We start from the raw sequence: 230,686 nt of genomic DNA, 5'->3' as shown, positions 1-230,686 counted from the left end.
GCGCGCGTACGCGTTCAGCGATTCGAGGTAGCGACGCTGGCCTTCGTGAAACAGGATGTCGAACGCGAGCGTCGACTTGCCGGAACCGGACACGCCGGTCACCACGTTGAACTTGCCGTGCGGAATATCGACGTCGAGCGCCTTCAGGTTGTGCTCGCGCGCGTTGACGATCCGCACGACGTCGTCGCCTTCGATTTCCCGCCGCGCACGCGCCGCGTTCAACGCGGCCTGCAACGGCACGCCTTCCTCCGCAAGCTCGGCTTCGGCGCCCATCGCGCGGTCGTAGTGCAACAGCGCCACACCCGTATGCGATTCGGCGCATGCTTTCACGTCGTCAGGCGTGCCCGCGCACAGCACGAGGCCGCCGCCGTCGCCGCCTTCCGGGCCGAGATCGATCAGCCAGTCGGCCGCGCGGATCACGTCGAGATTGTGCTCGATCACGATCAGCGAATGGCCGCTTGCCAGCAGCTTGCCGAACGCCTGCATCAGCTTCGCGATGTCGTCGAAGTGCAGCCCCGTGGTCGGTTCGTCGAACATGAACAGGCGCGCTTGCGCGATGCGCGCCTCCTCGGTGACGACACGGCGCCCGCTGCCGGCCTTCGCCGACTCGGCGAGAAAGCCCGCCAGCTTCAGGCGCTGCGCCTCGCCGCCCGACAGCGTCGGCACCGGCTGGCCGAGCTTCACGTATTCGAGCCCGACGTCGACGATCGGCTGCAGCACGCGCAGCACCTCGGCGTCGGCCGCGAAGAACGTCGCGGCTTCGCTGACGGTCAGGTCGAGCACCTCGGCAATGCTGAGTGCGCGGCCATCGCGCTCGATCCGCACTTCGAGCACCTCGGCCCGGTAGCGCTGGCCGTCGCAGTCCGGGCAGCGCAGATAGACGTCGCTCAGGAACTGCATCTCGATGTGCTCGAAGCCCGAGCCGCCGCACGTCGGGCAGCGGCCGTCGCCCGAGTTGAAGCTGAACGTGCCCGCGCCGTAGCCGCGCTGCAGCGCGAGCGGCGCCTTCGCGAACAGCTTGCGGATCTCGTCGAACGCGCCGACGTAGCTCGCCGGGTTCGAGCGCGTGGTCTTGCCGATCGGCGACTGGTCGACGAACACGACGTCGCCCACCTGCTCCGCGCCCGTGAGGCGGCGGTACGCGCCCGGCGACTCGGTCGCCTTGCCGAAGTGCCGCGCCATCGCCGGATAGAGCACGTCCTGCAGCAGCGTCGACTTGCCGGAACCCGATACGCCGGTCACGCAGACGAGGCGCTGCAACGGAATCTCGACCGTGACGTCGCGCAGGTTGTGCTCGCTCGCGCCTTCGAGCACGATGCGCGGCGTGTGCGCGTCCACCGCGCGGCGCGACCAGTGCGACGCGTGCGCGACGTGCTTGCGGCCGCCGAGATATTCGCCCGTCAGCGTGCGGGCCGAACGGATCGCGCCGGGCGTGCCGTCGTAGACGATCGTGCCGCCGCGCTCGCCCGGGCCGGGGCCCATGTCGATCAGCCGGTCGGCCGCGAGCATCACCGACGGATCGTGCTCGACGACCACCAGCGTATTGCCCGCGTCGCGCAGGCGCTGCATCGCCTCGACGATCCGGTTCAGGTCGCGCGGATGCAGCCCGATGCTCGGCTCGTCGAGCACGAACAGCGTCTTCGTGAGCGAGGTGCCGAGCGCCGTCGTCAGGTTGATCCGCTGCACCTCCCCGCCCGACAGCGTGCGGCTCTGGCGGTCGAGCGTCAGGTAGCCGAGCCCCACGTCGCACAGGTACTTCAGCCGCGTGCGCACCTCGGCGAGCAGCAGCTTCAGCGCGTCGTCGAGCAGCGCGCTCGGCAGGCTGATGTCGTCGAAGAAGCGGCGGATGCGCTCGATCGGCAGCAGCATCAGGTCGTGCACCGTCAGGCCCGGCAGCGCTTCGAGCTGCGCACGGGTCCAGTCGACGCCGCGCGGCAGGAAGCGGCCGACCGGCGCGAGCGCCGCGTCGGCGTTCGCCTTCGTGCCGAGCCGCCACAGCAGCGACTCCGTCTTCAGGCGCGCGCCGCCGCACACGTCGCACGGCGTGTAGCTGCGGTATTTCGACAGCAGCACGCGGATGTGCATCTTGTACGCTTTCGATTCGAGGTAGCCGAAGAAGCGCCTCACGCCGTACCACTGGCTTTGCCACTTGCCGTTCCAGTCCGGCGAGCCGTTGATGACCCAGTCCCGCTCATCGGACGTCAGCTCGCTCCACGGCGTATCGCGCCGGATGTTCGCCTTCGCCGCATAGCGCATCAGGTCGTCCTGGCATTCCTTCCATGCGGGCGTCTGCATCGGCTTGATCGCGCCGCCGCGCAGCGTCTTGCGTTCGTCCGGGATCACGAGGCCGAGATCGACGCCGATCACGCGGCCGAAGCCCCGGCAGGTTTCGCACGCGCCGTACGCCGAGTTGAACGAGAACAGCGCCGCCTGAGGGTCCGCGTAGCGCAGGTCGCTGTCGGGGTTATGGAGCCCGGTGGAGAAACGCCACACCTCGGATTCCGGCGCTGCGTCGGTGGCGTTTTCCGGCACCTGCGCGAGCACGTAGACGTTCACCCGCCCGCCGCCGCGCTTGAGCGACGCCTCGATCGCCTCGATCACGCGCACCTTGTCGACCTGATGCAGACGGAAGCGGTCGGCCACCACGTCGAGCACCTTGCGCGGCCCGGTGGGCGACGCGACTTCTCGTTGCGCCTGCACTTTCGTATAGCCGCTCGCCGACAGCCACTGCTCGACTTCCTCGTCGGTCACGGTTTCCGGCAGCTCGACCGGAAACGTGACCACGAGCCGCGGATCGCGATCTGTCGTGCGCGCGGAGAGGTCCGCGTAGATCGTCTCCGGCGTGTCGTGCCGCACCGGCTGCGCGTTCTTGCGGTCGAACAGTTCAGCCGCGCGTGCGTACAGGAGCTTCAGGTGGTCGTTGAGCTCGGTCATCGTGCCGACGGTCGAGCGCGAGCTGCGGACCGGATTGGTCTGGTCGATCGCGATCGCGGGCGGCACACCGTCGACGCGATCCACCTGCGGCCGGTCCATCCGGTCGAGAAACTGCCGCGCATACGCGCTGAACGTCTCGACGTAGCGCCGCTGGCCTTCCGCGTACAAGGTGTCGAACACGAGACTCGATTTGCCCGAGCCCGACGGGCCGGTGACGACCGTCATTTCGCCGGTGCGCAGGTCGAGGTCGATGTGCTTGAGATTGTGCTGACGCGCTCCGCGAATGCGGATCAGATTGCTGGATGACAATTTGTCTGCCCGTCTGAATGAGTTGGCCAGGGGTCACGGCGCCGCGATGTGGGCACTGGAGTGGACCGGTTTCGGACGAGTACTATACTGTATATTCGTACAGTTCTCCATTAACTGGCCGATTACTACCACCAGCTGGAACGCGAGCGCATCCATTTGTGGCTGATAAAAGACGCGAGCAAGGGCCTGGCCGACGTGTCCGCGGGCAAGGCAAAAGACGCTCGCAGCACCCTTTCCGACATTAAGCGCCGCCGCGCCAACAAAGCAGCCGGCTAACCTGCTGATTTGCCCCGTGGCAGTCCTCCATACCGTCAAGCTCACCGCCAGCTTCGAGCACAACCTCGAAGAAATCGAAGCGTTCCTGCTGGAAGCCGAAACTCCGCAAGCGTTCGATGCTCTGCTGGACCTATCGACGGATACCGGCATCCCTAATCTGGAACGCTTTCCCGGCATGGGCCGTTTGTTCCTCGAGCGGCCTGCCCGCTCCGTGGAGGCGCGCTCGTGGCCGATTGCGACAGAGCCTAACGATGGCGCCTGCTGCGCTGCTCGAGTTCCGCCCTTGTGCGCTCCAGCTCCCTGACGATCGTGGCCTCATCTGGTAACACCATCTGATATTCCGCCGCGAGAACCTTGTTCGGCAGGTTGTCCAGCGCGTAGTGCACTTCGGCAGCACCTTTTTCGGCGCACAGGATGAGGCCGACCGGCGGATTTTCTCCGGGCTTCATCCAGTGTTCGCGCGCATAGTTCAAATAGAGGTGCATCTGTCCCGCATCCGCATAGCTGAAGCGGCCGACCTTCAGGTCGATAATGACCAGACATCGCAGACGTCGATGAAAGAACACCAGATCGACACGGAACCAGGTGTCATCGACCCTGAGACGTCGCTGCCGGCCTATGAAGGCAAAGTCGTCACCAAGTTCCAGCAAGAAATCCGCGAGGTGCTGGATCAATGCAGCTTCGAGATCCGACTCCGAGTACTCGTCCTTCATGTCGAGAAACTCGAGGACGAATGGATCGCGTAGCGCTTCCTCCGGCGTGAGGAGATCGCCCGGCTGAACTTGAGCGGCTTTTCCAAGGAGGGCCGCCTTGTTGCGTGACAGTGCCATTCGCTCGTAGAGCTGGCTACTGATCTGGCGGTCGAGCTGGCGTACCGACCAGCCTTCCCGTAGTGCCTCGATTTCATAGAACGCCCGAGCAGCGTCCGTCTTCACGGAAAGTAAACGCACATAGGCTGACCAGGGCAATGGAAACGCCTGCGCGACGGCGCTTGGTTCCGGCGCATTTCGCACGGCTGTACCGACAAGCGGTCGTCCAGACGAATTTGCAGACGGTGTCGGGACAATTTGCGAGGTCGAGGATTTTGCAGACAGCGTCTGCAAAATTCGTTCAGACGGCCAAGCTAGGTAAAAGGCTCGCATCTGCGCAAGATTGCGCCACCCGAAGCCGCGGCCGAACCGCTGAGACAGGTCGGCGCCCAGGCACTGCTTCGCCATACGTAGCCCTGCCCTCGCCGCCCTGTTCGAACTCGACGATCCGCCGTCCAATCTCCCAGTAGGTCGCCGTCATCAATGCGTTCACGCTGCGGGCGGCCGCTGCGCGCGCGGACGCTACAACGTCCGCGATTTCACGGTGCAGGCCCACATAGTCTGCCTGAGCAATGTCGCGCTTCGTCACGGCGCGTTCACCGTGTTCTTAAGCGCCGTGCCGGGCGCGAGAATGCGGCCGGCACGAGCCGCGCGTTGTCTCACCAGGAACGACCCAAAACCGGCAGGCTGCACGGCGCCGCCGCGGCCAACCTTGCACGCGATGACCTCCCGGACGGTCTGGATGGTTTCGTCAGCGTCACGCCTGCTCACGCCGGTCCTGACGGCAATAGCGTCGATGAGATCGTGTGTGTTCATGGAGTAGCCCTGATCAGTCAGTCAAAGCTGCACCCTACCGCATTGCACGGCTTACAAGCAAACTCTGAGTCAACTGTGACGCGACGCCATGTACGTAACGCGCATATTTATGCCAATTGTGGCGGTGATGAGTTGCGCCGACCCTCGGGCTCCCCCCAGGGCCGACCTCTTTCCTCAAATATGCACCGCGTGCCCCAACGCCCGCAACGCCGCCTCCTGCATTGCCTCACCGAGCGTCGGATGCGCGTGGATCGTGCCGCCGACATCCTCGAGCCTTGCCCCCATCTCGATCGACTGCGAAAACGCCGCAGCGAGTTCCGACACCCCTCGCCCGACCGCCTGCCACCCAACGATCAGGTGCGTATCGCGCCGCGCGACAACCCGCACGAAGCCATCGGTCGCCTGCAGCGTCATCGCCCGCCCATTCGCGGCAAACGGGAACGACGCGCTCAGGCAGTCGACGCCTGCCGCCCGTGCATCTTCCGGCGACCACCCCGACGTAACGATCTCGGGATCAGTGAAGCAAACAGCAGGAATCGACGCCGGCACGAACTTGCGACGCTTGCCGGCGATCAACTCCGCCACCACCTCGCCTTGCGCCATCGCGCGATGCGCGAGCATCGGCTCGCCGGCGACGTCGCCGATCGCCCACACGTTGCGCATCGACGTCCGGCATTCGTCGTCGATCCGCAGCGCGCGGCCGTTGCGTTCGAGCGGCAGCGTCTCGAGGCCGAAACCGTCGACGCGCGGCCGGCGGCCGACCGCCACCAGCACGCGATCGGCCGGCAGCGTCCGCTCGGCGCCGTCGGGCGCCTGCACGCGCACCGCGCCGTCGGCCGCGAGCCCGAGCACCTTGTGGCCGAGCCACAGCTTCACGCCGAGCCGCGCGAGCGAATCGGCGACCGGCTTCACGAGCTCCGCGTCATACGCGGGCAGCACGCGCTCCGCCGCCTCGACGACGCTGACGTCGACCCCGAGCTTGCGATAGACCATCCCGAGTTCGAGCCCGATGTAGCCCGCGCCGACGACGACCAGCCGCTTCGGCAACGTCTTCGGCGACAGCGCCTCGGTCGACGACACGACATGCCCGCCGAACGGCATCGACGGCAGCGCGACCGGCTCGGAACCCGTCGCGAGCAGCAGATGCTCGCAGCCGATCCGGATCGTCTCGCCGTCGGCGGCGACCTCGACGGTCTTGCCGTCGATCACGCGCGCGTCGCCGTGCAGCACGCGCACGCCGTTCTTCTTCAGCAGCGCGCCGACGCCGCGCGTCAGCTTGTCGACGACGCCATCCTTCCACGCGACGCTGCGCGCGATGTCGATCTCCGGCGTGTGCACGCGGATGCCGAGCGCGCCTTCGCCGGCCTGGTCGCGCGCCTGCTCGAAGGCGTCGGCGACGTGGATCAGCGCCTTCGACGGAATGCAGCCGATGTTCAGGCAGGTGCCGCCGAGCCGGTCGCGCTCGACGAGCAGCGTCGGAATGCCGAGCTGTCCGGCGCGAATGGCGGCGACGTAGCCGCCCGGACCGCCGCCGATCACGAGCAGCGTGGTGTGTTCGTTCTTCATTAGGATCACTCCACGAACAGCAGCGCCGGGCGTTCGAGCAACGCGCGCACCGCCTGGATGAATTCGGCCGCGTCCATGCCGTCGACGACGCGATGATCGAACGACGACGACAGGTTCATCAGCTTGCGCGCGACGACCGCGCCGTCGCGGAACATCGGGCGCTCGACGATGCGGTTCACGCCGACGATGCCGACCTCCGGGTGATTGATGACCGGCGTCGACACGATGCCGCCGAGCGGGCCGAGGCTCGAAATCGTGATCGTCGAGCCGGTGAGCTCGTCGCGCTGCGCGCGGTTGGTGCGCACCGCATCGGCAAGCCGCGCGATTTCGGCCGAGATCGACCACACGTCGCGCGCTTCCGCGTGACGCAGCACGGGCACCGTGAGGCCGGCGTCGGTCTGCGTCGCGACACCCATGTGCACCGCACCGTGACGGGTCACGACGCCGGCTTCGTCGTCGAAGCGCGCGTTGATCTGCGGAAAGTCGCGCAGCGCGATCACCATCGCGCGGATCAGCAGCGGCAACACCGTGAGCCGGCCGCGCGCGTCGCCGTAGCGGCGGTTCAGTTCCGCGCGCAGCGTTTCCAGCTCGGTCACGTCGATTTCCTCGACGTAGCTGAAGTGCGGAATGCGCCGCTTCGCTTCCTGCATCTTGCGCGCGATCGCGCGGCGCAGGCCGATCACCGGCACTTCGGTCTCGTCGGTCCGTTCGTCGTAGCCGCGCGCCGGCTGGGCGCCTGCCCGGCTGCCGGTGCGTGCGTACGCATCGAGGTCCGCGTGCAGGATGCGCCCGGCCTCGCCCGTGCCGCGCACGTAGCGCAACTCGATGCCCATGTCCCACGCGCGCTGGCGCACCGCCGGCGACGCGAGCGGCCGCTCGCCCGGCGCAAGCGCCGCGCGCGGCGGCGCGGCGTGCTCGGCTCGGCGCGGTTCGGCAGGCGCGCGGCGCGCCGGATGACCAGCATCCGAGGACGAAACCGCAGGCGCAGGCGCTACTGCAGCCGGAGCCGCGACAGCAACTTCAGCGACTACAGCGGCCTCCCGCACGTCGGCGCCCGGCTTCAGATTGCCGTCGCCCTCGACTTCGAGGCGAATCAGCTCGCTGCCGACCGCCATCATCTCGCCGATCCTGCCGCCGAGCGCAATCACCTTGCCCGACACGGGCGACGGAATCTCGACCGCCGCCTTGTCGGTCATCACGTCGGCGAGCGGCTGGTCTTCCTTGATCGTCTGCCCTGCTTCCACATGCCAGGCCACCAGCTCGACCTCGGCGATCCCTTCGCCGATATCCGGCATCTTGATGACGTGAATACCCATGTCAAGCCTCCATCACGCGTCGCAACGCTTCACCGACCCGGCTCGGGCCGGGGAAATACGCCCATTCCTGCGCATGCGGATACGGCGTATCCCAGCCGGTCGTGCGCTCCACGGGTGCCTCGAGGTGGTAGAAGCAATGTTCCTGCACGAGCGACACCAGTTCCGCGCCATAACCGCAGGTACGCGTCGCCTCGTGCACGACGACGCAGCGCCCGGTCTTGCGCACCGACGCGACGACCGTCTCCAGATCGAGCGGCCACAGCGTACGCAGGTCGATCACCTCGGCATCGATGCCCGTCTCCTCGGCCGCGGCCAGCGACACGTGGACCGTCGTGCCGTACGTCAGCACCGTCACGTCGCTGCCGGCGCGCACGACGGCGGCCGAGTCGAGCGGCACCGTGTAGTAGCCCTCGGGCACCGCGCTCGCCGGATGCTTCAGCCACGACGTGACGGGCCGTTCGTGATGGCCGTCGAACGGCCCGTTGTAAAGCCGCTTCGGCTCGAGGAAGATCACCGGGTCGTCGTTCTCGATCGCCGCGATCAGCAGGCCCTTCGCGTCATACGGGTTCGACGGCATCACCGTGCGCAGCCCGCACACCTGCGTGAACATCGCCTCCGGGCTCTGGCTGTGGGTCTGGCCGCCGTAGATGCCGCCGCCGCACGGCATGCGGATCGTCATCGGCGCGGTGAACTGGCCCGCGGAGCGGTAACGCAGCCGGGCGCCTTCCGACACGATCTGGTCGGATGCCGGGTAGAAGTAGTCCGCGAACTGAATCTCGCACACGGGCCGCAACCCGTACGCACCCATGCCGACCGCCGCGCCGACGATCCCGCCTTCCGAAATCGGCGCGTCGAACACGCGCGACTTGCCGTACTTCGTCTGCAGCCCTTCGGTGCAGCGAAACACGCCGCCGAAATAGCCGACGTCCTGGCCGAACACGACTACGTCGCCGTCGCGCCCGAGCATCACGTCCATCGCGGAGCGCAGCGCCTGGATCATCGTCATCGGCTGCGTGGCCGTCGTCGTTGCTTCTCGTTGCGCCATGCTCACGCTCCCAGTTCCTGGCGCTGACGACGCAGATGCGCGGGCAGCTCCTTGTACACGTCGTCGAACATCGACGCCGGCGACGGAATCCGCTCGTCGGCCAGCGTCCCGAATTTCTCCGCCTCCTTCTGCGCGGCGATCACCTCGGCCTCGAGCTCGGCCGTGAGCGCGTCGTGCGCGCTGTCCGACCAGATGCCCCTGGCGATCAGGTGCTGCTTGAAGCGGGCGATCGGATCACCGAGCGGAAAGTGGGTCCAGTCGTCGCTCGGCCGGTATTTCGACGGATCGTCCGACGTCGAGTGCGCGCCCGCGCGGTACGTCACCCATTCGATCAGCGTCGGGCCGAGGTTGCGGCGCGCCCGTTCGGCCGCCCAGCTCGACGCCGCGTAGATCGCGAGGAAATCGTTGCCGTCGACGCGCAGCGACGCGATCCCGCAGCCGACGCCGCGCCCCGCGAACGTCGTCCCCTCGCCGCCCGCGATCGCCTGGAACGTCGAGATCGCCCACTGGTTGTTGACGACGTTCAGCACGACGGGCGCGCGATACACGTGCGCGAACGTGAGCGCGGTATGAAAGTCGGCCTCCGCCGTCGCGCCGTCGCCGATCCAGGCCGACGCGATCTTCGTGTCGCCCTTGATCGCCGACGCCATCGCCCAGCCGACCGCCTGGATGAACTGCGTCGCGAGGTTGCCGGAGATCGAGAAGAAGCCCGCGTCGCGATCCGAATACATCACCGGGAGCTGGCGCCCCTTCAGCGGGTCGCCCTCGTTCGACATCAGCTGGCAGATCATCCGTTCGAGCGGCACGTCGCGCGCGATCAGGATGCTCTGCTGCCGGTAGGTCGGAAAGCACATGTCGCCGTGCCGCAGCGCCATCGCATGCGCGGCGCCGATGGCCTCTTCGCCGAGGCTCAGCATGTAGAACGAGATTTTTTTCTGGCGCTGCGCGATCAGCATGCGCGCGTCGAAAATGCGGGTCTTCAGCATCGCCCGCATCCCGGCGATCAGCCGCGCGTCGTCGAGATCCGGCGCCCATGGGCCGACGGCTTCACCGCGGTCGTCGAGCACGCGCACGAGGCCGCGGGCGAGATCGGCGGTGTCCGCCGCGGCAACGTCGATCGGCGGGCGGCGTACCGCGCCGGCCGGCGATAGATGCAGATAGGAAAAGTCGGTCTGGCAGCCCGGGCGCCCTGTCGGCTCCGGCACATGCAGACGCAATGGCTCTGACAGGCTCATCGTGTCGTCTCCACGCTCGATTTTGTCTCACGCTGATAAGGGCACGCGCGGCCGGTTGCCGGCGCGCGCGTGGCGTGGCGCGCGGATAAGCGCACCAACCTTGGGAATCTATGCAATGCCGATCTGGCCGTCGATGCCCAACCCGCTCGATCGTGGTGAGCAGATTTGCCATGCCGGATGCGCTTGGGGCGCACGGCTATGCGCGCTCGCGGCGCGCCGTCGTTGCAGCGTTTCGAATCGTTCCGGAAATTCTTACCGCTGCGGCAATCGAGGTGAAGGAGAAGAAGGAGAAGAAGGACCGCGCGCGAGGCGCGCGGCCGCCCGAGCCTGCGCTCAGAACATCTGGCGCAGGCCGATCGCCGCGCCGACGTTGTTGGTCCGGCCGATCTGGTCGACCCTGCCCGTGGCCGGGTTGGTTGCGCCCGGATAGTCGGCGGCGAATGCGCCGTTGCCGCGCGCGAAATCCACCGTGCCGTACACCTCGGTGTGCTTCGACAGCGCATACTCGGCCAGCACGGTCGCGGAGTAGTTGATGCCGGCGCCGAGCGTGCCGTCGAGCCGCTCCGCGTTGCGCGCGTGACCGTAATAGCCGGCCACCGTGATCAGCAGCGGCGCGGTGGCCTGCCAGTTCGCGCCGACGTAGAACGTGTCGTCGATGCGGTTCGGGCTGCCCGCGCGCAGCGTCGGCGCGCCGGCTTGCTGCATGTTGAAGTCCGTCGTGCCGGTCTTGTCCTGGCCGTGCAGCCAGCCGGCCAGCAGCCGCACGGCCGGGGTGACCTGATACGCGCCGCTCACGTGCACCAGGTTCACCTTCGCGCCGTTGACCGAACTGCCGTTCAACGACGATACCGAGGTCTGGTGGAAGCCCGCGTTGATCGACGCCGGCCCGTGCGCATAGGTCAACTCCACGCCGTACGTGCTGTCGAGGCCCATTGCGCCGGCGTGATTGCCGAAGCCGTAGATCGCGTCGACGCTGAAGCCGTTGTACGAGAACTGGTACTTGACGGAGTTCGGCACCGTCAGGAAGTTGCCGATGCCGTTGTACATCCAGCTGTCCTGCCAGTAGTTACCGACGGTCAGCGGGTCGAAGATGTCGCCCATCGTGTCGTACAGCGGCGCGTACTGGTTGCCGAAGGTCAGCGTGCCGTAGCGGTTGCTCGACAGCCCCACGTACGCCTGCCGGCTGAACAGCGTGTTCGCGACGTGCAGTTTCCCGTCACCGAGTTCGAAGCCGTTCTCGAGGCGAAAGATCGCCGACAGGCCGCCGCCGAGGTCTTCGCTGCCGCGCAGGCCCCACCGGCTGTGCGTTTCCGGGCCGACCGTCATTCCGATCAGATCCTTGCCGTCCGGGCCGGCGTTCGTTTGATAGCGAATGGCCGTGTCGACGAGGCCATACAACGTGACGGAACTCTGCGCAAGCGCGGACGACGCCGCAACGGCGAACACCGCGCCGATACCACTGGAAATGACGACGCCTCTCATGAATAGGCCTCCCTGATCGGTTGATTTTGTAAGCAGTCCGATAGCTTGTCGGCTTGGGGATCGGAGCTGCGATCGGGAGAATAATCGGTCATTTTCACCGCATATATTGCCGGTCATGGACTGGTCCTTTCCATTCTCCGCAACAGTGCGACGGCAGCGGCGACGGGCGCGCGCTTGTCAACGCGCAATGACCTGCCTATCTTCATACGTGATACTGGTTGCCACCTTCAGGAGAGCATCCCCATGGTCGAAAAAAAACGCATTCACGCCGCGCTCCTCGCCGCCGCGATCGCGACGATGGCGCCGGCCTGTCCTGCCGCGCAAAACACCACCGACTGGCTGGCGAACACCTACGGCACCCTCGCCGCCCACGTCGGCAACGACGCGCGTTCCATGTGGGTCGCGCCCGAAGGCGTCATCTATACGGCTTCCAACTGGGACGAGGATGAAGGCGGCGTCGCCGTCTACCAGAGCGGCAGGAGCCTCGGCTCGATCGGCGCGCACGGCGAATTCCAGGGCGGCGCGATCACCGGCAACGCGACGTCGATCTTCGCGGCGCTGCAGGCCAACAGGTCGTACGGCAGCGGCGCGGTGGGGCGATACAACCGCACCACCAAGGCCCGCGACCGGTTCATCCAGGTCAGCGCGTCGACCAATCAGCCGCGGGTCGACGTCGTCACCGGGCTCGCCACGACGGGCTCGCTTCTCTATGCGAGCGACTTCTACGGCAACCGCGTCCGGGTCTTCACCACCGACGGCGTCTGGCAGCGGGACATCAGCGTGTCGGGCCCGGGCGCGCTCGCCCTTGATGGCACAGGCAACGTATGGGTCGCGCAGAAGAGCGCGGGCACGATCGTCGAGTTCGGTCCGACCGGCGCGCTGCTGAACACCATCCGGATGGCCGGCGACTCGCGGCCGTCGGCGCTCTATTTCGACGCGTCGTCGAAGCAGCTGATGGTCGGGGACGAAGGCCCCGACATGAACATCAAGCGCTACGACGTCGCAGGCACGCCGGCGCTGGCCGGCACCTTCGGCATTCGGGGCGGCTATCTCGACACCACGACGGGCATCAAAGGCCAGGTCGGTGCGCAGCGCTTCACCCGCGTCGCCGGCATCGGCAGGGACACCGCCGGCAACCTCTATGTGCTCAACAACCCGTGGGGCGGCAGCTGGGACCTCGGCCGCAACGGCGCCACCGACATTCATGCGTACAACGGTGCCGGCAACCTGCAGTGGACGCTTCAGGCGCTCAACTTCGAGGGCATCGCCGCGCCGGACCCGGTTACGGACGGCGCGCTGTTCTATGGCGGCACCCACATCTACAGCGGCAGCGCGGGCGGCACCTTCGTCGCGAACACCGTCGATCCGTTCACCTACCCGTCGGACCCGCGCATCGACATGAACGACGTGCAGCGCGACGAGCATTTCGGGCTGCTCACGTCCGTCGGCGCGCACCGGATTCTCGTGGCGGCCGGCCAGAACCCGCCGACCTACTACTTTTTCCATTTCAACGCGGCGAACGGCTATATCGCGATTCCGGATGCATCGATTCCGGGGCCCGCGTTCAATACGACCCTGCGCGTCTCGAGCGGATTCAGCATCGACGGCAACGGGGACGTCTGGGCCGGCCTGGACAAGACGGGGGCCATCTATCACTACCCGCTGACCGGCTTCGACGCCGGCGGCAAGCCGTCATGGGGGCCCGGCGTCCCGACCCGCGTTCCTGCGAGCATCCAGCCGCTGACGCGCATCGTCTATCTCGCGGACAGCGACACGATGATTCTCGGCCAGGGCATCGTCGGGAGCACGGACTGGACGGCGATCGGCACGCGGATCGAGGTGTATCACGGCTGGCGCGCGGGCAACACCACTGCCCCCAATCCGGTGATCACCCTCCCCACTTCCGGCGCGAAGTCGATGGACGCGGCCGGCAACCATCTGTTCGTCGGCTACTGGTTCGGCGGCAGCGGGCCGGCCAGGCCGAACGTCGACGCGTTCAATCTCACCACCGGCAATCTCGACGCCACGCTGGTCAACACCAGCAGCGCTACCGTCGACGCCAGCAGCGCGATCGATGCGATGTACGCCATCCGGGCATACCGCCGATCGACAGGCGAATACGTGGTGACGAAGAACAACGTCAAGGGCAACAGCATCACCGTGTATCGGTGGATGCCTTGATCGTTCGGCATCCGACACCCGGCGCCACGCGAAGGTCCCCCAAGGGCGGGACCCGCGGCAACCCACTTTGGCTCCGCTTGTTAGTTAGCCACGACTTTGGTTGAAATTTAGACACAACTTTGGTTGTGCAAGCGCTTGCGATTCGGGTGCACGCTCGCGGGCGGAGAACGTAAAGAAGGTATTGAGCTCGAATTCGGTCAACTCATGCGGGAAGCACCGCATGCCGAGATACGCCCGCCGCCAGTGGTCCATCGCTCGCACTCCCGCACGAAAAACGGACTATGCAGCGTAGCGGCAAAAAAATCCGTTAAGCAATCGTCATCGGATCACATCGGACATCCTGGCTTTCCCCGCCCGACGAGTATCCCAACTATCAATTATGCGGAATCAATTTACGAAGAATTAAGACTTTATTAATCAATTCCCCTCCGAACATCCCAACATGCCGACCTGTCAAATATGACAGCATGATTCGGTAATTTTTTTCTGGCACGCTTAAGCGAATCCTGTTTCAAAATATTCAAATACCATCTGCTCCTTGGAGCCAGGAATGATGCGAAGTTTACACGCGTGAATGCCTGGCAATCGACGTGGCCGGTCCAGCCGGCGTGCTCTCGCTTCCATGCACCGACGCCCCGTTGGCAGCGAAGTTCGTACACGAAGTGACCAAAGATGTGATTGTCATATCTATAGAGAAAAGCGATACTAGGATCGAAAAAATAAAGAATGATGACCGAGGGATGCTATGCAGGCTTTTGAATCTGTCACTGATGCCATTGGCAATACGCCGTTAGTTCGTATCGGAAAACAAGAGGGCCAGTGGTGTCCGGCGCGATTATTTGCCAAGCTAGAGTTCATGAATCCAGGTGGCAGTGTTAAAGACCGCCTGGTGAAGTACTTGGTTTCTCGCATGGAGCAGGATGGTTCCCTAACTGAACGCTCGGTCTTGGTGGAGAACTCCTCTGGCAATACCGGAGCCGCCTTGAGCATGGTGGCCGCCGCACGCGGCCTGCGGTGCGTGGTCACTATTCCAGACAAGATGAGCCGCGAGAAGATTTCGCGCATGCGCGCCTTCGGCACCGAGGTGGTTGTGGCGCCTACGGCAGTGGATGCCGGCGATCCGCGGAGCTACTACAGCGTGGCGCGTATGCTGTCCGAGGAGATCCCGCATGCGATCTACCCGGATCAGTACAACAACCCGTTGAACGCGCAGGCGCACTATGAAAGCACCGGCCCCGAGATCTGGGAGCAGACCGGCGGCGCCATCGACGCCTTCGTCTGCGGCATCGGCACCGGCGGCACGATCAGCGGCGTTGGGCGCTACCTCAAGGAGATGAACCCCGCAGTGCAGGTGATCGGCGTGGACCCGATCGGCAGCGTGTTCCATGACTACTTCCACCACAAGCGGATGTCCACGCCCAACGTCTACCAGGTCGAGGGCATCGGCGAAGACTACCTGGTGAAGGCGGTGGACTTCAGCGTGATCGACGACATCGTGCAGGTGAACGACGCCGAGTCGTTCGAGGCTGCGCGCCGGCTGGTGCGCGAGGAAGGCATCCTGTGCGGCGGTTCCAGCGGCAGCGCGCTGTGCGCCGCGCTGAAGGTCGCGCCACGCTTTGCCGGCAAGAACGTGGTGGTGCTGCTGCCCGACTCCGGCAACATGTACCTAAGCAAGTTCCTCGACGACGAGTGGATGGTAGCGCATGGGCATGCAGTGGAGCCACGGCCCTCGGTGCTGCCCGAGCCCAAAGAGCGGCTGGCATGACTTCGGACACCTCCGCGACCTCCACGCTGCAGGCCACCTACACCACCGTTACCCATGGCGTGCCGGCTTGGCTGGTGGTCGATCGCGTGAACAACGGCTTGGCCTTCGGCGGCTTCCGCTTCACCGACACGGTGGACCAAGCCCAGGTCGGCCTGCTGGCGCACACCATGAGCTGGAAGCTGGCCGCGCACGGCCTGCCGGTGGGTGGCGCCAAGGCCGGGCTGCGCTGCCGGCCCGATCATCCGCAGATCGACGCCATCCTGCATGACCTGGCCGAGGCCTGGCGCGAGCCGCTGTCCACCCAGGTGATCCTGGGCAAGGACATGGGCGCATCCGATGCACTGCTGGACCGGCTGTACGAGTATCTGGGCCAGCCACAGCTGCACCTGGTCCAGAAGCGCGCCCCCGATGCGCCCGGCTGTATCCGCGACCTCACCGGCTACGTGCGCGACATGACCGGGCTGGGCGCCACCATCGCGGCTGAGGCCGCGGTCGGCTCGCTGCAAGGCAAGCGCATCCTGATCCAGGGTGCGGGCATCGTCGGCGTCGGTGTGGCGGTGCGTGCCACGCAGCGCGGCGCCATCGTCGTCGGCATGTCTGACATCGACCGCGCCATCGTGTCGTCGCGCGGACTACCGGTGGCGCAGCAGGTGCTGGCCGCGCGCGACGCTGGGCGGTCGTTCTCTCTGGCGCCACCGGTCGCCGCGGACAGCAACTGGCTGTCGCGCGACGACATGCTGGCCAAGGAGGCCGACATCCTGTTCCTGGCTGCCGGCTCGCACGTGGTGTCGCGCCGGCTCGCGGAAACCATCCGCGCCGGTGTGGTAGTTGAAGCCTCCAACTTCGGCCTGACCGATGACGCCAACGACGCGTTGTTTGCGCGCGGCATCCCGGTGGTGCCCGACGTCATCAGCTCCAGCTCTAGCGCGGCGATGACCTCGCTGCAGCTGGCTCGGGGCAACGGCTGGCAATCGGGGCCGCTGTGGGATCACATCGAGAACAACATCCGCACGGCCGTGGCTGACGGATTGCTGCAGGCGTCGCAGTCGCGCGTGCCGCTGCGCGAGGCCTACAGGGCCATGTACGGTGCGGTGCTGTCGCACTGATCAGCATCCCGCGCACGCCAATACAAACTTGCCACAAGGAAAAAGAGACCACGATGAGCACTGAGACCGTGCTGGAGGCCGACTACGTGATCATTGGCGCCGGTGCCGTCGGACTCGCCTTTGTCGACACGCTGCTCACCGAGAGCACGGCAACGGCAATCGTCGTCGACCGCCGTGCCAGCCCCGGTGGCCACTGGAACGACGCCTACCCGTTCGTGACGCTACATGGCGCCTCGGCGACCTATGGCGTCGAGTCGATGGTGCTGAACCGCGATCACATCGAAACCACCGGTATCAACCGCGGCATGTACGAGCTGCCGGGCAAGGACCAGATTCTCGCCTACTACGGGCGCTTGTTGCACGAGCGCCTGCTGCCAAGTGGCCGCCTGCGCTACCTGCCGCTCCACGACTGCGCGAGCGACGACAGCGCGACCTCACTGGTCAATGGGCAACGAGTGCAATTGGTGGCGCGACGGCGCTGGGTCGACACGACCTTGGCCGACACGCAGGTACCGGTGACGCACGGTCCGCAATTCGACGTCGCCGACGGCGTGCAATGTCTCACGCCGACCGAACTGGCCGTGCAGTGGCGACCAGACTCGGCAAACCGCGGCCACGTCATCGTCGGTGGCGGCAAGACGGCGATGGACACCGCAGTATGGCTGCTGCAGCGCGGTGTCGATCCCGGCACCATCACTTGGATCCGGCCGCGCGAAGCCTGGCTGTTGAACCGCGTCAACGCACAGCCGACGCCCCGGTTTGCCGAGGCCACCTTGCAGGCGATGCTCGGTGAGTTCGAAGCGGCGCACGACGCGCGCTCCATCGACGATCTGTTCGCTCGTCTCGAGAAGCGCTGCCTGCTGCTGCGCGTGGACCGCGACGTGAAGCCCACGATGTTCCGCTGTGCCGTCGTCAGCAAGGGCGAGCTGGCCGAGTTGCAGCGCATCCGCAATGTGGTGCGCTTGGGTCGCGTCCGCTCGATCGGCCTTGAGCGCATCGAGCTCGACAAGGGTGAGATTGCCACGGCGCCCGGGCGCGTGCATGTGCATTGCAGCAGCGCGGGTTTGCCGCGCGGACCGGCGCAGCCGATGTTCCAGGGACGCCGCATCGTGCCGCAGTATGTGCGGCGCTGCTCGCCGTGTTTCAGCGCCGCGTTTGTCGCGCATGTCGAGATTGCCATCGACGGCGACGACGACGCGAAGAACGCGCTGTGCGCTGTGGTGAGAGCGCCCGAGGTGCCGCTGGACTGGCTGCGCCTGCACCTGCAGACGGCGCGCAACCAAGCGGAGTGGAGCCGCCATCCGCAACTGCAGGCGTGGCTGCGGCAGTCGCGGCTGGAAGCGTTCAGGCGGATGTTCGAAGCGGCGGAGAAGGAGCCGACGGCGGCGTGGACCTATGCGCAAAGCCGCCTGAGTGACGTGCGCCCAGGAGCGATCCGGCGAATGCAGGAGCTGCTGGAAGAGGCGACAGACGGCGCTACTCTGCCGTGAGCACGCCATCTCTCTTTCGTCGACGCCGATAGCATCGAGCCTCTTTACTGAATCCAAAACAAGGAATAAATACTATGAGCATTCGCGTTGGAATTGTCGGGATCAGTGGCTTTGGCGGCGGTGAGGCGCTGCGCCTGATCGCGAACCATCCGTCTTTCGAACTGGTCTACGCTGCGGGCGATGGTAGCGCTGGCAGCCGACTGGTGGACCGCTTTCCCGGTGTGGCGCCCAAACTTGCCGGGCTGGTGATCGAGAAGTGGGATCTTGCGACCCTGCCGAAGCTCGACCTGCTGTTCGCGTCGCTGCCCACGGGCGCGTCGGCCGAGGCGCTGGCGCGGGTTCCCAAGGACCTCAAGGTCGTCGACATCGGTGGCGATCACCGGTACGTCGAAGGATGGACGTACGGACTGGCCGACGTCTGGCCAGCCCAAATCGAGGGCCAAACCCGTATCGCCAACCCAGGCTGCTTCCCTGCGGCAACGCTGAACGCGCTGGCACCGTTGCTGGCCAACAAGTTGATCGAGCCCGGCAACATCGTAGTCGACGTCAAGACCGGTATCTCCGGTGCTGGACGGGGCGGCGCCAGCAGCAAGTTCGGCTTCGCCGAGAGCAACGAGAACCTGCAGCCCTACTCCCCGCTCAAGCACGTCCACATGCCCGAAATTGCCAAGACGATCGAGCGGCTCAGTGGCGGTAGTGCGGCAGGGCTGGTGTTCACGCCGCACCTCGTGCCAATGACCCGCGGCGTGCTCGCCACCATTTACTGCCACGGCCGCGCCACGACGGCCCAGTGCTTGGAAGCGGCCCGGGACTTCTACGCCGGGCGCGCGTTCATCCGCGTGACCGACGAACTACCGCAGACCAAATGGGCGACTGGCTCGAACCTTGCCTTCGTCAGTTATGCGGCCGATCCGGAGCGCAACTTGGTGATCGCGATGAGCGTTGTCGACAATCTTGGCAAGGGAGCGGCCGGCCAAGCAGTGCAAAACGCAAACCTGATCTGCGGACTGCCGGAAACCGCGGGGTTGGACGGCATGCCTGTCTGGCCGTGAATATCGTCGCTTCCTAACAAGCGGGCAAATCTTTGCATCGTCAAACAGGATCATGAGGGACACCATGTTCGAAATCTCACGCGCGATTACACCAGCGCAGTTGGACGCTGTTCGAGGTCTCATGCGAGCATTTGTCGAATGGCACGGTGGACGGCATGGAGAGTACCGGAGCCTCCTCGATCAATATTTCGACCCGGAAAAATTCGAAGCTGAACTCAGTGGTTTGCCCGGCAAGTTCATTCCCCCGAGAGGTCGATTACTCGTTGCAACCGACGAAGGTACAGCTGTCGGCTGCGTCGCACTGCGAGACCTTGGCGGAGATGTCTGCGAGATGAAGCGCCTGTTCGTCCTTCCCGCATGCCACGGACGCGGTGTGGGCCTGGCTCTGGCGAAAACCATTCTCGAAGAGGCCCGAGGCATCGGTTATCGGTTGATGCGCCTCGACACAGGACCTAAATCGATTGAAGCACAAGCCATCTATCGAAAACTTGGTTTCAAGGACATCGCACCGTACTACGAACTCGACGATCAGATGAAGAACTGGTTGGTTTTCATGGAATTGACCTTGTAGCCTGCTGGTCCAGCCGCCAAGGGACTTCATGCAAGTCAACCTCTGATTGTCTCTTCGCGCTGATTTCGATTGATTCGTTTAAATGTGGGGGTGGGAGGTATGGATATGGAGTCGCCCGAGAGCTGGTTTCATCGTAGAGCAACCCACTATGTTGAAGCGCAGGTTCTGTTCCACCTGAATCAGGCTGGTGTCCTGCAAGCGCTGATGCGCCAAGGGCCGTGCACCGCCGCAGAGATTGCAAAGACGCTCGACCTCGATCCGGCAGTCACGGATGTCCTGCTCGACTACGTATTTGGTATCGACGACTTGCTTGATCGGAACGACGCGGGACAATATTCGCTCTCGGCGTTCGGCGACCGGGTACTTGCACGCTACTCGGATAGCGACAGCGACAAGGAGAACCGCTCGATCAACATGTTCGATGTGCGGGTTGGCGCCTATGGTCCGGTCTGGCAAAGGCTCGGCGGCATGCTCAAGAAGGAAGTGCGGCACGGTATCGACTTCCATCGGGAGGGGCGTTTCGCGGAGAAGGGCGTGACCAAGCTCGCGCGCCATTTCGCCGGCACCATCTGCGAGGTGATCGATCGCCTTGATGTCGAGGCAGCTCTCGAGATAGGAACCACCACAGGACTGCTCGGCCAGCTTTCCGAGCGCCGCCCTGATCTCGCGCTCTACGGTCTGGACAAGAACAGGCGCGCTCTGGACGAGACCAAAGAGGCGCTCCTTCTTGCGCCTTGCGACGCCCACCTTCTCCAGGCTGACTTTCTGAATGTTTCCGACTGGACTGGAAATATCAAGGGTGACCGCCCCGGTCTGATCTTCTCCCTGCATTTTCATGAAATTCTCGCCCAAGGTGTCGATCGGCTGGTTGCGGCGCTGCGCGAGCTCCAGCAGCGCCTTCCGGGTTGGGTGGTGCTCGCGCTGGAGCAGCCCAGGCTGCCCCAATCCGAACGCAGTTCCCTGCAGGAAACGCTCTGGCTCTACGGGCAGTCGAACATCCTGATTCATCACCTAATCGGCAACGGCCGGATACTCAGCCGCGAGGACTGGGTAGGATTGGGTGAATTGGCCGGCTGTCTCAAGGTGACCGACACATCTTGCGGCTATCTCGGATACCGCGCGTTCGCCTACCACTTGTAGAGCATGACTGGAGCGCCGCACTTCGACATGCCCGAAGACACGACAACCAAGCTGGGCGACGCCGCATTGACCGCCGAGCTCTCTCGCATGTTCAACCGACTGGCGCCTAGCGTCGATGAAGAGTTCGTTGTCTCGAAGTCGGTCAGTCACGAGAACTTGGCGCTGCTTCTGGACAGCCTCTCCGAAGAAGAGAGTGCGCACAGCTGGAGGAACTTCGACCGCACGGCGGGGCTGGAGGATATCCTGCGCTGGGAGAACAGCCGACGCCCCACCGAGGTGTTTTTCTTCTACCTGAAACAGGGCAACGCCCTGCAGATCGTCGGCACCGGCTCGATCGCCGAATATCTGAATAGCCGCTTCACGGATCCTGGCTTCTGCGTGCTTGGCCGTTGCTACATCATGCCCGGGTTCCGTGGCCGCGGCATCTACCGGCGCGTCCTGCAATTCCGCCTCGAGCGCTGCGCGGCCCGCCTAGGGCAAAAGCTGAAAGGAATCCATATGGGCTCCGACGACGAGCGTATCGCGCACGTCGTCGCCCAGCCGGCGCCTGGCTGGTCGTGCTTTCATCATCTGGGGGAGGAAGCACTTCCCATTGCCGGCCGGACGAAATTGGTGAATGCCTACATCTTGCTCCTCCCTGCTTTCTCGCAGAGCTTGACGCACGCGCTAGAAGGACCGGGAGCCCCGCCGGCCTTGGCGGAGTTGCATGACCGGCTCACCGGAACTGCGCCCGCGGTGGCGCGCAATCTGGGTATCGGATTACGCGACGCCCTCGCTGGCGCACAAGAAAGTGCCTGGCTCGGCATGCGCGACTGCAGGTCGATCAACAAGCTGATGGATTTTTGTCGTGCCGTGCCGTTAGTCGGTTTCAAGTGAACATCCATTGTTCGATCTGCCGATGGAAGCTTTTTTCATGGAAAGGGAGATTTAAATCATGACGCAGAAATGGGACATAGTCGTGGTGGGGGGCGGCCCTGCCGGAAGTACTGCGGCGACGTATCTCGCCCGCCTTGGATATAAAGTTCTCCTCATTGAGCGAGACGAATTTCCCCGGCATCGCATTGGTGAATCACTGCTTCCAAGCATGATGCCGGTCCTTGAAGATTTCGGCCTTATCGATGCCTGTCGCAAGGCGGGCTTCGTGGAAAAGACCGGTGCCACCTTTATCTGGGGCAAGACGCGTGAACCGTGGGACATCCGGTTCGCTGACACCCCGTTCCTGCCGTCCGGATTCGCCTTCCATGTGGATCGGGCCGCCTTTGACAAGATCCTCCTGGACAATGCACGCGCCTGCGGCACCGAGGTGCTGCGCGCCCGTGTGAGCGGGCCGCTCATCGAGAACGGCAGGGTCGTCGGCGTGACCTATGAGGATGCGGACGGGAAGCCAGACACGGCGCGCGCCTCGTACGTGGTCGACGCCAGCGGGGCCGCCTCGATCATCGGCCGCAACGTAACGGAGCGCCGCTACGACGACAAGATGCGCCAGGTGGCCCTCTACTCCTATTACCGGAACATTCGCGGCGCAGAGGGTTTCCGGCAGGGCCACATCACCGTCGAGAGCTCGCCTAAAGGCTGGTTCTGGTTCATCCCGATGGACAGTGAGGAATTGGGCGAGGTCAGCCTGGGCTTGGTCACCGGGCAGGAGTTCACCGACGAGATTCGCACCAAGGGCGCGGAGGCCTTTTACGAGGAGGCGCTCTCGCTCGCGCCCAATGTGCGTGAAATGATCGGACCCGACGCGCAGCGCGTCAAGCCGATCAATATCGTCCGCGATTGGGCCTATACCTGCGACAAGGCCGCGGGACCTGGCTACTACCTAGCCGGAGACGCGGCGGCCTTCCTGGACCCCCTACTGTCCACCGGCGTGTCGCTGGCGATGCTGGCCGGCTATTCGGCCTCGGTCTGCATCCACACGGCCCTGTCCGAACCCGGCATGGAGCAGGAGGCGACCGAGTTCTATGCCAACAACTACCGCCAGATGTACGAGGTCACCCGGGACTTCCTGCACTACTTCTATGCGGGAAATGCAAGTGCGCACCCGAACGAAATTTTCTGGAACGCGCGGCGAGCGCTCAAGTTCGACGAAAACATCGGGGCCAAACAGGCATTTTCCTTTTTCATCAACACCATCCCTGGCAATCCGCACCCGGCGCTCAAGAAACAGATCCCGATGTTCCAACAGTTCATGACGAACCTCGACCATGCGGTGAACGAAATCAGCTCACCGACCGGGAATTTCATGACCCAGCAACTGCGCCAGGCCGACCGGCTGGAAGAAGACGATGTGCCCGTGGTCAACGGCCGGCTGGAATCCAGCTGGCAGTTCAACCGGGAGAAGCATCTGCTCGAACAAATTCGGGGAGTGACTTTTGACCGTGATCGGCCAGTGTTCTCGTCCACCAGCTCCTGGCTGCTTGGACGCAATATCGCTGCATTGAAGAACGAAGCATGGGACCTCCTGAAACTGGTCGATGGTCAAAGGCCCTGGTCGTCCATCGTCGACCATTACACCGCAGCCCGGAAGGACGAAGCAAGTCAGGGCTGCGAGGCTGTCTCGGAGATCATTGCGTTCCTGTTGGCCGAGAGGTTCGTACTCGTTCGCGACCAGGCCTAATTTCAGATGAACCGTTCCTGAGGGCTTGGGGAGCAGGTATTCCAACGGACGAGAGGGAATCGTGGTCAACAAGAAGATTAATTTCGGTGTTTTGCTTCAAGGCCCCGGCGCAAACAGGAACGCATGGAAGCATCCGAGCGTGCCGCCTGACGCGAGTGTCAAGTTCAGCTTCTATGTCGATTGTGCGCGCAAGGCGGAGGCGGCCGGCATCGACTTCGCGTTCATCGCCGACGGGCTGTACATCACCCGGGAATCGGCACCGCATTTCCTGAATCGCTTTGAGCCTGTCGCCCTGCTGTCGGCACTCGCGGCTGTCACGTCGACGATCGGGTTGGTTGGCACCATCTCGACGTCGTACAGTGATCCTTACACCGTGGCGAGGCAGCTTGCGTCGATCGATCTGATAAGCGACGGCCGGGTGGGTTGGAACGTCGTGACGTCACCGCTCGAAGGATCCGGCAGGAACTATGGTCGCGAGCATCCCGATCATGCGCTGCGCTACAAGATCGCGGAGGAGTATCTCGATGTGGTGCAGGGGCTGTGGGATAGCTGGGACGATGATGCGTTTATACGGGATCGCGTGACCGGTCGCTTCTTCGATCCGGCGAAACTGCATCGCCTCGATCATCGGGGCCGCTTTTTCTCGGTTGAAGGGCCGCTGAATATTTGTCGTTCGCCCCAGGGCCAGCCGGTCATCTTCCAGGCCGGTTCGTCGGACGACGGCATCCGTTTCGCCGGGCGGTACGCCGAGGCGGTCTTCACGGATGCCGGCACGTTCGAGGAGGGCCGCGCGTTCTACCGGCGCGTGAAAGAGAGCGCCGCTGCACAGGGGCGAAATCCGGACTACGTAAAAATTTTTCCAGGCATCGGTCCGATCGTCGGAGCAACAGAACAGGAAGCGAAGGATAAATTTCATCAGGTGCGGGACCTGCTGTCTCCGCAAGAAGCCCTCACCGCCCTCGGATTCTTCTTCCAACAGTACGACTTCAGCGTGCATCCGCTCGACGGTCCGTTTCCCGATGTCGGCGAACTCGGCAGCGATGGGTTCCGCGCGACAACGGACAATATCAAGCGGATCGCGCGTGAACGCAGCCTGACCTTGCGCGAGATCGCGTACGAGGTTGCGATGCGGCGCGCGAGTATCGGCACGTCGGAAGCCTTCACCTTTATCGGCACTGCCAACAAGGTCGCCGACGAGATGATTCAATGGGTCGAAGAGGGCGCGGCGGACGGCTTCATGCTTGTGCTACCCGTGGTCGGCTTCGGGCTCGACGACTTCATCCACCACCTGCTGCCGGTTCTGGCCGCGCGTGGCTACTACGATTCTCTGCCGGGCGGTACCACCCTGAGGGACAGGTTTGGCTTGCCGTATTCCGAAAGCCGTTACGGAACGTGAACAGCGGTCCAATTCGGCGCGGTGGAATTGCCGATTGATGAATTGAAAAGGTCGTGCGCCTATTCAGGAAGCGTTGCTGAAGATGTCGATGTACGTAGCGCTGGTGCTGATTTTCATGAACTTTGCGTGCGGTTCAGATCCGGGAAGCGCACATACCGTCGGACGCGTGGTCGGATTCTGGCCTTTCAAGGACTGAACTGCTCGACGTCTTGGCCAGCGTACTTATAAATTCTATCGTCGCGAACTTGAGCATGTTTGCTAAATTGCTTGCTCGCCGCCTGGAACGGCAAAGCATCCACTATGCTTGGATCGTTGCGGCACTGGTCTTCTTTGTCATGCTGACCACCTCTGCGGCGCTCGGCCTGCCGGGCGCGTTGCTCGTACCGATGTCAAGGGAGCACGGCTGGAACACCGATAGGATTTCCACCGTGCTGGCCATTCGCTTTGCGCTGTACGGCCTGATGGCTCCCTTCGCCGCTATGCTGATCGATCGCTACGGCGTACGCCGCATCGTCTTTACCGCACTCGCATTGATTGCTGGCGGAATTGGGTTTGGTATGGCGGCCAACTCGCTGTGGCAGCTGTTCATCGCGTGGGGCCTGATGCTGGGCGTCGGTTCGGGTATGACGGCGCTTGTTCTGGGTGCCGTCATTGTGAACCGCTGGTTCGATCAGCGGCGAGGCCTCGTAATCGGCATCTTGACCGCCAGTTCAGCAACCGGCCAACTCGCCTTCCTGCCGTTTGCAGCCTGGTTGATCGAGCATGTCAGCTGGCGTGCCGCAATGTTGCCGGTCTTGTCGGCGTGTGCTCTGCTCGCCCTACTGGTGGCTGCGCTGATGTGCAATCGCCCCTCGGATATCGATCTCTTGCCATTTGGTGAAGCACAAGGCGTCGTCACCACGGCAGTACCCGCTGCACCAATGCAATGGGGCAGTCCATTCCTGGTGCTGCGTGATGCGGTCCGTGAACGCACCTTCTGGATACTTGCCGGGACCTTTTTCATCTGCGGCCTGAGCACCAATGGCCTGATTCAGACGCATTTTATCGCCCTGTGCGGTGACTTTGGCATGGGGTTGGTGCCTGCAGCGTCGGTGCTCGCCATGATGGGGGCCTTTGACTTCGTCGGTACGATCCTGTCCGGATGGCTGTCGGACCGCTACGACAACCGCAAGCTGCTGTTCTGGTATTACGCGCTGCGTGGTTTGTCTCTGTTCTGGCTGCCCCACTCCACCTTCACGCTGGTTGGGCTGTCCGCGTTTGCGATGTTCTATGGACTGGACTGGATCGCGACAGTGCCGCCAACCGTCAAACTTGCTGGTAGCGTGTTTGGTAAGGACCGTGCGGCGATGGTATTTGGCTGGGTGTTTACCTTCCACCAGGTGGGCGCGGCCGTTGCAGCTTTTGGAGCTGGCATGAGCCGCACGTTGCTATTGACGTACACGCCGGCACTGTATATTGCGGGCGCAATGTGCCTGGTTGCAGCGGTGGCGGCGATGCTGGTGCGTATTTCGGTGAAGTTGAACAGTGATTCCGCCAGCGCGGGATGAGCCGATTTGAGAATATCGGCAGTCTGCAGAAAGAACCGACGCATGATGTGCCACAGTCGCGCGCCAACAATGCTGGCGTCGCCGTCCTTACCGAGGTTGGCCACCAATGACGTTCGTGGATTCAAACGTGCCGGCGTGACTGGCAACTGGCGCTGTACGAGACACCGGTCGAGTGCATCGCGCGCGAGCGGCCGCAGTGCCACACGGGCGCGCTTGCTTCCTTTGCCGGTCACATGAAGCCATTGATCACCGTGCTCGTCAACGTTCCACGCACCTTATGCCGGCAAACGGATTCGCCGGCACGTAGCGTTGCTCGATCAACCAGCGAAACAGCGCTGAAAGTACGGTCAGCGCGTAGGTAAGCACGAGACCAGTACCGTCTGTGAACGCTCGGTGACGAGTGCCATGATCCCCTGTGAAGGACACGAATGACCGGTCGTGTCCACGATAGGAGTTGTGGACAGAGTGACTCAGACAGTCGAGATCCCGCCGAAACGGCAAACTCGCCGACATCCGACGGAATGGAAGCGGACCATTGTCGCGCTGACATTCGAGCCCGGCGCGTCGGTCGCCCGTGTTGCTCGCGAGAACGGCATCAATGCCAATCAGGTGTGGGCATGGCGCCGCCTCCATGCGCAAGGCCTGCTAACGGACGATGCGATTCCAGACGCAATGCTGCCGGTTGTCGTCAACGAACCGTCTCAGCCATCGATGGCGCTCGAGGTGCCGACTGCGACCGACAACATACCGTCCGGCTCGATCCAGATCCAGCATGGCAAGACGTCGATTCGCATCGAAGGCGCGCCGGACCCGGACGTGTTGCGTTCTGTTCTCGACCGCATTTTACGATGATCGGTCTGCCTCAAAACACGCGGATCTGGATCGCGGCGGGCGTCACCGATATGCGATGCGGCTTCAATTCGTTGGCCGCGAAGGTACAGACGGTGCTGGAGAAAGATCCGTTCTCTGGACACGTGTTCGTGTTCCGGGGCAAGCGCGGTGACCTGCTGAAGTGCTTGTATTGGAGCGACGGCGGGCTATGTTTATTGGCGAAGCGGCTCGAAAAAGGACGCTTTGCTTGGCCCCGTGCCGACTCTGGTGTGGTCGCGCTGACAACCGCTCAGCTGTCGTTGTTGCTCGAGGGCTTCGATTGGCGACAGCCGGTCGAAGCCGCGCGCCCACGTAGTGCGCTGTAAACCATTGTTAACTGGCGTTCGCGTGATCGTGGGCAGTCGTAAACTGTCCTTATGGAATCGACCTCGACCGCGCTGCCCGACGACATCAACGCTCTGAAAGCGTTGCTGCTTGAGCGTGATGCTCAGGTTGCTGAGCTGCGAAAGCAGCTCTCGTCGCGGGCACTCGAAATCGAGCATCTGAAGCTCACGATCGCGAAACTGCGCCGAATGCAGTTCGGCCGGAAATCGGAGAAACTAGATCGCCAGATCGAACAGCTCGAATTGCGGCTGGAGGATCTGCAGGCCGACGAAGGCGCCGCCGATGTAGCAGCCGCTCCCGAGGCAAAGCGGCCGCGCCGCGAAGGTCCGAGCCGCAAGCCGCTACCCGAACATCTTGAACGCGAAGAGCGCGTCCATCTGCCCGCCGATGATGACTGCCCCGATTGCGGTGGGCTGCTCAAGCCGTTGGGCGAAGACGTCGCGGAGCAACTCGAATACGTGCGTGCGCACTTCCGTGTGATCCGTCATCGCCGCCCGAAGCTAGCCTGCGCGCGCTGTGATCGCATCGTGCAGGCCGCGGCGCCGAGCCGCCCGATCGATCGGGGCATTCCGGGTCCGGCGCTGCTCGCCCACATCGCCGTGTCGAAGTTCGCGTACCACCTCCCCCTGTACCGCCAGGCGGTGATGTACGCGCGTGACGGCGTCGAAATCGATCCCGGCGCGATGGGCTACTGGATGGGGAGCATCACGGCGCTGCTCGCACCGTTGGTCGACGCCGTGCGCCGCTACACGCTGGCCTGCGGTAAGGTGCATGCGGACGACACTCCGCTGCCGGTGCTGGCGCCGGGCAACGGTCGCACGAAGACAGGACGTCTCTGGGTCTACGTGCGCGATGATCGGCCGAGCGGCTCCCACGAACCGCCGGCGGCCTGGTTCGCCTACACGTCCGATCGCCGCGGTGAGCATCCGCAGCAACATCTCGCTGACTTCGCCGGTGTGCTGCAGGCTGACGCGTTTGCTGGCTATGCCGAGCTGTATCTCGACGGCCGCGTCCAGGAAGCCGCGTGTATGGCTCACGCGCGCCGGAAGATCCACGACCTGCATGCGGTGCGCCCCAACGCCGTGACGGAGGAGGCGCTGCGCCGGATCGGCGCGCTGTACAAGATCGAAGAGCAGATCCGGGGCAAGCCGCCCGACGAACGACGCGGTGTGCGCCAAGCGCGGGCAGTGCCGCTGCTCGAGGACATGAAGCGTTGGTTCGAAGCGACGCTCGCCACGCTCTCTGCGAAATCCGACACGACCAAGGCGATTCGGTACGCGCTGAATCGCTGGCCAGCGCTCGTCTACTACTGCAGCGATGGGTGTGCGGAGATCGACAACCTGATCGCCGAGCGAGCATTGCGAGGCGTCGCTCTCGGACGGCGGAACTATCTGTTCGCCGGCGCCGACTCTGGCGGCGAACGTGCCGCCGCGATGTACAGCCTGATCGGCACGGCACGTCTGAACGGCCTCGATCCCGAGGCATACCTCGCCTACGTGCTCGAACGAATCGCGGATCATCAGGCCAACTGCATCGACAAGCTGCTGCCGTGGAACGTGGCACCGTTGCTGCCGTCGACCGCACGCGTTGAACCGATCCGATAGCATCCGACTTCCCGCCGCACAACAATCTGAAATATAAAGGTGCCAATGCGGGCCGAAGAATATTGCGCGAGCCAGAGGAAAGTGCATCGGCAGTGCGGTAGAGTTGTCTGCGCCCCACCGGGGCGCTTAGAAGTGGCGTAATCGGTAAAATCAGGACCTGATTCGAAGGGAAAAATGAAAAAATCGTTGATCTTAGTGGCTACATTTTTATATTCCGCGGTCATTCAAGCGCAAATAAGAGGCCACACGGCTCCGATGATGTTCGAGCCATCGGTTTGCGATTCAGATTACGTCGCAATCGCGAAGAAGAAATTCACGCTTGCCCTTGATGCTGTTGATCAAGCTACGCCAGTCGTATCAGCAGAAAAAATTAAAGAACTATCCGATGAAGAGGATCGAATATCCGAACATTGTCCAATACCGCAGTCTGGTGTGCCGAACGTAATGTTTTGTCGCGAGCCGATATATTACAAGGAAAATCGTGAGGCTTGGAGGGCGCTGCGCTCAACGCCAGAATATATAGAGTGGAAACTGCATAAGGAAGTCGATTTTCTTCGTCCGGTTCTTGCGGAAATTGATCGATACACGAGCAGCAATATAGTGGATGCTCGATTTTATGGGGTAAAGGGCAATATCTGGTTGCTTACCATGCTTGGTAGCGATTTCGCAAAACTTTACCCTCCGGTTGACCCAGGTGAGCCAGACCCTATGTTTTTGAGCAGATCAAAGGTGATAGGGCCTTTGCAAGATGCGCGAGACGGCTTGTTCGACATCTTGCGCTGCGATGCTAATAAAACCGCAATGACGCCACAGACGCCTCATTAAAAGCTATGCTGGCATCGCAGATACTCTCTTCATGAACGTGAACGGCAAGAACACCACCCGCTGCGCGCGTGAGTGCGCGCGCTTGCCGTCGCAAAAAACTGGTTCGAAGCGACGCTTGCCACGCTCTCAGCAAAATCTGACGCGGCCAAGGCGATTCGGTACGCGCTGAATCGCTGGCCGGCGCTCGTCTACTACCGCAGCGATGGGTGTGCGGAGATCGACAACCTGATCGCCGAGCGAGCATTGCGAGGCGTCGCTCTCGGACGGCGGAACTATCTATTCGCCAGCGCCGACTCTGGCGGCGAACGTGCCGCCGCGATGTGTACAGCCTGATCGGCACGGCACGCCTGAACGGCCTCGATCCCGAAGCGTATCTCGCCTACGTGCTCAAGCGCATTGCTGACCATCCGATCAACCGCATTGACGAACTGCTGCCGTGGAACGTGGCGCCGTCGTTGCCGTCTACTGCTCACGTCGAGCCCATCCGATAGCATCACGACTCACCGTCGTCAACGACCTACGCTACGGTGCTGATCGAGTGCTTACGCGCGTAGGCGGACGAACGGGCCGACAGGCCACCCGAGAACGGTCGCCACTCAACCGAATCTCGCGGCCGCGGCGGGCCGATCCATCGTTCGCGCGGCGCCGGGCGCCGGACGAATGCCCGGTAGGCGATCGCGTCATCGGTCGTGAGCGACGACAACGCTCGGCCGCGCTCCACGATGGCCCAAAGGATCAACCGTTCGGCTTCTTTACGGTATGCACGCTGGGGTGAAGCGGTTTCGTGCAACGCTAGCCAATAGCGATCTAGCCGAGCTGCTTTCGGTTTCGCGTCCAACCGTCTATCGAAGGAGGGGCTAGCCCGCGCTGACAGACCAACGAGCAAGGGGACCCAGCACCCGAAGTCGGTTGGCTGTTCCGTTGCTCGCCGGCCCCCAATTCGGGCGACAACTATTCTGACGCCGGGGGAGTATCCATGGCGGAACTCCCCCGTGAGACGATCCGTTTGACATGCAATATCCGGCGAAACGGGCGAACTATCGTTGTACAGAAAATAACGCGAGCACGACGCAGGATATCCGGTTTCCGAACCTGTCATGGCTGACAGGTTCCGGCTCAAGGGCTTTCTCTTACATTAGCGAGATCGAGGTTGGGCCCTGCGCGCGGAGGCGTGCGCTCGCCGGTTGCAGTAATTACCAGATACCAGACAAGATCCACAATATCGAGAGAATCGCGCCATGAGCGAGCCGAGGGCCATCGTATTTTTCATCAATCCGCCGAACAGCAACGATCTGGATACGGACGGCGCAGGCGAAGCGAACGACATCGTTGTATCAAAGGGCATTCAACATACCGACTGGGCCAATTTCCCCCATCTCGGCATCCTGTCGCTGGCTTCTCATGTCGATGCGCTGCCGGGCTTCGAAGGCCATTATGTCGATGGCGTGATTCATCCGCTCGACCGTATCCTCGCAGCTGTCCGCGAGCGAGCCGGCCGCACGCTCGCTATCTGCCTCAGTGCGATCACGGCTAATTACGAGGCCGCTATCCGGATCGCCCGCGCGGTCAAATCCATCGATCCGCATATCGCGATCGTGGTCGGCAATGATCATTTCACGGCATTGAGCCGCGAGATCCTCGATCGCCACGGCGAACTGATCGACTGCGGATTCGTCGGCAACGAAGTGTATGGTGGCCTGGTCGATTTCCTGAGGGATCGGCAGCAAGCGCGCGCCGCCAGCGTTTATCCCGGGTCGGTTCGTCTGGAATCCGGGCGAATCGTCGCTGATCCGACGATTCGCGAAGCGGTGAACCGCGTTATCGACTACAGCCTGATCGACCGTACCCTGCCGCATACCGCCGTCTACACCGAGAATTTCACCCGGCGCCTGGGCCGGCGAATCCTCGCATTGACCGGGCGGCAGGTACGCAAGGGCGTGCCGGTCGAAATCGGGCGTGGTTGCATCAAGTTCAGCGGCGACGATGCCTGTTCGTTCTGCTCGATCCAGTATGGCAGCATGTGGAAGAACGAACTGCCGGCGGATCACGCGTGGTCCGTCATCCGCAGCGCGTGGGACGCGGGCTACGATTACCTGTACGTGACGGCCGACGAACTGCCGCTCACGTTCGCGCGACTGATGCTCGATATGGCGGAATCGCCGCCGTCATGGTGGCGCGCGTTGCCGGCGAACTCGCGCCCGGTCCTGGTCGGCTACGCGCGCGCGGACGGCATGGAGAAGGAGCAGGTATTGAAAGCGATGCGCGAGATCGGCTTCCGCATTCTGTTCGTGGGCGTCGACGCGGGCGCAGCGCGTTCGCTGCAGGCGCTCAACAAACCGCTGCGCAACAAGGATCCGGTGGCGGCCGCACAGCGGATGGCCGACGCCAATTTGCGTGCGCTGCACAATGCGCGCACGCATGGCGTGGCGATCAAGGCGGGATTCGTGATGGGGCATCTGGGAATGAACGAGGCGTTGCTGCAGGAAAACATCGAAACCTACATCGCGTTCCTCAAGGCCGGGCGGGATGTGATCATCAGCGCCGACATCGAATTGCTGTCGCCGGAACCGGGTTCGAAGGATTTTCGCTATCTGACCGATCCGGACGAGGCTGAAACGATGTCGACCCGACTGGGTCTAGCGATCGAAAGCCGCGCACGGCGGCAGGACGTGGCCGATCGCTACCGGAACGTCGATATCTTCGATCGCGAAGCCGCCATCGACGACTATATCAGCGTGTTCATGCCCGAGCTGTCGAAGGAGCGGCTCGCCACCGCGCGCGATCGGATACGCGGCGAATGCGGCCGGCTCGGCATCGTGATCGGAGACGATCTCTGATGTCGCCGGAACAAGCGCTGTTCTTCGGCCTGACCTGCGTCGGCTTCGGTTTCATTCCGGGGCCCGCGCTGCTGCAGACCGTATCGTTGACGCTTCAGCACGGGCGACGGGCCGGCTTCCTGTCCGCACTCGGCATTCACCTCGGCGCCTTTTTCCAGATCTGCATCGTCGCGCTCGGTGCGGTCGCGGTGCTGAAGACATCGCCGATGCTGTATCACGTGCTCAAGGTGGTCGGCGGCGCCTACCTGGTCTGGCTCGGCATCCAGCGCATCCGCGCGCCCGTCGGGCAGGACGCGGCGATCGACGTGCCACGCAACGTCGTGTCGTCGAGCGCGTTCATCGAGGCGTCGAATCCGAAGTCGGCGCTGTTCTATTTTTCGTTCCTGCTGCAGTTCACCGATCCGGACGCGTCGCTCGGGCTCGGCTGGCAACTGTTCCTGCTCGGCGCTTGCGCGAACGTGCTGTTCTCCGCCGCCGACGTATTCTGCATCCTGCTCGCCCATCCGTTGCGCACCCGCGTGTCGCCGGGCGGCCAGGCATTGCGGATCGGCCAGTTTCTCGCCGGCACGCTGTTCGTCGTGCTGGGCGTGATCGCGATCGTCAGCGATTAGCGCGGGAACGATCAGTCAGGAAGGGGCTGATTTTATTGGGCATTATTTTGGGGGCTGAGAAGGCCCCAAAAATAAAATCGATCGGCTGGATAATTTACAAATTCCTACCGCCCGATAGGCAGCCCGGTCGGCTCGATCCAGCCGAGCCAGTACGCGAGAAGGAGCGCCAGAAACAGCGTGATCGACAACCCCACACGCGCCGCGAGCGCCCACGCCATCCGCTTGGTCGTTCCCCGATCGCGATTCATGTAGTACAGCGCGGAAATCAGGCTGCCGATAATCAAAATGAATGCGACAGCAACCAGTAACGTTTTCATCTTTAATGCCCTGCGAGATCAGAATCGGTTTGAATCAATGCGGCCAGCTTGCGCCGTTCGGCAGCGACGTCGCTCACGCCCGTCGCCGGCCAGTCCAATGCGACGCCGTTGGCCAGCGAGTCGCGCACGAGCGTCTGGTATTGCCAGTCGCTGATCCGGCCGTGTTCCATCGCATCCGCGATCTCGTGCCGGAATGCCGAAGGAAAGCTCGGGTATGCACGTGACAGCGCCGCATACTGCCTCGCATCGATTTCCTTCGAGGACGGCATGGCGGCCCAGATGACGACGGCCACGATTGCGGTGAACGGGATGGCGGTATAGCGAAGAATGAATTTGAGCGGAGTCATGCGGCGAAAACTTGAGTCAATGCGAACAAGGGTTGTATCGAGGTCGGTGCAGCTTGGGCCATCGGCGGAAAATCGCCCTCGGGCTCAGCGAGACCGGCACGCTGCCAGGATGCCTCGCAGCAGGTCGACCGGCGGCGGCGGACATCCGGGAATCGTCACGTCGACCGGCAGGATCGACGAGACGGGGCCGCACACGGCATAACCGTCGGCGAAAATGCCGCCCGTGCACGCGCATTCGCCCGCGGCCACCACGAGTTTCGGGCCGGGCGTTGCATCGTACGCGGCGAGCACGGCCGCACGCATGTTCAGCGTCACGGGCCCGGTCACGAGCAGCAGGTCGGCATGCCGGGGGCTGGCGACGAACTTGATCCCGAGTCCCTCGATGTTGTAGACGGGATTGTTCAGCGCGTGGATCTCCAGCTCGCAGCCGTTGCACGAGCCCGCGTCGATCTGCCGGATGCACAGCGCGCGCCCGAGCAGATCGAGAATCTGCTGGCGAATCTGCTGCGCCTCGTGTCGCCATGCGTCTTCCGCCGCCGGCACGGGTTCGTCGGGAAAATCGGTGCGCGCGAATTGCCGGATGAGTTGCCACATCAGAGATCGTGCCCCGCGTAGTTCAGGTTGAACGATTTGTTGATCAGCGGGAAATCGGGAACGATGTTGCCGATGATCGCATGCTCGAGCGCCGGCCAGTTCTGCCAGGACGGATCGTGGCAATGGCATCGCGCGATCACGTCGCCCGGTGCGAGCTCGAGCGCGACGAACACGTCGCCGCGCCAGCCTTCCACCCAGCCCACGCCTTGGGCAGGCGCCGCTGCGGGCGTCATGTCGACGGCAGCCGGACCCTCGGGAAGATCGGCCAGCAGTGCGCGAATCACGCGCAGCGATTCGTCGATCTCGGCGAAACGCACCGCGACCCGCGCGGCAACGTCACCGCGCGCGTCGCTGGCCGCAACGACCGCGAAATCGTCGTACGGCGCCGGCCGCAGGTTCGCGCGCACGTCGAACGTCTGGCCGCTGGCGCGGGCCGCCATGCCGCGCACGCCGAAATGCTCGACGACGGCGGTGTCCAGTCGTCCCGTGCCGAGAAATCGATCCTGCAATCCGGACTGGTCGTCGTAGATCTTTCGCAGCACGTGGACGTCGCGTTCGATGCGTTCGCACTGCGCCGCCAGCACCGCCGCGTCCTCGGCGCGAACATCGACCGCCACGCCTCCGGGCACGATCCGATCCATCAGATATCGATGCCCGAATACGCGAGCGTTCTCCCGTATCCAGTCCTCCTTGAGCCGCGAGAACTGGGCGAGCCCGAACCCGAACCCCGCGTCGTTGCCGAGCGCGCCGAGGTCGCCGAGATGGTTGGCAACGCGTTCGCGTTCCAGCAGAAGCGCACGCAAACGGAGCGCGCGCTTCGACGGCGCCGCGCCGCACGCCTGCTCGAGCGCCATGCAATAGGCCCATGAGAACGCGACGGTCGAATCGCCCGCAATCCTGGCGGCCACCCGCTGACCGCGCGACGCCGGGGTGCGTTCGAACAGCCGCTCGACGCCGCGATGAACGTAGCCGAGACGCTCTTCGAGGCGCAGCACCTTCTCGCCGACGACGGAGAACCGGAAATGCCCCGGCTCGATGATGCCGGCATGGATCGGCCCGACGGCAATCTCGTGCACGCCGTCGCCCGCAACCTGCACGAACGCGTAATCCGCTTCGCTCGACTCGAATGCTTCGACGCCCGTCGCCTGCTTTTGCAGCGGGAAATAATCAGCGGGCCAGTTGCCGTGATTGAGCCACGGCCGTGTATCCACCGCACCGCGAGCCCGCAGGCCGGTCAGGTCGAAGATCGCCCGCTGCATGCGGGCCGCGCACGCAAACATCGGAACGAGATCGGGATAGTCCCCGCCGGCATCGGGCCGGCGCCCGGTCACGAAGCGCGCCCACAGGATGCCGTCGTCGCATTCGTACGCGGCGTTCACCGAAAACACGCCGCCGGCTGCTTCGCTGCCCCACATCGCAACGAGCCGGTTGCGCTCCGCGCGCGCCGTCCGCGCAATCTCGAGCCACCCTGCTTGATCGGCGTCCACCACGCCCACCGGGATCTGGCCCGCACCGCCCGCGACGCGGGCGGCGGCAATCTGCATCGTGTCGAGTCGCATGCGTCACCCCGCCAGCATCGTTGCGGCCTGGCGATACCACATCGCCAGGTACGGCGGCACATAGAGCCCCAGCATCAGCCCCAGGCCCAGATGCACGAAGACCGGCAGCGGCGCGGGGCGATGCTCGAGCGGCCTGGCCGTCGTCGTCGCGCCGAACACCATGCGCTGCACGCGCGCGAAGATCGCCGCGAAGGCCACGGCGAGCCCGAGCAGCAGCAACGGCGCGGTCCACGGAATCGTGTTGATGGCGGTCGTCAGGATCAGGAATTCACTCGCGAACACGCCGAACGGCGGCAGGCCGAGAATCGCGAGCGTGCCGAGCATCATGCCCCAGCCGACCGTCGGGCTGACCTGCAGCAGCCCGCGAATCCCGTCGATCGCCTGCGTGCCGGCCTTCTGCACCGCGTGGCCGACCGCGAAGAAGATCGCCGACTTGACGAGGGAATGCACCGTCATGTGCAGCAGCCCGGCGAACGTCGCGACCGGGCCGCCGAGACCGAACGCGAACGTCATCAGCCCCATGTGCTCGATCGACGAATACGAGAACAGCCGCTTGACGTCCTTCTGCCGGAACAGCGAGAACGACGCAACCAGCACCGACACGAGCCCGAACCCGACCAGCAGCCGCCCCGGCAGGCCATTGCCCAGTGCGCCGTCGGCGAGCACCTTGCAACGCAGCACCGCATACAGCGCGACGTTCAGCAGCAGCCCGGACAGCACCGCCGAAATCGGCGTCGGGCCTTCGGCATGGGCGTCCGGCAACCAGCTGTGCATCGGCACGAGGCCGACTTTCGTGCCGTAGCCGACGAGCAGGAACACGAACGCGATCGACACGATGGTCGGGTCGAGGTGCGTCTTGACGGCGGCCAGGCTCGTCCACAGCAGCGCGTCGCCGTCGGCGAGCTGCCGGCTTGCGGCGAGATAGAGCAGGATCGTGCCGAACAGCGCCTGCGCGATGCCGACGCCGCACAGGATGAAGTACTTCCACGCGGCCTCGAGGCTCGCGGCGGTCCGATAGACGCTGACGAGCAGCACGGTCGCGAGCGTGGCGGCCTCCATCGCGACCCACAGCACGCCGAGGTTGTTGGTCAGCAGCGCGAGCAGCATCGCGAACATGAACAGCTGGTACATGCTGTGATAGAGCCGCATCCGCGCGGCGGTCATCCGGCCGCGGGCCTCCTCGACCTGCATGTACGGGCGCGAGAACAGCGACGTCGTCCAGCCGACGAACGCGGTCAGCGCGACGAGGTAGACGTTGAGCGGATCGACGAAGAAGGCCCGGCCGAACGCGAACGACGGACCGTGTTCGACGGTGCGTGCGGCGAGCACGAGCGCCGCCACGAACGTCGCGAAGCTGAAGCCGGCGTTCAGGGTGCGCGCGACATGCGTGCGCCGCACGCCCGCAAGGCATGCGGCGGCCACGAGCGGAATGCCGAGCACAAATGGCACGACGGGCACGACGTGGACGTCACTCATCTTTGAGTTTCTCGAGGTGATGGATGTCCAGGCTGTCGAACTGCTCGCGGATCTGGAACATGAACACGCCCAGGATCAGGATCCCGACCAGCACGTCGAGCCCGATGCCTAGCTCGACGATCATCGGCATGCCGTTGGTGGCGGCCGTCGCCGCGAAGAACAGCCCGTTCTCCATCGACAGGAAGCCGATCACCTGGGGAATCGCCTTCGCGCGCGTGATCATCGCCATGAACGACAGCAGCACGCACGCGAGCGCGATGCCGAGCGTGCCGCGCGCGACCGAGGTCGCGAGCTGGCTGATCGGCGCCGCGACGTTGAACGCGACGATCACCAGCACGATGCCGATCAGCAGCGTGGTCGGAATGTTGATGAGCGGCTCGACGTCGGCCTGGACGTTGAGCCTGCGCACGAGCCGATACAGGATCCACGGAATCACGCCCACCTTCAGCACGGCCGTCAATCCGGCGGACACGTACAGGTGCGCATCGCCCGTCACGATGCCGAGGATCAGGTTGGCCAGCACCAGCGCCACGCCCTGCAGCGTGTAGAGGTGAATCAGCGACAGGATCCGCCGCTGGCTCAGCATCGCGAACGACAGCAGGAGCAGCACCGCCGCGAGGAAATTGATCAGTTGCGTCGCGTAGCCGTGCATTCACGCCCCCAGCAGCAGATGGACGAGCATGCCGATCACCGCGAGCAGGAACGCCGTCGCAAGAAACTCCGGCACCCGGAAAATCCGCATCTTGGCGTTGGCCGTCTCGACCACGGCGAGCGCGGCGCCGCCCGCCATCAGCTTGACGAAGAGCGCCGGCACCGCGAACACCAGCGCGAGCGGATTGCCCGCCGCGGCGATGCCCCACGGCATGAACAGGGCAAGGCCGATGCACGAGTACGCGAACAGCTTGAGGCTCGCCGCCCACTCCATCAGCGCGAGGTGCCGCCCCGAATATTCGAGGATCAGCGCCTCGTGGATCATCGTCAGTTCGAGGTGGGTGGCCGGATTGTCGACGGGCAGCCGCGCGTTCTCGGCGAGCGACACCAGCGTGAACGCGATGCCCGCGAACGCGAGGCTCGGATAGATCGTCAGCTCGCCCCGCCCGAGCGTCGCGACGATGCTCGTGAGCAGCGTCGACTGCGTGATCAGCGAGGCCGACAGCAGCACCATCAGCAAGGCCGGCTCCGCCAGGAAGCCGATCAGCATTTCGCGGCGCGCGCCGAGCGTGCCGAACGCCGTGCCGACGTCCATCGCGGCGAGCGACAGCGCGACGCGCGCGAGCGCAAACAGGCCGACGAGCGCGATCGCGTCCGCGGCGGGCGACAGCGGCAATTCGGTCGACAGCGTCGGCACGATCGCGCAGGCGAGCGTCATCGCCGCCCACACGACATAGGGTGTGCCACGGAACACCGGGCTCGCGTCGCTGGCGACGACCGACTCCTTGTTGAACAGCTTGTGGAGCATCCGGTACGGCTGCCAGATGCTGGGCGCACGCCGGTTCTGCAGCCACGCGCGGCACTGGTTGACCCAGCCCGTGAGCAGCGGCGCGGCGGCGAGCGCCACGACGATCTCGAGAGTTTGCGACAACACGCCGGATACGGTCACCATCGTCTCACCAGCAGCAGGAGCAGGATCAGCACGGCGAAGCTGTAGGTCAGGTACACGGCAATCTTGCCCGTCTGCAGCCGGCCCGCCCATTCGGCCATGCGTTGCGTCAGCGTCGCGATGCGCTCGTAGAGCGCAGGCCAGGTGCGGTCGGTGACCGAGACCCGGTAGGCCGGCTGCGCATCGAACGGCGACGGCACGTGCCGCTCGATGCGCAGGAACGGCGCGAAGATCTCCCGGATCGGCTGCCCGAACCCTTCCGCCGTGTCCTGCATGCGCGCATTCGTGAACGGGAAGCCGCAGCTCCATGGCGCGGCGCGGCGCAGCCGGCCGTGGTAGAAGCGCCGCACCAGCACCCACGCGAGCGCGCAGCACGCGACGAAAAACAGCATGAACACGGCGGGCATGTAGCTGGCCCGCGCGGTCGACACGGGCACGAACAGAAGCCAGCCGTGGTTGTCCGCGCCGATGCCGGCGCCGACCAGCGTGCGCGTGACCCGGTCCAGAATCTTGACGAACTGCGCGGGCATCAGGCCGAGCAGCACGCCGGCCGCCGCGAACCAGCAGAACGCGAGCCGCTCCCAGCCATTCGCGTCGCGTGCGCGGCTCAGCCTGGCTTCCCTCGGCTGCCCGAGGAAGACGATGCCGAAGAACTTGACCATCGCGTAACCGGCCAGCGCAGCCGTCATCGCGATCAGCGCAGCCGTGATCGGCACCGTCATCGCGAGCACCGAATTCGGCAGGCCCGGGGTGAACAGGAAGCTCTGCAGCAGCAGCCATTCCGCGACGAACCCGCTCAGCGGCGGCAAGCCGGCGCTGGCGACGACGCCGGCGAGCACGGCCCACGCGGTCCACGGCATGAAGCGGATCAGGCCGCCGAGCTTGCCGAGATTGCGCTCCCCGGTGGCGTGCAGCACGGCCCCCGTGCCGAGGAACAGCAAGCTCTTGAATGCCGCATGCGCGACGATCTGGTAGAGCAGCGCCGTCAGCGCGAGCGCGGACAAGTTCGTCATGCCGTACGCGCGAAACAGCACCGCGACGCCGAGCGCGACGATCATCAGGCCGATGTTGTCGATCGACGAATACGCGAGCAGGCGCTTCATGTCGACCTGGATCGTGCTGAACACGACGCCGAGCAGCGCGGTGCCGACGCCGAGCACGAGCAGCAGCACGCCCCACCACGCGAACTGCACGTGCAGCAGGTCGAACACGGTGCGCAGCAGGCCATACAGGCCGACTTTCAGCACGAAGCCGCTGAGCAGCGCCGATACGGGGGACGGCGCGGCGGGATGGGCATCCGGAAGCCAGACGTGCAGCGGGAACACGCCCGCCTTCGCGCCGAATCCGACCAGCGCGAACAGGAACGCGAGCGACGCCCAGAGCGCATCGAGCGACTGCGCACGCATGTTGGCGAACGTGTAGTCGCCGGTGCGCGCCTGAAGAATGCCGAAGCACAGCAGCAGCGCGAGCGCGCCGACATGGGAGATCAGGAAATACAGGTAGCCCGCGCGGCGGATCTCGCCGATCCGGTGGTTGGTCATCACGAGGAAGGTCGCGGACAGCGTCAGCGTTTCCCACGCGACCATGAACACGTAGGCGTCGTCGGCGACGAGCACGAGCGCGATGCTCGCCAGGCAAACGTGGTATTCGAAGCAGATGAGCCCCGGCGCGGCCCCTTCCCCCTTGCGGAAATAGCCGGCGGAGAACGCGCCGATCCCCGCGCTGACGACGCCGAGCACGAACAGGAAATAGCCGGAGAGCCGGTCGACGCGCAGATGGAACGGCAACTCGGGCAGCCCGAGCGGCAGGATCGCGGTGGACGGTTCGGCAAAGATGGCGGCAAGCCCGGCCGCACCGAGCAGCAGCCCGCCCAGCGCGCCGAGCGGAAACAGCCCGTGCGCGACGAACCGCGTGCGATGCAGCACCCCGAGACCGAGCGCGCCGAGCGCGAGCCAGGCGGCCGCGACCAGCAGGACGAAATGGACGACCGGCACGGGTGCCATCCGGAATGTCTCCAGTACGCTCGGATTGGACGAGGAGCATGGAACGAACCCGAAGCGCCGGGTGCGATCCGTCCGTATTATGACATCGAAAGCCCCATCCAGATAACAGGATATGATAATCGCGTTATCATGCGAGTCACATGTTTGACGAAATCGGGCGCCCCGGCGTCCGAAGGTCCCATCCGCGACGCCGTTGCCGCGGTTCCGAGCGATCGAGTAAAGAGCCTATGCCTGCGCAGTACTTTCGAAGCCTCACGGGAAAACACCGCAGCGCGGCCGCGAACCGCCAGCTCGGGCTGTCGCTCGCGTTCGTCGCCGGCGCAACCAATGCCGGCGGATTCCTTGCGGTCAGGCAATACACGTCCCACATGAGCGGCATCGTGTCGGCGATCGCGGATCAGGCCGCGCTTGGGGATGTCCGGCTCGTGCTCGCCGGCATCGGTTCGCTGGCCTCGTTTCTCGTCGGAGCAGGATGCTCGGCGGTGCTCGTCAACTGGGGGCGGCGCCGAAGCCTGCAAAGCCAGTACGTGCTGCCGCTGCTGGTCGAGGCCGCGCTGCTGCTCCTGTTCGGCCTGCTCGGCAGCCACCTCGCGCTGTGGGAAGCGTTCTTCGTGCCGGTGACCGTGATCCTGCTGTGCTTCATCATGGGGCTGCAGAATGCGATGATCACCAAGCTGTCGGGCGCGGAGATCCGCACGACGCACATGACCGGCATCGTGACGGATCTCGGGATCGAGTTGGGCAAGCTCTTTTACTGGAATCGCTCGGCGGTCGATCCGGACGCGCACGCGGTCATTGCCAACCGCGCGAAGCTGCGGATCCACTGCACGATGCTGACGTCGTTCTTCGTGGGCGGCCTGACCGGCGCAATCGGCTTCAAGCACGTCGGCTACGTGTCGACCGTCCCGCTGGCCGCGGCGCTCGTCACGCTCGCGATCGTGCCCGTGATCGATGATGTCCTCGCCTACGTCTGCCGGCTCGACCGCAGGCATTGACCTCGCAGGCGCCTGCGCCCGGCGGCCTTTTCGATCGTTCCCCGCCGCGCCGCCGAAGGTAAATGCATTATAATTCGATTAGCATATTCGCCGACCCGTCCCCGCAATGGAAACGAAAACCGCACGCCTGACCGTCCTGATCGATCCCGCCAAGAAAGAGGCATTCGAAATGCTCTGCTCGGCACAAGATCTGACGCCATCGCAAGTCGTACGGCAACTGATCCGCGAGTATCTCGAGCATCACGGCGTGACCTACAAGACCAAGAGCCCGCTCGGCAAGCGGGTGAAGTAACGCGCTGAATGCATGCGGGCGCCGATCAGGCGCCGATCGTCCAGTGCCCGTGCGCAGCCCCTTGCGCGTGCCAGGTCAGCCGTTCCGGATCGAGGCGCTCGCCTTGTTTCAGGCGCCCGGCAGTGGCGGCCAGCTCGAGTTCGCCGGCAAAGGCAAACAAGCCGGCGCGCTCGAGCAAGACCCGCCTGGACGGCAAGCGGCGGCCGCCCTTCCAGGCGAACGCGACGAAGTTGCTGTCGTCGCCGCACCGCACGATCGAACAGGACGCACCGAACACGGCCTTCAGACGCTCGAAGTGCAGCGGCAGCGCCGGATCATCGTCCGTGAAGTTGATCGCGAGCACGCCCGCCTCGGTCAAGCGCTCGCGGCATGCGTCGAAGAATGCGATGTCCGCGCAGCGGCTCGCGATCCCTTCCGTGACGAAAGCGTCCAGCAGGATCACATCCGTCCGGACGTCCTCCAGCATCACGTAGTCCGCGCCATCGGCGCACACCACCCTGAACCGCGCGTCATCCTCCGGAATCCTGAACACGTCGCGCAGCGCGATCACCTCGGGGCTGATCTCGACCGCGTCGATCGCGACCTCGGGCAGATTCCGGTAGCAGAACTTCGCCAGTGATCCCCCGCCGAGCCCGATCATGCAAATGTGCTTCGGAGCGGGCTGCAGCAGCAGAAACCCCATCATCGCGCACGTATAGTCGAGCGTGAGCTTGTCAGGATGCCTGAGCGACATGAAGCTCTGGGTGGCAAAGTGGTCGAAGTGCAGCGACACCGCGTGCTGCGTCTCCAGCACGAAGGGCCGCTCATCGCTCATCGGCGTCGACAGGAATTCGACGTACGCATCGTAGGATGTTCGAGCCTCAGCCATTCTCGGTCTGCCCGCGTAATCAAACAGTGGATCGAATCAACCGCGAGCGGCCGGTCAGACCTTCTTCAGGAAACAGGCCTTGAGCATGAAGGCGCCGACGTCCGTCTTGCAATCGATCTCGTGATCGCCGCCGACGATCCGGATGCTCTTCACCTTGGTGCCCATCTTCAGCGTGATCGACGAGCCCTTGACGCGCAAGTCCTTGATCAGCACCACCGAATCGCCATCCGACAGCACGTTGCCGTTCGCATCCTTGACGACGTTGCCCGCGGGTTCATCGCCCGCGTCGGCGCCGGCGCTTGCCGACCATTCGTGACCGCAGTCCGGGCATACGAACAGCGCGCCGTCCGGGTACGTGTTTTCCATTGCGCATTGCGGGCATGAGGGGACGGTGTTCATTGCGGCTTCCATCAGGACGGTTTCGGGTCGATCGGTGAAAAAGTACCGGCGAGCAACCCGCCTCACCCGAGGCGGCCATCGGGCCGGTACGCAAAACATTATAATACAATTCACATATTCTTACCGCTCGATTATAATCTGTCGCTCGCCGCCTTTCACCGGACTTGCGGGCGATTTCGCTGAGGATGTCGACATGTTCGAGCTGGATGGTGCGTTGCTGTTGCCCGATCGGCGTCCCGTGACGCTGCGTGAAATCGCGGGAAGCCGGGGGCTCGTCGCCGTGGGCGTCGGGCGCGGCGGCGAACGCGGCTTCCAGATGGTTCACCGCTTCCATGACGCCGGAGAGCAGCTCGCGGCGGCAGGCATCCATCTCGTGTTCGTCTATCCGAGGGAGTCGGCCCGGCATGTGATGGACCCGATCTCGGTCTCCAGTGCGCGGTTCCGGCGCCATCCGTGCCTGCTGCTGGATGCGGACGACCGCTTTTTCGAACGGGGCGTACCGCCTCGATCGCTGCGCGCGGTGCACCTGAACGACGACATGAAACGACTCGACGGCATCGACATCGATTTGCAAAGCCCGACGTGGGAGATCGAGTGCCGGGCGTTCCTGACGCACTGCCAGATCGACACGGCGCACTGCCCTCAACGACCCTAGAGCAAACAAATACCGTGGCCACCGTTGTGCACTTACAAGTCGGTTCCGGCTGGAATCGAAATCGCGCGTACGCCGCTCAAGACGCGCTCGCCGACATGGCGCGCCGCTTCGAAAGCGACATCCTGCTGATCGCCAACGGGCGCCGCGGCAATGCGAAGGACGGCATGGCGATCGCGGCGTTGCAGGTGCGCGGCGGCACGTCCGCTCAAGTGCTGGCCGCCGGCCCGGATGAAGAAGCGGCGCTTCAGGCGCTTTTGCCGTTGCTGCAGGAGGCGTGACCTGCATGCCGCCCATCGACCTGCCGTACCTGGGGATTCGCGCCGCTCACGCAAACGCCGCCGCGGATGTGCCGGTGATCGTGGAATCCGAGCACCTCGTTTCGCTGTGCTTCGACGGCCGCGGCATGCAAAGCACCATGCTGCGCGTCGCCCCCGATGCGCTCGCACTCGGCTATACGCGCACGATGATGGGCTTCCTGCTGCTGCAGCCCGCTCCGGCGCACATCGGCATGATCGGGCTCGGCGGCGGCTCGCTGACGAAGTATTGCCGCCGGCATCTGCCGGACGCACACATCACCGTCATCGAGATCAATCCGGACGTGATCGCGCTGCGCGACCGATTCTGCATCCCGCCCGACGACGAGCGGCTGTCGGTCGTCTGTGCGGACGCCGCGCAGTACATGTCGGCGACCACGCAGACCTTCGACGCGCTGCTGCTGGACGGCTTCAATGCGCACGGCCTTCCCGCCGAACTCGCCGGCGCGGCCTTCTACGCGGCCTGCCGCGCACGTCTGAATGACGGCGGCGTGCTGGTCGCCAACCTGCTGCATGGAGACCCGCGACTCGGCGATGCGCTCACTGCGCTGCGCGATACGTTCGGCCCCTCGGCCGCACTGGCCCCGGCCGAAGACAGCGCGGAAAACCTCATCGTTTTCGCGTGGAACAGCGATGCCCGGTTGCCGTCGCTCGAGACGCTGATGACCCGCGCGGATCGGCACGCCGGACGGCACAGCGTCGATCTGGTCGAGGCGGCCGTGCGCCTCGAGCTCGGCGCCAGTTACGACTGGGCGCGCCTGGGCGCGTGCCTTGCCCCCTGATCCCGCAACACCCGATGGCCCTACTTTCTGGAGAAACGATGAGCGACAGCAATACGTCAAACGCCCAAACCATTTCGGCGTCCGCCATCTGGGCGCTGGAGCGCCTGGCCGAGATCCGCTATGGACGGGAGACGCCCGCGCTGGGCTGGTCCGTCACGCGGGAGCTCATCAGCGCGGGCTTCGTCAACTATCCGATGAATGGCCGGCCCAATATTTCAATCACGCCGGCCGGCCGGACGTTCCTGAAGAACCGGAAATAGCATCCGCCGCCGGGCCGCTTACGTGGGCCGGTTGGTCACGAAACCCTGCCGAGCCGCCCACAGGTTGACGTCCTGTTTCAGGATGGCGGCGGACATCAGCGCGGGAAACTGGTCCGGCGTACACGCAAACGCAGGAATGTCGAGCGCGGCGAACCGGGCGGCGTTCTGGTGATCGTAGCCGGGCGCGCCGTTGTCGGCGAGCGCCAGCAGGCAGATCACATTGACGCCGGCATGCTTGAGCGCGGCCGCGCGCTGCAGCATCTCGTGACGGTTGCCGCCTTCGTACAGGTCGGTAATCAGGATCATGATCGTGCGCTCGGGCCGATCGATGATCTGCTGACAGTAGCCGAGCGCGCGGTTGATGTCGGTGCCGCCGCCCAGTTGCACGCCGAACAGCAAGTCGACCGGATCGCCCGCTTCGTCGGTCAGGTCGACGACGTTGGTGTCGAAGACGACCATGCGCGTGCGCACCGCGCGCAGCGACGCCATCACGGCCGCGAAGATGCCCGCATAGACGACGGACGCCGCCATCGAGCCGCTCTGGTCCACGCACAGCACGACGTCGCGCAGCGCCGAGCGCTTGCGCGCGTAGCCGACCAGCTTCTCCGCGATCACGGTGCGCCGCTCGGGCGCATAGCGGCTCAGGTTCGCGCGGATGGTGCGATGCCAGTCGATCTCGTTCGGGCGCGGCCGATAGTTGCGCTCCGCGCGGTTGAGGCTGCCGGCGATCGCCTGGCGCATGGGCTCCTTGAGCCGGCGCTCCAGTTCGTCGACCACCTTGCGCACGACGCGTCTGGCCGTGTCGCGCGTCTTGGCCGGCAACACGCGCGACAGCGACATCAGGCTGGCCACGAGGTGAACGTCGGGCTCGATCGCTTCGAGCAGCTCGGGCTCCAGCAGCATCTGGCGCAGGTTCAGCCGCTCCAGCGCGTCCTGCTGCATCACCTGTACGACCGGCGCGGGAAAGAACTCGCGGATATCGCCGAGCCAGCGCGCCACATTGGGCGTGCTGGCGTTCAGCCCGCCCTTGCGCTCGCCGCCGTACAGGTCGTCCAGCGCCTTGTCGGCGCGCGTCAGCGTGTCGTCGAGGCTGACGCCGCAACTGTTTTGCGCGTCGCTGCCCAGCACCAGTCGCCAGCGCGTCATGCGGTCGGTTTCGATCGGGGAATCCTTGCTCATCTCAGTTGTCCGGCTCGGTTGCCCAGCTCAGTTGCCCAGAATGGCCGCCAGCACGGGCAGCACCCGCGCCGCCCGCTCGTGGTCGATGTCGACGGACACGCTCGCCGCGGCCGGCGGCGCATCCATGTGCTTCACCTTGCTGCCCATTTCACGCCGTTCGGCCGGCTGGAAATCGGCGAATGCGCGGCGCAACAATGGCAGGCGCTCCATGAACACCCGATCGTCGAGCCCGCTCAGCCACCCGTCGATCACGCGCCACAGCGCGTCCTGCTGCAGCAGCAACAAACCGCTGCCGCGCAACAGGCCGGTGAGCCAGCCCGTCGATTCCGCCGGCGGCGTCGCGGCGGCCAGCGCGAGGCCGGCCTGTCGCGCCAGTTCGTCGGCATCCAGACGCCGGCGATCGAACGCCTGGCGCAGCGCGAAACCGCGCACGGCGGGCGCGACCGCATCATCGGCGGTCAGGGCCACGAGGCAGCTCAACCAGTCGCCCAGCAGTTCGGCGGCGTCGAGCGTATCGAGCGCGGCCTGCACCTCGTCGATATGGCCGAGCAGCGCCATCGCCATCGGCTCGTCGACGTGGCGCGCCGCCGCGGCAAGGCCCACGACGATGCGCTCGACCAGGCCCGCCACGATCGGCCGCAACGCGTCGACGTCGGTGCCGCGCACGTCGCCATAGCGCGCCACGCGGGCCAGCGGCGGCAGCGCGGCCATCAGGTGCGTCAGGTCGGCGGCGACGGCCGCCTGGGTCTGCACGCAGGCGAGCAGCACTGCCACCGCCTTCGGCAGCCGGGCCAGCACGGCCTGGTCGAGCATCGCGGTCAGCGCCGGCAGCTCGGCGGCCGCCTGCGCGCGTTCGCACAGCTTGTGGGTCGCGGCGTCCTCGATCGTGTTGCCGTAGCGGCTGGACCCGATCAGCGCGACCACCATTTCGGGATTCCAGCGCAGTTGCCAGGATTCCCGGAACGTGCCCGTGCGATTGGCGTCGCCCAGCAGCGTCCCCCAGCGCACGTCGATCAGCCCGAGCCGGTGCAGCAGCAGGCTGCGCTCGCGGCCGCCGTCCTCGCGCAAATCGAGGTCGAGGTTCCTGACCTCGGTCGTGGGCTTCAGGCGCAGGCGCTTCTGCTGCGCCTCCAGGTCGCGCTGCAGCGGCGCGGCGGCGGCCGAGTCGGGCACCGCGCCGAGCCGCTCGCCGACCTCGAGCTTGCGACGGATGACGCCCAGCGGCTCCGGCTGGCCGTGACACAGCACCGTGAGCATCGCTTCGCGCTGCTCGACCAGGCCCGGCAGCGGCAGGTCGCGCATGGCCGCGAGCGCGTCGGCGAGACGCACCGTCTCGATCACGCTCGCGGACGACGCATCCAGCCCCTCGTCGCGCATCAGCCGCGCGCCTTCGGCGACCCAGCGCAGGCCGGCGCGGTCCGGGCTTTGCCACAGATGCCGGTACCAGCCCGGCGATTCGACACCCGCGCCGTAGCCGCTCGCATAGGCCAGGCGGTCGTCGCTCCAGGGCACCCAGGTCGCCTCCACCTTCGTTCTGGGCAGCCCCTTGAGCAGCGCCGCGTCGTCCTTGACGGTCGCGGGCCTGACCAGCGCGGGGACGTGCCATGCGCCGCACACGACGGCAAGGTTCTCGTAGCCGCGCTTCTGCGCTTCGCGGATGCGCGTGCGCATGTGGGCTTCGCGACGCGCCTCGCGGAGCTCCTGTGCAGGCGCGTGTTCGCGCAACGCGGTCATTGCTTCCTCGATGGCCGCGAACAGCTCGCCCGCGTCCCGCCGTTGCTCGATCTCGACCTCCCACCACAGCTCGTGGTCGTCGAAGCCGGCCGCGCGCGACAGTTCGCCGATCGGGTCCATGCGCCATGAAACCAGCGCGTCCGCGTCGCGGGCCTGCTCGCCGCTCGTATCCGCGAGATCGAGCGCCCCCGCATCGTCGGGCGCAGTCTCGCGCGCCTCCGCCTCCTGCTCGCGCGCCAGCGTTTCGGCGAAGCCGTGCATCGCGGGCAGGTCCATGAACCAGAGCGGGATGCTTTGCGCGCACGCGTGGCGGATCGCCTGCCATTCGGGCGAGAACTCGGCGAACGGGTAGAACACGCCGAGGCGCGGCGCGTCGTTCGGGTAGATCAGCAGCGCGACGGGCGGCACCATGCCCGCGTCGGCCGCGAGCGCGACGATCCCGTCCGCTTCCGGCGGGCCTTCGAGCAGCACGATATCGGGCTGCTGCGCCGCCAGCGCCGCCTGCAGCGCCCGCGCGCAGCCGGGGCCGTGGTGGCGGATGCCGTAGTAGCGCACGGCCATCAGGCGACGTCCATGCAGGCGCGGTAGAAGTCCTTCCAGTCGTCGCGCTCCTTGACGACCGTCTTCAGGTACTCCATCCACACGAGCTTGTCCTGCACGGGGTCCTTGACGATCGCGCCGGTCAGGCCGGCGGCGAGATCGGCGGCGCGCAGCACGCCGTCGCTGTAGTAGCCGGCCACGGCCATGCCGTGCCCCAGCACCGAAATCGCCTCGGCGGTGGACAGCGTGCCGCTGGGCGATTTCAGCTTGGTCTTGCCGTCCTCGGTCAGGCCGCTGCGCAGCTCGCGGAACACGGCCACGACGCGCCGCACCTCTTCGAGCGCCGGCTTCTCGGCCGGCAGTTCGAGCGCGCGGCCCAGTTCCTCCACGCGGCGGCTGACGATGGCGACCTCCTCGTCGAAGCTGTCCGGCGTGGGGAGGACCACCGTGTTGAAGCGGCGCATCAGCGCCGACGACATCTCGTTCACGCCGCGGTCGCGGTTGTTGGCCGTCGCGATCACGTTGAAGCCGCGCCGCGCCTGCACCTCGATGCCCAGCTCGGGCACCGGCAGGGTCTTCTCCGACAGCAGCGTGATCAGCGTGTCCTGCACTTCGCTCGGCACGCGCGTCATTTCCTCCAGCCGCGCGAGCTTGCCGTCGCGCATCGCGTTGAGCATCGGGCTCGGCACCAGCGCCTGTTCCGTCGGGCCTTCTGCCAGCAGACGCGCGTAGTTCCAGCCGTAGCGCAGGGCCGTCTCGTCGGTGCCGGCCGTCCCTTGGATCAGCAAGGTCGAGTCGCCGCTGATCGCGGCCGCGAGGTGTTCCGACACCCAGCTCTTGGCCGTGCCCGGCACGCCGTACAGCAGCAGCGCACGGTCGGTGGCCAGCGTCGCCACGGCGATCTCGATCAGCCGGCCGCTGCCGATGTACTTGGGCGTGACCTCGAAACCGTTGTCCAGCTTGCCGCCGATCAGGTAGATCTTCACCGCCCACGGCGACAGCTTCCAGTTGGCCGGCCGCTGCCGCTGGTCGTGCCGCGCCAGTTCAGCCAGTTCCTCCGCATATTGCACTTCGGCGTGTTTGCGCAGCACGGTGTTGAGGTCGGCCGTCATAGCGGCATCTCCTTGATGAAGGTTCGTCTTGCGTGCGCGAGGGCGACGATGCCCCTCGCGCGGTCGAGATTGAAAATCGCGTCGGCGGGCGCGGCCGAGAGGCTGCTCGCGTACACGTCGACGACGGGTTCGAGCACCACGAGGTCGGCGTCCTGCACGCGCAGGAGCGCCAGCTCGATCAGGCCGGTCACGTCGTCGTGCTGTCGGGTGTCGCCCGCTTCACGCCGGGCGCGCCACGCGCCGAGCGCCGCATCGGCGATGGCGCCGGCCACCGCGTCCGGCCACGGCGCGGACATCGCCTCAAGGCCGCGGCGGGCCGCGTACAGATTGCCGAGGGTCAACTGGCGGCACGCCAGCTCGACACGCGCCTGCGCGCTCACCACCTGCCACAGGTGTTCCTGATACGGATGCAGCACGCTGGAATCGGCCAGCGAGCGCCGCAGCAGCGACTCGGCCCAGCCGGCCTCGCCATGACGGCAAGCAGCGGCGGCACAGCCGGCCAGCAGCGCGTCGGCCCATTCGTGCGCGGCCATCACGTTCAGTGCGTCGTCAGGCGTCGCCGCCGCCGACGCGGACCAGCGCGCGGGCGCAATCGCCGCAACCAGCTGGCGCAGCCAGTACGCACGCTGACCTTCGCCCGGCGGCGGCTTGGCGGCGATGCCGTCCCGCTCCCAGTCCTTCGGCAATTCGGCAGGCACCTCGAGTTGAAGGACCGGTTCGGCGCGTTTGCCGAGCATCGCGACCAGCCGCGATACGGCGCCGCTTGCCGCTCCGGCGGGCTGCCAGCGCAGGCAAGCGTCGGCACGCGCTTCCATGCGCTTGACCAGTGCCGATTCGGGCAGTTGCAGCAGCAGTTCGGCGGCACTCTGGCGCACCGCCTGGCTGCGGTCGTCCAGCAGGCTTTCCAGCATCGGTTCGTCGGCCGGCGACAAGCCGTGCCGCAAGACCGCCACGAACGCCTGACGCTGCTCGGCCTTTTCCTTGGGCAGCACGGCCTTCAACGCATCGCGCGCATGAGCCGCATCGCGGCGGCGCAGCGCAGTCAGCGCGCGCACGCGCGCCGCCGTGTCGCCCTCCTCCCACGCTTGCAGCAAGGTTGCCTCGTCGTCGGCCGGGGCCTGTCTGGCGGCCAGCAGCGCCTGCCACTCGGGATGCTGCGAGGCCAGCCAATGCCCGCGCCGCCCGATGACGGGCCACCACACGTCGAACCGTGCCGGCCTCGCGAACACGGACGGCAGCAGCGCATGCGGAAGGCGCCGGTTCGCGCGCGTCATGCGCGCCACCAGCCATTCGGCCAGGCCGCCCAGTTCGCCCGCAATGGCCGACGTCAGGATGGGACCCAGCGCGACCGGCGTTTCCGGCACCGGGTCCGGCTCGGCTGCCGGTTGAGCCGTGGCCGAAGCCGGCACGCGGCCGGCAGCGCCATAGACGGCCATGCAGCCCGCCTGCCACAGAAGCCTTCGCTCCGGGCCGGCGGCGGGCAGTTGCCCGTCGATTTCGGCAATCGTCGAGACATCCGCACTCACGTTTGCGGTGCCGATCAGGGCGGTGCGAACCAGCGCCTCCATCACTGCCCCCCCGTCAGGACCTGATACCGCCCGTCCGCATACAGGCCCAGCGGACGCACCGCCTGCCCGTCCCATTCCACGGCGACCGCGTGCGGCGCGCCGCCGGCGATCGCGGCCCACAGCCACTGATCGCGCCCGGCCAGCGGCAGCGCATCGCCATCGGCGCCGACCACCCGCCACTGCCCGTTCTCGAACGCGGGCATGCACGCATCGAGCACGGTCGCCATGCGCTCGTGCCACGGGTTGAGCGCCAGCAGCGAGGCGGCCGCATCGAGCAGCTGCCGATGCGTGCGGACCAACGGGAACGCGCCGGGCGCGGCCGCGGGCGTCGCGACGCCCTTGAGCATCGCGCGCAGCGAACCGGCGCCCGGCCAGAACGCCAGCTCGCCTTCGAACGCGGTGCCGGGCAGCCACGACGCGGCAAACGGCTGGTTGCCCGCCGCGAATTGCAGCAGCAGCGCATGACGCCCGCTGCGCGTGCCGATCAGCCAGCTGCGCTGCACGCGCACCCGCTCGTCGGCATCGACGTGCTGGCCGATCACCTGCCAGCAGTCGTGTTGCGTGTCGCCGTGCGCCAGCACCTCGTCTTCCCGCAGCGAATAGCCGATCAGCTGGCGCAGTTGCTGTTGCAAGGCCGGAGCGAGCTGTTCGATGCGCTCATGCGCGCGCACCGCCAACGACAGGCGGCCCAGTTCGGCCAGCAGAAGTTCCGGCCAGTCGGGACGGCTGCCGGGCAGATCGGCCAGCGCCCGCACGCGCGCGGCCAGGCCGCTCGCCTGGGCATCGACCAGGCGTGCCGCCGCTTGCTCCCAGAAGCCGGGCCCTTCGGCGGGCAGGCGCGCCAGGCCGTTGCGGACCAGATCCTCGAGCCACACCTGCAGCGCCGCCAGGCCGTCGCGCACGCGCTGGTCGCGCTTCTCCGCCCGCTTTTGCTGGGCCGCTTCGTCGACGGGCGCGTCCGCCTTGGCGGACGCGCGCGCCTCTTTCTTCGCGGCATTGTCGGCGCGCTTGTCGAGCCAGTCGGCGACCCATTCCGGCTCGTCCGTTTCGGCAACGGCGTCCGGCTGGTTGGCGGCCAGCACCAGCAGGCCGAGCGCATGCTTGCAGGGGAACTTGAAGCTGGGACACGAGCACTTGCTGGCGAAGTCGGCCAGATCCACGCGCACCTGATAGGGATTCTTGCCGCTGCCCTGGCATTCGCCCCAGATTGCGCGAGCGTTGCGCCCCAGGAGCGGCCATTGTTTCGGCTGAGCCAGTTTCTTGCCGTTCGAGGCGGACCCGCTGTCGGGCGCAAGTGCAAGGACCTGCTGTTCGGTTAGCTGCATAGGGGCCGCAATGTGAGTGACGTTGCAGTGATGTGCGAGGGTGCGAAGCCGCGTTGAATTCTGTGATGCCCTCGACCTGGCCCGAGTATATCCGAGGGGATTGTCCTTTCGATCGCGCAAGGCCCGGTGGACGCCGGGCCTCGTGGGTGGCCAATGATCGCCCGGGGCCGACCAGCCTAAGCCAGTTGCTTGTGAAAGAAAGTCGTCGCGCAGTACCTGCCGTCCGGCATCAGCGCGTAGTTGGGAACGTCCCCGACCCGTTGCCACCCTGCCCGCTCATACAGTCTCGCCGCATCGCTGCCAGTCACCGTGTCGAGCACGAGGACGGTCTTGCCGGCCGCCCTCGCTGCGTCATCCGCCGCGGCCATCAGGCGCGCGCCGACGCCCTGGCGTCTCGCATCGCGATGGACCAGCATCTTCGCGACATCAGCGCGATGCGGCTGGTTTTCGGGCAACGCGGTGATCAATTGCACGGTGCCGACGACGCGGCCGTCAGCGCGTAGCGCAACGAGCAGGATTCGCTCGCCGCGCATGACGCCGTCGGCGACCTGCCGCCAGAACCGCGCGGCGGTATCCCGCGAGATCGGCAACATGAAGCTGACGGATGCGCCACCCTCGACGCAGTCGATGAGTACGTCGGACAGCGCGTCGATATAGTTCGTCACCTCGTCGCCGCTCACGCGCTGGATGGTGATCGGTTCGGTCATTTTCTGCTCCGGGTTCGTTGGCGGACAGGTTGCACAGCGCGATAGGATCGCTCGTCCAGTTTTATGGAATTTACATCCATTAAACTAGACAGACAAAATGCTTTCGTCAATGGAGGCCGATGGTGTGAACCGCCGTGGCGACCAGGGCGGCACTCGGGCTCGTGTAGTATTTGCCGTCATGCTTTCCCGGTCCATTGCGTCTCCACAAGGATTCCCGATGTCAGAAACCGCGCCGATCTTCAACCGCGTCCTGCTCACCAACGACGATGGATACGATGCACCGGGCCTGAAGATACTCGAACAGGCCGTCGCGACACTGGCGCGAGAAGTCTGGGTCGTCGCGCCCGCCGAGGACCAAAGCGGCACGTCTCACTCGCTGAGTCTTCATGAACCGCTCAGGGTCCATCGCAAAGGCGAACGACGCTTCGCGGTGCGGGGCACGCCGGGTGATTGCGTCGCCGTGGCGGTCAGCCATCTCATGGAAGACACCAGGCCCGATCTGGTGCTGTCCGGCGTGAATCGCGGCGCGAACCTCGGCACCGAAACGGTCTTCTCGGGCACGGTCGGCGCGGCGATGACGAGCATGCTGCTCGGCGTTCCGGCAATCGCGTTGAGCCAGGCATTTACCGATCGCGATTCCGTTCCATGGAACACGGCGCTGGAACACGCGCCGAACGTCATTCGTCGACTCGCCGCGCTCGGCTGGGAGCGCGACGCGTGCCTCAACGTGAACTTCCCCGCGATTCCGGCAAAAGACGTCGGACCGATCAGGATGACGAGCCAATGCGCCGGCGTCCTCCAGGGTGTCGAGGTGGTTGCGCGCCGCGATCCGCGCGAGCTCGACTACTACTGGCTCAAATTGAGCAGAGCGCCGCGCGAGGATGCGGCGGATTCCGAAACCATCTCGCTCAGGGCCGGGCACATCACCGTCACGCCGCTCAAGTTCGAGCGGACCCATGAGCATGCGCTGTCCGGCCTGCGCTCCCGCCACCTTGATTTCGATCGGCATTGAGCGATCTCCGACTGCCGCCCGAATCGTCGAACGGAAACTTGCCAGCCGGCTAAGCCAGTTAATTGTGAAAGAAGGTCGTCGCGCAGTACCCGCCATCCGGCATCAGCGCATAATTCGGCACGTCCCCGACCCGCCGCCACCCTGCCTGCTCATACAGTCTCGCCGCATCGCTGCCGGTCACCGTGTCGAGCACGAGGACGGCCTTGCCCGCCGCCCTTGCCGCGTCATCCGCCGCGGCCATCAGGCGCGCGCCGACGGCCTGGCCTCTTGCATCGCGATAGACCAGCATCTTGGTGACGTCGGCGCGATGCGGCTGAGCGACCGTTGCCTCACCACCCGTTTCGCATCGCCGATCCCGACCGTGTATTCTCGATTCCTCACCTTCGCTCCCGTGGTGTCGATGTGCCTTGGCACAGCGCGTGCTCAATCCACACTCATACATCCACTTACCCCGCCGTTCGTTGGCTCAATCGCGTCGTGTGCCTCTTCTATTACAGATTGGCATAGAAGTCCTCGGTCACTGCGCGCCGACAAAGTAGCGCAGCTCCAGCCTGTAGCGGGATCATTGCGATTAGCGCCGCCAGCACCGACCAGCCTAGCCACGGTCTCATAACGCCCAACGTGTCGGCTCCGAAGAGCACTATGCCGGCGACGCCTACGAATCCCACGGTCGTCGACAGGCTGAGTAGGCGGTAATACTCCGGTGTGACGGGTTCAATCGGGGCGATTTGGCTGCCGATCAGACTCAGATGAACGCCGCTTTGAGCCGGCGTGGCGACCAATTGCACACCCTGCCCGTGTTGGACCATTTGCGCGGCCAGCGCGTGCAAGAGTAGCGGGCTCGCGGGGCCGGGGTCGCCAACAGCTTCATCGAGGTTGTGCGTTGGCAAGTCAAACCCGCAGTCCTTGACGGCCGATACCGTGGCGTTCCGCAATTGCCCAGGCAATCCGCACATCCATAGACGTTTGATTCGATCAGCCGGAACCTGTTCTGCGCGCGACACGGCCATCAGCGCGTCGACGAACTCGTCAGCGTCCGCCGAGACTGGTCGGAACAGGTACGCCATCGGTTTGAGCTTCCCCCGAAATGCAGCCAACCCGGCGGAAGAGGTAGTCAAGAGTGCAACGGCGACTTCGGACCACGCGGGTGTCCGATCAGCGGCATGCAATTGACACGCGAGAATGAGCTGGAAGTCCGACTTCGGTTTCTCATTGTCTAGCCAAGGCTCAACGATCGACAGCTGCGCATCCAGCGACTCCCACGAAAAGGTGACAAGGCTCGCCAGGCGCATGCGCTGCCAAACTTGCCTCAAATCGGCCAGATCGTCCCTCGTGGACGATTGCAGGCAGACATGCAACGTACGCGCTCGCGCGAGCGTGGCAATCGTTGTAGACAGAGGGGTAAGCAGACTCGTCAGGACCTGCTCCAGACGTGCTTCGCTCGATTCCTGATCTTCGTTCGCCAGCGGCAACCGCTTGCCAGAGTTTGCGGGCGGCGCCCCTTCGAGACCCGCCATGCGTTCGCCGAGATTGACCTCCGCCGTGATCGTTGTACAGGACACAATCGCGACTCTTTGCTGCGCCCAGCGCCTCCACCGACTGCGGACGTCCCGGCAAAGGTAGTTCCACCAGCGCGTATCAGTAGCCTCTTGTTCGTGACGGCTATATACGATTCCGCACAAGACGACCGTGACTGACAGTGGCAAGATGAACAGACGGACAAAGAAGTCGGTCGACGCCACAGGGCGCGGTCCCCAAGTCAGTACCGTGATAACCGCCCCTATCACCTGAATCACAACAAAAATCGCGAAGCCAACCCACAGCGCCGGCGGCTTGCCGCATGTGCGTGGTGATGGCTGCCGCATATACCAACGCTCGCTCATTCGATTGACATCCCAGACGATCCCGCAATGACATAGCTACCGCACTGCGTGCGACATCGATCGACCACGCACGGTCGGTCACCGTCAATCATCTCGTCGCCAGCTTCGACGATCGGGTTATCGCCGTGCTCAGGGCACGACACAATGTCATGCAACAACGCCACGGGGCGGCCCTCGAGATCAAATGTGGACGACGCCGTTTTAACCCTTCCACCGTGACTGGTTGCGTCACCCAAACAAACAGGATTCCTCATGACATGCTCCTTACGTTTAGAAAAATTGAGCGCCTTATTGGACCAACGGTGCGTCAGGGTTCGTCGGTTTGAGCGACGGATCGCAGGCGAATTGGTTCTGGCCGGAGGGTGTGCGAAGTCCATTCGGCATCAATTTCTTCTTTGACGCCCACGCGCCATCTGAATGAAAACCTTGCGGTAACGGTTCGCGAAGATCGACTCCCGGATCGAGCGGATACTGATCGACCATAAGATCATAAACGGGGCGATCCGTCCTGTATTGATATTTTCTGGCTACGAATAACTTATCTCGGGTTGCCGCGACAACATAGTCCTTTGAATCTTCGAATGGGTCGAAGCTGTGCTCCATGTAGTCCATTGATTTGAATGTCTTCCCGCCGTCGGTCGAATACAGCAATCCTACCGCCCAGCCGCGATCGTTGGTCGCAAGGTGCGGCGGCGCAGCAGCCGGGAATGCCAAGTTCCGGCCGGTGGGGTCAGCATTGATTAGCTTACCTTGATAGTTCTCGAGATCACCGCGTCCAAGCTGCTGACGGATACCCGCGCGCGTATCGTTGTAGAACGTCTCGCCGTGGTTGCAATCTCGATAGTGTTCGAGCGTCACAAAACGATGGTCATCTATCCGGTAGATGACCTGCGGCGGCGAATCATACGGCAGCTTCTTCGCGCTCATGAAATCGCTGAGCATGAAGACGAAGGGCTCGTTAGCCTTCTTCGGAGCACAACCTTGCGTCACAACTAGAGCAACCGCGACCACACTCGCGCGCAACATACGATCTTTCACCCTATGCAAATGATTTTGATCCAATCGCTGGAAAAAATCGACTGCCTTACGGGGCCAACGGCGCATCCGGATTCGTCGGTTTGAGCGATGAATCGCAACTAAGTTGCTCTTGTCCCGAGGGCGTGTGTAGGTTCATGAAAGCACGTGGGCGATTCGACAAAGAGAAGCTCCCGCCCTTTACCCCAGCCGGGTACGGCTTGCTCAGGTCGATACCGGGGAGCATTGGATACTGGACAACGTATGCATCGTCGTCCCCCCACCTCTTAGCCACATAGAGGCGATCTTTGGTCACAAGTACAGAGTAGCCTTTTGAGTCTTCGAAAGGATCGAAACTGTGCTCCATATAATTCATCGAGCTAAAGGTCTTTCCTCCATCCGTCGAGTACATCAGTTCAACAGCCCAGCCCCGATCGTTGGTCGCAAGGTGCGGCGGCGCTGCGGCCGGGAACGCCAATTTTTGGCCAGTGGGATCAGCATTGATCAGGTTGCCCTGATAGTTCTCCAGGTCGCCGCGCCCGAGTTGCTGACGGATACCTGCACGCGTATCGTTGTAGAACGTCTCGCCGTGATTGCAATCACGATAGTGTTCGAGCGTCACAAACCGGTGGTCATCTATCCGGTAGATGACCTGCGGCGGCGAATCATACGGCAGCTTCTTCGCGCTCATGAAATCGCTGAGCATGAAGACGAAAGGCTCGTTAGCTTTTTTCGGAGAACAGCCTTCCAACGCTACTAGCGTACTCGCGACCGCGATTGCGAGCCACATCCGATTTCTCACATTATGCAAATGTTGTTCTTCCTATCGCTCGGAAAACTCGAATGCATTACGGGACCAACGCCGCGTCCGGATTCGTCGGTTTGATCGACTGATCGCAGGTAAGTCTGTCTTGGCCCGAGGGCGTGCGAAGCTTCGAAAATATGCCCGGCCGCTTCGACATGGCAAAGCTAGCCCCCGAGATTCCATTTGGATATGGTTTGCTTAAGTCAATATTTGCCACCATCGGATATTGAACGACGTAAGCATCGTTGTCAGCTGACTTGTTCGCAACATAAAGTCGATCCTTTGTCACAAAAACCGCGTAGTCCTTTGAGTCTTCATACGGATCAAAACTGTGCTCCATATAATCCACTGATCCGAATGTTTTTCCACCATCCGTCGAATACATCAGTGCAACTGCCCAGCCGCGATCGTTGGTTGCAAGGTGCGGCGGCGCAGCAGCCGGGAATGCCAAGTTCCGGCCGGTGGGGTCAGCATTGATTAGCTTACCTTGATAGTTCTCGAGATCACCGCGTCCAAGCTGCTGACGGATACCCGCGCGCGTATCGTTGTAGAACGTCTCGCCGTGGTTGCAATCTCGATAGTGTTCGAGCGTCACAAAACGATGGTCATCTATCCGGTAGATGACCTGCGGCGGCGAATCATACGGCAGCTTCTTCGCGCTCATGAAATCGCTGAGCATGAAGACGAAAGGCTCGTTAGCTTTTTTCGGAGAACAACCTTCCGACGCCGCTAGCAGAGCCGCGATCGCGATTACGAGCCACATACGATTAGTCGCCATACACGATATCCTCCGATTTCCTCTGGGGCAGCCCCTTAGTCTGACTCTTCAAGTCCTCGAGAGCGATTCGATTCAGTGCCTCGCCAGCAGTATCCCAATCGATCAGCGACGGTTTGGCAACCGTCTCAAGCGAACCATTCTCGAAATATGGGTCCCGGCCTCGGGTCCAGTCGGCCTGTTTCATCAAACTGAGCCACAGATCCCGCTTCTCGTAGGCATCACAAAAGCCGATCGGAAGATCGTAGGCCGCAACGCGACGCATGAATGCTTGATTCTTGGGCAACGAGCTGTGGTTTGTTGGTTCAGCGTGGTAATTATCATGTTGCTTTAGGACTTCATCCTGTGTCTGCTGTGCGACTGCCACGCCAATCGGACTCATCGGATTCGACTTGACGATCGCCGCTGGTTCGTAAATTGAACGAAAGTACCGGTAGCTCTCGTCGTGATACTGACCCTGTGTGGGGTTCTTCGGATCCCGATCCCACTGCCCCATTGCAGGAGCATCCACGCGCGAATCCTCGAAGTCCTTCATTTCATAGGCCTGAAGCGGATGTGGCACCTCCTCGGCATTGACCGTGATCGTCTTGTTCGGATCCGGCACAGCCCATAGTTTCATCGCAGGCGTAGCCACATTCCGATTACCATTCCAAAACTCAGTCTGAGCCACACCCGGCACAGGCTTCTGAATCAACGGCAACGTGCCGAACTTCCGCACCCCCGGCTTGTCGCCGACAGGCGTATAGCGCGCGAGCATGCGCTGCTTGACCGTGTCTCCAAGTTCGGCCAGTAGCTTGTCGTCAATCCCTTGCCAGCCGATGCTTTGCAAGGGCGTGGAGCCCATCACTCGGTCGTGCGGCGTGAAGTATACGTACAGTCGCCCGTGGTTATCGCGCTCATGTACACCAGATTTGCGCCGGTTGTCGGGCCGCCAGAAATTCAAGTCCTCGGACGCACCGCACTGAAGCTGTTTCATCTGAGCCTCCGTCATGGCGCGCTTGTCTCGCTTGATCCGATTCGCAATGTTACGGAAGGTATTAACGCGTGCTTCCGGGGTCGGTCGATCGATCCCGGCGGTGAGCGCGTCAGTCACCTTGTCATCAAGCGCATAGGGTGAGTTCATCACAAAAAGCGCATCGGGTGCTCGCGTCTTGCACAAAGCCGTCGCGGCCAGAGCGATCATCGTCCCTTGGCTGTGGGACATCACTGTCACGGTGTCGCGTGGACACTCAGTGCGAATGCGATCGATCAGGTCGGCCAGACGTTTAGCTGCATGAGCATAGTAATGACGCGGCGGTGCGTCTTGAAGTTGGCGATCGAGTTCGGTATTCAATAGCTCCATGTCGAAGCCCAGGATGTGGCGCTTCATACCTTGGTGGCTCCATAGCTGGCGGAGATTATTGGTACCGTTCTGAAAGGGGCCGCCTCCCCAATACCATGGGCCCTTCTCGTTTGTGCATTGGGGAGACCAGAGGTCGAACCCATCGGGGTTGCGCAGCGGAATCCGCCAGTTTCGTTCCGTGCCATCCGATGCGCGGTAGCCCCAATAGAAACGGATCACCGGCGAATTCCCTTCCCAACTTGGATCTAAGTGACGAGGTATTTTCTTTCCGGTCTTCTTGTCAGCATTGATGTATCTGTTCTCCCTCAGCTTTGTTCCATCAGGCCGATGCAAACGGTCGTTCAGTCCTTCACACAGCGCTTTTTCCGCCGAGTCGTACCACTCACCTTCCGAGTTGACTCCGTGCACGAAGATGACGGTTCCAGGCATGTGCGGCGGGATGCGGCATTCAGCACGTACCTGGAAGCTGGAGGGCGTATGGTAGGACTCCCAGTACGCTTGGCCGAGATGGTCGCGCTGCATCGGCACGACGCGGGTTGCTGTCGGATTCTGGTAGGGCTTCTCCGAATCGTGTGATTTGCCACCCGCATCGGCCGGCTTGGTCTTCTCGGTCATGATCACGCTTCCTTGTGGTTCTGCAGCATCAGCTTGAGGCCCTGCGCTACGTCTTGTTGGCTCAGTGAGGTTTCACCTTGCTCGTTGGTAACGCCCTCGACAATTTGTCCATTGGCGAGCTGGATCTTGTACGGCCGGTTGGCAACGGGGCGGCCAGTAATACCGTCACTGAGAATGAAGCGTTCATCGTTTGCGATATGGACTTGGCTGAATTTCGGCAACGGAAGGGTCAGCGAGCCGGGACCGGTCTTTTGCATCTTCGCCATCTTGATAATGAAGTTGCCTGCACCACCGACTTCTACGTTGTCGCCGGTCACCTTGATGTAGGCCGACCCTCCGCCACTCAAAATCACTCCGTTGGCAGCGTTAATCGTCGCTGTACCGTCCGCGCTCGCGATATGCATGTTTTTCTGCGAGACAAGTTCCATTGCGTCGGACTGCGCCTGAATTTGTACCTTGCCGCGGGCGGCAAAAATTTTTACACCGAGCTTCTGCGCGAACATCGACAGAACATCACCGGCCGCTATCGCGACATTCTTGAGCGCGTTCACGTTGAATCGCGATGACGTAGCGACGCTAACGTCCTTGCCCGCCGATACAAGCACACGATCGGGTGTTGCCATGCCGATACCATTCGGCGCAGCCAAGGCGATCACGGCCTTCTTGAGGTCCGCCATCTCGTCTTTCAGCCATTGATTCTCAGCTCTCAGGTCCGCGATTTCCGCCTTGGCGACCGCCGCGGCGTTTGCGACCCCTTCGGCCTGCGCCTGGGTGAGTTGAAATTGACTCACGGCGGCCTTCATGTCGCTCTGCTGACCGACGGCCTTTTCTTGCGCATAGGCGGTCAGATGCAAGCCCCCGCCCGCCCTCACGTTCCCCTGATCGTCGGTGCGAAGTTCGAAGCCTTTTCCACGCAGCTTATTTTCCCGATCGACCCCGTAACCAATCGTGAGTTGACCTTTGCCGTGCTCGGTCGCGACCTTGATGTGTTCTTTCCCCTCACGATCGTCCAGTTGGATCGTGTTGTTCGAGCGGGTGTGAATCGTGTTGCGGGTGCCCCAAGGATAGCCAGCCACAACCGGATCTGGCTCGTCGGAGTTGTGCATCACCTGACTGATGTACGGGAAATCAGGATTTGCGTTGTGGAATGCGATCGTGACTTCCGTGCCTTCGACCAAGCCAAAATGGAAGCCAGCACGATCGGCGCCACCGAACGGCTTGGCAAGCCGCATCGGGCAACTATTTAAGCCCGGCGTGCGCTCGTCCCGATCCAAATGCAATTGAACAACATACTGCCCCTGCGCATCCAGGTACGGCGCGCCATACTTCGGCGTCGATGCGATGCGGCCGGTGATCGTGCCTTGAACCTTGGGCCAGGTATGCTCGAGTAGCGGGAGACGATAAAGCCGATCAGACGGAATCGCGTCGAACTCAACGTTATAGGCTTTCTTGCGCGATGCGCTACAAACCACCCGCACCGCAAGCAATCCATGCTTGGCCTCGTCGGGCGAGTGATTGGCCAGTTTGAGCACACTACCCGGCGTCAAATCGAGCAGGTTCGCAGTACCGTGATACTGAATCTGTTCGGCTAACGCGGCCTCACGTCTCAGCAGCGCTTCGCGCTTCGCGTCTTCAGGCGTCTGGTGCGACGTTCCCCACGTGTACGCCTCCCCGTAGGTAGTCGCGTCGTCGTGAATTTCGTTCGCCGCATCGATCGGCTCGGGCGCGGTGCGGGGGTTGTAGTCCCGAACTCGATACTGCGCCGGAATCGTCTTAGCGTGCATCGACAATGTATTGACCGACTCGACACCATCGCTAAGAAGCCCGCCATACTCCTGATATGGAACGGTCAAAGCGACGTCGCGACGATAGTGTGTGAAGTCGTCACCGAATCGGACATTTTCCCAATGCTTCCCTTCTTCGCAGACAAACCAGATACCCGAACGGCGACACAGGCGCGTGATGAAGGTCAGGTCGTCTTCTTGCCACTGCATTACGAATGGTCGTTTCCCGTATTCGCGGTACAGATTGAACTCGAACGTTGCGAAGACCTTCCCAAATTCATGCTCACGCAAGATCTGTTCGATGATCTGCGGAAAGCTCATGTCGAGGAAAAACCGACATTTCTGCGCATTGCGCAGGAGCGCGAGGCGAGATTCCAGTGTGACCTCATAGGTCGTTTCATCTCGACTATGAGACAAACGCGCGAAGCCGGTGATCGTGCCTTGCACACGCCGCTGCGGCTCGAGTTTCAGCGCGCGAATCGGATCATTTGGCGGCTGAACGACGAACGCCGCCGGTTTGTTGAGATATTCGGCCCTACTCAGATCACTGCTCGGGTGGGTGAAGCGGATAACGTATTTCGTCGGTTCGCCGATCGCTCGCACGCCATGAAAGTCAAACACGTCGGCTAGTTCGGCGCTTTTCGCCTGGGGCACGTCGAGGTAATAGAACTGGTGTGGCCTCGTGCTGGCGAATGTCGTAATTTTCTCGATTGCTTCGTAACTCAAAGCGAACTCCTGTTGGTCGACTCGGCGAAGAAAGGCAGATTGCACTCGAAAACTTGGCGTAATCGTGCGAGAACTAGGAACTCATGGCGCTATCACATATTAGGATGAGTGGCTCACAAATTTATTGAGCATCACACAATTTAACGATCCACTCGCGAGGTCAGACTCATATCACTCGCGCCTCCGCAATCCGGCAGACGGTGCGACTCATACCATGATCGGCACCAAGCTTTTTCGCTTAGCCTGTCGACGAGCAATCCGCCTACTCGCCCACGCGCATTCTGGGCACCAGCTGCCACGCCAAACGCTGTTGACCGACGCGTGCCAGACGTGTCCCTTCGCGCACTGCCATTCAATCTTGCCGTGCGCGCCGGGGTACACCGTCGACAGACAGCGGCCGCCGCGCGCCTGCGCGAGTTCGTGCATTTGCTCGATCGTTCGCGTTCGTGCCTTCACCGCGCATTGGTGGCACCATTGCCCTTTTCTGACACGAAACCACGGCGCGGACCATGTGTGTCCTTCGGCGCATTGCCACTGGAGTGGGGTTTCCTTGTCGACGTACGCCGACAAGCAGATCCCACCGCGCTCCGTTGCCGCGCGATCGATGTCAAGCTGGCGCGGTTTGATCCGCTCGAAATGACACGTCTGACACCAGTCGCCGCGCAGGACCTGCTCGAGGCTGGCGCTCCAGGTGTGCCCAGCTTCGCAGCGCCAGCGCAGTGGTTCGCGGCTGTTACGGTAGCGACGCGACAGGCACCGGCCTCGCTGCTTTTCTGCAGCCACGCTCGCATCGTCCAATGAGTAGATAATCGCGCGATCATATGCACACGCCTGACACCAGTGCCCAAGCCGCAGACCATGCACACGCATCGAGAAGCGATGTCCTGCAGCGCACGTGAACTCGAGCGGGACTGAGTGGTTTGCATAGGTTTCCGACATGCAAGTCCCACCCCAGGCGTTCGCGAGCTCACAGATACCTTCAAATAGGCGCGCCCGAAAAGTCACTGCGTCCAAACCTGCTCGGCGCGGCATCGCGGCGAGCGTCACTTGCACGCGGCTTCGCGTCGCCGAGGGGACGCGCGGCGAATCTGCGGCGCCTTTCATCGTTCCCGTTACGGTGTCACGCATCCCACTCAGCGGGAGCAAGCATGAACGCTTTCGATGCGCATCACTTTCGCCCGGGGCTTCGGCGGGCATGGGGTCGCGATGGGCCATCTTCAGTGCCACCGGGCTTTGGTGCAGACGCCTATGGCGCTCAAGGTCAGGCATGCCGATCGACCATTCGTCCATGATTTGCAGCAAGTTGTCCATTACCGCGCCGATCTCCCGTTCTCGTGCTCTTCCGATTTCACGATCCAACGCATTGCGCTCGGGCATCAGGTCACACCACGACTTTTTATCGCTCATGTCTCAAACGAGATCCCTTTGACGTTTGCTTATCGAGAGGTGCTCGTCGGCTCCGCTCCTGCGGCAACGAGCAACTGGTCAACGAGCTCGAGCTTCAGCGGTTTGTCCGCGTCGAGCTTTTTCTTCTCGATCACGTATTTCCAGCCATCGCCATTGCCAGGGTTGCGGTAGAACGCGACGATCGCAATGTACTTCGTGTCTGCCTGCATCGGCTGCGAGAGGCTTGCGGCCGCCCCGGGATTGAGAACTGATGCAATGGTCGCCCGGAGATCCTGTGCAAGCACTGTTCGGTCGTTCTTCAAAAGGTCGTCGTAAGATGCGCCGTCGAACAGCTTGTGATCCTTCAACTGGTACACGCGTACCGCGACCGATGTCGGGCGCCCAGCGTCATCTGGATTCAACGATTCTCGCGCGGACAGATCGACGTTGAGCACCTTCACTTGCTTGAAGAACACCGAGTGATACGCGCTCGACGACGCGTCCGAGACGGCCTGCCAGGCACCGCACCCCGAGAGCAGCATGAGTGAGGCAACGGTTGATACAGTGAAACGGGTGAACATTGGCGCTCTCCGATCAAGCATGTCGAGTCAGATGGGGATTGGGCTCGGGCGAAGGAAACGCCTCGTAGACGCCGAGCCCGATGTTGATCAACCGTTCTTCTTCGGCGGGCAGAACGGTTGTCCATCCGAGGCGTGGCGCAGCGACCGGATTGGTCGCACCGATCGATGGTTGCGGCGCGTGACGTGTCGACACTTCCATGCGCAGGTGCACATCGGCCTTGACGCCGACATACAGCTGCAAGAAAGCCATCAAGTCGTGATGCAGCACCCCGCCGGGCAGCAGACCGTACGCTTGTTCCGCATCGGCGGGCTGCAGCGTCAAGCGGACTGCCCGGCTGCGATAGGCCATCCGTTTGCCCAGCACATAACCACCGCCCAGACCGCCGGGCTTCTCGCTTTCTGGCATACCTGTCGCGTTACCTACCGATGTGAGCGGCCGCAGCCGACCTGTCGACGTCACGACAGGCCAGAATTCGTCGACCCGCACACCTACGCGCGGAATCGCCAACGCCACAACGCCCGCCAATCCTTCCGGCGTTCGGGTACGCTGAATCAGGAGCCCCAGTAGTGCCAGCATCCGCGAATCGGGCAGCCCGGCACGCTTCGGCTTGTCGCCCCAGCCGAATCCGGCCAGACACAGCAGACTGCGCGAATGTCCATCGATGCCACCGGGTCGGAAGTGCTCGGGATATCGGTACTTCTTCCAAGTACGATAGAGCAGCGTGACATAGCGGTGGTTGAACTGGTCGAGAAACGCCTCAACGACATCGTGGCCCTCCTCACGCAGCACGATGTCGTCGATCATGTGCGACGGCATCGTCGCGTCGACGCCGTATAGCCCCATGAAAGTCGTACGCACGGTGGGCGGCGCATCCAGCCGCTCGTCATCGAACTCGACCGACGCCACCTCGCTCGCCGGAAACCCCATGCGCGGCTGTGGCCGAAAGCGCACCGGTTCATCCTCGAGCGCGTCCTGCGCGCCGAACTCCGGCAAGCCGGGAACGCGCACCTCGAGCAGCCTGCATAGCTGCATGAAATTCATCCGCGGCGCACGCGCCAGGAGCGAGGCCACCAGCGGATCCAGGTTGGGCAGGTCGTACGGTCTCATAGCGGCGCCCGCTCGGCCTTGCTTCGTGGCCATTCGAACCGGGTCTGCGACGGCAGCCGAATGATTGCGAGTTTCGTGAACAGGTTGATATCGGCGTAGAGAGCGAAGAAGCGGTGCAGCAGCTCACCGAACAACATCACATCACCCTCGCCCGCGAACGCGTGGGTGTCGAGCGTGACCTCGATCAGCACGCCGCGCTCGACCGAGCCGCCCGATACCTCCTCGATCAGTTCCTGAGACACCCACAAAATGCCCGCGAGCCGGCGGCGGTTCAGTTCGTCGTTTGTCCAGTCGTAAAGTGCAAGCGCTCCGCGCAGCACTTCCGCATTCATCATCGACAGAAAGTTCGGTGCCAGATGTGACAGCACGCGCCACTGGAAGCGATCTTCCGTCGGCGGGTACAGCGGCAGCGTTGGCGAGACGAGATTTCGCACACCGGCCACATATGCCGTGCTCGTCGCCAGTTCATTGAGGCTTGCTTCCCTCAACCCCTTGCGCGGCAGCAGACCGTTCGTACCCGTCACGCGCAGTGAAAGGCTTTCCTCCGGCAGCGTATCCATGCTTTCCCACGCATGGCCGCCGAGAATCACCCAAGTCTCGTGCAACCCGGACACGCCCGGCCGCACACGCGTGTGGAAATAGCGCTCTGGCGCCTCGTGGCGCAGCATGCCGCCGCGGTGTCGGAATGTCGCAAACGGCACGTATTGGTACCGCTCGGCCGTCTCGTGATCGAACGTCGTGATCGCGTCGACCGAATACGTCTCGACATGCTCGCCCTGATGCCCGGCCGGCACCACGCGATATTCGGTTTCGTGATGGTCGATTTCGATCGGTTCGGCGTCGAGCTCAAACAGGTTGATCACCGGTGTACAGAACAGTCGCACGTTCTCCGCGCTGAACCGCTGGTCCGATGGAAAGGCATGCTTTAGCACAAGCTCCAGCTCGAATCGGGTCGAACTTTCCGGCAGCTTCGCAATGTCCAGTCCGCATAGGTCGACGAACAGGAATTTCTCGCGGAACGTGAAATACTCGAGCAGCAGCTGGTACCCTGAGAACGCTGCGTCGGCTTTCGGCCAAAGGCGTTCTTCAGTCGAGAAACCTGCGGGCTCGATCGTGACGCCGGTAAGGGGCACCGCCTCGCCGTCGCGGACTTCCGGTATGCGCCAGTAGATTGCGTCCACCTGCCGCGTGAACGCCAGGTGCATCGCGAATGCCGTTGGAAGATCAGCACTCAAGTGCAGGCGCAGCCGCGACAGGTCCATCTCCTTGCGGCGTGCTGCCCCGTCGAGCGCGAACCCAAGGCGAATCACCGAGCGGCCGTCGTGGCGTATGGTTGGTCCAGCATTCGTGAGCGCGATCGGTTGCAGAGTGACGGCTTGCGTGGTTCGGTAGACGCACTGCACCGTTTTCGGCGTCGTGCCTTCGCCGCCGGCCGGGGGCGGAACGGCAATCGGCGCGGAGCGAACCGGTACGCCCGCCGACACGACTTCAGTCGTCTGCAGCTTTTCCACGAGCGGAACGAGCTCGACCACCGACAGCGACGGGATCATCCGCAGGTAATGCGGCCATAGCAGGCTGACCAGCCCTTCCGTCAGCTCCGGCAGCTCGTCGTCGAGCTTTTGCCGAAGTCGGCCGGTCAGGAATGCGAAGCCCTCGAAAAGTCGCTCGACGTAGGGATCGCGATCACCGACGCGATCGAGGTTGAGTAGGCGCGCGCGGTCAGGATGCGCCTTCGCGAACTCCTTGCCGGACTCGCGCAGGTAGCGCATTTCCGCTTCGTAGTAGCGCAGGATCGGATCGTCGTTTTGCATTGGAATTCTTGTTATGAAAGAGTCAGTGCACGCGCCGGATCGAGCACGGTTAGTTCCGCCTGCAATTCGCCGATGCGGCGCGCAAGCGCTGGTTTGTCGGCATCTTTGCGCGCACTGATCGCTTTCAGCGCCCGAACGAACTGCTGTTTGACCTCGAACACCAACGCCGGCTCCCAGCGCATCAGCGGCAGTGACCGGGATGACGTATCCAGTTCGACAAGAAGCGCCAGTGCCGTATCCGGCCGACCGGCATGATCGGCAAGCCGCGCCATCACGAGCCGTTGCAGGTAGCGATGGCGGTCGGTTCTCATGCCCGGCAGCGCTTCGAGCCACGTGAATGCGGCTTCCACGCCTTCACGCCCGGCCAGTTCCCGTGCCTGCGTCTCGATTTCCGGCCAGTCACCGGCGGCATCGACTTCCCTGTCGGCCGACACGGCCAGCGGCGCGACGGCCTCGCCCGCTTCGAGATCGCGCACAACCGCGTGTCGTGCGATCCACTCGAGCGTCGTGTCGTCGGCGAACGGTGTACCGTCGTTGAACGCCAGCCGCTCGATCCCGGGCAGTCGTTCGAGGAACAGCGCGAAGTCCGCGCGCAGCAGTTCGCGCCACGTGTTGTACGGCATGCCGACGTGATCGAGGGCGACGTGCTGGAAGTACTGGAGATCCAACCAAAGGTGGTTCACGCCTTCCATGAACGCGCCCTCGACACGTTCAAGCAGCTCGTGCCATTGCTTCTGCAGCACAAGCCGCTTCATATGCTGGCGCAGCTCACCACGTGGCGGAATAAGGCGCGTGCGGCCCGTGACGTCCGCGGGCGGCACCTCGTGCAGCGTGTCCCAGCGGACGTTGCGCACGAGCCGCACCGACGGCAGGTAACCGTTCTCCTGGTCACGTAGCCAGACCGCCATCGTGCGCGCCTGGTCGAGCAGATCGCGCGTCGACGCAATGGCGAGGGACGTTGCTGACGCTGTCGCACTTGTTGTCGCGACGGTCTCCGCTTCCGCACCGCGCGCCGGTCCACCCTTGTGCTCGAAGCGGGAGACGAGTGGTTGCAGATTCGGGCGCGCGGTTTCGGGCCATGTGCCGGTGCCGGCTACCAGCACATCGAGCGCGGCGAGCGCACGCTCGAGGTCGACCGGCGCAAACGCGCCACGACTGTCGAGCAGCTCGATCACGCGCGCGGTGGCCAGCATTTCGAGCGCGCCCTTCTTCGCCTCGGCGCGCACGGGCAGCACGGTCTCCCCGAACCGGTCGACGAGCGCGGCGGCCAGCTCAAGCCCGTCCGCAAAGCCGGCGGGGCCATCCTGACGCAGCCGGGCGAATGCGAAGTAGCCGGCCAGACGCAGATCCTTGCCGACTTCCTTGATCAACTGCTCGCAGGACCTGACGACCAGGCCGTCGTCGATGCCGGAAAGCTTTTGCGTTTCCTCCCGGAGCTCGAAGAACACGTCCTCGTAGCCCGGATCGCGGCCGACGCCGCCGTCGCCGGTGAGCGGGAGCAGCCACGCATTCCACGCGTTGAGCCGCGCCCGGACGAGTTGCTCGGCGTCGTCACGAGCAGGAAAAAGGCTCTTGAACAGTCCACCCAACATCATTCGATCTCCGGCAACGCGCCACGTGGAAGCGGCACCGCCGCATGTTTCGCTGCTTCGATCATCGACGCCGGCAGCGGCGGCGGATTGGCAGCCGAGAGCTTGGGCCCCGACTTCACTGAGTCCGTCAGGAAGATTCGCGTCGGCAGAGCGAAGCTGCGCAGTTGCAGCACGTCAAGCGGACCCGCGCCCGCCTCGCTGCGCAGTTGCACCTTGAGCGGAATGCCTTGACTCGTATCGGGCGTCCAGGTCAACAGATAGCGAGCGTTGTCCTGTTGCGATACCTTCGCACGCTCCAGCAGCCGGACGAGGCCGAACCGCCCCTGGGCGTCCATTGCCGTGCGCAAGCCACCCTGTTGCGTCTGCCATTCGATGTGCGACAGGTTCTCCAGCGACTGACCCGGCCACTCGAACGGCACCCATTCCTGCTTCTGGTTGAAGTAGCGCAGTTCGCGCCCGGACAACACGAACTTCATGTCGGTCACGCCTGGTGTCGGCACGGCCTGCAGTTCGTATCGCACGTGCGCATCCCCGGACGGAAACATCACCGTCGAGACCCGCGTGAGCTTGTTCAGGCCGTTCAGAAAACCCGGATCAATCGCCAGCGCTCCATGGTCGGCGCCCTGCGCGGCCACCCATCGGTCGCCCTGCCGTTCGACGACGCCGGCGAGCTGGGTCGTGACGAACTGCGCGATCACGCCGTTGTCAGGCCGCATGAAGCGCGCCATCTCGGGCAGCGATGCGTCGTTGTCCGAGTCCGCGAACGGGTAGCGTCCGCCGAACGTCTTGTTCCAGTCCGCCACGATCGCCGTGCGCCAGATTTCGTTCAGGCTCGACGCGGCCGGCTGCACGACGACCTGCCACGCCTGGTCGAACGGCGCCCGAAAAAGCTCACCGAAGCCTGCCCATTGCTCGCCGAGGCTCGCGGCCACGCGGCTCGCGTAGTCGCGGCTGTCGGAAATGTCGGAGGTCTTGCCTTGCAGGACCGACTGCGCGGCCAGTCGCGCGATCGCGTTCGGATCGGCGCCGGAGACGATCTGCGACGCCTTCAGGCGCATCGCCGTGACGCGCTCGAGGTAGCGCGCGAGACTGAGGTCGCCCGTCGCCGCCAGTTTAGCGGCGGCCTTGCCGTTGGCCGGGGCGCCGGACATCAGATCGCTGCCGGTCAGGCGCAAGATCGGGCCGAAGGCCGCGGCGAGCGGCGCAAGCTGCGGCTGGACCTGCTTCGACGGATCCTTCTCGCTGGCGCCGACGAGTTGCTGCGCCTTGTTGATCAGGCTGTCGGAAAGCGATTGTGCGTTCGCGCCCGCTCCCGCTTGGTAGACGACTGCGTTCATCAGCGCGGCGAGCGGCGAGCGTTGCGGGTCGCCGAGCAGCGTCAACTGGTCGGCTGTCGCCGACAGCGTCGGTGCAGACTGCCAGCGCAGGCTGTTGAGGAACAGCGCCCACTCGCGCGCGTAATCGTCGAAGTAGCGCTGACGCAGTTCGGCCTTCAGCGTCGACGGCGTCTGGTTGCTGGTCTTTGCGTCAGACAGCACCCAGTCGCCCGACATGTCGCGCTGCGCGCTGGCATCGTCGATTGCCTTCGAGATCCGTTCATCCCACGCCGCGCGCGTGAATACGCCCGGAATTGTCGCCGTCGTGTTGAACAGACCCCGGCTTGTCGTGTCGCCGAGCAGTGTGGCGAGAGACACCGGCGGATACTTGGGCGTCGCTTCGTCGATGATCTGCCGGTAGAGCGCATCCTTGGAGTTCTGAATGCCTCGCACGCCAATCACCGTTTGCCGGGCCGAGGCGATCAGGTTGGCGTCCGGCACGATCGCCAGCGCGGAGGCAATCGATGTGGTGTCGCGACCGATATGACTTGCGAAGAACGCGATCGCGTGCTGACGAAGATCTTCCCAAGTGCCGGACGACAGGGTTGAGTTCGCTGGGCGCGCAGGCGCCGACGTCGCGACAAGTTGCGGTGTCAGAAAGGCAGCCGCGGCTCGATGGGGCTGTGCGAGCATCAGGTAGGCCTTGAGCGCGTCGTATGCAGCCTGGATCTGCGCATTGCCACCGCTGGCGATCTGGGAGTCCGACAGGGACGCGAGCTGATGCAGGCGTTCTTCGAGCTTTTGGCGGATCGGGCCGACGAGAATTCGGCCTGCGGCATCGGCGTAGTTTGGCCAGAGCACGTCGAGCAGTGCTCGGTCGCGATTCAGGCCAAACCTCGACGTCCAAGGCGCACCGTCGCGCTGATGGACTTCGAGTGTATCGATCTGTTGGTCCAAGCCATTAAGCGCCAGCAATGCTTGCGTTCGGTCTTGCACCCTGTCGAGCTTCGCAACCGTATCCGCTGCGTTCCGGATCGCCGCGCGATTGCCGAATCCGGATGCCATCGTCCCCGCAATCCAAAGGCCGATCAGCGCCGTCGTGACCCATGCAGCCGTGGTCGACAGCGAAAAGCCGACTCTGCGCCCATGAATTTTGCGGCTGTGTTCGGCGACCGCTTGCCAGGTTGACCGATGCCCTTCCTCGAACCGCGGCTCTTCATCTTCCGTATCGGCGGGTGTCGGCGGCGCCAGCTCCCGCTCCTTGAACAGAGGCGCAAACAGGAGACCGTAAATTGGGTGCTGCCATACCCGAGCCCGTGCCGTATCCAGCAGGAGTCCCGACAGCGCACTGCGCAGACCCGCAATATGTTGCGACAGCTCGGCGTGATATCGGTCCTGGGGGTCGTTTGCGAGGCGAACGACGCCGGCGTCCGCGAGGTTAAGCGCGAGGTCACGCAACGACGTGCCGACATCGTCGACCTTGACATGCGAACCCGACCAAGTCAAACCGATGGCCGCATCAGGGCTCGACGAAGCACTGCCGAAATCTGTCGCATTCAACAGATACGCCGGCGCAGCCCAGCGCAGCGCGCGTGCATGACGCGCGAGCCGATGCACGAGGTTGTCCGTGTCAAACGGAGCGGTGACGGAATTTCGGTTACGCGTTACTGCAACAATTGCATCGATCGGACGGCGTCGCCGCAGGCGGCGAATCTGGTCGAGCCACTCGGTATCGAGCGTGTCACTCGTTTGCTTTGCATATAGCAAAACTGCGTCGCCAGTGATTGCATAGCCACAGTCAGTCAGCCCTGGTGCCAAACGCTTGACGAGTGGCTCGTCACCGGCAACCAATATCCAGCGATCTCGGTAGCGCCACCGCCAGCCATGACGTTCGCGGAGAAGATCTCGAAGCGATGTAGTCCCCTCCAGCTGGCCCTCCCTTTCGGCAGGGTCACTTTCGAAATTCGCCAACGCCCGGTTGCGGGAGTTGAAACGCATGAACCAGAGAGCGCCGTTCGATGGAGCGCTCCGTGAACGTAGGGTTGCTGCAAAGTATCTTGTGAACAGGATTGTCAGTAGCAAACCGGACAGTAGCCCGAGCTCGATGATGATCGTCGTATCGCGGGATAATCCCTGCCGCGGCCCCTCCATCCATACCACGATGGCAAGGACAAAAAAGATGATTGCGGCGGCAATACCTGTAGAAAACCCGACCGGTTGTGCGTTGTTTTCGTTCATGACTTTCTTCTGCAAACGAGCACGACCAAATGTCGTCTTCCTCGCTTAGGACGAGTTTCTCTCAGGTGCGCCAACACAACGGTGCCGCCGGGACAGCCATCAGCGCCCCGGCGGGTCATGCGTGAAACGTAGATCAGGCCTTGGCCTTCGGCATTTGCGACACCAGCGACAGCCCGATGTCCATTCCCTCGACCTGGAAGTGCGGGATGATGAACAGCTTGATGCGGAAGAAGCCCGGGTTGTCCTCGATATCCTCGACGGTCACCTTCGCTTCACGCAGCGGGTGCGATGCCTGCAGCTCGTCGCCCGGATCCTTCATTTCGGTCACGAGACCCTTGATCCAGTTGTTCAGCTCGAGCTCGAGCAAACGCCGGTCCTTGGTCGTGCCGATGTTCTCGCGCTGAATCAGCTTCAGGTAATGCGCGATGCGCGACAGCAAGAAGATGTACGGCAGGCGCGCGTTGATGCGGCTGTTTGCAGTCGCCTCCTTGGTCTCGTACAGCGCCGGCTTCTGCGTCGAGCTGGCCGAGAAGAAGCACGCAAAGTCGTGGTTCTTGTAGAACGACAGCGGGATGAAGCCCAGATTTGCGAATTCGAATTCGCGCGTTTCCGGGATCAGCACTTCGGTCGGGATCTTCGGCTGCACACCGGTGCCGAGGTCGTACAGGTGAACCGGCAGGTCCTCGACCTTGCCGCCTGCCTGCGGGCCGCGGATTTGCACGCACCAGCCGTTGTTCACGAAGCTGCGCACCATGTTGGTCGCGAATGCGAACGACGCGTTGACCCACAGATACTTGTCGTGATCCGGGCCCTTCACCGCCTCCTCATAGTTGAACGCGCGTACCGGCGTCGTGTCTTTGCCGTACGGCAGGCGACCGAGCACACGCGGCATCGTCAGGCCGACGTAGCGCGCATCGTCCGTATCGCGGAAGCTCTTCCACTTGATGTACTCGGCGCGATCGAAGTAGTTGCCGATGTCCTGAATGGCGGCGACCTCCTCCATCGACTTCTTACCGAAGAACGCCGCGCCGACCGCGCCGATAAACGGCATGTGCGCTGCGGCCGCGACTTTCGAGATGTTGCGCAGCAGCGCCACGTCCTGCGGCGAATGCGTGAACTCGAAGTCGCTGACCATCGCGCTGATCGGCTGGCCGCCCGGCGTGTCATACTCCTCGACGTAGGTCAGGCGATACAGGCCGCTCTGGATCAGTTCCGGCGTGTCCTCGAAGTCGCGCTGCAGCGCATCCTTCGAGACGTCCAGCACTTCGATGCGAGCGTTCTTGCGGAAGTCCGTGCGCGAGACGAGCATCGTCAGACCGCGCCAGCGGCCTTCGAGGGCCTGGAAATCAGGCGTGTGCATCACGGCGTCGAGCTGGCGGCTGATCTGCCGATCGAGCTGGCCGATGTAGAAGTCGAGCAGCGACTTGTCCAGACGGTCGACTGGCTTGCTTTCCTTCGCGATGAGGTTGAGCAGCGCGTCCATCCCGCGTGCCACGCGCTCGTCGGCCGACGCTTCCGACAGCGTATCGTTATCGCGGAACGCCTCAAGCGGACGCGCCTCGGCAACCGGCTTCAGGTTGATCTTGTTGCACAGCGCGGCGTAGACGCTGTCGTTTTCGAGCACGACCGTTTCAGTTGCGCCCTGATGCGATTCGTTCTGCTTCATGGTTCTCTCAGTCCCGTTTCGTATGGCTGCGTGGTTGCGGGAGGCGGTGACGGCCCTCTTCGGCCGGCCGCGCTCAGGCATGACCTTCCTGTTGCGTAGCGGCCGTGACGATCTGCGCAAGCTCGCCTCGCAGCTTGTCAGTGAGGCGCTTATCCTTCAGAATCTTTTCGAACTCACGGCGGAAAGTGCCGTTGTCGAGTAGATTCGATTTGAGGTCGCGCAACAGATTGCGCATCGCCAACATCGCTTGCAGCTCCGGGATCTGGCGAGCAACCTGCTCCGGCTCGAAATCCTTCATCGAGCGGAACGACAGATTCACCGGCAGTTCCGAACCATCCGCAGCCAGGGTGTTTTCTGCTGCAAGCTTGAGATCCGGCGCGTAATCAGCCAAGACAGCATCGAAGTTGTTCTTGTCGATATTGACCTTTTTGCGCTCAGCCAGCGGCGCCTGCTCACGACCCGCGCTGAAGTCTCCCGCGACGAGGAGCTTCAACGGCAGCTCGACCTTTTTCTGGGCCCCGCCCGTATGTAAGTCCAATGTAATCGAGACGCGGCTCTTCGGAATTTCTCTCTGGAAGCTATCCATTGGCAATCCTTAGTTGTTAATGATCAAGCATTGGGCAGGCGCACGACGCATTCAACACGATACTGACCTGTTCAATGCAACGCTCACAAGCGTAGTGCGCGGCATGATTCGATCGATGCTTCATCGTGTTGTCCCCGGTCGCACGGCGAAACCGCATGGCACTTATACACGGTAAACGCGAGCGCCGTCAAAGCGTGTCGCACACCCGCCCCACCATTTAAATGTCAGAAACCGTCAAATCTGCAATCAATTTATACATTCACCAAATTCATTCGCCATCCCAATAAAGAGAATTTGCGACACGAGACATCACCGACACTCAACCGTCATCAGCGCCAAACCCTTGCTCTGCCTTGGCTTCTCATGGCTTAACAATTGTTTAATTGTGTTCACCGCTCCGACGTGATCATCAATCTCAAAATAAACTATCCCTAAATTCCTCAACCATGCTATTTGACGTTTTCGCACACACTTTCATCCTGTCATTAGTAAACCAAACTACTTGGGTTTGTCGATATGAGTTGCGCTTTTCGTAGAAGATCGTGTATAGGTTACGCCGTTGCACCGAATAACGAACAGACGCACCACACGAGAGACCATGCGAATCGAGAAGCCACTTTGGCACGAGGGCCTCATCCTGACGCAGCAGCATTTTCAGCAGCAGGACAGATGGGCTGAATTTGCGCTACGTCAACACGCATCTGCGGCGATTGCAGAACCTTGGGGAACGCTCGCCGTAGAGGTCGACGAAGAAGCGCTGGCCACCGGCCGTCTGAAACTCACCTGCCTGAGGCTATGCTTTCCGGACGGCACCCCGATCGATACGACCATCGCCGATGCGCTCCCCTCTGCTCGTGACTTGGCGCAAGGCGTGCCGGCGGACGTTCAGAGCGTCGTCGTGGTCGCAGCACTGGCGCTATCAGACGCGAACGGCAACAACTGCCGTTTCGACGAGACCCCGCTTGCCCGCCCGCGGCGCTCATATCGCGAATTCGTGAAGGCCACGGACCTGAACGGAACCGGCGAGACCGAAATCGCCGCGGAACGACATGCGGTGCGGCTCTTGTTTGACTTCGAGTCGCATGCCGACGACACGGTCTGCGCGATCGCGCGACTCACGCGTGGATCGAGCGGCCAGTTTCAGGTCGACCGTCGGTTCGTGCCGCCCTGCCTCACGCTCGGCAGCCATCCACTCCACCTCGAACGGATCAATCGCTTGGCGGAGATCCTGCACGCCAAGAGCCTCGCGCTCGGTGCGCGCCGTAGCGAGCGAATCGAGCAGGTCGCTGAATACGGTGTGGCGGACGTGCAGCTCTTCTGGCTGCTTCACTGCATCCACGCGGCGTGGCCGCAGCTGCGGCTGTACTCCACGCACCCGAGCCGGACTCCGGAGCATCTGTACGCCACGCTGGCTCAACTGGCCAGCGCGTTGATGACCTTCTCGACGGGCGCACAGTTGACGGACATTCCAGCATACGACCACGTGCGAGCCGATGAGGTGTTCGTAAAGCTCGAGTCGACGATTCGCGAGCTGCTCGACGCCATCATTCCCTCGCGGGTCGTATCGATTGGCCTCACGCGCAAAGGGCCGACCACCTGGAGCGGCCAGTTCCTCGACGAGCGGATCGTTGCGGATACCGCCGACTGGTACCTGTCCGTCAACGCGCCGATGCCGGCGTTCGAGCTTGTCGAACAGTTTCCGCGGTTGTGCAAGATCGGGGCACCTGACGACGTCGAGCACATCATCAATTCGGCACTGCTCGGCATTCCGCTCAAGGCTGTTCAGCGGGTGCCCGCCGCGATCCCGGTGCGTCTGGACAACCACTACTTCGCGCTGGACTCGTGCAGCACCGTACACACGAAGATGCTCGCCGCGCGAGCCTGCCAGGTCTACCTGCCCGCGTCGGTACCGGACGCTTCGCTCGAACTCTACGCGGTGCTGCGCTCATGAATGCCCTGAATCCCCACCGAAACGAGACCGCCCTGCTGCAGAGTGCGGCAGGCGCCGGCGGCCCGCCTGTCGACGGGATTCGCGATCTGCTGCGCGACACGGCGCTGCTTGTGACGACACTCGCCTCGGGCGGGCAGACGCCGGACCCGGTAGCGTTGCGCGGGCGGTGCAAGCAGCTTGTCGAACAGTTCGCGAGCGACTTGGAGCGACGAGGCTTTGCTGGCGATGTACGCAACGACGCACTGGTCGCACAGTGCGGGCTGCTTGACGAAGCAGCACTGCGGCATTTGCCGAGCGACTCCCGGTCCGGATGGGAGAACAAGCCCCTGCAGGTCGAGCAGTTCAACCTGCACGAAGCGGGCGAGCGTGTGTTCGACAGTCTCGACGCGCGCATGCGCGAGCCGTCGCCTTCAGTCGCCCTGCTCGAATGCTACGCGGCGATCCTCGGGATGGGATTTGTTGGCCGGTACGCCCGCGAGGGCGAAGCGAAACGCGCTGCGTTGATTGCGTCACTCAACGCTAAACTGGAAACGCTGCGTTCGACCTCGGATCGACCTTTCATCGCGGATCGTGCCGGACGGCGGTTTTCCGACTGGTTTTACCGGCTTTCCCCATGGGCAATCGCCGGACTCGCCTGCGTTGGCGCAGCGATTGTATGGGGCATCTGGTCCACGGCGCTCGACGTGCAGCTCGCGCATCTTGTGACGACAAAGGCCGCTCGCCCGTGAAATTCGACCTGCCTGTTCTCTCCGCTCCATCGATGCGGACGTCTGATCGCGGTCACGAAGGCCTCGGCTATCCGTCCCGGATTATCGTCGCATTCGCGGCGACGCTGGCGCTCGCGGTGATCTGGCTGGTTTTACCGCTGGGCCCAGGCGTCATCTGGACACTAACGGTAATCATCGTTCTCATTGCGCTTGCGCTGATGGGATGGCGCACTCACCGGCTTTCCGGTGCGCGCGAGCAGAGCGCAAACGTACTTGCCGCGCTGGGTGCCGCGACGGCAGACATTCCGATGAACCTGCGCGTGCGTATGCCGCTTGTGCTGGTGACCGGTGATGGTCTGCCCGCGCTGTTCGACCGGATTGGCGAAACCCGTCACGCGCACGTTGGCGAGGGCGGCATCTGGCTACGCGCCGATCGCCCGCAGGATCTGCCACGCCTGGCCGTGGCGGTCAGGCAGTGGCGTGACGGAAGGGCCCCGGATGGTGTTGTGTTGTCGGTTGCCCCGGCGCTGCACACGGGAACGGACGTACTGACGCAAAAGCTGCGCGTCGTTCGGCAAGCGGTCGCTGATGCCACCCGAATGCTGGGCACGCGCCTACCGGGATACGTGGCGGTCTACCAGCGGCTCACGTCCGGACAGCTCGGACTCGCGACGCCGGAGTGGTACGGCGTTTCCTCGGCCACCCACCTGACGGGCGTCGATCGTCTCGAACCGGTGATCCGGGCAGCGGAAGACATGGCCCCGCGCGCGCCAGACGATCGCGAGGCCGCGACGCGTGCAGCCGCCCTTGCGTCGATCATGGGGTGGACGCAGCGTGTCGTGCTCGGCGCGCTCGCGGACCGACAACTGCCGGCGGCGCCGTGGGCGTTGTTCGGCGCCGGCTGGATCGACTTCGGACCCGCAACCGGACCGAATGGCCCATGGGAGCGCGACGTCGAACTGCAGACTCGCGTGAGACGTTCGGCCTCCGTAGCCTCGCCGACGCCGTGGCCGTTCCCGCAGCCGCTGATTGAGGCGATGCCCCGACGATACTGGATGTCGCCGCGCATGGCAGCCCTGGCACACACGCTCGCCCTGCTCGCCTGCGCAGCCGCCGTCGTCTTTTGGGGCGCAGCCAAGAACAACGAGACGCTGATGACGCGAATAGGCGCCGATCTCGGCCGCTATTCGATGATCCCGGCCCATCACGATGCTGCGAAACGCGATGCGCTGCAGGCATTGGTGGCCGACCGTGACCAGCTCGACCTGTATGCGCGTACGGGCATCCCGTTGCGTCTTTCGTTCGGCATGTATCGAGGCGCGCAGCTGGTGCCGGCGCTGAACGATGCGATCGCATCGTACGTGCCGCCTTCGCCGCCCCCCGCCGTTGTTACCCTCGACAGCATGTCGCTGTTCGACAGCGGCCGCGCGCAGCTGAAGCCCGGATCGAACCGCGCGATGGTCGGCGCGCTCGAGATGATCAGGTCCCATCCCGACAAGCGAATTCTCGTTGCCGGGTACACCGACAACGTGGGCAATTCAGACAGCAACATGAAGCTCTCGACGGCACGCGCGGAGGCCGTGCGCGACTGGCTGATCGACGCCTCGGGCATTCCGGCGACGCAGTTTGCGATCCAGGGCTACGGCATGACGCGGCCGGTCGCGAACAATAACTTGCCGGACGGCCGTGCCAGGAACCGCCGCGTGGAAATTACCTTGGTCCCGGACCTCCCCGCCCATCAGGGCGTGGCCAAGTAAAGATCAGTCTTTGGCCCCTGAAGCATTCCGCTTTGGGATTCTTAAGCTCGGGGGCTGCTCCGGGCTATCTCAGTAGTACGTAATAAAGGAGTGAAGCAATGGCGATTCCGGCCTATATGTGGCTCAAGGACGATGGCGGCGCCGACATCAAGGGTTCGGTGACGGTTCAGGGCCGTGAAGGCAGCGTCGAGCTCGTCGCGTTCGATCACGGCGTGCACATCCCGACCGACGGCAACACCGGCAAGCTGACGGGCACGCGTGTCCACAAGCCGATCACGCTAACGAAGGAAACGGACGCGTCGACGCCGTATCTGTACAAGGCGGTAACGAGCGGTCAGACGCTCAAGTCGGTCGAGATCAAGTGGTACAAGATCGACGACGCGGGCAAGGAGAAGGAGTACTTCAACACGAAGCTCGACAACGTGAAGATCGTCGCTGTGAATCCGGTGATGTACGACATCAAGAACCCGGACTACGAGAAGCACAACCACCTCGAGAACGTCGAGCTGCGCTACGAGACGATCACGTGGTCGTACAAGGACGGCAACATCATCCACAAGGACACCTGGAACGAACGTTCCTGATCCCTATCGTATGGTCGGAACCGCCGGTCCCTCCAGTGGTTCCTTTGCCAGCCTGACCGATTCTGGCTGGCCTTTTTCTACTCGGGAGCGAGCCGCGCCGATGATTGCGGCCCGCTCCTTTCTGTACCCAGGCATCTACATGACTCCGCGCGACGCTACTCACCTGCTCCGTCGGCTGAATCCGCACTGCGCCAAGGCGCTCGAAGCGGCCGTGAGCCTCTGCCAAACGCGTCTCGCGGACGAAATCACGGTCGAACACTGGCTGCTCAAGCTAATCGAGGCGGGCGACGGCGACATTCCGGCGATAGTGCTGCACTACGGGATCAGCATCGACACCGTCTGGGATGCGCTGATCGCCGCGATCGAGCACCTTCCCCGCAACCTGCGTGGCAAGCCCGCCCTCTCCCCGCAACTGGCGACCATGCTGCAGGATGCGTGGATGCACGCATCGTCGAAGGCGGATGATGCACCCATCCGGTCTGGCAACCTGCTGCAAGCGATTGTCGACACGCCCCATGTGCTGCGCGCACGGAACGCCTGGCCGCTGCTGTCCGTCAGCAGCGCTCAGGTCCAGCGGCTCCTGCCTCGCCTGGCCCATCGATCGTGCGAGAGCCGGTCCGGCGAAGGCAGCGAAGCCGGAACGGATGACAATGCGACGGCCCCGGCCGGAGACAACACCCAAGAGGCGGCCGCACGCGTTGCAACAACGACGTCTGCGCCCCTGCGAACCGCCGAAGGCGGCGCTCTCGCCCGCTTTGCGATCGATCTGACCGACAAGGCCCGCCGCGGCGACATCGACCCTGTATTTGGCCGCGATCGCGAGATCCAGCAGATGGTCGATGTGCTCGCGCGCCGGCGCAAGAACAATCCGATCCTCGTTGGTGAACCGGGCGTCGGCAAGACCGCGCTCGTCGAAGGTCTCGCGCTGCGCGTCGCCGAGGGGAGTGTGCCCAACGTCATTCGTGACGTACGCATTCTCACGCTCGATCTCGGTCTTCTGCAGGCCGGTGCAGGTGTGAAGGGCGAATTCGAGCAGCGCCTCAAGAACGTGATCGACGAAGTGCAGGCCTCCCCCATGCCGATCCTTCTTTTCGTCGACGAAGCCCATACGCTGATCGGTGCCGGCAATTCCGCCGGCGGCGCTGACGCCGCCAACCTGCTCAAACCCGCGCTCGCGCGCGGCGAACTGCGCACGATCGCGGCAACAACGTGGTCGGAGTATAAGGAATTCTTTGAGCGCGACGCCGCGCTCGAGCGCCGCTTCCAGATCATCAAGGTCGACGAGCCCGACGACGACACGGCCTGCCTGATGCTGCGGGGCCTGAAGAGTCGCTATGCGACGTACCACAACGTGCACATCCTTGACGAGGCGCTCGTCGCGGCCGTCAAGCTTTCGCGCCGCTACATCCCGGCCCGGCAACTCCCGGACAAGGCGGTCGACCTGATCGATACGGCCGCCGCGCGCGTGCGCATGGGCCTGGAATCGCCGCCCGCAGAACTGCAGCGTGCACGCGCCGCAGTCTCCGCGCTTGAACTGGAACAGGCGACGCTCGACGCGGACGCACAGGCAGGCATCGACGATGTCGCGGCCCGGCGCGTGGCGCTGGAAAGCGCGTTGACCGATGCTCGCGACGACCTGACAGACTTGCAGGCCCGCTATGTCAGCGAACTCGAACTGGTCCGTATCGTCCACCAGCATCGGGCCAAAATCAGTGAAGGCAGCTCGACGCCCGACCGCGACCCGCTCGACGACGCAAAACACCGGCTTGCCGATCGGCAAGGCAAGACGCCGTTGGTCTTCGTGGACGTCGGCGCATCGGCGATCGCACGCGTCGTCGCGGAATGGACGGGTGTACCGGTCGGCAACCTGATGGAGGACGAACTGCAGAGCCTGCTGACCCTTGAACAGCAGTTGGCCAAGCGCGTGGTCGCGCAGGACGACGCGCTGGCTGCGCTCGCGGAGAGCCTGCGCACCGCGAAGGTGGGTCTCAAAAATGAACATGCGCCACTCGGCGTATTTCTGCTCGCGGGAACATCGGGCGTCGGCAAGACCGAAACGGCGCTGGCCCTGGCCGACTTGCTGTTCGGCGGGGAGGCGGCGCTCACGACGATCAACATGTCGGAATATCAGGAGTCGCACACGGTCTCGCAGCTGAAGGGCTCCCCGCCCGGCTACATCGGCTACGGCCGCGGTGGCATCCTGACCGAAGCCGTACGGCAGCGTCCGTACAGCGTCGTGCTGCTCGACGAGGTCGAGAAGGCCCACCGGGACGTACTGGACATGTTCTATCAGGTGTTCGACCGCGGCATGATGCGCGACGGCGAAGGGCGAGAAATCGACTTTCGCAACTGCGTGATCTTGATGACCTCCAATCTCGGCAGTGCCCAGATCGACGAGGTTACAGCCGACAATCCGGACATCGCGCAGGCTGCGCTGCTCGAAGCCATCCATCCGCAGTTGGTGGCGCACTTCCAGCCCGCCCTGCTGGCCCGCTTCCAGTCACTCGTCTATCGGCCGCTCGACGCCACCGCGCTCGCGTCGATCGTGCGGCTCAAGTTAGCTAAGGTCGCCGATCGCCTGCACCGGCAGCACGACGTCGAGCTGGCGTGCGACGAGTCGCTGATCACAGCGATGGCGGAGCTTTGCCTTGTGCGCGAGTCTGGCGCGCGCAACGTCGATGCGTTCCTCAATCAGCGCATCCTGCCCACCGTATCCCGTGAGTTGCTCGTGCGCATGGCGGCCGGCGCCCCGCCCGCGAAGATCGTGTTGTCGAGCTCGGCCGAGGGCAACCTGACATTCGATTTCGTCGATCGGGATGACGTCGCGGCAGGCACGGCGGCTCCCGCCATCGTCGCAGCGTAACAGACAGAGGCGATTATGCAGGCGGGCCCCTCCCTCTATGACATGCTGCTCGGCCAGATCGGTGGTGAGCGGCTCGACGCCTATGACGATCGAACGCTTGAGTGCATGAGCGTGCAGCAGAACGTGCAGCGCATCCTGAACACACGCGCTGGGGCACTTAAGCACCTCCCCGACTATGGCCTGCCGGACCTGACGAACATCTATAAGGCGCTGCCCGCGTCAGCCCACATGCTCAAGCAGCAGATGGAGGCGACCCTCTTGAAATATGAGCCGCGAATCCGCTCAATCGACGTCGACATCCTCGACAACGACGATCCCGGTGTGCTGGTGAGTTTCGAGATGACGTGCCATCTGAAGAAGGCCGGACTTGTGCGGTTTGGCACGTACTTCGAGCCGCCTGGCCGTATGTGGGTGAAACGCCGAATTCCGGAGCGCAGCTAATTTGGCGACCGTGCGTGTGGACCGATGTGGACCGCCATTCCGCGCGGAGTCGCCGCACGAATCCGGCCGGATTTTTGATTATCGACACGCGATACAATCCGACATCTTCTGTTGTCTCCAAGGTCACACCGGTCCCATGTCGCGTAGTTCCGCCCGTCCGTCGCACCGAAAACCGCGGACGCGCGACATGCTGCTGCCATTTCCCATCTCGAAAGTTCGCGCGCTATCACTCGAGAACCGCCTTGCTCCCGCGGCGATGCGAACGGGAAGTGGCAACGTCGACCAGATGAGCTGTCTGCTCAAGGTTGTCTACCTCGCCTGGTTTCTGCTCGATGATCCGGCCACAGCGCGACTACAGGCTTTCCAGGACGCCGAAGCCGCACTTGAGCGAAGCACGGCACGTCCCGAGCGCAAAGAAGGATGGCCCCTACCCGAAGAAGGCTGCGCGGCGATCGAGCAGATTCTGGTACAGCACGACTACCAACTTGCATCGTTGCCCTCCCACCACTACATGTCCGCTTGGGTAAGACTGACGCAGTTCATCGCGAGCCCCAAGCAATCGCCATTACCATTAGCCCCCAGCCATGTCCCACCCGCGTATCAGGACTCCCAGTGAGAACCCTTCTCCGGTGCGCACGCGAGTCATGCACCCGATGCGACGCACCAAGCATCGGTCTCAGAACAAGGTCGCGTGGAGCGCAGTCACGTCGTTGGCCGATCGATTGCGAGTACGCTTCCGCGCATAATTCCGCGCCTTACCCGACCGGCTGCACAGCGCCAAACGGTCCCGAGCAAGCCGTTGGTCGAGGTCAGATAGTTTAGCTGGCACGGATGCTACCAGCCTGCGTCAACTTCCAGTAGATGGGCCTGACGGCAGTTCCGTAGCAAACCCTCTTCGACTTTGTTCAAGGCCTTCAACCCCGTGTCACAACCGTCGGTGGGCTTCTTTACAAGCATTCCGCGGGCAAGCAGTCAGCAGTTCACTGATTTAAATGAATCTCATTCCGGACCTCAAAGCAAAGCTATTCTGGCTCGAGGGGGACCTACCGGAAAAATGCCCGCGGAACAAAGGCACCCCTTGCCGGTCGCCGATAGTGAATCGGCGGCCATGCCGGTGGCGGCAAGTTGCGCCGCACGTAACCAGACTCGGGATCGGTCCACTGCGATTGATCGAGCAACGACGAATGTGGCGCGCGACCCTGGTGGGAATGTCCATGTCATCCAGCAAACTGGATCAACGAATCGGCCTTGTCAACGCGGGGTGATGGCCGGACCCACAGTGCCGAAGCCATCGCATGATGCCGGTGAGCAAAAGACGAGCGACGGTGCGACGTCTTGAATTCCGAGTCTTATTCGACGGCAACGTACGCGGCAGATCCACGCTCGGTCGCGCGATCCGCGAAGTAACCAACCAGGAATTGCCCGCGGCGGAGCAACGCAGCCGCCTGCACGGCGGACGGCGAACCGCACAGGTCATGCTTGACCGCGACGGCCAGCGCATGTCGTACCACCCGCATATCGCCGCCGTTCTTCGCTCGACGGAGGACGATGGCGAGCAACAATGGCGAGACCCGATCCTGTTCATCCGGCGTGAGCGTGTCGAACTGCCGTCGCCAGCCAAGGGTTTCGGCGGTGTCGTCGACGAGATCGATCAGAGCGGCCGCCGCACCCCGACAACGCCGATCCGCGTACACGGAATCGGGTAACGTGCCGCCGCGTCGCAAAGCCAACGCGCACAGGAATCCCATCACATAGTTTGCGTGATACGACGTCACGAGCGCATATTGCCGCTGCTCGTCACCCGTCAGCTTGTCGTATTCGGCCGCAACGAAGTTATAGCCGGGCAGAAACCCCCGTTCGTCCGCCACCGCGGTGAGCCGCCGAAACGCGAATACGGCCGTGGGGCTCCACGGCAGACCGAGCATGGGCCATGTCAACAGCACCTCCGCCGCGAGATCCAGGTCATCGGTGTCGAGCGCGAACGCAAGCGCGGTCTCGGCATCGAGGACAATCGCGGACAACTTGCGGGGCAGCCTCGGGCGGCGATCACCAAAATCCGTTGCGTACATCAGCGCATGCGTGAACGCATAAACGTCGAGCCGGCTCGAACCGAACGCGTCGAGCGTCCGGCCCAGCATCGATTGAACGAGAATCGATCGCTCGCCGCGATCGGGCCGATGCGCGCCGCCCCACAGGCGGGCAAGCCACTGCTGTTCCAGCTGCCGATGCGGCAGCCGTTCCGGGCCCACCGCCGCGCCGCCGGCGTGGCACAGCGAAAGCAGATGGTCGAGCTTCGCATCCGGGTAGCCCAGACGGCCGAGAATGATGTGCGCGACCGCATGCTCCAGCGCCCGCCCCGGATCGACGCATAGCGCGCTCGCCACCTGCTCGCTCCTCGCGAAGCGATGGATCGGGCCGATGACGGCGTCGATGCATTCCGATATTCGCCGATCGTGATTTGCCGCCCCTTTCGCGCATAAAACGAGCATCGCGGATTCCGCGACGATCTTGTCGCGGTAGGTTGCCTGAAAACCACGCATACCCGGATCGTCGCCGCGCGAGGGCCGTGCGTCATCGATCGACGCAAGCATCCGCGCCGCAATGTGCAGGGCATCGAGGACTCGCCCGACCAGGTCGGGCGAGCGAGCGTGCTCTCGCATCGTTCAGGTTTTCACTTCCCGCTCGGCTACGCGCTCGATGATTTGCTGTTGATACGGTTCGGGCGGGATGCAGAAATCGATCAGCCGCCAGTTGATGACCAGCCCGATCGCGTCGCCGGTGGCGGCCGCTCGAGGGCCGAACTTGGCAATGATGGTTCCCAGCGCTTCGAAGTCGACTGCATTGCTTTCGTTGAGCGCACGGACGACTTCCGCCTGCAGCTCGGTTCGCTTCGTCATATCGCCTCCAATGGTTGCTGATGGCCGATCCCGCGGCGGCAAGAATGCCGAATCAAAAGTCGCGTGGACAGGGAATACCAGCCGTTAGAAATGTCTGCAGAGGGTGCGTTTTTTCTTCCGCGATGCCGCAAGCTTCATTGCATGGAATTTCCCACGGAATTATTCACTCGACCTGTTCTGATCGTTCTGGTCGACGTCTTATCGACAGAGCAGACGGAATTAAAAATAGGCGATCCCTCAACGAATGCAAGCCGATTCGAACACGGCAATCGGCCTGGCCGAGATCAACCATTTGGAAACGATATTTCAGTAAACCCTTGGCTAAAACACGCCGGGAATTCGCATGCGGCTATCAAGCCGGCTCATGAAAGCACGAGCACCTTCCTCTGGCTCGGCGACGTGCCCGCGCCGCTGGCATTGCCGGTATTCTGCAGCGTCGGGTCGGTCATCCGGGTGACCGGGCTGCCGGACAGCATCACCTTGGCCGAGCCCTGCGGATTGCGGGACATCCCCTCTACCGTTCCCGACACGATACCGCCCATCGCCCCGCCCGCGTCGCCGCTCGACGACGGAGTGACCGTCGCGGCATTGTGAGCGGGGCCGCCGCCCACCATCACGTTCGGCACGTTCGGCACCGCGCCGGCACGCTGCACCACGTTCTGATACCCGACAGTCACGCCCGCCGGCGGCGTCAGGTTGACGCTCGTCGCCATGTTCTTGCCGTCCGCACTCGAATTCACAAACATGAATACATCCTCCTAACCGAGATGGATCTGTCCGGCATCGATCTTCGAAAGCTGCGCGGACGTGATCAACGTGGTGTTCGCATGCAGCCGCATGGTCCCGGTCGCCGCATGATCGACATGCGACGCGCGCAGGTGCTCGACGGATTCCACCGTGCGGAAGCTGCTGCGGCAGGACTGGACGACGCGGTCCATCACCATCTCGAGGATCTTGCCGATCAGCCGAACCTTGCCGACCCTGCCGTGGAATTCCGCGCTCGTCATCGTCGCCCGCTCGGACGACAACGACGCCTCCTGCGCCGACATCGCGAGCCGCGCCGTCTTGATCGACACGTGCTCGCCGCTTCGCAGCAGGAGCGCGTCGCGGCTCTTCACGCAGACGTCCCGCGTCGACTCCAGCACGAGATCGCCGTCGACGACGATGTGCACGCCGTCCGCGTCCGGACGCTCGAGGATCGCGGTCACGTACGTCGGATGCGCGCCTCGCTCGTCCGCTCGCGAAATCGCGACGCGATCGCCGGGCCGGGGTTCGACAAGGCAACTGAATGCGCGCCGGCAATGCAGCTTTGCGCCGCTGCATGCCGCGACGAACGTTCCGTCGGGCAACACGTCGACGATCGTGGCCACCGTTTCCGGCGTCGCGGGCGAAACGCCGGCGGGCCGCTCTGCGACTGTTGAATGCATCTTCTCTCCTCGATTCAAGACGGGTCGAACAAGTAAGTCCTACCGATCGTCGCGCTCGCTGCGTTCATCCCGGCGCCGGGACCACGCCTGCGCGTCGGCCAATTCCTGATTGCGCTCGATCGCGCCCGGATGCGCGCGCCACGCGATATCGGGCGAAATCGCCCCATGAAAACCGGTCCGTGCAAAGCACGCGTCGTCGAATTCGGCCCCGGTCAGGTTCGCATACGAGAAATCCGAACCCTCGAGGCTCGTCCGCGAAAAGCGCGTGCCATGGCATTGCGCGTGCTGAAGCACGGCCCGGTCCAGTTTCGACCCGCTGAAATCGACGTGCCGGAGATCCGCCTGAACCCAGATGCTGTCGCTCAACGCCGCGTCGCGGCAGGCCGCGCCCTGTCCGTCGGCCTCGTAGAAAATGCTGAACGGCGCATCGACGCCGTCGAGCCGCGCCCCCGACAACTTCGCGCCGTGGAAATTGCAGTACGCGAGGTTGGCAGCGGTGAAATCGGCATCGCGCAGATCCGCGCGGACGAACTGGCAGCGATGCATCCGCTGGCCGCGCATCTGCTGGCCGACCAGACTGGATTCGGCGAAGACCGAATCGTGGAAAATCGCATCGGCCAGCCGCAATTGCGTCAGGTCGAGCTGGTAGAAAACCGCCTTGCGGACCTCGGCCCGCGTGAAATCGGCGCCCGCGAGCCGCGTCTCGCAGAACACGGCCGCTTCGATCCGCCCGTCATGAAACCGACAATCGCTCAGGTCGCTCTTGATGCAGCTGAAGCCGTCCGCCTGTGCGCCGCTGAAATCCGTGCCGGCGGCCTGCGTCGCATTCATCACGCAGCCGTTCAGATTGCCTTGCGCGACGCAGACGTCGTCGAGGCTGCATTGCTCGAAAACGCAGTTCGACAAGTCCGCCTGCGTCAGGTCGACGCGTTGAAAGCGGCATTCGTTGAACACGGCGTCGCCGAACCGCGCGCGCGTCATGCCGGCGTTGACGAAGCTGACGCGCTCGAACACGCCTCCGGAAAAGTCCAGCGCGTCGTAGCGCGCCGAATCGATCACGATATCCCGGATGACCTGCCCCTGACGGATCGCTTCATGCAATTGTGCTGCGCTCGTTCTCATTTGCGTTTCTCCGCCAATGGATACCGCATGGCCTTGTCGAGGTAAGCATCGTCCCAGCGCGTATCGTCGTCGGCCAGGATCTGCGCGAGGTTCGCGCGAAACAGGTTGGCCCGGCGCAGATCGGCGCCGTCCAGCGTCGAGCGCCGCATGAATGCGCCGATGAGGTCGGTGTCGCGAAGGTCGGCTTGCGTGAAATCGGTTCGCACGAGATTGCTCCCTTCGACTTTCGCGCCGCGAAGTCGGGCGGCGCTCAGGCGTGCATCGGTAAAGTCGCAGTTGGTGATGTGCGCGCCGCCGAAATCCGCGCCGCCGAGATTCGTTTCGCGGAAATTGACTTCATTCAGCATCGCGCACGAGAAATCGGCACCGCCCAGGTCGCAGTGCCGGATGAAGCAGGCCTTGGCCACGCTCGCGCGATCGAAGCGAAGCTGCCCGTTCGCTTGCGTGTCGACGATCCCGAATCCTTCGATATCGGCGGCCGAGAACCGGACGTTGACGATCGAACAGTTCATCAGCAGCATCTTGCGGATCGTCGCGCCCGAGAAATCCACGTCGTCGAAAGACTGCTCGATGAAAATCAGGTTGCGCAGCGTCGCGTGACTGAAATCGACGGCATGGAAACGGCATTCGCTGAATCGCGTGTTGTCCAGCACGCCGCCGTTCAATCTGCAATAGCGCCACTGAACGCGCTCGACGATGCAATCGCTCAGGTTGGCCCCGGCGAAATCCGTGTGGTCGCAAGCCGCTAGAGACAGGTTTGCGCCGGAAAGGTCCGCATTGCGGAGCATCGTCCGGTTCAGGTTGGCGCGCACCAGCACGGCATGGTTCAAAGCCGCGCCGGTCAGGTCGGCGTCGCTCAGATCGGCGTTTTCGAGCATCGCGCCGGAAAGCCTTGCGCCGCGCAAGCTCATCCCGGACAGATCCACGCCGGTGAGGTCGGCGCCCTCCAGCGATTGTCCTGCGGAGACCGCCGAGGCGACGCGTTCGCGATGCGATCGCGACGCGGCCGTGCTCAGCCGATCCGGCGCCTCCTGATGATGCGCTGACTGCAGGTACAGCTTGCGCAGGCTCGCATCCGCGTCGTGCTGCATGTGCTGCATGCGTGAGCGGCCGGTCGGTCCGGCTCCGTCATCCGGCGCGGCAATGCGTTCCGGCGGACCGCGCCGCGCCGCCTTGGCGATTGCTTCGTTCGTCGAAGCTTCTTCGCGCAATTTTTCCAGACGGGCGCGCTGCGCTTCAGCCTCCGCCTCTTGACGCTCGACGAACTCGACCAGTTGGTCAGGACGCGGTTCGTCGATCTGGCGGGCGTCCGGCAAAGCGCTCAACCTGTCCTTCAGGATCTGCTGCCTCACGCTTTGCGACGCCGCGCCAGACATCCCCGGGAAACCGGGCGACAGATAGCGCTCGGGCAGCAAGTCCTGATCGCGCAGCGCATAGAGCGCGGCCTTCTCGTGCCGGGTTCGCCAGTCGATCACCTGGCGATACCAGTCGGCCGGCCTCGGCTGCCCGCTCGCATCCGCGCCGAACAGCAGCGCGTCCACGTCGCTCGCGTCGAACTCCCGGACCGTCGTGACGCCGTGGTAGATCATCAGCACGCGTTCGCGGTGCGGAATGAACCATGCGGTCGTCAGGCGCATCGGGATTTCCTCGGGCGTGTCGCTGCCCGCGCGCACGATGAACGACCGCGCGCGCAGCGCCGGCAGGCGTCCGGTCAGCAACGCGTGGTCGGGATGCAGGTGCATCAGTTCGTAGGCCGCGCCGTCAGGCCATTCGTCCTGTTCGATCCATTGCTGATCGGCCGGCGCGATGTTGAAGTAGCGCGGGTCGAGCGAGCACGGAAAGCCCGGGAAGTCTTCCTCCAGCCATCGGCGGTCGTATTCGCCTTGCAGGCTCGCGCGCTGCGGCCACGCGGCGTCGATCGGGCAGAAGCCTGCCGGCACGGGGCGCTGGTCACGGAAGCGCATCGGGTCGTGCGGAGATTCGATGTTCGGCAGAAGGTGCACGGCGTCATCAGGCATCGCGATGCCACGACCGCGCGGATTGTCGGCGCAGCCCGCGCCGCCGTAGGCGAGATCCCAATCGAGCTTCAGGCGCTCGAACGGCTCCGGTGCGGTGATGTGCGGGCCGTCCCATCGACGATCGCCGGATACTCGCAGTCGCTTCTCGATGCCGTTGAAATGAACGCCAACCTCGCAGGTCCCGCCGCCGTTGCCGTACGCGTAGCCGGACACGAGAAATTCCGGATGCGCTTTCGGCAACGCCATGTCGAGCGTGTAATCGCCGAGTTCCTCGCCGGCCAGACTCCAGAGTTCCGTGTCCATCAGCAATTGCGGAGCATCGCCCAATGTCGCGACCATCAGCGCCGCGATGCCGAGATGCTCTTCGCCGCGCATCCGGTAGAGGCGTGTCAGCGGGCTTAGCCTAAGTGGTTTGATGATTTTCATTCGACATACTGATGTTTTTTTGAAAGTCCGGTCAAAACTTTATATCCAGTCCCCCGATGCTCTTGGTCGTGAGGTTCGATCTGGACACCGATATTCCCGTCACGTCGATGCTCACGCCAGTCGTCGAGATACTCGCCCCGGTTGCCGAGATGCCGCAACCCTTCGTGTCGACACCCGTTCCCGTATGACTCGTGCCGAATCCGGTGAAACTCTCGGACGCGCCGGTCAACGAAACGCTGTTCGACTTCATCGAGAAATCCGTTCCATTGACTTCCGACCGTGCATCGCCACTGGTGACCGTCACGGTATGGCCGACGTTCACCCCCTTCGTATCGCCGAACACCACGGACGTGGACGCCCCCTGTACGGTACTCACCGAAGCCGTCGCAAAAGGGCTCGTGAGGATGCTGACGATTTCCTGAAGCGTCTTCGCGACGTTCGCGGCGAGCGCCTGAGGCGCGCCCGTCAATTGAAACTGACGCTGCTGCTTCAGAGGCTGATATTGCTGCTGCCGCTGTTGCTGCTGCAAAGCAAGCTGCTGCCCCGCCGACGCGCCGCGCGCCGCGCCCCCTCTCCGCAGCACGTCGACCAGCCGATCCAGCGGCGAGCGCGTGGACGACACCGGCATCAAATCCAGTCCCACCATCGTCAGATGCTTGCGCCCGACCGCCTTCGTCGCATCCCTTTCCACCGACACGTCGTAATTGCGCTGCGCATGCAGCTTGACCTGCTCTTCACCGGGCTTGTCCTCGAAGCGCAGCATGTTCGCCTGCTCGCCGCTGCCGGCGGGCGTGCGGCTCAGCATCCCGCTCTGCGTCGCATGGTCCGGCAGCGGCCACGGCGGCATGTGCAGCGCGTTGAACACCTGTCCGGTCACGATCGGCCGGTCCGGGTCGCCGTTCTCGAAATCGACGATCACCTCCGAGCCGACGCGCGGGATATGGATGCCGCCGAAGCTGTTCCCCGCCCATGCATACGACACCCGCACCCAGCACGACGAATTCTGGTCGCGCACCGGCGAGCGGTCCCAGTGGAACTTCAGCTTCACGCGCCCGTACTGGTCGGTCCAGATGTCCTGCCCTTGCGGCCCGGTCACGACCGCCGTCTGCGGCCCGCGCGTGCGCGGCCGCGGCACCGTGCGCGGCGGCCGGAACACCGTGGTCGCTGGCTGCACGACGAACGACGTGCCGATCCGGAATTCGCCCGGACCGGTCGCTCCGACCGTTTCCACGGCTTCGAACGACGCGCCGAGCACCAGGTACTCCCGGTTCGCGTCGTCGTGCGGATAGCCCTCCAGCGTGAACGTCGTGCCGCACACGACGTCGCGCACGTTGCCGCCGCCCGACGCGCGCTCCCCTTGCGCGCGCACTTCCTCCATCCGCACCCGCGCGAAATGCTCGCCGTGCACCGGGTCCGCATAGTCGCCCGGCCATTCGTAGCGTTCGAGCCCGTTGTGCGCGGTGTCCTGCGGCAGCGCGTTCTCGACGCCGAGCCGCGCGTTCGGCTTCTCGAAATCGAAGTCGTTCGTGGTCCAGCGGCCGGACTGGATGCGCTCCGTCGTGTTGAACGCGTCGACGTGCTCCATGTCGATCTTGTGCCCCGGCGGGTAGTACCGCAGCGTGCGGTACGCGGCGCTGTCGACCGGCTTGTGCGCGCCCAGGTGATCGACGAGCACCATCCGGTGCACCTTGTTCGAATGCTCGAAGAACCAGTAGATGCCGTGCTCCTGCATCAATCGCTGGATGAACGCGAAATCCGTCTCGCCGTACTGCACCTGGTAGACGAGCTTCGGATACCGGCCGCTCAGCCGCTTGTCATAGGAATACGAATACGTCTTCAGCACGTCGTCGATGATCTCGTCGACGGTCTTGTTCTGGAAGATCCGGTAGTCCGAGCGCTGGTCGGCAAGGTAGATCCACGGCTGCATCGTCAGGCGGTAACGGCACTGCCGGTTCAGCTGCCCTGCGAAGCTCGCGCCGGTCACGATGCCGCTGATCTCGCGCTTGCCCTGCCCGATATGGGCGGCGCCGGAGACGCCCGGCATCCCGGGCACGAACGAGCCCATCCCGTCGAGCTGCACGGTCACGGTCAACGCCTTGCCGATCATCGCCTTCAGGTCGAGGTTGGCGGCCTGCTCTTCCGGCATCGCCAGGTCCGGCGGCGTCAGGCAGTCGAGCGTGTACGCGTAGATCTCCGACAACGCTTCATTGCCGTGGATCGCGCTCAACTGCAGCGCGGGTTCGCCGACGGGCGTCGTCGGCAGCGCGGGGCCGCCGACCATCACGGTGCGTGCGGCAGGAACATTCGGCATGACGGAATCCCTCCAGAAACGGTATCAAGCGGTGACGCGCGCCGAAGTGCGCGCGGCGTGTCCCGGTGCTGTCACGGCGCGTCGCCGGCCCATAGCGACAGCAGCTCGGCCGGAATCGCATGCACCACTTCCGCGTAGCGCTTCCCGACCAGATGCTCTGCACGCCTGAGCAGCACCGGAACCGGGCTGCTCGGCTCGTGCTGCTCGAACCACAGGCGCGCGTCGCGGATCAATTCGGCTGCGGCGACCCGATCCGGCGGCGTCCCGCGCACGCTGGGGCGCACGGCATCCGCCACGCCTTCGGCGGGCGCCGGCCACGCTTCGTCCGGCTGCGCGCCGCCGGCGTCCTGCATCGGCAGCGCGTCGTCGGGTGCCGCCTCCAGCGCCGCGTCCGCCGCGCGCGCCTGCCGTCCCGCGACGAGCCGCAGCAGCGCATCTAGCGCCGACAGGTCGGGTGCATACGCGTCGAGGTGGTCGCGACTCCATGCGTCGATCGCGGCGACGCTCGCGAGCGCATCGTCGAAGCCCGCCAGCGCGGCCGGCTGCTGCGCGCGCAATTCGTCGAGCTGGCGCAGCACCGACTCCGGCGCCAGCGCATCGGCCGCGCGCGGCTGCGCGAACGCGCGTTCGACGTCGCGCATCTGCAGGCGGATCGCGGTCGACCGGGCCAGCGTGATCTCGCGCAAGTCCGCGAGCAGGCCGTCGGGGTCGGTCAGCGCCTGCAGCGCGTTCATCCGGATCTCCAGCGCCGCGTCGCGATCGGCGTCGACGCCGGGCTGCGGGTGAATGCCGTCCGCAAACGCGGCCAGCCAGCCGGCCAGCAGGCCGGTGCCTTCCGCGAGGCCCGCCGCGCCGCCGAGCCGGGTGCGGCAGCGGGTGAACAGGATCGCGAGGCGCATGTCCTTGCTGCGCATCATCAGCCGCCGGCAGTCGCGCTCGACGTCGTTCCAGTTCACCGGTTCCGGCGAGCCGACGAAGTCGCCGTACTGGGCTTCCGCGCGCGGCGCGACCTTCGCCGCCAGCACGACGAACTCGGGATCGTATTCAAGGTCCGCGCCGCAAGGGGCCGCGGGATCGACCGGCGCCATCCAGTCGTGCGTATTCGGCGTGCGCGCGGCGGCGGACCGGCCGGCGTGGGTTCGGTGGTGGCTCATCGTTTGCATTCCTGCGCAGTGGAATCGGGCGGGCCGCCGTGGCGGGCGAACTGGTCGACATAGCGCTCGGGCTCGAAGCGCATGCCCGTCACGGGCTCGCCGGAGGGCGAGCGCCCGAGCCATCCGGACCAGCCGAGCTGCTGCGGCCCGCCGATCACGGCCGGCGGCGCGCCGTTCGGCCGGATGCGCAGCTCCAGCTCCCATTCGAATTCGTAGCCGACGAACGCCCGCACCCATTCGACGAGTTGCGGGAGATCCTCGCCCTGCGGCGTGAAGCGCAGGTAATCGGCGATGTCGAGCGGCCCGACGACGAGGCGGAACTTGTGCTGACGGTCCGGCACGAGCTCGCCGAGCAGCGCGCCTTCGGCCATCGTCGACGCGCTGCCCGGCCTGCCCAGATGGCTGTGCTCGAGCGGGTCCACCGCGATCCAGTGCAGCACGTTCTCGTCGAGCGCGACCGGCACGCCGAAGTAGCGCTCGAGCGTCATGCGCAGGCCGTCCGGATTGCGCGCCTCGCGCACCAGGTGCGGCGACGCCGACAGCCGCGCATGCGCGGGCAGCGGACGGCGGCCGATCTCGCCGGCGTCCTGGCCGGTGAGGCACGCGACGTAGAACGAGAACCGTTCGTCGCCGGGCCGGTCGAGGCCGGCCGCCGCCTGCGCCGATGCCCACGCGCGGTACAGCAGCGTCAGGTAGCGGTGGTGGAAGATGTCGAGGAAATTGCCGAGCGTCGGATCGCGGCGGCTCTCCTCGCGATCGCGCGCGATCTCCGTCACGTGGATCGGCAACGGCCCGTTCGGCCCGAGCATGCCGAGGCCGAACAGGCGCACCCGGATTCGCCCGCCCGCATCGCCGACGCTCGCGATCTCGCGCGGCGAGAACGCGAGGCTCGGCTGCTGGCCGAGCCGGAACGGCTCCGCCCGCGGGCGCTTCGCGGTGCCGACCGGATCGATGCGCGGGTCCGCGCCGATGCGCCGCAGCAGCGACAGGAAGCCGTAGCGCCACGGCTCGGCCAGCAGGCGCGCGCGCAACTGCGGCGACAGCGCAGCTTCGGGCACGGCGGGCACGGCAGGCACGTCGGTCTCGGGCGTCGCGCGCATCGTCATGCCCCTCCCCGCGCGCCCATGCGCACCGGCCAGCGGGCGATGCGGCCGCGCTGCACCGAGTGCAGCTCGGTCTGCGTGAAGACGTTGATCGATACGTGCCGCGCCAGATAGTGTTCGAGCACCACGCCGAACAGGTAGGGGCTCACGCCGGAAAACCCCGGCTCGTCGACGGTCAGCGCGCATTCGATCCCGCGCCCGAACACGAGCGGCCCCGCGCCGGGCAGCTTGCGGGTGACCGGCCGCGTCTTCACGCCGATCAGGCTCTCGATCTGCCGGCGGTTGTCGGCCTCGTCGCCGGCCACGAACAGCCGCAGCAGGTCGCGCAGGCCCTGGCCGCCGGGCCGGTGGTCGAGTTCCTCGAGCGGCAGGTAGTTGAAGTTGAGCTGGCGGATCAGCCGCCACGCCATCTCGCGCTCCGCGAACGGCGGCTTCGGCACGCTCGGCGCGCGGATCAGCCCGACGCTTTCGAGCGGCGCGGATTCGGCCACCGTCAGGTCGTTCACGCCGTCGCGCGGCACGAGGCTCGGCAGGTCGCGGTTCGTCACCAGCGCGTCGACCGACAGGTAGCGGATGTCCTCGCCATACGGCGCTTCGTTCTGGTCGACGAGCGACACGAACATCTCGGTGCCGACGTAGGGCGTGCGCGTGCCGTAGCGGCGCGCCGAATCCGATGCGAGCCGGCTTTCGCGGCGCGTCGAGAAATAGCGGCCGTGGTTGCGCTCGTCGTCGTTCAGCGTCTGGTACAGCGGCCGGAACTCGAGCTCGGCCGAGGTCGCCGCGACCTGCCCGTACATCGCCTCGACCGAATACACCTCGTAGTCGAGCGGCGCGAGCCGCGCCGGCACCAGATGGAATTCGGTCTGCCCGGACGACAGCTCGATGCGGTCCAGGTGGCGCGGAAACAGGTTGATCACCGGCGTGCAGAACAGCGCGAAGCGCGATGCATCGACGACGTTCGCGAGCCGCTCGGGCGGCTGGCCGAGCAGCACGACGATCTCGACTTCCGGCCCGCTCACGCGGCGCAGGCCCTCCTCGAGCCCCGTCAGCGCGAAGAAATAGAACCGCGCCGGGCACGCGAAGTACTCGTGCAGCAGGTTGTGCCCGTGAAACTTCGACCACGTGAGCGGCAGCAGGCCCTGGTCGGCGCCGAGCCCTTCGTGGACGACCGCATCGGCCGTCACCGCGGCAAGCGGGCGGCCCGGCGTCGCGAATTCGCCCGGTGCGCCGATGATCGTCGCGATGCCGCCCGCGTGCAGCAGCTCGAACAGGTGCGACGCGACCTGGTCGTCGCCCGCCAGGTACAGCGGCAGGCGGTCGAGGCCCTTCAGGTCGGCGATGCGGACGTTGCCGGTCGTGCGCAGCCGCAGCCGCAGCGCGCCGCGTACCTGCGTGCCGGCCGGCACGTAGCGGTCGAGCGCCGGGATGTCGGGCGGAATCCCGGTCAGCCGCGCGTCGGCGATTTCCAGCGGATAGAGCACCACGTCCTGGCTGCTGCGGAACTGGCAGGCGGTCTTCTCGCCGGCCGGCACGCGCGCGGCGAACGCGGTGCCGCGCGCGATCCGGAAGCCGTCCGCGAGATTGCCTTCGGTGCGGCTCGGATACAGGCGCGCGACCGCCATCGACGGCGTGGGCGCGACGTAGTTCGGATAGAGCACTTCGAGCAGCCGGCCCGTGAAGCGCGGAAACTCCGCGTCGAGCTTGATCTGCATGCGCGCGGCCATGAAGCAGAACGACTCGATCAGCCGCTCGACATACGGGTCGGCCACTTCGCCGGCCTGCATGCCGAGCCGCCGCGCGATCTTCGGGTGCGCGTGCGCGAACTCGGTCGCGAGCTCGCGCATATAGATCAGTTCCTGGTTGTAGTAGTCGAGCAGTCGCGGATCCACTGGATAGCCTCGTTGGTCGTCCGGTTGGTCGTTCCGTTGATCGGGTCGCGCGTCAACGCGCGCGCATGCCGGTAATGCTCACCTGGCTCGTTTCCAGGTCGAGCGCGCTCTGCACCATGAACTCGATCGGATACGCGTCCATGCGGATCATCCCGCGCACCTCGAACGCCAGCACGTTGGCGCGCTGGCCGGCCTCGACGTCCCGCGACGGCGCGACGACGAGCGTCTCCGGTATCAGCCGCGGCTCGAAGTCGAGAATCACGCGGCGGATCACCCGCTCGATCTCGGCCCATTTGCGCGACGCCATGAACGCGCCGGCGAGCGGCGGCATCCCGAAGTTGACGGTCGAGGCCGCCGCTTCGGGATAGCGCTCGCGGTCGATGTGCGCGTCGATGTTCATCGCGTTGAGCAGGAACGCGAGATCGCGCTGGACGATGCCGCGCATCTGCATGCGCGTCACCGCGTATTCGCCGGGCGCCTCCGTCTGGCGGCGCGGCGCGTCGTCGCGCAGGCGGTCGAGCAGCGTCGGCAGCAGGTACGCGTTCGCGCGGCGCGGCGGCGCGACGCCGTCGCTGCCCGGGCGCGCATCGGGGCCGCCGCGCGGCGCGCGCTTGCCGTTCTCGTATGTGTTCATCGGCGTCTCCCGTGCATGCCGGTCTTCATCGCGCGTCGCGGGCCGGGGCCGGCGCGGAGGCCGGCAGCGGGCTGTCGATCGCGAGCGTCTGGTGTTCCTGCCGCGTGAGCGCCGGCGGCAGGCCGCCCTGCCGGCGCGCGGCCGTCGCGTGGTACTCGGCCGGCGCGAACAGCCGCAGGATCTCCGGAACCGGCTCGGTGGCGGCCGGATCGGGCCCGTCGCCCGGCGTCAGCGGGCCGAACGCGTCGTCGAGCACGCGCGCGCCCGACAGCAGCCCGGCGATCGAGTCCGTTGCGTCGACGCCCTCGCGCGCGTCCGCCCGCAGCTCGGGCAGCGGCCGGTGCTCCACCGTCATCTGCGCGGCCCAGCCGGCCGACAGCGACGCCTGCGGATTCTCGAGCGCGCCGCAGTATTGTTCGTACAACGAATGCATCAGGTCCCGGGCCGGCATCGGGCCGCCGGCCGCCGGTGCGTCCGCGATCGCGTCGTCGGCCTGGCGGGAGGCGAGCGCATCGGCGGTGATCACCGCGTCGATCAGGTCGAGCACCGCGTCGGCGTCGCGCGGCATCGCGTCCGGCGCCGGCGCGTCTTCGTCGCCGGCAGCTTCCGCCCATGCACCGACGCGATACGGCCGTGGCTCGGTGTAGTGCCAATCCGGCTCGATGCGGCGAGCCGTTTTAAATGCGCGCATGCCTGCCTCCTCATACGCAATCGATCAAGGACGATTACTTCAATCCAGCGTTCGCATATTTATCGATTCGAATTCTTAAAATATGCACCCGAACAACCCAATCAACCAAAAATCCCGATTTGGCAATTTTCAATATTTAACATTCTGACGTATTGCCTCCCAAAACCCGTCGATTCATTTAACGGAGTTTTGCAAATCAGCACCACGCGAATCCCGCCGCTTCATGTTCCGAAACAGTCGATCCGGACATTGCACACTTCGCGTTGCTCCGCTGCCGCGCCCATCCGGCCTGCCCTTGCGTCGTACTCGAGCGCAAGCCGGGGTTCCTGAAAGCAGATCATATCGACTGAATTTCGGATGCATCGCCGTCCCGAATGAAAATGAGACATATAAACGTGCCGTGCGAGACAAATTGCCCGACACCCATTTTCGCGATACCACGCCTAATTCAACAAAAACTCAAATGAGACACGTGAGCGCATCATGCGAGACAAATTGCTTGTCGCCCTTATTTCAGACGATTGATTTCGCATTCCGTCGCCAGATAGCATGTGTCAACGGATTCACGCAGCACATCACCCGCATATTCCGGCGACAAGCAAAATCCGGAATCAACCCACGCAAGGATCTGCTCATGGCGATTTCGCGTCTGGCGCTGTTCGGCAAGCTGGGGGGGACGCTCTTCAAGGGCGTCGAATCGGCGACGGCATTCTGCAAGCTGCGCGGCAACCCCTACGTCGAGCTGGTTCACTGGCTGCACCAGTTGCTGCAGCTGACCGACTCGGACCTGCACCGCATCGTCCGGCACGCCGGCATCGACCGCGACGCGCTGGACCGCGACGTGGCCCGGGCGCTCGCGGCATTGCCGGCCGGCGCAAGCTCGATCAGCGACCTGTCGCATCACATCGAAGCGGCGATCGAACGCGCGTGGGTGCTGGCGACGCTGCGCTTCGGCGACCGGCGCATCCGCGGCGCGTGGCTCGTCGCGGCGCTCGTGAGCACGCCGGACCTGCGGCGCGTGCTGCTGTCCATTTCGCCGTCATTCGACAGGATTCCTCTGGATCAGCTCGACGCGCTGCTGCCCGCGTGGATCGAAGGATCACCGGAAGCGGCCGACGCGCCGCACGACAACAGCGATTTCGCCGCCGCGGTGCCCGGCGAGGCATCCCAGGCAATGCCGGCCGCCGCGAAGGGCTCCGCGCTCGAACAGTACTGCACCGACCTGACCGCCCGCGCGCGCGACGGCGAGATCGACCCGGTGATCGGCCGCGAGCTGGAAATCCGCACGATGATCGACGTGCTGCTGCGGCGCCGGCAGAACAACCCGCTGCTCACCGGCGAAGCGGGCGTGGGCAAGACGGCCGTCGTCGAAGGGCTCGCGCTTGCGATCGCGCAGGGCGACGTGCCGCCCAGGCTCGCCGACGTGCGGCTGATGAGCCTCGACGTCGGCGCGCTGCTCGCCGGCGCGAGCATGAAGGGCGAATTCGAGGCGCGCCTGAAAGGCACGCTCGAGGCCGCCGCGAAATCCGCCGCGCCGGTCATCCTGTTCGTCGACGAGATCCACACGCTGATCGGCGCCGGCGGCCAGGCCGGCACCGGCGACGCGGCGAACCTGCTGAAGCCGGCGCTGGCGCGCGGCACGATCCGCACGATCGGCGCGACCACGTGGTCCGAGTACAAGCGGCACATCGAGAAGGACCCCGCGCTGACCCGCCGCTTCCAGGTGCTGCAGGTGCCGGAGCCGGAGGAGCCCGCCGCGATCCACATGGTGCGCGGCGTCGCGCAGACGTTCTCGCGGCATCACGGCGTCGTGGTGCGCGACGAGGCGATCCGCGCGGCGGTGACGCTGTCGCATCGCTACATCCCGTCGCGCCAGTTGCCGGACAAGGCGATCAGCCTGCTCGACACCGCCTGCGCGCGCGTCGCGCTGTCGCAGCAGGCCGCGCCGCGCGAGCTGCAGGACGTCCGCCAGCGCCTGCAGGCCGCGCACGCCGAACTCGCGCTGCTCGCGCAGGAAGCGCGCATCGGCCTCGCGGCCGACCAGGCGCTCGCCGCCGCCCGCGAGCGGATCGCCGCGCTGTCGGCCGAGGAGGCGGCGGTCGAGACGCGCTGGAACGCGCAGGCCGACGCCGCGCAGGCGCTGCTCGCCGCGCGCGAGGCCGCGCTGTCCGACGCGCCCGAACAACCTACCGATGCAGGTGAAGCCGCATTCACCGTGTCGACCGATGCGCTGCGCGAACTCGAGCGCGCGCTCGCCGCGTCACAGGGCGATGCGCCGCTCGTGTTCCCGGAAGTGAACGAGGCGATCGTCGCGGAGATCGTCGCCGACTGGACCGGCATCCCGGTCGGCCGGATGATGACCGACGAGATCGCGGCGGTGCGCGCGCTGCCCGCCACGCTCGGCGCGCGCGTGATCGGCCAGCCCGATGCGCTGCGCCAGATCGGCGAGCGCGTGCAGACCGCGCGCGCGGGGCTCGCCGATCCGAAGAAGCCGCTCGGCGTGTTCCTGCTGGCCGGGCCGTCCGGCGTCGGCAAGACCGAGACGGCGCTCGCGCTCGCCGAGGCGCTGTACGGCGGCGAACAGAACCTGATCACGATCAACATGAGCGAGTATCAGGAAGCGCACACCGTGTCCGGCCTGAAAGGCGCACCGCCCGGCTACGTCGGCTACGGCGAGGGCGGCGTGCTGACCGAGGCCGTGCGGCGCCGTCCGTACTCGGTGGTGCTGCTCGACGAGATCGAGAAGGCCCACCGCGACGTGCACGAGATGTTCTTCCAGGTGTTCGACAAGGGCTACATGGAAGACGGCGACGGCCGCTACATCGATTTCCGCAACACGACGATCCTGCTGACGAGCAACGTCGGCGCGGAACTGAGCGCGAGCCTGTGCGCCGACCCCGCGCGCGCGCCGGACGCCACTGACCTGCGCGACGCGCTCGCCCCCGAGCTCCTGAAGGTGTTCCCCGCCGCGTTCCTCGGGCGCGTCACCGTCGTCCCTTACCGGCCGCTCGAACCCGCCGCGCTCGCGCGCATCGTGCGCCTGCACCTGGAGCGCGTCGTGCGGCGCATGGCCGACAGCCACCGGATCGCGCTCGCCTATGAAGACGCGGTCGTCGACTACATCGTCGGGCGCTGCCTGGTGCAGGAAACCGGCGCGCGGCTGCTGATCGGCTTCATCGAGCAGCACGTGCTGCCGCGCCTCTCCGCGCTGTGGCTCGATGCGTACGGCGCGCAGCACGCGCTCGCGCGCATCGACGTCGGCGTCGCGGACCCGGCCGCGCCGGCCCCGGACGCGCTCGCGTTCCGCGCCGGCCGCGCCGGCCGCGCAGGCGATGCAGTTGATGCAGTTGACGCCACGTCCGCGGCGGCGCCTCTTTTCGTCCGGCAGGTCGACTGATCCTGCCCCCTTCCCTCGTTGATGGAGCCACGCATGTCCACATCCAGCAGCTCTCAGAAGTTCATTGCGCGCAATCGGGCGCCCCGTGTGCAGATCGAGTACGACGTCGAGGTGTACGGCTCGGAAAAGAAGGTCGAACTGCCGTTCGTCATGGGCGTGCTCGCCGACCTCTCCGGCAAGCCCGTGACGCCGCTGCCGGCCGTGGCCGACCGGCGCTTCCTCGATATCGACATCGACAACTTCGACGAACGCATGAAGGCGGTCCAGCCGCGCGTCGCGTTCGGCGTCGACAACACGCTGACCGGCGACGGGAAGCTGATGGTCGACATGACCTTCGAAAGCATCGAGGACTTCTCGCCGGCCGCGATCGCCCGCAAGGTCGAGCCGCTGCGGCAGCTGCTCGAGGCGCGCACCCAGCTCGCGAACCTGCAGACCTACATGGACGGCAAGTCGGGCGCCGAAGCGCTCGTGAACCAGCTGCTGCAGGACCCCGGGCTGCTGCGCTCGCTCGCGGCCGCCCCGAAGCCCCAGGCCGCGAACGAAGCGGACCCGGCCGACGCCGCGGGCCGCGAAGACACCGCCCTCTGACCGGCCGAACGGCGCAACCCGGAGAAACGCATCATGAAAAAAACACACACGCAAGCGGCCGTCGCCGAATACGAATCGCAGTCCGACTTCGCGCAGCTGCTCACGCACGAGTTCCGGCCGAAGACCGAGCAGGCCCGCGAGGCCGTCGAGTTCGCGGTCCGCACGCTCGCCGAGCAGGCGCTCGCGCAATCGGCGACGATCAGCGACGACGCGTACAAGAGCATCGCCGCGATCATCGCGCAGATCGACCGCAAGCTGTCCGAGCAGATCAACCTGATCCTCCATCACGAGGATTTCCAGAAGACCGAATCGGCGTGGCGCGGCCTGCATCACATGGTGTCGAACACCGAGACCGACGAGCACCTGAAGATCCGCTTCATGGACATCTCGAAGGAGGAGCTGCGCCGCACGATGCGGCGCTACAAGGGGCAGGCGTGGGACCAGAGCCCGCTCTTCAAGCAGATCTACGAAGAGGAATACGGCCAGCTCGGCGGCGAGCCGTACGGCTGCCTGATGGCCGACTTCTACTTCGACCACACGCCGCCCGACGTCGACCTGCTCGGCTCGATCGCGAAGGTGGCCGCGGCCGCGCATACGCCGTTCATTTCAGGCGCAGCACCTTCAGTACTGCAGATGGAATCGTGGCAGGAGCTCGCGAACCCGCGCGACCTCACGAAGATCTTCACGCAGAACCTCGAATACGCGTCGTGGAACTCGCTGCGCAACACCGACGATGCGCGCTACATCGGCCTCGCGATGCCGCGCTTCCTGTCGCGGCTGCCGTACGGCGTGCAGACCAATCCGGTCGACGAGTTCGATTTCGAGGAAGACACCAACGGCGCCGACCACCGCCACTACGCGTGGACCAATGCGGCCTACGCGATGGGCGTGAACATCAACCGCTCGTTCCGGCAGTACGGCTGGTGCTCGCTGATCCGCGGCGTCGAGTCGGGCGGCACGGTCGAGAGCCTGCCGTGCCACACGTTCCCGACCGACGACGGCGGCGTCGACATGAAGTGCCCGACCGAGATCGCGATCTCCGACCGGCGCGAGGCGGAGCTGTCGAAGAACGGCTTCATCCCGCTCGTGCACCGCAAGAACACCGATCACGCGACCTTCATCGGCGCGCAGTCGGTGCACAAGCCGGCCGAGTACGACGACGTGGACGCGACCGCCAACGCGAACCTGTCCGCGCGCCTGCCGTACCTGTTCGCGTGCTCGCGCTTCGCGCACTACCTGAAGTGCATCGTGCGCGACAAGGTCGGCGCGTTCAAGGAGCGCGAGGACATGCAGCGCTGGCTGAACGAATGGATCATGAACTACGTCGATGCGGACCCGGCCAACTCGTCGCAGGACACCAAGGCGCGCCGGCCGCTCGCGGCCGCCGAGGTAGTGGTCGAGGAAGCGGAAGGCAACCCCGGCTACTACCAGGCGAAGTTCTTCCTGCGGCCGCACTTCCAGCTCGAAGGGCTGACCGTGTCGCTGCGGCTCGTCGCGAAGCTGCCGTCGATCAAGGAAGCCGCCTGAGCCCATGCAGGCCGGCGTCCCCACCGCCGGCCGGGATCACGGCCCTGCCGCATCCGGCGCCCCGTGAAACCGGCCGTTTTTACCTTCACCTGAGAGAGCAAGCACATGGCACAGGACATTTTTCTGAAGATCGACGGCATCAACGGCGAATCGCTCGACGACAAGCACAAGGACGAAATCGAAGTCCTGAACTGGGACTGGGAAATCGAGCAGGAATCCACGATGCATTCGGGCAGCGGCGGCGGCGCCGGCAAGGCGAGCGTCAGGGACCTGACGTTCGAGCACGCGATCGACCGCGCGAGCCCGAACCTGATGAAGTACGCGCTGACCGGCAAGCACGTCGACCAGGCCGTGCTCGTGATGCGCAAGGCCGGCGGCAACCCGCTCGAATACCTGAAGCTCACGATGAGCGACGTGATCGTCACGCGCGTGCGGCCGTCCGGCAGCCGCACCGACACGGAACGCAGCCGCGAGACGGTGTCGCTGTCGTTCGCGCGGGTCAAGCAGGAGTACGTCGTGCAGAACGCGCAGGGCGGCAGCGGCGGCGCCGTCACGACCAGCTTCGACATCAAGGGCAACAAGGAAGCCTGAGCGGCGGCCCCGCGGCCTGGCGGCGCGTCGACGACGCCCGCCGGGCCGCGCCCGCCTTCGATCGACCTCCCCCGGCACCGTGCACCCGAATGCGCCCGATCACTCCCGTTACCGCCGCTGCCGTCGTTGCCTGCGCGCTGCTGCTCGCCGCGTGCGCGAGCGGCACGCCGAAGCCGAAGGAACCGCTGCTGCTCGACCTGGCCGTGAACGCGGCGCCCACGGTCAACCCGGACGACCGCAACCGAGCGGCGCCGATCGTCGTGCGCGTCTACGAACTGAAGACCGACGGCGCGTTCAACGCCGCCGACTTCTTCACGCTGCAGGACCGGGACAAGACCGTGCTGGCCGACGATCTCGTCGCGCGCGAGCAGTTCCTGCTGCGCCCGGGCGAGCACCGCGCGATCAAGCGCAAGGCCGATCCCGCGACGACCGCGCTCGGCGTGGTCGCGGCCTACCGCGACCTGCCGCACGCGGTGTGGCGCGCGGTCTACCCGCTGCCGGCCGCGCACGACGCGGCGTGGTATCGCGTGTGGTCGTCGAAGCTGAAGCTGAACATCGATCTCGACAGCAACGCGGTCAAGATCACCGAACCCGCCAAATGACACTGACACGAACGCTGGAACGAAATCATGAGCTGGCATAACAAGGTCGTCTGGAGCGAGGGGTTGTTCATGCGCCCGCAGCTGTTCCAGCAGCAGGAGCGCTACCTCGAACACTATGCGCACAAGCGCGCGGCGCCGCTCTCGCCGTTCTTCTTCGGCTTCAGCCACTACAGCCTCGATACCGAGGCGCCCGCGCTCGGCAAGATCGTCGTGAAATCGGCGAGCGGCGTGTTCGCGGACGGCACGCCGTTCGACGCGCCGGGCAGCACGCCGCCGCCCGCGCCGCTCACGATCCGCCCCGAGCACCTCGACCAGCTGATCTACCTGGCCGTGCCGATCCGCGTGCCGAACGGCGAGGAGACCGCGTTCGAGCATGCCGCGGATTCGCTCGCGCGCTACGTCGTGTTCGACACCGACCTGCGCGACACGAACTCGATCGGCCAGGGGCCGAAGACGGTCCAGCTGTCGAACCTGCGGCTGCGGCTGCTGCCGGAGAAGGAGCTGACGGACGCGTGGATCGGCCTCGCGCTGACGCGCGTGAAGTCGATCCGCGCCGACGCGAGCATCGAGCTCGACGACACGCTGGTGCCGCCGGTGGTCGGCTACGGCGCGAGCGACCTGCTCGCGAGCTGGCTCGCGAAGCTCCACGACTTGACGCGATTGCGCGCGAACGCGCTCGCCGAGCGCCTGACCGGCGCGGACGGCAAGCCCGGCACGACCGCCGAAGTGTCCGACTACCTGCTGCTGCAGGCGCTCAACCGCTACGAGCCGCTGCTGCAGCATCTGCAGCGGGTGCCGACCACGTCGCCCGCCGACCTGTATGCGCTGTTCGTCAGCATGGCGGGCGAGCTGTCGACCTACGTGCGCACCGATACGCGCCGCCCGCTCGACTCGCATCCGCCGTACCAGCACGTCGCGCCGCACCTGTGCCTGAAGCCCGTGGTCGACGACACGCATCGGCTGCTCAACGCGGTGCTCGTGCGCAGCGCGCAGAGCATCGCGCTCGCCGACCAGGGCCACGGGATGCGCAACGCCGTCGTCGACCCGGCCGACATGCAGGGCTTCAGCGCGGTCGTGCTCGCGGTGCACGCGCAGATGCCGCCCGACCTGCTGCAGCAGCAGTTCGCCGCGCAGGCGAAGGCCGGGCCGTCCGAGCGCCTGCCGGACCTGGTGCGCAGCCACCTGTCCGGCATCGCGCTGCAGGCGCTGCCGGTGCCGCCGCGGCAGATCCCGTTCAACGCGGGCTACGTCTACTACGAGCTCGCGCGCACCGGGCCGCTGTGGGAAGAAGTCGCGCGGCACGGCGGGCTCGCGCTGCACGTCGCGGGCGAGTTTCCGGCGCTGAAGCTGGAGCTGTGGGGCATTCGCGGCTAGCCGCGTAGCGCGCGAGCGGACGGCCGTGCCGCATGGTCCGTCGTCCTGACGAATCGAACCAACCCGGGGGAAAGCCAGTGACCTCAGAAGCCGTGTACCGTCCGGAGCCGTCCGGCCCGGAAACGCGTGGCGCCGCCGCCGTGCCGCCCACGCCGCTCGCGCCGCGCGGCGCCGCGCCCGTGCCGCCGGCGGAGCCGCCCGCGGCCCGCCTCGCCGCGATCCAGGCCGCCCGCAACCCGCTGCTGGAAGCGAGCCGGCCGCTGCTGCGGGCGCTGGCCGACATGCCCGACCAGCTCGACCGCGAAGGCATCCGCCAGTTGCGGCTGCTGCTCGAACAGGAAGTGCGCCTGTTCCAGCGCTTCTGCGAGCAGGCGAACCTGCGCCGCGATCACGTGCTCGGCGCGCGCTACTGCCTGTGCACCGCGCTCGACGAGGCCGCGATGCAGACCGCCTGGGCGCGCGCCGGCGACGGCAGCCTCGGCGCATGGATCAGCGAAGGGCTCGCGACCACCTTCCACGAGGACCGCCAGGGCGGCGACAAGGTGTACCTGCTGATCGGGCGGCTGATGAACGCGCCGCAGGAGCACCTCGACCTGCTCGAAGTCGTCTACCGGGTGCTGAGCCTCGGCTTCGAGGGCCGCTACCGCTACGAAGCCGACGGCCAGCGCAAGCACGAGGCCGTGCGCCAGCGGCTCCACAACGAGATCGCGGCGCAGCACGGGCCGGTGTCCGTCGCGCTGTCGCCGCACTGGCAATCCGGCGCGCGCGGCAAGCGCCTGTCGATCCACGATTTCCCCGTGTGGATCACGGCCACCGCGCTGTCGGTGCTGCTGCTCGGCGCATTCGGCTACTTCAAGTACGCGCTGCTGACGCGCGGCGCGGACGTCGAAAAGCAGATCGCCGCGATCGGCCGCATGACGCCGCCGCCGCCCCCGGCCGCGCCCGCGCTGCGTCTGGCCGCGCTGCTCAGGAACGAGATCGCCGCCGGCACGGTCAGCGTCGACGAGGACGCCCGCCATAGCGCGGTGACGTTTCGCGGCGACGCGATGTTCCCGCCCGGCAAGGCGGCGGTGAACGCATCGAGCGGGCCGCTGATCGCGAAGATCGCCGCCGAGATCGCCAGGGTGCCGGGCAAGGTGACGGTGCTCGGCTACACCGACAACGCCCCGGTCAGGGGCAGTGCGTTCCCGTCGAACGAAGCGCTGTCCGAGGCGCGCGCGACGCAGGTGATGCAGCTGCTGCAGGCCGCCGGCGTGCCGGCGAACCGCCTCGCGGCGCTCGGCAAGGGCGCGGCGAACCCGATCGGCGACAACCGGACCGTGCCGGGCCGCGCGCTCAACCGCCGCGTCGAAATCACCGTCGCGCCCTAACCCCCTTCCGGCCACTCGAATACCGACATGAACAAGGTCCTGTCCTTTCTGGCGTCGCGCCAGTTCCTCTCGTTCGCCGCGCTCGCCGTCGTCGCGCTGCTGATCTGGTTCATCGGCCCGTTCGTCGCGTTCGGCGGCCTCAAGCCGCTCGCGGGCGCCGGCATGCGCGTCGCCGTGATCGCGCTGCTGCTGGCCGGCGTGCTGCTCTGGCTCGCGGGCTGGTCGACCAGCGTCGTGTTCGTCGCGCTGCTGTGCCTGCTGATCTGGTACGCGTCGCCGCTGCTCGCGTTCGGGCCCGCCACGCCGTTCGCGCCGGAATCCGCGCGGGTGATCGCGATCGCGGCCGTGCTCGCGCTGTTCGTGGTCTACCTCGCGTTCCTGCTGCTGCGCAAGATGCGCAGCGACCCGGACTTCCTCAAGCACCTCGTCGAGTTCGGCGGCCGCAACGAGGCGTCGCCCGCCGCCGGCCGGCTGGTCCGCGTGAACGCGGCGGTCGCCGGCGCGCTGGCACGGCTGAAGGCGATGCGCACCGGCGCGCGCGGGCTCGGCCGCCTGTTCCAGGGCAAGCGCTACCTGTACGAGCTGCCGTGGTACATCACGCTCGGCTCGGCAGCGTCCGGCAAGACCAGCGCGCTGCTCAACGCCGGCCTGTCGTTTCCGGTGGCGTCGCAGATGCAGCGCGCGGCGGGCATGCCCGCGCACCATGACGGCGTCGTCGACTGGTGGCTGACCAACGACGCGGTGCTGATCGATACGGCCGGCCATTACACGCGGCACGGCACGTCGCGGCACGCGCTGCCGCCGCGCCCGACCGCGCCGTCGACCGATCCATCGGCCGCGCAGCGGGACGCAGCCGGGGCCGCCGGCAACGCCGACGCCGCCCGTCACGATGCGCAGGCTGCTGCCGCCAGGGATCGCGCCACCGCGTCGGCCGGCGCCGGCATCCCGCAGGAAGACGACCACGCATGGCGGCAGACCGTCGACGAGGCCGAATGGCTCGGCTTCCTGCGCGTGCTGCGCAAGCATCGCCCGCGCGCGCCGATCAACGGCGCGCTGCTCGCCGTCGACGTCGCCGAGCTGGCCGGCGCCGACGAGCATGCGCGCGACGCCGAAGCCGCCGCGTTGCGCGCGCGGCTCGCCGATCTGCGCACGGAGCTCGGCATTCGCTTCCCCGTCTATCTCGTGATCACGAAGATGGACCAACTGCCCGGCTTCAGCGAGTACTTCAGCTCGCTGACCACGGAAGGCCGCGCGCAGACCTGGGGCTTCACGCTGCCGTACGGCACGGAGACCCTGGCGACCGACGGGTTCCGCGCACGCTGCGCGGCCGAGCTGGACGCGCTGGCCGCGCGGCTCGCCGCCGGCGTCAATGCGCGTCTGCTGGAGGAGCACGATACGCTCAGGCGCCGCCGGCTCGCCGCGTTCGCCGAGGAATTCCTCGTGCTGATGCGCTCGCTCGACGCGTTGATCGACCACGTGTTCGTCGATTCCCGCTACGACGACACGCAGCGCCACGCGACGCTGCGCGGCGTGTATTTCACGAGCGCCGCGCAGACCGGCGACGAGATCGTGGTGGAGCGGCGCACCGTGGTACAGCGTCTCGCGGCCGTGATCGGACGCATCCCGGCCAACGCCGCGCCCGCGCACGAAAGCGGCCAGGGCTTCTTCCTCCACGACCTGCTCACGAAGATCGTGTTCCCGGACATGCACCTCGTGTCCCCCAACCTGCGCTGGGAGTACCGCTTCCGCACGCTGCGCCTGACCGGCCACGCGCTCGCGCTGCTGCTGTTCGCGTGGCTGGCGATCGGCCTGCGCGTCAGCATGGGCAACAACAGCGACTATCTCGACGCGATCGCGCGCAAGACCGTCGCGCTCGGCGCGCGGGTCGGCCAGCTGTACAAGGCGCCGAAGCCCGAGGCCGTGCCCGACGTGCTGACCGACGCGCGCTACCTGCCGACCTTCCCCGGCCTCGACCTGTCGGACCCGTCGGGCGGCTGGCGCTTCGGGCTGTACACGCCGCCCGGCGTCGTCGCGGAAAGCCGCCGCACCTACGATGCGCTGGAAGACAACCTGCTGCTGCCGCAGATCGTCAAGCGCATCGAGGCCGTGCTCGCGCAGGCGATCGCGAACCGCGACCCGAAGGCCGCGTACGACGCGCTGCGCGTCTACCTGATGCTGTACGACAAGGCGCGCTTCAACGCCGCGCAGGTCGAGGCGTGGGTGCTCGACGACTGGGCCCGCACCGACAGCGCGGCGGTGTTCGGCGGCCGCGCGTCGATGGTTTCCCACGTCGGGCAGCTGTTCTCCGGCGAGCGCGTCGTGCAGTCCCCGCTGATCCGCAACGATGCGCTCATCCAGCAGGCGCGCGCGTTCCTCGACGGCAGCAACGCCACCGAGCGGCTCTACGAGCGCGCGAAGGCGGCGATGCAGAAGGAAGCGCCGGACGAGTTCACGCTGCTGCGCGCCGTCGGCCCGCAGGCCGGGCTGGTGTTCTCGCGCGCGAGCGACGCGCCGCTGTCGCGCGGCGTGCCGGGCCTCTTCACGTTCGACGGCTACCGGCGCCTGTTCGACAAGCGGCTGCCCGAGTTCGTGCAGGTCGCGCGCGACGACGACGCGTGGGTGATGGGCCGCACTTATCTCGGCGAGGCTCAAAAAAAAACGGCGTCGCTCGCGCGTGACGTGATCGGCGCGGACGATCCGCTCACCGAAGCGATCCGCCGCCAGTACCTGATGGAATACGCGCGGCAGTGGGACGATTTTCTCGGCGACATCCGCACCGTGACCGGCACCAGCCTCGGGTTCAACCTGCTGGTGCTGCGCAGCTTCGCGGCGCCGGATTCGCCGCTCGCGCGCCTCGCGCGCGCGGCGGTCCGCGAAACCACCCTCGCCCAGCCGATCGCGGCGGCGGACCCGTCGTTCCTGCAGCGGGCCACCGACTCGCTCGGCCAGAAAGCGGACAAGGTGGACAGGGTCGACAAGGCGCTCGGCATCCGCGCCGAGGAGCGCGTCGAGCGCGAGCTCGTCGACAGTCATTTCGCGGCGCTGCGCGAAATCGTGACGGGCAGCGCGGACACCCAGGCGGGCGCGCCGAGCGCCGCCGCGCCTGCGGCCAGGACCGGCCTCGACGGCGTGACGAACCTGCTGAACGACTACTACACCGCGCTGACCGTGGCCGACGACGCGCTGTCCAACAACAGCATGCCGCCCGCCAACGACGCCGCGGCGAAGTTGAAGATGGCCGCGAACACGATGCCCGCGCCGGTTCGCGCGGTGCTGCTCGAACTGTCCGCGCAGGGCTCGCGCGAGGTGAACCGCGGCATCGGCCAGCTGCTGTCGCGACAGCTCGCGGCGACCGTCGGCGACGCGTGCCGGCTCACGATCGAAGGCAATTACCCGTTCGTCGCCGCGAGCAGGCGCGACGTCGGCATCGACGACTTCACGCGGGTGTTCGCGCACGGCGGCATCATCGACGATTTCTTCACGAAGACGCTCGCGCCGTTCGTCGACACGTCCGCGAAGCCGTGGCGCTACAAGACGCTGCCCGGCGCGACCGAGCCCGTGCAGGGCCCGGACCTCGAGCCGTTCCAGCATGCGAAGGCGATCCGCGAGATCTTCTTCGGCGATCCGGGCCGCAAGCAGCTCGCGTGGAAGGCCGACCTCCGGGTGCCCGAGCTGGACCCGTCGATCACGGGCCTGATGATCGACGTCGACGGGCAGACGACGCTCTACCAGCACGGCCCCGTCGCGCCGTTCACGGTCACGTGGCCGGGGCCGCGCGGCGGCGTCCATGCGGAGATCACCGCGCAGCCGCGCATCCGGCCCGACACGTCGACGGTGTCGACCGACGGCCCGTGGGCGCTGCTGCGCCTGCTGCAGAAGGGGCAGGTGATCGAGACGGCGACGCCCGGGCGCACGCGCGTCGCGCTCGACTTCGACGGCCGCAAGGCCGTGCTCGACATCGCGAACGCGGGCAGCGTCGCGAATCCGCTGACCAGCAACGTGCTGCAGACGTTTCATTGTCCGGGGTCGATGCCGACGTTCAGCCTCACGGACACGGGGCCGCCGCCGGGGTTGCCGCCGGGGAACCCGGGCGGCAACCCCGGTCAGGACGGCGGGCAGCGGCGATATCGGGCGGGGGGTGCGTGAATCGGCCGGGGTTGCCGGCGGAACCGGGAGGCGGTTTCGAAAGGCGGTCCGCTTGCCGCCCGGCATGAGATCGGACAGAATCGCGACGATCGCCCCGGATCGGACGTCCGTTGCGCACAGCGCAGCGGATTCGCAATTTCGCGCTCATATGCCTCCTCTCGTCGAAGCCATCCTTGACTGGGTCACCGCATCGCTTGCCGCACTCGGCCTGCTCTGCATGATGATCTGGCCGATGACGCCGGACCGGTGGGTGTTCGAGGCCGGCTATGCATGCATTCCCGACGGTCGGAACCTGATCCTGTCTCCGCGGCGCATGCGCTTCGGCCACTTCGTCTGGTGGTCGTTCGGCTTCGGTATGGGCGCGATGGGACTGGCCTGCGTGATCGGCGTATCCGCGTTCGCCGCGAGCCTGACCGGAAACGCGTCGCATGCATGGTACGAGTGGCTCGGCTTCGGCGTCACCGGCATGTTCGTCATCGGTGCGGGCGTCCTGATGATCTGGATCGGCCGCAAGCTGATGCGCGCGCGCTGGTTCGCCGGCCCGCTGCGTGAAACCCGCTTCTGCTGGCGCGACGACGAACGCTGGATCGACATCAGCACCACACGCCTGCTGCGCAAGCCGGTGCTGAATACGTACGCGTGCCGCGATCTGGAGCGCCTGCTGGTCGGCGGCCGACGAAGCCTCGACGGCGCAGTCGTGGGCGGCTCGCTGGTGACGACCCGGCGCGATCTGGTGCAACTCGTGCTCGTGCTTCGCAACCGCCGGCCGATCGATCTGATGGGCCGGATCAATGACGGTGACGAAGCGCGCCATATGGCCGACATGATCGGCATCTGGTGCGGCATCGACGTACAGCGGGTCGACGGCTTGCCGGACGTGACGCCGTTCAACTTCGACCGGGTCTGACCATACCTGCATATCAACAAGAGAGATTCCGAGGAAATGCTTCGTTACGCTTGCCTGTTCGCACACGATCACCCTTCCACGCCCGAGAGCATCTGGGATATCGACACTGGCCACGTCGACGGCTGGGCCGAATGGTTCGAGCAGATTCCGCAACTGTTCCTCTATCTGATCGGCGACGCCGAACGCCTGCCGCAAGTCGCATCGTGCGCGATGTATGGCGACGCCGAGTCGCCCTCCTGCCTGGTGGCGCCGATGGCCGAGGTGCGAGCGCGCTGGCACGCGCTGGCTCGGCACATGCAGCCGCTGCTGCCGCAGCTGCCGGCCGATGTCCACGCGCAATGGGCGCACATGCACACCACCATCGCCGCGACGACGCGCGAATGGCTGATCCTCGATTGCAGCCAATTTTGCGAAGCGGCCATCGGCACGCCGGAAATGGAAGCGTTCCTGCTGCAGGTGCGGCAACGCTGCGCCGAATGGGGCGCGGTGGCGGAGCCGAACGCCGGCGACCTGCCGCCCGTCCTGCTGCCGTTGCTCAGCGAGGCGACGGGGCAATGGGGATGGTGGAATCCGAACGTGATCGAGCGCATCTACGCGATAGAAGCGCAGCCGCATGAAGAATGGCCGGCCGATCTTCGGGAGTCCTACGAGCCGGCGAGGGACTGGCAGCCATGGATCGACGAGGTGCAGGCGTACTACGTGAGACGGATCGAGCGCGCCGCCAACGCATCATCCCCGGCCGACGCCGATCCGGTGCGCGGCCCGGCCGGACTCGTCACGCCATATGGACGCTGGCTCGTGCATCCCGACGAAGGCGCGGACTGGATCAATGTCGACGCGGGCTATATCGTCGTCACGCAACGCGGCGAATGGAATGACGGAATCCCGGGCGGCTTCAAGGATTTGAACGGCCGGTGGGTCGTGCCGGTTTCCGCCGGCTACGTCAATTTGTCTCCCCTCACCGGAACGCTGGCGCTGGGGCGACGTATGCCGCCGCCCGAAGGCATGAGCGCGATGGTCGAGCTGCTGCGTTGGCCCCGTGGCGAGCCGCTGTTCGACAACCTGACCGGCGGGATGCTCCACGACGATGGCCGGGTGCGTATCTTCCATGCCGACGATACGCAGTCCGTTCTCGATGCGGCGACCGGCGAGCCACTGTTCGACACGCGTTACAAGAACGTGTTCGCGTTCCACAAGAAGCTCCGCCTCGCCGTGGTCGAGTGGTGCCGGCCCGGCGAGCCGTCGCCGGACAATCCGGGCATCCTCCAGGGCGTCGTGCACGAAAGCGGCCGGCTGGTCATCCCCTGCGAATACGCGCACATCCACCACGCTTACAAGCAGCCGCCGAAGCTCCTGCACGGACGCCAGTTGCTGGCCATTACAGTGGACGGGCGGCCCCACTTCTACTCGCCCGACGGCGTCCTGCTGGCGGCGCTGGAATTCGACATGAAGCCGTGGATCTGGACGCCGATCGTGAAGAACAATCAACTGTTGGCGTTCGACCGCGAAGGCATGGACGCGCGAGTGATCTGGGTCGCGTTGAGCGACTACAGTTTCATCGAGACCGGCCAAACCCGCGCCGATTGCGTGAATATGCTGAGAGAAGGCCTGAGCGGCTGGCTGCCGAAGTAGCGGCGTTCGCGCACGGCTCGCCGCGAAAGTCGGCAGCCCCGCCGGGCCTTTTTGAAACCGTCCCTCAGCGCGGCATCGTCCGCAGCGACGACGGGCCGCCCGTCAGCGCGATCCGCTCGCCCGTATCGCGCAGCTTGCCGCCGTTGACCGCGTACAGCGCCAGCTGCCGCTCGACGTTGAACTGCACGATCACGTGACGGCTGTCGGCCGTGAACACGACGCCTTGCGCGGCCTCGCCGCCGGCTGCTTCGCCGGCCTTGACGGCCTGACCGTCGCGGATCGCGAACAGCAGCACCTTGCCGAGCTTGCGGCGGCCCGGGTTGTCGGGCGTCAGGTTCGAGCCGTCCATCGTCTGCACTGCGATCCATTTGCCGTCCGGCGAGATCGCGACGCCCTCCGGCAGCGACGGCACGCTCAGGTACTGGACCGTGCGGAACGGCGCGCGCGACACGTCGATCAGCGCGATCGTATCGGCGTCGCCCGCGAGCTTGCCCGCATAGCCCGGCAGGCCGGCGAGCCCGACATTGCTGACCACGGCCCAGCGGCCGTCGCTCGACACGTCGATCGTATACGGCGCGACGCCGCTGCTCAGGCGCGTGCCGCTGTCGGTGACCTTGCCGTCGTCGACGTTCAGCACCGCGACGCCCTGCTCGTCGCGCAGCGCGACGAGCGCGTGCGCGCCGTCGTGCGTGAAGCTGACGCCGGCGAGCCGCTTCTTGCCGATCTTCAGGTTGCCGTCGAGCGTCACGCGCGTACCGTCGATATGCAGCACCGACACGCCGCCGTCGACGTCCGTGACGAGCGCGAGCCGGCCTGAGCGGTCGATCGCGATGCCCTGCGGATGCGCGCCGAGCTCGACGCGCGTGACGGCGGGCGGCGACGCCTTGAGATCCACGACCTGCAGGAACGTATCGAAGACGAGCCGCTTCCCGGCCTGGTCGTAGCGGGTCGGCGCAGCGACGAGCGCGACGCTCGCGTCGGGCGTGACGGCTACCGCCTGCGGCGGCCCCTGGATGCCATTCTCGACGTCGACCTGCAGCGCCACCTTCGGCGGGAACACGCCGGCGTCGAGCAGCGTCAGCGTGTCGGACGGCGGCGCCGCCAGATAGGTGTCGCGGCCCTCGACCCGCTGGTACTTGCCGTCGTTGGCCGACACGATCCAGTCGGCGGCGTGCGTGGCGAGCGACGCTGCCGCGAGCGTGAGCCCGGCAAGCAAGCGGACGTGCCGCACACGGAAAAGATTCGATTGCATTTGCGCTCCGTATTTCGTTGTTTGAATCAGGCTGGCGCGACGCGGCCACGTCGCGCCGCACCATGGTACCCGGAACAGGATCGTCATCGAAATCTCGTGAAAATAATCGGCTTGATTGACATTCATATTTCATTCAATTACCGACAAATCAAACATGATTGCCGATTTCAAAAACGCACTTCTTTGCAATCAATCCACTCGATAGTTTCAAATACGGCAATCGAAATACGCGCAACATAGTTTCTCTTTTTGTTTGCTTGGCTTATTTTTGTTTCATATTTGATCGACATTTGGCGCACAACACCCCGCACCACCATCTTATTTTTTTCAATTTTCAAGCCTCGACCGAAAAATTATTTAATGTTAAAAGTATCTGAATTACACTTCTGACATCTTATCGATGATTTAAATACATCTCGCAAAGCAGGCATGCGAAATGCCCACCTGCTTCCCTTTAACCACGTCAACACGCTCCAATCTCGAGATCATTGATGCACACCGCCATTTCTTATGCGCCCCCCGAGAAACGCCGTCTGTCCGGTCAATCCATTCACGCGCAGGCCGTGGAGATTTTGGGGCTTGTGATGAAGCATCGCCGTGTCGCGGCCCAGAGCCCGTGCGAGGAAGACACGCTGTGCACGGCATGTCTTCATCCGCATCTCGACCGGGTCATGAAGGCGATCGAGCGTGACGAGCCCGTCGTGTTCGTCCTGCCGGCTTTTCCCGCCAAATCGCCCAACCCGGGCAAGGTGCTCGGCCCGACGCCGGACATGGCCGAGCGGCAGTCGCTCGCGTTTCTCAACGATCTCTGCAACCGCATCCGCGCCGTGTACGCGCCAGGCGCGCGAATCATTCTGTGCTCGGACGGCCGCGTGTTCAGCGACGCGGTCGGGATGAACGAAAGCGACGTCACCGCGTACCAACAGGGGATCTCGGCGTTGATCGAAGAGCTCGGCGCGAACGCGCTCAGCACCTTCAACCTCGATGACGTCTTCCCCGGCAGCGGCTTCGACGAGATGCGCGCGCACCTGATGGCAAGCCATGGCCAGCCCATCGAGGAGCTGCAGGCCGCCGTCCGGGCCGGCGGCGAGGCCCAGCGCATGTACTGCGGGATCACGCGGTTCCTCGTCGAGGACGCCACCCGCCCCGACATGAACATCAGCAAGACGGCGCTGCAGAAGGAATGCCGCGAGCGCGCGTACCACGTTGTGCTGCGCAGCAAGGCATGGGATGGGCTCCTCGCGACGATCTTTCCCGATGCGGTGCGCCTGTCGATCCATCCGCAGAGCTGCGGCAGCAGGAAGATCGGCATCCACATGATGGAGACGGCGGACAGCTGGCTCACGCCCTGGCATGGCGTCGCGGCACTGGTAAACGGCAGTTTCACGTTGCTCAAGCGACGTGAGGCCGAAGCGGCGGGCGCGGAGCTCGTCTTTCAAAACGGACGTCCGAGCCATTACGTTCTCGATGATGCGGCGTCGCTCAACCGGGAAATCGGCGCTGCCGACGGGGAGGAATGAAGATGAACTACGAGACTACACAGGTGACGCCGTTCGGCGTGATGGTGCGGCCGGCGGCCGGCAACGCGGACGTGCGCGAACTGCCGACCGAACGCATGCGCGAGCTGGCGCGGCAACACCACTTGCTGGTGCTTCGCGGCTTCAAGACGTTCGATGGCGCCGAGGCTTTCGAGGAATATTGCGGCGGTTGGGGCGAAATCAGCGAGTGGCCGTTCGGCAAGACCCTCGAGCTGGTCGAACACGAAAAACCCGCCGACCACATCTTCGACAACAACTACGTGCCCCTTCACTGGGACGGCATGTACCGCAAGCAGGTGCCGGAGTTTCAGATATTCCACTGCGTCAGTGCGCCCGAGGTCGAGCAGGGCGGACGCACCACGTTCTCGAACACGAAGGCTTTGCTGGAGAGGGCCGAGCCGCAAGCCCGCGCGCTCTGGGACAAGGTGACCGGCGTCTATCATCGCAAGATGGAATTCTACGACAGCAAGACGATTGCGCCGATCGTCACGACTCACCCGATTCAGGGTTTTCCGGTCGTCCGCTACAACGAGCCGTCCATCGAAGGCGACGACAGCTTCGTCAATCGACCGACGTTGGCGTTCACCGGTGTCGACGAAGCCGACATCGGCGACTTTCATCGCAGTTTGCGCGCGGCGCTGTACGCGCCCGAGAACTTTTACGCGCATTCATGGCAGACCGGCGACGTGGTGATTTCGGATAACTACACGCTGCTCCACGGTCGCGAAGGGTTCACGAGCGGCGCGCCGCGACACCTGCGCCGCGTGCACGTGCTCGGCAACCCGCCGCTCGACAACCCTCACCTGGCGGCATACGCATGAGCACGCCTGAAACTGACGTCGTCATCGTCGGCGCGGGCCCCGTTGGGCTGCTCTGCGCCTATCTGGGGCGGTTGTGCAACCTGCGCACGCTGGTCGTCGACAAATCGGCGGCGCCGCTTCAGGCGGGGCGGGCCGACGCGCTCAATGCGCGCACCTTGCAACTGCTGGAGGTCGTCGATCTGTTCGACGATCTTTATCCGAAGGGGAAGCCTTGCAACACCAGCTCGGTGTGGGCCGGGGGCAAGTTCGTCTCGCGTCAGTCGACGTGGTGGGACGCGCTGGAAGGCTGCTTTCACAAGCATTTCCTCATGCTCGGGCAGTCGTTCGTCGAGCAGTTGCTGGACCAGAAGCTCAAGGACGTCGATGCCGCGGTGCGGCGCAACACGTCCGTCACCGACATCAAGGTCGCCGACGATGGATGCACGACGACGCTGTCGACCGGCGAGACCATCAAGTCCAGGTTCGTGATCGGCGCGGATGGCTCACGTTCGTTCGTGCGTGACCTGTTCGAGGTTCCGTTCGAGGTGACGCGTCCGCAATTGATCTGGGCGGTCCTGGATGGCGTCATCGAGACCGACTTCGTGAAGGTGCCGGAAATCATCGTGTTTCAGGCCGAGACCTCCGACGTGGCGTGGATTCCGCGCGAGGGGAATCTTGACCGCTTTTACGTTCGGATGGATACCAAGGAATTCACCGTCGAGCAGGCGATCGCGAAGATCAACCGCGCGATGCAGCCGCACGCGCTGCGCTTCAAGGAGCTCGTCTGGTACTCGCAGTTCTCCGTGAAGGAATCGGTGGCCGAGCACTATGCCATTGCCGACAGGGTCTTCCTGGCTGGCGACGCCTGCCACATTCACTCGGTGAACGGCGGTCAAGGTTTGAACACCGGCCTGGCGGATGCCTTCAACATCATGTGGAAGATGAGCATGGTGCTGGGCTCCGGCTCACCGGCGGAGTTGCTGCGCACCTACGAGCAGGAGCGCAAGCCGGTGGCCATGGGTGTGGTCGAGACGTCCAGCCAGCTCGTGCGGTCCACCAAGTACTCCGAGACCGGAACGCACGCGGACGACTACGTCAAAATCGTCGAGAAGCGAGCCGGCTACATCACCGGAATGGGCATTCGCTACGGCGAGCACGAACTGCACGGCAAGCGCTTGCCCGACTTCATGGTGCGCAACGACGGGGAGCAGGCTGACACGCGCATCTATTCGCTTCTGGACTATCGGTTTTTCACGCTCCTCGTGTTCGGCGACTGCAACGCGACATTGGACCTGCCGGCGTTCGTCAAAGTGATTCGGATTCGCGACGAGACGAGCCCGTATGCAAATCAGATGATCCTGGTTCGCCCCGATTCGTACATCGCCGCGTCTTCGTCTCTTTCCGATGCCTCTCCGATCACGGCTTATTTCGATTCGATGTTGAGCCGGGCTGTGGCGTAGAACCAGCGACTCCGGCGCTGCGTTGCGCAGGTCGAACACATGGCACTCGGCGTGGCCGAGTGCCTGATACTCGATTGATCTCGCGTATTGCAGCGGGACTATCGGCCGCTGCGCCGAACCCATGTACAATCCCGCGCCATGTACGCACTTCGCCACTTTCTGCACCGGCGCGGCGTCGCGAAACAGCTTCTGTGGATTCTCATCCTCGTGCCGCTGCTGTCTCGCGCGCTGATGTCGGGCGCCGTGATGCTCGATCCGGACGGTCCGGATGCGGGCTCGGTGGTGCTGTGCTCCGGCCGAGGTCCGCTGATCCTCGGCGCGACCGGGCCGACAGCGCACTTCGATGCGAGTGCTCCGATCACGCCGGCCAACGACGCACTGGCGCTCGTCGGCGCGCTCAAGCACGATACCCACGCCGGCAAGCCGGCGCCTGCCGATAGCGGCAACGGCGTCTGCGCGTTCAGCGCGGCACTGTTCGCCGCACTGGCGTCGTTCGTGCTGCTCGTGCTGCTGTTTCCCGCCGCGGCCCCGCGGCGTTTCCGGCTTCCGCCCGACTGCCCTCTCCCGGCGCGATCGATATTCGACGATCGTCCGCCCTCCCGCGCCCCGCCTCAGTTCTGCTGAACGTTTCGGTGCATTGCCCGCGCGCGTCGACGTGCGCGTGTGTCGATGCCATTCGTTTCGCTGACCCCGCTTCATCAAATCAACCGAATGCTCGCGTCGCGCGGGTGACGTCGGCATGCGCGCCGCTTGCGCGTGCCGATACGTCGCACGTTCCGCCGCAGCGCGCGTGCCGTTTCGACCTGCGCGTGCCGTACCGTGCCGCCGCCCGTCGGTGCTGCGCGTAGCCAGCGACGTCGCCGTCGCGGGTTGCGCAACGCATCGTGACGAGGGCCGGCTCGGGCCGCCCGTTCCGATCGATGACAACGAGGAGGTAACAGTATGTCGACCACCGTCGAGCCGGCGATCTCGCCCGCTCGTTCCGCAAGCGCCGGCTACCGGACGCTCTGGCGCTGGCATTTCTACGCCGGCCTGTTCGTGATGCCGTTCCTCGTGATCCTCGCGATCACGGGAACGCTGTACTGCTTCCAGCCGCAGATCGAGCCGTTGCTGTATCCGCACCAGCTGATCGTCGAGCCGCGCGATACGCGGAAACTCGATGCCGACACGCTGCTCGCGAAAGCGCGCGCCGCGATGCCGGCCGGTGCGACGCCGGTTTCCGCGCAGGTGTCCGCTGCGCCGGATCGCAGCGCCGAATACGTGTTCCGGCTCCGCGACGGCAGCCGGGAAAGCGTCTATGTGAACCCGTACGACGGCAGCGTGCTCGGCACGCTGAGCGTCGAGCGCCGCTTCATGCAGGTCGACCGGATGCTGCATCGCAAGCTGCTGCTCGGCAAGACGGGAGAACTGCTGATGGAGCTTGCCGCGTGCTGGACGTTCGTGATGATCGGCACCGGCGTCGCGCTGTGGTGGCCGCGCGGAACGGCGCGCATCGGGCGCGCGTTGCGGCCCGACCTGTCGCTGCGCGGCCGGCCGCTGTGGAAGAACATCCATGCGACGGCGGGCATCTGGCTCGCCGCCGGCGCGGTCGCCTTCATTCTGACGGGGCTGCCGTGGTCGGGCTCGTGGGGCAAGTACTTCAAGGCGCTTGCCGCGACCGTGAACCTTGGAGAGCCGCAAGGTGCATGGGGCGGCCTGCCATTGCGTTCGTCGCGTCCGGGCGCGGCGCCGGCCGGCATGGAAACACGTGCCGCCGCGCCCGCCGGGCGTCACCACGATGGAGGCGACTCGATGCCGGGGATGGTGATGGACGACCTGCCGCTGCCGCAGACGCCGTGGGCGGTCGGCAACGTGCCCGTTCCGCATTCGCCGTCGGCGCCGACACCGGCGCCGCTCACGCTCGATCGCGCAATCGCGATCGTCGCGGGGCTCGGCGTGACGAGCGGCTACACGCTCGCGCTGCCGGCCGGCGCGGACGGCGTGTTCACCGCGTCGTACTTTCCCGCCGATCCGAAGGCGGAGCGGACGATCTACATCGACCAGTACAGCGGCGCGGTGCTCAAGGACATCCGCTACGACGATTACGGCGCGGTGTCGCAGGCCGTGTCGTACGGCACGTCGCTTCATATGGGGCGGTACTTCGGGCTCGCGAACCAGATCGTCTGCGCAGTTCTGTCGCTCGGACTCGCCGCGATGGCCGTAACGGGCGCCGTGATGTGGTGGAAGCGCCGCCCCGCGGGCAAGCTGGGCGCACCGGCGCGCGAACGCGATGCGCCGCCGATGCGCGCCTGGATCGCCGGGCTCGTGCTGCTCGGGATCGTGTTTCCGTTGATGGGGATGACGATCGTCGCGGTGTGGCTGGTCGACCGGCTGCTGTTCGGCCGTGCGGCGCGCGCCGCACGAGTGCGCAGATCTCGCGCGTGATCGGTCCGCTCGATTTCCTCGCGAACTTCAGCGTGAATCACGCGGACGGCTGTCGCGATCATGAACGAGGCCAGTACGAGCAGTTCAACGCGAACGTCGGCTGCCGGTTCAGCCCGGCGGTCGAGACGCGCTTCTACGTCGGCGTGTCCGTAGTGAAGGCGGCGCCGGGCGCGGTGTCCGTCTCCGATTCGGACGCTTTGCGGGTTTTTACCTAACGCAAAGTTCAACCATGTCGCCGCGGATTTTCCGCATACTGTTTTCATCGACGTCTCGCGGGTCCGCCATGCCCAGCCGTTGCCGTCAGAAGATCGGGGTTGTCCTCGGGATCTTCGCGATCCTGTTGAGCGTGGTCGCGCCGACGATATCCCAGACGCTGCGCGGCGCGTCGGCCGAAGGCGCGCATCACGCCCTTCACGCGCATCACGGGCATCACGCGCACCACACGACCGCAGCCTCTCATCTCGCCCACGCCGAGACTGCCGCGCACCATCACGGTTCCGATTCGTGGCCGGGTTGCGCGTGCCCGTATTGCAGCCTGATTGCACACACACCGATGCTGCCTGGCGCGCCCGTGGCATTCGGCATCCCTGCACAACCGGCCGGGTTTGCAGCGCCGGTCGCGGCTGCGGCGTTTCGTCCGTACACGGTTCTGACTCTCGCGCAGCCGCGCGCCCCACCCGTATTGTCCTGACCCCTGCTGATGGCTTTCCCGCGATGCCGACGGACTGAACGGCGTCGCGGTGACGTCGCGCGTCTGTTGCGGCGACACCTCCATAACCAATCAGGACATCAACATGCGAACCACTCTCAGACGGGGCGCCGTGGCGCTATGCGCGCTCGCTCCTTGCCTCCTATCAGTCGATGCATCGGCCCATGCGGTGGCCGGCAATCGCGTATTCCCTGCCACGATGGCGGTCGACGATCCCGGCGTCGGTGACGAGCTGAACCTCGAATTCGGCCACCTCCAGTCCAGCACGGATGACGGCGACAAGCAGAACACCAATACGACGACGCTCGAATGGGACAAGCGGATCACACCCAGCTTCCAGCTTTCCGTGACGGGCACCTACGTCAACCTGAACGCGCCGAACGGCGGCTCGGCGCGTGGTTTCGACAACTGGCAGGTCGGCGCCAAGTACCGCTTCTACGTGAACGAAAAGCACGAGTTCATGGCATCGGTCGGCACGATCGCAGAGTTGGGCGGGACCGGCGCGCGGTCGATCGCCAATCCGCACTCGGCGATCACGCCGACGCTCTATTTCGGCAAGGGCTTCGGCGACCTGCCCGACAGCCTGAAATACCTGAAGCCGCTTGCGATCACGGGAACCGTCGGCCCGCGCCTGACGTTGAACAGCGCCGATCCGAATTCGTTGAGCTGGGGCGTCACCGTGCAATACAGCCTGCCTTATCTGCAGAACTTCGTGCAGGACGTGGGGCTCAAGGCGCCGTTCAGCAACCTGATTCCGGTAGTCGAATTTCCAATGAGCACGTGCACCGCCAGCCCGTGTTCGGGCCACACGACCGGGACGATCAATCCCGGCCTGATGTGGGGGAATCGCTGGGGCCAGTTCGGCGTCGAAGCGCAGATTCCGGTCAATCATGCGAGCGGAACGGGTGTGGGCGTCCTGCTGCAAGCCCATCTGTTCCTGGACGATGTATTGCCGAACTCGCTCGGCAAACCGATCTTCGGCAAAGGAGAATAGCGATGAAGCTGTTCAACCGTCTTCTGCGCAACTACCGCGCGGCTACCGTCGCGGCGGTCATGCTGATGCTGTCTGCCGCGTTCGCGCACGTGTTCCCGCAAACCCAGTCTCCGTCGGCGGGCGCCGAAGTGCCGGCGCCCGCCAGCGTCACGATCGTGTTCGACGGGCCGCTCGAACCCGCATTCAGCTCGCTGACCGTCAGCAATTCCGCGGGTAAGCAGATGAACACCGCGAAAGCGCAGGTCAGCCCCGACAACCGGAAGTCGATCAGCGTTGCGCTGCCGCCGTTGCCCGTCGACCGCTACACCGTCCATTGGGTGGCAGTGGCTGCGGATGGGCATCGCACGCATGGCGACTATTCGTTCAAGGTGAAGTAACGGACCCGGCGGTGGCATTCGCATCGATCGTGGTGGCGGCCATCGCCAACGAAACGTTCGCGTGCGCGGTGGGTGCATCTGGCGGGGCATGATTCATGCTCGTCAGCGTTGCCATGGTATTGGGCGGGATCAACCGCCCGATTTATCTGCCACGCATTCGGTTTGGTGCTTCAGCGGGCTCATTCCTGACCATCCTGAGGATGGAGGCCGTCATGATGCCTTGTGTTCTCTCTGCCGCTGCCGTGCTCGCCCACACTATTCCTGGGGCACACCTTGGCGCCGGATCATGAGTCGAAGACACGGCTCCCGTGGATCCGCGAGCGTCAAGGCATCGACGCTCTTCGGAGCATCCTTACATTTCGAAATCCTTTCTTTCGCCCGCCCCCGTATCGCGAGGTCTCAACAAAAAATATTCCGCGAAATCGTTTGCGCATCCGTCACCGGCGTTCAGTTTATTCATCACATGCCGATATCTCTAATGCGTTCGGGATCGAAGCGGCGTCGCCCCGCCGCTTCGATCCGATACGACAACAAACGACGAGACGGATAGCGAAAGGAAGGTTTGTGGCGACAGTTTTCGGGTGCATCGTATATAGGCACAATCTCTGGCTGCTGCTGCTTGCCGCGCTGTTGTGCGGGGCCGGCTCGTGGGTCACCGCGCGCCTGTTCCAGCGCACGGTGAATACCACCGGCACGCAGCGGCTCGGCTGGCATGTGCTGACGGCCATCTCGGCCGGCGTCGCGATCTGGTGCACGCACTTCGTCGCGATGCTCGGTTTCGAAGCCGGCGCGCCCGTGCACTTCAACCTGCCGCTCACGCTCGTGTCGCTGGCGATCGCGGTCGGCGGCAGCACGATCGGCTTCGTGCTGACGACCTGCCGCGCCGCGAAGGCCGCCGCCCCCGCGCTCGGCGGCGCCGTCGTCGGCGTGGCGATCGTGCTGATGCACTTCACCGGCATGCTCGCGTGGCGGGTCGAGGGCTTCGTGTCGTGGGACGTCGGCTACCTGATCGCGTCGGTGCTCCTGTCGATGACCCTCGCGGCGCTCGCGCTGCACCTCGCGATGCTGCCGTCGCGGCACGCGGTCAACCAGATGGCCGCCGTGCTGTCGCTCGCGATCCTCGCGCTGCACTTCACCGGCATGTGCGCGCTGCGCGTGACGCCGCTGACGCTCGACGGCGCGTGGACCGACGCGAACGCGCTGCGCCCGCTGGCGCTGGCGGTCACGGCGATGTCGCTCGTGATCGTCTGCACGGGGCTCGTGAGCTACGTGATCGACAGCAACGTGCGGGCCGAATCGCTCGAGCACCTGCGCCGGATGGCGCTGAGCGACATGCTGACCGGCCTGCCGAACCGGGCCAGCTTCAACGAACGGCTGGACCTGGAAATCGCGCTCGCGCACGAGCGCGGCACGAAGCTCGCGCTGATCGGCATCGACCTGAACCGCTTCAAGGAAATCAACGACCTGCGCGGCCACCACGCCGGCGACGAGGTGCTGCGCATCCTCGCGCGGCGGATGACGAACCTGCTGCGCGACGGCGAGTTCGTCGCCCGCGTCGGCGGCGACGAATTCGCGGCGCTGTGCCGGATGAACGACGGCACGCACCCGATGGACCTGCTCGGGCGGCTCGAGCCGGCGCTCTTCAAGCCGGTCCGGATCGACGACTACGAGATCGTGCCGGGCGCGAGCTTCGGCGTCGCCGTCTACCCGGACGACGCGAGCACCAAGGCGATCCTCATCAACAACGCGGACCTCGCGATGTACCGCGCCAAGGGCAGCCTCACGCAGCCGGTCTGCTTCTACGAGCCGGCGATGGACCTGGTCGTCCGCGCCCGCCGCAGCCTCGCGGCCGACCTGCGCCGCGCGGTGGCCGACAACCAGCTGAGCATCCACTACCAGGTGCAGACCTCGCTCGCGACCGGCGAGATTCGCGGCTACGAGGCGCTGCTGCGCTGGCAGCATGCGACGCTCGGCACGATCTCGCCCGCCGAGTTCATTCCGCTCGCCGAGGAAAGCGGCGTCATCCTGGACATCGGTGCATGGGTGCTGCGCGAAGCATGCGCGCGGGCGGCCATGTGGGAGCCGCCCTATGTCGTCGCGGTGAACGTGTCGGCCATGCAGATCATGCACGCCGACCTGACGGCGCTGGTCACGCAGGTGCTCGAGGAAACCCGCCTGCCGGCGTCGCGCCTGCAGCTCGAGCTGACCGAATCGACGATCTTCGCCGGCCGTGAGCGCGCGCTGAACACGCTGCAGCAGATCAAGGCGCTGGGCGTCAGCATCGCGCTCGACGATTTCGGCACCGGGTATTCGTCGCTCGACACGCTGCGCTCGTTCCCGTTCGACCGCATCAAGCTCGACCAGTCGTTCGTCGCGGACGCGGAAGTGCGGCCGCAGGATCGCGCGATCATCCGCGCGGTGCTCGCGCTCGGCAAGAGCCTGGGCATTCCGGTCCTGGCCGAAGGCATCGAGACGCACGACCAGCTTGCGCTGCTGGCCGAGGAAGGCTGCGACGAAGCGCAGGGCTTCCTGCTCGGCCGGCCCGCGCCGCTCAACGAAATCGTCGGCAGCGGGCAGATCACGCTGACCGGCGGCAACCGCGCCCGCGCGCCGGCCCCCATGCTGGAAATGGCTGCCATTTCCGACCTGGAGCCGGCCCCGTTCGGGTACCCGACCACGCCGGACACGGCAACCTGAGCCCGGGTTGCACCAGGCAGGCCAACATGAAAACCCACAACGCACGGATGGCAAGACTGGCAAGCATCGCGGCGCCGGCCCGGAACCCGGACCTGCTCGTGGCGCAATACCGGGTATTCGCCGGCCAGCTCCCGGTGATGTACCTGATCCTCATCACGAGCACCTGGAGCCTCGCCGTCACGCACCTGGGCAGCGCGCCGTCCTGGCTGACGGTCGCGATGCCGTGCGCGATGACGCTCGCGTCGCTGGTGCGGCTGCTGCACTGGCGCCACGCCCGGCTCCTGGACCCGACGCCGGAAACCGTGTTGCGCGCGCTCACGGTCACGAACTGGCTGGTGATCCCGATCGCGGTGACGTTCACCACGTGGGCGCTGCTGCTGTTCCCTTACGGCGACGCGTGGCAAAAGGCCCAGGTCGCGTTCTACATGGCGATCACGCTGATCGGCTGCATCTTCAGCCTGATGTACCTGCGCTCGGCCGCGCTCACCGTGGCCGTGATCGTCAACGTCGCGTTCATCGCGTTCTTCATCTCGACGCGCCAGCCGACGCTCGTCGCCACCGCGGTCAACATGGTCTTCGTGTCGGCGGCGCTGATCATCGTCATCTCGGTCAACTACCGGGGCTTCCTGCACACCGTCGACGCGCAGGCCGAATCGCGGATGCGCGAGCAGGCGCAGACGCGGCTGATGCAGATGATCGACGACATGCCGGTCGCCGTGATGACGGCCGACCCGGAGACGTTCCGCATCAACTACCTGAACGCGACCTCGCTGAACCTGCTGCGCTCGATCGAGCACCTGCTGCCGATCCGTGCGGACGACGCGCTCGGCGCGCCGATCGACTTCTTCCACCCGCACCCGCAACACCAGCGCCGCATGCTCGCCGATCCGGCGAACCTGCCGCATCGCACCCGGGTCCGGCTCGGGCCGGAAGTGCTCGACTTCCAGGTCTCGGCCGTGCGCGACGCCGAGGGGCGCTACATCGGCCCGATGCTGTCGTGGTCGATCGTCACGCAGCAGGCCGAGGCGGAGGCGCGCATCCACCAGCTCGCCCATCACGATTCGCTCACCGGCCTGCCGAACCGCGCGACCTTCCTCGCCGAATTCGACGCATGCCTGCGCCGCTCGGACAAGGTGATCGCGCTGCTGTTCATCGACCTCGACGGCTTCAAGCTGATCAACGACGCGCGCGGGCATTCGGCGGGCGACGAGGTGCTGCGCCAGGTCGCGGAGCGCCTGCGCGGGCAGTGCCCGGAACCGGGCATGATGCTCGGGCGCATCGGCGGCGACGAGTTCGCGGTGCTGATCCGCGACACCGATGCGGACGGTGCGATGGGCGCGGCCGCGCGGCTCGTGGACACGCTCGTCGCGCCCTACGCGCCGTCGCCCGACCGGCAGTTCCGCATCGGCGCGTCGATCGGCTGCGTGCTGGCGCCGCATCACGGCAACGACGCGGGGGTGCTGCTGTCGCGCGCGGACATGGCGCTCTACGCGGCCAAGAAAGCCGGCAAGGGCACGTACCGGATGTTCTCGCCGGACATGGAAACGAGCGCCCAGGAGCGGATCGCGCTCGAATCGAAGCTGCGGCTCGCGCTGGACGAGAACCAAGGGCTGTACGTGTTCTACCAGCCGATCGTCGACGTCCGCACGCGCCGGATCACGACGCGCGAGGCGCTGCTGCGCTGGCATCACCCGCGCGCCGGCTGGATCTCGCCGGCCCGCTTCATTCCGGTGGCCGAGCGCGGCGGCCTGATCGACCGGCTCGGCCGCTTCGTGCTCGACCAGGCGTGCCGGCAGGCGGCGCGCTGGCCGGACGGCGCGCACGTCGCCGTCAACGTGTCGGCCGGGCAGCTCGGCCACGGCACGATCGCGCCGGCTGTCGCCTCGGCGCTGGCCGGCGCGGGCCTCACGCCCGACCGGCTGGAAATCGAGGTGACGGAAACCGCGCTGCTGCACGACGAGGGCAAGGCCGTCGCGGACCTGCGCGCGCTGCGCGCGATGGGCGTGCGCGTCGCGCTCGACGACTTCGGCACCGGCTTCTCGTCGCTCGCGCACCTGCGCGCGTTCCCGTTCGACAAGATCAAGATCGACGGCAGCTTCGTGCGCGATGCGGTCACGCGCCCGGACTGCGCCGCCGTCGTGTGCGCGGTGGCCGATCTCGGCAAGCGCCTCGGCGTGACGACGGTCGCGGAAGGCGTCGAGACGGAGGAGCAGCTCGCGTGCATCACGGAAGCGGGCTGCCGCGAGGTGCAGGGCTTCCTGCTCGGCAGGCCCGAGCCGGGCGAGCGCGATGCGCCGGCCATCCAGTGGATCGAGCGGGCCGCGCTGGCCGCGAAGAAGCGGGCCTGACCGGCGACGAAACGACCGGACTACTGAATAACCGATGCGGATCGGCGGCGCGCGCGGCCCCGTCGACCGCTTACTGCACGTGGAACTTCGGCGACGTCTCCAGCATGCCGGCCACCTTGCAATCCGGCGCCAGCGGCGTGTACTTGAACGTCAGCGTCGACTTCGGATCGCTCCACTCCGTCACGACCTTGCTCGGGCCGCAGGTGCCGAGCACCCATACCGAGACCTGCGCGTTGTTGATCGTCAACTGCGTCGCGCTGTCCGCCTGCCCCGTCCACGGCGACGTGCTCGACGCGCTGCCGGTGATGACGCCGCACAGGCCGCTGCCCGTGAACTGCGTCGACGTGATCGTCACGATGCCGGACGACGTGATCGTGCCGTTGAACCTCGTCGTGCAGTTCACGTTGTTCCCCCCCTTGCTGAGGGCCGTGATGCCCAATGCGGAGAACGGTTCGCCATTGGGGTTCATCGCCTGGCCGTCCGCGCGCGTGACGGTGACGGCGAATGCGGGCGCGGCGAGCGCGGATGACAATGCAAGCGCAGCAACTGCAGAAACGGCTTTGCGAATCTTCATGGTAGTGGCCTTACTCGAAGAGTGGCGGCGAGCCGCCGAACGTGCGGCGCGGGAATCCGTGCCGGGCGGACACAACGCGCCGATCGACGCAACGATCGACCGGCGCGAGCGGGCCGCGGCGGCGCGCGGCCCCTTCAACCGCTTACTGCACGTGGAACTTCGGCGACGTCGTCAACGTGCCGTTCACCTTGCAATCCGGCGTCAGCACCGCATTGTTGAACGTCAGCGACGAGTTCGGATCGCTCCACGCCAGCACGACCTTGCTCGGGCCGCAGGTGCCGAGCAGCGTCACCGTGACCTTCGCGTTGTTCACCGACAGCTGCGTCGCGCTGTCCGCCTGCCCCGTCCACGGCGACGTGCTCGACGCGCTGCCCGAGATGAGCCCGCACGTGCCGCCGCCCGTGAACTGCGTCGACGTGATCGTCACGATGCCGGACGACGTGATCGTGCCGTTGAACGTCGCCGTGCAGTTCGCGCTGATCCCTCCCTTGCTGAGGCCCGTGATGCCCGATGCGGAGAACGGTTCGCCATTGGGGTTCATCGCCTGGCCGTCCGCGCGCGTGACGGTGACGGCGAATGCGGGCGCGGCGAGCGCGGATGACAATGCAAGCGCAGCAACTGCAGAAACGGCTTTGCGAATCTTCATGGTACTGGCCTCACTTGACGAATGGCGGCAAGCCGCCGAATGTGCGGCGCGCGGGCCTGGCCGGCCGTTGCGCCGCGGGAATCCGGCACGGCGCCCGGCGGGCGCCGGCCGGATCAGAACTTGTAGGAGATGCCGACGAACGTGATCAGCGGGTCCGCCTTCACCTTCGAGCGCGAGGTCGCGAGCGTCGAGCCGTCGGCCGCCTTGATGGTCGTCGTCGCGTACGTCTTGAGCGGCATGTACGACAGCGTCGCGGTCAGCGCCCAGCGGCTGGTGATCGCGTAGCTCGCGCCGATGTTGTAGATCGGCGTGAACGACGACGACGACTTCGCCTCGACCGACGTCGGCCCCGGCTTGCCCGCGCCCGCGGCGAGCACGCTGCCGAGGTTCTCGTTGATGTCGCGCGCGAAATTGCCGTTCAGCTGGATGTTCGTGAACCAGCTGTACGAGACGCCGACCCCGACGAACGGCCTGAAGCGCGCGGTCGGCGCGTTGAAGTAGTACTGCAGGATCACGGCCGGGCTCCATTGCCGCGCGTTCTTCACGGCCGGCTGGTTCGCGGCCTTGCCGAGATCGACGTTGCCGAGCGAGCCGCTCGGGCCGAACGGCCGGATCTCGCCGTGCCCCGTCAGCTTGAACTCCGGCGGCACGCCGAGCACCGACGTGACCGCGATGTGGTCGGTGAAGAAATGCGTGAGCGTCAGGCCGACCGTGTCCGCGTTGTTGACGGTGAGGCTCGTGCCCGGCGACGTGAACGAGCTCGGCAGACGCAGCGGCCCGTTCATCGGCGAATCCACGACGTGGGTGGTCAGCGGGCCGCCCGAGCCCTGCGGCATCACGTGCAGCCAGCCGAGCGTCGCGACGTTGTCGCCCGCCTGCTGCGCGAGCGCGAGCGCCGGAACCGCGGCGGCGACGCCGGCGAAAAACAGCTTCTTCATGGGATCTCCTCGCATGTTGCGTCCGCCGGCGTCACTGCACGAATGCACCGATCGTGAAATACGGGTTGCCCGCGGCGCTCGTGTCGAGGAAGCCGAACACGCCGCCCGTGAACACGAACTTGCCGGTCGGCGGCCCCGACGCCGCATCCGCATGCACCGTCGTGATCACCCCCGGCACCTGCTGCGTGTAGTCGAGATTCAGCGCGCGCGTGAGCGCCGCCTGCGACGCGTTGAACGGATCGAGCAGCGTCGCCTGCGCGCCGACTAGCGCGGTCGCGCGATAGTCGAGCCGGCTGTCGACGCCGGTGTACTCGCCGTTCTGCGAGCCCGGCGCGATCGCGTTGCGCGGGCCCAGGATCGAAATGCCCGATTCGTCGTCGGCGGACGGCACGCCCTGCGTCAGGTCCGCGTTCGCGGCCCCCGTGCGGATCAGGATCGGCACGAGCTGGTTGCGCAGCTTGCCGACGATCAGGTTCGCGCGCCCGGCCTTCGCCGGGTCCACCGCGGCCAGCGTCGCCGGAATCTGCGGCAGGTAGTTGACCGACTGGAAGGCCGGCACGTCCGCGCGCAGCGTGAAGTTCTGGTTGACCGTCGCGGACGACGCGAGCGGCGCGCCGCCGTTCTTCACGCCGAGGTTGTCGGTCTCGACGTAGCTGCCGTCGGCGTTGATCGTCACCGACTGGTCGATCGCGACCTGCGTGAAGCTCTGCGACGGCACCTGGTGATAGCCGAGCTGGTTGTACGTGCCCGCGATCTTCGACAGGTCCGTCTCCACCTGCGCGAAGCTGATGAACGGGTAGGTCGGGAACGTCGTCTTCGGAATCCGGCCGACGCCGATCACGCCGTCGAACTGGATCGTCGCGCCCGGAATCGCACCGCCCAGCACGCCCTCGCCGAGGAACATGCGCGCCGGCCGCGCGGGATCGAGGCTCGCGTTGTTCAGGCGGAACGTGCACTGGTTCAGCTTCTGCGTCGGCAGCCCGGTCTCGTCGGACAGCGTGCCGGTCATCACGTTGTACGGCGCGACGGCGCGCGTCGGCTGCACGGTGCCCGTCGTCGCGGGCACCGGCGACGCGAGATAGGTGATCTGGTAGGTCATCTTCACCGTGTCGAGCTGCACCTTCACGAGCTCGCCCGAACCGGAGCCGCCGATGAACGCGGTGTTGTAGTCGATCTGCTGCGGGCACAGGCGCACGACGGGCGCCGGCGGCGGATCGGCGTCGCCGCCGCATGCCGCGAGCACCGGCGCGCATGCGGCGGCGGCCATCCAATGGGAGATTTTCATAGGAATCCTGTTTATGTGGACGAAGGCGGCGTTGCGCGCCGCCTTGCCTGCCGGATGATTACTGGACGAATGCGCCGACCGTGAAGAACGGGTTCGGCTGACTGTTGTTCATGACCATCGCGTAGACGTTGCCGATCTTCACCGCCCAGCCGGTGTCGCCCTTGCTGATGATCGCGACGTTGCCGTTCGCGCTCGTCGCATTGAAGTCGCGCGTCGCCGTCACCTTGATCTTGCCGGGCGTCGCCTGGGTGTAGTCGAGCGCGAACTGGCCCGTCACCCCCGACGTCTGCGGATTGATGAACGCGGCCGTCGCGCCCTGGAACAGCGTCGACGTGTAGTTCGCCGCCATCGACGAGATCGCGCTGCCGTCCGAGCAATTGCCGGGGCCCGGTTCGAAGAAGCTGCCGCTGTAGATGCCCGGCAGGTCCGGGTGCGGCACGCTGTGGTCGAACGCGGGCCCGTCCTCCGCGGGCGCGCCCGTCACGCCGTTGTGGGTGACGACGCCGCACGCGGCGGCGCTCGTCGCGCCGATGAAGCCGCCCTGCATCGCGTTCGCCGGCATTGCGGTCGCGGGCGCCAGCACCGAGATGCCGACCTCCGGGTCCGCGACCGCGCCGGCCGGATTGCCGGGCGGCGAATACGAGTAGCCGACGCGGATCACGACCGGCACGCGCACGCCGTTCAGCTTGCCGACGATCATGATCCCCTTCGCCTGCGACGGCGTCACGAACACGATCGTCTGCGACTGGCCCGCGATCGGGTAATGCTGCCCCGTCTGCGGCAGGCTGACGAACACGTTGTCGGGCGAACCGTCGGTGTTCGTGCGCAGCGTCCACGGCATGCCGGTCGTCTGGCACGAGTAGTCGCTGCCGGGCGTGATCGTGCACGAGCCGTCCGCGTTCAGCGTCTGGTTCCAGTTCACGGTGTCCGGCTGCCAGCCTTGCGGCTGCGTGGTCTGGAACGAGCTGCCGGTCGGCTGCAGGTGGATGCCGAGCTCGTTGTAGTTGCCGGCAACCTTCGAGAAGTCGGTTTCGGTCTCGCTGAAGCCGATGAACGGATAGAAGTCGAACGTGCGCGACGGCACGATGCCGAGCGTCACGCCCGGAAAGAGCTCGATTCCGGCGAACGCGATCGTCGCGCCGGGAATGCCGCCGCCCACGACGCCGTTGCCGACGAACAGCATCGGCGGATCGGCGCGGTTGATCGTCACCGCATATGCGCCGTCGCTCGTCGCGCCGCTGTCGAGCACGAACGCGCAGCGGTTCTGCTCGGCCGTCGGCAGGTTGGACGGATGGTGGAACGCGCCGCTGATCGTAAGGCCCGCGCGCGTATTGTTGATCTGCCCGGCCGAGGTCGGCACCGACGATTCGATGAACTGCAACTGATAGGTCTGCTTCGTCGTGTCGAAACGCACCTTCACGTATTCGCCGCTGCCCGCGCCGCCGGTGTAGGTCGTCGTGTAGTCGAGTGCGTCCGGGCAAAGCTTCGTGACGACGGGCGGCTGCGTCGCGGGCCCGCTCGGCGGGCAACTGCTGCCCGAGCATTGCGGAACGTTGATCGGCGCCGGATCGTCGCCGCCACCGCAACCGGCGATGAACGGCGCGGCCAGCATCGCGCAGGACAACAAGGCAGACAGCCCAGGCTTGAAACGCATCAGCCCCTCCTAATGATGAACGTGTGTCTCGTCGGCGCGGGCTCGTCGGCCCGTCGCCATTGATGCCGGCCGCCGTCGACCGGGCAACGGGTCGGCGGCTGCCGGATGGCGCCCCGGCCGCCAACGGCCGTGAGCGTGCATGCGCGGCCCTCGCGCGCCGGTCGTGCGGCGGTGCGCGAGAACGGAAATTCGTGGCGGTGGAATTCGGCCGGCTAGAAACCGGTTGCGCGGGATGGCGGTGCGTTGCGTGCGTTGCCCTGTCGGGCGATCCGCGCGGAATGGTGTTGCGTCGTCTGCCCCCAGCCTCGGTGTCTCATCTCGGTCTCCGTCGGTTCGCGGGGCTCGTGACGGCGCCGCGTTGTTTGCGTGAAACTATGATCCGACGAATGCGGTATGTAAATTGATACCGAATTCCAAACATTGCATTGCACGAGAGACTACCGGCGCAAAGGGCGTTCACGATTTTTCAAACAACATACAAATGTGTATCGAGCCACCGGCAGATGCGCTTTTCCGCGATGACGGATGATGCGACGCGCGAACGTACTCCGCCGTTCTCTTCCGCATGACTTTGCATACGATGGCAATTTCGAACATGATCCGCCGGACTGTGCACACGAACGGTTTTTTCCGTCGAAACCGTACGGAGCCACGAAAAACCGTTCGATCGCATGGTTTTTCCGGATTCTGAAGCCGATCTCGTCAAAACTCGTCGATCGCACAGTTTCAGCTTGCTTTTCGCGATACAGGTGCAATACTGTGTGATCGTACAGTTTCTTCTTTTTACCGCGACGAAACGCACCGGCGCCGCGCCAGCGGCCCGGCCCGCCGTTTGCGTCGCTGGAGTCCGTCGACATGCGTTACACGATCGAGCACGCCTCCGACCTCGGCGGCGTGATCCGCGCCGCCCGGAAGGTGCAGAACCTGCGCCAGGACGATGCCGCCGGCAGCGTCGGCGTCAGCGAGTCGTTCATGGTCAAGGCCGAGCGCGGCGCGGACACCGTCCAGTGGGGCAAGGTGTTCCAGATCCTGCAGGGGCTCGGCGTGCGGATCGTCGTCGACATTCCCGACGCGAACGACGAACTTCTCCGAAACCAGTCGGCCCGGGCGAGCCATCGCGCGAGCGTCAGGGAACGGCGCGCCGCCGAGCGGCTGCTGCTGCGCGCCGATGCCGCTTCACCGGCCGCATCGCCGCCCGGTTCCTCCGACGCGGCGCGCCTGCTGAAAGCCGCCAGGCTGCTCGTCGCCGCTGCCGAAACGGCCGCAGAATCCGCCGCATCGCAACCGCCCGTGCCGAGCGCCGCGTCCCGCGCGCTGGACATCGCCCGTCGCGTGCTGGCCGACGCCCACGCGCACGCGCCCCGCCCGCCGCGCGGCAATCCCGCCGAACCGGGGGACGGGCAATGACCGGGCGCACCCTCGTCGCGTCGATCGACGGCCAGCGCATCGGCACGCTGCACGAGCACCAGAACCTGTGGGCGTTCGAGTACGCGCGTTCGTGGCTCGACCACCCCGCCCGCTTCGCGCTGAGCCCGCACCTGCCGCTGCAGGCGGACGTGCTGCGCGACGGCGCGACCACGCGCCCGGTGCAATGGTATTTCGACAACCTGCTGCCCGAGGAAACCGTGCGCGCGCTGCTCGCGAGCGACGCGGGGCTGCCCGACATCGCCGACGCGTTTGCGTTGCTCGCGCACTACGGCCGCGAATCGGCCGGCTCGGTGACGCTGCGCGCGCCCGACGATCGCGCGGACCCGGACACGCGGCTGCGGCCGCTCGACGACGCGGAACTCGACGCGCGCATCCGCGCGCTGCCGACGGTCCCGCTCACGCATGACGCGCCGAAGAAAATGTCGCTCGCGGGCGCGCAGCACAAGCTCCCGGTCGTGCTGCGCGACGGGCAACTGTTCGAGCCGAGCGGGCAGGCGGTTTCGACCCACATCCTGAAGCCGAATCACCCGCACGCGCACGACTACCCGCATTCGGTCGTCAACGAATGGTTCGTGATGACGCTCGCGCGCCGCGTCGGCCTCGACGTGCCCGACATCGAGCGCCGCTACGTGCCGGCGCCCGTGTACGTGATCCGCCGCTTCGATCGCGACGTGACGGACGGCACGGTCGAGCGGCGTCACGCGATCGACGGCTGCCAGGTGCTCAATCTGGCCGCGACGATGAAATACACGGGCTGGTCGCTCGACGCGCTCGCGGCGCTGGCGAACGCCTGCCGCGCGCCCGCGCCGGCGCGGCTGCGAATTTTCCGCTGGCTGGTGTTCTGCATCGTGGTCGGCAACGGCGATTCGCACCTGAAGAACCTGAGCTTCCTCGTCGCCGACAGCGGCCTGGCGCTGTCGCCGCACTACGACCTGCTGTGCGACGGCGTGTACGAAACCGCGACCTACAGTCCAAAGAGCCGCTGGCCGGACCTCACGGAATTCACGCGGCCGGTCGCCGGCGTGCGGCGCTACGCGGACTTCACGCGTGACGTGCTCGAGCAGGCCGGTGCGGCGCTCGGGCTGACGCGCGCGACCGCGCTGCGCCACGTCGACGCGCTGCTGCAGCACCTTCCCGCCGAGGCCGATGCGCTGCTGCGCGAAGTGGGCCGGGACAACGACGCGATGATCGCGGCGCGCCCCGAACTGACGGCGACGCTCGGCGGCGAAGTCCACCTGCTGCGCGCGATCCGCCATATCGTCATCCACGAGATGGTCGGGCGGCTGCGAAGCCGCTGACCTGCACCGCCGACCAACGCGATGAACACCGCCCCTCGCCCGCCCATCGTCGAACAACTCGCCGCACGGCTCACCGGCACGCTGGATCATCCGCGCTGCGCTACGCCGAGCGTGCGTGCCGTTGACCAGGGATTCGTTCGGTCGGCTTGATCGGCATGTCTCGATGATATACGATATAGATATCATATATGGAGAGTGCTATGAGCCGAATCCTGATTGACCTGCCGGACGCACAGGTCCAGGCCCTGGCGGCCGTGGTCGAGGCGGAGCAGCGGCCGCGCGCGGCAGTCATCCGCGACGCGATCGACGCTTATCTCGCACAGCGCAAGCGCACAGCCGGCGCCGATGTGTTCGGCCTCTGGAAAGGAAAGAAGGTCGACGGCCTGGCGTATCAAGAGGCGTTGCGCGAAGAATGGTGAACGCCCTGTTCGACACCAATATCCTGATCGACTATCTGAACGGAGTCGACGCAGCGAAGACCGAACTCGCACGATATCCCGCGCCGGCGATCAGCACGATCACCTGGATGGACGTGCTGGTCGGCACCACGCCTGCCGACGACGCGCCCATCCGCGCGTGGCTGGCGACGTTCGAAGTGGTCGATCTCGACTCGACTATTGCCGACAGGGCCGTGGCGATCCGCAAAGCGAGGCGAATTCGTCTACCCGATGCAATCGTCTGGGCGAGCGCGCAGGTCAGGGGGCTGCTGCTGGTCTCGCGCAACACGAAAGATTTCCCGGCCGAAGAACCCGGCGTACGCGTTCCGTACGTCATATGAATCCCTCCCCCCGCCCGCCCATCGTCGAGCAACTCTTCGCACGGCTCACCGGCACGCCGGACCATCCGCGCTTCGTCGGCGCGCCGCTCGATCCGTCCGAGCTCGACGCGCATGCGCTCGGCGCGGTCTGGCCCGCGCTGCGCCACGCCGAGCGTGCGCGCCATGACTACGACGATCCGCGCGCCGAATGCCTGCGCTGGCTGCACCGGCAAATCGAGGCGCTCGACCTCGCGCCGCAGCTCGACGAACCCGCCGCGCTCGAACTGTTCCGCGGCGTGCGCGCCGGCGAATGGACGCACGCGCTGCAGGATCTGCCGTATCTCGCGCAAGCGCCTTCGCCCGCGCTGCAGGCGGAGCTGGCCCGCATCCTGAGCGCGTCGCCCGACGGCGAATGGCGCAACACGCTGTCGTACGGGCTGGTTGCGCTGGAGCACTTCGCGGGCCGGCGCGGCCGCACGCCGTTGCGGGACCAGATGGTCGCGTTCCATCAGGACTCGCCGTGGCGCGTGCGCGAGTGCGACGTCCTCGCCGAACTGGGGCCGGCCGCGCTGCTCGCGCTCGCCGGCACCCATGACGGCTATTTCGCGCCGAAGCGCCTGTGGTTCGACCTCGACGATCCGGCCGTCACGCTCGCGGACGAGATCGCCTACGTCGAGTTCGCGCGCGACACGCTGACGCAAGCGGCCCGGCACGTCGCCGACATCCAAAGCGGGCAGCTTCCCTATGCCGCCGATCGTGCGTTCACGACCGACGACGCGCAGGTCGTCGCGCGGGCCGCCCGCGTCGCCGCGTATCGCGACGAAGCGTGGTTCCGCCCCCTGATCGGCCCGCTGCTGACCGGCGTATGCGTCGCGCCGACCGCCGCGAAGACCGCGCCGTCGCAGTCGCTCGCGATCGCGCTCGGGCATGCGGTCGAGACGATTCCGACGCCGGAGGGCGTGCGCGCGCTGCGCGACGCGCTGGCGTTGGTCCGGCACGCCGGCCTGCAGAAAAAGCTCGCGCGCAACCTGAAGCCGGCGGAGCGCGCGCTCGGCGACCGGCCGGCCACGGCGCTGCGCCTGACGCTCGACGCGAAGCCGGACAAGAAGCAGCAGGCGATGCTCGCCGCGTGCATGGAAGCGGGCTACTGGCTGGCGACGTCGCTCGACCCGGCCGAGTGGCGGCAACGGCTGGTGGATGCGCCGGCGGGCGCGGCGTTCTCGACGCGGATGATCTGGCAGGCGTTCGGGCCGGACGGCCAGCGCCGCTCGTTCATGCCGGACGCGGCGCACGGCAAGCTCGTGCTGCGCGACGCGGCCGGCGAGCCGTGCGAGATCGACCCGCACGGATCGATCCGTCTGTGGCATCCGCTGGCGGCCGACGCCGACGAGCGTGCCGCGTGGCAGCGCGCGGTGGTCGCGCGCAGGATTCGCCAGCCGGTCCGGCAGGCGTTCCGCGAGTTCTACGCGCCGGCCGCCGACGAAGCGACGGCCGGCGAATCCGCGCTGTTCGAGGGCCACGTGCTGGCGATCCGCCCGCTGCTCGGCCTGGCGCGCCGCGAGGGGTGGTCGATCCGTTCGGACGACGCGGGCCTCGCCCGCGAATTCGGCGACGTGCGCGCGACCTTCTCCGTCGCCGCGCGGCTGTTTCCCGGCGCGGACGGCCTCGGCACGTCAGGTCTCCTGACTTTCGAACGCAAGCGCGAGCGGCGCTGGGCAAGCACACCGCTCGACGGGCTGGACCCGATCGTGTTCTCGGAAGCGGCGCGCGCGGTGGATTTGCTGGTGAGCGTCGCGAGCTTCGCGCTGGATGCCGCCGCGGACCACACACCCGCGACAGCCGCCGACGCCCATCGGCTGCGCGTCGAGCAGGACGTGCGCGAGCATCGCCTGTACCGGCTGCTGGACGTGCCGCTCGGCGCGATGGCGCGGCAGCGGCGGCAGGTGCTGTCGCTCGTGTTCGCCGAGCAGGTCGAACAGGGCCGGCTGTCGATCGACGAGCGCCACGTGCGCGTCGGCGATCATGCGGTGCATTGCGCGACGGCCCGCGTGACCCGCCACGGCGAACCGGTCGACGTGCCGTTCGAACCGCCGGCCGCGCCGCTGCGCGCGGTGCCGTGGCTGCCCTACGACGAGGTGCTGCTGCAGCGGATCGTCGATATCGTCGCGAGCCTGCTGCTGAAGTAGCGCGGCGTCGGAGCCGTTTGCGTGTCGAACCCGAACGATTTGAAAGTGTTGGCACGCCAGGAGCTTACATTCGCAGCACAAGCCGCGCGTCGCGCTGTCGCGATCGCGACGCGCCGGCTTGTGCAGGGGGCCATGCCTGATCGCCCCGGACGCAGCTCGTTGCGCGCTTCACTCCATTGAAAACAACTCGCAGCCGAATTTACCGCCCTATATCAGATTAAAACCGCACCGGGAATTTTTACTTCTTATAATTTACAAATTTGAAAATATCTTAATTTTTATTTCCCGACCCTATGGATTGTATTTTAGCTTTCCGGTTGACAGTCAATTTTAATCCGGATATAAATACACAAATCGATCGGCAGAAGCACAGATGGCCGTCATCGTAGCCTTTTCGTGAATGCTTGAAGACACCTGAAATTCGAAATCACCGTTGCAGCAGCCATGTCGCATTTTATCGATGCACGCTCATGCATGTATTGACGCGCAATCTTTCATATTGACGACCGCCTTGCGTTCGCGACAACGACGTCGCGTCGGCTCGTGCAGGTCCGGCTACGAAGCCAGGCAGCTTGATCCCGCAATGATTTCTTGCGAATCGATCTTGCTTATTGATTAAAAATCCACAACTCTCACGAAAAAAGTTATGGATTCGTCAAATTCTATTTCGCCAAGCCATACCCGACAAATTCGATCGAACGAAGCGACACGATTTTCACGCTGCCTGATGCACGATTCCCGATGACGTCGGCCGTCGAAAGACGTTGGCACGCCAGCATTCGCGTCTCCTTCAATCCATATTGGTATAACCGATGCGCATTGATATGACCGAAATCACAGACCGCCTGATTAGTTTGCCGGCCGCGCCGCCGCGTGCTGGTAGTGCAAGTCCGACGCACTGGATGGAACAAATCCTGTTCGACCTGGAGTCGACATGTTCCGAACACGATGCGTACGAGAAAATCGCGGCTGCGGTCAGGGAAGTCGGGTTCGAATACAGTGCGTACTATCTCCACACGCCCTGGCCGCTGTCCCGGCCGAAAATCTACACGCTGACCAATTTCCCGGAAGCGTGGCAGCAACGCTATCACGAGGCGCGCTACGTCGATGTCGATCCGGTCATCCGGCACGCGCGCCAGTCGTACGCGCCGGTCATCTGGAGCGACGCCGTGTTCGAGGAAACCCCGCATCTGTGGCAGGAGGCCCAGGCGCATGGCCTGCGTTACGGCTACTCGCTCGCGGCGGTGTCGAACTGCGGGGTTGCCGGCATGATGTCGATGGCGCGCTCGCACGGCCCCCTCACGCGCCGGGAGCTCCAGCAGCAGGAGCTCAAGATGCGCTGGCTCGTGAACGCGGCGCATCTGGCGATCACGCGCGCGGTGCTGCCGAAGCTGTCGCCCGACAATGCGATCGAACTGACCGCGCGTGAGGTCGAGGTGCTGAAGTGGGTCGCCGACGGCAAAACCGCCAGCGAGATCTCGATGATCATGCTGATCTCCGTCTACACCGTGAATTTCCATGTGAAGAACGCGGTGACCAAGCTGAAGACCTCGAACACGACCGCGGCGGTCGCCCGCGCCGCGATGCTCGGCCTGCTCGTCTGAGGCCGCGCGATACCGGCACCTGAAAGCCTCCAACCATTTGAATCCGATACGAACACGATGGATCGCAAGCGAGAACTGAAACAGCAGTACAAGGACACGCCGCGCCTGATGGGCGTCTACCGCGTCGTCAACAAGACCACCGGGCGCTCGCTCGTGGAGGCCGGCCGCGACGTCAACGCACGCCTGAACCGGCACATGACGCAACTGCGCTTCGGCAATCACCCGAACAAGCAGCTGCAGGGCGACTGGAACCGCCTCGGCGCCGAGGCGTTCGGCTTCGAGCTGATCGAGGCGCTCAAGCCGCTCGACAAGCCGGACTACAACCCCGACGACGATCTCGAGATGCTGCTCGCGATGACGCTCGAACGCAGCGAGTTCGACAAGGAGCACCTCTACAACCGCTGAGGCCGCCGCCGCCCGCCGACAGGCCCGTACCGGGCCGCCGCGCCGTATCGCTCCATGCGAAGGCCGCGCGCCTTCGTTCGTGCCAACCCACAAGGATGCCCATGGACTTGTCCCCGCCGGTTCCCCTCGCGCTCGCGCACCTGACGGCGCTCGACGTGCCGCCGCCCGAACTCGTCACGCTGGCCTCGGCCGCCGGCTATGCGGCGGTCGGCCTGCGGCTCTACCCGGCCTTCGCCGGCTCGCGGTTCTACTCGCTGCCGGCCGGCTCGGCCGCGATCCGCGAGGTGCGCCGGCGCCTCGACGACACGGGCGTGACGGTCAACGACATCGAATTCATCGGGATCGGCGCCGAGTTCGACGTCGCCGCGCTCGATCCGCTGCTCGATACGGGCGCCGAACTGGGCGCGCGGTGCCTGAGCGTGTGCGGCGACGATCCCGATCGCGCGCGGCTGACCGCGAACTTCGCGCGCCTGTGCGAGCGCGCCGCCCCGCTCGGCCTGCGCGTCGAGCTCGAATTCATGGCCTGGCGCGCGGTCGCGCGCTTCGGCGACGCGTTCGAGGTCGTGTCGGCGGCGCGCCAGGCCAACGGCGGCGTGCTGATCGACGCGCTGCACGTGTGGCGCACCGGCGGCTCCGAGCGCGACGTCGGCACGGCGCCGCCGTCGATGATCCGTACCGCGCAGCTCTGCGACGCGGCGGCCGAGCGGCCCGCGACGCCCGAGGCGCTGCTCGAGGAGGCGCGCGCCGGCCGGCTCGCGCCGGGCCGCGGCGCGCTGCCGCTCGCCGCGCTGCTGGCCGTGCTGCCCGACGACACCGCGCTGTCGCTCGAAGTGCCCACCGGCGGCCAGGTCCCGATCGAACGCCATGTGCGCGACGTGTTCGACGCGACCCAGGCGCTGATCGCGTCGCTCGCCACGGTGCGGACATGACGGGCGCGCCGCTCGAAGCACTCGCACCCGGCCCGGCGGCCGTCGCCGGCACCGGCACCGTCCGGCTCGGCCTGATCGGCGCCGGCATCGCCCAGTCGCGCTCCCCGGCGCTGCACGAGGGCGAGGCGGCGGCGCACGGCCTGCCCTGCCGCTACGAACTGCTCGATCTGGACCGGCTCGGGATCGGCGTCGACGCGCTCGACGGCCTGCTGCGGCGGCTCGAACGCGAAGGCTGGGCGGGCGTGAACGTCACGCTGCCGTGCAAGCAGGCGGTGATCCCGCTGCTCGACGAAGTCGCCCCCGAGGCGGCGGCGATCGGCGCGGTCAACACGGTCCGCTTCGCGGCCGGCCGGCGCATCGGCTACAACACCGACGCCTACGGCTTCGGCGAAGGGTTTCGCACCGGCCTGCCGGACGCGCGCCGCGAGCGCGTGGTGCAGTTCGGCGCGGGCGGCGCCGGCGCGGCCACCGCGTTTGCGCTGCTCGACCTCGGCGTGTCGCACCTGACGCTCGTCGACGACGTGGCGGCGCGCGCCGCCGCGCTCGCGGCGAACCTCGGCCGACATTTCCCCGGCCGCACCGTCGAGGCGCTCGCCGACGCCGATCGCGCGCTCGGCGCGGCCGACGGCGTGGTCAACGCAACGCCGGTCGGCACCGCGCGCCTTCCCGGCTCGGCGGTGCCGCTCGCCGCGCTGCACGCGGGCCTCTGGGTGGCCGACGTGATCTACGCGCCGGCCGAAACGGCGCTGCTGCGCACCGCGCGCGCGCTCGGCTGCGAAACGCTCGACGGCACGCGGATGCTGGTGGTGCAGGCCGCGCGCGCGTTCGAGCTGTTCACGGGATGCCGCGCCGACGTCGCGCGGATGCTGCGGCGTTTTCGCGAGCTGCCGGCGCCCTGAACCGAAGCGCCGGGAAGCTCGGCCCGGCACCGCCCCTCAGGCCAGCGCCGCCGAGCAGCGGACCACCACCTTGCCCAGCGCCCGGCGCTCGGCCAGCACGGCCAGCGCGTCGGGCGCCCGTTCGAGCGGAAAGCGCGCCGAGATGAACGGCCGGATCAGCCCGCGCTCGTAAAGCCCCATCAGTTCGCCGACGTTGCGCCGGTTCGCCTGCGCGTCGCCGCTCGCGAACGAGCCCCACAGCACGCCGATCATCTGGCCGGCCTTCAGCAGCACCAGGTTCAGCGGAATCCGCGGAATCCCGGCCGTGAAGCCGATCACGAGATACCGGCCGCGAAACGCGAGCGTGCGCAGCGCGGCTTCGGCGTAGTCGCCGCCCACCGGATCGCAGACGACGTTCGCGCCCTGCGGCCCGCAGGCCGCGCGCAGCGCGTCCTTGAACGCCTTCGCGGCCGCCAGGTCGAGCGGGCCGGCCGGACAGACGACGCCGGCATCGGCGCCGCGGCTCAGCGCGAGATCCACCTTCCGCTGCGACGACGCCACCGCCACCACGCGCGCGCCCATCGCCTTGCCGAGCTCGACGCTCGCCAGCCCGATGCCGCCCGCGGCGCCGAGCACCAGCAGCGTCTCGCCGGCGGCGAGCCGCGCGGCATCCTTGAGCGCATGCATCATCGTCGCGTAGGTCAGGAGCAGCGCCGACGCGTCGTCGAACGACATCGCGGCCGGCAACACGAAGCAGTCGCCGGCCGGCAGCGCGACCTTCTCGGCCAGCCCGCCGCGGTTGCCGGTCGCGCCGAACACGCGGTCGCCCACCCGCAAGCCGTCGACGCCGTCGCCCACCGCGTCCACCACGCCGGCCACCTCCGAGCCCGGCGCGAACGGCCGCTCGGGCCGGTCCTGGTAGCGATCGTGGATCACCAGCAGATCGGGATGGTTGAGCGCGCACGACACGATGCGCACGCGCACCTCGCCGGCTGCCGGCGTCGGCTCGGGCACCTCGTGCAGCACGAGCGTTTCGGGGCCGCCCGGGGTGGTGCTGAGGATTGCTTTCATGAAGTCTCCGTCGTGAGGGGGGCCGCCGCCGGCGCGGCGGGTTGCAGCAGGAAGCGGTCGAGCGCATCGAACAGCGCGTCGATCAGCGCGGCCTGCTCGGCCGCTGTCAGCAGCGTGTCGTTCAGCTCCAGCGAGCCTTCCAGCGCGTGACCGTAGTCGATCAGCCGCAGGTAGACGGTCGGCAGCGGGATCGGCCACGGCTCGCCCGCCGTGCGCGCGAGCGGCGGCGGCCAGGGCGGATCGGCCGTGTCGTCGGCCGGCGCGCCGGCGCCGGGAATCCGCACCGAGAACATGTTGATGGTCGCCGCGATGCCGCGCGGGTCCTCGATGCCGCTGCCGCCCGCGTGCAGCGGATGCCGCATCAGCGTCGGCACGCGCAGCATCATCGCGCTGTGCGATTCGATCTCGTTGGCCTTCAGGATCGACACGAAATCGGCGCCGGCGGGCGCGTCGATCTCGATCACGTCGCTGCAGACCAGGTAGCCGACGATGTGCGCGAGCTCCGGCGAGGTGCGCAAGTCGCCGACGCAGCGGACCGGGACGCGCGCGCTGCCGGACCAGCGCGCGAGCGCGACGCCGAACGCGGTCACCAGCGCGCTGAACAGCGAGGTGTGCAGGCGCGTGGCGGCCGCCTGGATGCGGCGCAGCTGCGCGGCGGGAATCACGAACTTGTAGTCGACCTTGGTGCCCGGCTGCCATGCGAGCGAGCGGCCCGTGACCGGCCCGGCCAGCTCGGGCAACTCGCGAAAGCGCCGCGCCCAGTAGTCGATCAGCGGCTTGCGCGCGGCGTCGGCCATCCACTCGCGCTCCCAGGCCGCGTAGTCGATGAACTGCGCGGCGCTCGCAAGCGCGCGCGGCGGATCGGCGAGCCGCGCGTCCAGTTCGGACAGGATCAGCAGCAGCGAGGCCGCGTCGACGATGATGTGATGGAACACGCAGAGCACGAGGCTCACGTCGGGCGCGAGCGAGACGATCCGCGCGCGCAGCAGCCACTGGCCGTCGAGCGGGAGCTGGCGCGACGCGTACTCGGCCGCCTGCGCCTTCAGCTCGGCCTCGAGTTCGGCGGGCGGGCGCGAGCCGTCGGCCTCGGCGAATTCGATCGGCAATGCGTCGGCGTCGTTGAGCGTGACGACCAGCCGGCCGTCCTCCTCGTGAAACGACGAACGCAGCGTGTGATGGCGCGCGACGATGCCGCGCAGCGCGTCGGCCACGCGTGCCGCCGGCGCGCCATGGAACAGCTTGACGAGCGGCAGCCGCTCCTGGTTCAGCTGGCGCGGCGGCAGGCCGTACCAGTGCCACCAGAGCTCCTGGAGCAGCGAGGGCCGCAGCGTGGCCGACGGCGCGATCGACACCGGGTCGAGCCGGCGCGCGGCCTTCGCGGCCAGATACGCGACGATCGCGTCGCGGCGCGCCGACAGCGCCGCGCGATCGGCGGCGGTGAGCGCGCCCCTGGGCGCGCGGAACGACAGCTCGCCGTCGACCAGTGCGAGCGCGATGCCGCGCGCCTGCAGGTCCGACAGCAGCGCGGGAAGCGTGGTCATGGGCCGCTCCGCGCTCACAGGCTCGCCGCCTCGGGCACCGGCATGCGCGCGAACAGCACGCCGTCGCGCTCCATCCGGTCGATCTCGTCGTCGCCGTAACCGAGTTCGGCAGCGATCTCGCGGTTGTGCTCGCCGAGCATCGGCGCGACGCGCATGGCCGGCGCGTCGATGCCGGAGAACCGGAACGGCACGTTCGGCAGCCGGATCGTGCCGAGCACCGGATGCTCCTGCTCGATCAGCATGCCGCGCGCGTGGACCTGCGGATCGGCGAGCACCTGGTCGATGCGCTGGACCGGCGCGGCCGGCACGCCGGCCGCCTCGAGCGCGGCGAGGCACGCTTGCGCGGTGTGCGCGCGCGTCCAGGCCTGCACCAGCTCGACGGCCTCGCGGCCGTGCGCGTTGCGGCTCGCCGCGTCGAGGAAGCGCGGGTCGTCGGCGAGCCCCGCGCCGCCGATCAGGCGCGCGAGCCGCCGCCACGCGTCGTCGACCTGCGCGGCGATCACCACGCTGCCGTCCCGGGTCGCGAACACGCCGTAGACGGTCGATTGCGGCAGGTAGTGGCCGCTGCGCGTCATGCGCTCCTCGCCGCCGCTCAGCGTGTGGCACTGCACCGCGTAGTCGTGCATCGCCACCATGCAGTCGTAGAGCGCGAGATCGATGTGCTGGCCGCGCCCCGTCGCATGCCGGCCCAGCAGCGCCGCGCAGACGGCCGCGACGCCGTGCGCGCCCGCGTACATGTCGGCCACCGGCATCCGGAACAGCGGCGGCGTGTCGTCAGGATTGCCGATCAGGTCCATCGCGCCGCTCATCGCCTCGGCGATCAGGCCGAAGCCGGCCTGCTGCGAGCGCGGCCCGGTCTGGCCGTAGGCCGACACCGAGCAGTAGACGAGGCCCGGATTCGACGCCGCGCACGCGTCGTAGCCGAGCCCGAGCTTCGCGAGCGCGCCGGGCCGGTAGTTCTCGACCAGCACGTCGGCCTCGCCGATCAGCTTCTTCATCAACGCGAGCCCGCGCGGGTCCTTCACGTCGACGCACAGGCCCTTCTTGCCCATGTTCTGCTGCAGGAAGTAGCCGCTCTCGCCGTTGATGAAGTACGGATGCGCGCGGCCCGCGTCGCCGCCGGTCGGCCGCTCCACCTTGATCACGTCGGCGCCGAGCGCGGCGAGACAGCGCGACACGTACGGCCCCGCGAGGAAATGCGTGTAGTCGACGACGCGGATGCCCTTCAGCGGTTGGGGTTGGGTTGACATGGGGTCTCCATCGATATCAGGGTGCGGGTTGCGTTGCAATCACCGCGGGAATCAGCGGATGAAACCTTCTTCGTACTCCGATGCATCGTCGTTGCCGGCCGACGGCGCGAGCGCCGCGAGCCGCACGATCGTCTCGCTCATGCGCGCGATGGTGGGCGCCTCGTACAGGTAGCGCAGCGGCAGGTCGATGCCGTGCCGCTCGCGCACCTGCGCGAGCATGCGCAGGCCCAGTTGCGAATCGCCGCCCAGCGCGAAGAAATCCTGGTGCCGGCCGATCTCGGGCAGGTCGAACAGCGCCTGCCAGATCGCCGCGAGCCCCGGCTCGATGCCGGCCGCCGGCACCGCCGGCGAATCGCCCGCGCACGGCGGCGCGCCGGATTCGGGCAGCGCCTCGTCGGGCCACGCGAGGCGGCGCGGCGGCGGCCCGTCGCGCAGCGCGTCCCAGTCGAGCCGGCCGCCGCGCGCCCAGATCAGCGCGACGTTTTCGAGGTCGCGCGACGCCCACAGCGCGCGCGCCATCGTTTGGGCGGCGGCGCCCGCCAGCAGCCGCGCGGCGCCCGCGTCGGCGGCCATGTCGCCGCGCAGGATCGTCACCAGCTCGCCGTGGCGGCCCGCCGTCACGCTGCGCGGCACGAGCGCGTCGGCCTCGTCGCGCGCCTGCAGGTAGTGTTCGAGGCCGGCCGCGAGATCGTCGAGGCGCCGCACCACGAACGCGGCGCGGCAGGTGGACGCGTCGCGGCACGATTTCAGCGTGTAGGCGAGATCGGCCAGCGTGAACGGCTCGGCGGGCGCGCCGTTCGCGAACGCGCGCAGCTGGCCGAGCAGCTGCCACGCGGCGCCGCGCAGCGCGTCGACGCCCGGCGCCGACAGCACGATGATTTCCGCCGTCTCGGCGGCCTGCAGGGTATCGATGGACATGGCGTCGTCAGGTTCGGTTGGAACGATCGGAAAACGGGAGAGCGCATTGCGGCGCGGCGGCGTCACCATGCGCGCAGGTACTGCTCGGGCACCTCGATCGGCACGCCGAGTTCGGCCGCCGCGCGGCGCGGGAAATACGGATCGCGCATCGATTCGCGCGCGACCAGCACCAGGTCGGCGTCGCCGCGCTCGATGATGTCGGCGCCCTGCCGGCCCGACGTGATCATCCCGACGGCGCCCGTCGCGATGCCGGCGTCGCGGCGAATCCGCGCGGCGAACGGCACCTGGTAGTCGGGGCCGACGGGGATCGTCGCGCCGGCGATGTTGCCGCCCGACGACGCGTCGATCATGTCGACGCCGTCTGCGCGCAGCCAGCCGCACAGCTCGACGCATTCGTCGATGTCCCAGCCGCCCGGCGTCCAGTCCGTCGACGACAGGCGCACCACCAGCGGCCGGGGCCGCGGCCACTGCTCGCGCACCGCGGCCACCACCTGGCGCAGCGGCCGCGCGCGATTCTCGAGCGCGCCGCCGTAGCGGTCGGTGCGCCGGTTCGACAGCGGCGACAGGAATTCGTGGAACAGGTAGCCGTGCGCGGCGTGGATCTCGATCACGTCGAACCCGGCTTCGAGCGAACGGCGCGCGGCGGCCGCGTAATCGGCGGCCACCTTGCGGATGCCGGCCTCGTCGATCTCGGCCGGCACGCCGTAGCCGGCGTCGAATGCCAGCGCGCTCGGCGCGAGCGGCCGCCAGCCGCGCGTGTCGGCCGGCAGCGGCCTGCCGCCCAGCCAGGGCAGGTCGGTGCTGGCCTTGCGCCCGGCGTGCGCGAGCTGCACGCCGATGGCGACGCCGCGCGCGCGCACGAACGCGACGATGCGCGCCCACGCGTCGCGCTGCGCGTCGTTCCACATGCCCGTGCAGCCGAACGTGATGCGGCCTTCGGGCGACACCGCGGTAGCCTCGGTGTACACGAGGCCCGCGCCGCCGACGGCGCGGCTGCCCAGATGCACCAGGTGCCAGTCGTCGGGGACGCCATCGCGCGCCGAGTACACGCAGATCGGCGAGATCGCGATGCGGTTGCGCAACGTGACGTTGCCCAGTTGGTACGGTGAGAACAGCGACATGGTCGAAGTACGGTTGGACACGTTGAAGGAATGGGCGGTCGGGGCGCTCATCGGTTCAGGTTCAGGTTCAGGTTCAGGTTCACGCTCACGCGCGGCCATCGACGACGTCCGGCTCGCGCGCCGCGTCCGCGTCCGCCTCGCCGAGCGCCGTGCCGGACAGCCAGTAGCGCGCGCGCTCGAACGGATAGGTCGGCAGCACGATGCGGCGCGCCGGCCGGCCCTCGCGCAACGCGAGCCACGGCACGTTGCCGCCCTGCACCCAGTGCAGCATCAGCCCCTCCAGGTTGCGTTCGGCCGCGAGCGCCTGCGCCATCGCGTCACCGGCGGCGCCCGACAGCAGGTTGCGCATCTCGAGCTGGTCCTGCACGTTGCCGTGATACATCGCGAGGTCCGCCGTGCCGGCCGGCATGCCGAGGAAACGCTGCAGCCCGTCGCGCAGCGCGTCGAGGCCGTCGACCAGCAGTGCGAGCCGGCAGTCCATCGCCTCGCGCCCGGTCTGCAGCGTGTGCGCGAGATTCGCGAGCGACGGCGCGCGGCCGCGATCGGCGAGCGGCGCCGCCGCGTCGCCTGCGCCATCCGCCGCGTCGCCGCGCGTCGCGAGCCATGCCAGCAGGCGGCGCGCCACTTCGGCCAGTTGCGCCGGCGTGCGCGCCGACAGCACGACGATCTCGGCCTGCGGCGCCGCCGCCGCGGCGGCCGGCGCCGGCTCCGCCGCGACCGGCTCGAACGCCTCGACGATCAGGTGCGCGTTCGCGCCGCTCGCGCCGAACGAGCTGACCGTTGCGCGGCGCGGCCGCGCCGGATCGGACGGCCACGCCGCCTGTCGCGCGAGCAGCCGGAACGGCGTGCGCGACAGGTCGACGTTCGGATTGAGCGGCTCGGTCTTGATCGACGGCACGAGCGTCTCGTGCTGCATCTGCAGGATCACCTTGGTGAGCTGCGCGATGCCCGACGCCGCCTCGGGGTGGCCGATGTTCGATTTCACGGTGCCGATCGGCAGCGTGCGCCCGTCGCCGGCGGCGCCGTCGAACACGCGCGCGAGCGCCTTCAGCTCGACCGCGTCGCCGAGGCTCGTGCCGTTGGCGGCCGCCTCGATGTAGCCGATCGAATCGGGCGAGATGCCGGCCTTGCGGAAGCTGGCCTCCATCAGGTCGACCTGGGCGTTCGCGTTCGGCGCGTAGTAGCCGCTCGAACGGCCGCCGTGGTTCACCGACGACGCCTTGATCACCGCGAGGATGCGGTCGTCGTCGGCCAGCGCGCGCGCGAGCGGCTTGAGCAGCACGGCGCCCACGCCCTCGGCCGGCAGGTAGCCGTCGCCGTCGCTGAAGCTGCGGCTGTCGGCGTGGCTGCCGACGATCTGCGCCTGGCTCAGCCCGACGTACTTGCGCGGATGCAGCGAGAGGTTCACGCCGCCCGCGATCGCCAGCGCGCAGTCGCCGTCGAGCAGGCTGCGGCACGCGTAATGAACCGCCGTCAGCGACGACGAGCACATCGTGTCGAGCGCGACGCTCGGCCCGCGCAGGTTGAAGAAGTACGAGGTGCGATGCGCGATCGCGTTGTACGAGGACAGCGCGGTGGCGGTGCGCTCGCCCTCGTCGGCCGCGAACGCGCCGTAGAGCTGGTACATCGCGCCGACGAACACGCCCACCTGCGCGCCGTACGCCTGCTGCATGCGCTCGCGCGTCTCGCCCGCCTCCTCGAGCAGGTTCCAGACCGTCTCGAGGAACAGCCGCTCCTTCGGATCGAGATACGCCGCCATCCTCGGCGAGATGCTGAAGAACGCCGGATCGAACGCGTCGACGCCGTCGATGAACCCGCCCCACGCGCTGTAGCTCTTGCCGGGCACGTTGCGGCGCCGGTCGAAACAGGCGTCGTGATCCCAGCGATCGGGCGGGATCGCCGTGATCGCGTCGTGACCGTCGCGCAGGTTGTCCCAGAATGCGCGCAGGTCGGCGGCGCCCGGGTAGCGGCCCGCGACGCCGATGATGGCGATGTCGTCGGCGCCCGCGCCGGCGGGCAGCGCCGGGCTGGCGGCGCGGCGCGGTTCGGCGGGGGGTGTGGCGGGTGTGGCGGGCGGGGTCGCGTTTGCCGCAGTCGCTGCAGTCGCTGCAGTTGCCGCAGTTGCCGCAGTTGCCGCAGTTGCCGCAGTTGCCGCAGTTGCCGCAGTTGCCGCAGTCGCCGAGGTAGCCGAGGTTGCCGCGGCGGCAGCCGGCGCGGAACTCGATGCGGCAGCCGCCCGAGGTGCCGCCCCCGCCGGCAGCGCGCCCACGCGTTCGGCCAGGAAGCCCGCGAGCGCATCGATCGTCGGATAGTCGTGCAGCACCGTGGTCGACAAACTGCACGCGAGATCCTTCTCGAGCTGCATGCGCAGGTCGATGCTCAGCAGCGAATCGAGGCCGAGATCGAACAGGCTCGCGCGGTCGTCGAGCGTGTCGGGGTGGTTCAGCAGCTTGCGGATCGCGTCGTCGAGGTAGCGCTTGAGCCGCGCCGCGCGCGCCGCCGCGTCGAGGGCCGCGAGGCCCGCCAGCAGCGCCGAGCCGCTCGCGCCGCCGGGCCGGCGCTCGGCGCGCGCGACCACCGCGTCGGACGCCGGGGACGCGCCGGCATCGACGAGTTCCGCGAGCAGCGGACGCAGCAACGGCATGCGGTCCTGGCCGGCCAGCGCGGCGATCCGCATCGGGATCAGCGCGAAATCGCCGTCGCGGTGCGCGAACTCGCGCGCGATCACTTCGGCGCCCTGCTCCTGCGGGATCAGGCCGATTGCCGCGTCGGCCCGCGCATCGGCATGGCCAGCGGCCATCCCGCCCCCCGCCCAGCCGGCCCAGCCGATCGCGAGGCCCGCCTGCCCGAGGCCGCGCCGGTACGCGGCAAAGCTGTCGAGGAACGCGTTCGCCGCCGCGTAGTTGGTCTGCCCCGGGTTGCCGAGCAGCGCGGCGGCCGACGAGTAGAGCACGAAGAAGTCGAGCGCACGTCCGTGCAGCGCGTGATGGAGATTGAGCGTGCCGTGCACCTTCGCGCCGAACACCGCGAGATAGCGCTCCCAGCTCTGTTCGCTGAGCACGCCGTCGGCGAGGCCGCCCGCCGAGTGGACGACGCCCTTGAGCGGCGGCAGGTCGCGCAGGCACTCGGCCAGGCGCGGCGCGAACGCCGCGCGATCGCCCACGTCGGCCGCGAGCGGATGCAACCGCACGCCCATCTCGCGCAAGGCGGCGAGCGCGGGGTCGCCGTCGCCGCGCGCCGGATCGCGGCCCGCCAGCACCAGGTGCCGCGCGCCCTGCCGCGCCAGCGCCGTGGCCGTCTCGACGCCGAGCTGGCCGAAGCCGCCCGTGATCAGGTAGCTGGCCTCGGGATCGATGACGGGCGCCGGCGACGCCGGCAGCGTCGCGCGCCGCAGCCGCGCCGCCAGCAGGCGGCCGCCGCGGATCGCGTACTGCGCTTCGTCGCCGTCCGCGTGGATCGCCTGCACCAGCAGCGCGGCGTCCGCGCGGCCGTCGCGGCAATCCGGATCGAGGTCGACGAGGCGCGCCGGGCGGCGCTGCTCGTTGACGAAGCTGCCGACCAGCCCCCAGACGAGCGCGGCCAGCGGCGCGCTCACGCGCGTCTCGCCGGCCGGCTGGCTGCCGCGCGTGACGAAATGCAGCGCGAGCTCGCGCCGGCCCGGCGCGAGCGCGGCCTGGCAGAGCCACAGCGGCAGGCGCGCGCAATCGCCGAGCGATGCGGCGAGCGACGCATCGAGACCCTCGCCGGCCGCCTCGGGATCGAAGCCGTCGAGCGACCAGCCGTAGATCACGCCGTCGAGGCCGCCGTCGGCCGCGGCGCGATCGAGCAGCGCGCCGAAGCCGTCCGCATCGGCGGGCGCCGCGTCGCGGCCGAGCACCGACACGCGATGGCCGCGCGCGGCCAGCATCGTCGCGAGCGCGGCGCAGGCCGTGCCGCCGTCGGCCAGCAGCAGCCAGTGGCGCGCGGCTGGAGTGGCCGGATTGGCCGGATTGGCCGGAGTAGCCGGAGTAGCCGGAGTGGCCGGAGTAGCCGGAGTAGCCGAAGTGGCCGGAGTAGCCGAAGTGGCCGGAGTGGCCGACGTGACGGCCGCGGCCGGCACCCAGTGCTTCGCATACAGCCAGTCCGCCCAGGTCTCGGCCGGGCGCGCGACAGCACCCGTGTAGCGCGTCGTCTCGAAACGGTCGATGCGCATCACCGGCTCGCCCTGCATGTCGACGATCGTCAGCGTCGCGTGCCGGGTGGAGCGCGCGGCGCCGTCGTCATGCACGTCGACGCGGCACCAGATCAGCTCCGGCAGCGGCCGGTACAGATGAATCCCGCGCATCGCGGCCGGGATCAGCAGCTCGCCGCCGGCAGCGGGCGGCGCCGCCGCCGAAATCGCCTGCAGGCATGCGTCGAGCAGGATCGGATGGGCGCTGTAGCCGTCGAGCGACTGGTCGACGCCGGGCGGCAGCGCGATCTTGGCGAGCGCGCCGCCCGCGCCGCGCGACAACTCGAAGATGCCCTGAAAGTCGGCTTCGTACTCGAGCCCCACCTGCGCGATCTCGTGATAGTGCCGCCGCACCGGCACCGTCTCGGCGCACGCGGCGCGCCAGGCGGCCGGATCGGCCGCGGGCGGCGCGGCTTCCTCGTCGGGCCCGATGCGCGCCCGCGCATAGAGCGTCCAGCCCGGCGCGCCGCGCGGCCGGCCATGCAGCTCCACGCGCCCTTCGGCGGGCCGCAGGTGGCAATAAAGGTCGAGCGGCTCGTCGCCGAGCACGCAGCGGTTCGGCAACTGCAGCTCGTCGATGAGGAGCGGCCGGCCCGGCCAGCATTCGCGGCCGGCCGTCGCGATCACGTCGAGCTGCGCGCTGGCCGGCAGCACGATCTCGCCGAGGATGCGGTGCGCGGCCAGGTGCGGCAGCGCCGCGAGCGACACCTCGCCCGAGAAATTGCGCGCGCCCGACGGGCACGCGAACATCGTGCGCAGCACCGGGTGCGCGACCGGCTCGCCGGCCAGGCCGGTCGCGAGCGCCGGCATCCGCGCGGCCGCCGCGCCGGCCGCGCGGCCGACGGTGCACGGCAGCGCCGCATCGAACGAATAGCCCCAGTCGGTCCACACGCGTTCGCGCTGGAACGGATAGCCGGGCTGGCTCTGGCGGCGCGGCGCCTGCTCCTCGAACACGCGCGCCCAGCGCACCGGCAGGCCCGCCATGTAGGCCTGCGCGAGAAAGCTCTCGAGCGGCCGGGCCGCGTCGCGATTGGTGCGGCCGTGGATCCAGCGGAACAGGCGCGTGTCGGCCGCGTCGCCGAGCCGCAACGCGAGGCCCGCGCCCAGCTCGACGACGATGCCGTCCGCGTCGTCGGGCCATGCGTCGTCCGCGAGCGGCGGCACGCCGCCGGCCGCCGGGCCGCCGTCGCGCTGCCAGAGCGCGGGCACCTCGCCGTCGCCGAACGTGCTCGCGAACGCGCAGCGCGCGCGGCCCGCCTCCAGGCCGGCCGGCACCGCGCCGCCGGCCGCGAGCAGCAGCGCGGCATCCCAGTCGACGAGGCCCGCGACCGCCGCCGCGAGATATTCGCCGGCGCCGTAGCCGCGCACGCGGGCCGGCTGCAGGCCGAGATGGATCAGCAACTGGGCGAGCGCCCAGCGGTGCACCGTATGCGGCAGCGTCGCGTTCGCCGCCGGGCCGCCGTCCGTGCCGTCCGCCGCGCCGTCGCAGAGCCGGCGAAACGCGGCGGGCCCGTCCGGGAAGCGTGCCGCGAGGCAGGCCCACGCGTGCTCGACGCGTTCGCGGTAGAAACCGCGCCGCGCGTGCAGCGCCCGCGCGACGCCCCAGTCGACGTCGGCCGCGCCGCCGATCACCCACTCGGCCGCGCACGACTTCGGCACCGGCGCGCTCGGATCGCCGCCGGCAACGTCCAGGTATTCGCGCAGGCACGCGCGCAGGTCGTCGGGCGTCTCGAAGGTCAGCGCGATCCGGCAGGCGCCGTCGCCGCGGCCCACCGCGGCGGTGTAGCAGAGCGCCGCCGGATCGGGCGCGGCGTGGCGCGCGAGCGCGTCGTCGAGCCAGCCGAGGTAGCGGCCCGCGTAATCGACGAGCGCGGCGCCCGACGGCGCGGCGAGCCGGAACAGGTGGAGCGGCGCTGAATCGGCAGCCCCTGCGGAAGCCCCCGCGGATGCGTCCGCGTCGACGGCCGGCGCATAGGCCTCGACGATCAGGTGCGCGTTGGTGCCGCTGAAGCCGAACGAGCTGACGCCGGCCAGCGCGCGCCCGTCGGCCGGCATCGCGACGGCGTCGGCCGCGATGCGCAGCCGCTCGGCGTCGACGCGGATCTGCGGGTTGATCGTCTCGAAATGCAGGTTCTTCGGCACCACGCGATGGCGCACCACCTGGATCGCCTTGTGCAGGCCGCCGATGCCGGCCGCCGATTCCATGTGGCCGAGATTCGATTTCAGCGCGCCGACCACCAGCGGCGCGCGCTCGCCGGCTTCGTGCACGTAGCTGGCCTCGAGCGCGCGCAGCTCGATCGGATCGCCGAGCGAGGTGCCGGTGCCGTGGCATTCGACGAAGCCCACCTCGGCCGCCGCCACGCCCGCGTCGGCCAGCGCCGCCGCGATCACGCGCCGCTGCGCCTGGCCGCTCGGCGCGGTCAGGCCCTGCGTGCGGCCGTCGTGATTGACCGCCGAGCCGCGGATCAGCGCCAGGATGCGGTCGCCGTCGCGCTCGGCGTCGGCGAGGCGCTTGAGCAGCACCAGGCCGCACCCCTCCGAGCGCACGTAGCCGTCCGCGCCCGCGTCGAACGTGCGGCAGCGCCCGCTCGGCGAGAGCATCTGCGAACGGCACGCCACCACCGTGCCTTGCGGCGACAGGATCAGGTTCACGCCGCCCGCGAGCGCCGCGTCGCATTCGCCGCGCCGCAGCGCCTGCACGGCGAGGTGCACGCCGACCAGCGACGACGAGCAGGCCGTGTCGAGCGCAAGCGTCGGCCCTTCCAGCCCGAACGTGTAGGCGAGGCGCCCCGCCGCGCAGCTCTTGGCGATGCCCGAGCCGATATAGAGGCTGGCGGCCTCGAGCGGCCCCTGCAACTGGCCGTAGTCGTCGTTCATGATCCCGACGTAGACGCCGGTGCGGCTGCCGGAGAACGTCTCCACCGCGTAGCCGGCGTCCTCGAACGCCTCCCACGCCACTTCCATCAGCAGCCGGTGCTGCGGATCGATGTGGATCGCCTCGTCGCGCTTGAGCCCGAAATGCGCGGGATCGAACCGGTCGATCGCGTCGAGCAGCCCCATCGCGTCGCTGTAGATGCCGCCGGGCCGATGCGGATCGTCGCTGAGAAAGCGCTGCATCGGCCAGCGCTCGGTACGCATCGTGCCGATGCCGTCGCGGCCCGTTTCGAGCGCGGTCCAAAGCTGGTCGAGCGAGCCGATCCCGCCCGGGTAGCGGCAGGCCGCGCCGACGATCGCGATCGGCTCGCGGCGCGCCTGTTCGAGCGCGTGGTTCGCGGCCTTCAGGCGCTTGATTTCGTTCAGGCTCTTCGCAAGGAGCTGCTGGATGTCTTGCATGTTCCGGATTCCTGGAGATTGCGGTTAGTCGTCGCCCATCTCTTGCCTGAGCAGCGCGGACAGCTCGTCGATCGGCAGCGCGGCATCCGCCTGCCCGGCCGCGCCCGCCGGCTCGTGCGGCACACGCGCCGCCGCGAGCCGTTCGAGCAGGTAGCCGGTCAGGCTCGCCACGCTCGGGTAGTCGAAGATCGTGTCGACGTGCAGGTCGAGCGCGAAGCACGCGTCGAGCCGGTCGCTGAATTCGACGGCCGACACCGAATCCATGCCGAGATCGAAGAACGGACGTTCGTCGGAGACGGCGCCCGCGTCGATCTTCAGGAACCGCACGAGCAGGTCGCGCACGAGCGCCGCAACCACCTGCTCCTGCGCGTCGGGATTCAGTTGCGCGAAATCGTCGGGCAGCGCGGCGAGGTTGTCGTCGGGGGCCGTCTGCGCGGGGGGCCTTTCATGTGCTTGGTGCGCTTCGTGCCCTTCGTGCGCTTCGTGCGCTTCGTGCGCTTCGTGCGCTTCGGTCGCCGCATCGCGATCGTCCGCCGGCAGCGCGGCGCGGCGGAACCGCGCCTGCTCGATCACCGCGAACACACGCTCGTGCTCGTCGACGAGCGCGAGGTCGTAGACGAGCTCGCCTGCCGCGCCCGCGTCGGGCAGATGTCGCACGACGCAGCTGAAGCGCTCGCCCGCGGGCCAGCCGGCGATCGACACGCGCCGCAGCGCGAACGGCAGGTAGCTCGCGCCCGCTTCGCCGTCCGACGCGCGGTCGATCGCATTCACGGCTTGCAGGCACGCGTCCAGCACGCGCGGATCGACGGCGAAGGCCGAGTCGATCGCGCGGATCTCCGCCAGCGCGCGGCCGGCGTCGCACGCGAGCCGTTCGATGCGCCGGTAGCTCGGGCCGAGCCGCAGTTGCGGCGGCAGGCGGTCGCGATAGAACGCGTCGCCGTCGTGGCGTTCGGCCGCCTGCTCGCGCAGCGCGCGCAGGCTCGCGAGCCAGGCGTCGGCCTGCGCCTGCGTCGGGCCGCCCTCCGCCGCAAGCTTCGCGACCGTCGCGAACGGCTGCGCGGCGCGCTCGGCGGTGGACCAGTCGTGCAGCGACGCGCGGCCGTCGGCCCCGATCTCGAGTTGCGCGTCGAGCCGCGCGCCGAACCGCAACGGCCTCAGGAAGCGCGCGTCCTCGAGCGTGACGCCGCGCGCCAGCGCGTCGCGGCCGAGCGCATGCAGCACCAGCGCGAGCGTGCCGGCCGCGGGCAGCACGTTGTCGCGGCCGAGGCGATGCTCGTCGAGGAACGGATGACGCTCGCGATCGAGCGCGAATTCGACGTAGCGGCTGCCGTCGCGCGCGGAGACGAGATCCGCGGCGACGATGCCGGCCGAAGCCGGCGCCGGTGCCGGCGTGGCCACCGGCTCGGCCGGCGTCTGCGGCACCCAGTAGCGGCGCGCCGGGAACCGGCTGGCCGGCAGCTCGATGCGGCGCGCGCGCGACGGCTCGAAATACGCATGCCAGTCGATGCGCTGGCCGTGCGCGGGCAGCGCGGCCACCAGCCCGGCGAGCCCGCCGAGCGGGCGGCCGTCCAGCGCGCAGGACGGCAGGACGACGACGGCCGGCACGCGCTGCGTCCCGCGCGCCGGCGCGTGAGCCCGGCAGGCCCGCGCGGCCGCCTCGTTCAGCTCGACCGGCCACGACGGCACCGGCTCGAACGCGAGCGCGACCTCGCTCTCGCGTTCGCCCAGTTGCGCCAGCGCATCGCGCACGGCCTGCGCGTCGTCGGCCACGAGGCCGTCGAGCATCGCGTCGGGATCGAGCGCGCCGCCGAGCGCGGCGGCCACGAAGCAGAGCGGGCCGCGCGCATGAATGCGCTCGGGCTGCACGCCGAGGCGCTGCAGCAGCCGTCCGAACGCGTAGACGAGGATCGCCGCTTCGAACGCGGCGGCGTCGCCGAGGCACAGCGCGCGGCCCGTGGTCGGCGCCCGGCCGCGCGCGCGCAGCCCGTCGACACACGCATCCACCGCGTCGCGGAACGCCGGATAGAGGTCGTAGAAATGCACGGCGCGCGCCGCCCAGTCGGGCCGCCCGCCGTCGCCGAGCCGCCATTCGAGCGGCGCGGACGCGGCCGGCCGGTCGAACGCCGGCCCGGTGCCGGCCGCCAGCGCCAGCAGCCCGTCGCGCAGTTGCGCGGCCGAGCCGGCCGGCAGCACCGCCTGCACCGCATGGCCCGCGCGCGACACACTGAGCGTGTAGGCGACGTCGGCCGCCTCGGCGCCGTTCGCGAGCGCCGCCGCGTAGCGCGCGGCGTCGGCCGCCAGCTGCGCGCGATCGACCTGCGAGAGCATCGCGAGCGGCACGAAGCCGGCCGGCGTGTCGGGCAGCGTCACCGGCGCGACGTACTGCTCGACCAGCAGATGCGCGTTGGTGCCGCTCAGGCCGAACGAGCTGACGCCCGCCACCAGCGGCGCCGCCGCGTGCCAGCCGCGGCGCTGGCCGACCACTTCGAGCGCGCCGCGCGCCCAGTCGAAATTGGGCGTCGCGCGCCGGTAATGCAGATGCGGCGGCAAGGTCTCGTGCCGCATCGACAGCAGCACCTTGATCAGCCCCGCGATGCCGGCCGCCGCCTCGGCATGGCCGATGTTGGTCTTGACCGAGCCGAGCAGCAGCGGCGTCTCGCGCGGCGTCCTGCCGTACACGGCCTGCAGCGCGTTCAGCTCGATCGGGTCGCCGAGATGGGTGCCGGTGCCGTGCGCCTCGACGTAGGACACGCGCTCGCGGCCGATGCCGGCGTCGGCCAGCGCCTTCTCGAGCACGCGCTGCTGCGCCAGCCCGTTCGGCACCGTCAGGCCGCCGGCGCGCCCGTCGTGCGCGACCGCGCCGCCGCGGATCACGCCGACCACCGGGTCGCCGGCCGCGACCGCGTCGGCCAGGCGCTTGAGCACCACCACGCCGCAGCCCTCGCCGCGCACGAAGCCGTCGGCATCCGCGTCGAACGTGCGGCAGCGCCCGCTCGGCGACAGCATCCCGCCCGCGCATTCGAGCACCAGCGGCTCGGGCGTCAGCTGCAGGCTCACGCCGCCGGCCACCGCCATGTCGCAGGCGCCCGAGCGCAGCTGCTCGCAGGCGAGCTGCACGGTGACGAGCGACGACGAGCAGGCCGTGTCGATCGTCATCGCCGGCCCCATCAGGCCGAACGCGTGCGCGATGCGGCCCGACACGATGCTGTTCGCGGAGCCGGTGCCGACGTAGAACGCATGCTCGCGCACGTGCTGCGTCAGTTGCAGGTAGTCCTGCGTCATCACGCCCATGAACACGCCCGTCTCGGAGCCGCCGAGCGAGCCCGGATCGATGCCCGCGCGCTCGAACGCCTCGTAGCAGACGTCGAGCAGCATGCGCTGCTGCGGGTCCATCAGCTCCGCCTCGATGCCGGCAATGCCGAAACGCTCGGGATAAAACTGGTCGACCGTGTCGACGAAACAGCCTTCGTCGACGTAGGCCTTGCCCGGCTTGCCCTTCTCGCTGTCGTAATACCGCGCGTGATCCCAGCGCTCGGGCGGAATCGGGCCGGCCGTGTCGACGCCGTTGGCGAGCAGCTCCCAGAACGCTTCCGGCGAATTCGCGCCGCCCGGGAAGCGGCACGCCATCGAGACCACCGCGATCGCGCCGTCCGCGGCGTCGCGATGGGCATCGAGCGCCCCGGCTGGCGGCGTGGCAGCGGCCGCGCGCGCCGGCGCGTCGACCGGGGCCGAGGCCGGGGGCGCGTCGGCGCGCGGCGCCTGCCCGGCCAGCGCGCCGAGCAGGAATTCCGTCAGCGCCGCGACGCTCGGCTGGTCGAACAGCAGCGTCGATTCGAAGCTCTGCCCGAAGCGCCGCTCGAGCGTGCCGCGCAGGTCGATCGCGAGCAGCGAGTCGAGCCCCTGGTCGAACAGGCTGGCCTGCGCGTCGATCGCGCCGGGACGCTTGAGCAGGGCGCCCGCCGTCTGCGCGAGATAGTCGCCGAGATGACGGCGACGCTCGCGCACGCTCATCCGCAGCAGGCGCGCGAGCCACGCGTCGCCCGCTTCGGCGGCCTCGCCTGCGCCGTCACGTTCACCATCCCGCGCCGCATCGGCCGCGCGCGTGCCGGCGGCGGAAGGCGCGTCGGCCAGCAGTTCGGCGAGCAGGCGCCGCACCTGCGGCTGGCGGCTCGCGTCGACCGGCTGGCGCAGGTTCAGCGGCAGCACCGCGAGCTGCGTATTGGCGCAGCCGAACTGGCGCGCGATCACGGCCGCGCCCTGCTCCGGCGCGATCACGCCCGCGATCGAGCCTTCGGCGCCGAGCCGCGCGCCGACGTCGCGCGCCGCGGCCGCGCCGATCTCCGACCACGCGCCCCAATCGAGCGCGACGGCGGGCACGCCCTGGCCGCGCAGATACCACGCGAACGCGTCGAGGAACGCGCTCGCGGCGGCGTGATTGGCCTGGCCCGGATTGCCCATCAGCCCGGCCGCCGACGAATACAGCACGAAGAAGTCGAGCGCGCGCGCATCGAGCAGCCGGTGCAGCAGCAGCGCGCCGGCCATCTTCGGCCGCAGCACGCGCAGGTAGCGCTCCCAGCTCTGCTGGCCGACCACGCCGTCGTCGAGCACGCCGACCGAATGCACCACGCCGCGCAGCGGCGGCACCTCGGCCGGCACGCTCGCGAGCGCGTCGCGCAGCGCCGTTTCGTCGCCGACGTCGGCCACCAGCGCATGCACGGCGACGCCCCGTTCGCGCAACCCGGCGAGCGCGGCCTCGGCCGACTCGGGCACGCGACGGCCGAGCAGCAGCAGGTGCCGGGCGCCCTGCGCGGCGAGCGCGCGGGCGGTCTCGATGCCGAGCGCGCCGAAGCCGCCAGTGATCAGGTAGCTCGCGTCGCCCGACACCACGGGCGCGCCGGCCTCGGCCAGCGTCGCCGCGCGCAGCCGCGGCACGAACCACGCGTCGCGGCGCACCGCGATCTGGCATTCGTCGCGCTGCGCGAGCGCGCCGAGCAGCGCCGGGCCGACCGGCTCGTCGCGATCGACGTCGACGATCCGCGCGAACCGCGCGTTCTCGTTCACGAAGGCCGGCAGATGGCCCCACAGCAGCGCCTGCAGCGGTTCGGTCACGCGGCCCTCGACCGGTTGCGCGCCGGCCGTCACGAAGCTTGCCTGCAGCTCGCGCCAGCGCGGCAGCAGCAGCGCCTGGCACAGCGCGAGCGGCTCGCGCAGGTATGGCTCGGCCGCGGCTTCCGGATCGGCCGCGTCGAGCGTCGCGGCGCGCGCCGACCATGCATGGACGATCTCGGTCACGGCGCCGTGCGCCGTTTCGATTGCGTCGAGCCGGGCGGCGAAATCGTCGCGTTCGAGCGGCGCGCGCCGCGTTTCCTCGTCCTCGTCCGCGCCCACGACCGACACGATGCGCCCGCTTTCGCGCAACGCCGCCACCAGTTGCGCGGACCAGTCGTCGGCATCGGCGAACACGACGCAGTGCCCGCCCGCGCGCGCGGCCGCCTTGCGCGCGACGATCACGCTCTCGGTGCGGCCGGCCTCGGGCGTCGCGAGCGCCGGCTCGAAGCTCTGTTCGCGCAGCACGCGGTCCCATTGCGCCGCGTCGAGCAGCGGGCCGTCCTCGCGCAGTTCGGCATCGGTGAAGCCCCACCAGCCCGGCGTGAGCCCGAAGGTCACGTCGAGCCACGCCTGCGGCTCGGTCACTTCGCGCAGGATCAGCATCCCGCCCTCGGCGAGGCACTCGGACAAATGCGCGAGCGAGGCCGCGATGCCGGCCGTCGCGTGCACCACGTTGACGGCGATCACCACGTCGAACGCGCCGGCGTCGAAGCCCTGCTCGCCCGGCGGCGCCTGGAGGTCGAGGCTGCGGTAGGTGACGAACGCGTCGCCGGCGAACTTGTCCTCGGCGCGGTGCAGGAAGTGCGCGGAGACGTCGGTGAACACGTACTCGGCGGCGCGAGCGCGCAGCACCGGCAGCACGCGGCTGGTGGTCGCGCCGGTGCCGGCGCCGACTTCCAGCACGCGCAGCGGCCGGCCTTCGGGCAGCGCGTCGGCGAGCCGCGCGACCAGCGCCGCGATGCGATCGTTGAGCGCGAGGCTGCCGGCGCTGTCCTGGTAGACCGATTCGACGTCGGCCGCCTGCGCCGGCTCGAACAGCAGCGTCAGCGCGCCGACCCGGCCGCGCAGCACGTCGGCGAGCACCTCGCCGCAACGCACCAGCAGGTCGAGCTCGCGCGTTTCGCCGCCGAGCTCGCGGCGCAGCTCGGCCTCGAGTTCGGGCGTGCTGCGCGTGGGCACGGGCAGCGTGTCGCGCAGCGCCAGCAGCCGGCGCACCAGCCGGTGATGGGCGGGCGCGATGCGGTACTGCGACTCCAGCGCCTGCGGCGACGGCAGGCCCGCGCGCAGCCGGGCCGGCGTCAGGTCGAGCGCGTCGAGCGCGCGCCGGACGTAGCCGGCCGCGATCTCGTCGAAGCCGCGCCGCACCGTGGCGGAGACCACGCGCGACGCGGCGCCCTCGTCGGGTCCGAGCCCCGCGACGAGCGCCGCCGCCGCGAACGGGAAACCGGCCGCGCGGCGCGCGCGCGACGGCATCCATTGCCGCTCCAGCAGCCAGTCGCGCCACGCGTCGGCCGCCGGGCGCGGCCGGTAGCGCGCCGCGTCGAAGCGTTCGACCGACACCACTTCCCGGCCGTCGTCGTCATAGACGCGCAACTGCACCGAGAACGTGTCGCGCTCGCGCAGGTAGTCGTGCAGCTGGGCGTCGTCGGCCCAGGCCGGCGCCGGCCCGACGATGCGGGCCGCGCACCAGATCGTGGCTGCCCGGTGCCCGGCGTCCTCGACGCCGTGCAGCGCGGCCGGCACGAACAGGCCCCGCGCGCCGCCCGGGTCGCCGTCGCCGGCGGCCGCGGCGCCGATCACCTGGAAGCAGGCGTCGAGCAGCACCGGGTGCAGGCCCGGGCCGCTCCAGCCGCCCGTCAGCGCGGCCGGCCGCACGATGCGGCCGAGCGCGACGCCGGGGCCGCGCCACAGGCCGTCGATCGCGCGAAACGCCGGGCCGTACGCCACGCCGGCCTCGCGCGCCGCGCGCCGCAGCGCGTCGGGCGACACGGGCTCCGGGCAGGCGGCGCGATCGGCCGCCGGATCATGGCGCCGCGCGCCCGGCGCGCGCGCGGCGCGCACGCTCGCGCGCACGTGGTGGTGCCAGTCGTCGCGGCCGGCGCGGCGCGTCAGGATGTCGACGGCCACCGTGTCGCCGCTGCGCGCGCCGACGCGGCAATAGAGGCCGAGCGGCGCGTCGTCGAGCACGCAGGGCTGCAGCAGGCTCATCTGCTCGATGCGCGCGGCCGCGCCGAGCGCCGTCGCGCACGCGTGCGCGACCATGTCGACGAAGCAGCTGGCCGGCAGCACGACGTCGCCGGCCACCACGTGATCGCGCAGGAACGGCTGGCGCGCGAGCGACAGCTCGCCCGCCAGCAGACAGCCGCCGTCGGGCTCGTTCATGCTGGTCGCGAAGAACGGATGGCGCACCGGATCGAACAGCGCCGGCAGCGCGCCGGCGCGCGCCGTCATGTAGTCGGGCAGCCAGTAGCGGCGGCGCTCGAAACGGTGCGCGGGACGCGCGGGCGCGCCGTCCGCGCCTTCGTCGCCGCGCGCGAGCAGCAGGTGCGCGTTGGTGCCGGTATAGCCGAACGAACTCAGCGCGACCAGCGCGGGGCGCCCTTGCGGCCACGCGGCGGCGGTGCCCTTCGGAAACAGCAGGTGCTCGCTCAGGCCGTCGAAATGCGGGTTCAGCGCATCGAGATGCGCGACGGGCGGCAGGCGGTCGTGCCGCAGCAGCTGCACGAGCTTGATCAGCCCGGCGATGCCCGCGGCCGATTCGCCGTGGCCCATGTTGGCCTTCACGGCGCCAAGCGCGAGCGGCGCGCGGCGGCCCTCGGCGCGGCCATAGACGGCGTCGATCGCCTGCACCTCGACCGGATCGCCGAGCGGCGTGCCGGTGCCGTGCGTCTCCAGGTAGCCGACCTCGGCCGGGTCGACGTGCGCACGCGCGAGCGCGTCGCGCATCACCTGCACCTGCGCCGGGCCGTTCGGCGCGCTCAGGCCGTGGCTGCGGCCGTCCTGGTTCACCGCCGAGCCGCGGATCACCGCCAGCACGGCGTCGCCGTCGGCGCGCGCGCGCGACAGGGTCTTGAGCAGCACCAGCCCGCAGCCCTCGGCCCGCACGTAGCCGTCGGCCTCGTTGCCGAAGGTATTGCAGCGCCCGCGCGCGGACAGCATCCGCGCGACGCAGGCGCCCACCGCCGTCTCGGGGCTCAGCAGCAGGTTCACGCCGCCCGCGAGCGCCATCGAGCATTCGCCGAGGCGCAGGCTCTGGCTGGCCAGGTGCACGGCGACCAGCGACGACGAGCAGGCCGTGTCGATCGTGATGCTCGGCCCCTTCAGGCCGAACACGTAGGACAGGCGGCCGGCCGCCGCGCTCGGCGCGCTGCCGGCGCCGACGTACGGGTTCAGGTCCTCCGCGCGGCGGATCAGCCGCGCGTAGTCGCTGTTCATCTGGCCGACGAACACGCCGATGTCGGCGCCCTTCACCGACTTCACGTCCAGCCCCGCGCGCTCGAGGCAGAACCAGGCCTCCTCGAGCAGCAGCCGGTGCTGCGGATCGATGTAGGGCGCCTCGTCCTCGGAGATGCCGAACGCGGCCGGCTCGAAGCCGTCGATGCCGTCGAGCAGCCCGAAGCGGCGCGTGTAGATCCGCCCCGCCTCGCGCGCGTCGTCCGCATGCCAGGCGTCCATGTCCCAGCGCTGGCCGGTCATCGTCGCGACCGTATCCGCGCCGTCCTCGATCGCGCGCCAGAACGCGTCCGGGTCCGCCGCGCCGGGAAACCGGCACGACATGCCGATGATCGCCACCGGCTCGTCGACGCCGGACTCGAGCTCGCGGATGCGCCGGTCCTGTTCCTGGATCTTGCGGATCGAGCTTTTGAGCAATGCCTTGTAGTCGTTCAACTCGGACTCCTCACAGCAATTTGTCGAGAACGTCGGCCAGCTCGCCTTCGTCCAGTTGATCGAGCGCGTCGTCGATGCCGGCGGCCGCGGCGCCCGTCGCGGGCGATGCGGCCGGCGCCGATGCCGCCGCCTGCGCGGGGCCCGCCAGCCAGTGCGCGAGGCCGTCGATGTCGGGGTAGTCGAACATCACCGTCGACGGCACGCGGGTACGAAAGTCTTCCTGCAGCGCACGCTTGAGCTCGATCGCCATCAGCGAATCGAAGCCGAGCTCGTGGAACGACTTGTCGTGCGCGAGCGGCCGCGCCGCATCGAGCGCCATGATCCGGCGCACGATCCGCACCAGATGGCGGCGCGCGACGTCGAGCCGCTCGCCGCCGGCCGCCGCGTCGAGTTCGCGGGCGGCGTCGCCGGCGGGCGCGGCCGGCACCGACGCCGGCGCGGACGCCGGTTGCGTCGCGGCCTGCGGATGGGCGGCCAGCCAGTCCTCCACCAGCGCCGGCGCGGCGGCCGTCGCGCGCCAGTCGCGGCTGAACGCCGCCCAGTCGACGTCGGCGATCCCCACCTGCGCGCGGCCGCTCGCGAGCGCCTGCCCGAGTTCGGCAAGCGCCTGCGCCGGCGCGAGCCGCCGCAAGCCGCTGCCTTCACCGGGATTGCGCGGGCCGCCCCGCGCGGCCATCCCCACGCCGTCCCAGCCCGGCCAGTTCACCGACAGTGCCGGCAGGCCGAGCGCGTGCCGCGCATGCGCGAGCTGGTCCATGAAGCCGTTCGCGGCCGCGTAGTTGCCCTGGCCCGCCGAGCCGAGCAGCGACGCGAGCGACGAATACAGCACGAACGCGTCGAGATCGAGCCCGCGCGAGAGCTGGTGCAGGTTCCAGCCGCCGAGCACCTTGGCGCGCGCGACGCGCTCGAACGCGGCATCGTCGAGCGTCGCGAACGCGCCGTCGGCGAGCACGCCCGCGCAGTGGAAAATGCCGCGCAGCGGGCCGTGCTGCGCCGCCTGCGCGAAGACCGCCGCGAGCGCGTCGCGATCGGCGACATCGCACGCGCGGTAATCGACGCGCAGGCCGGTCGCGTCGCGCAGTGCGTCGAGCCGGCGCGCGAGCGCCGCGTCGGGCTCGCGGCGGCCCGTCAGCCACACGTGACGCACGCCCTGCGCGGCGAGCCAGCGGCACGTCTCGGCCGCCAGGTCGCCAAGGCCGCCCGTCAGCAGACAGGGGCCGTCGGCGCGCGGTTGCCATGGCAGCGCGGCCGGTTGCGCGGCGAGTTCGGCGATGCGCCGCACGTAACGGCGCCCGTCGCGCCACGCGATGCAGTCGCCGCGCGGCGACTGCCATTCGGCCGCGAGCGCGGCGGCGTGCTCGCGCGCGGACCGCGCGTCCACGTCGAGCAGCGTGACGGCGCGCCCCGGCCATTCGAGGCCCAGCGACTTGCAGAGGCCGAGCGCATAGCCGTAGAGCGGCGCGCCGCCGCCGTCGAGATCGGTTTGCCGTTCCGACAGCACGCCGAAGCGCACCGTGCCGCCCGTCGCTTCGAGCGCGTCGCCGAGCCGGGATGCGCGACGCGCGGCGGCGACGAACCGCAGCAGCGGCGCGCGCCACGCGTCGGCCGCCGCATCGTCGGCGGGCGCGGCCGGCAGCCCCGCGAGCAGCACGGCCGGGTGGCCGGCCAGCGCGTCGAGCACGGCGGCATCGTCGAGCGCGCTCGCATCGAGCGGGTCGGCCGATGCGGCAAGCCACGACTGCGCGGCCGTGCGCGCCGCGTCGTCGAGCAGCACGACGCGCGGCGCGGCGGATGGCGCAGCTTCGGCCGGCGCGCGCTCGACCCAGCGCTCGACGAGCGGCGGCAGGGGCTCGGCCGCGCGCCGCAATTGCGTCGCGGCGGCGCGCTTGGTGAGCAGGCCGTCGACGCGCACGAACGGCGGCTGGCCCGCCTCGGCCACGCTGAGGTCGTGCACGAAAGTTGCGCCGTCGGCGCTCTCGCTGACGAGCCGCGTGCTGGCGATCGCCGGCGCCGCCGCGCTGCCCGCACGCGGATGCACGACGAGCCGGTCGAGCGCGAACGGAATCGTCGCGCCGCGCATGTGGCTGCGGCCCGGTTCGTCGGCGAGCGTCGCGAGCGCGATGGTCTGGAACAGGGAATCGAGCACGCCCGGCGCGAGCGGCTGCCCCGCCGCGCACGGCCACGCGATCTCGGCCCGCGCATGACCGACGTGCTGCTCGATCGACGCCACGCCGCGGAACGCGTTGGCGAGGCGGATCTCGGCGCCGTACAGGCGGTCGTAGAACGTCGCGCCGTCGAAGCGCGCGAGCGCGGCGGCGGACGGCGGCTCGTCCGCCGGCTCCGCCGCCTGCGCGCCGGCCGGCAGCGCGCGGGCGTCGGCGCGCAAGTGGCGACGCGTGCGGCCGTCGCCGTCCGACAGCACCTCGACGCGATACGCCGCGCCGCCGCCGTCGGCATCGGGCAGCGCATCGAACACGTAGCGCACGGCCTCGCTGTCGGCGCCGACGATCAGCGCCGTCTCGCACACGACGTCGGCCAGCGCCCAGCCCTGCTCGCCGCGCAGCTCGTTCAGCATCCCGACGATCAGCGCCAGGTGCGCGGCGGCCGGCACCACGCGCTCGCCGTGGACGAGGTGGTCGTCGAGCCGGAACGGCGGCTGGCGCACGTAGTCGACCGCGTAGATCACCTGGCGCGCGTCCTTCGCCGTCACGCGCAAGCCGAACGGCGCCGCCGGCGCGGATGCGTCCGCCACGCGCGGCGCGAGCCAGAAGCGCTGCCGGTCGAACGGGTAAACAGGCGCGTCGGGTCCGTCGCCGCGCGGCAGGTCGCGTCCGATGCCCGCGCCGGTGTCCGCGTCCCCGCCGGCTTCGGCCAGCGCGGCGTCGAGCGCGGCCAGCGCGTCGGCGGCGTTCGCGGCGGCGAAACTGCGCGTGCACGCGAGCCGCGCGCGGCGCGCGGCCTGCGCGACCAGCGCGCCGTAGCGTTGCGGCGGCAGCGTGGCCAACCGGTTCCGGTAGGCGGCCAGATACGCGCGCAACGCGGCGGGGCTCGCCGCCGAGATCCGCAACGCGGCGGGGGGGCCATCCTCCGCGCGTGGGGTGGCGACCGACGCGGCAGCCGGCGCGGCGATTGACGGAGCAGCCGGCGCGGCTTCGAGCACGACGTGTACGTTGGTGCCGCTGAAGCCGAACGAGCTGACCGCCGCGCAGCGCCCGGCGCCGCGCCATTCGGCCGGCTCGGTCGGAATCCGGATCGGTGCGTCGCCGATCTCGATCTCGGGGTTCGGCCGCGTGAAATGCAGGTGCGGCACGATCGTTTCATGACGCAGGCACAGCACGGCCTTGATGAATCCCGCGATGCCCGCCGCCGCCTCGGCGTGACCGAGATTGGTCTTGACCGAGCCGATCCAGAGCGGCGCATCGCGGCCGGCGGCATCGCCGTATACGGCGCGCGCCGCCGCGAATTCGATCGGATCGCCGAGCGGCGTGCCGGTGCCGTGCGCCTCGAGCAGCCCGACGCGCGCGGGATCGAGCGCCGCGTCGGCCAGCGCGTCGCGCAGCACGCGCTGCTGCGCCTGCCCGTTCGGCGCGGTCAGCCCCTGGCTGTGGCCGTCCTGGTTGGCCGCCGAGCCGCGCACCACCGCCAGCACGTCGTCGCCCGCGGCCAGCGCGTCGTCGAGGCGCTTGAGCACCACCATCGCGCAGCCCTCGCTGCGCACGTAGCCGTCGGCGGCGGCGTCGAAGGTCTTGCAGCGGCCGTCGGGCGCGAGCATCGCGCCCTTCGAGAGCAGCACCGAGGTTTCGGCGGACAGCAGCAGGTTCACGCCGCCCGCCAGCGCGATCCCGCATTCGCCGCGCCGCAGCGCCTGCACCGCCAGGTGCACCGCCATCAGCGACGACGAGCACGCGGTGTCGACCGCCAGCGCCGGCCCCTGCCAGTCGAGCACGAACGCGAGCCGGCCGGCCGTCACGCTGAGCGCGTTGCCGGTGCCGTGATGGTGCGACAGCGCGTCGGCGCCGGTCGCGAAACGGCGCGCATAGTCGTTCGGGCCGGGGCCGACGAACACGCCGCCGGCGATCCCGCCCGACGCGAAATCGTAGCCGGCGCGCTCCAGCGCCTCCCAGCCGGTTTCGAGCAGCAGGCGCTGCTGCGGGTCCATGCACTGGGCCTCGCGCGGCGTGATGCCGAACAGGTCGCAATCGAACCGGTCCACGCCGTCGAGCACGCCGGCGCGCGTGGTGACCAGCGCGCCGGCGCGCAGCAGCGCGGGCGCGTCCCAGCGCAGCGCGTCGATCTCGCCGATCAGGTCGCGGCCCTCGCCGAGCGCGGCCCAGAACGCCTCCGGGGAATCGATGCCGCCGGGGAAGCGGCAGCCGATGCCGATCACCGCGATGTCCTCGCGCCCGGCGGCCGCGCGAGGCGGCGTCGCGGCCGTGGCCGTGGCCATGGCCGAGGCCGTGGCGGCCGGCGCGCGCGGCGCATCGGCCTGGCCCTGCGCCAGTTGCCGGGCCAATCGGCCGACCTGCGGAAAATCGAACAGCAGCCGCGACGGCAGCTCGCGGCCGAGCCGCCGCGCCAGCAGGTCGCGCAGCTCGACGAGCGTGATCGAATCCATGCCGAGCGCATGCAGCGTTTCGTTCGCGCCGATCGCGCCCGGATCGGGCAGGTCGAGCACCGCCGCGATCGATTCGCGCAGCAACGCGTCGACCTCGCCCGGCGTGTGCGCGGCGGGGGCGGCCGCTGCGGACGACGACACCGTCGCCTCATGCGACGCCTCATGCGTCACCTCGCGCGGCGCCGCCACGAACGCCCGCAGCAGCGGCCGCGCGGCGGCCCGCGGCGTCGCGCCGATCCGCGCCCAGTCGAACGCGCCGACGATCGCCTGCGGCCCGGGATGCGCGAACCACAGCGCGCCGCGCGCGAGCAGCCGGGCCGGATCGAGCGCGCGCACCCCCGCGCGCTGCAACTGGCGGGCCACGCGCGGATCGTCCGCCATGCCCTCGCCGGCCACCGCGCCGAGGCACAGGCTCAGGGCCGGCAGCCCCTCGTCCCGGCGCCGCCGCGCGAGCGCGTCGAGCGCGGCGTTGGCGGCCGCGTAGTTGGCCTGCCCCGGGGCGCCGAGCACGCCCGCGATCGAGGACAGCATCACGAAGCAATCCAGTTCGGCGCCGCGGCTCGCGCGGTCCAGCAGCCACGCGCCGGTGACCTTCGCGTCGAACACGCGGCGGAACGCATCGGCGTCGAGCCGCGCGTAAGCCGCGTCGGCCAGCTGGCCCGCCGCGTGGACAAGGCCCGCGAGCGGCGCGTGCTCGCGCGCGAGTTGCGCGAACAGGCGCTCGACCGACGCGGCGTCGGCCACGTCGGCGGCAATCACCGCCAGGCGCGCGCCGCGCGCATCGGCCAGCGCGCGCAGGGCCGGCGGCTCCGCCGCCGGGCCGCGCCGCGAGGTCAGCACGACGTCGCGTGCGCCCGCCTCGATCAGCGCGCGCGCGAACAGCGCGCCGAGCGCGCCGGTGCCGCCCGTGACGAGATAGCAGCGATCGGCGCGCACGCCCGCGCCCTTGGACGCCATGGTCGCCATGGTTGGGAAGGCGGCTGCGACGAGCCGCGGCACGCGGGCGCCGTCGGCCGTGATCCACCGCTCGTGCTCGGCGCCGCGCTCGCGGCCCAGCTCGCCGGCCAGTGCGTCGGCGCGCGCATCGGCATCGAGCGCGGCATCGACGCCGGTCATGGTCATGCGCAGCCCGGGCACTTCCTCGTGCAGCGAGCGGCACAGCGCCGCCAGCGCCGACGCGAGCGGCCGATAGCCGGACGGGTGCGCGTCGCCGATGCAGTGGACCGCCGGACGGTGCGCGGCCGGCATCGCGTCGATCGCCGCGACCAGCGCCAGCAGGCCGACCAGCGGCGCGGGCCCGGGCGCCTGCGCCGGCTCCGGTTCGCCCGGCCACACCAGCACCGCGTCGAAGTCGGGCAGGTCGGCGGCCAGCGCCGCGATGCCGACCGGCGTCAGCGCGCAGCCGACCGTCACGAGCGCGCCGCCCCGCGTGAGGCGCGCATCGAGCGCGGCGGCCAGCACGGCATCGCCGACGAACAGCAGCCAGCGGCCGGCCGGCTCGGCGGGCGCCGCCACGGGCGCGGCCACCCAGTCGATCGCGTAGTCGATCGCGCCGTCGTCGGCGTCGATCCCCGTGCCGGCAGGTTCGCGCACCGCGACGCGCGACGCACGCGGCGCGCCGTCGGGCAGCCAGTAGCGCTGGCGCTGGAACGGATAGCCGGGCAAGGCCGGCCGCGCCGCATCGGGCGCCGAACCGCGCGGCCAGCGCAGCGGCAGGCCCGCCAGGTAGGCGGCGCGCATCGTCTGCGCGAACGAGGTCAGGTCGTCGCGCGGGCGCAGCAAGCCGTACCACTGCGCGCCGTCGGCGCCGGCCATCTGCCGCGCCATGCCGATCAGCTGCTCGTTCGGCCCGATCTCGATCGCCAGCCGCGCCGGCGCCGCGCGCCAGTCCTCGTCGGCCCACAACGCGGCCACCGCCGCGTCGAAGCGCACGGCGTCGCGCACGTGCGCGACCCAGTAGCCCGGATCGGTCACCTCGCCGGCGGCGAGCCGGCCCAGCGCCGTCGAGACGAACGCGATGCGTGGCGGCGAGAAGCGCGTCTGCCGGACGACTTCGGCGAACTCGGCGAGCATCGGCTCCATCATCGGCGAATGGAACGCATGCGAGACCGCGAGCGGCACGCAGCGCACCTCGGCCGCCTGCGCGGCGTTCGCGAGGCGTTCGATCGCATCGGCCGGGCCGGCGTAGACGAGGCTCGCCGGGCCGTTCGCCACCGCCAGCGTGGCGCCGCCCGCCGTGCGCGCGAGCGCCGCCGCGCGCGCCGCGTCGGTCAGCAGCACGAGCATGCCGCCCGGCGCGCAGCGTGCTTCCATCAGCCGGCCGCGCTGGACGATCATGCGCGCGGCGTCGTCGAGGCCGAACACGCCGGCCAGCACCGCCGCCGCGTACTCGCCGATGCTGTGGCCCAGCACGTAGCGCGGCGCGAGGCCGAGCCCCGCGAGATAGTGCGAGAGCGCGTACTGCAGCGCGAAAATCGCCGGCTGCGTATAGCGCGTGCTGTTGAGCGCGCCGGCCTCGCCCCGGATGACCGGCAGCACCGATTCGCCGAGATGCGGCGCGAGCGCGCGATCGGCGGCTTCGAGACACGCGCGAAAGGCCGGCTGCGTGTCGTACAGCGCGCAGCCCATCCCCGCGTATTGCGAGCCCTGCCCCGTGAACAGCCAGGCCAGCGCGGGCTCGGCGGGCGCCGCGCCGGGGCCGGCGTCGGCCGGCGCGTCCAGCGCCTGCGCGAGTTGCGCGAGCAGCGCGTCGCGATCCTTCGCGACGAATGCGGCGCGGTGCGCGTAGTGCGCGCGGCCGGCGTTGAGCGCGTCGCAGGCGGCGGCCCAGTCGGGCGCGTCGCGGAAATACGCGTGGCAGCGCGCGACCAGCTCCCGCAGCGCGACCGGGTCCTTCGCGGACACGCCGACGAAACGCGCCGCCTCGGGCAGCGGCGCCGCCGCGCCGGCATCGGCACCCGCCCCCGCGCGCGCCGGCGCCGCGCTGACCGGGTCCTGCAGGATCAGGTGTGCGTTGGTGCCGCTGAAGCCGAAGCTGCTGACGCCGGCGTAGTACGGCGCGTCGGGGCCGAACGCGATCGGCGTGGCCTCGCGCACGACCGCGACGCCGCCCGACGCCCAGTCGACGTGCGGCGTCGGCGCGCCCAGGTTGATCTGCGCGGGCAGCAGCCGGTGGCGGAACGCGAGCACGGTCTTGATCACGCCGGCCACGCCGCTCGCCGCCTCGAGGTGGCCGATGTGCGCCTTCAGCGCGCCGATCAGCATCGGCGCGTCCGCGTCGCGGCCGGCGCCCAGCGCCTGCTGCAGCGCCTTGATCTCGATCGGATCGCCGAGCGCGGTGCCGGTGCCGTGCGTCTCGACGTAGCGGATCGCGTCGGGCGCGAGCTTCGCGCGCTTGAGCGCGGCGGCGATCAGCGCCTGCTGCGCATAGCCGTTCGGCACGGTCAGGCCGCTGCTCGCGCCGTCCTGGTTCACGTGGCTGCCGCGAATCACCGCGAGAATCCGGCAGCCCTCCCGGAGCGCGTCGTCGAGGCGCTTGAGCACCAGCATCCCGCAGCCCTCGCCGCGCACCAGCCCGTCGGCCTCGGCGCTGAACGGGCTGCAGCGCCCGCTCGCGCTCAGCACCTTGTTCTGCGCGAGCGCGATCGACGGCTCGGGCGTCAGCAGGCAGTTCACGCCGCCCGCGAGCGCGGTGTGGCATTCGTCGTTGACGAGGCTGCGGCACGCCTGGTGGATCGCGACCAGCGACGACGAGCAGGCCGTGTCGATCGCCAGCGCCGGGCCGTTGAACCCGTAGTGATAGGCGAGCCGGCCCGCGGCCGAGTTCATCGACGTGCCGGTGATCGAGTAGGCATCCTGACTGTCGGCGCGCGCCTTGTCGAACGTCAGCACCGCGTATTCGCTCGAACTGATGCCGACGAACACGCCCACCGGCTGGTCGCGCAGCGCCGTGACGGGCAGTTCGGCGTCCTCGAGCGCCTGGTGGCTGACCTCGAGCAGCAGCCGCTGCTGCGGGTCCATGCGCTGCGCCTCGCGCGGCGAGATGCCGAAGAAGCGCGCGTCGAAGCGGTCGACCCCGGTGAGGTAGCCGGCGCGGCGCGCGTAGGTCTTGTAGGGGGTGCCCGGCGTCGCGTCGTAATGGGCGTCCAGGTCCCAGCGCTCGGCCGGCACCTCGGAGAGCGCCTCGCGCCCGTCGCGCAGCAGCGCCCAGAGCGCCTCCGGGGAATCGGCGCCGGGCATCCGGCAGCCGATGCCGACGATCGCGACCGGCTGGTCGAGACGCGCCGACAGCGCCTGGATCTTCTGCATGCCCTGCCGGATCGCGTCGCGTTGACGCGCGAGCAGGTCTTGGTCTTTCGGTTCCATCAGCGGTCCTCCAGCAGCGCCTGCATCATCTGCAGCTCGCGTTCGATTTCATCGGTGGCGTCGCTCGCGACATCGCTCGCGGCGGGGGAAACGGGCGCGGGGGCCGGGGGGGCGGCGGCGGTCGCTGCCGGGGTTTCGGCCGGCGACGCGAGCGGCCGCGCGGCGGCGGCGGGCGCGGCGGCGGGCGCGGCGGCGGGTGCGGCGGCGGGTGCGGCGGCGCGCGCCGAGGCGGGCGCATCGAGCGCCTTCAATCGCGCCGCGAGCCAGCCGCGCAGGCGCGCCGGATTCGCGTTGTCGAACACGTCGACCGACGACACCGGCACGCCGGCGCGCGCGCCGAGCTTCTCGGCGAACGACAGCGTGAGCAGCGAATCCATGCCGAGATCGTGGAAGCCGGTGCCGGCATACGCGGCGAAGCTGCCCGACAGGCCCAGCACCTCGCGCAGCAGCGCATGCAGCAGGTCGTCGAGCATCGACTCGCGGCAGCCGGCCGCCGCGTATGCGCGCCGGAACGCGGCGGCGCCGTCGTTCGCGGCGGCCGTGGCGGGGCCGGCGGCGGCGCTCGCGCCCACCTCGGCGAACAGCGCGTCGAGCCAGCCGTGGCGGTAGATCGGCTTGAAGCGCGCCCAGTCGATGTCGAGCAGCGCGGCGCCGGGGTGCGGCGCCGGCTCGGCGAGCCAGCCGGCCACCTCGCGCAGCGTGAAGCTGCGCACGCCGACGCGCGCCGCGGCGGCCTTGCCGGCCGCATCGAGCATGCCGCCGTCGACGGGGCCCAGATGCACGACCGACGCGGCCAGGCCGCGCGCGCGGCGCCACGCCACGACGCGTTCGGCGAAGTGATTGGCGAGCGTGTAGTGCGCCTTCTCGCGCGCGCCCCACAGCGCGAGCATGGTCGAGAGCACCGTGAACGATTTCAGGCCCGGGCCGGCGTGCGCGTGCAGGTGCCAGGTGCCGGCCAGCTTCGCGTCGACCACCTCGCGCAAGTCGCCGCGCGCGCTCTCGCCGATCAGCCGGCTGCCGCCGACGCCGGCCGCGTGGATCACGTGCGCGACCGCTACGCCGTCGGCGGCGAGCCGCGCGAACAGCGCCGCGACCTGCCCCGCATCGGCGAGATCGGCGGCCAGCGCGATCACGCGGGCGCCGCGCGCGCGCAACGCCGCGACACGCGCGTCGCGCTCGGGCCCGTCGCTGTGGCGCCCGACCAGCACCAGCGTGTCGACGCGCGCGGCGAGCGCCTCGGCGAGCGCATGACCGATCCCGCCGAACCCGCCGGTGATCAGCACCGCGCCGTCGTACGGCACGGCCGCGCGCTGCGCACCGCCATCGACCGGCCGCAGGCGCGGCACGTGGGGCCGGCCGCCGCGCACCGCGACGTAGCGCAGCGCGCCCGGATCGCGGAAATGCGCGAGCAGCGGCGCGAAATCGGCCGGCTCGGCCGCCAGGTCGACCACGCCCGCGATGCGGCCGGGGAATTCGAGCGACGCGCACTTGAGCACGCCGGCCGCCACCGACTGCGCGAGCCCGTCCACGCGATCGGCGTCGACGGCGCGCTCGGCCTGGCGCGTCACGCACCAGAGCCGCGCGCCGGGCGCGGCGTCGGCGCCGAGCCAGCGCCGGCACAGCGCGATGCTCGCCTCGTACTGCGCGGTGGCCGCCGCGACGGTGTCGGCGTTCTCGCGCTCGCCGGCATCGGCGAAGCAGACGATCCGGTCGAACGCGTCGCGCGCCGGATCGGCGTCGGCCGAGAGCGCGTCGGCCCACGACAGCTCGCGGTACGACGCCTGCTCGCGCGCGAGCTGCGCGACGCAGCCGGCGCCCTGCCCGTCGTGGACCACCAGCCAGCGCTCGGCGCGATCGGCGGCCGACGCCTGCGCGACGATCAGCGCTTCCGCGCTCGCGTCGCTCGGCGGCAGGCCGCGCGTGTGCTCGAAACCGGCGACGGCGAGCTGCCGCCGCCATTGCTCGACGGACAGCACCGCGTAGTCAGCGCGCAGCGCGTGATCCTCGAAGCGCCACCAGCCGTCGGTCATGCCGAAGCTCAGGTCGGCGCTGAGCCGCGGCGCCGTGCATTCGCGCAGCAGCAGGTAGCCGCCCGGCGCGAGCAGGTCGCGCACGTGGCGCAGCGTGTCGGCGATCGAGCGCGTCGCATGCAGCACGTTGGCGGCGATCACGAGGTCGAACGCGCCGGCCGCGAACCCCTGGTCCGCGATCGGCCGCTCGATGTCGAGCAGGCGGTAGTCGACGTAGCCCGCGTCGCCGAACCGCGGCCGCGCGCGTTCGAGGAACAGCGGCGAGACGTCGGTGTAGCAGTAGGTCTCCACCGGCAGGCCGCGCAATGCGTCGAGCACGGTGCGCGAGGTGCCGCCCGTGCCGGCGCCGATCTCGACGATCCGCAGCGGCCGGTGCGCGGCGAGGCGCGCGGCCCACTGCGCGAGCTGGCCGTTCAGCACGCGCGCGATCGGCGACTCGACGTACACCGCCTCGCTGCCGTCGAACGCGGACCCGCCGAACAGCACCTCGAGCGGATTGCGCCGGCCGCGCAGCACGTCGGGCAACGCGTCGGCGCAGCGGCGCAGGAACGCGGTCTCGCCGCGAAACTGCGGGAACGCGGCGTCCACCGTATCGAGCCGCGCGGCGGCCGCACCCGTCGGCGCAAGCTGCGCGCCGGCGCCGCGCGCACGCACCGCGAGCAGATGCGCGAACAGCCGTTGCTGGGCCGGCGCGATCGCGTCGGCTGCGTCGGCTGCGTCGGCCGAGTCGGCTGAGTCGGCTGAGTCGGCTGAGTCGGCTGAGTCGGCTGAGTCGGCTGAGTCGGCTGAGTCGGTTGAGTCGGTTGAGTCGGTTGAGTCGGTTGAGTCGGCTGAGTCGGCTGAGTCGGCTGAGTCGGCTGCGTCGGCTGAGTCGGCTGCGTCGGCTGCGTCGGCTGCGTCGGCTGCGTCGGCTGCGTCGGCTGCGTCGGCTGCGTCGGCGGCATCGGCGCCAGCCTGCCCGAGCGCGGCCAGCGTATCGGCGACGATGCCGGCGCACGCCTGTTCGATCTGCCCGCGATAGGCATCGTAGGCGTCGAGCCCGAAGCGCGCGGCCCAGGTCGCGGACGGTTCGAGGCCGTCCAGCGCGTCGGGCGCGGGCAGCGCCTCGCGCACGCTCGCGGCGGCGCGCGGCGGCCAGTCGACGGCTTCCCAGACGGTCTCGTAGACCGGCGCGGCACGCGGCGCCGCCTGCACGCGCCGGAACAGCACGTCGCGCAGTCGCCCGACGGGCCGGCCGCCGGCATCGGCCAGCGTGATCGTAAAGCGGTAACCGTCGTCGCACGCGTCGCGCACGAGCCGCGCCCGCAAGCGCTCGGGCAGCGCCGCGGCGGGCGGCAACGCGACCTCGCCGACGCCGGCGAGCAGGAACAGGCCGTCGTCCGCGTCGCGCGCGGCCGCGCTGGCCTGCAGGCACGCGTCGATCAGCAGCGCGGCGCGCTGCGGCGCGTCGTAGCCGGCGGCGCGCACCGGGCCGACCTCGGCCTCGCAGCGCGCGCCCTGCACCCGCAACGCGCCGAGGCAGCGGAAATCCTCGCCGAGCGACACGTCGCCGGCCTCGTGATGCGCGTAAAGCGCGGCGACGTCGAGCGCGCGCCAGCCGGCGGCGGGCCAGTCGCGATCGTCCGCTTCGTGCGCCTTGTCCGCTTCGTCAGCCTCATCGGCGAGCCCGCATGCGGCGCTCGCGTGCCGGACCCACGGCGCCGCCGCGTCGCCGGCCGCCCGGCTCCACAACGACACGCGCGCGCCGTCGGCCGGCGCGTCGACCTGAACCAGATAGTCGCCGGCGGCGGCATCGAGATCGACGGGCCGCTGGAACTGCGCATCCGCGAGCGTGACGGCCGCGCCGCGCGCATCGGCGGCGACCGCGCGCATCAGTTCGAGCAGCAGCGACGCGGGCAGCAGGCGCCGGCCCTGCACGCGGTGCCCGTCGATGAAATCGAGCCACGCCGTCGCGGTGCGCAGGCGGCAGCTCACGCGGCCGTCGGGATGCGCGAGCCGGTCGCGCACGAGCGGATGGATCGCGGCCTCGCGCGGCGCGTCGTCCGCGGCCAGCGCCGCGTCGATGCGCGGCGAGCGGAACGTGCGGCGCGCGAACGGCCGGCGCGGGAAATCGGCGACGACGGGATGGCGCCGCGCGTCGAGCGGCGTCCAGTCGACCTCGACGCCCGCCGTGAACAGCGCGGCCAGCGTCGCGCGCAGCGCCGCGTCGTCGTCGATGCGGTGCCAGCGCGCCGAGGCCGGCAACGGGCACGGCGGCGCGCCGAGCGCGAGCACGTGGGCGCCGTCGAACGCGTCGGCCGCGCTGCCGGCGCGCGTTTCGCCGGCGACGGCCTCGTTCGCGGCGATCACGTGCAGATCGTTGCCCGCCGCGCCGGCACGGTACGGCAAGCCGGCCGGCTCGTCGCGCTGCCAGAGCCACGCGCGCACGAACGCGGGCTCGATGCCGCGCACCGCCACCGCTGCGGGGAACAGGCCGAACGACGCGCAGCGCGCGAGCCAGGCGCGATGCGTGGCGGCCAGCGACGCGTCGTCCGCCGCGCCGTCGTCCGACAGGAACAGCACGATACGGCCCGAGCCCGAGCCCGAGCCCGAGCCCGAGCCCGAGCCTGAGCCCGGCGCGCGGCGCGGCTCGCGCTCGGCCAGCGCGCGTTCCAGCCGCGCGGCGAGTTCGGCGCCGTCGCGCCCCGTCACGGCGATCCGCTCGCCGAGCGCGACGCGCCGGTGCGTCGACGTATGCGCGATCGCGGCGAGTTCGCCAGCGGGTTTCGCGCGCAGGTAGGCGGCCATCTCGTCGACGTGCCGGCGCAGCGCCTCGGGCGTCTTCGCGCTGAGCGCGAGCACGTGAACGCCGGCGTCCGCCTGCGCGTCGTCCGCCGCCTGCCATGCCGGCGGCGCCGCCGCGACGATCGCGTGCGCATTGGTGCCGCTGAAGCCGAAGCTGCTGACGCCGGCCTGCCACGGCCGCCCGTCGGTGGGCGGCAGCGGCGTCGGCCGCCGCGCCACCTCGAATTTCGCCGCGTCCCAGCCGATTGCGGGATTGAGCGTGTCGAAACCGGGCTGCGGCGGCGCCTCGCCGTGACGCACCACCAGCATCGCCTTGATCAGCCCGGCCAGGCCCGCCGCGGCCTCGAGATGGCCGAGGTTCGCCTTCACCGCGCCGATCGAGAGCGGCCGGCCGGCCTCGCGCGCCGCGCCGTACGCGTCGGCGATCGCATGCGCCTCGATCGGGTCGCCGAGCCGCGTGCCGGTGCCGTGCGCCTCGACGTAGTCGACCTCGCCGGGCGCCACGCCCGCGCGTTGCAGCGCCGCGCGGATCACCGCGCGCTGCGCCGAGCCGTTCGGCACGGTCAGGCCGCTGCTGTGGCCGTCGTGATTGATCGCCACGCCCTTGATCACGGCGTGGATGCGATCGCCGTCGGCCTGCGCGTCGGCGAGCCGCTTGAGCACCAGCACCGCGCAGCCCTCGCCGCGCACGTAGCCTTGCGCGCGCGCATCGAACGTGTGGCAGTCGCGCTCGGGGCTCAGCATCCGCGCGCGCGAGAAATTGATGCCCGCGTGCGGCGTCAGCATCGCGTTGACGCCGGCCGCCAGCGCGAGGCCGCACTCGCGCTGCTGCAGCCGCCGGCACGCGTCGTACACCGCGACCAGCGACGACGAGCAGGCCGTGTCGATCGACAGCGAAGGGCCGCTGAAATCATAGAAGTACGACAGGCGCCCGGCCGCCATGCTGAACGAATTGCCGGAGGCCACGTAGGGGTTCGCGTGCGCCGGATCGGCGAGCAGCGCCATCCCGTAGTCCTGGCTGCCGATCCCGACCACCACGCCGGTGTCGCTGCCGCGCAGCCGGCCGATGTCGAAGCCGGCGTCCTCGAGCGCGAGCCAGCTCTGCTCGAGCAGCAGCCGCTGCTGCGGATCGAGGTTCTCGGCCTCGAGCGCGGACAGGCCGAAGAACTCGGCGTCGAAGTCGTAGATGCGCTCCAGCAGGCCCGCGTAGGGCGTCACCAGCTTGCCGGCGGCCGCGTAGTCGGGATCGACGAACTGCCGGTTGCTCCAGCGCTCCGGGCCGACCTCGATCACGCCGCTGCGGCCCTCGCGCAGCAGCGCCCAGTACGCGTCGAGATCCGTCACCCCGCCGGGGAAACGCAGCGACACGCCGACGATCGCCACGTCGTCGCGATGGCCGCGCTCGGCCTGCGCGAGCCGCGTCTTCAGTTCGCGGATCGTCCGGATCGATTGCAGCAGCAGGTCCTTGTCCATGTCCGTCATCAAAGTGCTCCGCGTGATTCGAGGCCGCCGAGCTCGCGTTCGAGGATGCGGGCGAGCTCGGCGGCGCTGTGGTCCGTCAGGGGCGCGTCGGCCGAAGCCGAAGCCGGCGCCGGGACGGCGGCCGGCGCGCCGGCGGGCGCCCCCGCCGGCGCGAACAGCGCATCGAGCGCGCCGCGCGCGAGGCAGTCGGCGACGGCGGCCACCGTCGGGTGATCGAACGCGACGGTGGCGGGCAGCGATGCGCCGAACTCGCGTTCGAGCTGCCGGTGCAGCACGGTCGCGTGCAGCGAATCGACGCCGATCTCGGCGAACCCGTCGGTGTCGGCGATCGACGCGGCGTCGCGGCCGACGCAGGCCGCGACGAGCTCGCGCAAGCGCGCGCGCAACGCGTGCCGGCGCCGGTCGGGCGGCACCTCGGCGAGGCGCTCGGCGAACGAGGGCGGCTCGGCCGCCGCCGTCCCCGCACCGGCATCGGCGTCGTGCGCGACCAGCCCGGCCCACAGCGGCGCCGGCGCGTACGTGGCCGCATGGCGCCGCCAGTCGAGATCGAACACGCCGACGCAAGCCGCGGGCGCGGCGCTCGCGGACGGCGCGAGCCAGTCCGACAGCACGCGCAGGTAGTCGTCGGCGCCGCGCGCGGCCAGGCCGATCGCGCGGTGCTGCGCCGCGAGCGCATCGCCGCCGCGCGCCGCCATGCCGACGCCGGCCCACGGCCCCCACTGGATCGCGAGCGCCGGCAGGCCCAGCGCGCGGCGGTGCTCGACGACGGCCTCGGCCAGCGCGTTGGCGAGCGCATAGGCGGCCTGCCCCGGCTGGCCGAGCAGCGCCGACAGCGACGAGAACACCACGAAGTGATCGAGCGGCTGGCCGAGCGTCGCGCGGTGCAGATGCCACGCGCCGGCGCCCTTGGGCAGCAGCACGTCGCGCGCGGGGCCCCACGCGTCGTGCGAGAACGGCCGGTCGTCGAGCACGGCGGCGCAGTGGAACACGCCGGCAAGCGGCGTCGCGCCGAGCGTGCGTTGCAGCGCGTCGCGCAGCGCGGCGGGATCGGCGACGCCGGTGGCCAGCGTATCGATGCGCGCGCCGTGGCGGCGGCCGAGCCGGTCGAGCGACGCGGACTCGGCGGCGTCGGGCGCGCGGCGATTCAGGCTGACGACGTGGCGCGCGCCCTGTTCGAGCAGCCACGCGAGCACGCGCGCGCCGACCCCGCCCAGGCCGCCGCTGACGAGATAGGCATGACCGTCGCGCGCGCGGAACGCGGCCGACGGCGCGGGCGTGGCGCGCGCGAGGCGCGGCACCCTGAGGCCGTCGCGCGTGAGCCGGCAGGCCGGCTCGCGGATCGCGAGCAGCGCGTCGAGGTGCGCGGCGAGCGTCGCATCGTCGGCGTCGGGCGCGCGTTCGAGCCAGGTGGCCGACGGGCCCGCGCGCTCCTTGTCCGCGCAGGCCAGCACGGCCGGCCAGCGCGGCCGCATACCCGGCTCGCCCGGCGCCGGCGCGGCGCCGATCACGAGCACGTGCGGCGCATCGGCAGGCAGGCGCGCGAGCGCCGACCAGCAGCCGCCGAGCCGTTCGAGCCGGCCCGCGTCGAGCGCGCCGTCGGGCCACGCGGCGCCGTCGTCGACGCGCAGCACGACCCGGTCGAACGCGCCGTGCGCGGCGGCCTGCGCGGCGAACACCGCGTCGACGCCCGCGCCCGACGCGCGCTCGCAGGCGGCCTCGACCACGCGGATGCCGCGCGCGGTCAATGCCGCGGCCAATGCCGCGGTCGATTCGTCATGCGGCGCGTCGCCGGCCGGCGCGCCGCGTCCATCGTCATGGCCCTGGCCGGCCGCCGCCGTCGCGCGCAGCAGCAGCACCTGCCGCACCGGCGCGGGCGCAGGCGCGGGCACGGCGTCGGCCGCGAACGGCGTCCAGCGCGTCACGTAGCTCGCGGGCGCGGCGCTCGCCGGCGCGGCGCCGAACGCCTGCGCGAGCCCGCTGCTCGCCGCGAGCGGGCGCGGGGTGTACCAGCAGCGCACCCGCGCGAACGGCTCGCCGGCCACGTGTCGCGACGGCCGGTCGTCGCCGCGCTCGACGATCACGTGCGCATTGGTGCCGTTGAAGCCGAACGCGCTGACGGCGCCCAGCAGCCGGCCCGCTTCCGCGCCGGCGAGCGCGCGCGCGGCGCGCGGGATCTCGATCCGCTCGCTCGCGTCGATGAACGGGTTCAACGTCGCGTAATGCAACTGCGCGGGCGCGGTGCGCGCGCGCAGGCTCAGCACCAGCTTCAGCAGCCCCGCGAGCCCCGACGCGGCCTCGGTGTGGCCGACGAACGACTTCAGCGCGCCGAGCACCAGCGGGCTCGCGCGCGGCGTCTCGTCGGCGTACACGGCGCGCAGCGCGTGGTATTCGATCGGATCGCCGAGCGCGGTGCCGGTGCCGTGCGCCTCGACCAGCGCGACCTCGCGCGCATCCACGCCGGCGTCGCGCAGCGCGGCGCGCATCACGCGCTCCTGGGCGCGGCCGTTCGGCGCGGTCAGGCCGCTGCTGCGGCCATCGTGGTTGATCGCGCTGCCGCGGATCACCGCGTGGATCGCGTCGCCGTCGGCGCGCGCGTCGGCGAGCCGCTTGAGCACCATCACGACGCAGCCCTCGGCGCGCACGTAGCCGTCCGCGCGCGCGTCGAACGCGGCGCAGCGCCCCTGCCGCGACAGCGCGCGCGCCTTGCCGAGCAGCACGAAGGTGTCGGGTGAGACCAGCGCGTTGACGCCGCCGACCACCGCGAGCCGGTTCCGGCCGCCGCGCAGGTGCCGCACCGCCGCGTCCAGCGCGACCAGCGACGACGAGCACGCGGTGTCGTGGCAGATCGCCGGGCCGTCGAGGCCGAACAGGTGCGCGACGCGCCCGGCGATGATGTTCATCGACTGGCCGGTCGACATCAGCCCGGCGTCCTCGCCGTCGGCCACCGAGCGGCACAGCGGGCCGTACTCGTTCTGGCCGATGCCGAAGAACACGGCGGCGTCCAGCGAACCGGCCGCGCCGCCGTCGAGCCGCGCGGCGGGATCGATGCCCGCGTCCTCGAACGCGCGCCAGGTGGTCTCCAGCGCGAGCCGCTGCTGCGGGTCCATGAAGCAGGCCTCGCGATGCGACAGGCGGAAACGCGCGTGATCGAACTGCTCCAGGTCGTCGAGGAAGCCGCCCGCGAGGCTGTATGCCTTGCCGGGCGCATCGTCGTCGGACAGGTAGCGCGCCAGGTCGAAACGCGCGGCGGGCCGCGCGTCGATGACGTCGAGCGCATCGTCGCCGGCCGGCGCCGCGCGCGTCAGTCGCGCCCAAAGCGCGTCGGGCGAATCGGCGCCCGGCAGCCGGCACGCCATGCCGACGATCGCGATCGCGCCGTCGTCGGCGTCGGCCCGGGCCGCATCGGCGCCGGCCTGCGCGGCGCCGCCGGGCGCCGGGCGCGGGTTCGCACTCGCCCAGGCCTGCGCCAGCGCGTCGGCCAGCGCGTGCAGCGTCGGATGATCGAACACCACGGTCGGGCGGCACGGCACGCCGAGCCGCTGACGCAGCTTCTGGCTCAGCTCGATGCTCAGCAGCGAGTTCAGCCCGAGTTCCTGCATCGGCCGCGTGTCGCCGCGCTCGGGCAGCGCCGCGCCGGTCAGCTCCGCCACCAGCTCGCGCAGCAATGCGAGCGTCGCGTCGGGCGTGCGGAAATCGTCGGCCACGGCGGCGGCGTCGACCGGCGCCTCGGCCGGGGCCGCCGGCGCGGTGGCGCTCAGCGCCGCGAACGGACGCAGGTGCTTCGCCGCCGCGACTTGCTCCGCATAGCGATGCCAGTCGACGTCGACGAGCTGGCGCGTCGCGCCCGGCTCGCCGAGCGCGCGCGCCAGCGCGGCGAGCGCGGCCTCGGGCGCGAGCCCGCGCAGCCCGAGCGCGCCGAAGCCCTGCTGATGCTGCCGGACCATCATGCCGACCTCGGCCCACGGCCCCCACGCGAGGCTGCGCGTGACGCGGCCCTCGGCCTCGCGGCGCTCGGCCAGCGCGTCGAGGAAGCGGTTCGCCATCGCGTAAGGCGCCATCTGCGCGGTGCCCCAGCGGCCGGCGACCGACGAGAAATAGACCTGGAAATCGAGCGCGTCGGCGCGCGTCAGCCGGTCCAGATGCAGCGCGCCGAACGCCTTGGCGCCGACGATGCGCGCGATGTCCTCGCGCGACAGGCGCGCGAGCGGAATCCGTTCGTTGCTGCCGGCCGCATGGAAGATGCCGCGCAGCGGCGGGCCGTCGCGGCGGATGCCGTCGAGGGCCGCGCCGAGCGCCGCCGGATCGCACGGATCGGCCGCGACCAGCGCGACGCGCGCCGCCTCGCCGGCCACGCGGCGCCGCTCGGCGAGCCACGCCGCCGCCTCCGGCGCGGCGGGGTCGCGCCGCCCGACCACCACCACGCGCCCGGCGCCGCGCGCGAGCAGGTCGTCGACCAGCACGGTGCCGATGCCGCCGGTGCCGCCGGTCACGAGATAGGTCGCGTCGGCCGCCGGCACGAACGCGGCGCGCGGCGGCGATGCGGCGGCCACGCGTTCGAGCACCGGCAGGTAGCGCTGGCCGGCGCGGTAGGCGATCTCGTCGTCGCTGCCGGCCGCGTCGCGCGCGACCTCGTCGAACGCGCGCTCGAGCGAGGCCGGCGCATCGTCGACGTCGATGCAGCCGCCCCAGGCGGCCGGTTGTTCGAGCGACAGCGTGCGGCCGAGCGCCGCGAGCGGCGCCAGCGCGACGTCGGCCGGCGCGGCGTCGCCGGGCAAGCGCTGGGCGCCGCGCGTGATCAGCCATAGCCGCGGCGGCGCCGCTGGGATGGCCGCCCCGGCGCCCACCGCGGCGGCCAGCGCCAGCGCGGTGCCCCAGCGCGCGGCGAGCACGGCGGCATCGGGCTCGGCAGCCGCGTCGGCGCGGGCGGCGGCATAGACGATCGCGTCGAACGGCCCGGACAGTTGCGACAGCGTCGACAGTTGCGCGGCCAGCGCCTCGGGCGCCCAGCCGGTGCCGGGATCGAGCTCCGACGCCGTGCACGACGCGAATCCGGCAGCCCCGGCCGGCGGCCAGGCGGCGCCGCGCTCGGTCAGCAGCAGCACGCGCGGCGTGCCGGCGAGCGCCGTCGCCGTGGCCGTGCCGGCGGCGGCGAGCGGCGCGGCCTGCCAGCGCGTCTCGTACGCGAGCCGCGCGGCAGGCGCGGCGTCCGCCGGCTCGTCCGGCCGCAGCTGCAGGATCTCGTCGCGCAGCGCGCGCGCCAGCGCCTGCAACTGCGGCTTCGACAGTTGTTCGATCCGATCGAGAAAATGTGCCACGGTCCTCCCCACGCCGGCGGCGAAAGTCAGTTGCCGGGCGCACCGCGCCCGGATGCCCGGTTATTCGGCTTGCAGATCCTCCAGCAGCTGTTCGAGCGAACGCTCGCCGGCCGCGAGCCGCCCGGGCCGCGAACAGTCGCGGTGCTCGAACGGATAGGCCGGCAGCACGGCGCGCCGGTATCCGGAGCCGGCGAAACCGGCCTGCCAGTCCACCGGGCGCGCGCCGGCCCAGAGCGCGCCGAACGCGCGCCGCCACGCGTCGTCGTCGAGGCCGGCGGCGGCATCGAGAAGGCGCGTGACGCGGCCGTTCGCGTCGCGCAGCGCGAGGAAACCCCCGCGTTCACCGCCTTCGCCGCCATCGGCCGCCCGCAGCACGATCCGCCCGAGCCGCTCCGGCGCCGGCGCGGGACCGGCGGCCACGAAGCGGCGCGCGGCCTCGTCGAGCGAACACTCGCGATAGACGGCCGCCGCCGCGAGCCACATCCGGCCGCGATAGACGAGCTGGTCCGGCTCGACGCCGAACGCGGCCATGCAGGTGGCGAGCGCATGCAGCACGCAGAACCAGGCCGCCTCGGGCACGGCGTCGATCCGGCCGGCCGCGTGCCCGCCCGGCTGCGCGGCGAGCGCCGCGCGCGCCGCCGCGAGCGCGGCCGCGAAACGGGGCTCGCCGCACCAGCCGGCCGGCGTGGCGGCCGGCAGCGCGCCGCCGGCGACGAAGCGCAACGCGAGCGCGTCGATCGCCGCAGGCACGTCGGCTTGCCCGCGCCGCAGCCGCGCCGCCGTCGCGCGCAGTTGCGCGATCAGGTCGTCGTGGCTGTCCGGATAGAGGCAGACGGCGTGCTCGAAGCGGCGCCGGCCGGCCAGCGTCGTCGCGCAGAGATCGGCGAGCGCGCCGGCCGCGCCGAAGCGTTCGAGATGGCGCGCATGCCGCTCGCAAAGGCGCGCGAGCGCGGGCAGCGTGCGCGCCGACACCGCGAACGCGCCGCGGCCCTCGCGCGCGGCCGGCCGCGCCGGCGGCGCGCCGACGATCAGGTGCGCGTTGGTGCCGCTGAACCCGAACGAGCTGACCGCGCAGGTCAGCGCGCCGTCGTCGCGCGCGACCAGCGGCTGCGGCGCGGTCGGGATGCGGATCGCGCGCGGGTCGATCTCGAGGTGCGGATTGAGCGTCTTCAGGTGCAGCGTGGGCGGGATCATCCGGTGCCGCATCATCAGCAGCACCTTGATCAGCCCGGCCACGCCGGCCGCGCTTTCGGTGTGCCCGATCGCCGACTTCACGGCGCCCACGTAGAGCGGATCGGCCGCGTCGCGCCGCGCGCCGTAGGTGGCCTTCAGCGCGGCCATCTCGATCGGGTCGCCGAGCGGCGTGCCGGTGCCGTGCGCCTCGACGTAGCGGACCTCGGACGCCGGCGTGCCGGCCCGCGCGAGCGCGGCCTCGATCAGGCGCGCCTGCTGGCGGCTGCTCGGCGCGGTCAGCCCCTGGCCCTGGCCGTTGTGATTGACGGCGCTGCCGCGGATCACGCCGTGGATCGTGTCGCCGTCGGCGAGCGCGTCGTCGAGGCGCTTGAGCAGCACCATCCCGCAGCCGTCGGAGCGCACGTAGCCGTCGGCGCCGGCATCGAAGGTGCGGCAGCGGCCGGCCGGCGACAGCATGCCGGCCTTCGACAGCACGATGTTGTTGGCCGGCGAGAGGATCACGTTGACGCCGCCCGCGAGCGCGACGCGGCACTCGCGCTCGCGCAGGTGCTGCGCGGCCACGTGCACCGCGACGAGCGACGACGAACAGGCGGTGTCGATCGCCATGCACGGCCCCTGCCAGTCGAACAGGTGCGCGATGCGCCCCGGGATCGCGCTGACGTGATGGCCGGGCCCCATCAGCCCGACCAGCGCCTTCGCGTGGCGCTGCGACAGGTCGGCGAAGTCGGACGGGCCGGGGCCGATGAACACGCCGGCGCCGTCGGCCAGCTGCTCGGGCGTGTAGGCGGCCGATTCGAGCGTCTCCCAGGCCACTTCCAGCGCGATGCGCTGCTGCGGGTCCATATACTCGGCCTCGCGATCCCCGATGCCGAAGAAGCGGTTGTCGAAGCCGTGCACGTCGGCGATCTGGCCGCCGTCGTTGGCGACCATCTTGCCGTCGTCGGCCGAGCCCGGCGCATGGAAGCGCGCCACGTCCCAGCGCGTGCCGTCGAACGGCCGGACCATGTCGGCGCCCGCCAGCAACTGGTCCCAGAACGTGTCGACGTCGTTCGCGCCGGCCGGCATCCGGCAGGCCATGCCGATCACGGCGATGTCGCCGCGCGCGGCAGCGGCGCGCGACGCGGCGGGCAGCGCGGCGGCCGGGGCCGTCGCGTCGTCCGGTTGCGGCTGCGGTGCCTGCGGTGCCTGCGGTGCCTGCGCGGCTTCGCGCGCGCGCAGGTCGTCGAGCAGCCGCCGCGACACGGCGGCCACGCTCGGGCAGTCGAACATCAGCGAGACCGGCAGCGATAGCTGCAATTGCGCGGCGAAGCGGTTGCGCAGCTCGACCGACAGCAGCGAATCCATGCCGAGCTCCGTCAGCGAGCGCGCCGGGTCGATCGCGTCGCCGGCGTCGATCGCCAGCACGTCGCGCACGGTGGCCTCGACGTGCGCCTCCATCTGCTTGCGCGCGGCCGCGTCGGTCTGCTGCAGCAGCTCGCGCACGAAGCCGGCGAGCCGGTCGCCGGCCGGGCCGGCGGGTTTCGCGGCGGGCCGGGCGGCGGCCCCCGAGACGAGATCGAACAGCGGCTGCGCGGTGCGGTCGGCCAGGTAGTCGGCGATGCGGGCCCAGTCGAAGCGCGCGATCACGGCCTCGGCGTCGGGGCGCGCGAGCGCGGCCTCCAGCGCGTCGAGCGCGGCGTCCGGCTCGAGCAGCACGAAGCCGGCCCGCTCGATCTTCTGCCGGACCCGCCCGGCCGTCGCCATCCCGGCTTCGGCCCACGGGCCCCAATGGATCACCGTCGCCGGCAGGCCGCCGGCGCGGCGCGCGCGGCCGAGCGCGGCGAGGAAACCGTTCGCGCCCGCATAGTTCGCCTGCCCCGCCGAGCCGACGATCGCGGCCACCGACGAGAACAGCACGAAGCGCTCGACGCCGGCCTCGCGCGCGATCCGGTCGAGGTTCAGCGTGCCGGCCACCTTCGCGCGCATCACGCGTTCGAAATGCGCGTCGGTGAGGTTCTGCAACGGCGCGTCGTCGAGCACGCCCGCCGCGTGGAAGATGCCGCCGAGCGGCAGGCGCACGGCGGCGAGGCCGGCGCGCAGCGCGTCGTGGTCGGCGACGTCGGCGCGTACCCAGGTGAGCGGCACCCCGGCGGCGGCCAGCGCGTCGCGCGCGGCGCACGCATCGGCGTCGTCGGGGCCGCGACGCGAGACCAGCACCAGTTCGCCTGCGCCGGCGCGGGCCAGCCGGCGCGCGAGCGCGAGCCCGATGCCGCCGAGGCCGCCCGTGATCAGGTACGCGCGGTCGCCGCGCACGGGCGCGTCGCGAACCGCATCGGCTGCGTCTGCTACATCCGGCGCGTTTGCCGCGTTTGCCGCGTTTGCCGCGTTTGCCGCGTTTGCCGCATTTGCCGCATTTGCCGCATTTGCCGCATTTGCCGCATTTGCCGCATTTGCCGCATTTGCCGCATTTGCCGCATTTGCCGCATTTGCCGCGTTTGCCGCGTTTGCCGCATCCGACGCATCCGCTGCACCCGGCACAACGGCGGCCAGCCGCCGGACGTAGCGGCGCCCGTCACGGATCGCGACGTCGTTCTCGCCGTCGCCGGCGTCGAGCGCGAGCACGATCTGCGCGGCCCGCGCGGCGCCGTCGGCGCGCGCGTCGAGGTCGACCACCCACGGGCGCCAGTGCGGCTGCTCGAAACCGAGAGTCTTCGCGAAGCCGGCGACGACGCCGTCGGCGACGTTCGGCGTGATGCCTTCGTCACCGTCGCCGACGCGCTCGACGCCTTCGGTCACGAAACCGAGCCGCAGGCCGGCCGTCTCGCCGAGGCCGAGCAGCGTCTGGCCGATCACGCGCAAGCCGCGCGCCGTTTCCGCCGCGTGGCGCGCCAGTTCCGCCTGCCGCGCGGTGCCGTCGAGCCCGGCGCGTGACGGCGCGAGCCAGAACAGCAGGTCGACGGGGCCGCCCGCCGCATCGAGCGCGAGCGCGGCGAGCACGCCGGCCAGCACGCCCGCGTCGCGCCAGCCGTCGGGCAGCGCCCGCCATTGCACGCCGGGCGGCAACGCGGCCGCGTGCTGCCAGTCGCCGGGCTCGGCCAGCACGATGCGGCGCCGCGCGGGCGCCGTCTCGGGCGCGCTATCGGACGTCGGCGCGGCGGCTTGCCAGACCAGCCGGAATTCGGCCCCGCCCTGAAGCGCCGACGCCTGCAACTGCGCGACCTTCGCGTTGCGCGGCCAGTAGCGCCGACGCTGGAACGCATAGGTCGGCAGCACCAGCCGGCGCGGGCGCGTCGCGCCGTACAGCGCGGACCAGTCGGGCGACAGGCCCGACACGTAGAGCGCGGCCCACGCGCGATCCCACGAGCGCGACGCGGACTCGCGCGAGAACAGCGCGTGCGGCGCAAGGCCGGCGGCAAGCGCGGCGTCGCCGATCGCCAGCCAGCGGCCGGCGCCCTCGGCGACATCATGCGCGGCCGGCGCTTCGGCCGGCATCGCGAGCCAGTCCCGGCGGCGCGCGGCATCGCGCCAGGTCTCGACGCGGCTCGCGCCGCTGCCGGCGTCGACCAGCGCGACCTCCGGCTGCACGGGCGGCCAGCCGGCCAGCGCGAGATCGCGCGCGGCGGCGTCGAGCGGCAGCCACGCGAGCACCGTCTCGACGCTCACCAGGCCCGCGGCGGTCGCCGCGACGAGGCGGCCGCCCGAGTCGCTTCCCGCCACCGCGTCGGGGCGCAGCCCCGCGGCCATCAGCGTCTGGAAGATCGCGCAGCCCGTCAGGTAGGCCAGCGCGTCGTCGCGCGCGGCCACGCCGTCCGGGGCCAGCGCGGCGAGCGCGTCGAAGCGCTCCGCGAACGCGCCGCCGGTCTGCTTCAGTTGCTCGACGACCGCCGCCGGCGCGGCATCGAACGCGCTGAACACCCAGCGCATCCCGTCGACCGGCGCCGCCTTCGCACCTTGTGCCGATGCATCGGCGCGGGCGGCGGCCCGCGCATCGATCGTCGCGTCGAGCGCCGCGCGCAGCCCGGCGATGCCGTCGGCCGTCAGCGCCACGCGTTCGCGGAAATGATTGCGGCCCACCTGGCTCGTGTAGGCGAGCGCATCCCAGTCGAGCCCGAACCCGGACTCGGGCTCGCCTTCGGCCAGGTAGTCGCGATAGCGCAGCAGCAGCGCGTCGAGCGCGGCGGCGCTGGCGGCCGACACGGCGAGCACGCGCGGGCCGCGCGCGGGCGGCGCGGCGGCCGCGGCCGGCGGCACGTCGCGCACGATCAGGTGCGCGTTGGTGCCGCTGAAGCCGAACGAATTGACGGCGCCGTAGCGCGCGCCGGCCGCGCCGCCGAACGGGGCCTCGCCGAGCGCGAGCCGCACGCCGTCGCGCAGCGTGATGTGCGGATTGAGCCGCTCGAAGTTGCGCTGCGGCACCACGCGGTCATGCGCGACGCAGAGCGCGAGCTTGATCAGGCCGGCCACGCCCGCGCAGGCCTCGGTGTGGCCGATCTGGGTCTTGACCGAGCCGATCACGAGCGGCGCGTCGTCGCCGCGCCCCTCGCCGTAGACGGTCTGGATCGAGTTCATCTCGATCGGGTCGCCGAGCGGCGTGCCGGTGCCGTGCGCCTCCACGTAGCTGACGCGCGCGGCGTCGAGCTGCGCGGCGCGCAGCGCGTCGCGCATCAGCGCGATCTGCGCGGCCGTGTTCGGCGCGGTCAGCCCCTGGCTGCGGCCGTCGTGATTGACGGCCGAGCCGACGATCGCGGCCAGGATCGGGTCGCCGTCGGCCAGCGCGCGCGACAGCCGCTTGAGCACCACCACCGCGCAGCCTTCGCCGCGCACGTAGCCGTCGGCGCGGTGATCGAAGGTCCAGCATTGCCCGGTGGGCGACAGCATGCGCGCGTTCGAGCTGACGATCGACGCTTCCGGCGACAGGATCAGCGAGGTGCCGCCCGCGAGCGCCAGTTCGCATTCGTCGTCGAGCAGGCTGCGGCAGGCGAGATGCACGGCGACCAGCGACGACGAGCAGGCCGTGTCGATCGTCATGCACGGCCCGTGCACGCCGAGAATGTAGGCGAGCCGCCCCGCCGCGATGCTGAACGCCTCGCCGGACGCGTAGTACGGCGAATGCCGCGCGTCGGCGCCGGTGACGTCGGGCGCGTTCAGGTGCAGGTAGTCCTTGTTCATCATGCCGACGAACACGCCCACCCGGCGCCCGTCGAGCGACGCGCACGCGTGGCCGCTGCGCTCGATCGCCTCCCACGCGACCTCGAGCAGCAGCCGCTGCTGCGGGTCCATCGACTCGGCCTCGCGCGGCGAGATCGAGAAGAAATCGGCGTCGAAGCGGTCGACCTCGTCGACCAGGCCGAGCGAGCGCGTATGGATGCGCCCGCCCGCCTCCGGGTCCGGGTCGTAGTACGCGGCCATGTTCCAGCGCTCGGACGTCATCTCGCCGATGCCGCTGCCCGCCGAGCGCAGCAGCGCCCAGTAGTCGTCGGGGCCGGCGACGCCGCCCGGCAGCCGGCAACCGACGCCGACGATCGCGATCGGCTCGGCGGCGGGGCCGTCGTCGACCTGCTGCTGCTTGAGCTTGAGCGCGAGCGCCATCAGCTGGTTCTTCGACAGCCGGGACAGCCGGCTCAGGTATTCGTCCTTCCAGCCGGCGGACGACGCGGACTTATTCACGGATGAACTCCTTGCCGAGCAACGCGGCCAGATCGTCGTCCTGCAATCCCTCGATTTCGGCCAGTTCGGCATCGACGGGCGCCACCGCGGGCTCCGGCGCGGCGGAAGCCGCGTGTGCGGCGTGCGCCGGCACGGCCAGGCCGTTGCCGGCCAGCACGTGCGCGGCCAGCGCGTCGAGCGTCGGGTGATCGAACAGCAGCGTCGCCGAGTACGCGATGCCGAGGCAGTCGGCCAGCGCCTCGCTCAGCGCGACGCTCATCAGCGAATCCATGCCGAGCCCGCTCAGCGGCGCGGCCGGCGCGATCTCGACGGCGGCGATGCCGGTGATCGCGGCGATCTGCTCGGCGACGAAGCGCCGCGCGAGCGCCGCACGCTCGGCGGGCAGCGCGCCGGCAAGCCGCTGCAGGTAGGAACCGGGGGCGGCCGATGCCGTCGCGGCAGCGCCGCCCGCCGCCTCCGACTCCGCCGCCTTCGCCCCTAGCGGACGCAGCAGCGCGGGCAGGCGCCGCGCCTGCGCGGCCAGCACGTCGAGCCGCCAGTGCACGACGCTGCACTGCGCGTCGCCGATCGCCAGCAGCGCGTCGAACCAGCGCGCCGCATCGGCAGGGTCGAGCGGGTCCGCATGCAGCCGCGCGTAGGTCGCGTCGGGATGCGCAACGCGCGCCAGCATCCCGGTATCGCGCCACGGCCCCCAGTTGATCGCGGTGGCCGGCACGCCGCGCGCGCGCAGCGCATGCGCGAAGCTGTCGAGCGCGGCGTTGGCGGCCGCGTAGTTGGCCTGGCCCGCGCCGCCGAACAGCGCGGTGACCGACGAGAACAGCCACACGAAATCGAGCGGGCCGGCCGGCAGCGCGTCGAGCAGGTGACGCGCGCCGTCGAGCTTCGGCGCCGCCACGCGCTGCAGCCGCGCGGCGTCCTGCTCGACGAGGCGCGCATCGTCGAGCACGCCGGCCGCATGCACGACGCCGCGTACGCGGGCCTCGCGCGCCAGCGCGCCGACCACGGCCGCGACCCGCGCGGCATCGGTCACGTCGCAGGCCACGCATTCGATGGCGACGCGGCGCGCGTCGAGCGCCGCGAGCCACGCCGGCGGCTCGGCCGGCACGCTGCGCCCGAGCACGACGATGCGCCCGGCGCCGCGCGCATGCAGGAATTCGACGACGCGCCGGCCGACGCCGCCCAGGCCGCCCGTCACGACGTAAGTGCCGTCGCCGGCGATCGCCACCGGGCCGCGCGCATGCACCGGCCCGAGCCCGCGTTGATGGCATCGGCCGGCGCGCAGCGCGAGGTGGTCGGGCCAGCGCGCGGCGTCGCGCGACGCCGCGTGGTCGGCCGCGCGCAGCACGGCATCGGCATCGGCCGCGTCGCAGCGGCCGGCGTCGATATCGACGAGCGTGACCGCCTGCTGCGGCGCTTCGGCCTGCAGCGTGGCGCCGAGCCCCCAGAGCGCCGCGCCCGATGCGTCGGGCGCCTCGCCCGCCACCGGCTGCGCGCCGCGCGTGACCAGCAGCGCGCGATGCAGGCGGCCGGCGCTCAGGCCGGCGACGAAGCGGACCACGGCCAGATCGGCGGCCGCCGCGCCCGGCGCACCGGCCGGGTGCAGATGAATGAGGCCGAACGGCTCGGCATGGGCGGCCGCGTAATCGTGCAGGCGCCGCTCCAGCGCGGCGATGCCGGCCGCGTCATGGCCGGCGCGGTCGAACCGCTCGATGCGCGCGCCGCGTGCCGCGAGCGCGGCGGCGAACGCGTCGCCGGCCGATGCCGCGTCGCCGACGATCAGCCACGGCCGGCCGGCTTCATCGGCCGACGCATCGGACGGCAGATCGACCGGCTGCCAGCGCGGCGCATGCAGTGCCGATGCGGCGGTTGCGGCGGTTGCGGCGGTTGCGGCGGTCGAGGCGGTCGAGGCGGTCGAGGCAGTCGCGGCAGTTGAGGCAGTTGAGGCAGTTGAGGCAGTTGAGGCAGTTGAGGCAGTTGAGGCAGTCGCGGCCGCGCCGCCGAGCCCGCGACGATCGACGCGCGCGAAGCGCACGCCGTCCATCTCGCAGAACAGCGTGCCGCGCGCATCGCTGATGCGCAGGTCGGCCTCGATGCCCCCGTCATGCTCACGCACGCGGCAGACCACGCGCGGTTCCACCGGCAGCGGACCGTACCAGGCCAGCCGCTCGACGCCGGTCGGCAGCAGCAGGTGCGCAGCGTCCGCTTCGAGCGATTCGAGCGCGGCGGCCAGCACGGTCTGCAGGCAGTGATCGAGACGCCACGGCGCGGCCGCGTAGCCGGCCGGCTCGGGCGTGCCGCTGAACGTGAGGTCGGCGCCGATCGTATCGCCGGCGCGCCGCAGCCAGGTGATGCCGCGGAACGGCGGCGCATAGTCGTAGCCGAGCGCGGCAACGCGCCCGTAGAACAAGGCCCCGTCCATCGCGACCGCTTGCGCATCGGCCGGCGCCGCGATCGCGGGCGCGGCCGTGCCGGCGGCGAGCGGCTCGGCAGTGGCGAGCGCATGCGAGGTCCACGCGCCGTCGGCGCCGGCCGCGCTGCGCACGCGGATCATCGCGTGGCCGCCTTCGGACGGCTCGGCCGTCGCTTCGAGCCGGTAGGCCGTGTCGTGGGCCAGGCGCAGCATCTGCTCGAAGCGCAGCCCGCTCAGCACGACGCCGGCCGGCCGGCCGAGCCAGCGCAGGCCGGCCTCGATCGCCAGCCCGAGATAACCGCCCGCCGGGTACACGCTGTGGCTGCCGATCACGTGCGCCCACGGCGCGCGGTCGAGTTCCGGATCGACGCGCACCTCGGTGCGTGCGGCCGGCGTGGTGCGGGTGGCTGTCGTCCCGGCCGTGCTCGTTGCCGTGCTTGTTGCCGTGCTTGTCGCCATGCCTGTCGCCGCGTCGGCCGCCACCGCCACCGCCGCCCCCGCCGCCCCGCTCGCCTCGCGCGGCCGCGCGCCGATCGCCGGCAGCCAGTACGACTCGCGCTGGAAGCGGTAATGCGGCAGGTCGTCGAGCGTCGCGGCGCTTTCATGCGGGTACGCGCGCCAGTCGACGGCGAGCCCGGCCTCGCTCGCCTTCGCGAAGATCGCGGCAAGGCCGTGATGGTCGGCATCGACGAGCGCCGGCAGCCACTGCACCGTGCGCGACGGCGCGGCGGCTTGCGCCATGCGCGTGAGGATCGGCTTGGGACCGATCTCGACCACCAGATCGACGTCCTGCGCGAGCAGGCTGCGCACCGATTGCTCGAAACGCACGGGCTGCCGGATGTGATCGGTCCAGTAGCCGGCGTCGAGCGGCCCGGGGTGCACGTCCCCCGTCAGGTTCGAGATCAGCGTCGCGCGCGGCGCGGCGTACTCGATGCCTTCGGCGACCGCGCGGAAGCCGCTCAGGATCGGCTCCATCAGCGGCGAGTGGAACGCGCGCTCCACCGGGAGCGGGAACACCGCGATCTGCCGCTCGCCGGCCAGCTTCACGAGGGCGTCGAGCTGTTGCGGGTCGCCCGCCACCACCTGGTTGCGCGGCCCGTTGAGCGCGGCCACGGCCAGCCGGTCGAAGCCGCGCAGCAGCGGCTCGATCTCGGCGAGCGGCGCGAGCAGCGCGACCATCGCGCCGCGCGCGGTGCCCTCGTGCATCAGCTCGCCGCGCCGGCTCAGCAAGCGGATCGCGGCGGCCTCGCTCATCACGCCCGCATAACAGGCCGCGCCGAATTCGCCGACGCTGTGGCCGAGCACCACGCTCGCCTCGATGCCGGCCTCGCGCAGCAGCAGCGCGAGGCTGTGCTCGACGCAGAACAGCGCCACTTGCGTGTAGCGCGTCTCGTCGATGCGCGCGCGCGGCTCGCCCCACATCACGTCGAACAGGTCGAACCCGGCCTGTTCGCGCACCAGCGCCGCGCAGCGTTCGAGATGCGCGCGGAACACCGGGCTCGCCTGCGCGAGCCGGCGCGCCATGCCGTGATACTGCGCGCCCTGGCCCGTGTACATGAACGCGATCCGCAGGCCCGCGCGCGGCGCGTCGGCCGGCGCGCCGCCGTCTGCCGACGCCGCCGACGCTGCCGCCGCGAGGCATTCACGCAGCGCGTCGTGCGAATCGAACGCGAACGCGACGCGCCGCGCATGCTGCGCGCGGCCGGCCGTCAGCGTGCGCGACAGCGCGGCGAGATCGAGCCGCTCGCGGCGCGCGTCGACGTACCCGGCGAGCGCCGCGAGGTTCGCGCGCAGCGCGGCGGGCGTCGAGGCCGAGACGACGGCGGGCAGCGGCGACGTCGGCCCCGGCCCGGCGGCGGCGCCGGCCTCGGGCGGAACGAATTCCTCGACGATCAGGTGCGTGTTGCTGCCGCTGAAGCCGAACGAGCTGACGCCCGCGCGGCGCGGCCGACCGGGCGTTGCCTGCCATTCTCGGGCCTGCCGCGCGATCTCGATGCGCCGTTCGTCGAGCTTGAGCAGCGGGCTCACCGCATCGACGTGCAGGTGCGCGGGCACCACGCGATGCTGCATCGCGAGCACCACCTTGACGAGGCCCGCCATGCCCGACACGGCCTCGGTGTGCCCGAGGTTGGTCTTGACCGAGCCGACCGACAGCGGCGCGGCGCGCTCGATGCCGGCGCAGTACGCGTCGTGCAGCGCCTGGATCTCGACCGGATCGCCGAGCCGCGTGCCGGTGCCGTGCGCCTCCACGTAGTCGACGTCGGCGGGTGCGCAGCCGGCCAGCGCGAGCGCGCGCCGGATCACGTCCACCTGCGCCTGCCCGTTCGGCGCGGTCAGGCCGTTGGTGCGCCCGTCCTGCATCAGCGCGGCGGACTTGATCACCGCATGGACGCGGTCGCCGTCGGCGAGCGCGTCGGACAGCCGCTTGAGCAGCAGCACGACGCCGCCCTCGCCGCGCACGTAGCCGTCGGCGCTCGCGTCGAAGGTCTTGCAGAGCCCGTCGGGCGACAGCATGCCGGCGCGGCCGTAGGCGACGCTCAGCGACGGCCCGACCATCATGTTGACCGACGCGGCCACCGCCATCGCGGCGCCGCCGTCGAGCAGGCTGCGGCAGGCCGAGAAGATCGCGCTGCTCGACGACGAGCAGGCGGTGTCGATCGTCATCGTCGGTCCGCGGAAATCGAAGCAGTACGCGAGCCGTCCGGCCGCCGTCGACAGCGCGGTGCCCGAGCCGAACCACGCGTCGATCTCGCCGAGCGCGCGTTCGCGCAGCGTCAGCGCCTCGTAGTCGTGCGTGTACGCGCCGAGGAACACGCCGACGTCGCGCCCGGCCTGCGTGTCCGGATCGATGCCGGCCTGCTCGAACGCCTCGTGCACGAGTTCGAGCAGCAGCCGCTGCTGCGGATCGAGCGCCTGCGCCTCGCGCGGCGTGATGCGGAAGAACGCGGCGTCGAAGCGGTCGATGTCGGACAGGAAGCCGCCCTGGTGGATCTGCGGCAGCGCCGGCGCCAGCGCGGCCAGCTCGTCGCGGTATTCGCGCCAGCGCGCGTCGGGGCGCGGGCCGATCACGCAGCGGCCCTCGTCGAGCATGCGCCAGTAAGCCTGCGGCGTATCGATGCCGCCCGGAAAACGCAGCGCGATGCCGACGATCGCGACGTCGGCGTCGCGTGTGCCGCCCGGCGCGACCGAGGGAATCGGGCTGCTCGACGCGGCCGTGCGGCGCGGCGCCGCCGCCGGCCCCGCGCCGGCTTCCACCGGCCGAAGCCGCGCGTCGATATGGCCGGCGATCGCGCGCGCGGTCGGATAGGTGAAGAACGATGCCGGATCGAACTCGATCGAGAACGCCGCGCCGAGCAGCAGGCGCAGCTCCATCAGCCCCATCGAATCGAGGCCCAGCTCGCGCAGCGGCCGATCGGCCGCGAAGGCGTCGGGCGTGCGCATGATGCGCCGGATCGATTCGGCCACCACGTCGAGCGTGCCGCGCTCGCGGCCCGGCTCGCCGGCGGCGGGCGCCGCCTGCGCCGCGCCCGCGCGGAACCGCGACGACAGGTCGTAGCGGATCAGCACGCCGTCGCCGCCGTTGTCGACGTCCTCGGGGCGCGCGCCCGGCACCACGCGTTCGATCGTCGCGCCATGCAGGTGGTGAAAACGCAGCAGCGGGTCGACCGGCTGGCCGTGCGCGTCGCGCAGGCCGATATAGCGCGCCATCGGTTCAGACTGCGAAACGAACGACAGGCAGCGCGTGATGCCGTAGACGGCTTCGACGCCGGCCGTCAGCGCGGCGAGGTCGAGCGCGTGTTCGAGGAGCTGATCGCCGAGCGCGAGCGACTGGAAATCGGGATGCACGCTGATCGCGATCAGTTGCCAGTAGCGGCCGTCGGCGACGTGCGCGTCGGCATAGTCGGCGTGCCTGACGCGCAGCACCGCATCGAGATCGTCGATGCGCTGCGTATAGAGCACGCCGGCAACCTGCCCGCGGTATTCGACCACGAACTGCCCGTCGGCGAACGTGCGATGGCGCCGCTCGAGCGCGGCGCGCGACAGCCGCAGCGGCTCGGGCCAGCAGCGCGCGTCGATCTCCAGCAGGGCCGGGACGTCGTCCGGCGTCATCGCGCGGATCGCGAACGGTTTCGGGTGGACGCGCTGCAGGACGATGCGCGAGAACGGCGTGACGGTCGGGTAGCGGCGCAGCGAATCGCGGTCCGGATAGAGCCCCGCGCTCGCGAGCGCCTGGTGGAACGTGCCGGCATCGACGAGCGCCTGGCGGGACAGCGCGTGATAGAAGTCGAAGCTGAAGCTCTCGGTCTGGCTGAAATACTCGCGCGTGAGCCGCACCGGCAACGCGAACACCTCGAGCACGATCAGCCCGTGGCGGCCCACGACGCCGGCCCAGCGAGCCAGATGCTCGCGCAGGTCGCGCGCGACGCGCGCCGACGGCAGCCAGTTGCCGCGCGCGTCGACGTACACGTGATCGTCGCCGCGCGGCTGCGCCGCGTCGGCGGCCTCGGCCGTCAGGTCGAGCGGGCGGTCGTGATCGAGGAACGAGCGCACGTGCAGGATCGTGTCGGGATCGTCGATGCCGTGCTCGCGCAGCACGTCGAGCAGCGCCCGCGGCTTGCCGATGTCGGCGTGCACCAGCAGGTGCGGCAGCCCGTCGAGCGTGCGGCCGGCGGCGTCGAGCGAGCGCTGGTTGTAGTCGGCACCGATCAGCAGCAGCGGATGCCGGTCGAGACAACGGCCGCGCGCCGAGCGCGTCGCGATCGCCGTGTACAGATGCCGCAGCAGCGCGCCGTCGCCGCAACCCATGTCGACGATATGGCGCGGCTGCGCGTCGATCGGCTCGCGGTCGAACAGCTCGACCACGAGATCGGCGAGATCGCTGAAATACTTGCCGTGCTGGAAGCCGCTGCCGATCACGTTGAGGGTGCGGTCGACGTAGGTCTCGTGCCCGTCGGCGTCGCGCGTCAGCACGCGGCGCGGGTCGCCGCGGATCAGTTCGGGCAATGCCGTCAGCAGCGGCCGGTACGAAGCGGTCACGCCCATCGTCAGCGCGCGCTCGCACAGATGCCGCCCGCGTTCGTTCAGCGCGAGCGGTCGCGCCGGCGCAGCCGGTGCAAGCAGCTGCTGCGCGTCGAGCCAGTCGCGCAGCATCGCATGCAGCGCCGGATGCACGCGCGTCGCGAGGTCCGCGCCGTCATCGCCGTCACGTCCGGCGCCGCGTTTGGCCAGCGCGAGCAGCAGCGGCACCGCCAGCGCGCCGTCGAGCAGGCGCGCCCAGTCGGTGTCGCGGGTGTCCCAGCCGCGCGCCGAGCGCGCCAGCCACGGCGCGAGCTGCGCCGCCTGCGCGCCGTCGCGCAGACAGGCGTCGAAGTCGATCCGGTAAAGCGCGTCGATGCCGTCGGGCAGCGCCGGCAACGCACGAAACCGATCCGTCGACGCGTAGGTTTCCTGATCGTCCGACGCGACGCAATCGAGCGCGTGCAGCGCGCGAAACGCGAGGCGCAGGTAGCCGGGGTTCGCGCGCAGCGTGCCGCCGAGCCGCGTCACGCCGACGGGGCCGGCTTCGAGCGCGGCGAGGATGCCGAGTTCGCGACACGCCGACAGCAGCGGGACGGCGGCAAAGCCGTGCAGGTAGGTGTTGACGAGTTCCAGCATGTCATGCGCCCCGGGTCAGCGCCGCATCGGACGGCACGACGCCATCCTCGACGGCATCGACGATCAGCCGCACCAGCGCCGCGCGGCTTTCGTTGATGAAGAAATGCCCGCCCGGCAGCCATTCGCAGGCGGCGTGCCGCGACGTCTGCATGGCCCACGCGCGCGCGGCATCGCGGCCGACCAGATGGTCCGACGTGCCGTTCACGCACAGCAGGTCGCATTCGAGCGGCGCGCCGGCCCGGTAGCGATAGCCGTCCATCGCGATGAAATCGGCGCGGATCTGCGGCAGCAGCAGCGCGAGCAGGTCCGGATTGTCGAGAATCACCGACGGCATCCCGCCGTAGCCCTGCAGCAGCTGCACGAAACGCGCGTCGTCGAGGGCTTCCACCGGCACCGGGCGCGGCACGCGCGGCAACTGCGGGGCCTTGCAGCCCGACACGATCAGGCAGCGCGGGCCGGCCTCGCCGCCGAGCCGGCGCGCCACCTCGAACGCGACCAGCGCGCCCATGCTGTGCCCCCAGAACACCATCGGCAGGTCGCCCACGGCCGGGCGCAGCGCATCGGCCAGGTGCGCGACGATGTCGTCGAGATCGGTGAGCGGCGGCATCTGCCGGCTCGCCTCGCGGCCCGGCAGCCGCGCCACCAGCGGCCGCAGGTGCGGCGGCAGCGCGCGGCAGAACGCGTGATAGGCCGACGGCCCGCCGCCCGCATACGGGAAGCAGACCAGCGCGGCCCGCGGCGCGAGGCCCGGCGCCGGATCGATCGGCGCATGAAACCAAGCATGGATATCCTGACCAGCCATCAGACGCTCCCCACTCCGGGCCGCCGCTACGCCGCGGCGGCACGCACATCGAACCGTTCCGCGGCGGCGCCGGCGGGCGCCGCGCGCGGGCCGCGCGTTACGAGAACACCGGCACCGTGTCCCAGGTGCCCCAGTCGTCGATCCTCGGCGCCGTGATCGACGCGTCGGCATCCCAGTAGCGCCGCAGCGCCGGATCGCGATCCTCCTCGGCGAAGCGCTGCGCGAGGAACGGCCGCATCGGCTCGGACATGCGGAACTCGCACAGGATGTCGCGCACCTCGCGCTTGCGGAACATCGCCTGCAGCGCGTCGCGCTCGATCTCGCTGAGGTCCGGATGCCACGTGTCGATGATGAACACGAGGCGGCTCTTCGGGCCGTTCCACGCCTCGTGCTCGAAGCAGTCCTCGAACACGATCGATTCGCCGACCTGCCATTGCTTGCGGATCTCGCCGACGCGCAGCGTGCAGTCGGCGTCGACGATGATCCCGACGCTGTAGCGCAGGCGCAGCGAATCGACGCTGCAGTGCGCGCCGAGATGGGTGTTCGGCTCCTGCCACGACAGCAGCGCCTCCGAGAACGGATGCGCGACGCCGCAGCGCGGCAGCCCGGCGGCGATGCGCTTCAGCTCGGGGCAGTGCATGGTCATGAACGGCAGCTGCGTGCCCATGTACCAGAGCGGATAGATGAGCCACGCGCCGTCGGTCACGACGCCGCCCGTAAACGACAGCACGCGGCTGCGCAGCCGCAGCGCCTCGTCGCGGATCGCGGGCGTCGCCGCGCGCAGGTAGTCGGCGACGGGGTCGCCCTCGGGGCTGCGCATCGGCCGGTTGTCGAGGCCGGGGAAGATCGGCAGGAAGGTCGGATGCTGCTTCGGCAGGCGCTCGCCGTGCTCAGGCAGCGCCATGCGCAGCAGGAACTCCTTCACGCGGTCGAGCTCGGGGCCGCCGTCCATGATCCGCCGGTAGCATCCCCCCTGCTTCATCACGTTCAGCACGGCCCTGCGCAGGGTCAGGTTTTTCTCGAACGGCGACATGTCCCCTCCTTTCACGCGGGTTCCGCCGCCCGCAGCGGCTGGAGGTTGCGCGAGATGTCGACGTTGTTGTGGATGCTGACGGCCAGCTCCTCGAGCAGCCCGATGTTCTCGCGCAGCTTCGCGATCAGCGCGTCGTCGTCGGTGTACTCGATCAGCAGTTCCCGGTTCAGGTTGCGGCCGAACAGGTAGGTCTTGGTCAGGTCGACGTATTCGCCGGCCAGCGACGCGTCGTGCAGGATCGGCTGGCGCTTGAAGTGGTCGGCCACGGAGCGCAGCAGGTCGTTGTAGCGCGCGAGCTCGGTGTCGATGCGGCCGAGGAACGCGAGGTCGTGCCACTTGCGGTTGAAGTACAGCAGGCACGTCACGCCGAGATAGATCACGCTGTCCCAGAGGATCTTCTGCGTCATCACGAAGCCGTTGCCGAACTTCGGGTAGAGCCCTTCGTAGAGCATGAACACGATCTCGGCGAGCTGCAGGAACACGCGGTCGTAGGCGCGCGCGAGCGGTGCGATGTCCTCGCCGCGCAGGTCGCGCAGGATCAGGTCGCCGACGAACTCGTTGCTGTACGCGATGAAGTCGCTGCCCGGCGAATAGAACGGATCGATGAACACGCCCGCCTCGCCCGTGATGCACCAGCGATCCGCCGAGTACACCTGCTTGCAGCTGTACGAGTAATCCTGGTAGCAGAGGAAATCCTGCAGCGTGTCGCGATAGCGCTCGACGAGCGCCGCGCACTGCGGCTCGTTCTCGCGCAGCCAGTTCATCGATTTCTCGAACGAGTTCATTTCCTTCACGTTGTGCATCGTGTTGTCGAACACGATGCCCACGCTGGTCGAGCCCGAGCCGAGCGGAATGAACCAGACCCAGTAGCCCGGCCCCATGAAGTGATTGGTGCTGAAGCGCCGCGACGGGCCGGTGCGCGCGCGCCATTCGGGGTCGTCGCTCATGTCGGAGATGTCGACCTCGGCGCCGAGCCGGAACCACACCGCGCCGTTGCGCAGGTTGCCGTCCTTCTCGAGCCCGAGCTTGCGCTTGAGGATCTTGCTGCGGCCGGCCGCGTCGACCACCCAGCGGCAGGTGACGGTCCTGACCTCGTCGCCGTGCACGAAGCCGATCTCGTGGCGATCGCCGGGGCGCAGCTCGACGCGCTGCACGCGGGCGCGGTCGAACACGGTCACGCCGTCGGCCACCACCTGGTCGTGCAGGAAGTTCTCGAAGCGGCCGCGGTCGAGCTGGTAGCTCGGCACCGTCGGATAGTCGCTCGGCCCGATCTCGAGCCGTTGCGTGACGTCGCCGTTGTCGCCGTGCGGGAAGAAGAAGCGCAGGCCGAGCTTGGGCAGTTGCGCCGCGTCGATGTGATCCTTCAGCTTCAGGCGCTCGCCGTAGTAGTGCGCGGCCACCTCCACGCTCGACTCGCCGACCTTGTAGCTCGCCTCCTGCGCGGGACGCTTGCCGCGCTCGAGCACGACGATGCGGATGTCCGGCTTCTCGAGCCGCAACTGACGCGCCAGCGACAGGCCCGCCAACCCACCCCCCATGATTGCGACATCAGCCTCCATCCACGCCTCCATCCTTGAATGTTCGAATTCGATGACGAAAAAGGCTCATGACGGCCGGCCGCCCGTGCGACCCGATCCGCATTCGATCCGGGGAGCGCGACCCGGGCGCGACATGATTGATTCACACGAGTCCGGCACACTGAGGCGCAATGGCCTGCCGGGCGAGGCGCGTTCGCAACGGGATGCGCGGTGACGATGACGAAACCCGCTTCGCCATCGACGCTGCTTGATCGATCCGCCTCGCAAATCATCTTAACCATCGAAACACCAATCGGAATACCTACTAAATTTCCGAGTAGCAGCCGGCACGCGCAGATGGTTCCATTCCGAATCGACCCGATCGGCCGGGCGCGACACGCGCGCGCGATGCGTGCGTGCGTGCGTGCGGCGCGGGCATCGTCGATGCAACCCGTCATTCCGGAACACCACCATGAAGACCATCAGTCCCATCGACAAATACCGGCTGCAGGCCGCGCGCCTGCAAAAAGCGGTCAAGCAGGCGCTCGAAGACGATTCCGGCGGGCTCGCACGGCATCCCGTCGTGCAGCGCCTGCGCGAGCACGTCGGACTGAGCGCCGACGACGACGCGCTGCTGCGCAAGCGGCTGCACGCGCTGCCGGCCGGCAAGTATCTCGACCTGCTGGCGCGCGAGGCGGGGCACGACGACTGGCCGGCATTGAACCGTCAGTTGCGCGCGCAACAGGAAGCCGACGACGACTTCGCCGATACCGAGCTCTACAAGTTCAACGCGAGCGAATTCAACCTGAACGTCTGGTTCCCGACCTACGAGGACGCGCGCGAGTATCTCGACACGCATCGCGGCTTCTACCTGCTGCAGTTCAAGGGCCACTGCTTCCTCGCGCAGGCGCCGCACATCATCGACATCGGCCTGGACCCGAACGACCCGGACTGGGAGCGGATCGGCCGGGACTGGGTCAAGCCGAAGGACCCGGAAGCCAGGCAGCGCCTGCGCGACAAGCTGCGGCTCGCGCGCGAGCAGGCCGACAAGCCGGCCGGCAACTGAGCGGTTGCCGGCGGCGGGCGGCGGGCACGGCGCGGCCGCGAAGCGGCCGGCGAACGTCACGCGGCCGGCCCTCGCTCGCCGGGCCGGCCGGGCCGCCGGCCTGGTCCTAGTCGCCGACCGCCAGCGGTGAATGCACCTCGTGCACCTCGTGCGCGTCGTCGCGCTGCGCCGGCGCCGCCGCGCGCCGCGCCGGCCCCTTGCGCACGATCACGTCGTCGAGCACGAGCACGTCGATGCCGCTCGTCGCGAAGATCGCGATCGCATCCTCGACCGAATGCGCGATCGGCTTGCCCATCACGTTGAAACTCGTATTGAGCAGGATCGGCACGCCGGTAATCGCGTGGAACGCGTCGATCAGCGCGTGGTAGCGCGGGTTCAGCTCGCGCTTGACGGTCTGCAGGCGGCCGGTGCCGTCGACGTGCACGACGCCCGGCACGCGCGGCGCCATCTCGGGACGGAAGCGCAGCGCGCGCTCCATGTACGGCGTATCGCAAGCGTGCTCGAAATAGGCGTGCGCGTGCTCGGCGAGGATCGACGGCGCGAACGGCCGGAACTCCTCGCGGAACTTCACCTTCGCGTTGATCCGCTCCTTCACGTCCGGATCGCGCGGGTCGGCGAGGATCGAGCGGTTGCCGAGCGCGCGCGGGCCGAATTCCGCGCGGCCCTGCACCCACGCGACGATCTTCCCCTCGCTCAGCTCGGTCGCGACGCGCCGGCACAGCGCGTCCGCGTCGGGCATGCGCTGCGCGTCGAAGCCGCCGTATTCGAGCAGCTTGCCGAGCGCGTCCGCCGACAGGCGGCTGCCGACGTACGGCGACTGCACCTCGGCGCGCGGCTGCCACGCGCCCGGATGATCCGCGTGATACGCGAGCCACGCCGCGCCGACCGAATTGCCGTTGTCGGCCGGCGCGCAGAACACGTGGCTGCGGCTGAACGGCCCGCGGCCCGCGAGACTGCCGACGTAGGCCGAGTTGAGCGCGCAGCCGCCCGACAGCACGAGGTTGTCGGACAGGCCGCGCCGATGCGCGTTGGCCAGCAGTTCGTCGACGAATTCGCCGAACACGAGCTGCCCGGTGTACGCGAGATCGGCGAAATCGAGCGCCGGCTGGCCGCGCGTGCGGCGCAGCTTCACGAGCTCGCCGATCGCGGCCGCGGCGCGGCGCCCTTCGCGGATGCGCAGGTCGTCCACGTCGAGCAGGCTGCGCAGCAGGCCGTAGTAGCGGTCGCTTTTTTTGCCGTAAGGCGCGAGCCCCATCACCTTCCACTCCTCGCCGCCGATCGGGTCGAACCCGCACAGCTCGCAGAGCAGGCTGTAGTACTGGCCGAAGCTGCCTTGCGACGGCTTGGTCGAGATCTCGCGATGCACGCCGCGATCGAAATGGAACACCTTGCACGAAGTCGATTCGCCGAGCCCGTCGATCACGACGCTGACCGCATCGGAGAACGTGCTGCCGAAACAGGCCGCCGCCGAGTGGGTCAGGTGGTGCTCGTATTCGCGATGGATCACGGGCCGGCGGCCGAACACGCGCTGCAGGTGCGCCTCGGTGTTGATGCCGTGGCGCGGGTTCGCATAGCTCGCGATGCAGCGCAGCATGTCGAAATTGTCCGCGCCGATCTTGCGCCGGATCAGCCCCTTGAGCGGGCCGAACGAGAAGAAGTGCAGGCGCTTGAAGAACTTCTCGCGCCAGCTGCCGACGATCACGAATTCCGCGTCGGGCTCGCAGTATTCGCCGAGCAGCTTGCCGATGCGGATGAAATCGTCGGGCGGGCTGCACCACGCGCGCTTGTTCTGCAGATAGCGTTCCGAATCCTCGGCGAACACCAGTTGGCCCCGCGAATCGACGATCGCGAGCGACGGATCGTGCGGACTCGTGCCGAGCCCGATGTAGTTGCGCTTCATCGTGAAGCCCCCGTGAAGGTTCGATGGCCGGCGTCCGCGCTCGCGGCCGCCGCCGGGAAACGGATCAGTCGTGGTTGAACACGCCGCGGCTCAGGTCCGGCGGCTGCAGCCCGAAGGCGGCGGCGTTGTACGCGGAATCGAACGCCCGGTAGCGGCGGCCGTGCGACACGCGCTCGTACCACGGGATCTTGCGCTTCGTGACGCTCTGCTGGATCTGCATCCACTGCACGTAGGTATCGACGTCCACGCTTTGCGGGCACAGCGTGGACGCGAAGTCGTAGAGCGGCGCCGGGCTCAGGAAGTCCTTGCCCGGCACGCCGAACCAGCGGTCCGCCACGGCCACGCTGCGCTTGGTGCGGTTCTTGACGGAATGGAACCAGTAGTACGGATTCCACAGCACGTCGCCGGGCTGCAGCACGGCTTCGTAGCGCGGGCAGAAGCGGAACAGCGGGCAGCGCTCGTGATCCGATTCGTCCTGCCAGTGCAGCGCGGTGACGGCATCCCCCGGCAGCAGCAGCGGATACACGAGATAGAGGAAGGCCGGATCGACGAGGCTCCACACCTTCACGCCCTCGAGCTGGTAGAACGTGTTCGCGATCTTGCCGAAGTGCGACGGGCTGCCCGCGCCGCCGTTCGAGATGAACAGCTGCGACGAGATGCGCGTCATCTTCGTGTACGGCGCGAACGACGACGAGTACAGGTTCTGCTCGAGCTCGGGATGATCGACGAACAGCCGGTCGCTGTTGGCCAGGTACGACTTGCCCTCGAGCAGTTCCGCGAGCGGGCCCTCGTAGTTCTCGCCGGTGTCGATGCGCATCATCGGCACGATGTCGTCGCCGTAGCGCTCGACGAGCGCGTCGAGATGGTAGGACGACGCGTCGTGGCCGACGTTCTCGATCACGACCGGATGCGGGCGGCGCACGTAGTTCTCGTAGAACGCGTCGGGCGAGATCGTGCGGAAATCGACGCGCGGCAGCGGCACGGCCGACGCGACGGGATTCTCGCCGGCGATCGCCGCGAAGATCTCGTCGCAATCGGCGGCCATCGCGTCGCATTCGTAGTGGTGATCCTGCAGGATCGTCCGCGCGAGCAGCCGCTGCTGGTAGCGATGCCGCGCCGCCTCGCACCGCTCGAGGCCGTGCACGACCTGGCGCGGCTCGTATTCGGACAGGTGCGGCTGGGCGAGGATCTGGTCCAGCCGCGCGGGATCGATCGCCTGGCGCGCCTGCGCCAGGCGCGATCCGAGCGAACGCAGCAACAGCGACAACTCGGGTCGAACGTGGGTACGTGACTTGGTGGTCAGCACGATGTCCTCCTTCGTAACAGGCTTCAGGGCAAACCGTATGCAACCAGCCGCGCGGGATTCCCGCCGCCGCCGACGGGCACCACGATGTATTGCCGGTCGTCGGTGACGTAAGTCATCGGCGAGCCCGACGCGTTGCCGTACCGCATCGGCAATTCGAGCAGCGTCCGGCCGGTGCGCGGGTCGAGCGCCCACAGGTACGCGTCGTCGTTCTTGATCAGGTTCAGCGTGGTGGTGCGGCTCAGTTGCGTCGGGTTCGCGGTGACGATCCCTTCCTGCGTGCCGAACAGCAGGCCGCTGGTCGCGATGAAGAAGCTGCGGCGATCCCACCCCAGCGGCCCGAGCCTGAGCCCCGCGAGTGCGGGATGGTCGACCGGGCCGCGGCCGACGGGGCGCATCCAGACGTGGTCGCCGGTGCGCATGTCGATCGCCGTCAGCCGGCCGTACGGCGGCTTCGAGATCGGCAGGCCGTCGGGCATCTTCAGCATCTGCGGCACGCCGGCATAGGTTTCCGTCGAGAACGGGAACAGCCCGATCACGGACGGCTTGGTCACCGACGGCACGTACAGGTAGCCCGTCTCGGGGCTGTACGCGGCGCCCGCCCAGCTGCTGCCGCCGACGTTGCCCGGCATCATCAGCGTGCCCTGCGTGCCGCCCGTGGCCGTCTGGTCGACCGACGGCGGCGTGTAGAGCGGCCCGTGCACGTATTTCGCGACGGTGGCGCGCGCCTCGGCGCGCAGCGCCGGCGTGAAGTCGATCAGGTCGTCGTCGGTGACGCCCTGCCGGTCGAACGGCAAGGGCCGGGTGGGCGTCGGCTGGGTGGGCGACACCGCCTCGGTGGGCAGCGTCGACGGCGGCGCCGGCCGCTCGACGATCGGCCAGACCGGCTTGCCGCTGGTGCGGTCGAACACGTACACGAAGCCCTGCTTCGAGACCTGCGCGACCGCCTTCACGAGCCGGCCGTCGCGCCGCACGTCGAACAGCGTCGGCGCCGCGGGCGGATCGTAGTCCCACAGCCCGTGGTGGATCAGCTGGTAGTTCCAGACCAGCTTGCCGGTGCGCCCGCGCAGCGCGACCAGGCTGTCGCCGAACCAGCCGTCGCCGGCCCGCTTGCCGCCGTAGTAGTCGTTCGACGGCGTGCTGACCGGCAGGTAGACGATGCCCGACTCGCCGTCGCAGCTCATCGGCGCCCAGACGTTCGCGCCGCCGCTGCTCACGTTGTCGTTCGCGACCCAGGTGGACGCGCCCGTTTCGCCGTTCTCCGGCACCGTGTGGAAGGTCCACAGCAACTGGCCGGTGCGCGGGTCGAAGCCGCGCACGTCGCCCGGCGCCATCGGCTGCGCGAGCGGGAAATCGAGGATGTTCGAGCCGACGATCACGGCGCCGCCGCACACGATCGGCGGCGAGCTCATGCCGTACAGCGTCTGCGACACGCTGCGGCGCAGGTCCTGCTTCAGGTCGACCACGCCGCCGCTGCCGAACGTGCTGTCGGGCTTGCCGGTGCGCGCGTCGAGCGCGATCAGCAGCGCACTGCCGGTCGCGAAGAAGATCCGTTCGACGTCGCCGTGCTTCCAGTACGACACGCCGCGCTGGACGAAGCCGATGTTCGGCGGATAGGCGAAGGTGACGCCGTCGGCGGCCAGGTAGCTCTTCGGGTTGAAGACCCACAGCGTCTTGCCGGTGGCCGCGTCGATCGCGGCGATCTCGCTGAGCGACGTGATCACGTAGAGCCGGCCGCCCGCCATCAGCGGCGTCGCCTCGTTCGCATTCGGCCATAGTTTCATGCCGCCCGCGTTCGCCTGCGCGACGATCGCGTTGTCGGGCGACTCCCACACCCACTTCTGGACCAGGCGATGAACGTTGCCCGGGTTGATGCGGTCGACCGGCAGGTATTTCGACGCGGCCTGATCGGCCGCGTAGTGCGGCCATTCGACCTCGCCGCCGTAGCCGGGCGCCGCCTGCGACGCGCCGCTCGTGAGGACGCCGCCGAGCAGCGCGGCGAGCCGTATCGCGACGCCCGCAAGCGTCGATTTCGTTGCCATAGATGCCTCCAGTGAGCCTCCACGGCCGGACGACATGCCCGGCGCCCGGCGACGATCCGCGCGGTGCGCGGCGACGGCGGTCAGCCGTGTCGCGGGAAGCGGTTTCTCCAGCGCTGCCAGAGGATCGCCGCGCCGATCACCATGACGATGTCGTGCGCGACGGTGATGCCGACGAGGCCCCAATCGAGCGTGAATCCCATCACGTAGGCGAGCGGCACGCCCACCGGCCAGATCAGGATCATGCTGACCTTCATCGGGAACTTGGTGTCCTGCAGGCCGCGCAGCGCGCCCGTCAGCGTATTGCGCGCGGCGTCGAAGATCTGCCCGATCGCGATCAGCACGAGGATGATGGACAGCGTGTGATAGATGCCCGCGTTCTCCGGCGTGTCGGCGACGAACACGCGCACGAACAGGCTCGGCGCCAGCGCGAACGCGGCGAGCACGATCAGCGAATAGACCACGCCCATGCGCGTGTAGGCATCGCCCACCTGCTTCACGGCGCCGAGCCGCCCGCCGCCGAAGTGCCGGCTCGATACGACGGTGGCCGCCTGCGACAGGCCGACGATCGGGATCACGAGCAGCAGCAGGTAGCGCGTCGCGACCTGCTGCACGTTCAGCGCGGCGATGCCGAGCCAGCCGACCATGACCGTCGTCACGAAGAACGACAGGATCTCGTTGCCCATCTGCACCGAAATCGGAAACCCGACCTTGACGATGCGCGTCACCCCCTGCCTGACCGGCTCGCCGCGCATCGCAAGCAGTCCGTACGGACGATGGCTGCCGTGGGTCAGCACGAAGCCGCCTAGCACCAGCGCCGCGGCCCAGGCCGTGATCGACTGCGCCCACGCAAGACCGTCGAGGCCGAGCGCCGGCAAGCCGAACTTGCCGAAGATCAGCAGGTAGCCGAGCAGCGTCGTCAGCAGCAGGCTGCACAGGCTGTAGAGCAGCACGAGCGCCTGCTTCAGGATGCCGAGCAGCAGTTGCACGCACACCGAGATGATGCCGACCGCCGGCAGCGAATAGACGTAGATGCGGAAGAAGCCGATGCAGGCGCGGACGAGCTCGGGCGGCTGGTGCAGCGCCGTGAGGATCGGGCCCATGAACAGCAGCGCGACGATGGTCGGCACGCACAGCAGCATCGCGACCACGAGCGCCGCCGAGAACAGGTGGCCGATCCGCTCCGGCTCGCGCCCTTCGCCCTTCACGTGGCCGATCAGCGGGCTCAGCGCGAACAGCATGCCGAACACCACCGTCATCAGCAGCATCTGCACCGAGTTGATGAGCAGGCCGGCCGCGAACGTCGTGGCGTCGACGCGCGACAGCAGCAGGTTGCTGACGAAGCCGCCGATCATCACGACGAACTGCGAGATCATGATCGGCAGCGAGATCTTCAACGCCTCGCGCATCGTCGATTTCGGCAATGCGGCGGTATTTTCGACTAAACCTTCCATTATTTCGTTACCCTATCGAATACTTCCATGAGCGTCCCGGCGGGGGCTCGACATAATGGCGCGTCACGCCGGCGCGGATATCCGCCGGGAGCCCGCCGATACATGCGGTTCGTCCCCGGGGAGCACGATGGGGCCGCGCGGCAAGCGCGCCGGCTGGTCCATACGGAATGTGACGTGACGGGTGACGTCTGGCTGAGCGATCCTAACTGAATCGTTCCGGGTTGTGTCGGTCCGGCGACCTACTAAATTTAGCAGTTTGATGGTGCTTCGCCTTCCAAGGACAATGGGCCGTCTTTCGCTCCGCGCGCCCGTTCCCTATCGGGCGATTTGACGCAGCATCAGCGCACATCAGCATGCGGCATCGCCGTTCACTCCTGCTGGCTCCGCGAATCCGGATGTCCGCGCGGCCGCCGCTGCGCGTGTGCTACCGTTCGTCCGCGTCGGCCGGGCACGGTGCACGGCCGCAAGGGTTCCGACATGCCAAGGAGATATCGTGCCCACCCTGGATGCAATGCTGAAGATGTCGTTTTACGTATCGCTCGTGCTGATCGTGCCGGGGCCCACGAATACGCTGCTGCTCTCGGCGGGCCTCAAGGCCGGCATTCGCGATACGTGGCCGCTGGTCGCCTCGGAAGCGGCGGGCTACGTGACCGCGATCTCGATATGGGGCTTCTTCCTGCATGCGCTCGCCGCCGGCAACAACTGGATGTTCATCGGCGTCAAGCTGCTCAGCTCCGGATTCATCTTCTACCTTGCCGTGAAGATGTGGACCCAGGGCCCGAGGCTGCATGATCTCGCGCGAGGGCCGGTCAGCCGTCGCGACCTGTTCTTCGCAACGCTGATGAATCCGAAGGCGCTGCTGTTCGCCAGCACGCTGTTCCCGCTCGCCGCGTTCCGCTCGGTGAGCCAGTTCGCCGTCGCGATCGGCGTGTTCCTCGTGGTCCTGGTGCCGATCGGCATCGGCTGGTCCAGCCTCGGCGGCCTGCTGACCTCGAATCGCAACTGGGCCCATCGCGCGTCGACGCTGCTGCGCTGCGCGTCGATCGTGCTGATGATGTTCTCCGGCACGCTCGTGTATTCGGCATTCAATCGATGAGGCTGTACGCAGCGCGGCAGACGGCCGCCGCGCCGGCGGCCCAAAATCCATTCCAACGGGATGAAAAATCCGTGCTGTTTCGAGTACACCGGCTTCCACGGCTTTCGACGGATCGCCTCCGGACCGCTCGCGGTCGTCGCGCTTGCCGTACGGCGCGCGATCGATAGCGGCGCGGCCGGAACGATCCTGATCATCGACAACGCGAGCGGCCGCCCCATCGACATCGATCTCCGTGGTTCCGACCACGACATTCGCGGCCGCTTCAGCGCGCCGGCCCCGACATGGCGGGCGCGCGAGCGATCCGACGGCGAGCCCGGCGGCGCGGCCGACGCCGGGTTGCCGGCCGCGCCGGCCGACGCGCTGCTCGGCGCTCGGCGCGGCCGCGGCCGCCCGAAGCTCGGCGTGGTGTCGCGCGAGGTCACGCTGCTGCCGCGCCAATGGGAGTGGCTGGCCGCGCAATCCGGCGGCGCGTCGGTCGCGCTGCGCAAGCTCGTCGAGGCGCACATTCAGGCGCGCGCCGCCATCGGCCCCGCTCACGAAGCAAAGACGCGCGCCTATCACTTCATGGCAGCGATCGCGGGCGATCTGGCCGGATTCGAGGAGGCCGTCCGCGCGCTGTTCGCCGGCGACCGGCCGCGCCTGTTGAAGCTCATCGCGAATTGGCCGGCCGACGTGCGCGATCACGCCGCGGCGCTGGCGCTCGACGGACCGGGGCGGCCGGTGCACGGCGAACCCTGAATCGCTGCACGCCGCACGCGCTCGCGCGCTTCGGTCCGGCACCCGAAAATCATTTCGTTGTTCGAATCTGTCGACGCGCGGCATCGTTGCCGCGCCGCCCGGCGCGGCAACCGGAATCGGCCGCGCGTTGCCGGCCGCTGCGCCGGCCCGAACCGCGTCCCCGTTTTCTACGACATACATCCACGCGGCCTCATGTTTAACTCTTGCCGAACCGGATCGGGCGTATTCCGGACATATCGGCTTCCAAGCCGGAATCGCGGGCCGATCGAACAGGCCCGGAGGCCGCGCGTCACCTGCCTCCGCGCCATACCTGGAGTGCAATTGTGCAACTTGATCGAAAGCGAATCCTCGTCACGGGCGGCGCCGGCTTCCTCGGTTCGCATCTGTGCGAGCGCCTGGTCGAACTCGGTCATGACGTCTTGTGCGTCGACAACTATTTCACCGGCACCAAGCAGAACGTCGCCGCGCTGCTCGGCAACCCGCGCTTCGAGGCGCTGCGCCACGACGTGACCTTTCCGTTGTACGTGGAGGTGGACGAGATCTACAACCTCGCCTGTCCGGCGTCGCCGATCCACTATCAGTTCGATCCCGTGCAGACCACCAAGACCAGCGTGATGGGCGCGATCAACATGCTGGGGCTCGCCAAGCGCACGCACGCACGCGTGCTGCAAACCTCCACGAGCGAGGTGTACGGCGATCCCGACGTGCATCCGCAGCCGGAAAGTTACCGGGGCAACGTCAACCCGCTCGGGCCGCGCGCCTGCTACGACGAAGGCAAACGCTGCGCGGAGACCCTGTTCTTCGACTATCACCGCCAGCAGAACGTGCGAATCAAGGTGGTGCGCATCTTCAACACGTACGGGCCGCGCATGCATCCCAACGACGGCCGCGTGGTGTCCAACTTCATCGTGCAGGCGCTGCGCGGCGAGGACATCACGCTGTACGGCGACGGCAGCCAGACCCGCGCGTTCTGCTATGTCGACGACATGGTCGAAGGCCTGATCCGGATGATGGCCACGCCCGCGGACGTCACCGGCCCGATCAATCTCGGCAATCCGCATGAGATCGCGGTCGGCGAGCTCGCGCAGGTCATCCTGCGCCTGACCGGCTCGAAGTCGCGGATCGTTCTCCGCCCGCTGCCGAAGGATGATCCGACACAACGGTGCCCGGACATCGGCCTCGCACGCGCGCAGCTCGACTGGCAGCCGACGGTCGGGCTCGAAGCGGGGCTGCGGCGGACCATCGACTATTTCCGCTCGACGATGGCGGAGTGACGTTGCATCGCCCCTGTCCCATTTTCCCGTGACAGACGCGACACGGCGTCCATGCTTCAATCTGGCCACACCGGTACACCATTGGCCGACTTGAAGCTGCTCTCGTGTGCCACTGTCCATCAATCCGCGTTGCAAGCCGGATCACTGCGTATGGAACAACTCGAGTATCTGAAGCACGTCGAATCGAAGGCCCGAACCTACGCGACCTCTTTCCCCCGGCTGTTTACGCATGCCAAGGGCACACGCATACGCGACGCCGAGGGTCGGGAATACATCGACTGCCTGTCCAATGCAGGTACGCTCGCGCTCGGGCACAACCATCCGGAAGTCAATGAAGCCGTGATGCGGTTTCTGACCTCCGATCAGATGCAGCAGGCACTCGACCTGGCGACGCCGGCCAAGCACGCGTTCGTCGAACAGCTTTTCTCGCTGCTGCCGAGGCAGATCGCCGAAACCGGCAAGATCCAGTTTTGCAGCCCGAGCGGATCGGACGGCAACGAAGCGGCCGTCAAGCTGGCCAGGCACTATACGGGCCGCTCGACGGTGATGGCATTCCATGGCGCCTACCACGGCATGACGGCCGGCGCGCTCGCCGCATCGGGAAATCTCATGCCCAAATCGGCCGGCGGCAGCGGGCACGGCGTGCATTTCCTGCCTTACCCGTATGCGTTTCGCTGCCCGTTCGGCACCGACGGCTCGGCGACCGATCAGCTCAGCATCAACTACATCCGGACCGTGCTGTCCGATCCCGAGAGCGGGATCACGAAGCCGGCGGCGATCATCGTCGAAGTCGTGCAAGGCGAAGGCGGCTGCATCCCCGCTTCCGACGCCTGGCTGATCGAGTTGCGCGAGCTGACACTGCGGCATGAGATCCCGCTGATCGTCGATGAAGTGCAGACCGGCCTCGGCCGAACCGGCGCCCTGTTCGCGATAGAACATTCCGGCATCCGGCCGGACGTGCTGGTGCTGTCGAAGGCGATCGGCGGCGGCTACCCGATATCGGTGGTGGTCTACGACGAGCGCCTGGACACCTGGCCGCCCGGCTCGCACGCCGGCACCTTCCGTGGCAACCAGATTGCGATGGTGGCCGGCTTGTCGACCATGCGCATCATCGATCGAGACGGTCTGCCGGCGCATGCGGGCAAGGTCGGCAAAGTACTGGTGGCGGGCCTCGAACGTATTGCCGAACGTTTCCCCTGCCTGGGCCAGATACGCGGCAAGGGCCTGATGATCGGCGCTGAAGTCGTCAAGCCCGGCACGGATGGCCGAGCCGGCCCGACCGATGCGGCACTGGCAAGAGCCATCAAGCAGAACTGCCTGCAAAACGGACTCGTGATCGAAACCGGCGGCCGCAACGGCGCGGTACTCCGGTTCCTTCCGCCGCTGATCGTTTCGGAAGCCGACATCCACGAGATTCTCGACCGCTTCGAGCAAGCCGTGGCAACGGCCTGCCGCGCATAGGCGCACCGCGGCGCGGCCGCGAACACCCACCGGATCGGGTTTCGCCGCGATCCACGTTCAGATTCGGAAAAGGAACATCGACCATGCTGGGCATGACGGAACGCAAGCTGCTTGCCGAGGGGGCCTCGCCGTGGCTGCTGGAGCCGGCATCGAACGGGCGCGATATCGTGCGGGCGGTGAACGACAATCGAGCGGAGCTGGATGCCCGGCTTCTGGAGCATGGGGCGCTGCTGTTTCGCGGCTTCGACGTTTCGTCCGTGGACGGATTCGAAGCGTTCGCGAACGCGGTTTCGGCGCATAAGTCCGACTACGTCTATCGCTCCACGCCGCGCACGTCAATCGGCAACGGCATCTTCACCGCGACCGAGTATCCGCCGAGCGAGACGATCGCGCTTCATTGCGAAAACGCGTATCAACGCAACTGGCCGCTGAGAGTCGCATTTTGCTGCCTGACCGCGCCCACGGCCGGCGGCGAAACGCCGATCGCCGACATGCGCGAGGTGAGCCGCCGGATCGGGCCGCGCATCCTGGACGCCTTCGAGGCGAAACAGGTCCGCTACGTCCGGCACTACCGGCGGCACGTCGACATTCCGTGGGAAACGGTGTTTCAGACCAGCGACCACGGCCAGCTCGCGGCCTTCTGCAAAGACAACGACATCGAGCACGCATGGCTCGACGAAGACACGTTACGCACCGCACAGATCAACCAGGGCGTCGCCTACCATCCGGTCACCCGCGACCGGGTGTTCTTCAATCAGGCCCATCTGTTCCACATCTCGAACCTGGAAGCATCGCTCGCCAGCTCGATCGTCAGCCTGTTCGGCAACGATCGGCTCCCGCGCAACGCGTTCTACGGCGACGGGAGTCCACTCGATCTCGCCGACATCGAGCAGATTCGCAACGCCTTCCGCGAATGCGCGATCGCATTTCCATGGCAACGCGGCGACGTGCTGCTGGTCGACAACATGCGATTCGCGCATGGCCGCAATCCGTTCGAAGGCGAGCGCAAGGTCGTCGTGTCGCTGCTGGACCCATATTCCCCTGCATAGAACAATTTTGCGAAACGTCTTGTCCGGCATTTACGGGGCAGACATCGGATTCTCGCGGTGCTCTAATTTCCACAGGCGACACACACTGACGTTCAATCATTCAATCGAGACGGAGGCGATGCTTTATCTCGTTCGCCGCGCCGGATCTCAATCTGCTTCGCGCAGGACAGCCTGCCGTTGCCCATCGGAATGAACGCAAACCGGTCCCAAGGTGGCGTGCATCCAAATCAATGCTCTGCAGACAACGAAGGTTTCGTATGCTTCCCGATATGAAATTCAGGACTGTTACGGAATTATTGCAGTTTCGCGGCAATGACTCGCCTGATAAAACAGCATTCATTTTTCTCGACAACGGCGAATCGGAGCTGGCCCGGCTGACGTTCGGCGACCTGGACAAGCGGGCCCGCGGCATCGCCGCCCGATTGCAGGGCATGGCGCAGCCGGGCGATCGCGTGCTGCTGGTCTATCCGCCGGGGCTGGAATTCATCTGCGCATGGGCGGGATGCCTGTACGCCGGCCTGATCGGCGTGCCGGCCTATCCGCCGCGCAGGCATCGTCCGGCCGATCGTCTCAAGTCGATCGTCGCCGACGCCGGGCCGGTCGTCGCGCTGACCGACGCAGCCACGCTCGATGGCATCGCGCATCGCGAGGATGGCTATTCCGACACGCTGGACCTGAAGATCCTCGCGACGGATCAGGGGTTCGACGCGCCGGCCGGGCAATGGCGCGCGCCGGACATCACGCCGCAGACGCTCGCGCTTCTGCAATACACGTCGGGCTCCACCGGCACGCCCAAAGGCGTGATGATCAGCCACGCGAACATCCAGAGCAACATGGCGGTCATCGCCGAGGCCAGCAATGCCGACGCGTCGACCGTGTTCGTCAGCTGGCTCCCCGTGTTTCACGACATGGGGTTCTTCGGGAAAGTGCTGCTGCCGATCCATCTCGGCGTGCTGTCGGTGCTGATGGCGCCGGCGGCTTTCGTGCAGAAACCGCTCCGCTGGCTGCAGGCGATCACGAAGTATCGCGGCACGCATTGCGCCGCGCCGGACTTTGCCTATGACCTGTGCGCGCGCAAGATTTCCGGCGAAGCCAAGGCGCAGCTCGACCTGAGCAGCTGGCAGGTTGCCTTCAACGGCGCGGAGCCGGTGCGCGCCGACACGGTCGCGCGTTTTTCGCGCGCATTCGCGTCGTGCGGCTTCCACGCGCATACGATGCGCCCGGTCTACGGCATGGCCGAGGCGACACTGTTCATCTCCGGTCAGCCGGCACGCTCGCTGCCGCGCGTGGCCGACTTCGACGCCGACGGCCTCGCGCAAGGCGTGGCGACGAAAAGCGCGGGCGGCAAGCCCCATGCGCTCGTCTCGTGCGGCCGGGCCTGGGCGGAGCACCGCCTGCGGATCGTGAACGCGGAGACCGGCCAGCCCTGCCCGCCGGGCCGGATCGGCGAAATCTGGGTGACCGGCCCGAGCGTCGGCGTCGGCTACTGGAACCGCGTCGAAGAAACGGAGCGCACCTTTCGCGCGAGGCTCGACGGTGACGACGCGCGTTACCTGCGCACGGGCGATCTCGGCTTCGTCGACGGCGACGACCTCTTCGTCACCGGCCGCCTGAAAGACCTGATCATCATCGCCGGCCGCAATCACTACCCTCAGGATCTCGAACAATCGGCCGAGGGAAGCCACCCCGCGCTGTCGCCGAACGCGTCGGCGGCCTTCTCGATCACCGTCGACAACGTGGAGCGGGTCGTCATCGCATGCGAAGTGCGCCGCGAAGCGCTCAACACGCTGAACGCGGAAGCCGTCGCCGCGGAGATCCGGCGCGCGCTCGCCGAAGCGCATGACGTCGACCTGTATGCGGCGATCCTGTTGAAGCCCGCCACGATCCCGCGCACGTCCAGCGGAAAAATCCAGCGCAGCCGCACCCGGCAGGCATTCCTGAGCGGACAGGGGCTCGCGATCGCGGGCGAATGGCGGCGTGCGTTCTCCGCGGAGCACGCGCCCGTCGCGACCGCTGCCGCACGCGGCACGCAGGCGCTGGTGCAATGGTTCGTCGAGCAGGTCGCGCGTCTGTCGGGCATCGCGCCCGGCGATCTCGACCCCGACGCGCCGTTCAGCGCCTACGGGCTCGACTCGAAAGACGCCATCATGCTCACGGGCGAGTTGCAGGACTGGCTCGGGCAGCCGGTTTCTCCTACCGTCGTCTACGATTTTCCGAGCATCTCCCTGCTGGCGCGCCATTTGAGCGGCGCCGCGAATGCCCGCCCGGAAACGGCGAGCGTTTCCGCCGAAGCACGCGCGGATATCGCGATCGTCGGCATCGGATGCCGTTTCCCCGGCGCCGATCATCCCGACGCGTTCTGGCAGCTTCTGCTGGAAGGCCGCGACGCGGTCGGCGCGTCGAACCCGCGTGCCGCTCACCTTCCGGCCACCGGACTGCTGGAGCGGGTCGACCAGTTCGATGCGGATTTCTTCGGCATCAGCGCCCGCGAAGCCGAGACGATGGACCCGCAACAGCGCCTGCTGCTCGAGGTCGCCTGGGAGACGTTCGAGCACGCGGGCATCGCGCCCCGGAGTCTCGCCGGCGGGCGCACCGCCGTCATCGTGGGCATCAGCAATACGGACTACGTCCGCCTGGCGCAGGAAGAAGCCGCGGACGTCGGCCCCTATGTCGCGACCGGCAATGCGCTCAGCGTCGCCGCCAACCGCATTTCCTACACGCTCGACCTGCGCGGCCCGAGCTGGGCGGTCGACACCGCGTGCTCGTCGTCGCTCGTCGCGGCGCATCAGGCATGCCGCGCGCTGCAGCGCGGCGAGTGCGACGCGGCGCTCGCCGGCGGCGTCAACCTGATCCTCGCGCCGCAATTGAGCGCGTCCTTCACGCAATCGGGCATGCTGTCGCCGGACGGCCGATGCAAGGCGTTCGACGCGACCGCCAACGGCTATGTGCGCGGCGAAGGCGTGGGCATGGTGCTGCTCAAGCGTCTCGACGATGCCGTCGCGAACGGCGACACCGTGTTCGCGGTGATCCGCGGCTCGGCGGTGAACCAGGACGGCCGCAGCAACGGCCTGACCGCGCCCAATGGTCCGGCGCAGCAGGCCGTGATCGACAGTGCGCTGCGCGATGCCGGCGTGCGGGCGCAGGACGTCGGCTTCGTCGAAGCGCACGGGACGGGAACGCCGCTTGGCGACCCCATCGAATTGAACTCGCTGACGGCGGTCCTGAGCGATTCGCGTCGCCCGGAAGATCTCTGCTGGATCGGTTCGGTCAAGACCAACATCGGCCATCTGGAATCGGCGGCGGGCATCGCCAGCCTGATCAAGACCGCGCTGGCGCTGCACCATCGCGCCATTCCGCCGAACCTCCATTTCCGGTCGCTCAATCCTCATATCGCGCTCGACGGCACGCCGTTCCGTATTCCGCAGCAGGTCACGCGCTGGCATGCGGAGCACGGGCCGCGCATTGCCGGCGTGAGTTCGTTCGGCTTCGGCGGCACCAACGCGCACATGATCCTGTCCGAAGCGCCGCGGCCCGGGGAGCGCGAAGCCGACCCGGCGGCGCTCACGGCACCTGCGGCGCGCGTCGTGACGCTCTCCGCACGCACGCCCGAAGCGTTGCAGGCCCTGGCGGCCTCCTATGCAGCGTATCTCGACGCCCATCCCGAGGCCCGTTTGCCGGATGTCGCGTTCACGGCGAACACCGGGCGCACCCACTTCGCGCGGCGCGCCGCCGTCGTCGCGTCGAGTCTCGATTCGTTGCGTTCGCAACTGCGTGCCGTTTCGGCCGGCGCGAGCGCCGAAACGCCGCCGACGGTGACTTTCCACTTTTGCGCGGACGATGGCGGCAGCGCCGAGGCCGAGCGCCAATTGCGCGCGGCCAGCCCCGCTTTCGGCGCGCTGATGGACCGGCAACGCGAAGCGTCCGGGCTCGACGCTCCCGAAGCACGGTTCACGGCATTCCAGTGCGCGCTCGCGCAGCTATGGATGTCCTTCGGCATCACGCCGCAAGCGGTTCGCAGCACCGGCGACGGACGTCGCGCCGCGATCTCGTTCGCGGACGTGCCGCAAGCGCCGGACGGCGATGCGGCCGGAAGCATCGTGATCGAGATCGGCGCGCGCACGGCCGCTTGGGACGCGATCCTGCACACGCTCGCCGAGCTCTACGTGCGCGGCGCATCGATCGACTGGCATGCGGTCGAGCAGGACGGCCCGCACCGGCGGCTCACGCTGCCGACTTACCCGTTCGAGCGTCGCGGCTTCTGGATACCCGCGCGCGAGCCCCGGCATCCGCTGCTCGGGCGCCTCAAGGAGCAGCACGCGCATTTGCCCGGCACGTGGATCTGGGAGTCGCGCCTCGACGCGCCGGCCACCGCGTTTCTCGGCGGCCATCGCGTCAAGGGCGCGCCCGTCCTGCCCTATTCCGCCTATGTGGAAATGGCGCTGGCGGCCGCGTCGCAGATCGGTTCCGCCGGCCATGCGACGTTGAAGGACCTCGCGCTGCATGCGCCGTTGCCGCTGCATCCGCATGAATCGCGCACCGTGCAGACCGTGCTGAGCCGTCAGTCCGGGGGACCGTTTTCGTTTGCCGTCTATCACCGGATCGAGGACACGAGCGCCGCCGCGACATGGCAGATGTGCGCCAGTGCCGAAATTCACGAATCGGATTGGAGCCACGCATGAAATTCGGCCTGATGTTCTTCGCCAGCAGTGAAGAGGCGTTGTCCGGCAACAAGTACCGGCTCGTGACGGAAAGCGCCCGTTTCGCCGATGCGAACGGGTTTTCCAGCGTGTGGGTGCCGGAGCGCCATTTCACCGAATTCGGCTCGCTGTACCCCAATCCCGCCGTGCTGCACGCCGCGCTCGCCGCCTCCACCCAACGCGTGAGGCTGCTCGCGGGCAGCGTGGTCGGCGCGCTGCACAACCCGATCCGTATCGCCGAAGAGTGGTCGATGGTGGACAACCTGTCGAACGGCCGCGTGGGGGTTTCGTTCGCATCCGGATGGAATCCTGACGATTTCGTGTTCGCCCCGGAAAAATACGCGACCCGGCAGGACGAGATGCTGACCGCAATGCGCGCCGTTCAGCATCTGTGGCGCGGCGGTACGCTGGATGCGCGCAACGGCGTCGGCAAGCCGGTGCAGCTGCGCATCTACCCGACGCCGGTGCAGCCGGAGCTGCCCGTCTGGGTGACCGCCGCCAGCAATCCGCAGACCTTCGCTCTCGCCGGCGAAGTCGGCGCGAACCTGCTGACCCACGTGCTCGACCAGGATCGCGATCAGCTCGCCCACAAGATCGCGCTCTACCGCGACGCGCGCGCGAAGCACGGCTTCGATCCGGCGGCCGGCACCGTCTCCGTGATGCTGCACACGTTCGTCGGCGCGGACCCGGCGCAGGTGCGCGAGCAGGCGCGCGCGCCGTTCTGCAACTACATCCGCAGCAATATCGGCCTGCTGAACGGGCTGGCGCAAAGCCGCGGCCAGTCGGTGGACGTGCGCGCGATGGGCGCGCGCGAGCTGGACGAGTTCGTCGAATTTCTCTATGAACGCTTCGCGCAATCGCGCGGCCTCATCGGCACCCCGGAAACCTGCGTCGAGCTGGTGCGGGACCTGGAATCGATCGGCGTGGATGAAGTGGCCTGCCTGCTCGATTTCGGTCCGCCGGTCGAGCTGATCCTCGGCAATCTGCCGCAGTTGCGCCGGCTGCGGGAGATGTGCGCCGCCAGGCCGTCCGCCGCGCCACGGCGATTCGATGCCGTTTCGGTGCAGGCCCGCTGCACCGAAACGGCATCGGGCGCGGACTTCAACGACGAAATCCGCCAACACGGCGTTCAGATCGACGGCGTGTTCGACGCGATCCGGCAGATCTGGCGCACCGCCGGCGAGGCGCTGGGGAAAATCAGCCTGCCTGCCGATGCGCCGGCGTCGTCGCCATACCACGTGCATCCCGCTTTCCTCGACGCGTGCAGCCGCGTGCTCGCCGCCGCGATCGACGCGGATGCGCTGCACGACGGCGGCATGTACCTGCCCAGTTCGATCGGCGCGGTACGCGTGCATCAGCCGCCGTCGTCGGCCGACGCGTGGAGTCACGCGACGCTGCGCAAGCCGGCCGGGCAAGATGCGCTGGAAGGCGATATCCGCGTCTACGACCTCGCCGGACAACTGCTGATCGAGATCGACGCGCTGCGGCTGCAGCACGTGCGTTCCGCGCAAACCGTCGGGCGGCAAGAGATCGCCCCGCTGCTGTATCAGCGCGTCTGGCGACCGTCGAACGGCGACGCGGCAACCGGCGGTTCCGCGCATGGCGAGTGGCTGATTCTCGCCGACCGCGGCGGCGTCGGCGCGCAAGTGGCGGCGCTGCTGGAAAGCGCGGGCGATACGTGCTCGCTGCGCTTCGCGGACACGACGCCGGACCTGCCCGCGCTCGACCGGCCGCTGAAGGGCGTCATCCACCTGTGGAGCCTCGATCTCGATCCGTCCGACATCGCGGCGCGACGGCATGCCAGCACGAGCGTGCTGCAACTGGTCAGGGCGCTTGCGTCGCGCGCCCCGTCGGCCCGGCCGGCGCGTCTGTGGCTGGTGACGTCGGGCGCGATGAACGTGCTGGAAGGCGAAGCGCCGGCCGTGGCGCAAGCCCCCCTGTGGGGACTGGGCCGCGCGATCGCCGTCGAGCATGCCGCGCTGTGGGGCGGGCTCGTCGACCTCGATCCCGCGCAGCCGTCCGCCGCGCACGTCGTGCAAGCGGTTCGGGCCGGCGGCCGCGAAGACATGATCGCGTATCGCCGCGAACAGCGTTACGTCGCGCGCATCGCCCGCGACAACCGCGAATTCGTCAGTCACCGCCCGATCAGGTTCCACGGCGACGCGACCTATCTGGTGACCGGCGGGCTCGGCGGGCTCGGCCTGCGGCTCGCGTCCTGGCTCGCCGCCAACGGCGCCGGCAAGATCGCGCTGCTCGGGCGCGGCGAGCCGTCCCCCGCGGCCGAAAAAATCCTGCGCACGCTCGACGCCCGGGTCATTCGCGCCGATCTGTCGCGCCGTGAGGACGTCGCCGCGGCGATCGGCGAAATCGCGCGCTCGATGCCGCCGCTCAAGGGCGTCTTCCACCTCGCCGGCACGCTCGACGATGCGCTGCTGACGCGCCAGGACGACGATGCGTTCCATCGCGCCGGCAGCGGCAAGGCCGACGGGGCCTGGTATCTGCACGAGCTGACGGCCGACCTGCCGCTCGACCATTTCGTGCTGTTCTCGTCGATGGCCGCGCTGATCACGATGCCGGGCCAGGGCAACTACGCCGCGGCGAACGGCTTCCTCGACGCCCTCGCGCATCATCGGCGCGCGCACGGACAACCGGGCCTCAGCGTCAATTGGGGGCCGTGGGCGGAGATCGGCCACGCCGCCACCGACTATGGGCGGCGCGCCCACGAGCAACTGGCCGGACTCGGCGTCGGCACGCTGTCGCCCGAGCTGGCCATCGCGGCGCTGGAACGGCTGATGGCGTCCGGCGTCGTCCAGTCCGGGGTGGCCCCGATCGACTGGCCGACCTTGTTCCGGGTCGATGCGCCGGCCGCCGGGTCGGCGCTGTTTTCCGAACTGGCGCAACCGGCCGCGCAGCCCGCGCAGCAAGAGACGGAACTGCTGCGCCAGCTCCGTTCGTGCGCGCCGCGCGAGCGGATCGAGCTCGTCACCGGCACGCTCGCGCAGATGCTGGCCAAGACCCTTCGCCTCTCCGGCGCCGACGCCATCGCGCCCGACCAATCGCTGTTCGATCTCGGCCTGAATTCGCTGATCGCGCTCGAACTGACCGACAGCCTCACCAAGGTGTTCGGAAAACCGTTTCGCGCCACGCTGCTGTTTTCCTATCCGAACCTGCAAACGCTCGCCCAGTACGTGCTCAACGAACTGTCGCCGTCGCTTCCTGCGCCCGTCGTCGACGAAGCATCCGACGAACTCGACGAGGACGACCTTTCCGAACTGATCGCCCAGGAGATCGGCGCCCAATGAACGCCAAGGCCACTCAAGCACTGAAAGCCGCGCTCGACGAACTGCGCCTGCGGCGCGCGGAAATCGCGGCGCTGCGTTCGGACCGCAACGAGCCGATCGCCGTCATCGGCATGGCTTGCCGCTTTCCCGGCAGCAGCGATACGCCGGCCGCGTTCTGGCAACTGCTCGACCACGCGCGCGACGCCGTCACCGAAGTGCCGCGCGAACGCTGGGACATCGACCGCTATTACGACCCGGACCCGGGCGCGCCCGGCAAGATGGCGACCCGCCACGGCGCCTTCATCGAGCGCGTGGATCAATTCGACGCAGCGTTCTTCGGAATCGCGCCGCGCGAGGCCACGTACCTCGATCCGCAGCAAAGGCTCCTGCTCGAAGTGGCCTGGGAGGCGCTCGAAAACGCCCATCTCGCGCCCGAGCGATTCAGGCAGTCCGCCACCGGCGTGTACGTCGGCATTACCTGCTTCGACCATGCCATTCAGGTGTCCAATGCGTCGACGCCGTCGAGCAGCTACGCCGGCACCGGCAGCGCGCTGAACATGGCCGCGGGCCGGTTGTCGTTCGTGCTGGGCCTCACCGGCCCGAGCATGGCGATCGACACCGCCTGCTCGTCGTCGCTGGTCTGCCTGCACCTGGCCTGCGAAAGCCTGCGCTCGCGCGAGACCGGCATGGCGCTCGCGGGCGGCGTCAATCTGATGCTCTCGCCCGAGGTCATGGTCAGTTTCTCGCAAGCGCGCATGCTGTCGCCGGACGGGCGCTGCAAGACCTTCGACGCGGCGGCGGACGGCTACGTGCGCGGCGAAGGCTGCGGCATGGTGGTGCTCAAGCGCCTCGCCGACGCGCTCGCCGACGGCGACCGGGTGCTCGGCATCGTGCGCGGCACGGCGGTCGACCAGGGCGGTGCGGGCGGCGGGCTGACCGTGCCGAGCCGCGATTCGCAGGAGCGCGTGATCCGTCGCGCGCTGAACCAGGCCGGCGTCACGCCCGGCGACGTCTCCTACGTCGAGGCCCACGGCACGGGGACGTCCCTCGGCGACCCGATCGAAGTCGAGGCACTGGCCGGTGTCTACGGCCCCGGGCGCACGGCCTCCGAGCCGCTCGTGATCGGTTCGGTCAAGACCAACATCGGGCATCTGGAGTCGGCCTCCGGCATCGCCGGGCTGATCAAGGTGCTGCTGTCGTTCGAGCACGACCGGATTCCCGCGCATCTGCATTTCACGCAACCCAATCCGCATACGCCGTGGCAGGACATCCCGATCCGCGTCGCGGCCGATCCGGTCGCGTGGCCGCGCGGGGAGCGCCGGCGCGTCGCCGGGTTGAGCGCGTTCGGTTTCAGCGGCACCAATGCGCACGCGATCGTCGAGGAACCGCCGGTCGCGCCCGCGCACGATGCGCAGCGTTCGCTGCTGCTGCTTTCGGCCCGATCCGAAGCGGCGCTGACGGCGCTCGAGCAACGCTACGAGCGCGCGATCGCCGGCGCGCCGCCGCACGAGCTGGCCGCGATCTGCCGCGCCGCCGCCGTGGGCCGGAGCCACTATCCGTTTCGCGCGGCCTATGCGTCGGGCGTGAGGGAACCGGCGACGGCCTCCGCACGCACGGGCAAGGCGTCGCGCATGGGTTTCATGTTCACGTCGCCGGACACCGGCGTCGCGCGCGAGCTGCACGCGTCGGAACCGCTTTTCCGCGCAGCCTTCGAGCGCTGCTCGGTGCCGCTGTCGGCGCTCGATACCGACGCGGGCCGCTTCGCGGCCCTCTTCGCGTGGGCGGAACTGTGGAAGGCATGGGGCATCCGCCCCGCCGTCGTGTCGGGCCATGGCGTCGGCGAATACGTCGCGGCCTGCGTGGCGGGCGTCATGAGCCTCGCCGACGCGCTGCGCGTCGCAGCCGTCCGCTCCGATTCCGACGCGTTGCGCGCCGCGCTGCAGGACATGCCGCTCGCACGGCCGTCGATCCGCCTGATTTCCGGCAGTCTCGGCACGGAGGTGACCGACGAGGTGACGCATCCGCAGTACTGGCTGCAGCAGGCCGCGCTGCCGGATCAGGCCGACGCGCCGCGCATGCCGGACGGGCTCGCCGACGGCTGGCTGCCGACGCCATGCGCCGGCCATGAACTGGAGCGCGCG

General features: G+C 68.1%; 145 protein-coding genes and 6 pseudogenes (2 of these 151 cut by a window edge). 71 read left to right on the top strand and 80 right to left on the bottom strand.

All coding sequences use genetic code 11. From position 1 onward, the window contains the following. The 8 genes and pseudogenes from uvrA to HWX31_RS09495 form a co-directional block, all read right to left on the bottom strand. A protein-coding gene (gene uvrA, locus HWX31_RS09530) for an excinuclease ABC subunit UvrA (protein WP_174958760.1) crosses the window boundary here: on the bottom strand, window positions 1-3,243 show its 5' portion. 2,664 nt of this gene lie to the left of the window's left edge; 3,243 of the gene's 5,907 nt are visible here — the first part of the coding sequence; its start codon is at window positions 3,241-3,243; its stop codon lies off the left edge, out of view. Window positions 3,244-3,764: 521 nt separating this feature from the next. Next, window positions 3,765-4,917, bottom strand: a pseudogene (locus tag HWX31_RS09525) (PDDEXK nuclease domain-containing protein). After that, window positions 4,914-5,144 (bottom strand): HU family DNA-binding protein, encoded by a 231-nt coding sequence (locus HWX31_RS09520; protein WP_059615236.1) that lies wholly within the window; start codon window positions 5,142-5,144, stop codon window positions 4,914-4,916. The pseudogene HWX31_RS09525 and the gene HWX31_RS09520 overlap by 4 nt, the downstream one beginning before the upstream one ends. A gap of 174 nt (window positions 5,145-5,318) precedes the next feature. Beyond that, window positions 5,319-6,710 carry a dihydrolipoyl dehydrogenase gene (gene lpdA / locus HWX31_RS09515; RefSeq protein WP_174958757.1) on the bottom strand — a complete coding sequence of 464 codons (1,392 nt, stop codon included), beginning with the start codon at window positions 6,708-6,710 and terminating at the stop codon, window positions 5,319-5,321. A 5-nt stretch (window positions 6,711-6,715) separates the two neighbouring features. Continuing rightward, window positions 6,716-8,026, bottom strand: coding sequence for a dihydrolipoamide acetyltransferase family protein (locus HWX31_RS09510; protein WP_174958755.1), 1,311 nt, complete (start codon window positions 8,024-8,026; stop codon window positions 6,716-6,718). A gap of 1 nt (window position 8,027) precedes the next feature. Next, the gene (locus tag HWX31_RS09505; protein WP_174958752.1) at window positions 8,028-9,071 is read right to left on the bottom strand and encodes an alpha-ketoacid dehydrogenase subunit beta; all 1,044 of its coding nucleotides are present in this window, start codon (window positions 9,069-9,071) and stop codon (window positions 8,028-8,030) included. A 2-nt stretch (window positions 9,072-9,073) separates the two neighbouring features. Next, window positions 9,074-10,306, bottom strand: coding sequence for a 3-methyl-2-oxobutanoate dehydrogenase (2-methylpropanoyl-transferring) subunit alpha (locus tag HWX31_RS09500; RefSeq protein ID WP_059615244.1), 1,233 nt, complete (start codon window positions 10,304-10,306; stop codon window positions 9,074-9,076). A 333-nt stretch (window positions 10,307-10,639) separates the two neighbouring features. After that, entirely contained in the window at window positions 10,640-11,788 is a 1,149-nt protein-coding gene (locus HWX31_RS09495; protein WP_174958749.1) for a porin, read from the bottom strand. A gap of 243 nt (window positions 11,789-12,031) precedes the next feature. Here HWX31_RS09495 and HWX31_RS09490 point away from each other — a divergent pair, with 243 nt between their 5' ends. From HWX31_RS09490 to HWX31_RS09440, 11 genes are all read left to right on the top strand, one after another. Next, entirely contained in the window at window positions 12,032-13,969 is a 1,938-nt protein-coding gene (locus HWX31_RS09490; RefSeq protein ID WP_174958746.1) for an NHL repeat-containing protein, read from the top strand. 745 nt (window positions 13,970-14,714) lie between these two features. Next, window positions 14,715-15,734, top strand: a complete 1,020-nt coding sequence (locus HWX31_RS09485; RefSeq protein ID WP_059617743.1) for a PLP-dependent cysteine synthase family protein — start codon at window positions 14,715-14,717, stop codon at window positions 15,732-15,734. Continuing rightward, the gene (locus tag HWX31_RS09480; RefSeq protein ID WP_174958743.1) at window positions 15,731-16,840 is read left to right on the top strand and encodes a Glu/Leu/Phe/Val dehydrogenase dimerization domain-containing protein; all 1,110 of its coding nucleotides are present in this window, start codon (window positions 15,731-15,733) and stop codon (window positions 16,838-16,840) included. Before HWX31_RS09485 ends, HWX31_RS09480 begins: the two co-directional genes overlap by 4 nt. A 53-nt stretch (window positions 16,841-16,893) precedes the next feature. Continuing rightward, the gene (locus HWX31_RS09475) at window positions 16,894-18,330 is read left to right on the top strand and encodes a hypothetical protein (RefSeq protein ID WP_059617740.1); all 1,437 of its coding nucleotides are present in this window, start codon (window positions 16,894-16,896) and stop codon (window positions 18,328-18,330) included. 74 nt (window positions 18,331-18,404) lie between these two features. Then, window positions 18,405-19,382, top strand: coding sequence for an N-acetyl-gamma-glutamyl-phosphate reductase (gene argC / locus HWX31_RS09470; protein WP_174958741.1), 978 nt, complete (start codon window positions 18,405-18,407; stop codon window positions 19,380-19,382). A 64-nt stretch (window positions 19,383-19,446) separates the two neighbouring features. Then, on the top strand, window positions 19,447-19,953 hold the full coding sequence (locus HWX31_RS09465) for a GNAT family N-acetyltransferase (RefSeq protein ID WP_088501002.1): 507 nt from the start codon (window positions 19,447-19,449) through the stop codon (window positions 19,951-19,953). A gap of 105 nt (window positions 19,954-20,058) precedes the next feature. Further along, window positions 20,059-21,093 carry a class I SAM-dependent methyltransferase gene (locus HWX31_RS09460; protein WP_174958738.1) on the top strand — a complete coding sequence of 345 codons (1,035 nt, stop codon included), beginning with the start codon at window positions 20,059-20,061 and terminating at the stop codon, window positions 21,091-21,093. 27 nt (window positions 21,094-21,120) lie between these two features. Next, entirely contained in the window at window positions 21,121-21,969 is an 849-nt protein-coding gene (locus HWX31_RS09455) for a GNAT family N-acetyltransferase (RefSeq protein ID WP_157376155.1), read from the top strand. Window positions 21,970-22,027: 58 nt separating this feature from the next. After that, window positions 22,028-23,707: an NAD(P)/FAD-dependent oxidoreductase gene (locus HWX31_RS09450; protein WP_174958735.1), complete on the top strand. Its 1,680-nt coding sequence runs from the start codon at window positions 22,028-22,030 to the stop codon at window positions 23,705-23,707. A 61-nt stretch (window positions 23,708-23,768) separates the two neighbouring features. Next, on the top strand, window positions 23,769-25,103 hold the full coding sequence (locus HWX31_RS09445; protein ID WP_174958732.1) for an LLM class flavin-dependent oxidoreductase: 1,335 nt from the start codon (window positions 23,769-23,771) through the stop codon (window positions 25,101-25,103). A 251-nt stretch (window positions 25,104-25,354) separates the two neighbouring features. Then, window positions 25,355-26,650, top strand: a complete 1,296-nt coding sequence (locus tag HWX31_RS09440) for an MFS transporter (protein WP_174958730.1) — start codon at window positions 25,355-25,357, stop codon at window positions 26,648-26,650. Here the strand turns inward: HWX31_RS09440 and HWX31_RS34905 are convergent. Further along, window positions 26,575-27,007: pseudogene (locus HWX31_RS34905) on the bottom strand (hypothetical protein); the annotation flags it as partial. The gene HWX31_RS09440 and the pseudogene HWX31_RS34905 sit on opposite strands and share 76 nt — an antisense overlap. A 108-nt stretch (window positions 27,008-27,115) precedes the next feature. Here HWX31_RS34905 and tnpA point away from each other — a divergent pair. The 5 genes and pseudogenes from tnpA to HWX31_RS09415 all read left to right on the top strand — a co-directional run. Further along, window positions 27,116-27,502 (top strand): IS66-like element accessory protein TnpA, encoded by a 387-nt coding sequence (gene tnpA, locus HWX31_RS09435; protein WP_226194389.1) that lies wholly within the window; start codon window positions 27,116-27,118, stop codon window positions 27,500-27,502. Then, window positions 27,499-27,846 (top strand): IS66 family insertion sequence element accessory protein TnpB, encoded by a 348-nt coding sequence (gene tnpB, locus HWX31_RS09430; RefSeq protein WP_059671215.1) that lies wholly within the window; start codon window positions 27,499-27,501, stop codon window positions 27,844-27,846. Before tnpA ends, tnpB begins: the two co-directional genes overlap by 4 nt. 51 nt (window positions 27,847-27,897) lie before the next feature. Continuing rightward, a complete protein-coding gene (gene tnpC, locus HWX31_RS09425) occupies window positions 27,898-29,469 on the top strand; it encodes an IS66 family transposase (protein ID WP_174958727.1) in 1,572 nt (523 codons plus the stop codon). A gap of 174 nt (window positions 29,470-29,643) precedes the next feature. Further along, window positions 29,644-30,294, top strand: coding sequence for a hypothetical protein (locus HWX31_RS09420; protein WP_174958724.1), 651 nt, complete (start codon window positions 29,644-29,646; stop codon window positions 30,292-30,294). 93 nt (window positions 30,295-30,387) lie between these two features. Beyond that, window positions 30,388-30,785, top strand: a pseudogene (locus tag HWX31_RS09415) (transposase domain-containing protein); the annotation flags it as partial. A 56-nt stretch (window positions 30,786-30,841) separates the two neighbouring features. Here the strand turns inward: HWX31_RS09415 and HWX31_RS09410 are convergent. Beyond that, a pseudogene (locus HWX31_RS09410) lies at window positions 30,842-31,093 on the bottom strand (integrase); the annotation flags it as partial. Between the two features lie 439 nt (window positions 31,094-31,532). Here HWX31_RS09410 and HWX31_RS09405 point away from each other — a divergent pair. Then, window positions 31,533-33,131, top strand: coding sequence for a B12-binding domain-containing radical SAM protein (locus HWX31_RS09405; protein ID WP_174958721.1), 1,599 nt, complete (start codon window positions 31,533-31,535; stop codon window positions 33,129-33,131). Further along, on the top strand, window positions 33,131-33,742 hold the full coding sequence (locus HWX31_RS09400) for a LysE family translocator (protein ID WP_059617718.1): 612 nt from the start codon (window positions 33,131-33,133) through the stop codon (window positions 33,740-33,742). The genes HWX31_RS09405 and HWX31_RS09400 overlap by 1 nt, the downstream gene beginning before the upstream one ends. 104 nt (window positions 33,743-33,846) lie before the next feature. Here HWX31_RS09400 and HWX31_RS09395 read toward each other — a convergent pair whose 3' ends face one another. From HWX31_RS09395 to hyfB, 8 genes are all read right to left on the bottom strand, one after another. After that, complete coding sequence (locus tag HWX31_RS09395; RefSeq protein WP_042585510.1) at window positions 33,847-34,059, bottom strand: twin transmembrane helix small protein; 213 nt, start codon at window positions 34,057-34,059, stop codon at window positions 33,847-33,849. A gap of 2 nt (window positions 34,060-34,061) precedes the next feature. Next, window positions 34,062-34,406 carry a hypothetical protein gene (locus tag HWX31_RS09390; RefSeq protein WP_059774838.1) on the bottom strand — a complete coding sequence of 115 codons (345 nt, stop codon included), beginning with the start codon at window positions 34,404-34,406 and terminating at the stop codon, window positions 34,062-34,064. 84 nt (window positions 34,407-34,490) lie between these two features. After that, window positions 34,491-35,000, bottom strand: a complete 510-nt coding sequence (locus HWX31_RS09385; protein ID WP_059615257.1) for an NADH-quinone oxidoreductase subunit B family protein — start codon at window positions 34,998-35,000, stop codon at window positions 34,491-34,493. Beyond that, window positions 35,000-36,559: a hydrogenase large subunit gene (locus tag HWX31_RS09380; RefSeq protein ID WP_174958718.1), complete on the bottom strand. Its 1,560-nt coding sequence runs from the start codon at window positions 36,557-36,559 to the stop codon at window positions 35,000-35,002. The genes HWX31_RS09385 and HWX31_RS09380 overlap by 1 nt, the downstream gene beginning before the upstream one ends. 3 nt (window positions 36,560-36,562) lie before the next feature. Then, window positions 36,563-38,035: a hydrogenase 4 subunit F gene (locus HWX31_RS09375; protein WP_059615261.1), complete on the bottom strand. Its 1,473-nt coding sequence runs from the start codon at window positions 38,033-38,035 to the stop codon at window positions 36,563-36,565. Further along, complete coding sequence (locus HWX31_RS09370) at window positions 38,028-38,687, bottom strand: hypothetical protein (RefSeq protein ID WP_059476922.1); 660 nt, start codon at window positions 38,685-38,687, stop codon at window positions 38,028-38,030. Before HWX31_RS09370 ends, HWX31_RS09375 begins: the two co-directional genes overlap by 8 nt. Further along, entirely contained in the window at window positions 38,688-39,638 is a 951-nt protein-coding gene (locus HWX31_RS09365) for a respiratory chain complex I subunit 1 family protein (protein ID WP_174958715.1), read from the bottom strand. Continuing rightward, window positions 39,632-41,638 (bottom strand): hydrogenase 4 subunit B, encoded by a 2,007-nt coding sequence (gene hyfB / locus HWX31_RS09360; protein WP_174958712.1) that lies wholly within the window; start codon window positions 41,636-41,638, stop codon window positions 39,632-39,634. Before hyfB ends, HWX31_RS09365 begins: the two co-directional genes overlap by 7 nt. A gap of 227 nt (window positions 41,639-41,865) precedes the next feature. Between hyfB and HWX31_RS09355 the strand changes: the two genes are divergently transcribed. Further along, a complete protein-coding gene (locus HWX31_RS09355; protein WP_174958710.1) occupies window positions 41,866-42,633 on the top strand; it encodes a YoaK family protein in 768 nt (255 codons plus the stop codon). 106 nt (window positions 42,634-42,739) lie between these two features. After that, window positions 42,740-42,925, top strand: coding sequence for a CopG family transcriptional regulator (locus HWX31_RS09350; RefSeq protein ID WP_010097212.1), 186 nt, complete (start codon window positions 42,740-42,742; stop codon window positions 42,923-42,925). Window positions 42,926-42,950: 25 nt separating this feature from the next. On the opposite strand, the gene HWX31_RS09345 is transcribed toward HWX31_RS09350, so the two are convergent. After that, window positions 42,951-43,793 carry a class I SAM-dependent methyltransferase gene (locus HWX31_RS09345; RefSeq protein WP_174958707.1) on the bottom strand — a complete coding sequence of 281 codons (843 nt, stop codon included), beginning with the start codon at window positions 43,791-43,793 and terminating at the stop codon, window positions 42,951-42,953. Between the two features lie 54 nt (window positions 43,794-43,847). Next, window positions 43,848-44,192, bottom strand: coding sequence for a zinc ribbon domain-containing protein YjdM (locus HWX31_RS09340; protein WP_174958703.1), 345 nt, complete (start codon window positions 44,190-44,192; stop codon window positions 43,848-43,850). 193 nt (window positions 44,193-44,385) lie between these two features. Here HWX31_RS09340 and HWX31_RS09335 point away from each other — a divergent pair, with 193 nt between their 5' ends. The 4 genes from HWX31_RS09335 to HWX31_RS09320 are packed head-to-tail and all read left to right on the top strand — an operon-like array spanning window position 44,386 to window position 46,203. Next, window positions 44,386-44,847 (top strand): hypothetical protein, encoded by a 462-nt coding sequence (locus HWX31_RS09335; protein WP_174958700.1) that lies wholly within the window; start codon window positions 44,386-44,388, stop codon window positions 44,845-44,847. 14 nt (window positions 44,848-44,861) lie between these two features. Next, a complete protein-coding gene (locus HWX31_RS09330) occupies window positions 44,862-45,125 on the top strand; it encodes an HPr family phosphocarrier protein (RefSeq protein WP_059711950.1) in 264 nt (87 codons plus the stop codon). 5 nt (window positions 45,126-45,130) lie between these two features. Then, on the top strand, window positions 45,131-45,943 hold the full coding sequence (locus tag HWX31_RS09325; RefSeq protein WP_244143700.1) for a fused MFS/spermidine synthase: 813 nt from the start codon (window positions 45,131-45,133) through the stop codon (window positions 45,941-45,943). A gap of 38 nt (window positions 45,944-45,981) precedes the next feature. Further along, window positions 45,982-46,203, top strand: coding sequence for a hypothetical protein (locus tag HWX31_RS09320; RefSeq protein WP_059970433.1), 222 nt, complete (start codon window positions 45,982-45,984; stop codon window positions 46,201-46,203). Between the two features lie 18 nt (window positions 46,204-46,221). Here the strand turns inward: HWX31_RS09320 and HWX31_RS09315 are convergent, their stop codons facing one another. From HWX31_RS09315 to HWX31_RS09290, 6 genes are all read right to left on the bottom strand, one after another. After that, window positions 46,222-47,382, bottom strand: coding sequence for a VWA domain-containing protein (locus HWX31_RS09315; RefSeq protein ID WP_059617701.1), 1,161 nt, complete (start codon window positions 47,380-47,382; stop codon window positions 46,222-46,224). A 27-nt stretch (window positions 47,383-47,409) separates the two neighbouring features. Then, entirely contained in the window at window positions 47,410-49,677 is a 2,268-nt protein-coding gene (locus HWX31_RS09310; protein ID WP_174958697.1) for a DUF5682 family protein, read from the bottom strand. Beyond that, window positions 49,677-50,768, bottom strand: a complete 1,092-nt coding sequence (locus HWX31_RS09305) for an ATP-binding protein (RefSeq protein WP_174958694.1) — start codon at window positions 50,766-50,768, stop codon at window positions 49,677-49,679. The genes HWX31_RS09310 and HWX31_RS09305 overlap by 1 nt, the downstream gene beginning before the upstream one ends. Continuing rightward, window positions 50,765-52,336 carry a DUF5691 domain-containing protein gene (locus tag HWX31_RS09300; protein ID WP_174958691.1) on the bottom strand — a complete coding sequence of 524 codons (1,572 nt, stop codon included), beginning with the start codon at window positions 52,334-52,336 and terminating at the stop codon, window positions 50,765-50,767. Before HWX31_RS09300 ends, HWX31_RS09305 begins: the two co-directional genes overlap by 4 nt. Then, entirely contained in the window at window positions 52,336-53,661 is a 1,326-nt protein-coding gene (locus HWX31_RS09295) for an SWIM zinc finger family protein (RefSeq protein WP_174958688.1), read from the bottom strand. Before HWX31_RS09295 ends, HWX31_RS09300 begins: the two co-directional genes overlap by 1 nt. A 176-nt stretch (window positions 53,662-53,837) precedes the next feature. Further along, window positions 53,838-54,368, bottom strand: coding sequence for a GNAT family N-acetyltransferase (locus tag HWX31_RS09290; RefSeq protein WP_174958685.1), 531 nt, complete (start codon window positions 54,366-54,368; stop codon window positions 53,838-53,840). Between the two features lie 217 nt (window positions 54,369-54,585). Here HWX31_RS09290 and surE point away from each other — a divergent pair, with 217 nt between their 5' ends. Further along, window positions 54,586-55,380, top strand: a complete 795-nt coding sequence (surE, locus tag HWX31_RS09285; RefSeq protein WP_174958682.1) for a 5'/3'-nucleotidase SurE — start codon at window positions 54,586-54,588, stop codon at window positions 55,378-55,380. Window positions 55,381-55,438: 58 nt separating this feature from the next. On the opposite strand, the pseudogene HWX31_RS09280 reads toward surE, so the two are convergent. The 16 genes and pseudogenes from HWX31_RS09280 to tssB (HWX31_RS09205) form a co-directional block, all read right to left on the bottom strand. After that, window positions 55,439-55,696 (bottom strand): annotated as a pseudogene (locus tag HWX31_RS09280) (GNAT family N-acetyltransferase); the annotation flags it as partial. 175 nt (window positions 55,697-55,871) lie between these two features. Beyond that, entirely contained in the window at window positions 55,872-57,263 is a 1,392-nt protein-coding gene (locus tag HWX31_RS09275; protein ID WP_174958679.1) for a hypothetical protein, read from the bottom strand. Next, window positions 57,260-57,517 carry a PAAR domain-containing protein gene (locus HWX31_RS09270; protein ID WP_174958676.1) on the bottom strand — a complete coding sequence of 86 codons (258 nt, stop codon included), beginning with the start codon at window positions 57,515-57,517 and terminating at the stop codon, window positions 57,260-57,262. The genes HWX31_RS09275 and HWX31_RS09270 overlap by 4 nt, the downstream gene beginning before the upstream one ends. A 34-nt stretch (window positions 57,518-57,551) precedes the next feature. Next, a complete protein-coding gene (locus HWX31_RS09265) occupies window positions 57,552-58,367 on the bottom strand; it encodes a T6SS immunity protein Tli3 family protein (protein ID WP_244143699.1) in 816 nt (271 codons plus the stop codon). Further along, on the bottom strand, window positions 58,348-59,067 hold the full coding sequence (locus HWX31_RS09260) for a T6SS immunity protein Tli3 family protein (protein WP_174958673.1): 720 nt from the start codon (window positions 59,065-59,067) through the stop codon (window positions 58,348-58,350). The genes HWX31_RS09265 and HWX31_RS09260 overlap by 20 nt, the downstream gene beginning before the upstream one ends. A 58-nt stretch (window positions 59,068-59,125) precedes the next feature. Next, on the bottom strand, window positions 59,126-59,860 hold the full coding sequence (locus HWX31_RS09255; RefSeq protein WP_244143698.1) for a T6SS immunity protein Tli3 family protein: 735 nt from the start codon (window positions 59,858-59,860) through the stop codon (window positions 59,126-59,128). Next, the gene (locus HWX31_RS09250) at window positions 59,850-61,814 is read right to left on the bottom strand and encodes a T6SS effector phospholipase Tle3 domain-containing protein (RefSeq protein WP_174958670.1); all 1,965 of its coding nucleotides are present in this window, start codon (window positions 61,812-61,814) and stop codon (window positions 59,850-59,852) included. The genes HWX31_RS09255 and HWX31_RS09250 overlap by 11 nt, the downstream gene beginning before the upstream one ends. A 2-nt stretch (window positions 61,815-61,816) precedes the next feature. Further along, window positions 61,817-64,324: a type VI secretion system Vgr family protein gene (locus HWX31_RS09245; protein WP_174958668.1), complete on the bottom strand. Its 2,508-nt coding sequence runs from the start codon at window positions 64,322-64,324 to the stop codon at window positions 61,817-61,819. A 207-nt stretch (window positions 64,325-64,531) separates the two neighbouring features. Continuing rightward, the gene (locus tag HWX31_RS09240; protein WP_174958666.1) at window positions 64,532-65,731 is read right to left on the bottom strand and encodes a zinc-ribbon domain-containing protein; all 1,200 of its coding nucleotides are present in this window, start codon (window positions 65,729-65,731) and stop codon (window positions 64,532-64,534) included. Window positions 65,732-65,760: 29 nt separating this feature from the next. Beyond that, window positions 65,761-66,291 (bottom strand): type VI secretion system lipoprotein TssJ, encoded by a 531-nt coding sequence (gene tssJ / locus HWX31_RS09235; protein ID WP_244143697.1) that lies wholly within the window; start codon window positions 66,289-66,291, stop codon window positions 65,761-65,763. 13 nt (window positions 66,292-66,304) lie between these two features. Next, a complete protein-coding gene (tssG, locus tag HWX31_RS09230) occupies window positions 66,305-67,399 on the bottom strand; it encodes a type VI secretion system baseplate subunit TssG (RefSeq protein WP_244143696.1) in 1,095 nt (364 codons plus the stop codon). Continuing rightward, window positions 67,396-69,210, bottom strand: a complete 1,815-nt coding sequence (gene tssF, locus HWX31_RS09225) for a type VI secretion system baseplate subunit TssF (protein ID WP_174958658.1) — start codon at window positions 69,208-69,210, stop codon at window positions 67,396-67,398. Before tssF (HWX31_RS09225) ends, tssG (HWX31_RS09230) begins: the two co-directional genes overlap by 4 nt. Before the next feature lie 11 nt (window positions 69,211-69,221). Next, window positions 69,222-70,805: a type VI secretion system protein TssA gene (gene tssA, locus HWX31_RS09220; RefSeq protein ID WP_174958656.1), complete on the bottom strand. Its 1,584-nt coding sequence runs from the start codon at window positions 70,803-70,805 to the stop codon at window positions 69,222-69,224. Continuing rightward, a complete protein-coding gene (locus HWX31_RS09215; protein ID WP_174958654.1) occupies window positions 70,802-74,356 on the bottom strand; it encodes an ImcF-related family protein in 3,555 nt (1,184 codons plus the stop codon). Before HWX31_RS09215 ends, tssA begins: the two co-directional genes overlap by 4 nt. 133 nt (window positions 74,357-74,489) lie before the next feature. Continuing rightward, window positions 74,490-76,022: a type VI secretion system contractile sheath large subunit gene (gene tssC, locus HWX31_RS09210; protein ID WP_174958652.1), complete on the bottom strand. Its 1,533-nt coding sequence runs from the start codon at window positions 76,020-76,022 to the stop codon at window positions 74,490-74,492. Between the two features lie 73 nt (window positions 76,023-76,095). Next, entirely contained in the window at window positions 76,096-76,608 is a 513-nt protein-coding gene (tssB, locus tag HWX31_RS09205; RefSeq protein WP_059967639.1) for a type VI secretion system contractile sheath small subunit, read from the bottom strand. Between the two features lie 598 nt (window positions 76,609-77,206). Between tssB (HWX31_RS09205) and tssK (HWX31_RS09200) the strand changes: the two genes are divergently transcribed. From tssK (HWX31_RS09200) to HWX31_RS09170, 7 genes are all read left to right on the top strand, one after another. After that, on the top strand, window positions 77,207-78,559 hold the full coding sequence (gene tssK, locus HWX31_RS09200; protein WP_174958650.1) for a type VI secretion system baseplate subunit TssK: 1,353 nt from the start codon (window positions 77,207-77,209) through the stop codon (window positions 78,557-78,559). After that, window positions 78,556-79,287: a DotU family type IV/VI secretion system protein gene (locus tag HWX31_RS09195; RefSeq protein ID WP_174958647.1), complete on the top strand. Its 732-nt coding sequence runs from the start codon at window positions 78,556-78,558 to the stop codon at window positions 79,285-79,287. The genes tssK (HWX31_RS09200) and HWX31_RS09195 overlap by 4 nt, the downstream gene beginning before the upstream one ends. Beyond that, complete coding sequence (locus HWX31_RS09190; RefSeq protein WP_244143695.1) at window positions 79,284-81,023, top strand: OmpA family protein; 1,740 nt, start codon at window positions 79,284-79,286, stop codon at window positions 81,021-81,023. Before HWX31_RS09195 ends, HWX31_RS09190 begins: the two co-directional genes overlap by 4 nt. A 98-nt stretch (window positions 81,024-81,121) precedes the next feature. Beyond that, window positions 81,122-81,607 (top strand): Hcp family type VI secretion system effector, encoded by a 486-nt coding sequence (locus HWX31_RS09185; RefSeq protein WP_040140390.1) that lies wholly within the window; start codon window positions 81,122-81,124, stop codon window positions 81,605-81,607. Between the two features lie 139 nt (window positions 81,608-81,746). Next, window positions 81,747-84,470 (top strand): type VI secretion system ATPase TssH, encoded by a 2,724-nt coding sequence (gene tssH, locus HWX31_RS09180; RefSeq protein WP_174958642.1) that lies wholly within the window; start codon window positions 81,747-81,749, stop codon window positions 84,468-84,470. 15 nt (window positions 84,471-84,485) lie between these two features. Then, complete coding sequence (gene tssE, locus HWX31_RS09175) at window positions 84,486-84,911, top strand: type VI secretion system baseplate subunit TssE (RefSeq protein WP_174958640.1); 426 nt, start codon at window positions 84,486-84,488, stop codon at window positions 84,909-84,911. A gap of 187 nt (window positions 84,912-85,098) precedes the next feature. Next, entirely contained in the window at window positions 85,099-85,527 is a 429-nt protein-coding gene (locus tag HWX31_RS09170) for a hypothetical protein (RefSeq protein WP_244143694.1), read from the top strand. Between the two features lie 733 nt (window positions 85,528-86,260). Here HWX31_RS09170 and HWX31_RS09165 read toward each other — a convergent pair. From HWX31_RS09165 to HWX31_RS09110, 12 genes are all read right to left on the bottom strand, one after another. Then, window positions 86,261-87,571 carry a DUF6895 family protein gene (locus HWX31_RS09165; RefSeq protein ID WP_174958636.1) on the bottom strand — a complete coding sequence of 437 codons (1,311 nt, stop codon included), beginning with the start codon at window positions 87,569-87,571 and terminating at the stop codon, window positions 86,261-86,263. 3 nt (window positions 87,572-87,574) lie between these two features. Continuing rightward, the gene (locus HWX31_RS09160) at window positions 87,575-87,808 is read right to left on the bottom strand and encodes a hypothetical protein (protein ID WP_174958634.1); all 234 of its coding nucleotides are present in this window, start codon (window positions 87,806-87,808) and stop codon (window positions 87,575-87,577) included. 362 nt (window positions 87,809-88,170) lie between these two features. Next, window positions 88,171-88,554, bottom strand: a complete 384-nt coding sequence (locus HWX31_RS09155; RefSeq protein WP_174958631.1) for a DUF4150 domain-containing protein — start codon at window positions 88,552-88,554, stop codon at window positions 88,171-88,173. A 12-nt stretch (window positions 88,555-88,566) separates the two neighbouring features. After that, the gene (locus tag HWX31_RS09150; protein WP_244143693.1) at window positions 88,567-89,235 is read right to left on the bottom strand and encodes a DUF3540 domain-containing protein; all 669 of its coding nucleotides are present in this window, start codon (window positions 89,233-89,235) and stop codon (window positions 88,567-88,569) included. A gap of 39 nt (window positions 89,236-89,274) precedes the next feature. Continuing rightward, window positions 89,275-90,357 carry a pentapeptide repeat-containing protein gene (locus tag HWX31_RS09145; protein ID WP_174958628.1) on the bottom strand — a complete coding sequence of 361 codons (1,083 nt, stop codon included), beginning with the start codon at window positions 90,355-90,357 and terminating at the stop codon, window positions 89,275-89,277. Beyond that, window positions 90,354-92,801, bottom strand: a complete 2,448-nt coding sequence (locus tag HWX31_RS09140) for a DUF2169 family type VI secretion system accessory protein (RefSeq protein WP_174958625.1) — start codon at window positions 92,799-92,801, stop codon at window positions 90,354-90,356. Before HWX31_RS09140 ends, HWX31_RS09145 begins: the two co-directional genes overlap by 4 nt. 31 nt (window positions 92,802-92,832) lie before the next feature. After that, complete coding sequence (locus HWX31_RS09135) at window positions 92,833-95,112, bottom strand: type VI secretion system Vgr family protein (RefSeq protein ID WP_174958623.1); 2,280 nt, start codon at window positions 95,110-95,112, stop codon at window positions 92,833-92,835. Window positions 95,113-95,183: 71 nt separating this feature from the next. Further along, window positions 95,184-96,200: a type VI secretion system protein TssA gene (locus HWX31_RS09130; protein ID WP_174959036.1), complete on the bottom strand. Its 1,017-nt coding sequence runs from the start codon at window positions 96,198-96,200 to the stop codon at window positions 95,184-95,186. A gap of 62 nt (window positions 96,201-96,262) precedes the next feature. Next, window positions 96,263-97,366: a type VI secretion system baseplate subunit TssG gene (gene tssG, locus HWX31_RS09125; RefSeq protein WP_174959033.1), complete on the bottom strand. Its 1,104-nt coding sequence runs from the start codon at window positions 97,364-97,366 to the stop codon at window positions 96,263-96,265. A 2-nt stretch (window positions 97,367-97,368) separates the two neighbouring features. Beyond that, on the bottom strand, window positions 97,369-99,258 hold the full coding sequence (tssF, locus tag HWX31_RS09120) for a type VI secretion system baseplate subunit TssF (RefSeq protein WP_059632081.1): 1,890 nt from the start codon (window positions 99,256-99,258) through the stop codon (window positions 97,369-97,371). Between the two features lie 52 nt (window positions 99,259-99,310). After that, the gene (gene tssE / locus HWX31_RS09115; RefSeq protein ID WP_174958621.1) at window positions 99,311-99,892 is read right to left on the bottom strand and encodes a type VI secretion system baseplate subunit TssE; all 582 of its coding nucleotides are present in this window, start codon (window positions 99,890-99,892) and stop codon (window positions 99,311-99,313) included. 25 nt (window positions 99,893-99,917) lie between these two features. Then, complete coding sequence (locus tag HWX31_RS09110; RefSeq protein ID WP_174958618.1) at window positions 99,918-100,583, bottom strand: TagK domain-containing protein; 666 nt, start codon at window positions 100,581-100,583, stop codon at window positions 99,918-99,920. A 634-nt stretch (window positions 100,584-101,217) separates the two neighbouring features. On the opposite strand from HWX31_RS09110, the gene tssH (HWX31_RS09105) reads away from it, so the two are divergent. The 10 genes from tssH (HWX31_RS09105) (at window position 101,218) to HWX31_RS09060 (ending at window position 116,717) form a co-directional block, all read left to right on the top strand. Further along, window positions 101,218-103,980 (top strand): type VI secretion system ATPase TssH, encoded by a 2,763-nt coding sequence (tssH, locus tag HWX31_RS09105; protein ID WP_174958615.1) that lies wholly within the window; start codon window positions 101,218-101,220, stop codon window positions 103,978-103,980. 33 nt (window positions 103,981-104,013) lie between these two features. After that, window positions 104,014-104,568, top strand: a complete 555-nt coding sequence (gene tssB / locus HWX31_RS09100) for a type VI secretion system contractile sheath small subunit (protein WP_174958613.1) — start codon at window positions 104,014-104,016, stop codon at window positions 104,566-104,568. Between the two features lie 33 nt (window positions 104,569-104,601). Then, window positions 104,602-106,095: a type VI secretion system contractile sheath large subunit gene (tssC, locus tag HWX31_RS09095; RefSeq protein ID WP_174958611.1), complete on the top strand. Its 1,494-nt coding sequence runs from the start codon at window positions 104,602-104,604 to the stop codon at window positions 106,093-106,095. A gap of 105 nt (window positions 106,096-106,200) precedes the next feature. Beyond that, complete coding sequence (locus HWX31_RS09090) at window positions 106,201-106,686, top strand: Hcp family type VI secretion system effector (RefSeq protein WP_010088970.1); 486 nt, start codon at window positions 106,201-106,203, stop codon at window positions 106,684-106,686. A gap of 89 nt (window positions 106,687-106,775) precedes the next feature. Continuing rightward, complete coding sequence (gene tssJ, locus HWX31_RS09085; RefSeq protein WP_174958609.1) at window positions 106,776-107,288, top strand: type VI secretion system lipoprotein TssJ; 513 nt, start codon at window positions 106,776-106,778, stop codon at window positions 107,286-107,288. A gap of 27 nt (window positions 107,289-107,315) precedes the next feature. Then, window positions 107,316-108,662, top strand: coding sequence for a type VI secretion system baseplate subunit TssK (gene tssK / locus HWX31_RS09080; protein ID WP_174958607.1), 1,347 nt, complete (start codon window positions 107,316-107,318; stop codon window positions 108,660-108,662). A 77-nt stretch (window positions 108,663-108,739) separates the two neighbouring features. Next, window positions 108,740-110,032 (top strand): type VI secretion system protein TssL, long form, encoded by a 1,293-nt coding sequence (gene tssL / locus HWX31_RS09075; protein WP_415493170.1) that lies wholly within the window; start codon window positions 108,740-108,742, stop codon window positions 110,030-110,032. Between the two features lie 27 nt (window positions 110,033-110,059). Beyond that, window positions 110,060-114,178 (top strand): type VI secretion system membrane subunit TssM, encoded by a 4,119-nt coding sequence (tssM, locus tag HWX31_RS09070; protein WP_174958603.1) that lies wholly within the window; start codon window positions 110,060-110,062, stop codon window positions 114,176-114,178. Beyond that, entirely contained in the window at window positions 114,171-115,085 is a 915-nt protein-coding gene (locus HWX31_RS09065) for a hypothetical protein (RefSeq protein WP_174958601.1), read from the top strand. The genes tssM and HWX31_RS09065 overlap by 8 nt, the downstream gene beginning before the upstream one ends. 36 nt (window positions 115,086-115,121) lie before the next feature. Next, window positions 115,122-116,717 carry a DUF7822 domain-containing protein gene (locus HWX31_RS09060; protein WP_174958599.1) on the top strand — a complete coding sequence of 532 codons (1,596 nt, stop codon included), beginning with the start codon at window positions 115,122-115,124 and terminating at the stop codon, window positions 116,715-116,717. Window positions 116,718-116,781: 64 nt separating this feature from the next. Here the strand turns inward: HWX31_RS09060 and HWX31_RS09055 are convergent, their stop codons facing one another. Both HWX31_RS09055 and HWX31_RS09050 read right to left on the bottom strand, forming a co-directional pair. After that, complete coding sequence (locus HWX31_RS09055; RefSeq protein WP_174958597.1) at window positions 116,782-117,969, bottom strand: YncE family protein; 1,188 nt, start codon at window positions 117,967-117,969, stop codon at window positions 116,782-116,784. 167 nt (window positions 117,970-118,136) lie between these two features. Beyond that, window positions 118,137-118,307, bottom strand: coding sequence for a hypothetical protein (locus HWX31_RS09050; protein WP_174958595.1), 171 nt, complete (start codon window positions 118,305-118,307; stop codon window positions 118,137-118,139). A gap of 153 nt (window positions 118,308-118,460) precedes the next feature. Here HWX31_RS09050 and HWX31_RS09045 point away from each other — a divergent pair, with 153 nt between their 5' ends. The 11 genes and pseudogenes from HWX31_RS09045 to HWX31_RS08995 all read left to right on the top strand — a co-directional run bounded on the left by HWX31_RS09045 (window position 118,461) and on the right by HWX31_RS08995 (window position 131,316). Further along, the gene (locus HWX31_RS09045; protein WP_244143692.1) at window positions 118,461-119,489 is read left to right on the top strand and encodes an L-tyrosine/L-tryptophan isonitrile synthase family protein; all 1,029 of its coding nucleotides are present in this window, start codon (window positions 118,461-118,463) and stop codon (window positions 119,487-119,489) included. After that, window positions 119,486-120,328, top strand: coding sequence for a TauD/TfdA dioxygenase family protein (locus HWX31_RS09040; protein WP_208456076.1), 843 nt, complete (start codon window positions 119,486-119,488; stop codon window positions 120,326-120,328). Before HWX31_RS09045 ends, HWX31_RS09040 begins: the two co-directional genes overlap by 4 nt. Further along, window positions 120,325-121,767: an FAD-binding protein gene (locus tag HWX31_RS09035; RefSeq protein WP_174958593.1), complete on the top strand. Its 1,443-nt coding sequence runs from the start codon at window positions 120,325-120,327 to the stop codon at window positions 121,765-121,767. Before HWX31_RS09040 ends, HWX31_RS09035 begins: the two co-directional genes overlap by 4 nt. A gap of 138 nt (window positions 121,768-121,905) precedes the next feature. Next, window positions 121,906-122,391 carry a hypothetical protein gene (locus HWX31_RS09030; protein ID WP_174959024.1) on the top strand — a complete coding sequence of 162 codons (486 nt, stop codon included), beginning with the start codon at window positions 121,906-121,908 and terminating at the stop codon, window positions 122,389-122,391. Between the two features lie 318 nt (window positions 122,392-122,709). Continuing rightward, the gene (locus HWX31_RS09025; protein WP_174958591.1) at window positions 122,710-124,191 is read left to right on the top strand and encodes a PepSY-associated TM helix domain-containing protein; all 1,482 of its coding nucleotides are present in this window, start codon (window positions 122,710-122,712) and stop codon (window positions 124,189-124,191) included. Then, window positions 124,155-124,382: pseudogene (locus HWX31_RS09020) on the top strand (TonB-dependent receptor); the annotation flags it as partial. The gene HWX31_RS09025 and the pseudogene HWX31_RS09020, both read left to right, overlap by 37 nt. Window positions 124,383-124,420: 38 nt before the next feature. Further along, window positions 124,421-124,882 (top strand): DUF2946 domain-containing protein, encoded by a 462-nt coding sequence (locus tag HWX31_RS09015; RefSeq protein WP_174958589.1) that lies wholly within the window; start codon window positions 124,421-124,423, stop codon window positions 124,880-124,882. 103 nt (window positions 124,883-124,985) lie between these two features. Beyond that, on the top strand, window positions 124,986-125,894 hold the full coding sequence (locus HWX31_RS09010; protein ID WP_244143691.1) for a hypothetical protein: 909 nt from the start codon (window positions 124,986-124,988) through the stop codon (window positions 125,892-125,894). Window positions 125,895-125,896: 2 nt separating this feature from the next. Further along, the gene (locus HWX31_RS09005; protein ID WP_174958587.1) at window positions 125,897-126,271 is read left to right on the top strand and encodes a copper resistance CopC family protein; all 375 of its coding nucleotides are present in this window, start codon (window positions 125,897-125,899) and stop codon (window positions 126,269-126,271) included. Window positions 126,272-126,835: 564 nt separating this feature from the next. Then, on the top strand, window positions 126,836-128,968 hold the full coding sequence (locus HWX31_RS09000) for a putative bifunctional diguanylate cyclase/phosphodiesterase (RefSeq protein ID WP_174958585.1): 2,133 nt from the start codon (window positions 126,836-126,838) through the stop codon (window positions 128,966-128,968). Between the two features lie 26 nt (window positions 128,969-128,994). Then, window positions 128,995-131,316 carry a putative bifunctional diguanylate cyclase/phosphodiesterase gene (locus HWX31_RS08995; protein WP_174958583.1) on the top strand — a complete coding sequence of 774 codons (2,322 nt, stop codon included), beginning with the start codon at window positions 128,995-128,997 and terminating at the stop codon, window positions 131,314-131,316. Between the two features lie 70 nt (window positions 131,317-131,386). On the opposite strand, the gene HWX31_RS08990 is transcribed toward HWX31_RS08995, so the two are convergent. The 5 genes from HWX31_RS08990 to HWX31_RS08970 all read right to left on the bottom strand — a co-directional run bounded on the left by HWX31_RS08990 (window position 131,387) and on the right by HWX31_RS08970 (window position 136,413). After that, window positions 131,387-131,890: a hypothetical protein gene (locus HWX31_RS08990; protein WP_059617644.1), complete on the bottom strand. Its 504-nt coding sequence runs from the start codon at window positions 131,888-131,890 to the stop codon at window positions 131,387-131,389. 142 nt (window positions 131,891-132,032) lie between these two features. Beyond that, on the bottom strand, window positions 132,033-132,536 hold the full coding sequence (locus HWX31_RS08985) for a hypothetical protein (protein WP_029226873.1): 504 nt from the start codon (window positions 132,534-132,536) through the stop codon (window positions 132,033-132,035). Between the two features lie 113 nt (window positions 132,537-132,649). Next, window positions 132,650-133,474 (bottom strand): OmpW/AlkL family protein, encoded by an 825-nt coding sequence (locus tag HWX31_RS08980; protein WP_059632122.1) that lies wholly within the window; start codon window positions 133,472-133,474, stop codon window positions 132,650-132,652. Between the two features lie 31 nt (window positions 133,475-133,505). Further along, window positions 133,506-134,759: a DUF2957 domain-containing protein gene (locus tag HWX31_RS08975; RefSeq protein ID WP_059617641.1), complete on the bottom strand. Its 1,254-nt coding sequence runs from the start codon at window positions 134,757-134,759 to the stop codon at window positions 133,506-133,508. 58 nt (window positions 134,760-134,817) lie between these two features. Then, complete coding sequence (locus HWX31_RS08970; protein ID WP_174958581.1) at window positions 134,818-136,413, bottom strand: DUF2957 domain-containing protein; 1,596 nt, start codon at window positions 136,411-136,413, stop codon at window positions 134,818-134,820. 855 nt (window positions 136,414-137,268) lie between these two features. Here HWX31_RS08970 and HWX31_RS08965 point away from each other — a divergent pair. The 9 genes from HWX31_RS08965 to HWX31_RS08925 all read left to right on the top strand — a co-directional run bounded on the left by HWX31_RS08965 (window position 137,269) and on the right by HWX31_RS08925 (window position 145,919). Next, entirely contained in the window at window positions 137,269-137,820 is a 552-nt protein-coding gene (locus tag HWX31_RS08965) for a helix-turn-helix domain-containing protein (RefSeq protein ID WP_174958578.1), read from the top strand. Beyond that, complete coding sequence (locus HWX31_RS08960; protein ID WP_174958576.1) at window positions 137,817-139,139, top strand: HipA domain-containing protein; 1,323 nt, start codon at window positions 137,817-137,819, stop codon at window positions 139,137-139,139. The genes HWX31_RS08965 and HWX31_RS08960 overlap by 4 nt, the downstream gene beginning before the upstream one ends. A gap of 200 nt (window positions 139,140-139,339) precedes the next feature. Continuing rightward, window positions 139,340-139,558, top strand: a complete 219-nt coding sequence (locus tag HWX31_RS08955) for a ribbon-helix-helix protein, CopG family (RefSeq protein ID WP_174958574.1) — start codon at window positions 139,340-139,342, stop codon at window positions 139,556-139,558. Next, complete coding sequence (locus HWX31_RS08950) at window positions 139,552-139,917, top strand: type II toxin-antitoxin system VapC family toxin (RefSeq protein ID WP_174958573.1); 366 nt, start codon at window positions 139,552-139,554, stop codon at window positions 139,915-139,917. The genes HWX31_RS08955 and HWX31_RS08950 overlap by 7 nt, the downstream gene beginning before the upstream one ends. After that, a complete protein-coding gene (locus tag HWX31_RS08945) occupies window positions 139,914-142,082 on the top strand; it encodes a DUF4132 domain-containing protein (protein WP_174958571.1) in 2,169 nt (722 codons plus the stop codon). The genes HWX31_RS08950 and HWX31_RS08945 overlap by 4 nt, the downstream gene beginning before the upstream one ends. Window positions 142,083-142,984: 902 nt before the next feature. Next, on the top strand, window positions 142,985-143,686 hold the full coding sequence (locus tag HWX31_RS08940) for an autoinducer binding domain-containing protein (RefSeq protein WP_059615370.1): 702 nt from the start codon (window positions 142,985-142,987) through the stop codon (window positions 143,684-143,686). 57 nt (window positions 143,687-143,743) lie between these two features. Continuing rightward, on the top strand, window positions 143,744-144,091 hold the full coding sequence (locus HWX31_RS08935) for a GIY-YIG nuclease family protein (RefSeq protein WP_010098558.1): 348 nt from the start codon (window positions 143,744-143,746) through the stop codon (window positions 144,089-144,091). 101 nt (window positions 144,092-144,192) lie between these two features. Continuing rightward, entirely contained in the window at window positions 144,193-145,020 is an 828-nt protein-coding gene (locus HWX31_RS08930; protein WP_174958569.1) for a sugar phosphate isomerase/epimerase family protein, read from the top strand. Next, on the top strand, window positions 145,017-145,919 hold the full coding sequence (locus HWX31_RS08925; RefSeq protein ID WP_174958567.1) for a shikimate dehydrogenase: 903 nt from the start codon (window positions 145,017-145,019) through the stop codon (window positions 145,917-145,919). The genes HWX31_RS08930 and HWX31_RS08925 overlap by 4 nt, the downstream gene beginning before the upstream one ends. Window positions 145,920-145,955: 36 nt before the next feature. On the opposite strand, the gene HWX31_RS08920 is transcribed toward HWX31_RS08925, so the two are convergent. The 15 genes from HWX31_RS08920 to HWX31_RS08850 form a co-directional block, all read right to left on the bottom strand. Then, window positions 145,956-146,969, bottom strand: coding sequence for an NADPH:quinone oxidoreductase family protein (locus HWX31_RS08920; RefSeq protein WP_174958565.1), 1,014 nt, complete (start codon window positions 146,967-146,969; stop codon window positions 145,956-145,958). Further along, window positions 146,966-148,510 (bottom strand): condensation domain-containing protein, encoded by a 1,545-nt coding sequence (locus tag HWX31_RS08915; protein ID WP_174958563.1) that lies wholly within the window; start codon window positions 148,508-148,510, stop codon window positions 146,966-146,968. The genes HWX31_RS08920 and HWX31_RS08915 overlap by 4 nt, the downstream gene beginning before the upstream one ends. A gap of 14 nt (window positions 148,511-148,524) precedes the next feature. Continuing rightward, window positions 148,525-149,760: a CaiB/BaiF CoA transferase family protein gene (locus HWX31_RS08910; protein WP_174958561.1), complete on the bottom strand. Its 1,236-nt coding sequence runs from the start codon at window positions 149,758-149,760 to the stop codon at window positions 148,525-148,527. Between the two features lie 51 nt (window positions 149,761-149,811). Next, entirely contained in the window at window positions 149,812-150,678 is an 867-nt protein-coding gene (locus HWX31_RS08905) for a phosphopantetheine-binding protein (protein ID WP_175933901.1), read from the bottom strand. Between the two features lie 62 nt (window positions 150,679-150,740). Next, complete coding sequence (locus HWX31_RS08900) at window positions 150,741-151,799, bottom strand: NADH:flavin oxidoreductase/NADH oxidase (protein ID WP_174966205.1); 1,059 nt, start codon at window positions 151,797-151,799, stop codon at window positions 150,741-150,743. A gap of 85 nt (window positions 151,800-151,884) precedes the next feature. Next, a complete protein-coding gene (locus tag HWX31_RS08895) occupies window positions 151,885-159,342 on the bottom strand; it encodes an SDR family NAD(P)-dependent oxidoreductase (RefSeq protein ID WP_175933900.1) in 7,458 nt (2,485 codons plus the stop codon). A 24-nt stretch (window positions 159,343-159,366) separates the two neighbouring features. After that, entirely contained in the window at window positions 159,367-168,339 is an 8,973-nt protein-coding gene (locus tag HWX31_RS08890; RefSeq protein ID WP_175933899.1) for a type I polyketide synthase, read from the bottom strand. Between the two features lie 10 nt (window positions 168,340-168,349). Then, window positions 168,350-177,319 (bottom strand): type I polyketide synthase, encoded by an 8,970-nt coding sequence (locus HWX31_RS08885; protein WP_175933898.1) that lies wholly within the window; start codon window positions 177,317-177,319, stop codon window positions 168,350-168,352. Next, a complete protein-coding gene (locus tag HWX31_RS08880; protein WP_175933897.1) occupies window positions 177,319-183,615 on the bottom strand; it encodes a type I polyketide synthase in 6,297 nt (2,098 codons plus the stop codon). Before HWX31_RS08880 ends, HWX31_RS08885 begins: the two co-directional genes overlap by 1 nt. Beyond that, the gene (locus HWX31_RS08875) at window positions 183,615-188,930 is read right to left on the bottom strand and encodes an SDR family NAD(P)-dependent oxidoreductase (protein ID WP_175933896.1); all 5,316 of its coding nucleotides are present in this window, start codon (window positions 188,928-188,930) and stop codon (window positions 183,615-183,617) included. Before HWX31_RS08875 ends, HWX31_RS08880 begins: the two co-directional genes overlap by 1 nt. Before the next feature lie 60 nt (window positions 188,931-188,990). Further along, a complete protein-coding gene (locus HWX31_RS08870) occupies window positions 188,991-195,770 on the bottom strand; it encodes an SDR family NAD(P)-dependent oxidoreductase (protein ID WP_175933895.1) in 6,780 nt (2,259 codons plus the stop codon). After that, window positions 195,763-203,835, bottom strand: a complete 8,073-nt coding sequence (locus HWX31_RS08865; RefSeq protein WP_175933894.1) for a type I polyketide synthase — start codon at window positions 203,833-203,835, stop codon at window positions 195,763-195,765. Before HWX31_RS08865 ends, HWX31_RS08870 begins: the two co-directional genes overlap by 8 nt. 1 nt (window position 203,836) lies before the next feature. Beyond that, window positions 203,837-204,637 carry a thioesterase II family protein gene (locus HWX31_RS08860; RefSeq protein ID WP_174959076.1) on the bottom strand — a complete coding sequence of 267 codons (801 nt, stop codon included), beginning with the start codon at window positions 204,635-204,637 and terminating at the stop codon, window positions 203,837-203,839. A gap of 97 nt (window positions 204,638-204,734) precedes the next feature. Then, window positions 204,735-205,670: an aspartyl/asparaginyl beta-hydroxylase domain-containing protein gene (locus HWX31_RS08855; RefSeq protein WP_174959078.1), complete on the bottom strand. Its 936-nt coding sequence runs from the start codon at window positions 205,668-205,670 to the stop codon at window positions 204,735-204,737. An 11-nt stretch (window positions 205,671-205,681) separates the two neighbouring features. Beyond that, window positions 205,682-207,229: an NAD(P)/FAD-dependent oxidoreductase gene (locus tag HWX31_RS08850; RefSeq protein ID WP_174959081.1), complete on the bottom strand. Its 1,548-nt coding sequence runs from the start codon at window positions 207,227-207,229 to the stop codon at window positions 205,682-205,684. A gap of 430 nt (window positions 207,230-207,659) precedes the next feature. On the opposite strand from HWX31_RS08850, the gene HWX31_RS08845 reads away from it, so the two are divergent. Further along, window positions 207,660-208,253: a hypothetical protein gene (locus tag HWX31_RS08845; RefSeq protein ID WP_174959084.1), complete on the top strand. Its 594-nt coding sequence runs from the start codon at window positions 207,660-207,662 to the stop codon at window positions 208,251-208,253. A 106-nt stretch (window positions 208,254-208,359) separates the two neighbouring features. Here the strand turns inward: HWX31_RS08845 and HWX31_RS08840 are convergent, their stop codons facing one another. The 4 genes from HWX31_RS08840 to HWX31_RS08825 form a co-directional block, all read right to left on the bottom strand. Then, complete coding sequence (locus HWX31_RS08840; RefSeq protein WP_174959087.1) at window positions 208,360-210,153, bottom strand: carbamoyltransferase family protein; 1,794 nt, start codon at window positions 210,151-210,153, stop codon at window positions 208,360-208,362. Between the two features lie 64 nt (window positions 210,154-210,217). Continuing rightward, window positions 210,218-211,459 carry a cupin-like domain-containing protein gene (locus tag HWX31_RS08835; protein WP_155122779.1) on the bottom strand — a complete coding sequence of 414 codons (1,242 nt, stop codon included), beginning with the start codon at window positions 211,457-211,459 and terminating at the stop codon, window positions 210,218-210,220. 23 nt (window positions 211,460-211,482) lie between these two features. Further along, window positions 211,483-213,498, bottom strand: coding sequence for a pyrroloquinoline quinone-dependent dehydrogenase (locus tag HWX31_RS08830; RefSeq protein ID WP_174959090.1), 2,016 nt, complete (start codon window positions 213,496-213,498; stop codon window positions 211,483-211,485). Window positions 213,499-213,578: 80 nt separating this feature from the next. Further along, window positions 213,579-214,949: an MATE family efflux transporter gene (locus tag HWX31_RS08825; protein WP_174959093.1), complete on the bottom strand. Its 1,371-nt coding sequence runs from the start codon at window positions 214,947-214,949 to the stop codon at window positions 213,579-213,581. Between the two features lie 511 nt (window positions 214,950-215,460). Here HWX31_RS08825 and HWX31_RS08820 point away from each other — a divergent pair. From HWX31_RS08820 to HWX31_RS08785, 8 genes are all read left to right on the top strand, one after another. After that, entirely contained in the window at window positions 215,461-216,045 is a 585-nt protein-coding gene (locus HWX31_RS08820; protein ID WP_415493181.1) for a LysE family translocator, read from the top strand. A gap of 60 nt (window positions 216,046-216,105) precedes the next feature. Beyond that, window positions 216,106-216,783, top strand: coding sequence for a DUF2239 family protein (locus tag HWX31_RS08815; RefSeq protein WP_174959099.1), 678 nt, complete (start codon window positions 216,106-216,108; stop codon window positions 216,781-216,783). Between the two features lie 323 nt (window positions 216,784-217,106). Further along, complete coding sequence (locus tag HWX31_RS08810; protein ID WP_174959102.1) at window positions 217,107-218,057, top strand: UDP-glucuronic acid decarboxylase family protein; 951 nt, start codon at window positions 217,107-217,109, stop codon at window positions 218,055-218,057. Between the two features lie 150 nt (window positions 218,058-218,207). Next, the gene (locus HWX31_RS08805; protein WP_174959105.1) at window positions 218,208-219,518 is read left to right on the top strand and encodes a diaminobutyrate--2-oxoglutarate transaminase family protein; all 1,311 of its coding nucleotides are present in this window, start codon (window positions 218,208-218,210) and stop codon (window positions 219,516-219,518) included. Window positions 219,519-219,601: 83 nt separating this feature from the next. After that, entirely contained in the window at window positions 219,602-220,567 is a 966-nt protein-coding gene (locus HWX31_RS08800; RefSeq protein ID WP_174959108.1) for a TauD/TfdA family dioxygenase, read from the top strand. A 257-nt stretch (window positions 220,568-220,824) separates the two neighbouring features. Beyond that, window positions 220,825-225,246: a hybrid fatty acyl-AMP ligase/type I polyketide synthase gene (locus tag HWX31_RS08795; protein ID WP_174959111.1), complete on the top strand. Its 4,422-nt coding sequence runs from the start codon at window positions 220,825-220,827 to the stop codon at window positions 225,244-225,246. Continuing rightward, on the top strand, window positions 225,243-228,566 hold the full coding sequence (locus tag HWX31_RS08790) for a type I polyketide synthase (RefSeq protein ID WP_174959114.1): 3,324 nt from the start codon (window positions 225,243-225,245) through the stop codon (window positions 228,564-228,566). Before HWX31_RS08795 ends, HWX31_RS08790 begins: the two co-directional genes overlap by 4 nt. After that, window positions 228,563-230,686, top strand: partial view of a non-ribosomal peptide synthetase/type I polyketide synthase gene (locus tag HWX31_RS08785; protein ID WP_174959118.1) — the 5' end (the start) only. The gene runs 11,283 nt beyond the window's last position; only the first 2,124 of its 13,407 coding nucleotides appear in the window; its start codon is at window positions 228,563-228,565; the stop codon falls past the right edge of the window. Before HWX31_RS08790 ends, HWX31_RS08785 begins: the two co-directional genes overlap by 4 nt.

The organism is Burkholderia ubonensis, assembly GCF_902833085.1.
GTDB lineage: Bacteria > Pseudomonadota > Gammaproteobacteria > Burkholderiales > Burkholderiaceae > Burkholderia > Burkholderia ubonensis.
Note: the sequence above shows the minus strand (reverse complement) of the source record. Positions and strands in the feature narration are given on the sequence as shown.

Excerpts from the sequence above, each read along its gene's own strand:
- argC (WP_174958741.1), top strand. The coding sequence starts at position 18,405 with ATGAGCATTCGCGTTGGAATTGTCGGGATCAGTGGCTTTGGCGGCGGT.
- HWX31_RS09060 (WP_174958599.1), top strand. The coding sequence starts at position 115,122 with ATGCTTCGTTACGCTTGCCTGTTCGCACACGATCACCCTTCCACGCCC.
- HWX31_RS09400 (WP_059617718.1), top strand. The coding sequence starts at position 33,131 with ATGTCGCCGGAACAAGCGCTGTTCTTCGGCCTGACCTGCGTCGGCTTC.
- tssF (WP_174958658.1), bottom strand. The coding sequence starts at position 69,210 with ATGCAAAACGACGATCCGATCCTGCGCTACTACGAAGCGGAAATGCGC.
- HWX31_RS09010 (WP_244143691.1), top strand. The coding sequence starts at position 124,986 with ATGCGAACCACTCTCAGACGGGGCGCCGTGGCGCTATGCGCGCTCGCT.
- HWX31_RS09165 (WP_174958636.1), bottom strand. The coding sequence starts at position 87,571 with ATGCGAGAGCACGCTCGCTCGCCCGACCTGGTCGGGCGAGTCCTCGAT.
- HWX31_RS09490 (WP_174958746.1), top strand. The coding sequence starts at position 12,032 with ATGGTCGAAAAAAAACGCATTCACGCCGCGCTCCTCGCCGCCGCGATC.
- HWX31_RS08910 (WP_174958561.1), bottom strand. The coding sequence starts at position 149,760 with ATGTCAACCCAACCCCAACCGCTGAAGGGCATCCGCGTCGTCGACTAC.
- HWX31_RS09350 (WP_010097212.1), top strand. The coding sequence starts at position 42,740 with ATGGAAACGAAAACCGCACGCCTGACCGTCCTGATCGATCCCGCCAAG.
- HWX31_RS09390 (WP_059774838.1), bottom strand. The coding sequence starts at position 34,406 with ATGACTCCGCTCAAATTCATTCTTCGCTATACCGCCATCCCGTTCACC.
- HWX31_RS09460 (WP_174958738.1), top strand. The coding sequence starts at position 20,059 with ATGGAGTCGCCCGAGAGCTGGTTTCATCGTAGAGCAACCCACTATGTT.
- HWX31_RS09520 (WP_059615236.1), bottom strand. The coding sequence starts at position 5,144 with ATGAACACACACGATCTCATCGACGCTATTGCCGTCAGGACCGGCGTG.
- HWX31_RS09090 (WP_010088970.1), top strand. The coding sequence starts at position 106,201 with ATGGCACAGGACATTTTTCTGAAGATCGACGGCATCAACGGCGAATCG.
- tssA (WP_174958656.1), bottom strand. The coding sequence starts at position 70,805 with ATGATGTTGGGTGGACTGTTCAAGAGCCTTTTTCCTGCTCGTGACGAC.
- HWX31_RS08975 (WP_059617641.1), bottom strand. The coding sequence starts at position 134,759 with ATGAAAATCTCCCATTGGATGGCCGCCGCCGCATGCGCGCCGGTGCTC.
- HWX31_RS08820 (WP_415493181.1), top strand. The coding sequence starts at position 215,461 with ATGCTGAAGATGTCGTTTTACGTATCGCTCGTGCTGATCGTGCCGGGG.
- HWX31_RS08995 (WP_174958583.1), top strand. The coding sequence starts at position 128,995 with ATGAAAACCCACAACGCACGGATGGCAAGACTGGCAAGCATCGCGGCG.
- HWX31_RS09215 (WP_174958654.1), bottom strand. The coding sequence starts at position 74,356 with ATGAACGAAAACAACGCACAACCGGTCGGGTTTTCTACAGGTATTGCC.
- tssK (WP_174958607.1), top strand. The coding sequence starts at position 107,316 with ATGAGCTGGCATAACAAGGTCGTCTGGAGCGAGGGGTTGTTCATGCGC.
- HWX31_RS09375 (WP_059615261.1), bottom strand. The coding sequence starts at position 38,035 with ATGAGTGACGTCCACGTCGTGCCCGTCGTGCCATTTGTGCTCGGCATT.
- lpdA (WP_174958757.1), bottom strand. The coding sequence starts at position 6,710 with ATGAAGAACGAACACACCACGCTGCTCGTGATCGGCGGCGGTCCGGGC.
- HWX31_RS08815 (WP_174959099.1), top strand. The coding sequence starts at position 216,106 with ATGAAAAATCCGTGCTGTTTCGAGTACACCGGCTTCCACGGCTTTCGA.
- tssB (WP_174958613.1), top strand. The coding sequence starts at position 104,014 with ATGTCCACATCCAGCAGCTCTCAGAAGTTCATTGCGCGCAATCGGGCG.
- HWX31_RS09135 (WP_174958623.1), bottom strand. The coding sequence starts at position 95,112 with ATGCCGAATGTTCCTGCCGCACGCACCGTGATGGTCGGCGGCCCCGCG.
- HWX31_RS08950 (WP_174958573.1), top strand. The coding sequence starts at position 139,552 with ATGGTGAACGCCCTGTTCGACACCAATATCCTGATCGACTATCTGAAC.
- tssM (WP_174958603.1), top strand. The coding sequence starts at position 110,060 with ATGAACAAGGTCCTGTCCTTTCTGGCGTCGCGCCAGTTCCTCTCGTTC.
- HWX31_RS09420 (WP_174958724.1), top strand. The coding sequence starts at position 29,644 with ATGAAAAAATCGTTGATCTTAGTGGCTACATTTTTATATTCCGCGGTC.
- tnpB (WP_059671215.1), top strand. The coding sequence starts at position 27,499 with ATGATCGGTCTGCCTCAAAACACGCGGATCTGGATCGCGGCGGGCGTC.
- HWX31_RS09440 (WP_174958730.1), top strand. The coding sequence starts at position 25,355 with ATGTTTGCTAAATTGCTTGCTCGCCGCCTGGAACGGCAAAGCATCCAC.
- HWX31_RS09385 (WP_059615257.1), bottom strand. The coding sequence starts at position 35,000 with ATGTGGCAACTCATCCGGCAATTCGCGCGCACCGATTTTCCCGACGAA.
- HWX31_RS09305 (WP_174958694.1), bottom strand. The coding sequence starts at position 50,768 with ATGACGGCCGACCTCAACACCGTGCTGCGCAAACACGCCGAAGTGCAA.
- HWX31_RS09265 (WP_244143699.1), bottom strand. The coding sequence starts at position 58,367 with ATGCGCCGTTGGCCCCGTAAGGCAGTCGATTTTTTCCAGCGATTGGAT.
- HWX31_RS09365 (WP_174958715.1), bottom strand. The coding sequence starts at position 39,638 with ATGGTGACCGTATCCGGCGTGTTGTCGCAAACTCTCGAGATCGTCGTG.
- HWX31_RS09140 (WP_174958625.1), bottom strand. The coding sequence starts at position 92,801 with ATGAAAATCATCAAACCACTTAGGCTAAGCCCGCTGACACGCCTCTAC.
- tnpC (WP_174958727.1), top strand. The coding sequence starts at position 27,898 with ATGGAATCGACCTCGACCGCGCTGCCCGACGACATCAACGCTCTGAAA.
- HWX31_RS08790 (WP_174959114.1), top strand. The coding sequence starts at position 225,243 with ATGAAATTCGGCCTGATGTTCTTCGCCAGCAGTGAAGAGGCGTTGTCC.
- HWX31_RS09310 (WP_174958697.1), bottom strand. The coding sequence starts at position 49,677 with ATGGCCGTGCGCTACTACGGCATCCGCCACCACGGCCCCGGCTGCGCG.
- HWX31_RS09145 (WP_174958628.1), bottom strand. The coding sequence starts at position 90,357 with ATGAGAACGAGCGCAGCACAATTGCATGAAGCGATCCGTCAGGGGCAG.
- HWX31_RS08885 (WP_175933898.1), bottom strand. The coding sequence starts at position 177,319 with ATGGAACCGAAAGACCAAGACCTGCTCGCGCGTCAACGCGACGCGATC.
- HWX31_RS09255 (WP_244143698.1), bottom strand. The coding sequence starts at position 59,860 with ATGGCGACTAATCGTATGTGGCTCGTAATCGCGATCGCGGCTCTGCTA.
- HWX31_RS08805 (WP_174959105.1), top strand. The coding sequence starts at position 218,208 with ATGGAACAACTCGAGTATCTGAAGCACGTCGAATCGAAGGCCCGAACC.
- HWX31_RS09035 (WP_174958593.1), top strand. The coding sequence starts at position 120,325 with ATGAGCACGCCTGAAACTGACGTCGTCATCGTCGGCGCGGGCCCCGTT.
- HWX31_RS08955 (WP_174958574.1), top strand. The coding sequence starts at position 139,340 with ATGAGCCGAATCCTGATTGACCTGCCGGACGCACAGGTCCAGGCCCTG.
- HWX31_RS08880 (WP_175933897.1), bottom strand. The coding sequence starts at position 183,615 with ATGACGGACATGGACAAGGACCTGCTGCTGCAATCGATCCGGACGATC.
- HWX31_RS09030 (WP_174959024.1), top strand. The coding sequence starts at position 121,906 with ATGTACGCACTTCGCCACTTTCTGCACCGGCGCGGCGTCGCGAAACAG.
- HWX31_RS09345 (WP_174958707.1), bottom strand. The coding sequence starts at position 43,793 with ATGGCTGAGGCTCGAACATCCTACGATGCGTACGTCGAATTCCTGTCG.
- HWX31_RS09260 (WP_174958673.1), bottom strand. The coding sequence starts at position 59,067 with ATGTGGCTCGCAATCGCGGTCGCGAGTACGCTAGTAGCGTTGGAAGGC.
- tssH (WP_174958642.1), top strand. The coding sequence starts at position 81,747 with ATGACTCCGCGCGACGCTACTCACCTGCTCCGTCGGCTGAATCCGCAC.
- HWX31_RS09300 (WP_174958691.1), bottom strand. The coding sequence starts at position 52,336 with ATGGAGGCGCTGGTTCGCACCGCCCTGATCGGCACCGCAAACGTGAGT.
- HWX31_RS09295 (WP_174958688.1), bottom strand. The coding sequence starts at position 53,661 with ATGCAGCTAACCGAACAGCAGGTCCTTGCACTTGCGCCCGACAGCGGG.
- tssC (WP_174958652.1), bottom strand. The coding sequence starts at position 76,022 with ATGAAGCAGAACGAATCGCATCAGGGCGCAACTGAAACGGTCGTGCTC.
- HWX31_RS09185 (WP_040140390.1), top strand. The coding sequence starts at position 81,122 with ATGGCGATTCCGGCCTATATGTGGCTCAAGGACGATGGCGGCGCCGAC.
- HWX31_RS08970 (WP_174958581.1), bottom strand. The coding sequence starts at position 136,413 with ATGCGTTTCAAGCCTGGGCTGTCTGCCTTGTTGTCCTGCGCGATGCTG.
- HWX31_RS09505 (WP_174958752.1), bottom strand. The coding sequence starts at position 9,071 with ATGGCGCAACGAGAAGCAACGACGACGGCCACGCAGCCGATGACGATG.
- HWX31_RS09045 (WP_244143692.1), top strand. The coding sequence starts at position 118,461 with ATGCACACCGCCATTTCTTATGCGCCCCCCGAGAAACGCCGTCTGTCC.
- HWX31_RS09275 (WP_174958679.1), bottom strand. The coding sequence starts at position 57,263 with ATGAGCGAGCGTTGGTATATGCGGCAGCCATCACCACGCACATGCGGC.
- tssH (WP_174958615.1), top strand. The coding sequence starts at position 101,218 with ATGGCGATTTCGCGTCTGGCGCTGTTCGGCAAGCTGGGGGGGACGCTC.
- HWX31_RS09380 (WP_174958718.1), bottom strand. The coding sequence starts at position 36,559 with ATGCGACTCGACACGATGCAGATTGCCGCCGCCCGCGTCGCGGGCGGT.
- HWX31_RS09025 (WP_174958591.1), top strand. The coding sequence starts at position 122,710 with ATGTCGACCACCGTCGAGCCGGCGATCTCGCCCGCTCGTTCCGCAAGC.
- tssE (WP_174958640.1), top strand. The coding sequence starts at position 84,486 with ATGCAGGCGGGCCCCTCCCTCTATGACATGCTGCTCGGCCAGATCGGT.
- HWX31_RS09040 (WP_208456076.1), top strand. The coding sequence starts at position 119,486 with ATGAAGATGAACTACGAGACTACACAGGTGACGCCGTTCGGCGTGATG.
- HWX31_RS08940 (WP_059615370.1), top strand. The coding sequence starts at position 142,985 with ATGGAACAAATCCTGTTCGACCTGGAGTCGACATGTTCCGAACACGAT.
- HWX31_RS09290 (WP_174958685.1), bottom strand. The coding sequence starts at position 54,368 with ATGACCGAACCGATCACCATCCAGCGCGTGAGCGGCGACGAGGTGACG.
- HWX31_RS09240 (WP_174958666.1), bottom strand. The coding sequence starts at position 65,731 with ATGAGCGATAAAAAGTCGTGGTGTGACCTGATGCCCGAGCGCAATGCG.
- HWX31_RS09325 (WP_244143700.1), top strand. The coding sequence starts at position 45,131 with ATGCCGCCCATCGACCTGCCGTACCTGGGGATTCGCGCCGCTCACGCA.
- HWX31_RS09270 (WP_174958676.1), bottom strand. The coding sequence starts at position 57,517 with ATGAGGAATCCTGTTTGTTTGGGTGACGCAACCAGTCACGGTGGAAGG.
- surE (WP_174958682.1), top strand. The coding sequence starts at position 54,586 with ATGTCAGAAACCGCGCCGATCTTCAACCGCGTCCTGCTCACCAACGAC.
- HWX31_RS08895 (WP_175933900.1), bottom strand. The coding sequence starts at position 159,342 with ATGCAAGACATCCAGCAGCTCCTTGCGAAGAGCCTGAACGAAATCAAG.
- HWX31_RS09500 (WP_059615244.1), bottom strand. The coding sequence starts at position 10,306 with ATGAGCCTGTCAGAGCCATTGCGTCTGCATGTGCCGGAGCCGACAGGG.
- HWX31_RS09160 (WP_174958634.1), bottom strand. The coding sequence starts at position 87,808 with ATGACGAAGCGAACCGAGCTGCAGGCGGAAGTCGTCCGTGCGCTCAAC.
- HWX31_RS08800 (WP_174959108.1), top strand. The coding sequence starts at position 219,602 with ATGCTGGGCATGACGGAACGCAAGCTGCTTGCCGAGGGGGCCTCGCCG.
- HWX31_RS09335 (WP_174958700.1), top strand. The coding sequence starts at position 44,386 with ATGTTCGAGCTGGATGGTGCGTTGCTGTTGCCCGATCGGCGTCCCGTG.
- HWX31_RS09005 (WP_174958587.1), top strand. The coding sequence starts at position 125,897 with ATGAAGCTGTTCAACCGTCTTCTGCGCAACTACCGCGCGGCTACCGTC.
- HWX31_RS09355 (WP_174958710.1), top strand. The coding sequence starts at position 41,866 with ATGCCTGCGCAGTACTTTCGAAGCCTCACGGGAAAACACCGCAGCGCG.
- HWX31_RS08915 (WP_174958563.1), bottom strand. The coding sequence starts at position 148,510 with ATGACCACGCTTCCCGCGCTGCTGTCGGACCTGCAGGCGCGCGGCATC.
- HWX31_RS09395 (WP_042585510.1), bottom strand. The coding sequence starts at position 34,059 with ATGAAAACGTTACTGGTTGCTGTCGCATTCATTTTGATTATCGGCAGC.
- HWX31_RS08960 (WP_174958576.1), top strand. The coding sequence starts at position 137,817 with ATGACCGGGCGCACCCTCGTCGCGTCGATCGACGGCCAGCGCATCGGC.
- HWX31_RS08930 (WP_174958569.1), top strand. The coding sequence starts at position 144,193 with ATGGACTTGTCCCCGCCGGTTCCCCTCGCGCTCGCGCACCTGACGGCG.
- tssJ (WP_174958609.1), top strand. The coding sequence starts at position 106,776 with ATGCGCCCGATCACTCCCGTTACCGCCGCTGCCGTCGTTGCCTGCGCG.
- HWX31_RS09480 (WP_174958743.1), top strand. The coding sequence starts at position 15,731 with ATGACTTCGGACACCTCCGCGACCTCCACGCTGCAGGCCACCTACACC.
- HWX31_RS08840 (WP_174959087.1), bottom strand. The coding sequence starts at position 210,153 with ATGAAGCGCAACTACATCGGGCTCGGCACGAGTCCGCACGATCCGTCG.
- HWX31_RS09015 (WP_174958589.1), top strand. The coding sequence starts at position 124,421 with ATGTCGCCGCGGATTTTCCGCATACTGTTTTCATCGACGTCTCGCGGG.
- HWX31_RS09250 (WP_174958670.1), bottom strand. The coding sequence starts at position 61,814 with ATGACCGAGAAGACCAAGCCGGCCGATGCGGGTGGCAAATCACACGAT.
- tssB (WP_059967639.1), bottom strand. The coding sequence starts at position 76,608 with ATGGATAGCTTCCAGAGAGAAATTCCGAAGAGCCGCGTCTCGATTACA.
- HWX31_RS09155 (WP_174958631.1), bottom strand. The coding sequence starts at position 88,554 with ATGTTTGTGAATTCGAGTGCGGACGGCAAGAACATGGCGACGAGCGTC.
- tssJ (WP_244143697.1), bottom strand. The coding sequence starts at position 66,291 with ATGTTCACCCGTTTCACTGTATCAACCGTTGCCTCACTCATGCTGCTC.
- HWX31_RS08945 (WP_174958571.1), top strand. The coding sequence starts at position 139,914 with ATGAATCCCTCCCCCCGCCCGCCCATCGTCGAGCAACTCTTCGCACGG.
- HWX31_RS09320 (WP_059970433.1), top strand. The coding sequence starts at position 45,982 with ATGAGCGACAGCAATACGTCAAACGCCCAAACCATTTCGGCGTCCGCC.
- tssE (WP_174958621.1), bottom strand. The coding sequence starts at position 99,892 with ATGAACACATACGAGAACGGCAAGCGCGCGCCGCGCGGCGGCCCCGAT.
- HWX31_RS09055 (WP_174958597.1), bottom strand. The coding sequence starts at position 117,969 with ATGCAATCGAATCTTTTCCGTGTGCGGCACGTCCGCTTGCTTGCCGGG.
- HWX31_RS08850 (WP_174959081.1), bottom strand. The coding sequence starts at position 207,229 with ATGGAGGCTGATGTCGCAATCATGGGGGGTGGGTTGGCGGGCCTGTCG.
- HWX31_RS08865 (WP_175933894.1), bottom strand. The coding sequence starts at position 203,835 with ATGCTGGAACTCGTCAACACCTACCTGCACGGCTTTGCCGCCGTCCCG.
- HWX31_RS08965 (WP_174958578.1), top strand. The coding sequence starts at position 137,269 with ATGCGTTACACGATCGAGCACGCCTCCGACCTCGGCGGCGTGATCCGC.
- tssK (WP_174958650.1), top strand. The coding sequence starts at position 77,207 with ATGCGAATCGAGAAGCCACTTTGGCACGAGGGCCTCATCCTGACGCAG.
- HWX31_RS09510 (WP_174958755.1), bottom strand. The coding sequence starts at position 8,026 with ATGGGTATTCACGTCATCAAGATGCCGGATATCGGCGAAGGGATCGCC.
- HWX31_RS08855 (WP_174959078.1), bottom strand. The coding sequence starts at position 205,670 with ATGTCGCCGTTCGAGAAAAACCTGACCCTGCGCAGGGCCGTGCTGAAC.
- HWX31_RS08935 (WP_010098558.1), top strand. The coding sequence starts at position 143,744 with ATGGATCGCAAGCGAGAACTGAAACAGCAGTACAAGGACACGCCGCGC.
- HWX31_RS09195 (WP_174958647.1), top strand. The coding sequence starts at position 78,556 with ATGAATGCCCTGAATCCCCACCGAAACGAGACCGCCCTGCTGCAGAGT.
- HWX31_RS08900 (WP_174966205.1), bottom strand. The coding sequence starts at position 151,799 with ATGTCGCTGTTCTCACCGTACCAACTGGGCAACGTCACGTTGCGCAAC.
- HWX31_RS08925 (WP_174958567.1), top strand. The coding sequence starts at position 145,017 with ATGACGGGCGCGCCGCTCGAAGCACTCGCACCCGGCCCGGCGGCCGTC.
- tssG (WP_174959033.1), bottom strand. The coding sequence starts at position 97,366 with ATGCGCGCGACGCCCGAGACCGACGTGCCTGCCGTGCCCGCCGTGCCC.
- HWX31_RS09405 (WP_174958721.1), top strand. The coding sequence starts at position 31,533 with ATGAGCGAGCCGAGGGCCATCGTATTTTTCATCAATCCGCCGAACAGC.
- HWX31_RS09485 (WP_059617743.1), top strand. The coding sequence starts at position 14,715 with ATGCAGGCTTTTGAATCTGTCACTGATGCCATTGGCAATACGCCGTTA.
- HWX31_RS09130 (WP_174959036.1), bottom strand. The coding sequence starts at position 96,200 with ATGGCGCCGGTCGATCCCGCGGCCCCTTGCGGCGCGGACCTTGAATAC.
- HWX31_RS09170 (WP_244143694.1), top strand. The coding sequence starts at position 85,099 with ATGCTGCTGCCATTTCCCATCTCGAAAGTTCGCGCGCTATCACTCGAG.
- HWX31_RS09150 (WP_244143693.1), bottom strand. The coding sequence starts at position 89,235 with ATGCATTCAACAGTCGCAGAGCGGCCCGCCGGCGTTTCGCCCGCGACG.
- tssG (WP_244143696.1), bottom strand. The coding sequence starts at position 67,399 with ATGAGACCGTACGACCTGCCCAACCTGGATCCGCTGGTGGCCTCGCTC.
- HWX31_RS08985 (WP_029226873.1), bottom strand. The coding sequence starts at position 132,536 with ATGAAGATTCGCAAAGCCGTTTCTGCAGTTGCTGCGCTTGCATTGTCA.
- HWX31_RS08860 (WP_174959076.1), bottom strand. The coding sequence starts at position 204,637 with ATGGCTGGTCAGGATATCCATGCTTGGTTTCATGCGCCGATCGATCCG.
- HWX31_RS09465 (WP_088501002.1), top strand. The coding sequence starts at position 19,447 with ATGTTCGAAATCTCACGCGCGATTACACCAGCGCAGTTGGACGCTGTT.
- tssC (WP_174958611.1), top strand. The coding sequence starts at position 104,602 with ATGAAAAAAACACACACGCAAGCGGCCGTCGCCGAATACGAATCGCAG.
- HWX31_RS09455 (WP_157376155.1), top strand. The coding sequence starts at position 21,121 with ATGCCCGAAGACACGACAACCAAGCTGGGCGACGCCGCATTGACCGCC.
- HWX31_RS09475 (WP_059617740.1), top strand. The coding sequence starts at position 16,894 with ATGAGCACTGAGACCGTGCTGGAGGCCGACTACGTGATCATTGGCGCC.
- HWX31_RS09450 (WP_174958735.1), top strand. The coding sequence starts at position 22,028 with ATGACGCAGAAATGGGACATAGTCGTGGTGGGGGGCGGCCCTGCCGGA.
- HWX31_RS08920 (WP_174958565.1), bottom strand. The coding sequence starts at position 146,969 with ATGAAAGCAATCCTCAGCACCACCCCGGGCGGCCCCGAAACGCTCGTG.
- HWX31_RS08990 (WP_059617644.1), bottom strand. The coding sequence starts at position 131,890 with ATGAAGATTCGCAAAGCCGTTTCTGCAGTTGCTGCGCTTGCATTGTCA.
- HWX31_RS08830 (WP_174959090.1), bottom strand. The coding sequence starts at position 213,498 with ATGGCAACGAAATCGACGCTTGCGGGCGTCGCGATACGGCTCGCCGCG.
- HWX31_RS09340 (WP_174958703.1), bottom strand. The coding sequence starts at position 44,192 with ATGAACACCGTCCCCTCATGCCCGCAATGCGCAATGGAAAACACGTAC.
- HWX31_RS09110 (WP_174958618.1), bottom strand. The coding sequence starts at position 100,583 with ATGCGCGCATTTAAAACGGCTCGCCGCATCGAGCCGGATTGGCACTAC.
- HWX31_RS08825 (WP_174959093.1), bottom strand. The coding sequence starts at position 214,949 with ATGGAAGGTTTAGTCGAAAATACCGCCGCATTGCCGAAATCGACGATG.
- HWX31_RS08795 (WP_174959111.1), top strand. The coding sequence starts at position 220,825 with ATGCTTCCCGATATGAAATTCAGGACTGTTACGGAATTATTGCAGTTT.
- hyfB (WP_174958712.1), bottom strand. The coding sequence starts at position 41,638 with ATGGCACCCGTGCCGGTCGTCCATTTCGTCCTGCTGGTCGCGGCCGCC.
- HWX31_RS09495 (WP_174958749.1), bottom strand. The coding sequence starts at position 11,788 with ATGAGAGGCGTCGTCATTTCCAGTGGTATCGGCGCGGTGTTCGCCGTT.
- HWX31_RS08845 (WP_174959084.1), top strand. The coding sequence starts at position 207,660 with ATGAAGACCATCAGTCCCATCGACAAATACCGGCTGCAGGCCGCGCGC.
- HWX31_RS09370 (WP_059476922.1), bottom strand. The coding sequence starts at position 38,687 with ATGCACGGCTACGCGACGCAACTGATCAATTTCCTCGCGGCGGTGCTG.
- HWX31_RS08980 (WP_059632122.1), bottom strand. The coding sequence starts at position 133,474 with ATGAAGAAGCTGTTTTTCGCCGGCGTCGCCGCCGCGGTTCCGGCGCTC.
- HWX31_RS09315 (WP_059617701.1), bottom strand. The coding sequence starts at position 47,382 with ATGAGCAAGGATTCCCCGATCGAAACCGACCGCATGACGCGCTGGCGA.
- HWX31_RS08905 (WP_175933901.1), bottom strand. The coding sequence starts at position 150,678 with ATGTCCATCGATACCCTGCAGGCCGCCGAGACGGCGGAAATCATCGTG.